Source organism: Streptomyces sp. NPDC107575, assembly GCF_055657265.1.
In genome coordinates, this window is the sequence record NZ_JBVKBG010000002.1 from 1,028,155 (window position 1) to 1,252,734 (window position 224,580).

At 70.2% G+C, this 224,580-nt stretch carries 209 protein-coding genes, 2 tRNA genes, 8 pseudogenes and 1 riboswitch (2 of these 220 cut by a window edge); of the genes and pseudogenes, 117 read left to right on the top strand and 102 right to left on the bottom strand.

The features are described from left to right. The 3 genes from ACZ7L4_RS11185 to ACZ7L4_RS11195 form a co-directional block, all read left to right on the top strand. On the top strand, positions 1-7 hold the final stretch of the coding sequence (locus ACZ7L4_RS11185) for an aspartate aminotransferase family protein (protein WP_472101448.1). It extends 1,379 nt beyond the left edge of the window; the window shows 7 of its 1,386 coding nt (coding positions 1,380-1,386); the start codon falls outside the window, past its left edge; the stop codon is at positions 5-7. Between the two features lie 101 nt (positions 8-108). Continuing rightward, a complete protein-coding gene (locus ACZ7L4_RS11190) occupies positions 109-762 on the top strand; it encodes a helix-turn-helix domain-containing protein (RefSeq protein WP_472101449.1) in 654 nt (217 codons plus the stop codon). After that, positions 755-922, top strand: coding sequence for a DUF6126 family protein (locus ACZ7L4_RS11195; protein WP_472101450.1), 168 nt, complete (start codon positions 755-757; stop codon positions 920-922). The genes ACZ7L4_RS11190 and ACZ7L4_RS11195 overlap by 8 nt, the downstream gene beginning before the upstream one ends. Before the next feature lie 52 nt (positions 923-974). Here ACZ7L4_RS11195 and ACZ7L4_RS11200 read toward each other — a convergent pair whose 3' ends face one another. Continuing rightward, positions 975-1,175 (bottom strand): hypothetical protein, encoded by a 201-nt coding sequence (locus ACZ7L4_RS11200; protein ID WP_472101451.1) that lies wholly within the window; start codon positions 1,173-1,175, stop codon positions 975-977. A 229-nt stretch (positions 1,176-1,404) separates the two neighbouring features. On the opposite strand from ACZ7L4_RS11200, the gene ACZ7L4_RS11205 reads away from it, so the two are divergent. Next, entirely contained in the window at positions 1,405-2,235 is an 831-nt protein-coding gene (locus tag ACZ7L4_RS11205) for an ABC transporter ATP-binding protein (protein ID WP_472101452.1), read from the top strand. Beyond that, positions 2,232-4,748, top strand: a complete 2,517-nt coding sequence (locus ACZ7L4_RS11210) for an FtsX-like permease family protein (protein ID WP_472101453.1) — start codon at positions 2,232-2,234, stop codon at positions 4,746-4,748. The genes ACZ7L4_RS11205 and ACZ7L4_RS11210 overlap by 4 nt, the downstream gene beginning before the upstream one ends. Before the next feature lie 80 nt (positions 4,749-4,828). Here ACZ7L4_RS11210 and ACZ7L4_RS11215 read toward each other — a convergent pair whose 3' ends face one another. Then, positions 4,829-5,626 (bottom strand): tyrosine-protein phosphatase, encoded by a 798-nt coding sequence (locus ACZ7L4_RS11215; RefSeq protein WP_472101454.1) that lies wholly within the window; start codon positions 5,624-5,626, stop codon positions 4,829-4,831. A 383-nt stretch (positions 5,627-6,009) separates the two neighbouring features. Beyond that, positions 6,010-6,182, top strand: a riboswitch (cyclic di-AMP (ydaO/yuaA leader). A 3-nt stretch (positions 6,183-6,185) separates the two neighbouring features. Between ACZ7L4_RS11215 and ACZ7L4_RS11220 the strand changes: the two genes are divergently transcribed. Together ACZ7L4_RS11220 and ACZ7L4_RS11225 are read left to right on the top strand one after the other, a co-directional pair. Then, positions 6,186-6,962, top strand: a complete 777-nt coding sequence (locus tag ACZ7L4_RS11220; protein WP_472101455.1) for a M23 family metallopeptidase — start codon at positions 6,186-6,188, stop codon at positions 6,960-6,962. A gap of 218 nt (positions 6,963-7,180) precedes the next feature. Beyond that, positions 7,181-7,963 (top strand): SGNH/GDSL hydrolase family protein, encoded by a 783-nt coding sequence (locus ACZ7L4_RS11225; RefSeq protein WP_472102013.1) that lies wholly within the window; start codon positions 7,181-7,183, stop codon positions 7,961-7,963. 42 nt (positions 7,964-8,005) lie between these two features. Here the strand turns inward: ACZ7L4_RS11225 and ACZ7L4_RS11230 are convergent, their stop codons facing one another. Next, positions 8,006-8,644 (bottom strand): TetR/AcrR family transcriptional regulator, encoded by a 639-nt coding sequence (locus ACZ7L4_RS11230; RefSeq protein WP_472101456.1) that lies wholly within the window; start codon positions 8,642-8,644, stop codon positions 8,006-8,008. Between the two features lie 205 nt (positions 8,645-8,849). Here ACZ7L4_RS11230 and ACZ7L4_RS11235 point away from each other — a divergent pair, with 205 nt between their 5' ends. Next, on the top strand, positions 8,850-10,463 hold the full coding sequence (locus tag ACZ7L4_RS11235; RefSeq protein ID WP_472101457.1) for an APC family permease: 1,614 nt from the start codon (positions 8,850-8,852) through the stop codon (positions 10,461-10,463). Here ACZ7L4_RS11235 and ACZ7L4_RS11240 read toward each other — a convergent pair. Beyond that, positions 10,432-10,857: a hypothetical protein gene (locus ACZ7L4_RS11240; protein ID WP_472101458.1), complete on the bottom strand. Its 426-nt coding sequence runs from the start codon at positions 10,855-10,857 to the stop codon at positions 10,432-10,434. The two genes, ACZ7L4_RS11235 and ACZ7L4_RS11240, sit on opposite strands and share 32 nt — an antisense overlap. A 114-nt stretch (positions 10,858-10,971) precedes the next feature. On the opposite strand from ACZ7L4_RS11240, the gene ACZ7L4_RS11245 reads away from it, so the two are divergent. Then, complete coding sequence (locus ACZ7L4_RS11245) at positions 10,972-11,814, top strand: helix-turn-helix domain-containing protein (protein WP_472101459.1); 843 nt, start codon at positions 10,972-10,974, stop codon at positions 11,812-11,814. On the opposite strand, the gene ACZ7L4_RS11250 is transcribed toward ACZ7L4_RS11245, so the two are convergent. Genes ACZ7L4_RS11250 through ACZ7L4_RS11265 form a run of 4 tightly spaced genes read right to left on the bottom strand, consistent with a single transcriptional unit; the run spans position 11,747 to position 17,899 of the window. Next, on the bottom strand, positions 11,747-13,867 hold the full coding sequence (locus ACZ7L4_RS11250; protein ID WP_472101460.1) for an acetate--CoA ligase family protein: 2,121 nt from the start codon (positions 13,865-13,867) through the stop codon (positions 11,747-11,749). The two genes, ACZ7L4_RS11245 and ACZ7L4_RS11250, sit on opposite strands and share 68 nt — an antisense overlap. After that, positions 13,864-15,090 carry a glutamate dehydrogenase gene (locus ACZ7L4_RS11255; RefSeq protein WP_472101461.1) on the bottom strand — a complete coding sequence of 409 codons (1,227 nt, stop codon included), beginning with the start codon at positions 15,088-15,090 and terminating at the stop codon, positions 13,864-13,866. Before ACZ7L4_RS11255 ends, ACZ7L4_RS11250 begins: the two co-directional genes overlap by 4 nt. Beyond that, positions 15,087-16,718, bottom strand: coding sequence for a 5-guanidino-2-oxopentanoate decarboxylase (locus tag ACZ7L4_RS11260; protein WP_472101462.1), 1,632 nt, complete (start codon positions 16,716-16,718; stop codon positions 15,087-15,089). The genes ACZ7L4_RS11255 and ACZ7L4_RS11260 overlap by 4 nt, the downstream gene beginning before the upstream one ends. Before the next feature lie 23 nt (positions 16,719-16,741). Next, positions 16,742-17,899 carry an acyl-CoA dehydrogenase family protein gene (locus ACZ7L4_RS11265; RefSeq protein ID WP_472101463.1) on the bottom strand — a complete coding sequence of 386 codons (1,158 nt, stop codon included), beginning with the start codon at positions 17,897-17,899 and terminating at the stop codon, positions 16,742-16,744. A 226-nt stretch (positions 17,900-18,125) separates the two neighbouring features. On the opposite strand from ACZ7L4_RS11265, the gene ACZ7L4_RS11270 reads away from it, so the two are divergent. Then, on the top strand, positions 18,126-19,310 hold the full coding sequence (locus ACZ7L4_RS11270; protein ID WP_472101464.1) for an MBL fold metallo-hydrolase: 1,185 nt from the start codon (positions 18,126-18,128) through the stop codon (positions 19,308-19,310). Positions 19,311-19,350: 40 nt separating this feature from the next. Here the strand turns inward: ACZ7L4_RS11270 and ACZ7L4_RS11275 are convergent, their stop codons facing one another. Continuing rightward, a complete protein-coding gene (locus ACZ7L4_RS11275; RefSeq protein WP_472101465.1) occupies positions 19,351-19,992 on the bottom strand; it encodes a class I SAM-dependent methyltransferase in 642 nt (213 codons plus the stop codon). Between the two features lie 120 nt (positions 19,993-20,112). On the opposite strand from ACZ7L4_RS11275, the gene ACZ7L4_RS11280 reads away from it, so the two are divergent. The 7 genes from ACZ7L4_RS11280 (at position 20,113) to ACZ7L4_RS11310 (ending at position 25,593) form a co-directional block, all read left to right on the top strand. Further along, a complete protein-coding gene (locus ACZ7L4_RS11280) occupies positions 20,113-20,706 on the top strand; it encodes a helix-turn-helix domain-containing protein (protein WP_472101466.1) in 594 nt (197 codons plus the stop codon). Between the two features lie 135 nt (positions 20,707-20,841). Further along, positions 20,842-21,111: a DUF1905 domain-containing protein gene (locus ACZ7L4_RS11285; protein WP_472101467.1), complete on the top strand. Its 270-nt coding sequence runs from the start codon at positions 20,842-20,844 to the stop codon at positions 21,109-21,111. A gap of 286 nt (positions 21,112-21,397) precedes the next feature. Further along, positions 21,398-23,434 (top strand): sensor histidine kinase, encoded by a 2,037-nt coding sequence (locus tag ACZ7L4_RS11290; RefSeq protein ID WP_472101468.1) that lies wholly within the window; start codon positions 21,398-21,400, stop codon positions 23,432-23,434. A gap of 165 nt (positions 23,435-23,599) precedes the next feature. After that, positions 23,600-24,034 (top strand): roadblock/LC7 domain-containing protein, encoded by a 435-nt coding sequence (locus ACZ7L4_RS11295; protein WP_472101469.1) that lies wholly within the window; start codon positions 23,600-23,602, stop codon positions 24,032-24,034. A 2-nt stretch (positions 24,035-24,036) separates the two neighbouring features. After that, positions 24,037-24,408 (top strand): DUF742 domain-containing protein, encoded by a 372-nt coding sequence (locus ACZ7L4_RS11300; protein ID WP_326017958.1) that lies wholly within the window; start codon positions 24,037-24,039, stop codon positions 24,406-24,408. Further along, on the top strand, positions 24,386-24,985 hold the full coding sequence (locus ACZ7L4_RS11305) for a GTP-binding protein (RefSeq protein WP_385768081.1): 600 nt from the start codon (positions 24,386-24,388) through the stop codon (positions 24,983-24,985). The genes ACZ7L4_RS11300 and ACZ7L4_RS11305 overlap by 23 nt, the downstream gene beginning before the upstream one ends. Further along, entirely contained in the window at positions 24,982-25,593 is a 612-nt protein-coding gene (locus ACZ7L4_RS11310; RefSeq protein ID WP_472101470.1) for a GAF domain-containing protein, read from the top strand. Before ACZ7L4_RS11305 ends, ACZ7L4_RS11310 begins: the two co-directional genes overlap by 4 nt. Here the strand turns inward: ACZ7L4_RS11310 and ACZ7L4_RS11315 are convergent. Next, a complete protein-coding gene (locus tag ACZ7L4_RS11315; protein WP_472101471.1) occupies positions 25,583-27,019 on the bottom strand; it encodes an amino acid permease in 1,437 nt (478 codons plus the stop codon). The genes ACZ7L4_RS11310 and ACZ7L4_RS11315 overlap by 11 nt on opposite strands. A 365-nt stretch (positions 27,020-27,384) precedes the next feature. Between ACZ7L4_RS11315 and tdh the strand changes: the two genes are divergently transcribed. The 3 genes from tdh (at position 27,385) to ACZ7L4_RS11330 (ending at position 30,625) form a co-directional block, all read left to right on the top strand. Then, positions 27,385-28,413, top strand: coding sequence for an L-threonine 3-dehydrogenase (gene tdh, locus ACZ7L4_RS11320; RefSeq protein ID WP_422471953.1), 1,029 nt, complete (start codon positions 27,385-27,387; stop codon positions 28,411-28,413). Positions 28,414-28,485: 72 nt separating this feature from the next. Beyond that, positions 28,486-29,676 carry a glycine C-acetyltransferase gene (locus ACZ7L4_RS11325; RefSeq protein ID WP_450808491.1) on the top strand — a complete coding sequence of 397 codons (1,191 nt, stop codon included), beginning with the start codon at positions 28,486-28,488 and terminating at the stop codon, positions 29,674-29,676. Between the two features lie 46 nt (positions 29,677-29,722). Then, a complete protein-coding gene (locus ACZ7L4_RS11330) occupies positions 29,723-30,625 on the top strand; it encodes a LysR family transcriptional regulator (protein WP_472101472.1) in 903 nt (300 codons plus the stop codon). 67 nt (positions 30,626-30,692) lie between these two features. Here ACZ7L4_RS11330 and ACZ7L4_RS11335 read toward each other — a convergent pair whose 3' ends face one another. Together ACZ7L4_RS11335 and ACZ7L4_RS11340 are read right to left on the bottom strand one after the other, a co-directional pair. After that, complete coding sequence (locus ACZ7L4_RS11335; protein ID WP_472101473.1) at positions 30,693-31,427, bottom strand: SDR family NAD(P)-dependent oxidoreductase; 735 nt, start codon at positions 31,425-31,427, stop codon at positions 30,693-30,695. 139 nt (positions 31,428-31,566) lie between these two features. Then, entirely contained in the window at positions 31,567-32,163 is a 597-nt protein-coding gene (locus ACZ7L4_RS11340) for a TetR/AcrR family transcriptional regulator (protein ID WP_472101474.1), read from the bottom strand. A gap of 115 nt (positions 32,164-32,278) precedes the next feature. On the opposite strand from ACZ7L4_RS11340, the gene ACZ7L4_RS11345 reads away from it, so the two are divergent. The 5 genes from ACZ7L4_RS11345 to ACZ7L4_RS11365 all read left to right on the top strand — a co-directional run bounded on the left by ACZ7L4_RS11345 (position 32,279) and on the right by ACZ7L4_RS11365 (position 36,371). Then, positions 32,279-32,884, top strand: coding sequence for a helix-turn-helix domain-containing protein (locus tag ACZ7L4_RS11345; protein ID WP_472101475.1), 606 nt, complete (start codon positions 32,279-32,281; stop codon positions 32,882-32,884). 2 nt (positions 32,885-32,886) lie between these two features. Continuing rightward, positions 32,887-33,450 (top strand): GNAT family N-acetyltransferase, encoded by a 564-nt coding sequence (locus tag ACZ7L4_RS11350; RefSeq protein WP_472102014.1) that lies wholly within the window; start codon positions 32,887-32,889, stop codon positions 33,448-33,450. Positions 33,451-33,553: 103 nt separating this feature from the next. After that, positions 33,554-34,510, top strand: coding sequence for an alpha/beta fold hydrolase (locus tag ACZ7L4_RS11355; RefSeq protein WP_472101476.1), 957 nt, complete (start codon positions 33,554-33,556; stop codon positions 34,508-34,510). Positions 34,511-34,574: 64 nt separating this feature from the next. Further along, positions 34,575-34,934 carry an MmcQ/YjbR family DNA-binding protein gene (locus ACZ7L4_RS11360; protein ID WP_385768050.1) on the top strand — a complete coding sequence of 120 codons (360 nt, stop codon included), beginning with the start codon at positions 34,575-34,577 and terminating at the stop codon, positions 34,932-34,934. Positions 34,935-35,033: 99 nt separating this feature from the next. After that, positions 35,034-36,371 carry an MFS transporter gene (locus ACZ7L4_RS11365; protein ID WP_472101477.1) on the top strand — a complete coding sequence of 446 codons (1,338 nt, stop codon included), beginning with the start codon at positions 35,034-35,036 and terminating at the stop codon, positions 36,369-36,371. Here the strand turns inward: ACZ7L4_RS11365 and ACZ7L4_RS11370 are convergent. Together ACZ7L4_RS11370 and ACZ7L4_RS11375 are read right to left on the bottom strand one after the other, a co-directional pair. Beyond that, entirely contained in the window at positions 36,319-37,275 is a 957-nt protein-coding gene (locus tag ACZ7L4_RS11370; RefSeq protein ID WP_472101478.1) for a transketolase family protein, read from the bottom strand. The two genes, ACZ7L4_RS11365 and ACZ7L4_RS11370, sit on opposite strands and share 53 nt — an antisense overlap. Before the next feature lie 71 nt (positions 37,276-37,346). Next, complete coding sequence (locus ACZ7L4_RS11375) at positions 37,347-37,997, bottom strand: thiamine pyrophosphate-dependent enzyme (protein WP_472102015.1); 651 nt, start codon at positions 37,995-37,997, stop codon at positions 37,347-37,349. Positions 37,998-38,250: 253 nt separating this feature from the next. Here ACZ7L4_RS11375 and ACZ7L4_RS11380 point away from each other — a divergent pair. The 3 genes from ACZ7L4_RS11380 to ACZ7L4_RS11390 all read left to right on the top strand — a co-directional run bounded on the left by ACZ7L4_RS11380 (position 38,251) and on the right by ACZ7L4_RS11390 (position 39,521). Then, positions 38,251-38,324 (top strand) — tRNA-Pro (locus ACZ7L4_RS11380). Between the two features lie 619 nt (positions 38,325-38,943). Then, positions 38,944-39,195 carry a hypothetical protein gene (locus tag ACZ7L4_RS11385; RefSeq protein WP_472101479.1) on the top strand — a complete coding sequence of 84 codons (252 nt, stop codon included), beginning with the start codon at positions 38,944-38,946 and terminating at the stop codon, positions 39,193-39,195. Beyond that, positions 39,195-39,521 (top strand): hypothetical protein, encoded by a 327-nt coding sequence (locus tag ACZ7L4_RS11390; protein WP_472101480.1) that lies wholly within the window; start codon positions 39,195-39,197, stop codon positions 39,519-39,521. Before ACZ7L4_RS11385 ends, ACZ7L4_RS11390 begins: the two co-directional genes overlap by 1 nt. Before the next feature lie 256 nt (positions 39,522-39,777). On the opposite strand, the gene ACZ7L4_RS11395 is transcribed toward ACZ7L4_RS11390, so the two are convergent. From ACZ7L4_RS11395 to ACZ7L4_RS11410, 4 genes are all read right to left on the bottom strand, one after another. After that, a complete protein-coding gene (locus ACZ7L4_RS11395) occupies positions 39,778-40,074 on the bottom strand; it encodes a hypothetical protein (RefSeq protein WP_472101481.1) in 297 nt (98 codons plus the stop codon). Beyond that, on the bottom strand, positions 40,067-40,285 hold the full coding sequence (locus ACZ7L4_RS11400) for a hypothetical protein (RefSeq protein WP_472101482.1): 219 nt from the start codon (positions 40,283-40,285) through the stop codon (positions 40,067-40,069). The genes ACZ7L4_RS11395 and ACZ7L4_RS11400 overlap by 8 nt, the downstream gene beginning before the upstream one ends. A 23-nt stretch (positions 40,286-40,308) precedes the next feature. After that, positions 40,309-40,557 (bottom strand): hypothetical protein, encoded by a 249-nt coding sequence (locus ACZ7L4_RS11405; protein ID WP_472101483.1) that lies wholly within the window; start codon positions 40,555-40,557, stop codon positions 40,309-40,311. A gap of 219 nt (positions 40,558-40,776) precedes the next feature. Continuing rightward, positions 40,777-41,061, bottom strand: coding sequence for a hypothetical protein (locus ACZ7L4_RS11410; RefSeq protein ID WP_472101484.1), 285 nt, complete (start codon positions 41,059-41,061; stop codon positions 40,777-40,779). Positions 41,062-41,227: 166 nt separating this feature from the next. On the opposite strand from ACZ7L4_RS11410, the gene ACZ7L4_RS11415 reads away from it, so the two are divergent. Together ACZ7L4_RS11415 and ACZ7L4_RS11420 are read left to right on the top strand one after the other, a co-directional pair. Continuing rightward, positions 41,228-41,632, top strand: a complete 405-nt coding sequence (locus ACZ7L4_RS11415) for a hypothetical protein (protein ID WP_472101485.1) — start codon at positions 41,228-41,230, stop codon at positions 41,630-41,632. 36 nt (positions 41,633-41,668) lie between these two features. After that, positions 41,669-41,881, top strand: a complete 213-nt coding sequence (locus ACZ7L4_RS11420) for a hypothetical protein (RefSeq protein WP_472101486.1) — start codon at positions 41,669-41,671, stop codon at positions 41,879-41,881. 6 nt (positions 41,882-41,887) lie between these two features. On the opposite strand, the gene ACZ7L4_RS11425 is transcribed toward ACZ7L4_RS11420, so the two are convergent. Next, positions 41,888-42,394 (bottom strand): hypothetical protein, encoded by a 507-nt coding sequence (locus tag ACZ7L4_RS11425; protein ID WP_472102038.1) that lies wholly within the window; start codon positions 42,392-42,394, stop codon positions 41,888-41,890. On the opposite strand from ACZ7L4_RS11425, the gene ACZ7L4_RS11430 reads away from it, so the two are divergent. From ACZ7L4_RS11430 to ACZ7L4_RS11445, 4 genes and pseudogenes are all read left to right on the top strand, one after another. Continuing rightward, the gene (locus tag ACZ7L4_RS11430) at positions 42,348-43,118 is read left to right on the top strand and encodes a transposase family protein (RefSeq protein ID WP_472101487.1); all 771 of its coding nucleotides are present in this window, start codon (positions 42,348-42,350) and stop codon (positions 43,116-43,118) included. The two genes, ACZ7L4_RS11425 and ACZ7L4_RS11430, sit on opposite strands and share 47 nt — an antisense overlap. Positions 43,119-43,245: 127 nt before the next feature. Then, positions 43,246-43,488 (top strand): annotated as a pseudogene (locus tag ACZ7L4_RS11435) (transposase); the annotation flags it as partial. Positions 43,489-43,921: 433 nt separating this feature from the next. Beyond that, on the top strand, positions 43,922-44,404 hold the full coding sequence (locus ACZ7L4_RS11440; protein ID WP_472101488.1) for a DedA family protein: 483 nt from the start codon (positions 43,922-43,924) through the stop codon (positions 44,402-44,404). 732 nt (positions 44,405-45,136) lie between these two features. Continuing rightward, on the top strand, positions 45,137-45,676 hold the full coding sequence (locus ACZ7L4_RS11445; protein ID WP_472102016.1) for a hypothetical protein: 540 nt from the start codon (positions 45,137-45,139) through the stop codon (positions 45,674-45,676). 167 nt (positions 45,677-45,843) lie between these two features. Here ACZ7L4_RS11445 and ACZ7L4_RS11450 read toward each other — a convergent pair whose 3' ends face one another. From ACZ7L4_RS11450 to ACZ7L4_RS11490, 9 genes are all read right to left on the bottom strand, one after another. Continuing rightward, a complete protein-coding gene (locus ACZ7L4_RS11450; protein ID WP_472101489.1) occupies positions 45,844-46,581 on the bottom strand; it encodes a hypothetical protein in 738 nt (245 codons plus the stop codon). Between the two features lie 392 nt (positions 46,582-46,973). Next, on the bottom strand, positions 46,974-47,390 hold the full coding sequence (locus tag ACZ7L4_RS11455) for a cupin domain-containing protein (protein WP_472101490.1): 417 nt from the start codon (positions 47,388-47,390) through the stop codon (positions 46,974-46,976). Between the two features lie 67 nt (positions 47,391-47,457). Then, entirely contained in the window at positions 47,458-48,183 is a 726-nt protein-coding gene (locus ACZ7L4_RS11460; RefSeq protein WP_472101491.1) for an SDR family NAD(P)-dependent oxidoreductase, read from the bottom strand. A gap of 16 nt (positions 48,184-48,199) precedes the next feature. Then, positions 48,200-49,021 (bottom strand): SDR family NAD(P)-dependent oxidoreductase, encoded by an 822-nt coding sequence (locus ACZ7L4_RS11465; protein WP_472101492.1) that lies wholly within the window; start codon positions 49,019-49,021, stop codon positions 48,200-48,202. A 30-nt stretch (positions 49,022-49,051) separates the two neighbouring features. Then, positions 49,052-50,413, bottom strand: a complete 1,362-nt coding sequence (locus tag ACZ7L4_RS11470) for a sugar porter family MFS transporter (protein ID WP_472101493.1) — start codon at positions 50,411-50,413, stop codon at positions 49,052-49,054. A 107-nt stretch (positions 50,414-50,520) separates the two neighbouring features. Next, positions 50,521-51,315, bottom strand: a complete 795-nt coding sequence (locus ACZ7L4_RS11475; protein WP_472101494.1) for an SDR family NAD(P)-dependent oxidoreductase — start codon at positions 51,313-51,315, stop codon at positions 50,521-50,523. A 727-nt stretch (positions 51,316-52,042) separates the two neighbouring features. Continuing rightward, on the bottom strand, positions 52,043-52,339 hold the full coding sequence (locus tag ACZ7L4_RS11480; RefSeq protein WP_472101495.1) for a cupin domain-containing protein: 297 nt from the start codon (positions 52,337-52,339) through the stop codon (positions 52,043-52,045). 23 nt (positions 52,340-52,362) lie between these two features. After that, positions 52,363-52,770 carry a cupin domain-containing protein gene (locus ACZ7L4_RS11485; RefSeq protein ID WP_472101496.1) on the bottom strand — a complete coding sequence of 136 codons (408 nt, stop codon included), beginning with the start codon at positions 52,768-52,770 and terminating at the stop codon, positions 52,363-52,365. 319 nt (positions 52,771-53,089) lie between these two features. Further along, positions 53,090-53,986 carry a LysR family transcriptional regulator gene (locus tag ACZ7L4_RS11490; protein ID WP_472101497.1) on the bottom strand — a complete coding sequence of 299 codons (897 nt, stop codon included), beginning with the start codon at positions 53,984-53,986 and terminating at the stop codon, positions 53,090-53,092. Positions 53,987-54,248: 262 nt separating this feature from the next. Between ACZ7L4_RS11490 and ACZ7L4_RS11495 the strand changes: the two genes are divergently transcribed. The 8 genes from ACZ7L4_RS11495 to ACZ7L4_RS11530 all read left to right on the top strand — a co-directional run bounded on the left by ACZ7L4_RS11495 (position 54,249) and on the right by ACZ7L4_RS11530 (position 61,346). After that, a complete protein-coding gene (locus ACZ7L4_RS11495) occupies positions 54,249-55,340 on the top strand; it encodes an iron-containing alcohol dehydrogenase (protein WP_472101498.1) in 1,092 nt (363 codons plus the stop codon). Positions 55,341-55,410: 70 nt separating this feature from the next. Next, a complete protein-coding gene (locus tag ACZ7L4_RS11500; RefSeq protein WP_472101499.1) occupies positions 55,411-56,304 on the top strand; it encodes an intradiol ring-cleavage dioxygenase in 894 nt (297 codons plus the stop codon). Further along, on the top strand, positions 56,301-57,374 hold the full coding sequence (locus ACZ7L4_RS11505; RefSeq protein ID WP_472101500.1) for a maleylacetate reductase: 1,074 nt from the start codon (positions 56,301-56,303) through the stop codon (positions 57,372-57,374). Before ACZ7L4_RS11500 ends, ACZ7L4_RS11505 begins: the two co-directional genes overlap by 4 nt. 50 nt (positions 57,375-57,424) lie before the next feature. Next, positions 57,425-57,802: a nuclear transport factor 2 family protein gene (locus tag ACZ7L4_RS11510; RefSeq protein WP_472101501.1), complete on the top strand. Its 378-nt coding sequence runs from the start codon at positions 57,425-57,427 to the stop codon at positions 57,800-57,802. Positions 57,803-57,804: 2 nt separating this feature from the next. After that, a complete protein-coding gene (locus ACZ7L4_RS11515; protein ID WP_472101502.1) occupies positions 57,805-58,560 on the top strand; it encodes a CoA transferase subunit A in 756 nt (251 codons plus the stop codon). Continuing rightward, a complete protein-coding gene (locus tag ACZ7L4_RS11520) occupies positions 58,560-59,204 on the top strand; it encodes a CoA transferase subunit B (RefSeq protein ID WP_472101503.1) in 645 nt (214 codons plus the stop codon). Before ACZ7L4_RS11515 ends, ACZ7L4_RS11520 begins: the two co-directional genes overlap by 1 nt. After that, entirely contained in the window at positions 59,201-60,403 is a 1,203-nt protein-coding gene (locus ACZ7L4_RS11525) for a thiolase family protein (protein ID WP_472101504.1), read from the top strand. The genes ACZ7L4_RS11520 and ACZ7L4_RS11525 overlap by 4 nt, the downstream gene beginning before the upstream one ends. Before the next feature lie 85 nt (positions 60,404-60,488). Continuing rightward, the gene (locus tag ACZ7L4_RS11530) at positions 60,489-61,346 is read left to right on the top strand and encodes a sugar phosphate isomerase/epimerase family protein (RefSeq protein WP_472101505.1); all 858 of its coding nucleotides are present in this window, start codon (positions 60,489-60,491) and stop codon (positions 61,344-61,346) included. 256 nt (positions 61,347-61,602) lie between these two features. Here ACZ7L4_RS11530 and ACZ7L4_RS11535 read toward each other — a convergent pair whose 3' ends face one another. Continuing rightward, positions 61,603-62,844, bottom strand: a complete 1,242-nt coding sequence (locus ACZ7L4_RS11535) for an MFS transporter (protein WP_472101506.1) — start codon at positions 62,842-62,844, stop codon at positions 61,603-61,605. A 118-nt stretch (positions 62,845-62,962) separates the two neighbouring features. On the opposite strand from ACZ7L4_RS11535, the gene ACZ7L4_RS11540 reads away from it, so the two are divergent. From ACZ7L4_RS11540 to ACZ7L4_RS11605, 14 genes are all read left to right on the top strand, one after another. Further along, positions 62,963-63,910 carry a helix-turn-helix domain-containing protein gene (locus ACZ7L4_RS11540; RefSeq protein WP_472101507.1) on the top strand — a complete coding sequence of 316 codons (948 nt, stop codon included), beginning with the start codon at positions 62,963-62,965 and terminating at the stop codon, positions 63,908-63,910. 1,359 nt (positions 63,911-65,269) lie between these two features. Then, complete coding sequence (locus ACZ7L4_RS11545; protein ID WP_472101508.1) at positions 65,270-67,060, top strand: AAA-type ATPase lid domain-containing protein; 1,791 nt, start codon at positions 65,270-65,272, stop codon at positions 67,058-67,060. 213 nt (positions 67,061-67,273) lie between these two features. Beyond that, positions 67,274-68,221, top strand: a complete 948-nt coding sequence (locus ACZ7L4_RS11550; protein WP_472101509.1) for a C-terminal binding protein — start codon at positions 67,274-67,276, stop codon at positions 68,219-68,221. A 19-nt stretch (positions 68,222-68,240) separates the two neighbouring features. Continuing rightward, a complete protein-coding gene (locus ACZ7L4_RS11555) occupies positions 68,241-69,518 on the top strand; it encodes an aspartate aminotransferase family protein (protein ID WP_472101510.1) in 1,278 nt (425 codons plus the stop codon). Positions 69,519-69,533: 15 nt separating this feature from the next. Further along, entirely contained in the window at positions 69,534-70,418 is an 885-nt protein-coding gene (locus ACZ7L4_RS11560; RefSeq protein WP_472101511.1) for a fumarylacetoacetate hydrolase family protein, read from the top strand. Positions 70,419-70,484: 66 nt separating this feature from the next. Continuing rightward, complete coding sequence (locus ACZ7L4_RS11565) at positions 70,485-72,581, top strand: hydantoinase/oxoprolinase family protein (protein ID WP_472101512.1); 2,097 nt, start codon at positions 70,485-70,487, stop codon at positions 72,579-72,581. Between the two features lies 1 nt (position 72,582). Next, positions 72,583-74,343 (top strand): hydantoinase B/oxoprolinase family protein, encoded by a 1,761-nt coding sequence (locus tag ACZ7L4_RS11570; RefSeq protein WP_472101513.1) that lies wholly within the window; start codon positions 72,583-72,585, stop codon positions 74,341-74,343. An 89-nt stretch (positions 74,344-74,432) separates the two neighbouring features. Next, positions 74,433-75,575 (top strand): Gfo/Idh/MocA family protein, encoded by a 1,143-nt coding sequence (locus tag ACZ7L4_RS11575; protein ID WP_472101514.1) that lies wholly within the window; start codon positions 74,433-74,435, stop codon positions 75,573-75,575. Positions 75,576-75,588: 13 nt separating this feature from the next. Continuing rightward, positions 75,589-76,899: an MFS transporter gene (locus ACZ7L4_RS11580; protein WP_472101515.1), complete on the top strand. Its 1,311-nt coding sequence runs from the start codon at positions 75,589-75,591 to the stop codon at positions 76,897-76,899. Between the two features lie 145 nt (positions 76,900-77,044). Next, positions 77,045-79,000 (top strand): 3D-(3,5/4)-trihydroxycyclohexane-1,2-dione acylhydrolase (decyclizing), encoded by a 1,956-nt coding sequence (gene iolD, locus ACZ7L4_RS11585; protein ID WP_472101516.1) that lies wholly within the window; start codon positions 77,045-77,047, stop codon positions 78,998-79,000. Between the two features lie 114 nt (positions 79,001-79,114). Further along, positions 79,115-80,470 carry an NAD-dependent succinate-semialdehyde dehydrogenase gene (locus tag ACZ7L4_RS11590; RefSeq protein WP_472101517.1) on the top strand — a complete coding sequence of 452 codons (1,356 nt, stop codon included), beginning with the start codon at positions 79,115-79,117 and terminating at the stop codon, positions 80,468-80,470. 114 nt (positions 80,471-80,584) lie between these two features. Beyond that, complete coding sequence (trpB, locus tag ACZ7L4_RS11595) at positions 80,585-81,847, top strand: tryptophan synthase subunit beta (protein ID WP_472101518.1); 1,263 nt, start codon at positions 80,585-80,587, stop codon at positions 81,845-81,847. After that, positions 81,844-82,638: a tryptophan synthase subunit alpha gene (trpA, locus tag ACZ7L4_RS11600; RefSeq protein ID WP_472101519.1), complete on the top strand. Its 795-nt coding sequence runs from the start codon at positions 81,844-81,846 to the stop codon at positions 82,636-82,638. The genes trpB and trpA overlap by 4 nt, the downstream gene beginning before the upstream one ends. A gap of 50 nt (positions 82,639-82,688) precedes the next feature. After that, the gene (locus ACZ7L4_RS11605) at positions 82,689-83,696 is read left to right on the top strand and encodes a Gfo/Idh/MocA family protein (protein ID WP_472101520.1); all 1,008 of its coding nucleotides are present in this window, start codon (positions 82,689-82,691) and stop codon (positions 83,694-83,696) included. Positions 83,697-83,781: 85 nt separating this feature from the next. On the opposite strand, the gene ACZ7L4_RS11610 is transcribed toward ACZ7L4_RS11605, so the two are convergent. Continuing rightward, entirely contained in the window at positions 83,782-84,927 is a 1,146-nt protein-coding gene (locus ACZ7L4_RS11610; protein WP_472101521.1) for a Gfo/Idh/MocA family protein, read from the bottom strand. 210 nt (positions 84,928-85,137) lie between these two features. Here ACZ7L4_RS11610 and ACZ7L4_RS11615 point away from each other — a divergent pair, with 210 nt between their 5' ends. The 5 genes from ACZ7L4_RS11615 to ACZ7L4_RS11635 all read left to right on the top strand — a co-directional run bounded on the left by ACZ7L4_RS11615 (position 85,138) and on the right by ACZ7L4_RS11635 (position 93,380). After that, positions 85,138-85,908, top strand: coding sequence for an SDR family NAD(P)-dependent oxidoreductase (locus tag ACZ7L4_RS11615; RefSeq protein ID WP_472101522.1), 771 nt, complete (start codon positions 85,138-85,140; stop codon positions 85,906-85,908). 81 nt (positions 85,909-85,989) lie between these two features. After that, positions 85,990-87,747 (top strand): IlvD/Edd family dehydratase, encoded by a 1,758-nt coding sequence (locus ACZ7L4_RS11620; RefSeq protein ID WP_472101523.1) that lies wholly within the window; start codon positions 85,990-85,992, stop codon positions 87,745-87,747. 72 nt (positions 87,748-87,819) lie between these two features. After that, entirely contained in the window at positions 87,820-88,797 is a 978-nt protein-coding gene (locus ACZ7L4_RS11625) for a D-2-hydroxyacid dehydrogenase (protein WP_472101524.1), read from the top strand. A gap of 151 nt (positions 88,798-88,948) precedes the next feature. Next, positions 88,949-90,406 (top strand): APC family permease, encoded by a 1,458-nt coding sequence (locus ACZ7L4_RS11630; RefSeq protein WP_472101525.1) that lies wholly within the window; start codon positions 88,949-88,951, stop codon positions 90,404-90,406. A gap of 55 nt (positions 90,407-90,461) precedes the next feature. Next, on the top strand, positions 90,462-93,380 hold the full coding sequence (locus ACZ7L4_RS11635) for an FAD-binding and (Fe-S)-binding domain-containing protein (protein WP_472101526.1): 2,919 nt from the start codon (positions 90,462-90,464) through the stop codon (positions 93,378-93,380). Here ACZ7L4_RS11635 and ACZ7L4_RS11640 read toward each other — a convergent pair. The 4 genes from ACZ7L4_RS11640 to ACZ7L4_RS11655 all read right to left on the bottom strand — a co-directional run bounded on the left by ACZ7L4_RS11640 (position 93,323) and on the right by ACZ7L4_RS11655 (position 97,927). Then, entirely contained in the window at positions 93,323-93,982 is a 660-nt protein-coding gene (locus ACZ7L4_RS11640; protein WP_472101527.1) for a TetR/AcrR family transcriptional regulator, read from the bottom strand. The two genes, ACZ7L4_RS11635 and ACZ7L4_RS11640, sit on opposite strands and share 58 nt — an antisense overlap. Before the next feature lie 198 nt (positions 93,983-94,180). Further along, positions 94,181-95,173, bottom strand: a complete 993-nt coding sequence (locus tag ACZ7L4_RS11645; protein ID WP_472101528.1) for a LacI family DNA-binding transcriptional regulator — start codon at positions 95,171-95,173, stop codon at positions 94,181-94,183. A gap of 94 nt (positions 95,174-95,267) precedes the next feature. Then, the gene (locus tag ACZ7L4_RS11650; protein ID WP_472101529.1) at positions 95,268-96,530 is read right to left on the bottom strand and encodes an alpha-hydroxy acid oxidase; all 1,263 of its coding nucleotides are present in this window, start codon (positions 96,528-96,530) and stop codon (positions 95,268-95,270) included. A 68-nt stretch (positions 96,531-96,598) separates the two neighbouring features. Continuing rightward, positions 96,599-97,927, bottom strand: coding sequence for an MFS transporter (locus ACZ7L4_RS11655; RefSeq protein ID WP_472101530.1), 1,329 nt, complete (start codon positions 97,925-97,927; stop codon positions 96,599-96,601). A gap of 250 nt (positions 97,928-98,177) precedes the next feature. Between ACZ7L4_RS11655 and ACZ7L4_RS11660 the strand changes: the two genes are divergently transcribed. Next, on the top strand, positions 98,178-99,131 hold the full coding sequence (locus ACZ7L4_RS11660) for a sugar-binding transcriptional regulator (RefSeq protein WP_472101531.1): 954 nt from the start codon (positions 98,178-98,180) through the stop codon (positions 99,129-99,131). Positions 99,132-99,187: 56 nt separating this feature from the next. On the opposite strand, the gene ACZ7L4_RS11665 is transcribed toward ACZ7L4_RS11660, so the two are convergent. From ACZ7L4_RS11665 to ACZ7L4_RS11680, 4 genes are read right to left on the bottom strand one after another with little or no spacing between them, the layout of a single operon-like run. Next, on the bottom strand, positions 99,188-100,099 hold the full coding sequence (locus ACZ7L4_RS11665) for an SDR family oxidoreductase (protein ID WP_472101532.1): 912 nt from the start codon (positions 100,097-100,099) through the stop codon (positions 99,188-99,190). Next, the gene (locus tag ACZ7L4_RS11670; protein WP_472101533.1) at positions 100,057-101,562 is read right to left on the bottom strand and encodes an FGGY family carbohydrate kinase; all 1,506 of its coding nucleotides are present in this window, start codon (positions 101,560-101,562) and stop codon (positions 100,057-100,059) included. The genes ACZ7L4_RS11665 and ACZ7L4_RS11670 overlap by 43 nt, the downstream gene beginning before the upstream one ends. Beyond that, on the bottom strand, positions 101,559-102,536 hold the full coding sequence (locus ACZ7L4_RS11675) for a transketolase family protein (RefSeq protein WP_472101534.1): 978 nt from the start codon (positions 102,534-102,536) through the stop codon (positions 101,559-101,561). Before ACZ7L4_RS11675 ends, ACZ7L4_RS11670 begins: the two co-directional genes overlap by 4 nt. Next, on the bottom strand, positions 102,533-103,426 hold the full coding sequence (locus ACZ7L4_RS11680; RefSeq protein ID WP_472101535.1) for a transketolase: 894 nt from the start codon (positions 103,424-103,426) through the stop codon (positions 102,533-102,535). The genes ACZ7L4_RS11675 and ACZ7L4_RS11680 overlap by 4 nt, the downstream gene beginning before the upstream one ends. A 325-nt stretch (positions 103,427-103,751) precedes the next feature. On the opposite strand from ACZ7L4_RS11680, the gene ACZ7L4_RS11685 reads away from it, so the two are divergent. The 5 genes from ACZ7L4_RS11685 (at position 103,752) to ACZ7L4_RS11705 (ending at position 107,725) form a co-directional block, all read left to right on the top strand. Further along, positions 103,752-104,540, top strand: coding sequence for an SDR family oxidoreductase (locus ACZ7L4_RS11685; RefSeq protein ID WP_472101536.1), 789 nt, complete (start codon positions 103,752-103,754; stop codon positions 104,538-104,540). Between the two features lie 80 nt (positions 104,541-104,620). Beyond that, complete coding sequence (locus tag ACZ7L4_RS11690; RefSeq protein ID WP_472101537.1) at positions 104,621-105,982, top strand: MFS transporter; 1,362 nt, start codon at positions 104,621-104,623, stop codon at positions 105,980-105,982. Between the two features lie 298 nt (positions 105,983-106,280). After that, positions 106,281-106,340 (top strand) — tRNA-Pro (locus tag ACZ7L4_RS11695). 603 nt (positions 106,341-106,943) lie between these two features. Beyond that, the gene (locus ACZ7L4_RS11700) at positions 106,944-107,315 is read left to right on the top strand and encodes an aldo/keto reductase (protein WP_472101538.1); all 372 of its coding nucleotides are present in this window, start codon (positions 106,944-106,946) and stop codon (positions 107,313-107,315) included. A 38-nt stretch (positions 107,316-107,353) separates the two neighbouring features. Beyond that, entirely contained in the window at positions 107,354-107,725 is a 372-nt protein-coding gene (locus ACZ7L4_RS11705) for a DUF2255 family protein (RefSeq protein WP_472101539.1), read from the top strand. A gap of 213 nt (positions 107,726-107,938) precedes the next feature. Here ACZ7L4_RS11705 and ACZ7L4_RS11710 read toward each other — a convergent pair whose 3' ends face one another. After that, positions 107,939-108,799, bottom strand: coding sequence for a helix-turn-helix domain-containing protein (locus ACZ7L4_RS11710; protein ID WP_472101540.1), 861 nt, complete (start codon positions 108,797-108,799; stop codon positions 107,939-107,941). 118 nt (positions 108,800-108,917) lie between these two features. Between ACZ7L4_RS11710 and ACZ7L4_RS11715 the strand changes: the two genes are divergently transcribed. Continuing rightward, on the top strand, positions 108,918-110,102 hold the full coding sequence (locus ACZ7L4_RS11715) for an MFS transporter (protein ID WP_472101541.1): 1,185 nt from the start codon (positions 108,918-108,920) through the stop codon (positions 110,100-110,102). Positions 110,103-110,203: 101 nt separating this feature from the next. Here ACZ7L4_RS11715 and ACZ7L4_RS11720 read toward each other — a convergent pair whose 3' ends face one another. Further along, positions 110,204-111,415 (bottom strand): ROK family protein, encoded by a 1,212-nt coding sequence (locus tag ACZ7L4_RS11720; protein ID WP_472101542.1) that lies wholly within the window; start codon positions 111,413-111,415, stop codon positions 110,204-110,206. 192 nt (positions 111,416-111,607) lie between these two features. Between ACZ7L4_RS11720 and ACZ7L4_RS11725 the strand changes: the two genes are divergently transcribed. From ACZ7L4_RS11725 to tal, 5 genes are all read left to right on the top strand, one after another. Beyond that, positions 111,608-112,513 carry a sugar phosphate isomerase/epimerase family protein gene (locus tag ACZ7L4_RS11725; RefSeq protein ID WP_472101543.1) on the top strand — a complete coding sequence of 302 codons (906 nt, stop codon included), beginning with the start codon at positions 111,608-111,610 and terminating at the stop codon, positions 112,511-112,513. Positions 112,514-112,563: 50 nt separating this feature from the next. Then, positions 112,564-113,196 (top strand): nucleoside/nucleotide kinase family protein, encoded by a 633-nt coding sequence (locus tag ACZ7L4_RS11730; protein ID WP_472101544.1) that lies wholly within the window; start codon positions 112,564-112,566, stop codon positions 113,194-113,196. Beyond that, the gene (locus ACZ7L4_RS11735; RefSeq protein ID WP_472101545.1) at positions 113,193-114,881 is read left to right on the top strand and encodes a sodium:solute symporter family protein; all 1,689 of its coding nucleotides are present in this window, start codon (positions 113,193-113,195) and stop codon (positions 114,879-114,881) included. Before ACZ7L4_RS11730 ends, ACZ7L4_RS11735 begins: the two co-directional genes overlap by 4 nt. A gap of 41 nt (positions 114,882-114,922) precedes the next feature. Further along, positions 114,923-115,171 (top strand): hypothetical protein, encoded by a 249-nt coding sequence (locus ACZ7L4_RS11740; protein ID WP_472101546.1) that lies wholly within the window; start codon positions 114,923-114,925, stop codon positions 115,169-115,171. Between the two features lie 271 nt (positions 115,172-115,442). Next, complete coding sequence (tal, locus tag ACZ7L4_RS11745; protein WP_472101547.1) at positions 115,443-116,546, top strand: transaldolase; 1,104 nt, start codon at positions 115,443-115,445, stop codon at positions 116,544-116,546. A 170-nt stretch (positions 116,547-116,716) separates the two neighbouring features. Here the strand turns inward: tal and ACZ7L4_RS11750 are convergent, their stop codons facing one another. The 8 genes from ACZ7L4_RS11750 to ACZ7L4_RS11785 all read right to left on the bottom strand — a co-directional run bounded on the left by ACZ7L4_RS11750 (position 116,717) and on the right by ACZ7L4_RS11785 (position 125,432). Beyond that, positions 116,717-117,658 carry a hypothetical protein gene (locus ACZ7L4_RS11750; RefSeq protein WP_472101548.1) on the bottom strand — a complete coding sequence of 314 codons (942 nt, stop codon included), beginning with the start codon at positions 117,656-117,658 and terminating at the stop codon, positions 116,717-116,719. Between the two features lie 5 nt (positions 117,659-117,663). Then, positions 117,664-119,277, bottom strand: a complete 1,614-nt coding sequence (locus ACZ7L4_RS11755; protein WP_472101549.1) for an extracellular solute-binding protein — start codon at positions 119,275-119,277, stop codon at positions 117,664-117,666. Next, a complete protein-coding gene (locus ACZ7L4_RS11760; protein ID WP_472101550.1) occupies positions 119,274-120,221 on the bottom strand; it encodes a carbohydrate ABC transporter permease in 948 nt (315 codons plus the stop codon). The genes ACZ7L4_RS11755 and ACZ7L4_RS11760 overlap by 4 nt, the downstream gene beginning before the upstream one ends. Continuing rightward, positions 120,218-121,177, bottom strand: a complete 960-nt coding sequence (locus ACZ7L4_RS11765) for an ABC transporter permease (protein WP_472102018.1) — start codon at positions 121,175-121,177, stop codon at positions 120,218-120,220. Before ACZ7L4_RS11765 ends, ACZ7L4_RS11760 begins: the two co-directional genes overlap by 4 nt. A 38-nt stretch (positions 121,178-121,215) precedes the next feature. Then, positions 121,216-122,160: a DUF6807 domain-containing protein gene (locus tag ACZ7L4_RS11770; protein WP_472101551.1), complete on the bottom strand. Its 945-nt coding sequence runs from the start codon at positions 122,158-122,160 to the stop codon at positions 121,216-121,218. Then, on the bottom strand, positions 122,157-123,299 hold the full coding sequence (locus ACZ7L4_RS11775) for a Gfo/Idh/MocA family protein (protein ID WP_472101552.1): 1,143 nt from the start codon (positions 123,297-123,299) through the stop codon (positions 122,157-122,159). The genes ACZ7L4_RS11770 and ACZ7L4_RS11775 overlap by 4 nt, the downstream gene beginning before the upstream one ends. A gap of 281 nt (positions 123,300-123,580) precedes the next feature. Continuing rightward, on the bottom strand, positions 123,581-124,639 hold the full coding sequence (locus ACZ7L4_RS11780) for a LacI family DNA-binding transcriptional regulator (protein WP_472101553.1): 1,059 nt from the start codon (positions 124,637-124,639) through the stop codon (positions 123,581-123,583). Positions 124,640-124,931: 292 nt separating this feature from the next. Then, the gene (locus ACZ7L4_RS11785) at positions 124,932-125,432 is read right to left on the bottom strand and encodes a hypothetical protein (protein WP_472101554.1); all 501 of its coding nucleotides are present in this window, start codon (positions 125,430-125,432) and stop codon (positions 124,932-124,934) included. Between the two features lie 201 nt (positions 125,433-125,633). Between ACZ7L4_RS11785 and ACZ7L4_RS11790 the strand changes: the two genes are divergently transcribed. Beyond that, positions 125,634-125,858 carry a hypothetical protein gene (locus ACZ7L4_RS11790; protein WP_472101555.1) on the top strand — a complete coding sequence of 75 codons (225 nt, stop codon included), beginning with the start codon at positions 125,634-125,636 and terminating at the stop codon, positions 125,856-125,858. A 26-nt stretch (positions 125,859-125,884) separates the two neighbouring features. Here the strand turns inward: ACZ7L4_RS11790 and ACZ7L4_RS11795 are convergent, their stop codons facing one another. The 4 genes from ACZ7L4_RS11795 to ACZ7L4_RS11810 form a co-directional block, all read right to left on the bottom strand. Beyond that, a complete protein-coding gene (locus ACZ7L4_RS11795; RefSeq protein ID WP_472101556.1) occupies positions 125,885-127,513 on the bottom strand; it encodes a WD40 repeat domain-containing protein in 1,629 nt (542 codons plus the stop codon). A 12-nt stretch (positions 127,514-127,525) separates the two neighbouring features. Beyond that, positions 127,526-128,338: a nucleic acid/nucleotide deaminase domain-containing protein gene (locus tag ACZ7L4_RS11800; protein WP_472101557.1), complete on the bottom strand. Its 813-nt coding sequence runs from the start codon at positions 128,336-128,338 to the stop codon at positions 127,526-127,528. A gap of 70 nt (positions 128,339-128,408) precedes the next feature. After that, complete coding sequence (locus ACZ7L4_RS11805) at positions 128,409-128,993, bottom strand: SUKH-4 family immunity protein (RefSeq protein ID WP_472101558.1); 585 nt, start codon at positions 128,991-128,993, stop codon at positions 128,409-128,411. A gap of 32 nt (positions 128,994-129,025) precedes the next feature. Beyond that, a complete protein-coding gene (locus ACZ7L4_RS11810; RefSeq protein WP_472101559.1) occupies positions 129,026-130,711 on the bottom strand; it encodes a nucleic acid/nucleotide deaminase domain-containing protein in 1,686 nt (561 codons plus the stop codon). A gap of 149 nt (positions 130,712-130,860) precedes the next feature. Between ACZ7L4_RS11810 and ACZ7L4_RS11815 the strand changes: the two genes are divergently transcribed. Next, entirely contained in the window at positions 130,861-131,259 is a 399-nt protein-coding gene (locus ACZ7L4_RS11815; RefSeq protein ID WP_472101560.1) for a hypothetical protein, read from the top strand. A 156-nt stretch (positions 131,260-131,415) separates the two neighbouring features. Further along, complete coding sequence (locus tag ACZ7L4_RS11820) at positions 131,416-131,913, top strand: hypothetical protein (RefSeq protein ID WP_472101561.1); 498 nt, start codon at positions 131,416-131,418, stop codon at positions 131,911-131,913. 47 nt (positions 131,914-131,960) lie between these two features. Here the strand turns inward: ACZ7L4_RS11820 and ACZ7L4_RS11825 are convergent, their stop codons facing one another. The 3 genes from ACZ7L4_RS11825 to ACZ7L4_RS11835 all read right to left on the bottom strand — a co-directional run bounded on the left by ACZ7L4_RS11825 (position 131,961) and on the right by ACZ7L4_RS11835 (position 132,917). Then, positions 131,961-132,110 (bottom strand): hypothetical protein, encoded by a 150-nt coding sequence (locus ACZ7L4_RS11825; RefSeq protein ID WP_472101562.1) that lies wholly within the window; start codon positions 132,108-132,110, stop codon positions 131,961-131,963. Positions 132,111-132,132: 22 nt separating this feature from the next. Then, positions 132,133-132,459 carry a hypothetical protein gene (locus ACZ7L4_RS11830; protein ID WP_472101563.1) on the bottom strand — a complete coding sequence of 109 codons (327 nt, stop codon included), beginning with the start codon at positions 132,457-132,459 and terminating at the stop codon, positions 132,133-132,135. Between the two features lie 95 nt (positions 132,460-132,554). Next, positions 132,555-132,917 carry a hypothetical protein gene (locus ACZ7L4_RS11835; RefSeq protein ID WP_472101564.1) on the bottom strand — a complete coding sequence of 121 codons (363 nt, stop codon included), beginning with the start codon at positions 132,915-132,917 and terminating at the stop codon, positions 132,555-132,557. 191 nt (positions 132,918-133,108) lie between these two features. Between ACZ7L4_RS11835 and ACZ7L4_RS11840 the strand changes: the two genes are divergently transcribed. Continuing rightward, positions 133,109-133,375, top strand: coding sequence for a hypothetical protein (locus ACZ7L4_RS11840; RefSeq protein WP_472101565.1), 267 nt, complete (start codon positions 133,109-133,111; stop codon positions 133,373-133,375). Between the two features lie 379 nt (positions 133,376-133,754). Here ACZ7L4_RS11840 and ACZ7L4_RS11845 read toward each other — a convergent pair whose 3' ends face one another. The 6 genes and pseudogenes from ACZ7L4_RS11845 to ACZ7L4_RS11870 all read right to left on the bottom strand — a co-directional run bounded on the left by ACZ7L4_RS11845 (position 133,755) and on the right by ACZ7L4_RS11870 (position 139,882). Continuing rightward, positions 133,755-133,979, bottom strand: a complete 225-nt coding sequence (locus tag ACZ7L4_RS11845; RefSeq protein WP_385754362.1) for a hypothetical protein — start codon at positions 133,977-133,979, stop codon at positions 133,755-133,757. Positions 133,980-134,378: 399 nt separating this feature from the next. Continuing rightward, positions 134,379-135,473: pseudogene (locus tag ACZ7L4_RS11850) on the bottom strand (integrase core domain-containing protein). Between the two features lie 210 nt (positions 135,474-135,683). Next, the gene (locus ACZ7L4_RS11855; RefSeq protein WP_472101566.1) at positions 135,684-136,484 is read right to left on the bottom strand and encodes a hypothetical protein; all 801 of its coding nucleotides are present in this window, start codon (positions 136,482-136,484) and stop codon (positions 135,684-135,686) included. Between the two features lie 611 nt (positions 136,485-137,095). Then, positions 137,096-138,694, bottom strand: coding sequence for a GMC oxidoreductase (locus ACZ7L4_RS11860; protein WP_472101567.1), 1,599 nt, complete (start codon positions 138,692-138,694; stop codon positions 137,096-137,098). A 722-nt stretch (positions 138,695-139,416) separates the two neighbouring features. Then, a complete protein-coding gene (locus tag ACZ7L4_RS11865) occupies positions 139,417-139,701 on the bottom strand; it encodes a hypothetical protein (RefSeq protein WP_472101568.1) in 285 nt (94 codons plus the stop codon). Then, positions 139,694-139,882: a hypothetical protein gene (locus tag ACZ7L4_RS11870; protein WP_472101569.1), complete on the bottom strand. Its 189-nt coding sequence runs from the start codon at positions 139,880-139,882 to the stop codon at positions 139,694-139,696. Before ACZ7L4_RS11870 ends, ACZ7L4_RS11865 begins: the two co-directional genes overlap by 8 nt. A 58-nt stretch (positions 139,883-139,940) precedes the next feature. On the opposite strand from ACZ7L4_RS11870, the gene ACZ7L4_RS11875 reads away from it, so the two are divergent. The 4 genes and pseudogenes from ACZ7L4_RS11875 to ACZ7L4_RS11890 form a co-directional block, all read left to right on the top strand. Further along, positions 139,941-141,137 (top strand): hypothetical protein, encoded by a 1,197-nt coding sequence (locus ACZ7L4_RS11875; protein WP_472101570.1) that lies wholly within the window; start codon positions 139,941-139,943, stop codon positions 141,135-141,137. Positions 141,138-141,479: 342 nt separating this feature from the next. Further along, entirely contained in the window at positions 141,480-141,689 is a 210-nt protein-coding gene (locus ACZ7L4_RS11880; RefSeq protein WP_472101571.1) for a hypothetical protein, read from the top strand. 119 nt (positions 141,690-141,808) lie between these two features. Continuing rightward, positions 141,809-142,102 carry a hypothetical protein gene (locus ACZ7L4_RS11885; protein ID WP_472101572.1) on the top strand — a complete coding sequence of 98 codons (294 nt, stop codon included), beginning with the start codon at positions 141,809-141,811 and terminating at the stop codon, positions 142,100-142,102. Positions 142,103-142,222: 120 nt separating this feature from the next. Continuing rightward, a pseudogene (locus tag ACZ7L4_RS11890) lies at positions 142,223-142,609 on the top strand (hypothetical protein); the annotation flags it as partial. On the opposite strand, the pseudogene ACZ7L4_RS11895 reads toward ACZ7L4_RS11890, so the two are convergent. From ACZ7L4_RS11895 to ACZ7L4_RS11920, 6 genes and pseudogenes are all read right to left on the bottom strand, one after another. After that, positions 142,610-142,813: pseudogene (locus tag ACZ7L4_RS11895) on the bottom strand (transposase); the annotation flags it as partial. 14 nt (positions 142,814-142,827) lie between these two features. Continuing rightward, positions 142,828-143,322, bottom strand: coding sequence for a hypothetical protein (locus ACZ7L4_RS11900; protein ID WP_472101573.1), 495 nt, complete (start codon positions 143,320-143,322; stop codon positions 142,828-142,830). A gap of 806 nt (positions 143,323-144,128) precedes the next feature. Further along, positions 144,129-145,502: an MFS transporter gene (locus tag ACZ7L4_RS11905; protein ID WP_472101574.1), complete on the bottom strand. Its 1,374-nt coding sequence runs from the start codon at positions 145,500-145,502 to the stop codon at positions 144,129-144,131. Continuing rightward, a complete protein-coding gene (locus ACZ7L4_RS11910) occupies positions 145,499-146,089 on the bottom strand; it encodes a glycine-rich domain-containing protein (protein WP_472102020.1) in 591 nt (196 codons plus the stop codon). The genes ACZ7L4_RS11905 and ACZ7L4_RS11910 overlap by 4 nt, the downstream gene beginning before the upstream one ends. A gap of 93 nt (positions 146,090-146,182) precedes the next feature. After that, positions 146,183-147,517: a hypothetical protein gene (locus ACZ7L4_RS11915; protein WP_472101575.1), complete on the bottom strand. Its 1,335-nt coding sequence runs from the start codon at positions 147,515-147,517 to the stop codon at positions 146,183-146,185. A gap of 185 nt (positions 147,518-147,702) precedes the next feature. After that, a complete protein-coding gene (locus tag ACZ7L4_RS11920; protein ID WP_266717401.1) occupies positions 147,703-147,855 on the bottom strand; it encodes a hypothetical protein in 153 nt (50 codons plus the stop codon). Positions 147,856-148,265: 410 nt separating this feature from the next. On the opposite strand from ACZ7L4_RS11920, the pseudogene ACZ7L4_RS11925 reads away from it, so the two are divergent. Both ACZ7L4_RS11925 and ACZ7L4_RS11930 read left to right on the top strand, forming a co-directional pair. Beyond that, a pseudogene (locus ACZ7L4_RS11925) lies at positions 148,266-148,387 on the top strand (MmyB family transcriptional regulator); the annotation flags it as partial. Positions 148,388-148,503: 116 nt separating this feature from the next. Next, positions 148,504-149,490, top strand: coding sequence for an aldo/keto reductase (locus ACZ7L4_RS11930; RefSeq protein ID WP_472101576.1), 987 nt, complete (start codon positions 148,504-148,506; stop codon positions 149,488-149,490). Between the two features lie 350 nt (positions 149,491-149,840). On the opposite strand, the gene ACZ7L4_RS11935 is transcribed toward ACZ7L4_RS11930, so the two are convergent. After that, positions 149,841-150,311 carry a DIP1984 family protein gene (locus ACZ7L4_RS11935; RefSeq protein ID WP_399231953.1) on the bottom strand — a complete coding sequence of 157 codons (471 nt, stop codon included), beginning with the start codon at positions 150,309-150,311 and terminating at the stop codon, positions 149,841-149,843. Between the two features lie 311 nt (positions 150,312-150,622). Next, a complete protein-coding gene (locus ACZ7L4_RS11940; protein ID WP_472101577.1) occupies positions 150,623-151,090 on the bottom strand; it encodes a peptidoglycan-binding domain-containing protein in 468 nt (155 codons plus the stop codon). A 200-nt stretch (positions 151,091-151,290) separates the two neighbouring features. On the opposite strand from ACZ7L4_RS11940, the gene ACZ7L4_RS11945 reads away from it, so the two are divergent. Next, positions 151,291-152,262: an AraC-like ligand-binding domain-containing protein gene (locus tag ACZ7L4_RS11945; RefSeq protein WP_472101578.1), complete on the top strand. Its 972-nt coding sequence runs from the start codon at positions 151,291-151,293 to the stop codon at positions 152,260-152,262. A gap of 101 nt (positions 152,263-152,363) precedes the next feature. On the opposite strand, the gene ACZ7L4_RS11950 is transcribed toward ACZ7L4_RS11945, so the two are convergent. The 4 genes from ACZ7L4_RS11950 to ACZ7L4_RS11965 form a co-directional block, all read right to left on the bottom strand. Continuing rightward, positions 152,364-153,560 (bottom strand): phospholipase D-like domain-containing protein, encoded by a 1,197-nt coding sequence (locus ACZ7L4_RS11950; RefSeq protein WP_472101579.1) that lies wholly within the window; start codon positions 153,558-153,560, stop codon positions 152,364-152,366. 315 nt (positions 153,561-153,875) lie between these two features. Then, positions 153,876-155,108 (bottom strand): FAD-dependent monooxygenase, encoded by a 1,233-nt coding sequence (locus ACZ7L4_RS11955; RefSeq protein ID WP_472101580.1) that lies wholly within the window; start codon positions 155,106-155,108, stop codon positions 153,876-153,878. Further along, entirely contained in the window at positions 155,105-156,502 is a 1,398-nt protein-coding gene (locus ACZ7L4_RS11960) for an MFS transporter (protein WP_472101581.1), read from the bottom strand. The genes ACZ7L4_RS11955 and ACZ7L4_RS11960 overlap by 4 nt, the downstream gene beginning before the upstream one ends. Before the next feature lie 346 nt (positions 156,503-156,848). Then, positions 156,849-157,433 carry a helix-turn-helix domain-containing protein gene (locus ACZ7L4_RS11965; protein ID WP_472101582.1) on the bottom strand — a complete coding sequence of 195 codons (585 nt, stop codon included), beginning with the start codon at positions 157,431-157,433 and terminating at the stop codon, positions 156,849-156,851. Positions 157,434-157,524: 91 nt separating this feature from the next. Here ACZ7L4_RS11965 and ACZ7L4_RS11970 point away from each other — a divergent pair, with 91 nt between their 5' ends. From ACZ7L4_RS11970 to ACZ7L4_RS11980, 3 genes are all read left to right on the top strand, one after another. Further along, positions 157,525-158,151, top strand: a complete 627-nt coding sequence (locus tag ACZ7L4_RS11970; RefSeq protein ID WP_472101583.1) for a class I SAM-dependent methyltransferase — start codon at positions 157,525-157,527, stop codon at positions 158,149-158,151. A 34-nt stretch (positions 158,152-158,185) separates the two neighbouring features. Further along, on the top strand, positions 158,186-158,686 hold the full coding sequence (locus ACZ7L4_RS11975) for a DinB family protein (protein WP_472101584.1): 501 nt from the start codon (positions 158,186-158,188) through the stop codon (positions 158,684-158,686). Between the two features lie 138 nt (positions 158,687-158,824). Continuing rightward, positions 158,825-159,400 (top strand): hypothetical protein, encoded by a 576-nt coding sequence (locus ACZ7L4_RS11980; protein ID WP_472101585.1) that lies wholly within the window; start codon positions 158,825-158,827, stop codon positions 159,398-159,400. A 61-nt stretch (positions 159,401-159,461) separates the two neighbouring features. Here the strand turns inward: ACZ7L4_RS11980 and ACZ7L4_RS11985 are convergent, their stop codons facing one another. The 4 genes from ACZ7L4_RS11985 to ACZ7L4_RS12000 form a co-directional block, all read right to left on the bottom strand. Beyond that, positions 159,462-160,472 (bottom strand): aldo/keto reductase, encoded by a 1,011-nt coding sequence (locus ACZ7L4_RS11985; RefSeq protein WP_472101586.1) that lies wholly within the window; start codon positions 160,470-160,472, stop codon positions 159,462-159,464. 199 nt (positions 160,473-160,671) lie between these two features. Continuing rightward, on the bottom strand, positions 160,672-161,118 hold the full coding sequence (locus tag ACZ7L4_RS11990) for an acyl-CoA thioesterase (RefSeq protein WP_472101587.1): 447 nt from the start codon (positions 161,116-161,118) through the stop codon (positions 160,672-160,674). Positions 161,119-161,125: 7 nt separating this feature from the next. Next, entirely contained in the window at positions 161,126-163,507 is a 2,382-nt protein-coding gene (locus tag ACZ7L4_RS11995) for a bifunctional salicylyl-CoA 5-hydroxylase/oxidoreductase (protein WP_472101588.1), read from the bottom strand. Between the two features lie 11 nt (positions 163,508-163,518). After that, on the bottom strand, positions 163,519-165,180 hold the full coding sequence (locus ACZ7L4_RS12000) for an AMP-binding protein (RefSeq protein WP_472101589.1): 1,662 nt from the start codon (positions 165,178-165,180) through the stop codon (positions 163,519-163,521). Positions 165,181-165,620: 440 nt separating this feature from the next. Between ACZ7L4_RS12000 and ACZ7L4_RS12005 the strand changes: the two genes are divergently transcribed. Further along, entirely contained in the window at positions 165,621-166,799 is a 1,179-nt protein-coding gene (locus tag ACZ7L4_RS12005; RefSeq protein ID WP_472101590.1) for an MBL fold metallo-hydrolase, read from the top strand. 37 nt (positions 166,800-166,836) lie between these two features. Here ACZ7L4_RS12005 and ACZ7L4_RS12010 read toward each other — a convergent pair whose 3' ends face one another. Next, on the bottom strand, positions 166,837-167,775 hold the full coding sequence (locus ACZ7L4_RS12010; protein ID WP_472101591.1) for an acyl-CoA thioesterase: 939 nt from the start codon (positions 167,773-167,775) through the stop codon (positions 166,837-166,839). Positions 167,776-167,981: 206 nt separating this feature from the next. On the opposite strand from ACZ7L4_RS12010, the gene ACZ7L4_RS12015 reads away from it, so the two are divergent. From ACZ7L4_RS12015 to ACZ7L4_RS12035, 5 genes are all read left to right on the top strand, one after another. Further along, positions 167,982-168,407, top strand: coding sequence for a RidA family protein (locus ACZ7L4_RS12015; protein ID WP_472101592.1), 426 nt, complete (start codon positions 167,982-167,984; stop codon positions 168,405-168,407). A 1-nt stretch (position 168,408) separates the two neighbouring features. Continuing rightward, positions 168,409-169,299 carry a fumarylacetoacetate hydrolase family protein gene (locus ACZ7L4_RS12020; protein ID WP_472101593.1) on the top strand — a complete coding sequence of 297 codons (891 nt, stop codon included), beginning with the start codon at positions 168,409-168,411 and terminating at the stop codon, positions 169,297-169,299. Between the two features lie 36 nt (positions 169,300-169,335). Continuing rightward, positions 169,336-169,737, top strand: coding sequence for a cupin domain-containing protein (locus ACZ7L4_RS12025; RefSeq protein WP_472101594.1), 402 nt, complete (start codon positions 169,336-169,338; stop codon positions 169,735-169,737). A gap of 9 nt (positions 169,738-169,746) precedes the next feature. Beyond that, positions 169,747-170,454 carry a fumarylacetoacetate hydrolase family protein gene (locus ACZ7L4_RS12030; protein WP_472101595.1) on the top strand — a complete coding sequence of 236 codons (708 nt, stop codon included), beginning with the start codon at positions 169,747-169,749 and terminating at the stop codon, positions 170,452-170,454. Between the two features lie 165 nt (positions 170,455-170,619). Further along, positions 170,620-171,513 carry a PaaX family transcriptional regulator gene (locus ACZ7L4_RS12035; protein ID WP_472101596.1) on the top strand — a complete coding sequence of 298 codons (894 nt, stop codon included), beginning with the start codon at positions 170,620-170,622 and terminating at the stop codon, positions 171,511-171,513. 536 nt (positions 171,514-172,049) lie between these two features. Here ACZ7L4_RS12035 and ACZ7L4_RS12040 read toward each other — a convergent pair. Genes ACZ7L4_RS12040 through ACZ7L4_RS12050 form a run of 3 tightly spaced genes read right to left on the bottom strand, consistent with a single transcriptional unit; the run spans position 172,050 to position 174,832 of the window. Beyond that, a complete protein-coding gene (locus tag ACZ7L4_RS12040; protein ID WP_472101597.1) occupies positions 172,050-172,868 on the bottom strand; it encodes a citryl-CoA lyase in 819 nt (272 codons plus the stop codon). Continuing rightward, entirely contained in the window at positions 172,869-174,074 is a 1,206-nt protein-coding gene (locus tag ACZ7L4_RS12045; protein ID WP_472101598.1) for a CaiB/BaiF CoA transferase family protein, read from the bottom strand. Next, complete coding sequence (locus ACZ7L4_RS12050; protein ID WP_472101599.1) at positions 174,071-174,832, bottom strand: IclR family transcriptional regulator; 762 nt, start codon at positions 174,830-174,832, stop codon at positions 174,071-174,073. Before ACZ7L4_RS12050 ends, ACZ7L4_RS12045 begins: the two co-directional genes overlap by 4 nt. Positions 174,833-174,990: 158 nt before the next feature. Between ACZ7L4_RS12050 and ACZ7L4_RS12055 the strand changes: the two genes are divergently transcribed. From ACZ7L4_RS12055 to ACZ7L4_RS12085, 7 genes and pseudogenes are all read left to right on the top strand, one after another. Then, positions 174,991-176,349, top strand: coding sequence for an MFS transporter (locus ACZ7L4_RS12055; protein WP_472101600.1), 1,359 nt, complete (start codon positions 174,991-174,993; stop codon positions 176,347-176,349). 197 nt (positions 176,350-176,546) lie between these two features. Next, positions 176,547-176,987: an Lrp/AsnC family transcriptional regulator gene (locus ACZ7L4_RS12060; RefSeq protein WP_472101601.1), complete on the top strand. Its 441-nt coding sequence runs from the start codon at positions 176,547-176,549 to the stop codon at positions 176,985-176,987. A gap of 303 nt (positions 176,988-177,290) precedes the next feature. Further along, positions 177,291-180,260 carry an aminotransferase gene (locus tag ACZ7L4_RS12065; RefSeq protein WP_472101602.1) on the top strand — a complete coding sequence of 990 codons (2,970 nt, stop codon included), beginning with the start codon at positions 177,291-177,293 and terminating at the stop codon, positions 180,258-180,260. Between the two features lie 62 nt (positions 180,261-180,322). Next, complete coding sequence (locus tag ACZ7L4_RS12070) at positions 180,323-181,645, top strand: flavin monoamine oxidase family protein (protein WP_472101603.1); 1,323 nt, start codon at positions 180,323-180,325, stop codon at positions 181,643-181,645. Positions 181,646-181,703: 58 nt separating this feature from the next. Next, positions 181,704-182,017: pseudogene (locus tag ACZ7L4_RS12075) on the top strand (hypothetical protein); the annotation flags it as partial. Between the two features lie 122 nt (positions 182,018-182,139). Continuing rightward, positions 182,140-182,259, top strand: a pseudogene (locus ACZ7L4_RS12080) (LuxR C-terminal-related transcriptional regulator); the annotation flags it as partial. 421 nt (positions 182,260-182,680) lie between these two features. Continuing rightward, on the top strand, positions 182,681-183,532 hold the full coding sequence (locus ACZ7L4_RS12085; protein ID WP_472101604.1) for a DUF418 domain-containing protein: 852 nt from the start codon (positions 182,681-182,683) through the stop codon (positions 183,530-183,532). A 181-nt stretch (positions 183,533-183,713) separates the two neighbouring features. Here the strand turns inward: ACZ7L4_RS12085 and ACZ7L4_RS12090 are convergent, their stop codons facing one another. After that, the gene (locus tag ACZ7L4_RS12090; RefSeq protein WP_472101605.1) at positions 183,714-184,178 is read right to left on the bottom strand and encodes a GNAT family N-acetyltransferase; all 465 of its coding nucleotides are present in this window, start codon (positions 184,176-184,178) and stop codon (positions 183,714-183,716) included. A gap of 176 nt (positions 184,179-184,354) precedes the next feature. On the opposite strand from ACZ7L4_RS12090, the gene ACZ7L4_RS12095 reads away from it, so the two are divergent. From ACZ7L4_RS12095 to ACZ7L4_RS12105, 3 genes are read left to right on the top strand one after another with little or no spacing between them, the layout of a single operon-like run. Continuing rightward, positions 184,355-184,930, top strand: coding sequence for a 2Fe-2S iron-sulfur cluster-binding protein (locus ACZ7L4_RS12095; RefSeq protein WP_472101606.1), 576 nt, complete (start codon positions 184,355-184,357; stop codon positions 184,928-184,930). Then, positions 184,927-185,919, top strand: a complete 993-nt coding sequence (locus ACZ7L4_RS12100) for an FAD binding domain-containing protein (RefSeq protein WP_472101607.1) — start codon at positions 184,927-184,929, stop codon at positions 185,917-185,919. Before ACZ7L4_RS12095 ends, ACZ7L4_RS12100 begins: the two co-directional genes overlap by 4 nt. Before the next feature lie 45 nt (positions 185,920-185,964). Beyond that, a complete protein-coding gene (locus ACZ7L4_RS12105; protein WP_472101608.1) occupies positions 185,965-188,061 on the top strand; it encodes a xanthine dehydrogenase family protein molybdopterin-binding subunit in 2,097 nt (698 codons plus the stop codon). 48 nt (positions 188,062-188,109) lie between these two features. On the opposite strand, the gene ACZ7L4_RS12110 is transcribed toward ACZ7L4_RS12105, so the two are convergent. Next, positions 188,110-189,417 carry a phospholipase D-like domain-containing protein gene (locus ACZ7L4_RS12110; protein ID WP_472101609.1) on the bottom strand — a complete coding sequence of 436 codons (1,308 nt, stop codon included), beginning with the start codon at positions 189,415-189,417 and terminating at the stop codon, positions 188,110-188,112. Positions 189,418-190,066: 649 nt separating this feature from the next. Next, positions 190,067-190,294 (bottom strand): annotated as a pseudogene (locus tag ACZ7L4_RS12115) (hypothetical protein); the annotation flags it as partial. A gap of 247 nt (positions 190,295-190,541) precedes the next feature. On the opposite strand from ACZ7L4_RS12115, the gene ACZ7L4_RS12120 reads away from it, so the two are divergent. From ACZ7L4_RS12120 to ACZ7L4_RS12130, 3 genes are read left to right on the top strand one after another with little or no spacing between them, the layout of a single operon-like run. Then, a complete protein-coding gene (locus ACZ7L4_RS12120; protein WP_472101610.1) occupies positions 190,542-191,006 on the top strand; it encodes a hypothetical protein in 465 nt (154 codons plus the stop codon). Then, a complete protein-coding gene (locus ACZ7L4_RS12125) occupies positions 191,003-191,833 on the top strand; it encodes a hypothetical protein (protein WP_472101611.1) in 831 nt (276 codons plus the stop codon). Before ACZ7L4_RS12120 ends, ACZ7L4_RS12125 begins: the two co-directional genes overlap by 4 nt. A 14-nt stretch (positions 191,834-191,847) precedes the next feature. Next, entirely contained in the window at positions 191,848-192,759 is a 912-nt protein-coding gene (locus ACZ7L4_RS12130; RefSeq protein WP_472101612.1) for a transporter substrate-binding domain-containing protein, read from the top strand. Between the two features lie 112 nt (positions 192,760-192,871). Here the strand turns inward: ACZ7L4_RS12130 and ACZ7L4_RS12135 are convergent, their stop codons facing one another. The 13 genes from ACZ7L4_RS12135 to ACZ7L4_RS12195 all read right to left on the bottom strand — a co-directional run bounded on the left by ACZ7L4_RS12135 (position 192,872) and on the right by ACZ7L4_RS12195 (position 209,508). After that, complete coding sequence (locus ACZ7L4_RS12135; RefSeq protein WP_472101613.1) at positions 192,872-193,507, bottom strand: TetR/AcrR family transcriptional regulator; 636 nt, start codon at positions 193,505-193,507, stop codon at positions 192,872-192,874. Between the two features lie 140 nt (positions 193,508-193,647). Further along, positions 193,648-194,541, bottom strand: coding sequence for an alpha/beta hydrolase family protein (locus ACZ7L4_RS12140; protein ID WP_472101614.1), 894 nt, complete (start codon positions 194,539-194,541; stop codon positions 193,648-193,650). After that, positions 194,541-195,494: a VlmB-like protein gene (locus ACZ7L4_RS12145; protein WP_472101615.1), complete on the bottom strand. Its 954-nt coding sequence runs from the start codon at positions 195,492-195,494 to the stop codon at positions 194,541-194,543. Before ACZ7L4_RS12145 ends, ACZ7L4_RS12140 begins: the two co-directional genes overlap by 1 nt. An 87-nt stretch (positions 195,495-195,581) precedes the next feature. After that, on the bottom strand, positions 195,582-196,586 hold the full coding sequence (locus ACZ7L4_RS12150; RefSeq protein WP_472101616.1) for a phosphatidylglycerol lysyltransferase domain-containing protein: 1,005 nt from the start codon (positions 196,584-196,586) through the stop codon (positions 195,582-195,584). After that, entirely contained in the window at positions 196,583-197,074 is a 492-nt protein-coding gene (locus ACZ7L4_RS12155) for a hypothetical protein (protein ID WP_472101617.1), read from the bottom strand. The genes ACZ7L4_RS12150 and ACZ7L4_RS12155 overlap by 4 nt, the downstream gene beginning before the upstream one ends. Then, a complete protein-coding gene (locus tag ACZ7L4_RS12160) occupies positions 197,074-197,565 on the bottom strand; it encodes a type II toxin-antitoxin system RatA family toxin (RefSeq protein ID WP_472101618.1) in 492 nt (163 codons plus the stop codon). Before ACZ7L4_RS12160 ends, ACZ7L4_RS12155 begins: the two co-directional genes overlap by 1 nt. Before the next feature lie 33 nt (positions 197,566-197,598). Beyond that, positions 197,599-198,849, bottom strand: a complete 1,251-nt coding sequence (locus tag ACZ7L4_RS12165) for an aspartate aminotransferase family protein (protein ID WP_472101619.1) — start codon at positions 198,847-198,849, stop codon at positions 197,599-197,601. Further along, the gene (locus ACZ7L4_RS12170; RefSeq protein WP_472101620.1) at positions 198,849-199,976 is read right to left on the bottom strand and encodes an acyl-CoA dehydrogenase family protein; all 1,128 of its coding nucleotides are present in this window, start codon (positions 199,974-199,976) and stop codon (positions 198,849-198,851) included. The genes ACZ7L4_RS12165 and ACZ7L4_RS12170 overlap by 1 nt, the downstream gene beginning before the upstream one ends. 8 nt (positions 199,977-199,984) lie before the next feature. Further along, entirely contained in the window at positions 199,985-201,619 is a 1,635-nt protein-coding gene (locus tag ACZ7L4_RS12175; RefSeq protein WP_472101621.1) for an aldehyde dehydrogenase family protein, read from the bottom strand. Between the two features lie 5 nt (positions 201,620-201,624). Beyond that, a complete protein-coding gene (locus ACZ7L4_RS12180; RefSeq protein WP_472101622.1) occupies positions 201,625-204,369 on the bottom strand; it encodes a beta-ketoacyl synthase N-terminal-like domain-containing protein in 2,745 nt (914 codons plus the stop codon). After that, a complete protein-coding gene (locus ACZ7L4_RS12185; RefSeq protein ID WP_472101623.1) occupies positions 204,369-207,473 on the bottom strand; it encodes a non-ribosomal peptide synthetase in 3,105 nt (1,034 codons plus the stop codon). Before ACZ7L4_RS12185 ends, ACZ7L4_RS12180 begins: the two co-directional genes overlap by 1 nt. Before the next feature lie 41 nt (positions 207,474-207,514). Beyond that, positions 207,515-208,291, bottom strand: a complete 777-nt coding sequence (locus ACZ7L4_RS12190) for an SDR family NAD(P)-dependent oxidoreductase (protein WP_472101624.1) — start codon at positions 208,289-208,291, stop codon at positions 207,515-207,517. A 29-nt stretch (positions 208,292-208,320) separates the two neighbouring features. Then, a complete protein-coding gene (locus ACZ7L4_RS12195; protein ID WP_472101625.1) occupies positions 208,321-209,508 on the bottom strand; it encodes an aminotransferase class I/II-fold pyridoxal phosphate-dependent enzyme in 1,188 nt (395 codons plus the stop codon). Positions 209,509-210,172: 664 nt separating this feature from the next. On the opposite strand from ACZ7L4_RS12195, the gene ACZ7L4_RS12200 reads away from it, so the two are divergent. Beyond that, positions 210,173-210,676 carry an SRPBCC family protein gene (locus tag ACZ7L4_RS12200; protein WP_472101626.1) on the top strand — a complete coding sequence of 168 codons (504 nt, stop codon included), beginning with the start codon at positions 210,173-210,175 and terminating at the stop codon, positions 210,674-210,676. Positions 210,677-210,761: 85 nt separating this feature from the next. Further along, on the top strand, positions 210,762-211,781 hold the full coding sequence (locus tag ACZ7L4_RS12205; protein ID WP_472101627.1) for a fatty acid desaturase family protein: 1,020 nt from the start codon (positions 210,762-210,764) through the stop codon (positions 211,779-211,781). Here ACZ7L4_RS12205 and ACZ7L4_RS12210 read toward each other — a convergent pair. Beyond that, a complete protein-coding gene (locus ACZ7L4_RS12210) occupies positions 211,741-212,364 on the bottom strand; it encodes a TetR/AcrR family transcriptional regulator (RefSeq protein WP_472101628.1) in 624 nt (207 codons plus the stop codon). The two genes, ACZ7L4_RS12205 and ACZ7L4_RS12210, sit on opposite strands and share 41 nt — an antisense overlap. A gap of 142 nt (positions 212,365-212,506) precedes the next feature. On the opposite strand from ACZ7L4_RS12210, the gene ACZ7L4_RS12215 reads away from it, so the two are divergent. The 9 genes from ACZ7L4_RS12215 to ACZ7L4_RS12255 all read left to right on the top strand — a co-directional run bounded on the left by ACZ7L4_RS12215 (position 212,507) and on the right by ACZ7L4_RS12255 (position 221,135). After that, positions 212,507-213,256: a thioesterase II family protein gene (locus tag ACZ7L4_RS12215; protein ID WP_472101629.1), complete on the top strand. Its 750-nt coding sequence runs from the start codon at positions 212,507-212,509 to the stop codon at positions 213,254-213,256. A gap of 69 nt (positions 213,257-213,325) precedes the next feature. Further along, the gene (locus ACZ7L4_RS12220; protein ID WP_472101630.1) at positions 213,326-214,564 is read left to right on the top strand and encodes an LLM class flavin-dependent oxidoreductase; all 1,239 of its coding nucleotides are present in this window, start codon (positions 213,326-213,328) and stop codon (positions 214,562-214,564) included. Further along, on the top strand, positions 214,557-215,543 hold the full coding sequence (locus ACZ7L4_RS12225) for an LLM class flavin-dependent oxidoreductase (protein WP_472101631.1): 987 nt from the start codon (positions 214,557-214,559) through the stop codon (positions 215,541-215,543). The genes ACZ7L4_RS12220 and ACZ7L4_RS12225 overlap by 8 nt, the downstream gene beginning before the upstream one ends. Before the next feature lie 29 nt (positions 215,544-215,572). Beyond that, positions 215,573-216,973: an ABC transporter permease gene (locus ACZ7L4_RS12230; protein ID WP_472101632.1), complete on the top strand. Its 1,401-nt coding sequence runs from the start codon at positions 215,573-215,575 to the stop codon at positions 216,971-216,973. Between the two features lie 47 nt (positions 216,974-217,020). Next, positions 217,021-217,584, top strand: a complete 564-nt coding sequence (locus ACZ7L4_RS12235) for an NAD(P)H-dependent oxidoreductase (protein ID WP_472101633.1) — start codon at positions 217,021-217,023, stop codon at positions 217,582-217,584. Further along, the gene (locus ACZ7L4_RS12240; RefSeq protein WP_472101634.1) at positions 217,581-218,372 is read left to right on the top strand and encodes an alpha/beta fold hydrolase; all 792 of its coding nucleotides are present in this window, start codon (positions 217,581-217,583) and stop codon (positions 218,370-218,372) included. The genes ACZ7L4_RS12235 and ACZ7L4_RS12240 overlap by 4 nt, the downstream gene beginning before the upstream one ends. 232 nt (positions 218,373-218,604) lie before the next feature. Beyond that, the gene (locus ACZ7L4_RS12245) at positions 218,605-218,973 is read left to right on the top strand and encodes a YrdB family protein (protein ID WP_472101635.1); all 369 of its coding nucleotides are present in this window, start codon (positions 218,605-218,607) and stop codon (positions 218,971-218,973) included. Between the two features lie 111 nt (positions 218,974-219,084). After that, entirely contained in the window at positions 219,085-220,356 is a 1,272-nt protein-coding gene (locus tag ACZ7L4_RS12250; protein ID WP_472101636.1) for a VWA domain-containing protein, read from the top strand. After that, positions 220,356-221,135 carry a hypothetical protein gene (locus tag ACZ7L4_RS12255; protein WP_472101637.1) on the top strand — a complete coding sequence of 260 codons (780 nt, stop codon included), beginning with the start codon at positions 220,356-220,358 and terminating at the stop codon, positions 221,133-221,135. Before ACZ7L4_RS12250 ends, ACZ7L4_RS12255 begins: the two co-directional genes overlap by 1 nt. 225 nt (positions 221,136-221,360) lie before the next feature. Here the strand turns inward: ACZ7L4_RS12255 and ACZ7L4_RS12260 are convergent, their stop codons facing one another. From ACZ7L4_RS12260 to ACZ7L4_RS12275, 4 genes are all read right to left on the bottom strand, one after another. Then, positions 221,361-222,071, bottom strand: a complete 711-nt coding sequence (locus ACZ7L4_RS12260; protein WP_472101638.1) for a type 1 glutamine amidotransferase — start codon at positions 222,069-222,071, stop codon at positions 221,361-221,363. A gap of 83 nt (positions 222,072-222,154) precedes the next feature. Further along, on the bottom strand, positions 222,155-223,108 hold the full coding sequence (locus tag ACZ7L4_RS12265; RefSeq protein WP_472101639.1) for a TIGR03619 family F420-dependent LLM class oxidoreductase: 954 nt from the start codon (positions 223,106-223,108) through the stop codon (positions 222,155-222,157). Continuing rightward, a complete protein-coding gene (locus ACZ7L4_RS12270; protein WP_472101640.1) occupies positions 223,101-224,393 on the bottom strand; it encodes a cytochrome P450 in 1,293 nt (430 codons plus the stop codon). Before ACZ7L4_RS12270 ends, ACZ7L4_RS12265 begins: the two co-directional genes overlap by 8 nt. Before the next feature lie 36 nt (positions 224,394-224,429). Continuing rightward, on the bottom strand, positions 224,430-224,580 hold the 3' end of the coding sequence (locus ACZ7L4_RS12275) for a glutamine synthetase family protein (RefSeq protein WP_472101641.1). The gene runs 1,205 nt beyond the window's last position; the window shows 151 of its 1,356 coding nt (coding positions 1,206-1,356); its start codon lies off the right edge, out of view; it ends in the stop codon at positions 224,430-224,432.

The following is a 224,580-nucleotide window of genomic DNA, read 5'->3' on the forward strand; positions in this document are numbered from 1 at the left end:
CCGCTGAGATCGTGTGGTCGTGGGCCGGGGTGTTCGGCTCGGCCGCGGGCTTTTGCCTCTGAGGCAAGAAAGTTGCCGCAGAGGCAAGGCTCTGGCTGAATCGAGAGCATGAGCCCTGCCCTCTCGCCGGACGAGGCGGACGGTGCGGAGGTTCCGGAACCCCCGGAACTTCCCGCCGTCGCGCCCCAGCTCCGCGAACTGCGCCGCCGCGCCGCCCTCACCCTGGAGGCGGCCGCCGCATCCGCCGGCCTGTCCCCGGCGCACCTGTCCCGCCTGGAGACCGGACAGCGTCAGCCCTCGCTCCCGATGCTGCTCTCACTGGCCCGTATCTACGGTACGACGGTATCCGAACTCCTGGGCGAGACCCCCGCCGACCGGGACGCGGTCGTGCGCGGCGGCACGATGGACGCGACCGAGGCCGGCGGCTGGACGTACCGGCAGGCCGGATCACCGGGCCGCGGCATGCAGGCCTTGCAGGTCCACGCGCCGTACGGCTCCCAGGGCGATGTCGTGCGCGTGCACCCGGGCGAGGAGTGGCTGTACGTCCTGTCGGGCCGGCTGCGCCTGCGCCTGGGGGACACCTCCTACCGGCTCGACCCGGGGGACAGCTCCCACTTCGACTCGCTCACCCCGCACCGGATCGCCGCCGTCGACCCGGGCGGCGTCGACTTCCTGTTCGTCCACACCCTGCTGCAGAGCCCGACGGCCGCGCTGTGCCTCGGCCCGTCGTCGGGCCCGGTAAAGGAGACCCGCCATGGCTGACACGGCCGACCCGACCGAGCCCACCCCCGCCCCGGCCCGCCGCCAGATCGAGGACAAGCTGCCGCGCGGCATCCTGATCCGGGTCCTGGTGTACGTCTTCGCCGGGCATGCGCTGGCGGCGTTCATCTACTTGCTGTTTACGCTGGGTGGGAGTCAGTGATGGCCACCGACCTCCCAGAATCGGCCGCGTCGGAGTAGGGGAAGGCTGTCGCTTACGCGGCAGTACCGCGGTTCAAGTCGTCGAGGGCATCGAGCTGCAAGACTTCGAGGTCCTTCAGGGGCTCGCGGCGGGAGGCCTGCCACGTGGCGAGGCGGGCGGCGGAGTCGTGTACGGCCTGCGCCATTAGGGCCTTCGCCGCATAGGCCGACAGATTTCCGTCGGCTTCGTTGGTCGCTGCCTCGAGTACGTCCACGGGGAGGGTCACCGTCACGCGCTTCCGAGGTGTCATATCTTGAAGCGTACTCATCCGCCTACATCGTGTGCCCCTCTTGCCGAGTATCTGGACCCCGTTGGCGACGGCGCCACCCCTACTGCGGTACCACCCCATCATTGGCTCCTGGGTATGACGCCGGCCGCCCGTTCGTCCTCGCACACTCCTCTGCGTCAGAACGCGGACGAGTGCGAGAGGGCGGGACAGGGCCATGGGGCTACGCAGGAGCAAGCGGCGGACGGTGGAGGACGGGCGGCCGGAGGCGGCGGCCGGGACGCCGGGGCTCGCTGTCGAACTGCGCGGTGTGCGGCGGCGGTACGGGCGCGGGGCCGGGGCGGTGCACGCGCTCGCGGGCGTCGATCTCGCGCTTCCGCGCGGCACGTTCACGGCCGTCATGGGGCCGTCCGGGTCAGGCAAGTCCACCTTCCTGCAGTGCGCCGCCGGGCTCGACCGGCCGACGGAGGGATCCGTGCGCCTGGGTGGCACGGAGATCACCGGGATGAGCGAGAACCGGCTCACCGAGCTGCGCCGCAGCCGCCTCGGCTTCGTCTTCCAGGCGTTCAACCTGCTGCCGTCGCTGACCGTGGAGCAGAACGTGCTGCTGCCGATGCGTCTCGCGGGGCAGCGCCAGGACCGCCGCCGCGCCGCAGCCGTGCTCGCGCAGGTCGGGCTCGCCGACAAGGCGCGGCGCCGGCCCGGTGAGCTCTCCGGCGGCCAGCAGCAGCGCGTGGCCGTCGCCCGCGCCCTGGTCACGAGCCCCGACGTGGTGTTCGCCGACGAGCCCACCGGCGCCCTCGACACCGGTACCGCCGCCGAGGTCCTCGGCCTGCTCCGGCACGCGGTCGACTCCCTCGGTGCCACGGTCGTCATGGTCACCCACGACCCGGCCGCGGCCGCCTGGGCCGACCGCGTGCTGTTCCTCGCCGACGGCGCCTTCGCCGACAGCCTGGAGCGCGGTTCGGCGCAGACGATCGCGGCGCGGATGGCGACGCTCGCCGCCCGCACCTCCCGCGCGGGCGCGATGGCGGGGGCGGCGGCATGAGGCGCCTCGCCCCGAACGGTCTCGCGCGGGCGGCCGTCCGCTTCAAACCCGCCTCGTTCGCGGGCACGTTCGTCGCGCTGCTGATGTCGGCACTGATCGTCGCGGCCTGCGGCAGTCTGCTGGAGACGGGCGTACGTGCCTCGGTTCCGGCCGAGCGGTACGCGAAGGCGCCGGTCGTGGCGGCGGCCGATCAGTCCGCCCGCGTCGTCGCCGACACCGTCGACGGCCCCGAGGAGACGGCGTACCCGCTCCCGGACACCGCGCGCGTGGACGCGGGGCTCGCCGCGAAGGCCGCCCGAGCACCGGGAGCCGAGGCCGCGGTGGCGGACTTCAGCTTCCCGGTGCGGCAGGGCAGCGGCGGACTCACCGGCCACGGCTGGGGCTCGCACGCCTTCACCGGCAGCACGCTGTCCGGAGGAACCGGGCCGCGCACGGGCGAGGTGGTGCTCGACGCCGCCGCGGCCCGCACCGCGAAGGCCGACGTCGGTGACACGGTCACGCTGGAAACCGCCGCGGGACGCGGGCAGTTCCGGGTGTCCGGTCTGGCCGCAGCCGGGCCGGGCGACACCGCGGCGACGGGCACGGCGTCCGGCGGCGGGGCCACGGCCTGGTTCGCGGACACCGAGGCCCCGGCGCTGTCCGGGCACCCCGGCAAGGCCGACGCCGTCGCTGTCCTGGCGAAGGACGGAGCCGACACCGGTGCCCTCGCCACCGCCGTCGAGAAGGCCCTGGCAGGATCCGACGCGCAGGTGCTCACCGGCGACGACCGCGGCGAGGTCGAGGACCACGGACTTGCCTACGCCAAGGAGACGCTCACCGCGCTCGGCGGCTCCTTCGGCGGGATCGCCACGCTGGTCGCCGTGTTCACCGCGGCAGGCACGGTCGCCCTCTCGGTCGGCCAGCGCACCCGCGAGTTCGCGCTGCTGCGTGCCGTGGGCGCCACCCCGCGGCAGATCCGTCGGGCGGTCGCCGCCGAGGCGCTGCTCGTCGCGCCGCTCGCCGGGGTGCTCGGGTGCCTGCCGGGCATCGGGCTCGCCCACTGGTGGTTCGGGCAGCTGCAGGACCGCGGGGCCGTCCCGCAGGCGGTCGAGCTGCACGTCTCGTGGATCCCGCTGGTCGCCGCCGTCGGGACGGGACTGCTCACCGCGCTCGGCGCGGGCTGGATCGCCGGGCGCAGGCCCGCGAGGATCAAGCCGGGGCAGGCCCTCGCCGAGGCCTCGGTGGAGCGGCTGCGCCCGGGCGTCATCCGCACCGTGCTCGGCCTCGCGGCCCTCGGCGGCGGCTCGGCGCTCGCGGGCGTCGCGGCCACGACCGGCGGCGCCGACGCGGCCAACGCCTCCCTCGGCGTCGTGATGCTCTTCATGCTCGCCGTCGCCCTGCTCGGCCCGCTGGTGGCCCGGCTGTGCGCGACGCTCTTCGGGGCGCTGCTGCGCGGCGGCGGCGCCTCGGCCTCGCTGGCGGCCGCCAACTCCCGTACGAACTCACGCCGGTTGGCCTCCGCGATCACGCCGATCGTGCTGGCGATGGCCTTCGCCTCGACGCTGGTGTTCATGCACACGAGCGAGAGCAAGGTCTCCGCGGACCAGCTGCGCGCGGGCCTCACGGCGGACCACGTCGTCACCAACCCGGCGGGCCTGCCCGCGGGCGCGGCCGACCGGGCCGCCCGAGCCCCCGGCGTCGACGCGGCGGTGAGCCTGCTCGACACGCAGGTGCTCGTCCCGGTCGACTCGGGCGGCGAGACGTCGCTGCAGGCGACCGCGACGCAGGGCATTTCGGGCTCCGGTGCCGAGCTCGCCAAGGTGCAGGACCTGGATGTGCGCGGCGGCAGCCTGGACCGGGTGGGCGCGGGCCGCATCGCCATCGACCGGACCCTCGCCACGGCGGCGAAGGTGCAGGTCGGCGACAGGCTGCCGCTCTATCTCCCCGACGGCACGAAGGCACGCCCGGAGGTCGCCGCGGTCTACGGCCGGGGCCTGGGCCTGCCGGCGGTGACCATGGACCGCGCCTCCCTGGCAGGACACGTCACCTCGGGCTTCGACGGGACGCTGCTGGTGCGCGGCGGCGACGCCGGGCCGCTCACCGCGCTCGGCCAGGTCACCGACGCCTCGGGCTACGCCGTCGCGCGGAGCGTCGACGACGAACTGGGCGCCTGGTCCAACTACATGATGGCCGCGGTCCTGGGCGGCTTCGCCGCCGTCGCGGCGGTCAACACCCTGGTGATGACGGTCCTGGACCGCCGCCGCGAACTGACCGTGCTCCGCCTCGTCGGCTCCACGCGCCGCCAGGTGCTGCGGATGCTGCGCTGGGAGAGCCTGCTGGTGTCGGCGGCGGGGGTGGCGCTGGGCACGGCCATCGCGTTGATCACGCTGACCCCGATGATGCGCGGAATGACGGGGGAGTCCCCGTACATACCGCCGCTGCTGTACGGCACGTTCGCCGGGGGCGCGGTGTGCCTCGGCCTGCTCGCGGTGACCCTCCCCGCCCGCGCGGCGCTGCGAGACAGGGAGGGGTGACGTTCGGCGCCCGGTGTCACGGCGAGGGCGGCGCCGGGCGGCAGGTGACGCCCGGCGCGGCGCCGTATGACGCCCGACCGTCAGTCGAGGAGCCGCTCGCGCAGCCGCTCGCGGGTGGCCGCGGTGAGCTTCAGGCCCTCTTCGAGGTAGCGGTCCGTGCTGCCCCACTGCTCGTCGATGGTCTCGAGGCCGGCGTTGAGGTACTCGATGCGGGCGTCGAAGAGCGGGCTGAGCAGCTCCATGACCTCGGGGGAGTAGGCGTCCTTCGCGGTGGCGGTGCGGCGCACGTTGTAGCGGCGGTGCTTCTCGTTCGACTTGAGGTAGTCCGCTTCGATGGCGTCGCGCTCCACGCCCACCGCGAGCAGCGTCACCGCGATCGACAGGCCGGCGCGGTCCTTGCCGGCCGCGCAGTGCATCAGCGCGGGGAGGCTGTCCTCGGCGAGGGAGTGCAGCACGCGGCTGTGCTCGGCGGTGCGCTCCTTGATCATGGTGCGGTAGGACTCGACGAGGCGGTTGGCCGCCCGGCCCTCGGAGAGGATCTGGCGCAGCTGCTCGATGTCGCCGTCGCGGACCATGGCCCAGAATTCGGCGCCGTCGGCCGGGTCGTTGAGCGGCAGGTTGAGATTGCGCACACCGGGCAGCTCGACGTCGGCGCCCTCCAGCTTCTGGTCCGCGGCGTTGCGGAAGTCGAAGACGGTGTGCAGGCCGAGCGAGGAGAGGAAGGTCGAGTCCTCGGCCGTGGCGTGGGCGAGGTGACCGCTGCGGAACAGTACGCCCTGGCGCACGCGCCGGCCGTCCACGGTGGGCAGGCCGCCCACGTCTCGGAAGTTGCGCACTCCGGTCAGCTCGGGCTCGGTGGACGGTGCGTGCTGCGTCACAGGGGCTCCTCCCAATCGGTGCACCGGCGTTGGGTCGCCGGCGGGCGCGCTCCTGACGATACGACATCGGTTCCACAGGCAACCATCTGTCCGATTCGTTCCGATCTGTGCCAACTGTGCGTGAATCGAAGGGGCTTGTGGGCGTGTGCGTGACCGGCCTCATGTTCGTGACGCTGTGTGGCGGGCGGCCCGGATTGCCTCCCCAGTAATCCCCGAAGGTATGGCGTTGGTAAAGCGGGGAATGTCGACGCAGGGTTACACAGGGAGGCCTCAGAAACCCAAGGAATTGCCGCCGCAGGTGAATTCGGCAGTTGTCGCCGCCATTGCGGTTCGCCTACGGTCACCAATCAATCCGGTCGGAACGCCTAGTCCTGCCGCCGCCCGGATTCCTTTCGACTACCCGTCACGGCAGGAGCGGGGGACCCACACGCACGACGCCGCGTAGGGGGATTTCCCGAAGCGGCTAGGGGTGAAGCCGTGCCCGTACTCCGGGTGCGGCCGGGCATCTCCAGCCCGAACCCGACAGCTCACCTCGTAGGCGACGGAGAGGAAATTCAGCATGCCCGCAAAGGGAAAGCACCGCCTTTCGACCTCCCGCCGCATCGCCCGTGTCGCCGCCGTCGCCTCCGCCGGTGGAGTCGCCGTGGCGCTGCCGCTGATGGGCGCCACCGGCGCGCAGGCCGCGACGTCCGGCGGCACCGCCGACGCCACGACGTACACCGTCAAGGCCGGTGACACGCTCTCGAAGATCGCCAAGGCGCAGGACGTCGACGGCGGCTGGAAGAAGCTGTACGAGGACAACAAGGACGCCGTCGGCTCCAACGCCGACCACCTCAAGATCGGCGTCAAGCTCGACCTCGGCGGCGCGGCCGAGGGCGGCTCCGCCGACGAGGCCACCGCCACGCAGGCGAGCGCCAAGACCACCGCCTCCGGCGACTACGTGGCGCCGGTCGACGGCGCCCAGGGCCACGGCTACGGCAACTCCGGATCCATGTGGTCCAGCGGCAGCCACACCGGCGCCGACTACTCGATCCCGACCGGCACCTCCGTGAAGTCGATCGCCGACGGCACCGTCGTGTCGACCGGCTCGGGCGGCGCGTACGGCAACGAGGTCGTCATCGAGCACGCCGACGGCCACTTCTCCCAGTACGGCCACCTGTCCTCGATCGGTGTCGCCCAGGGTGACACCGTGACGGCCGGCCAGGAGATCGCCAAGTCCGGCGCGACGGGCAACGTCACCGGACCGCACCTGCACTTCGAGGTCCGCACCACCGCGGACTACGGCTCGGACATCGACCCGATCGCCTACCTGAGCGAGCACGGCGTGAACGCCTGAGACGTTTCGTAGCGGACGCGACGGCCCGCTCTCTTCGGCGCCCGGGGTTGTTCCCCGGGCGCCGAAGTGCGTTCGCGCACTTATTCCCCAGGCGGCGAGTGGGCTATCTCACCACGCGTCAACCCCTGGCTACGGTCGCGTAGGTCACATCCGAGGGTGAAAGATGTGTGGTCGTGGCAAACGAATCGAGAGCACTCAGGGACTCACTCAACGGCACGATCCGGTCCTACGCGGCCGTGGGAGACAGCTTCACCGAAGGCGTCGGCGACCCCGGCCCCGACGGAAAGTTCGCGGGCTGGGCCGACCGGCTCGCCGTCCTCCTGGACGACCGCGTCCCCGAGGACACCTTCAAGTACGCGAACCTGGCGGTGCGCGGCAAGCTTCTCGACCAGATCGTCGCGGACCAGGTCCCCAAGGCGGTCGAGCTCGCCCCCGACCTGGTGAGCCTGGTCGCCGGCGGCAACGACATCATCCGCCCCGGCACCGACCCGGACGACGTGGCCGAGCGCTTCGAGAAGGCGGTCGTCAAGCTCGCCGACGCGGCCGGCACCGTCATGGTCGCCACGGGGTTCGACACCCGCGACGTGGCCGTGCTCAAGCACCTGCGCGGCAAGATCGCCACGTACAACATGCATGTGCGGGCCATCGCCGACCGCCACGGCTGCGTGATGCTCGACCTGTGGTCCCTGAAGTCCATCCAGGACCGCAGGGCCTGGGACGACGACCGGCTCCACCTGTCGCCCGAGGGGCACACCCGGGTGGCGCTGCGGGCCGCCCAGGCGCTCGGCGTCGAGGTGCCGGCCGACCCCGAGCAGGCGTGGCCGCTGCTCCCGCCGCGCGGCACGTTCGAGGTGCGGCGAGACGACATTCACTGGGCGCGGGAGTTCCTCGTGCCGTGGATCGGGCGCCGGCTGCGCGGCGAGTCCTCCGGCGACCGGGTGCAGGCCAAGGGCTTCATCGACCCGCACGCGGTCAAGGCCCACCTGGAGGCGGCGTCCTGACGCCTGCCTCTGTGGCGCTGCGGCGGCGCTGACGGGCTTCCGTCAGCGCCCCGCGGCCGTCAACTCCGCGCGCTCGAGCCCCAGTTCGCGGGCGAGCGCCTCGTCCACCCACTCCTGCATACGGGCCCGTGACACCGCGGCCGGCCTGGCGCGCCCGCCGTCGTACGCCGTCAGTTGCACGGCGAGCCCGTCGAGTAGGGCGGTGATCCGCAGCGCCGCCCCCATCGGGTCCGGGCAGGCGAACTCGCCCGCCGCCACGCCCTCGGCGACCACCTCCGCGAGCGCCGCCTTCCACTGCCGGTCGAGGTCCCGCGTGACCTCCCGCAGCGCGGGCTCGCGCAGCGCCGCCGCCCAGCCCTCGATCCACAGCCGCCACCCCTTGGCCTGCCCCGTCGGCGCGTACCAGCGCACCGCGGCGCGCAGCCGCTTCAGGGCCGTCGTGCGGCGGCCGAGCAGCTTGCGCAGATGCGCCAGGTCGCTCTCGGCGGCGTGCGCGAACGCGGCCGCGACGAGCTTCTCCTTCGTCGAGAAGTGGTACAGCACCAGCGCGTTGCTCACGCCGAGCGCCGACGCCACGTCGGCGATGCGCACGGCGGCGACCCCGCGCGCCTCGATCTGCTCGATGGCGGCCGTCAGCAGCTCTTCACGCCGCTCGGCCACGCTCAACCGGACTCTGGTCACGCCGCCAGCCTAGTTGTTTTTGTGTGCGGACTTGTTGCGTGCAGGACTCTTGACGCCCCGACGTCGCACAGGTCACAGTCACGTCACGTTCCACTACTGACTGTCTGTTCAGTCAATAAGTCGGTTGGACGGGGGTAGGCGCGGCCCCAGCAGGATCCCAAGAGCTGTCCGTGCCGTCCTCGTTCTGTTCTCGCCAGGAGCAATCGTGACCCAAGCGCCATCCCTCTCGCCGACCCCGCCCGCCGGGGACGAGCCCGACCTCTCCGAAGGGTGGGGCGAGCAGCGCTCACGGCTGCGCAAGGATCTGCGCCGGCTGGACGTGCTGTTCTTCCTCATCTGCACGCTCGTCGGCCTGGACACCATCGGTTCCGTCGCGGCCCAGGGCCCGCAGGGCCTGGCCTGGATGGTCATTCTGGCCGTCGTCTTCTTCCTCCCCTACGGCCTGCTCGTGGCCGAACTCGGCTCCGCCTTCCCCGTGCAGGGCGGCCCGTACGTGTGGACGCGCCTGGCCTTCGGCCGGCTCGTCGCGGGCGTCAACCAGCTCCTGTACTGGATCTCCAACCCGGTCTGGGTCGGCGGCAGCCTGTGCATCATCGCGCTGACCACCTGGGAGGAGTTCTTCACGCCGCTGCCGGGCGTGTGGAAGTACGTCGCCGGGTTCGTGTTCATCTGGGGCGGCGCGCTCGCCGTCGTGCAGTCCGTGCGCATCGGCAAGTGGGTGCCCATCGCGGGCGCCATCGCGCGCGTGGTGCTGCTCGGCTTCTTCCTCGTGTCCGTCGTCGTCTACGCCGCCGAACATGGCGTGCACGCCCTACCCGCGGGCGAATTCACCCCTACGTATGCGGGCTTCGTGGCGCTCGTCCCGGTGCTCATCTTCAACTACGTGGGCTTCGAACTGCCCAGCTCCGCCGCCGAGGAGATGAAGAACCCGCGCCGCGACATCCCCCTGTCGATCCTGCGCTCCGGGCTCGCCGCCGTGCTCCTGTACGGAGGCCCCATCCTCGGCATCCTGTTCGTGCTGCCCAGCGAGGAGATCGGCAGCCTGGGCGGCTTCATCGACGCCTGCAAGGCCGTCTTCACCGTCTACGGCGGCTCCATCGCGGCCGACGGCACCGTGACGCTGACCGGCATGGGCTCGGTGTTCGGCGGCGTCGCCGCGGCCGGCCTCATCATCGGCCTGCTCACCTCCGGCGTCACCTGGGCGATGGGCGCCCACCGCGCGCAGGCCGTCGCGTGCGCGGACGGCGCGGGACCGGCCTGGCTGGGCCGCATCTCCGAGAAGCACGGCACCCCGGTACGGGTCAACATCCTGTCCGCCGTGCTCGGTTCGATCCTCTTCGTCGTCGCCCTCAACCTCACCGGCGGCGACGGCGAGAAGTACTTCGCCGCGGGCCTCGGCCTGACCATCAGCACGACGTTCATCTCCTACGTCATCACCTTCCCGAGCCTGGCGGTGCTGCGCCGCAAGTACCCGGACCAGGAGCGGCCCTACGCCGTGCCCGGCGGCCGGGTGGGCGCCTGGATCGTGACCGCGCTCGCCACCGGCTTCGTGGCCTTCACGGTGATCGTGCTCGTCTGGCCCGGCTTCGGGGTGGGCTGGTTCGGCACGGCGGGCAACCCGGCGGACTCCCTGCCCGAATCCTTCGCCGGCCAGCGCCTGCCGTACACGCTCAGCCAGGTGCTGCCGCTGCTGCTGTTCGTGGTGATCGGATTGGTGTTCTACGCGTGCGGGGCGGGGGCACGGCGGCGCAGCCGCGCCGGCGGCACGGCGGGCGCCGCCGCGGACGTCACAGCGCCGGGAACTGGTAATCGCGGCTGATCAGGCCCTCCTCGTCGACGGTCACGAACTCCATTCCGCCACCCACCGCTTCGCCGGTCGCCACGCAGACCGACTGCCAGCGGAACGCGACCACGTCCTCCAGGGCCGCCGCGGCGTCCGGCGCGGCGCGGAAGGTGTACTCGCCGCTCGCGACGAACTCCTCGTGGGCGCGCGCCACCCGGGCCTCCAGCTCGACGTGGCCGCGTGCCACGAGCGCCGCGCCGGTGAAACCGAGCCGGACCGCCTCCGCGCGCATCTCCTGCGGCGGCTGCAGGACATGGACCCCGTCCCGCGCCCACAGGGCCGCCACGGCCTTGCGGCGCAGGCCGGGGTCCGACTCGTTCCAGACGGCGGCGTAGCGGGCGGCCAGATCCTGTGCGTCGATGTGCGCCATCGTGACTCCTCGGGTTGTCAGGGACGTGCGACGACTGTGCGGCGCGGCCGGGTATCACCTCAATTCCCGCCAGGGAATGGCACGTTGACCGCGCTCTGAGGTAGACACGGGCCGGTGACGACGCAGACGGTGCGGGGCGGGGAACTGGGCGAGGCGCTGCGCGGCTGGCGGACCCGGCGCAGGATCAGCCAGCTGGAACTCGCCGCGCGCGCGGGCACCACACAGCGCCATGTCAGCTTCATCGAGAGCGGCCGTTCCGTGCCGGGCCGCGCCATGGTCGTACGCCTCGCCGAGGCCATGAAGGTGCCGCTGCGTGAGCGGAACGTGCTCCTACTGGCCGCCGGATACGCGCCCGCCTACCCGGAAACCGGTTTCACGGACCCGCACCTGGGCGCCGTCCGCAAGGCGCTGGAACGCGTCATGCGGGCGCATCATCCCTACCCGGCCGTCATCATCGACCGGGGCGCCGACCTCGTCACCGCGAACGGCGCCTTCCACGCGTTGATCGGCGGGGTGGACTCACCTCTCCTGGAGGCACCGGTGAACGTGGCGCGCGTCCTGCTGCACCCGCGCGGTCTCGCGCCGCGCATCGAGAACCTGGACGAGTGGGCGTGGCACGTCGTCGACGCACTCCGGGACGAGGCCGCACGTAACCCGCATCGGCGCACGGCCCAACTCCTCGCCGAACTGGAGGCGTTGCTGCCGGACCGGCCGCGGCGGAGCGGCCCGGACCACCTGGGGTTCGCCGTCCCGCTGCGGCTGCGCTCCCGCGCCGGCGAGCTGCGCCTGCTGAGCACGCTCACGCACTTCGGCACGGCGGTCGACGTGACCCTCGCCGAGCTGCGGCTCGAAGCGTTCCTGCCGCTCGACGAGGAGACCGCCGACCGCCTCAGCGAGCTGGCACCCCGTGCGCGTCCAGCGCGATCGCCCCACCGGGATGAACAAGCAGCGGATTGACCTCCAGGTCCGTCAGTTCCGGATGGTCCGCCGCGGCCTGCGCCACCGCGCACACCGCCGCGACCGCCGCCTCCAGGTGGACGGCCGGTGCGCCGCGCCACCCCGTCAGCAGCGGTGCGTGCCGCAGTTCGAGCAGGAGGGCACGCGCGCGTGCCGGGGTGAGCGGGGCCAGGGCCAGCGCCGTGTCGGCGTGCAGTTCGGCGGTGACACCCCCGGCGCCGACCATGACGACCAGGCCGAACGACGGGTCCCTGCGCACACCGACGATGAGTTCGCGCGCGTACGGAGGTGTGGCCATCGCCTCGACCGCGTACCGGTCCGCGCCCGTGGCCTCCCGCATCCGCGCAAACGCGGTCCGCAGGGCGGCCTCGTCCGCGATGTGCAGCGCCACGCCACCGGCCTCGGTCTTGTGGGCGAGCCCCATCGCCTTGAGCACCAGGGGATAGCCCGTGCGGTAGGCGGCCTCCACCGCCGCGTCCGCGTCCGTCACGAACTCGGCCGTGGGGAACGCGACTCCGTAGGAGGCGAGCAGCTCACGCACCCGCTCGTAGCCGCCGTCCTCGACCTCGTACGCCGCCGGGGGAACGGTCCGCTCCTGCGGCAGGCGCGGCGTCGCGGAGGCCAGACGCACGGCGCCCGCGAGCGCCGTCGCCGCCTGCTCGACCCGCTCGTGCACCGGGATGCCGCGCTCTCTGAGGACGGCGAGGGCCGCCGTGTCGCGGGCCATCGTGTGCACGAGCAGCGCCCGCCCCGCAGTGTCGGCGGCGTCGGCGAGGGCGTGCGCGATCTCGCACTCGCGTTCCTCCTGGGCCGGGTTCGCGCTCGCGTAGTCGCCGAAGTAGCCGGTGAGCACGACCGTGTCCGCGTCGCCGCTGTCCAGCAGGGCGGCCGCCACGCGCGCGTAGGCGGCCAGATCCCGCTCGCCCGCCCCGGCCAGGTCGACCGGGTTGGCCCGCCCCGCGTCCGGCGGCAGGTGCGCGCCGAGCGCCTCGACGGTGGCCGGGGAGAGCGCGGGCACGTCGAAGCCGCACGCGGCGAACGAGTCGGCGGCCAGCGCGCCCTGCCCGCCGCTGTCCCCGATCACGGCGATCCGGTGCGGTGGGGGTGGGGCGGCGCTGGCTGGGTCGGGGGTGGGGGCGGTGTGCGTGTCGTGGCGTGGGGGCCGGGGGCGGGAACGTACGAGAGTGGGGGTGGGGGACATCAAGTGCAGGGCCGTGTCGACGAGTTCGCCCGCCGAGTCCAGCAGGAGGGCGCCGGCGTCGCGGCAGACCGCGGCGACCGTGGCGTGCGGGCTCACCAGGGCGCCGGTGTGGGAGGCGGCCGCGCGGCCCGATGCCGCGCTGCGGCCCACCGTGAGGAGCAGGACCGGCTTTCCCGCCGCGTGAGCGGCCGCCAGGACGTCCGCGAGGCGGCGGCCGTCCCGGAAGTCCTCCACGTACGCCGCGATCGCTCTCGTGGGCTCGTGCGCGATCAGCGACTCCAGGGCGTCGGCGGCGACGATGTCGCGCTGGTTGCCGAGCGAGACGAACCGCGAGAAGCCCGCGCCCGCGCGCTGCAGATGGCGGCCGATCTCCAGGGCCAGGTTGCCGCTCTGCGAGACCAGGCCCAGGCCACCGGTCGGGAAGTCGCCCCAGCTGAGCCGGAGTTGGCTCGTCGTGTCGACGATGCCCATGCAGTTGGGGCCCAGCAGGCGGGCGCCGCGCGCGGTCACCAGGTCCGCGAGGGTGTTCTCCTCCGTGGTGCCCGAGGTGATCACCGTGAAGCAGCGGGCGCCCGCGTCCAGGCCCTCCTGGACCACCGGGCGCACCTGCTGGGGTGGGACGGCGACCACCACGTGCTCGGGCGGCGCGTCCAGGGCGGAGAGCGCGGGGCGGAACGGTTCGCCCTGCAGGTGGCCGCCCCGGTGGTTGACCAGGTGGACCGCGCGGCGGGCGCGGCCGGTGAGGGCGCCCGCCGCGAGCCAGTAGCCCCACTTCTCCGGGTTGTCGGACGCGCCGACGACCGCGACAGAGGCCGGGTCGTACAGCGCGTCCAGGCTCGTTGTCGTCGTCACCTGTACCACCCGAACCTCTCCGCGAGGATCGGCAGACGGTCGGCGACGATGGCGTGCGCGGCGGCCCTGGGGGTCGTGCCGTCGCCCTCCGCGCGCGCGAGCATCTGGTCGATGAGGGAGCGCATGGAGCGCCGCGTGTAGGCGAAGGCCTCGTCCGCGTCCGCGCCGATGTCGCCGAACAGGGTCCACCACCACCAGGCGTTCGTCCCGGAGTTGACGACCACGTCCGGCAGGACCGTGATGCCGCGCGCGGTCAGCAGTTCCTCGGCCTCCGCGAGGACCGGCATGTTCGCCGCCTCGACGACCCAGCGGGCCGTGATCCGCTCCTGGTTCGCCGCGTCGATCGCGTACGAGACCGCGGCCGGGACCAGTACGTCCGCGTCCGCCGACAGCCAGGCGTCGCCCGGCAGTTCACGGTCCCCGGGGCGCAGCCGCTCGCGGTCCACCGTGCCGTAGGCGTCGCGCGCCGCGAGCAGCGCCTCCACGTCGAGACCGGCGTCGTTGGCGATGGTGCCCTTCAGGTCGGCCACCGCCACGATCGTGAGCCCCGCGCGCGCGAGGAAGCGGGCTGTGGCGCCGCCCATGGTGCCCAGGCCCTGGAGGGACACACGGGTGCCCTCGTGGGAGCGGCCGGCCCGGTCGAGCGCGACCAGGACCGCCTCGGCGACCCCGCAGCCGCCCACCAGCTCGTCCAGACCGATGCCGTCGACGTCCACCGCGAAGGCGTCCGCGAGCCGCTGACGGGCCGTCTCCTCGTCGTCCAGGAGCGGGTACACGGCCTGGATCGACGACACGAGCCCCGCCTCGGCCGCCGCCTTGTCGACCAGGTCCTGCGTGAGCCCCAGGTCCTCACCGGTCGTCCAGAAGGACTCGATGTACGGGCGCATCGCCTGCAGGTAGCGCACCAGGACGCCGTACGCCTCCGGGTCCTGCGGGTCGCAGTCGATGCCGCCCTTGGCGCCGCCCAGCGGGATGTAACGGCCCTGCGGGTTGTAGTGCAGCGCCTCCTTCATCGACATGCCGCGCGCGAGGCCCGCGACCTCCCCCAGGGTGCAGCCGGCCCGCATGCGCAGACCGCCGCTGGACACGCCGCGCACCAGCCGGTCGATGACCAGGTAGCCGTGGCGGCCGGTGACGTGGTCGGTCCAGGTGAGCTGGGTGAGGGGCGCCGTGGGAGCCGTCGGGGGCGTGGCGGTAGTGGCGGGCGTGGGGGCGGCGGTCATGCGGACTCCTCAGGGACGACGATCAGGGTGGGGGCGGGAGTGGTCAGGGCGGTGCTCAGCAGCTTGGCGAGCTCCTCGGGGGAGTGGGCGGTCGCGCCGTGGCCTCCGTAGGCGCGGGCGAGGGCGGGCAGGTCCACGCGCGCGTGGTCGACCGCGAGCGGTGCGTCGCCGCGGGCCTTCATCTCGTCGCGGATCTCGCCGTAGCCGGAGTTGTCGAACACCACGACGGCCAGCGGCTGTTGGAGCGCCGCGGCCGTGGCCAGCTCCTGGATCGAGAACTGCAGGCCGCCGTCGCCGCTGAGCGCCACCACCTGGCGTTCCGGGCAGGCGGCCTTCGCGCCGATCGCGGCGGGCAGCGCGTAGCCGAGCGTGCCGAACCCGGTGGGGTGCAGGTAGCGGGCGCGCGGGCCCAGGGTGAGGTGCGGCAGCGCCCCGTAGTAGCAGCACTGGGCGCTGTCCGAGGTGACGACGGCGTCCGGGTCGAGGGCGCTGCGGATCGCCTCCAGGTAGGGCAGCCAGTGGGCGTCGCGGGGGCGTGACTCCTGGTCGCGGGCCGCCTTGAGGGCGGCGGTCTCGGTGTGGGCGTGTGCGGGGTCCGGGGCGGTGGCCGCGGTTTCGAGGGCGAGCGCGTCGAGCGTGGCGGCCGCATCGCCGACCAGCGGGACGTCCGCCGGGACACCCGCGTACATCTGCGCCGGGTCGAGGTCCACGCGGATCAACTGTCCCTGGAAGGGCAGCGGTTCGGCGGTCCAGATGTCGGACTCGGCCAGCTCGGTGCCGACCGCCAGGACCACGTCACGGGTCGTCAGCCACTCCTGCACGGCCGGGCTGTGCAGGGAGACGCCGAGGGAGAGCGGGTGCTCTTCGTCGACGACGGCCTTGCCGTTCGCTGTGGTGACCACCGGGGCCGCCAACTGCTCGGCCAGGGCGAGGCATTGGGGCGCCGCGCCGCGGGCGCCGCCGCCGAGGATCAGGGCCGGGCGCTCCGCGCGGGCGAGGAGGGCGGCGGCCTGTGCGATGTGGGCGGCGTCCGGGACGCGCGGCGCCGCCGGGGGAGCGGTGCGGGCCGGCCCCGCGGGCTCCGTCGCCTCCAGGAGGTCGAGCGGGATCTCGATGTGCGCGGGACGCGGCCGCTCGGAGCGGAACAGCGTGAATGCGCGCGCGACCGCCACCCCGATCTCCGCGACCGAGGAGACTCGGTGGCTGAAGGCGGCCACGTTGCGCAACGCCTCGCTCTGGCTGCGCATTTCGTGCAGCAGACCCGTCGACTGGCGCGGGTGGCGCAGCGGCATGCCCGGCGATATCACCAGCAGCGGCACGCTGTCCGAGTACGCCTGGCCGACGGCCGCCGCGATGTTCAGGAGCGCGGGCCCCGTCGTCGTGATCGCCACGCCGGGCGTGCCCGTCACGCGCGCGTACGCGTCCGCCGCGTATCCGGCGCCCTGCTCGTGGCGCGGCGCGACGTGCGCGACACCGTAGGCCGTCAGGTGGCGGTAGATCTCCAGGTTGTGGGTGCCCGGGATGCCGAAGGCCCGGGTGACACCGTGGCCGGACAGGGCGCGGACCAGGGCCTCGCCGCCGGTGAGGTGGGTGGGGTCCGCCGCGGGTGTGGGACTGTGACGGCTCATGGCGGCGGGTTCGTGCTGGGACGTCACAGTGACCTCGCAATGATCAGGCGCATGATGTCGGAGGTGCCTTCCTCGATCTCCTCCAACTTGGCGTCGCGCATCCACTGTTCGACCGGGAACTCGCGCGAGTAGCCCCAGCCGCCCAGCGTCTGCACGGCGGCCCAGGTGCAGTACGCGGCGGTCTCCGATGCGGTGAGCTTGGCCATGGCGGCCTCGGTGGTGGCGCTCAGGCCCGCGTCCAGGCGGCGGGCCGCGCGCCACGTCATCAGGCGCGACTGCTCGATGCGGGTGCGCATGTCGGCGAGGCGGAACGCGACCGCCTGGTGCTCGATGATCGGCTTGCCGAACTGCTCGCGCGTACGCGCGTAGTCGCGTGCGTACTCGTAGGCGGCGCGGGCGACACCGGTGGCGGCGGCGCCCAGGACCGCGCGCGAGATGTCGAAGGTGCGCATCAGGCCGATAAAGCCCTGGCCCTCGTCGCCGAGCCGGTTCTCCTCGGGGACGAACGCGTCGGAGAAGAAGATCTCCCGGCAGACGATGGCGCGTTGGCCCATCTTGCGCATCGGTTCGCCGAAGGTGACGCCTTCGGCGTCCTTGTGCAGCAGGAAGGCGCTGACGCCGCGCGAGCGCCGGCTCGGGTCCGTCTTGGCGAACACGACGTAGCGGTCGGCCTCGCCCGCGTTCGAGATCCACGCCTTCTGGCCGTTGAGGAGGTAACCGCCCTCGGTGCGGCGGGCGGTGGTGCTGATCGACGCGGCGTCCGAGCCCGCGCCCGGTTCGGTGGTCGCGAGCGACGTCATCGGGGTGTCGGGTCCGGCGAGCGGGGTGAGCCAGGTGCGCTGCTGCTCCTCGGTGCCCAGGGCGAGCACGGGGTCGGCGAAGAAGCCGTTCGAGCAGAGCAGATTGCCGATGCCCAGGTCGCCGACGCACAGCTCCTCCTGCACGAGGACCTGCGTGAACACATCGGTGAAGCCGCCCCCGCCGAACTCCTCGGGGAGCATGAAGCCGGTGATGCCGACCTTGGCCGCCTTGCGCCACAGGTCCCAGGGCGTCTCGACGTCGGCCTCGTCGACGGCACGCGCGCGTGGCCGGATCTCCTCGGCCGCGAAGGTCCGGGCGAGCTCGACGACGGCGTGTTGTTCGGGAGTGAGCGGGACCAGTTCGGTAGGGAGTTCCGACACGGTGCCTCCAGATGGCTTTACTGAATCGTCGGTCAGTATCCGGAGTCGTCGAGAGTGCTGTCAATCGAACTGTTACTGAATGATGGATCAGTTTGTGGGAGGAGGTCGTGCGCGCCGCGCGTCGGCGGCGGAGGGAGGCCGGTCACATGCGCGGGGATTCGGGCACACGGAGGACGCCCAGCGCGTTGTCAGTGGTGCCGCACATAATGAGAAACCTGATCGATCAATGGGAGGCGCCGTGTCACGTTCTCTGACTTCCGGGCTGCGCTCGCTCCAGCCCGATGCCTTTGGCGCCGAGCCCGCGGGGGCCAGACTGGACCGCATCCGCCGGTCGCCGAACTTCGCGGACGGGTCCTTCCAGAACCCCGAGGGCGCCCGCACCCGGCCCGACGGCTCGATGGTCGAGTTCGCGAAGAACTATTTCCGCAAGGACGAGCGCGCCCGCCGGGCTCCCACCGGGACCGTGCCCGTGCACGCCACGACGCTCGCCGACCTCTCGAAGCCGCCGGTGAGCGGCCTGCGGATCACATGGATGGGGCACTCCAGCGTCCTCGCAGAGATCGACGGGGTGCGGGTGCTGTTCGACCCGGTGTGGGGCGAGCGCTGTTCACCGTTCGCCTTCGCCGGGCCCAAGCGGCTGCACCCGGTGCCGCTGCCGCTCGCCGCGCTGGGCCCGGTCGACGTGGTGGTGATCTCGCACGACCACTACGACCACCTGGACATGCCCACCATCAAGGCACTCGCCCACACGGACACCGTGTTCGCGGTGCCGCTCGGCGTCGGCGCCCACCTGGAGCACTGGGGCGTGCCCGCGGACCGGCTGCGCGAGCTGGACTGGCACGAGTCGACGAAGGTCGCCGGGGTGACGCTGACCGCCACCCCCGCCCGCCACTTCTGCGGCCGCGGCCTGCGTAACGCCCAGCACACCCTCTGGGCGTCCTGGGTCGCCGCCGGGCCCGAGCACAGCGTCTTCCACAGCGGCGACACCGGCTACTTCTCCGGGTTCAAGGACATCGGCGCCGAGCACGGGCCGTTCGACGTCACGATGATCCAGATCGGCGCCTACTCGGAGTACTGGCCGGACATCCACATGACCCCGCAGGAGGGCATGCGCGCCCACCTCGACCTCCAGGGCGGGCCCGCGGCCGGACCGATGCTGCCGATCCACTGGGGGACGTTCAACCTGGCGCCGCACGCCTGGACCGAGCCCGGCGAGGAGAGCGTCACCGCGGCCCGCCGCGCCGCCGCACGCCTCGCGCTGCCGCGCCCCGGCGAGCCCTTCGAGCCCGGCGCGGAGGCGCTGCCCACGGAGCAGTGGTGGCGGGCCGTCGCGACGGTCCCGCAGGGCGGGTGGCCGGTGGCCGCAGCCGCGGCGGGGACCGAGGAGACGGAGATCGTGGTGGCCGGGTAGGCGACCGGCTCCCGAGGAGGGCGGCTTTCGCCCTCCTCCGTCACGCCACGCGCCGCGCCCGCAGGACCGTGTCGCGGTGGTGGTGGGTGCCGGGCGGGGCCGGGGCGGTGCGCCCGCGCGTCTCGTCGACCTGGATCTCCCAGGCGCCCGCACCGTCGGCGTCGAGGAGCTTGATGATGTCGTCGGCCCAGTAGTAGTCGGCGGGGTCGAATTCGGCGGTCACCGCGGCGTCGTGCGCCAGGTCCGCCAGCGCGTGCGTGACGAAGAGCAGCGTGCCGCCGGGCGCCACCGCGTCGACGAGCCCGCGCGCCGCCGCGAGACCCGCGCTGCGCAGCAGCGGGAAGTACTGGATGCTCACCAGGTCGAAGGCGCCCGGCGGCGGCGGCGTGAGCGCCAGGTCCGCCCGCGCCCAGGACACCCGGCCCTCGATGTCGGCGCCCGCGGCGGCGCGGCGCAGGGCGACCTCCGAGACGTCGACCGCCGTGACCTGCCAGCCGCGCCGAGCCAGCCAGAGCGCGTCGCCGCCCTCGCCGCAGCCGACGTCGAGGGCCTGGCCGGGCGGCATCCCGTCGACCTCGGTGACCAGCACACCGTTCGGGTTGCCGCTGAAGAGCTGCTCGCTGCTGCTGTACCGCTCGTCCCACTCCCGGGCGGTGGCGGATGGGGTGAAGCTGTTGTTCATGGCGTGCGGTCCTGTCTCTCGGCGGTGCGACGGTGACCCCCGTCGACGCCAACGTCGCTCCACACCCGCGTACGGGCAAACTTCTTTGCAGAAAACGCAAAACGCGGGCACGGTGGACCGATGAGCGACGACGTCGACGGAGTGCTGGCCGGGGTCGGGCCGAGGCTGCGCGAGCTGCGCAAGCGCCGCGGTGCCACCCTGACGGCCCTGTCCGAGGCCACTGGCATCCCGATCAGCACCCTGTCCCGCCTGGAGTCCGGACACCGCAAGCCCGGGCTCGAACTCCTGCTGCCGCTGGCCAGGGCCCACCAGGTGTCGATCGACGAGCTGGTCGGCGCCCCGGCCGACCTCGACCCGCGCGTGCACCCGCAGCCGATCACGCGCAACGGCGTGACGATCGTGCCGCTGACCCGCAAGCCCGGCGGCCTCCAGGCGTTCAAGCAGATCCTGCCCGCGGGCCTCACCGACGGCCGCGAGCCCGAGCCGCGCTCGCACGAGGGCTACCACTGGCTCTACGTCCTCAAGGGGCGGCTGCGCCTCCTCCTCGGCGACCAGGACGTCGTCCTCGCGGAGGGCGAGGCCGCCGAGTTCGACACCCACCTCCCGCACTGGTTCGGCAACGCCGGCGAGCGCGCCGTGGAGTTCCTCAGCATCCTGGGACCGCAGGGCGAGCGCATGCACATCAGGGCCCGCTTCCGTCCCGACGAAAGCTAGCGCCACGGCGCGATGAGTTTCCTCTCCCGCCTCCGTCCTACCTGATGAACAGCTCCTACCTGGTGACCAGCAAGGACGCGGTGGCACCGGACGAGCCGGGCCACCGGAACTGCTCCCGGACAGGCGGTACCCGTGATGGAAAAGCAATTCACCGCGACCCTGCGGAAGAGCCCGAACAAGGGCGGCTGGACCTACGTCGTGTGGCCCGAGTCGGTGGAGTTCTTCGGAACCCGCGGCCTGGTGAAGGTGCGCGGCACGATCGACGGCCATCCGTTCCAGAGCTCGTTCATGGCCCTGGGCGACGGCACGCACAAGCTCCCGGTGAAGGCGGACGTGCGCAAGGCGATCGGCAAGCAGGAGGGGGACGCCGTGACCGTCCGCCTCGAGGAGCGCCTGAACACCTGAGTGCGTAAGCGCCTGACGTCGGGTGCCGGACGTCAGGTGCGGCCCGGAAACCCCCAGGCGAACGCGTGTGTGAGTAGATCGCGGGCGCGTATTCGGGCATGGGTGCGAAGCCTCATACCAGAGCGGGACCTCGGCCGTCGGAGTTTGTCAACTGCCCCTCGCGTATATGCCGTTGGCGACTACCGTGTGTGCTCGCCGTGCGACGCCCGGTCGCGCTGCCTGCTGTCTCTCCATCTGCCGAGCCACCCCCCACCTGAACTCACAGAACCGAGGACGAGGTCGCCGTATGTCCCAGCTCCGCCAGTCGGCCGCCCGCGCAGACCGCCGCGAAGGCGGTCGGCACGGCAGGCCGGCCGGGCGGGCCGCGCCGCAGCCGACCGAGACGCACATACGTTCCCAGCTCCTGCGCATCGCCATCCTCCCGCCGCTGGCGGTGGCCCTCGGCGCGAGCGCGGCCGTGCTGTTCGTCCTCCAGCACACGGGAGTGCGGCCCAGCCCGACGCTGTGGGCGGTGCTCGGCGGGGCCTGCCTGGTGACGGTCGCGGGCATCGTGATCGCCGCCGTCGCCGCGCGGCGCACCGCGGCCGTCGTACGCGACCGGGTGCTCGCGCTGCGCCAGAGCACCGCGCACCGGCAGTCCGAACTGCGCGACCTGGTCGAGCAGTTGCGCAAGGGTGAGGCCCCGCCGCCGCGCCGCGCGCCCGCCGTCGGCGCGCCCGGCGGTGACGACTTCGACCGGCTCGCCGTCGACCTCACGCGCGGCCACGACGTCGCGGTCACGGCTGTCGTCCAAGCCACGCAGCTGTCCAGCCAGGCGGGCAGCCGGCAGAAGGTCGAGGTGTTCGTGAACCTCGCCCGGCGCCTGCAGTCGCTCGTGCACCGCGAGATCAGCCTGCTCGACGAGCTGGAGAACCAGGTCGAGGACCCCGACCTGCTCAAGGGGCTCTTCCACGTCGACCACATGGCCACCCGCACCCGTCGGCACGCCGAGAACCTCGCCGTGCTCGGCGGCGCCGTCTCGCGCCGCCAGTGGAGCCACCCCGTGTCCATGACCGAGGTGATGCGCTCCGCGATCGCCGAGGTCGAGCAGTACTCGCGGGTCAAGCTCGTGCCGCCGATCGACGGCACCCTGCGCGGTCACGCCGTCGCCGACTGCATCCACCTGCTCGCCGAACTCGTCGAGAACGCCACGGTGTTCTCCGCCCCGCACACCCAGGTGCTGCTGCGCGCCAACCAGGTGACCTCCGGGCTCGCCATCGAGGTGGAGGACCGGGGCCTGGGCATGCCGGTCACCGAGCAGAACAAGATGAACACCCTGCTCACCGACCCCGACCAGGTCAACGTCGCGAGCCTCCTCGCGGACGGCCGCATCGGCCTGTTCGTGGTCTCGCAGCTCGCGCGGCGGCACGGCATCACGGTGCGGCTGCAGACGAACATCTACGGGGGAGTGCAGGCGGTCCTCGTGCTGCCCCAGGACCTGCTCGGCGGGGACGGCGACACCGACGGCGCGGGCGTGCGCATCCCGCACGTGCGCAAGGCCGCCGCCGCGGCGACCGCGGACAGCGTGCTCGGCGGCGACCCCGCGGCGCCGTCGGCCAACGGACACCGGGCGGACGGCCCGCCGCCGCAGCCCGGCCGCCCGGACCCCAACGGCACACGCCCCGCCCCGGCCAACGCCCCCGCCCCGGCGCCCCCTTCGCCCGCCCCGCTCCACGGCGCCGTCTCCGTGGTGCCGCGCCAGTCGCAGCCGGGAACGCCTCCCGCGGGCACGCCTGTGGGTACGCCCCCGGCGGGCACGCCCATGAACACGCCTCCCGCCGGCACCCCCGTCACGGGAACCCCCGCCCACAGCGCACCACCCGCCCCACCCGCCACGGGGCCGACCTCCAACGGCGCGTCATCCGCCGCACCCCGCCCCGCGCCACCCCAAGGCGCCCCCCTCCCGCAGCGCATCGCCGGCGACCCCCGCCCCACCCCCGCCGACGCGCTCCCCGGCATCCGCCCCGAGGCCCGCGAGGCCGCGGCCCACGCCGAGCCCCCGGCCGCCGCCCGCCCCGAGGGCGTCGTGCGCGGCACCATGAGCGGCCGCCCCCAACTCCCGCGCCGCAGGGCCCAGGAGCACATCGCGCCGCAACTGCGCGGCGGCCCCGCACCACGCCATGACGATCCGGCGCCGTCCGTGCACGACCCCGGCCTCATGGCCGCCTTCCAGCGCGGCATCACGCTCGCCGAGTCGGCCGAACCGCGGAGCCCCGGAGGCGCGGAGCCGGACACCCAGCAGTGGGAGACGGGCCCCGACGACCAAGGCGGCGCCCCCGCATGACCACCACGACGCCGCACACACGCCCGCCCCCGCTCCCACCCCCGTACGGGGACGCGCACGCCACCACGCGCGCGTACCCGTACGAAAGCCCGCACCGCATCCGCCCCCGCCGATCCCCCACCTCCCCGCACCACACCCAGCAGTCCACCAAGGAGTCGATCCCCCATGGCGAGCGATGTGCCGACGGGTCATGTGTCCGATCTCGACTGGCTGATGAGCGGCCTCGTCCAGCGCGTTCCCCACACCAGCAGCGCCGTGCTGCTGTCCTCCGACGGTCTGGTCAAGTCCGTGCACGGGCTCGACGCCGACAGTGCCGACCACATGGCGGCCCTCGCCTCGGGCCTGTACTCGCTGGGCCGCAGCGCGGGCATCCGGTTCGCGGACGGCGGCGACGTACGGCAGGTGGTGGTGGAGCTCGACTCGGCGCTGCTGTTCGTGTCGACGGCGGGCTCCGGCACCTGCCTCGCGGTGCTCGCCGGGCGCGACGCGGACGCGGCCGTGCTCGGCTATGAGATGGCCATGCTCGTCAAGAGCGTGCGGCCCTACCTGGTGACCGCTCCCCGGCAGCCCTCCGCCGAGCCCACGGCGATGAGGAATTGACGGTGGCGGCCCCGCAGGACGGGCCTTGGCTGGACGGCGCCGCGGGCCGGCTCGTGCGTCCGTACACGATCAGCAACGGACGCACCCGGCCCAGCACGTCGATGGATCTGCTCACCCATGTGATGGCCACCGGGGCGACCCCCCTCGGCTATCTGGGTCCGGAACACAGCCAGGCGCTCGACCTGTGTGCGCAGCCCACATCGGTCGCGGAGATCGCCGGTCATCTGAAGCTCCCGGCGGGTGTGACCAAGGTGCTCCTCTCCGACCTCGTCGACTGCCAAGCGATCACCACGAAGCCCCCCACGTTCCACGACAACCCCACTGACCGGTCCCTACTGGAGGCAGTGCTCGATGGACTACGACGCCAGCTCTGACCCTTTCCCCACCGCACTGAAGATCCTGGTCGCGGGCGGGTTCGGGGTCGGCAAGACGACCTTCGTCGGGGCCGTCAGCGAGATCGCTCCGCTCAGCACGGAAGAGCTGCTCACCACGGTCAGCGAGGACACCGACAATCTCGACGGCATCGAGAACAAGGTCGAGACGACGGTCGCGATGGACTTCGGGCGGATCACCCTGGACCCGGAGCACGTGCTCTATCTGTTCGGCACGCCGGGCCAGGAGCGCTTCTGGTTCATGTGGGACGAGCTGTCCGAGGGCGCCCTCGGGGCGGTCATCCTCGCGGACACCCGCCGCCTGGAGGACTGCTTCGCCGCCGTCGACTTCTTCGAGGAGCGCGGCATGGGCTTCATCGTGGCGGTCAACGAGTTCGACGGCTCCTACCGCTACGAGGCCGAGGAGGTCCGCGCCGCCATCGACCTGGACCCGGCGGTCCCGGTGGTGCGCTGCGACGCGCGGATCTCCAGCTCCGGCATCCAGACGCTGCTCACCCTCGTACGGCACCTGCTGGCGCACGCGCCCGCGACCGCCACCGGGTTCGGAGCCCACACGTGACGTACGACGCCGCCAGACGGCTGCTGCTGACGCCGCAGGACCAGGAGGGCGCCGAGCGGGCCCGGCGGCTGCGCAGGCTCGACCTGGGGCAGCGGGCCGAGCCGGTGTTCGACCGGTTCGCGGACCGGCTCGCCGAGGTGACCGGCGCGCCGTACGCGATGGTCAACTTCATCGACGAGAACCGGCAGTTCTTCGCGGGCCTGCACACCCCCGAGGGCGACCACCGGGGCGGTGAACTGGGCGCGGTGGCCGCCTCGGCCGCGACATCCTCGTCCACGGAGGGCGAAGCGGCGCGCTACATGGCGCGCGATCACGGCTATTGCCCGCACGTGGTCGTGCGGCGCAAGGCGCTCGTCCTGGAGGACGTGTGCGACTACCCGCGCTTCGCGGGCAACCCCGTGGTCGACGAGATCGGCATCCGCTCCTACCTGGGCGCGCCGTTGATCGACGAGCGCACGGGGCTCGCCCTCGGCACGGTGTGCGCGGTCGCGACGGAGCCCCGCCCGTGGGGACAGGCGGGGCTCGTGACCATCAAGGCGATGGCCGCTGAACTGATGGAGCTGGTGCGGGGGAGGGGCGACCTGCTCGGTTGGGACGCTAGGCGGTGACGGCGCGGGCGTCCTTGCGCTGCTTGGCGTAGCCGCCCGCGGCGAGGGCGACGACCAGGATCGCGGAGACGAAGAGCTGGTCGCGGCCGTCGGCGGTGCTGGCCATGACCACGAAGACGCCCGCGATGGCCGCCAGGGCGAGCCAGGTCAGATACGGGAAGCCCCACATCTTCACGGTGAGCAGCTCGGGCGATTCGCGCTCCAGGCGGCGCCGCATCCTCAGCTGCGCGAGGCAGATGAAGACCCAGCCGACGAGGATGGCGACACCGGTCGTGTTCATCAGCCAGGTGAACACGGTGTCGGGCCACCAGACGCCGGCGAACACCGCGAAGAACCCGAAGAGGCAGGACGCCAGGACGGCGGCGACCGGCACGCGGCGGTGCACCCGGCCCAGGAAGCGCGGGCCGAGGCCGCGCGAGACCAGCGAGTAGGCCATGCGGGACGAGCCGTAGATGTTGGCGTTCATCGCCGAGAGCAGGGCGACCAGGATGACGGCCTGCATGATGGTGCCGGCGGCCGGGATGCCGAACTCGTCGAGCACGGTGACGTACGGGCCGTCGGCGGCGACGTTCGGGTCGTTCCACGGCACCAGGGCGACGACGAGCGCCATGGACCCCACGTAGAAGAGCGCGATGCGCCACACGGCGGTGCGCACGGCGCGTGCCACGTTCTCGCGCGGCTTGTCGGACTCGGCGGCGGCGATGGACACCGTCTCCAGGCCGCCGTACGCGAAGACGGCGGTGAGCAGTCCGGCGATCAGGCCGGAGGTGCCGGTGGGGAAGAAGCCGCCGTGGCCGGTGAGGTTCGAGGCGCCGGGGGCGTCACCGAAGACGCCGCAGATGCCGAGGACGCCCAGGACCAGGAACGCGCAGATCGCGGTGACCTTCAGGGCGGAGAAGAAGAATTCGAACTCGCCGAAGTTGCGTACGGCGGCCAGGTTGCTCAGGCAGAAGAACACCATGAAGACGGCGACCCAGCCGTAGGCGGGCAGGAACGGCACCCAGCCGTGCATGATCTGCCCGGCCGCCGTCGCCTCCGCGGCGACGCCGCAGGTGAGCATCACCCAGTACATCCAGCCGGAGGTCGCCCCCGCCCAGGCGCCGAGTTCGCGCTCGGCGTGCACGGAGAACGAGCCGGTGGCCGGGCGGGCCGCGGACATCTCGCCGAGCATCCGCATCAGCAGCATGACCACGAATCCGGCGCCCGCGAAGAGCAGGACGACCGCGGGTCCCGCGGCGGCGATCCCGGCGCCCGAGCCCACGAAGAGACCCGCGCCGATGACGCCGCCGAGGGCGATCATCGAGAGGTGCCGCTGCTTGAGGCCGTGGCCGAGTTCCGTGCCGGTGGCGGCGTCCTCGATGTCGCCCGGCGTGGCGCCGACGTCGGATCCGGCCTGCGGCCGGTCCGTGACGGAGGTGCGTGTCATGGTCGTGCCTGTTCGCTGTCTGAGACGGGTTGAAGTGCGGCGACAGTATGCGCTGGTGAGACGTGGTGCATCGGCTGTCCGTTATTCGGACACTCTGTTCGCAGGGCGGATTAATGGGGCGTCAGGGCGCCCTGGGGGAGGGGTCCTTCGGAGTGCCCGCGCGGGCGGGCCTGTAGGAAACCTGGGGCGCCGCTTAAGAAAACCTCGATGGACCGAACGCCCCGTGTACGGAAGAGTCTGCGGTGTCGGCGGACCGCATACGGGACGTATCCGGACGACTGCCGCAGCACACCCCTAAGCACCCACTCTCCCCGCACACGGGCCGATTTGCCCTGCCCGCGTGCGCGACGACAGGAGTCGAACCCTTGAAGGCACTGGTCAAGGAGAAGGCCGAACCGGGTCTGTGGCTCACGGACGTGCCCGAGCCCGGCGTCGGCCACGGGGACGTACTGATCAAGGTTCTGCGCACCGGGATCTGCGGCACCGACCTGCACATCCGCAGCTGGGACGGCTGGGCGCAGTCGACCATCAGCGCGCCGCTGGTCGTGGGCCACGAGTTCGTCGGCGAGGTCGTCGAGACCGGCCGCGACGTGAGCGACATCGCCGTCGGCGACACCGTCAGCGGCGAGGGCCACCTGGTGTGCGGCAAGTGCCGCAACTGCCTCGCCGGGCGCCGCCACTTGTGCCGCGCGACGGTCGGCCTCGGCGTCGGCCGCGACGGCGCGTTCGCCGAGTACGTGGCGCTGCCCGCCTCCAACGTGTGGGTGCACCGCGTCCCCGTCGACCTCGACGTCGCCGCGATCTTCGACCCGTTCGGCAACGCCGTGCACACCGCCCTTTCCTTCCCGCTCGTCGGCGAGGACGTGCTCATCACGGGGGCGGGACCCATCGGCCTGATGGCCGCGGCCGTCGCCAAGCACGCCGGCGCCCGCAACGTCGTCATGACCGACGTCAGCGAGGAGCGCCTCGAGCTGGCGCGGAAGGTGGGCGTGAGCCTCGCCCTGAACGTGGCGTCCTCGACCATCGCCGACGGCCAGCGCGAACTCGGCCTGCGCGAGGGCTTCGACGTGGGCCTGGAGATGTCCGGCAACCCCGTCGCCATGCGCGACATGCTCGCGAACATGACCCACGGCGGCAAGATCGCCATGCTCGGCCTGCCGTCCGAGGAGTTCGCCGTCGACTGGGCCCGGATCGTCACCTCGATGATCACCATCAAGGGCATCTACGGCCGCGAGATGTTCGAGACCTGGTACGCGATGTCGGTCCTCCTGGAGGGCGGCCTCGACCTCTCCCCGGTGATCACCGGCCGCTACGCCCACACCGACTTCGACGCGGCGTTCGAGGACGCGGCGAGCGGCAAGGGCGGCAAGGTCATCCTCGACTGGACTGCCTGATTTTTGGGCTCGGTTCGCAGCCGCTGCACCGTGGAACGCCGCCAACGCCCCCGTACCCGTAAGGAAGACCCCATGTTCGACAACGTACGCGCCGACTTCCAGACCACCCTCGACGAGATCGCCGCCGCGGGCCTGCACAAGCCCGAGCGGGTCATCGGCACCCCGCAGTCCGCCACGGTCGACGTCACGGCGGGCGGCCGCCCCGGCGAGGTGCTCAACTTCTGCGCCAACAACTACCTGGGCCTCGCCGACCACCCCGAGGTGATCGCGGCGGGCCACGCGGCCCTCGACCGCTGGGGCTACGGCATGGCGTCCGTCCGCTTCATCTGCGGCACCCAGGAGGTCCACAAGGAGCTGGAGGCGCGCCTGTCGGCCTTCCTCGGCCAGGAGGACACGATCCTGTACTCCTCCTGCTTCGACGCCAACGGCGGCGTCTTCGAGACCGTGCTCGGCCCCGAGGACGCAGTGATCTCCGACGCCCTCAACCACGCCTCGATCATCGACGGCATCCGGCTGTCCAAGGCCAAGCGCTTCCGCTACGCGAACCGCGACATGGCGGACCTGGAAGCGCAGTTGAAGGCGGCCTCCGGATCCCGCAGGAAGCTGATCGTCACGGACGGCGTCTTCTCCATGGACGGCTACGTCGCGCCGCTCACGGACATCTGCGACCTCGCCGAGCGCTACGACGCCATGGTCATGGTCGACGACTCGCACGCGGTCGGCTTCGTCGGCCCCGGCGGCCGCGGCACCCCCGAGCTGCACGGCGTGATGGACCGCGTCGACATCATCACCGGCACCCTCGGCAAGGCCCTGGGCGGGGCGTCCGGCGGCTACGTCGCGGCGCGCGCGGAGATCGTCGCGCTGCTGCGCCAGCGTTCGCGCCCGTACCTGTTCTCGAACAGCCTCGCCCCGGTGATCGCCGCGGCCTCGCTGAAGGTCCTCGACCTCCTGGAGTCGGCGGGCGACCTCCGCGAGCGCCTCGCGGCGAACACCAAGCTGTTCCGCACGCGGATGACGGAGGAGGGCTTCGACATCCTCCCCGGCGACCACGCGATCGCCCCGGTCATGATCGGAGACGCCTCCGTCGCGGGCCGCATGGCCGAACTCCTCCTGGAGCGCGGCGTCTACGTGATCGGCTTCTCGTACCCGGTGGTCCCGCAGGGACAGGCGCGCATCCGCGTCCAGCTGTCGGCGGCGCACTCCACGGAGGACGTGAACCGGGCGGTGGACGCGTTCGTGGCGGCGCGCGCCGAGCTGGGCTGACGCCGCCGGTGCTGGGGATGTCAGACCCGTTTGGGAGAATCACCGCATGATCGAAGCGCGGCGGCTGCACATCCTCCGTGCGGTGGCCGACCACCGCACCGTGACGGCTGCGGCCGCCGCGCTGTACCTGACCCCCTCGGCGGTCTCGCAACAGCTCACGGCGCTCGAGCAGGAGACCGGCCACAAGCTGGTCGAGCGCGGCGCGCGCGGGGTCCGCCTGACCTCGGCCGGCGAGATCCTGCTCACCCACACCAACGCGGTCCTCGCCCAGTTGGAGAAGGCCGAGGCCGAGCTGGCCGCGTACAGCACGGGCGAGGCGGGCACGGTGACGCTCGCCTCCTTCGCGACGGGCATCGGCCTCGTCGTGGGACCGGCGCTCGCCCACTTGTCGAAGGCGGCGCCCGGCATCCGCGTCCGCGTCCAGGACGCCGAGGGCGACGCCAGCCTGCCGATGCTGCTCGACCGGCAGATCGATGTGGCGGTCGCCGTCGAGTACCGGGGCGCGCCGGGCGCCGACGACGACCGGATCACGCGCGTGCCGCTGTACGCGGAGCCGTTCGACGCGGTCCTGCCGGTCACGCACCGCCTCGCCGCCGCGGAGCGGGTGCCGGTCGCCGACCTCGCCAAGGACACCTGGATCGGCCCGTACCCCGGCAACCCCTGCCACGACGTGGTCGTCCTGGCCTGCGAACACGCCGGTTTCTCCCCGCAGTTCGAGCACTCCTCGGACGACTTCCGCGCCGTCGTCGCCCTCGCCTCGGCGGGCGCGGGCGTGGCACTGGTCCCGCGCTCGGCCCTGCACGGCGTGGACCTGAGCCACGTGGTGGTCCGCCCGATCGACGGCGCGGCGCCGACCCGCAAGGTCTTCGCGGCGGTGCGGCACGGGGCGGAGGGGCATCCGCTGATCCGGCCGGTCCTTGAGGCGCTGGGGGAGGCGGCGGAGGGCTGAGGCGGGGAGCATTACTGGGCCTCACCACTTCCACCTGGCCCGGCGCGCGCAGTGCACGTCAGAGCGCCTACACCTGCGCGTAGCCACCGTCGGCGAAGAACTCGGAGCCGTTGACGAAGCTCGACGCGTCCGAGGCGAGGAATGTCGTCACCGCGGCGATCTCCTCGGGCTCGGCGAGCCGGCCGAGGGGGATGCCCTCCCCGGTCTGCTCGAGCATCTCGGGCGGGAGCAGCTCGAGCAGCCCCGGGGTGCGTGTGCCGCCCGGGGACACGACGTTGACCCGGAAGCCACGGGCGCGCGAGCTGTGGGCCCAACCGCGCGCGAGATTGCGGATTGCGGCCTTGGAGGCCCCGTACACCTCCAGCCCCTGGTCGGGCCGGGTGCCGGCGGTCGAACCCGTCAGAATCACCGACGCACCGTTGGTGAGGTGGGGCAGCGCCTGCTGGAGAGTGAAGATCGTTCCCTTGACGTTGGTGGCGAACATGGAGTCGATCACCTCCTCGGTCACCTCGCCGAGCGGAGCCACTGTGCCGATGCCGGCGTTGGCGACCAGCACATCGATGGGTCCGGCCTGCTCGCGCACGCTCTCGTAGAACGCGTCGAGCTGCGAGGGATTCGAAACATCGCAGACCGCGCCGGTCACGCCGCTGCCGAGTTCGGCGAGCGCGGCGTCGAGGGCGTCCTTGCGGCGTCCGGTGATGAACACGTGGGCGCCCTCGTCGCGGAACGCGCGGGCGGTCGCGAAACCGATACCGCTGCTGCCTCCGGTGATCACGGCGACCTTGTCTGTCAAGACGGCCATGCCGCCCTCCTTCAAGTTATGGACCGATGCGTCAATAACCATCCTCGATATGGACCGCACGGTCAAGAACGTGTGTGGCGCGCGCGAAGGTCGCGGCAGTGTTCGTCCTGCCGGGGGGGCGACGATCGGTGGGTGAGGGCTAGCGCGTGGGGGCGGACAGAAGTCGCGCCAGGGTGGACTGCGCCGCTGCGGTGAGCCCGTCGATGTCCATGCCGGTTCGTCCGAGCGCGATGAGGCCGAGCTGGGCGACGAGGACGGCGCGGGCGGTCTCGGCGGGGCCGACGTCGGTGGCGAGGTCGCCTTCGCGCTGGGCGCGCTCCAGTGCCGCGGTGAGGATGACGGTGATCGCGTCGTAGGTGCGGCGGGCCTCGGCGGCCACGTCCGGAGTGCTGCTCGCGAGTTCGGCGTTGCTGTTGGCCAGCAGGCAGCCCCGGCGTGCGGTGGCCCCGGTCGGGTCGGAGGTGGGACCGAGCACGAACTCGCGCACCAGGTCGATCCCTCGCGCCGCGGACTCGAGGCGCTCGCGCAGCATCGACAGGTTCGCGTCGTCGTACTCGCGCAGCGCCCGTAGGAAGAGGCTGTGCTTGTCGCCGAACGCCCCGTACAGGCTGCCCTTGCCCAGGCCGCTCACGCGCAGCAGATCGTCCAGCGACGTCGCCGCGTATCCCTTGTCCCAGAACTCGTCGCGGACAGCGAGAACCACGCGGTCTTCGTCGAACTTGCGGGGGCGGGCCATGCTGCTCACGGTACTGGTTCTGGACCGTGCGGGCCGAAATGGGTGGGCGGCTCCTGATCCAGGAAGGGGTGGCGACGTAACATGCCTGTCTCATATCTGGGATACCGTGCCGAATATGAGACGCGAGAGTGGTGCGCCGCCGCGCGACGCCAATGACCTGGACCCGGACCCCGTGGACGCCCGGCTCGGCGCCCGGCTCGCCGAGTTGCGGGCCGAACACGGCCTGTCCCTGGGCGAGTTGGCGGACCGCAGCGGCGTGAGCCGCTCCACCCTGTCGCGCGCCGAACGTGCCGAGATCAGTCCGACCGCCGCCCTCCTCAACCGCCTCTGCGCGGTCTACGGGCGGACCATGTCGCAGCTCCTGAGCGAGGTCGAGTCGGCCCCCGCCCAGGTCGTACGCGCCGCGGACCAGCCCCTGTGGCGCGACGACTCGACCGGCTTCGCGCGCCGCTCCGTCTCCCCGCCGCAGGCCGGACTGCGCGGCGAGGTGGTGGAGGGCACCCTCGAGCCGTACGCCGACATCGCCTACGACCGCCCGCCAGTCCCCGGCCTCGAACAGCACATCTGGGTGCTCGACGGACTCCTCGACCTCACCGTCCAGGGCACGACACACCGCCTGGAGACGGGCGACTGCCTGCGCTTCCGCCTCTGGGGCCCGACCCACTTCCACTGCCCGGGCCCCGGACCCGTGCGCTACGCCCTGGTGGTGGTGCTCCCGTGACGATCACCTGCACACGTCTTGCGCCCTCGGAATTCCCCGCCTACGTAGACGCGTTGGGCGCCCTGCTGGCCGACGTCGTACAAGGAGGCAGCTCGCTCGGCTTCCTGCGCGGACTGACGCCCGACGAGGCGGCGACCTGGTGGCGCGACTCCGTGGGCCCGTCGGTGGCGCGCGGCAGCACGGCCGTCTGGGTGGCGACCGGGACGGACGAGGCCGGCCGGTCCCGCTGCCTCGGAACGATCTCGCTCGCCTTCGCCGAGAAGCCCAACGGCCGCCACCGCGCCGAAGTGGTCAAGCTGATGGTGCACGGCAGCACCCGAGGCACCGGACTCGGCCGCACCCTCCTGGCGACCGCGGAGCGCGTCGCGGCGGAGGCGGGCGTGACGCTCCTGGTCCTCGACACCGAGACCGGCAGCCCCGCCGAGAACTTCTACCGCAAGGCGGGCTGGGACGAGGTCGGCGTCATCCCGGACTACGCGGCCGACCCGGCGGGGGTGCTGCGCCCCACGACCCTGTTCTGCAAGCGCCTCGAACCGCTCGTGCCGGTCGGCGATTGCCAGGAATGAGGGCCTACGGTGCGGGGGAGGTGCAGGCCAGCACGCACGCGTACTCGCACCTGCACACCCCCGCCCACAGGGCCGTACGGACTGTCCGAGAGGAAGCCGCCAGATGACCGCCACAGACCCGACGTACACGACGAGCGCGCTCAGCACCGGAGACGGCGCCGCCGTGGCCACGTACACCTGGCTGCCCGAAGGCGGCAGGCCCCGCGCCTTCGTGCAGATCGCGCACGGCGCGGCCGAGCACGGCCAGCGCTACGACCGCTTCGCCCGCCACCTGACCTCGCACGGCTACGGGGTCATCGCCTCCGACCACCGCGGCCACGGCGCCACCGCCCAGTCCACGGGCGGCTACGGGGTCACGGACGACAGCGACCCCGAGACCGTCGACGCGTGGGTGTCGATCGTCGAGGACCTCAAGGCGATCGGCGACCAGGCGCGCGCCCTCTATCCGAACGTCCCGTTCGTGCTGCTGGGCCACAGCCTCGGCTCGCTGCTCGCGCGCGACTACGCGCAGCGGTACGCGGACGACCTGGTGGCCCTGATCCTGTCCGGGACCTTCCGCTCCCTGCCCGGCGCCGACAACGAGGGCGACATCGCGGCCCTGGAGGCCCAGGTAGCGGCGGGCGGCCGCGCCGCCGCCTCGCCCTACGTGGGCAACCTCTTCTCCTCCTTCAACGACCCGTACGAGCACCGCACCGGCTTCGAATGGCTTTCGCGGGACGAGGCGGAGGTCGACAAGTACGTCGCCGACGAACGCTGCGGCTTCGACTTCTCGGCGGGCCTGTCCCTGGACTGGGTCCGCGCGGTGCGCCGCATCAACGACCCGGCGAACCTCGCCCGCATCCCGGCCGACCTGCCGATCCACATCGTGGTCGGCACGGAGGACCCGTGCAACCAGCGCATGACGCTGGTCCACGAACTCCTGGAGGACTTCCGCTACTTGGGCGTCGAGGACCTCACCTGGAAGGGCTACGAGGGCGCCCGCCACGAGATCCTCAACGAGACGAACCGCGACGAGGTCCAGGCGGACCTGGTGGCGTGGCTGGACAAGCGGGTGCCGTGACCCCGAGCGGGGCACCCTACGCGGCTCCCGGCCATTGTCAGTGGCGTTGGCTACGGTTCGTTGCATGCTGGACGCCGAGGATGTACGCACCGTAGCCCTGTCCCTTCCGGACACGACCGAGAAGGTCGCCTGGAGCATGCCCACGTTCCGGGTGGCGGGGAAGATGTTCGCCACGCTGCCCGAGGACGAGACGTCGATAGCGGTGCGCTGCCCGAAGGAGGAGCGCGACGAGCTCGTCCTGTCCGAGCCGGACAAGTTCTGGATCGCGGACCACGAGGCGTCCTTCGCCTGGGTCAGGGCCCGCCTCGCGGCCCTGGAGGACACGGCCGAGCTGCGCGACATCCTCGCCGACTCCTGGCGTCAGGCGGCCCCGACCCGACTCCTGGACGCACACCCCGAGTTGGGCGTTCCACGTGCAGGATGAAACCAGGTGAGCCGCCGTCCGTCCGCATGGCATCATCCGCTCGCGAGGGCCCACCGCGCGCGTGCGGTACGCCATGGGGACGACGAACGGGGAACGTGGATGGCCGACCGGGCGGTCGACGGCGAGGACGCCGGGGTCGCGCCCCGGCGCGGCATCTGGACCCGCGACTTCGGCCTCTTCTTCACCGCGAGGGGCGTGGCCAAGCTCGGCGACAGCATGCTGCCGGTGGCCCTCGCGGCGGGCCTCCTGCAGTACGGCTACGGGGCGGGCGCGGTGGGCCTGGCCATGGCCTCCTCGGTGGCCTGCTTCGCCGGACTGGTCATCTTCGGCGGCGTACTGGCGGACCGTTTCAACACCCGGCTGCTGATGACGGGCGCCGACCTCGTCCGCCTGGTCACCCAGTCCCTCGCGGCCGTCATGTTCTTCACCGGCCATGTCGTGCTCTGGGAGATCTGCGTCATCGGCGCGATCAACGGATCGGCCGCGGCGGTCTTCCAGCCCGGCGTCGCCGGCACGGTGCCGCGGCTGGCATCCGACGTCCAGGCGGCGAACGGCGCGATCCGGGTCGCGGAGTCCGGCGCGCAACTGGCGGGCCCGGCGGTGGCGGGCATGCTGGTCGCCCTGGCCTCACCGGGCCTGGTCTTCGCGGCACACGCGGGCACGTACGCGCTGAGCGCCCTGTGCCTGCTCCTCCTGCGCCTGCCACCGCTGCCAGGGGACGCGGCCGCCGGTAAAACCCGCTCCCGGGGCGCCTTCCGCTCCGAACTGGTCGAGGGCTGGCGGGAGTTCAGATCACGAAGATGGCTCTGGGGAGTCATCTCGGTCTGGTGCGTGCTGATGATAGGAGCGTGGGGCCCGGCCGTCCCCCTGGTCGCCGTCCAGGTCACCCAGGAGTACGGATCGAGCGCGTACGGCCTGGTGAACTCGGCGCTCGGCGCGGGCACGGTCATCGGCGGCGTCCTGGCCCTGCGCGTGCGCCCACGCCGGATGCTGCGCGCGGGCGCCCTGGCCCTGTTCGGCTTCGCCCTGTTCCCCGCGACGGCGGGAGCGGGCCTGGGGGTCCCGTGGATGATGGCGGGCTGCGCGGTGGCCGGGGCCGGCATGTCGTTCTGGGGCGTGATGTGGGCGACGAGCGTCCAGACCCAGGTCCCGCGCGAGGTCCTCAACCGCATCCACGCCTACGAGGTGGCCGGCTCCATCGCCATGCAGCCGGTGGGCCAGGCCCTGGCGGGCCCGGCGGCGGCCACATTCGGAACGCAGCAGGTCCTTTTGGCGGGCGGCGCGATCACGCTGCTGGTGGCGACGACAATGATCTCGGTCCCGGCTATCAGGGGCTTGGTGAGAGCGGACGCACTACCGCAGACCTCGCTCGGACTCCCTCCTGCTACGCCGGAACCCCGACAGCGCCGACGCTCCGGGAAAGCAGAAACCCACTGATCCGCTCCCGCAGCGCCGCCGCGTCGAGCCCATGCCCGACGATGTGCTCCTCGACGCTCCCGTACCGCCGCAGCTCCCGCCGCCCGACACCGAGCCCGAGAACACGGTGCGGAAGATCGGCGAGCGCGTCATTGGCGGCGCCGGTGGAGGTCCCGGCGAGATAGGGCTCGACGACCACGACGTCAGTACTGCCGTTTGCGCCCACGGCCCGCCGCAGCCCGGCACCATCAAAGGGCCGCACGGTGGTCGCGTACAACACACTCACATCAAGCCCTTCGGTGGCGGCCAGCACGTTGTCCAACATGGGCCCCACGGCGACGACAACTCCCCGCCGCCCCTCCCGCACACTCAGGAACCGCTCCCCGTCAACAGGCAGGGCTTCCCGATTCCCTTGCACGGAGAGCCGCACATATTCACGCGAGTCCTTGACGGCACCGCCGCTACCGCTACTGCTCCCGACGGCATGCCGCAGCAGAACCTCGGCCTCATCGGGATGCCCGGGCACGTGCACCCGCCACCCATCAAGGGTGTCGAGCAGCGCGACATCACCGGGGGACATGTGCGTGAATCCCCCCGAGGACACGTCGTACGACGCCCCGGCACTCACCAGCACACCCCCGACCCCCTGATGCCCGAAGTCCAACTTCACCTGCTCAAAGGGACGTTCGACGAGGAAGCTGGCGAAGGTGTGCATCACGGGCCGCATCCCGGCGAGCGCGAGCCCCGCCCCGGCCCCGACGAGCAGCTGCTCCCGGATCCCGACATTGATCACCCGCTCCGGATGCCGCCGAGCGGCCCCGGCAAAGGGCGCGGCCCCGATCTCGGCGAGAACGACGGCGACACGCGGATCCTCATCGAGAATCCGGCTGAGAACGGGGGCGAACCGATCACGCATGGTGTCCACGAGAACTTTCCTTTCGGGAGGGGGAGAGGGGGGAGGAACTCAGGAGTGGTCGAGGGGAGAGGGAGGGGGGCTCACTCAAACTTGGGCTCGACGCGGGCGACGACGGCGTGCGGTCGCCCTGGATGGGGCGCGGTGAACGCCTCGTACAGGGCTTCGTGATCCCGACCGTCGACGGTCACCGTCGACCACCCGGCGGCCTCGAACCGGGCGGCGATCCCTCCGGCCCGCCCGTAGGTGGCGGACAGGTTGTCCACGACGACGGTGTGCAGCCGCTCGAGCCCGAAGGCGCCGGCGAAGGCGATGGCCTCGTGATTGCTGCCCTCGTCGAGCTCCGCGTCCCCGACCAGGGTCCAGACGGCGGGCTCGCCGAGCCCCTGGGCGCGCAGCCCGAGCGCGGTCCCGACGGCGATCGGCAGCCCGTGCCCGAGCGACCCGCTCCCGATCTCCACGCCCGGCACGAGCACGCGGTCGGGGTGATGCCCGAGCCGCGACTCGTACGCCCCGAAGTCACTCAGCCACTCCTCGGGCACAAACCCCTTGGCGACGAGGACGGCGTAGTACGCCATGGGCCCGTGCCCCTTGGAGAGCAGAAACCGGTCCCGCCCGGCTTCTTCGACGCTCTCCGGCCCGACCCGCAGCACACGGTCGTACAGCACCCACAGGACGTCGAGGGTGGAGGTGGCGGCGGGCCCGTGCTTCTCGTCCCCGGTCATGAGACTCATGAGCCGAGGCAGATCTTCGTAGCGATAGCCGGTGTGCGCGACGGCTCCGGTGGCACTGGTCGCGATGGCGAGGTCATCCGCTGTGGTCGTCATGAAACGAAGCGTGCAACCTCAACTTTGCTTGAGGTCAACCCCTGCTCCCACGGCGCGCCGGATCCGGCCGCCCACCGGAAGTGATTCACGACCACCGCCCCGAGTGCGGTATGGTTTCTCTGCGCGTGAGGCCAGGGGGAAACCCCAGGTCAGCGAGCACCGGGACGTGGCGCAGCTTGGTAGCGCACTTGACTGGGGGTCAAGGGGTCGCAGGTTCAAATCCTGTCGTCCCGACAGTTCGAACGATCGAACGTCGCAGGTGAAGGGCCGTTTTCGAACGGCCCTTTTTCTGTTGCTCCCAGCTCCCAGTGGGAGCGTGGCGAGTGGAAGCGTGCTCCCACTGTCCCCTTGTCTGTTCGCTCCCACTCGGGCCGATGTGCACATATTCGATTCCTTGCGCGCGTGTTCACATCCGTGCCCGGTTTGTTACCCCCGGCTCCCCGTCCTATGGGTGACTTTCGGGTTATGGGCTTGCGCTCTTCGCGCTGGTGGGGGCCGCTCCCAGTGGGAGTGGGGTCGGGAGCGGTGTCCCCTTGGCTGGCGGATGGGTTATGGGGGCATGCGAATTGTTGACCCCATTTCCGATATTGGGCAGGCGGTATGCGGCTTTTCGGTGGCGGCTGTTGCGGGCTGCATCGAGAGGTTGAACGCGGGTGGGAACGGTTCGGCGAGTTCTGCGGATGTTGTGCGTCCTGGGAAGGTGATGCCGGTATTGCGTCCGCTCCCATGGCGAGGGTCTCAATTGCCTGGATCCGAGGGGCAGTTACAGTCCCGTGGCCAGCGGTGCGAAGACGATCTCTGAACCGCCCCCGAAGAAGGGGAGACGTTGCCGCCGGCCCCCGGGCCTGTGTGCATGCACCGCGACGGCTTCGAGGGCGAATGCACATGCCCTGCCTCCTGCCGCTGCTGCTATGCCGCCCCGCCCCAGCCCGAGCGGCGCCCGCCGCTGGCGGTGGATTACTCGGCCGGAAGCCACGCCTATCAGATCCTTGTTCCCGGCGATGCCTCCGTGGTCGCCGTGGACGGGGCCCTCTACATCCGCCACGCGGAGTTCCCTGTTCTGGGGATCTCCTGCGTCACTCCGCTGAAGCTGGAGGCCAGCTGATGGCGCTGACGCTCAAGACCGGCGCCAAGGGGGCGCGCTTCGAGTGCGAGGACGGCTCCATGACCGTCTCCTGGTCCCTTGAATCATCTCTGGCGGACGACGAACTGGTAGAGCGCCTCCGGCGCATCGTCGACTTCTACGACGCCCAGACGTGCCGTCCGGCGCTGCCGCAGCGCATCCCTGGTGCCGCGCTCGCGATGGTGAAGGACGTTCACCCCGCACCGTCTTGCGAGCCCGGAAACGGGTGGGCTGCGATGGTCCGGCCAGGGATCCCCGAACGCCTCCTGGGTGAGGTTGAGATGATGCCGCCGGACCAGCCGGCCTGAGGTGCTCTGGAAACGTGGTCCATCAGGCGAGAGAAGCCCCCAGACCTTCGGGTCTGGGGGCTTTCTGTGTGTCCGGAGGGGAGCGGACACAGGCAAGAGGCCCCCAGGGCCAGCATCCCGGGGGCCTCACCGTGGGGGCCCAGGGGCAGGGGGCCAGCTACTGCTGCCTGAGCCACGCTACGGGTGCTCGTCGGGGGCGGCGCATATATGTGCTCGATATTGCCGACACTCGGGGGCCGACTGTCAGGTCGGGGGCTTACGCGTGCCCGTCATCATCGTTGTTGTCCTCTGGGTACGGGTCGGGCACGAAGCGCTCCACGCGCGGCCAGAGCCGGGAGCCGAGCCAGAGCCCACCGGCCAGCACGAGCGCCCCGACCGCGAGCGTCAGCCAGTTCGTGTGCCACACGGCCTGCGCCAGGCCCCCGACAACGAACGCGAGGACGACGCCGAAGACGTAGATGAAGCAGCCGCTCACGCAGCCCATGGCTTCCGCACGGGCTTCCTCACGGTCTTCCGTCGAGGAGGGCCTGATCGGACCGATGGGGCTACTCATCGTGAGTCTTCTTCCGCTTGTCGGCGCGGCGGGCCTTGCGCCAGTCGCTCACGGTGTGGAAGACGGTGAACATCACCGCATAGGCGATGGCGTTGTCCCAGTCGCCGGTGTAGAGGCCGAGGGCGCCGAAAACGGCCACGGACCCGGCGGCGTTCACTGCGACGTCCCGGACCGTAGGTTTCTTCGGCGGCTCCGGCTGCCGTGCAGCCATCCACGCCCGCTTCCAGCGCGGCATCATCGCCGCCTCCGTATCTCGCGCTGCATGAGCAGGTCGAGGCGCTCCAGCTCGGCCTGTCGCTGCCGAGCGGGCGCCCGCCGGTCGCTGCGAATGGTGCGGACCTGGTAGCTGACGGCCCAGACGCAGACGGCCGCCCAGAACCAGCGAGCCCAGCCGTGGTGGTTCATGACCATTCCGGCGTAGAGGGCGACGCCTACGGCGAGCGAGACGTACGACCACAGGCTTCCGCGTACGGGCCGCTTCACTTGCGCCTCCGGCGGAAGAGGTGGACGGCGACCCCGGCCATGATGGCGTACGCCATGATCACGACCACGATTCCGACGTCGTGCGGCATCTCTCCTGGATAGGTCACTTGCGCCACCGATCCGAGATGGCGAAGCAGATTCCCACGACCACGATGACGCCCAGGAACGCCAGATCGAACCACCAGGGGATGCCGTCGTGACGGCCGCGCGCCAGGGCGCTCACTGGGGCGTTGCCTTCGACACCGAGCGGTACAGCACGACATTGTGCGCGCCGATCACGAATGGCACGACGCCAGCCCACCATGGAGAGCCCCAGGTGAAGATCGAGATCAGCGCGATGATCTCTGCGCCGACGGAGCACCAGATCGCGACGAGTAGGCAGATTTTCCGCATCTTGATCAGTGCGGGGTTGTTCTCCGGCGGGCCGTTCCGGCGGCGCTGGACCACGCCGTAGATGAGCAGCCCGACGAGGACGACGCCCGCGACGTATGTTCCGGGGTTCATGGTGCTCGCTCCGCTTAGTAAGCCCCCCGGCTGTCGATGTGTCCGGGGGACGTTAGGTGGCGGGGTGAAGCGGAGGAAAGTTGATCACGGGGGTTCGTTGCACGTCTCACATAGTTCGACCCTCAGTGGGCGCGGAGCCCTCGGGAGGCTGGCCCAGCGCACCTACGTGGGTGCGCGACGCAAGCATAGAATCGAACGTAAGTACGATCTCGATCCGCAGGAGCGCCTAGAGAAGCACAAGGCCGTCAGGGCGTGGCTGGTTTACCAGCTACAGCAGACCGAGGAGAAGATCGCGGAGCTGGAGAAGAAGGCGATCGAGTGGAAGGGCATGCAGGAGGCGTCGTACCGCGAGCGGCGGTTCACCATCGAGCCGGCGCGCACCGAGGAAGGGCTCGACTGCATCCACCGCGGCAACTGTCGGAAGCAGCCGCCGCCCGTTGACTTCTACCTGCCGGAAGAGCTGCTGGCGGAGGTGGGGGAGCGGCGCGTGGACGCCTGCTCGCTGTGCAACCCGCTGCCGGGGCTGCGCGGCCGGAAGACGTGGATGTCCGAGTCCGACGAAGGGGCCTGAGCTGCGCCGCGCTGCGGCCGGGCCCACCCTGGTGGCATGGGACCCGCGATAGTCGTGCACCGCCCGTCGCCCTCCGGTGGCCGCCGCGTCACGGTCGGCCACGTGATCCTGGGCCTGGCCCACGACGACTACGACCTGATCGAGTTCCTGCTCCGGGCCGGGCTGGACGATGCCGAGGCCCTGGTGGTCGGGGACTCTCCGCAGATTCAGTGGCGCGGTGGACGCGCGCACGAGTACGAGGCGGCGTAGCTCTCCCTAGGTCACGGGTGGCTGCTGGGCTTGGGAGGCCTCACCGGTGGAGGTGCGGGCGGCCTGGGATACGAACTTCATGTCGTCCGGGTCGCTCCGCCGCAGCACGAAGATCTTGGCCAGGGCCAACAGGCTCGGGCCGCAGAGAAGAGTGGCCAACCACCAGGCGTCCTGCGCGACGTAGACGCCGGCGCCGAGCACGGCAATGGCGCCGACCGCGCCTACGACAAGGCCTGCCATGTGACGGTTGTGCTTTAGCTGTTCCTGTCGCTCGTGGGTCTCCCTTTCGGCTGCTGCTGCCGCTGCGATGTCGATCCGCTCTGCGGCTTCGCGCTGCATGTCGAGCCGTTTCATAAGCGCCTGGTGGTCCCGTTTCAGCTGCAGTTCCAGCGCTTTCAGGGCGATGTCGAGCTTGTCCGGGCCTAAAGGGTGTTGCACAAGGCTCTGAGCTGGGCATCTCCCTTGTATGGCTGGGGTTTTACGTGCTGAGCGGGTGTGGGTGGAGACGTTCACGGGGCTGCGGTTGACGCAGTTTTCGGGTCTGTTGAAGGTGGTGCGGGAGCGGGGTGGCAACGGCACGCTGCGAGGCCGGCCATGGCCGCTGCCGCTGGCCGAGCGGGTGCTGATCGTTGCCGTGTACTACCGGACGAACCTGACGATGCGGCAGTTGGGTCCACTGTTCGGCGTCTCGTCGTCGACGGTCTGCCGTGTCATCCAGCGGCTTGGTCCGCTGCTGGCGGTTGAACCCGTCTCGAGCACGGCCGATGCCGCGGACCGGCTGTGGATCGTGGACGGCACCCTCGTCCCCGTCCGCGACCGGAGCGTCGGTTCATCGTCACGCAACTATCGGTTCTCGGTGAACGTGCAGGTCATCGTCGATGCCGACACCCGCCTTGTGATCGCCGCCGCCCACCCAGTGCCAGGTACCACCGCGGACGCGCACGCCTGGCGGGCCTCCGGGCTGAGCGAACACTGCCAGGGTGTGACCGTCCTGGGCGACGGTGCCTACCTCAACTGCGGGATGGTCGTGCCGCACCGCAAACGCCCCCGTCGACCCATGCTGCCCGGCGAGGAGGACGACAACGCAGCCCACCGCAAGGTGGGTGTACGCGTCGAGCATGTGATCGGCCGGATGAAGAACTACAAGATCCTCCGCGACTGCCGACAGCGAGGCGACGGCCTCCACCACGCGGTCCAGGCCGTTGCTCACATGCACAACCTCGCCCTCGCATCATGACCAGAAGACCGCGATCACAGGCCCTGACCTGCCCGAACACGGCCTTGTGCAACACCCTTTAGCCATCAGGACTGGAACCCAGGACGTGGGGCAGGTCAAACTGTCACCTAACCCTGCATCAGCCCCCTTCATCGACACCCACGAATGGGTCACCTCCTTCCAACTGCCGCCCTACGCACCCGATTTGAATCCAGTCGAGGGTGTCTGGTCACTGCTCCGCCGTGCGGGACAGTGCAACACCTCCTTCACCGATCCCGACCATCTGATGCGGGTCCTGGGTACCCACCTCCGCCGCATCCAGTACCGGCCCGACCTCATCGATGGGTGTCTCGCCGCAACCGGGCTCACCCTCACGACAACACAGCCATAAAGTCAGTAGACCGCTCAACTCCACATGGAGGAACCATGTTGATCACGCTCGACCACCCACCGCCTGCCGAAGGCCGCACGCCAGGTCATGTTGGTCCGTCTGGACAACTTCGATGCCCGGATGCCCGATCGGTAGGGGTCTGCGCCCTCGGCGAGCCGGCCGGATCCCACTGGCCCGCCTGTCGTTCCGCCCGGTAGCAGGGCACCCTGTACCCCCGCATGTGTGTTCGGTTAGGGTTGCCTTGCCTGGTGCACGGCGTGGAGGCTCGGGTTTTATTGCCGCAGGTAGCAACCCATAGGACGGAACGGGCAGAGGCGGGCGCAGATGAGAGACGGTGACCCGGGCGGGTGCGCGTCATACGCCGGCTGGAGCGGGACGCCTATGCGGGTGACGGCTGTCCTGGGTTCCGGCCCGGGGCCCGGGACGAGGCGTCGTGGGTAAGATCGCGCTCACGAGCGGAGCCCTGTATGTCATCGTCCTGCTCCGCGCCGGAGGGACGTTCGCCGTCGGGTGGCTCGCCGGCGCCGGTGCCCGACGCAGCAGGTTCGCCGGGCGTATGTCCTCGGCGAAGTTCCGGCGCGCCGAGCGGGCGATCCAGAGGTGGGGCGCGCCGGTGGTGGCCGTCTCATTCTTGACCGTCGGTTTCCAGACCGCTGCCAACTTCCTCGCGGGCAGCATGCGCATGCCGTTGCCCCGCTACCTCCCTGCCCTGTTCGTGGGCGGAGCGGCCTGGGCGCTGTTCTACGCGACTGCGGGGCTCGGCTTGCTCGAGCTGTTGGGAGGAATCTTCGCCCAGCGGACGGCCCTCGGGGTGTTCGTCGTGACCGTCCTCTTGCTCGCGGTGTGCGGGGTGGTGGTGCACCGCAGAAGAAGGGTGACCCCGTCCTCCGGTGACACCGTGGCCGAGGAGCCGTGAGCCCGTCGAGGTGGGCAGGCCGCTGGGTGGCCGTATGCAAGCCGGTATGCGCGAAGAGGGCGGCCAGGGCCCAGTGTGCTGCGGATGCCCGGGATGGTGACGCGGGATCAGGGCGACGACCGACGGTCTGATGAGCGTCGGCGCTCCAGGAGATGAGGATGCCGTCGGGGTTATCTTCTGGGGCCAGGCCGCTTCTCTGGCCGAAGTCGCCGTCGGCGACGACGGTCGTCGGCCTTGTGGCCAGTCCTGCACCGGCAGCACGGGTAGGTCCGAGGGGTTCCTCAGTGCCCCAGATAGTGGGTTCTGGGCATTGAAGTTGTCCATCTGGGCCAGGTGCCGTGCTTAGTAATACCCGTGTGAGGCCCGCACACAGTCGCGCGGGCCTCCCGCTCGCCCGGCGAACGTATGTCAACTACCGGTCGTTGTGCAGGTGTTGGGCGGCATCAGGATGAGCGGGGTGTGCGCAGGCCCGAGTGGCCGCCACGAGCGGATGAACCCGGTGACACGGTCGTGACGTAAACCGGGGCAACGGGTAGGGCGAGTCACTGGTCGTACAGAGCAGTCCGGCCAATTGGAACCAGCATGTGGGACCGCATGCACGAGCACATGGGGAACGCGCCGATGACGAACACCCGCACCCGCCTCACCACCTCCCGAACCGCCAACTCCCGCTTCCGTAGAGGCCTGTTGACGCTGACCGTGGTGGCGGCCGCCACCGTGGGCGTCGCCGCGATGACGACCACCTCCGCACTCGCGTCCGGCACGCCGAGGTTCCTGTCCCCGTCCCAGCTGCCGCCGCACCCCTCGTCACCCTGGTATGCGGGTCCGGTCACGGCCGGGCAGCCGGACCCGCTGCCGATGTGCGTGGGCGAGGCGCTGCCGTCGATCTCCGTGCACCGCGCGTACCACACCGACCTCGATGCCACCGCGCTCCAGGTGACGGTGGTCGAGCGCAGCGTGCAGCGCGCCAAGGACTTCGCGGCGCTGCTGCGCAAGGACCTGGGCGGGTGTGCCGCTGCGGTGATGAACCAGTACCCCGAGGTGAGCGCCACCCAGAAGTACTACGGTCGGCTCCCCGTGGAGGAAGGTGCGCACGTCTACGGCGTGCACACCACGACCACGTGGGGCGCGTCCGACATCAACCTGTTCTCGGTGGGCCGCGACGGAAACACCGTGACGGTGGTGCGCTGGGGGCAGATGGGCTCCTACCGTGACGCTCAGGTGGCCGACTTCAAGAAGACGACCGTGATGGCGGTGAACAAGCTGCGTTGACCTGCGGATGGGTGAGCCGTGCGGGGCCGTCTCGGTGCTGTGTGCGACGGCCCCGTACGGGGCCGTCTACTGCTCGGCCGTCAGTCGGAAGGTGGCGATCTCCCAGGCGTGCAGCTCGGCCTCGAACCGGCCCTCCTGTACGGGCAGTTCACCGATGGCGGCGCCGGTCAGGTCCGCGCGGTGCGAGGCCGTCGTACCCGCGCGGGCGAGGCGGACCGTCGTTGCGCGCGGGGTCTGGGCGACGACGCGGACCTCCAGGGCGCCGTCGCGCTCGCGTACGGAGCTGAGCACCACGCCGCCGCCCTCGACGCGCAGGTCCTCCTCGGAGGCGGGCAGCGGCGTCCGCGCGGGCGCGGTGCCGGGACCTGCGGGCCGGCCGGCTCGTCGCGGTGGGTGTGCCGGTTGCGGAAGATCTGGCCGGTGGGCCGCAGTTGGCTGAGCGCCAACTTGCGGCCCTCGTCGACCAGTTCGTACTCGGTGGCGTGCTCCAGGAGCGCGGCGACTCCACCCGTCGCGACGAACGCCGACGCCGGGAACGTGGGCAGCGCCTCCTCGCCGAAGCCCGGCTCCGCGGTCAGGCCGCGCTCGACGACCGCGAACTGGTCCTCGCCGTAGGAGACGTCGGCCTGGCGTGGCAACGGCACGTGCAGCCGGACACGGCGGTCGTCGCTGCGGTTGTCGAAGGCGACCCACAGCCGCACGAACGGCTCGCCCGCGCGCAGCTCCACCCGGGTGGTGACGGTGGTCGGCTCCGTGGCCTCGGTGCGGGCGTCGCCCGCGAAGTCGCGGGCGGTCGGCCACGCGTAGGCGCGGACGATCTCGTAGGCGGACAGCAGTGGGCCGTCCGCGACGCGGCGCACGGTGGCGCGCGAACAGCGCGCGCAGATCTTCCTCGCCGAGCCCACCTACGCGGACGACCCGCCGTACTTTGCACTGATCCGCGAAGAACAGCTGCATGGCCCCTCCGGAGAACCGCCTGGCCAATCGAGGCACAGGTTCAACGGAGGAGCCCTCCCGCAGGCAACGGGTGGCCACACTTCGGACCCGCGGCGGGCCCTGCGTTGCTGAGATGGCACTGCCTGAATTCGATGCTTCTTGGGGACAGTTGTATTGCGAAGCCGCCATCCGGCTGGTGCGGATCGCGCACGGTACATCGCATGCTGCTGCAGCCCGAGCTCTGGGCATCGCCCGGGCACATTCAGTCGGTCGGTGGTGATCCGCCGCCGGCAGCAGGCCTCGCGGTGCGGGACGGTTCAATGTTCTGCCCCGCCGGGCCGGTGCCCAGGTGTGAAGGACGTCAGGACGTTCGCTCGGTGACTTCCACCTGGGGAAGGTCACACGGCGTGTAGCCCGGCTCGTACCGCTCCTGGTAGCTGATCGAGAAGCACAGGCCCGCCATGCCCTTGTCTCCGGTGGGCCAGATGCTGTGCCGGGCGTTGCGGGGGATGTGCACGAGCTCGCCGACGTGGACGCGGTGCGCCTGGTCCTCGATCTGCATGATCGGTTCGCCCTCGAGGATGTAGTAGAACTCGTGGGTGTCGTGGTAGTGCGGCGCCAGTTTGCCGCCGGGCTCGATGGAGAACCGGTCCACGAACTCGAGGTGTCCGCCTGCGGTTTCGTCGCTCATCGTGAACTTGGGGATGAAGGACACGATGTTGACCGTGCCCTCGTGCTCGACGAAGAGCTTGGCGTTGTCCTTGTTGCGGATGTCCATGCTGGTACTTCCTTCTTGTGGTCGGTTCGCGGTTGTGCGCGCTTGTAGGCCTGTCAAGCGGGAGGGGTCACGGGGCGGTGAACCCGCCGTCGACGGGAAGTTCGATGCCTGTCACGTAGCTGGCCTCGTCGGAGGCCAGGAACAGGGCGCCGTAGGCGATTTCGCGGGGCTCAGCGGGGCGCCGCATCGGGGTCGCGGCGACAACGTCGGCGGTGATGGCCTCGTCTTGGGCAGAGATCATCGGCGTGGACGCGATCCCCGGGTGCAGCGAGTTGACCCGGATCCCCGCGTCGACGTACGACAGCGCGGCGTTCTTGCTCATCATGCGTACCGCCGCCTTGCTGGCCTGGTAGGCCGACACCCCGGACGCCCCGGCGATACCCCAGATCGAGGAGACGTTGACGATCGCGCCCTTGCCCTGACCGGTCATGGCGGGCAGTACGGCGCGCATGCCGTGGAAGACGCCGTTCTGGTTGATGTCGATGATGCGTTGCCAGTCGGCGGGGTCGATCTCCCCGATGGGGGCGTAGGAGCCGACCAGTCCGGCGTTGTTGACGAGGATGTCGATGCGGCCGTGCTCCGCGAGCACGGTCTGCACGAGCGCGTCCCAGTCGGCGGGGCGGGTCACGTCCAAGTGGCGGGAGGTGATGGCGGGGTGGTCGAAGGGGGGTGCTTCGACGATGTCGCCCACGATGACGGTCGCGCCCTCTTCGGCGAACAGTTCGGCCGTGGCGCGGCCGATGCCCTGTGCGCCGCCGGTGATGATGGCTATCTTCCGGTCGAGCCGGCTCATGGTGTTCCTTCGGGTGCTATTGGGCGGTGTAGCCGCCGTCGATGACGAGTTCGCTGCCGGTGACGAAACGGGACTCGTCGGAGGCGAGGTAGAGGACTCCGTAGGCGATGTCGGAGGGCTCTCCGACGGCCCCGAGCGGGTGCAGCGCGCGCATCTGCTCCAGGTAGCCGTCGAGACCACCGGGGCCACGGCTGCCCTTCTCGATGTTGAGAGGCGTGAGCGTGGTGCCGGGGTGGACGGAATTGACGCGGATGCCGTCGGGCGCGAAGGTCATCGCGTCGGTCTTGGACGCGATACGGACGGCCCCCTTGCTCGAGTGGTAGACCGGCGAGTCCGCATTGCCGATGATCCCGTAGATCGAGGAGATGTTGACGATGCTGCTCTGGCCAGGGCTGTTACGCATGTGAGGCACCGCGTACTTGGTGCACAGGAACGGGCCGCCGACGTTGACGCGGAAGACCTGTTCCCAGGCGGCCCAGGAGACTTGGTCGGAGGGTTCGTCGGGCCCCGATATCCCGGCGTTGTTGACGAGGACGTCGAGCCGGCCGAAGTGGCCGACCACCTCTGCCATCACGGTCTCGACGGCCTCCTCGTCGGTCACATCGAGGGACCAGAAGTGGGCCCGGCCGCCGGCGGCGACGATCGCCTCCGCGACCGCCTTGCCGGCGGGATCGCGGTCGGTCACTGCGACGGATGCTCCCTCCGCGGCGAGCAGTATGGCGATGGCTTCGCCGAGTCCCGCTGCCGCGCCCGTGACCACGGCGACCTTGCCGTCGACTCGGCCGCCGGTGCGCAGGGGCGCTGCGCTGCCCGGGAGGGGGCTGAGAGTTGCGTTCATGTCGTCACCTGTCTCGTGGTGTCGTGTCGTTCAGTGGGCAACGGTGGTGCCGCGGGGGTCCTTCGAGCGGGCGATGAGCTCTTCGGCGACCACCTCGAGGGTCTTGCCCTTGGTCTCGGGCAGCGTCTTCCAGACGAAGAGCGCGCAGGCGACGGTGAAGGCGCCGTAGAGCCAGAACGCGCCGGTTGCGGTGATCGCGGAGATCAGCGTGAGGATGGTGGAGGCGACCACGAAGTTCATCACCCAGTGGGTGATCGAGCCGGCCGCGGCGCCCTTGCTGCGCAGGGGCGCGGGGAACACCTCGGCCATGAGTACCCAGAACAGGCCCATGCTGGGAGAGAACGCGGCGATGTAGACGAGCAGGCCGGCGATCAGCAGGGTGGCGCGAAGGCTCTGTCCCTGGGGCACGAGGAACGCCGCGCCCATGAGGAACAGGGCTCCCGCCATGCCGACCGATCCCCAGATGAACAGCGGTCGGCGGCCGACGCGGTCCACGAAGGCGAGGGCGAGGGCCGTGGCCACGACCATCGTCACCCCGACGCCGACGGTCGCGAGGATCGCGGCCGAGTCGCCCAGGCCCGCGTACGACAGGATCGTCGGTGCGTAGTAGATCACTACGTTGATGCCGACCATCTGGTTGAAGAAGGCCAGGCCGACGGCCACGATCAGCGCGGGGCGGACCGCGGGAGCCAGCAGGTCACGCCAGCGGACCCGGACGGTGCTGCTGCGCTCGGTCTGGATGGCCGCGACTTCGTCCTCCACTTCCTGCTCGCTGGAGCAGGCACGGCGCAGGACGCGCAGCGCCTCGGCGTCGCGGCCATGGCCCATGAGCCAGCGCGGGCTTTCGGGCAGCAGCAGCATTCCGATGAAGAGGGCCGCGGCCGGGAGGGCGGCGGAGCCGAGCATGAGGCGCCAGTTGCCGCTGGGTTCGAGGACGTAGCTGACCAGGTAGGAGCACAGGATCCCCAGGGTGATCATGAACTCCTGCAGGGCAACGAGCACGCCGCGGACGCGGGCTGGCGCGATCTCGGCGATGTAGACGGGCACGACCGCGGAGGCGGCGCCCACGGCGAGTCCGAGCAGGACCCGGGCGGTGATGAGGCCGGGCACTCCGGAGACGAGCGCGGCGAGCACGGCGCCGCCGACGAAGAGGACCGCCATGGCCAGGACCGTGAGTCGGCGGCCGATGCGGTCGGCGGCTGGCCCGCCCAGGAAGGCGCCGACGACGGCGCCGAGCAGCAGCGAACTGACGATGGTCTGCTGTGCCGCGTCGGACAGGGCCAGATCGTCGCGCATCGACAGCAGAGCGCCGGAGATGATGCCGGTGTCGAAGCCGAAGAGGAAGCCACCGAGCGCGGACACGGCCGCTGCGACGACCACGAACCGGGTCACGCGTGATGGGGGTGAGTCCACGCCTGCATCGGGTGAACCCACGGCGTTGTGGGTTTCAGTCTTCATGAACGAGGCTCCTGGCAGGAGTTGGCGGATGGGAGCGTTGCTCAGACGACGGTGAGGCCGGCGTCGATGACCAGGACCTGGCCGGTGATGGCGGAGGCTGCGGGCGAGGCGAGGAACGCGGTGCCGTCGGCGATCTCGGAGGGGTCGATCAGGCGCCGCATGGGTGCCTGCGAGATCCACTCCTCGACGATGCCCGGGGAGTGCGTGGTCAGCGAGCGCAACAGGGGCGTGTCGACCCGCCCGGGAGCCACGGCGTTGACCCGGATGCCCTGGCCCGCCCATTCCGCGCCGAGGACGCGCGTCATGTGGGCGACCCCGGCCTTCGACACGTCGTAGGCCAGGTGCTTTTCGGGCTGTCCGGCGATGATGCCGGCGATGGAGGAGATCGAGACGATGGAGCCGCCGCGTCCCTTCATCCGCCGGGCGAAGCTGCGGGTGGTGCGGAAGGTGCCGGTCAGGTTGACTTCGAGCGTGCGCGACCAGGTGGCCTCGTCGAGGTCGAAGGTGGCCGCGTCCTCGACGATGCCGGCCGCGTTGATCAGTACGTCGACCTGGCCGTATTCGGCGAGGACCGTGTCGGCGACGGCCTCCACCGAGGCGGAGTCGGTGACGTCCAGGCGGTGCCCGATGGCAGAGCCCTGGGCTCCCGCGTTCTGAGCGCGCTGTGTTACCTGCTGGGCGGTGTCCTTGGCCGCGCTCTCGTCGAGGTCGGCGACGACGACGGTCGCGCCTGCCAGGACGAAGCGTTCGGCGATAGCCTCGCCGATCCCTCCCGCAGCCCCTGTGACCACGGTGACGGCGCCGGTTAGATCGACGACGGGGCGCGCATTGCTCATCGGGTGCCTCCGGGCTTCTCGGTGTGTGTGAACGAGCACTGACAGCGGTTCTGTTCGCCGCCGGTCGGCCGGATCGAGTGCAGTGCGGCCCAAGGGGCGCTGATCCTGGCGGCGGTTTGTCCTTCACGTGCTGTGTTCATGGGTCCTCCGCGAACGCCGGCTTCCGCCGGGGGAACGGTGTTGGGACTGCCATGAGCGCGGGTGGCCGCGGTGCCTGCCTGGTGGAGGCGTTGGCTGGTTGCTCGGGCCGGGACGATACGGAGGGGCCCGGGGCAAGATGCCGACGGTGGCCGGGAGGAGCACGGCGCTGCTGCGGGGGGTGGTGGCGGGCGATCGCCGGGCATCACCAGCTCGGTGTGGATGACACGGAGCTGGGCCGGGCACGGAACGCGGTCCTGTGCTCTGAGGCTGGCCTGTGGATCAGGCGTCCTGGGGCGATGGAATTGTCAGCCGAAGCCGATGGGTGTCGCCTGCGGGCCGGCCGGCCTTTTGTGCAGGCGGCGTTGGGGACGACTTCGTGAAGATCCGACACTGTCGCAGGCCGCTTCGAAACCGTGCCCGCAACGCTCAGTTTCCGGGCGAACCAGCAGCACCTGCGCCGGAGTTGGTGGCTACCGCTGCGCGGGGCACGCTTGTGGTGATGGGATGGTTGAGGCCGTCGACGTCACGGTCGCCGGCCCTGCCGGCCGCCGTGGCACGGCGGCCGGGGACAGTGGGTGAGCTGAGCTCACACCCTCATCTCGATGTGCAGAGCGGTCAGCTCCTCGTCGGCCTCCAGGCGCACGCGGCCTCCGGCCGGGATCGCGAAGGCGTCCTGGGCCTTCAGCGGGAACACGGCACCGTCTCCGTTGATGAGGGTTCCGCTGCCCGAAAGGACGAAGCAGGAGTGCTCGACGGAGTCCGACTCCAGCTCCAGGGGCGCTCCGGGAGCGATGGTTTCGACACGGATGTCGTTCCAGGGGCCGGCCATCACGTCGGTGATGTTGCTGGGTTCCTGGAAGAGATTGACGAACTTCTTGGCCATGGTGGTGATTCCTTCCTCAGCGCCTACGCGCCGACTTCGGTCGGGCGGTATCCGGGGAGCCGCTCGACAATCGACGGCGGCAGGGCCTCGACGACGATGAACTCCAGCTCGACATCGCCGATGTTCTCGATGGAGTGCCGCCCGTTGAGCGGCGTCATGATGAGGTCGCCGGGGCCGACTTCACGCTCTTCGTCGTCGAGGCGCATGAGGCCCTTGCCGCTGACGACGAAGTAGATCTCCTCGGTGCGGGTGTGAACGTGTTCGCCGATCAGCCCTCCTACCTCGAGCCGGTTGTGCTCGAAGGAGTCCCAGTCGGCGTGGAGCATCAGGCCGGTCACGAACCGCTTCCAGCGGTCGACGCCGCGGCCGCCGTGCAGGCCGTGCAGGGCACTTGGGGCGTCGGTGTTGGACAGGACTAGCGGGCTGGTCATGGGGTTCCTCTCTCGGTGGGCCGTCCGGCGGACCGTCCTGCCGGACGGATCGCCTGCGCATGCCCCGGTCCGGGGGTCTCCCGCGGGGCCCTCGTTCACGGGGCGGACCGGCATTCCCGGAACTGTGTGAACGATGAGTTACATCGTTGGGTCCGCGACTGAGACTGTCCAATACTTGTTTTCCGATTGATCTATACGACGCCCGGATAGATCGTGTGAGCGAGATGGGTCCGGGCCGCGCTCGCGGCGCCCTGTTGCGGGCCTGCCGGGGACTGACGGCGGAGGGGTGAAAGGAGAGGAACGGGCCTGGCCAGAGGGGTCAGCTGGCCGGCTGCACACCGTCGATGAATCCGGCCACCACGGGGCTGTTGTTCTCCCGCATCCACACGAATCCCATCTCGACGTCGAGGGGATCGTCCTGGAGCGCCCGATAGGTCACCCCGATCTTCTGGATGCGGCGCACCGACGCGGGCACGAGTGCGACGCCGACCCCGCTGGCCACGAGTCCGGCGATCGTCTGGACCAGGGCCGCTTCCTGGACGACGCGGGGCGTGAATCCGCCCCGGCGGCACTGCTCGAGGATGATTTCGCGCAGGCCCTGTCCGCTGTGGCCGCTGACCGCGATGAAGGGTTCCTCGGCGAGGTCGGCGACGTGGATCTTCCGCTGGGCCGCGAGGCGGTGATCTGGCGGCAGTGCGGCCACCAGGGGTTCGCGGGAGATGGCGACGGAGGCGAGGTTGCGGTCGCCGAAGGGGTGCATGTCGGCGAAGGGGAGGTAGAAGCAGGCGCAGTCCAGCGAGCCGTCGCGCAGTCCGGAGACCTGGCGTTCGGGCGTGAGTTCGTGCAGGTCGAGGCGGACGTTGCTGAAGCGTTCCCGGAAGTCGCGCAGGACGGGCGGGAGGGTCTCCATGGTCGCGGACGGCACGAAGCCCAGTGCGAGCCTGCCCCACTCGCCCTTCGCTGCCCGCCTGGTGTCCAGGATGTTCCTGTCCAGCTGGGCCAGGAGCTCTTGCGTGCTCTCGTGGAAGTGGCGTCCTGCGGCGGTGAGTTTGACCCTGCGGGTGGTGCGCTCGAAGAGCGCCACGTCCAGCTCCTCCTCGAGCTGACGGATCTGAGCGCTCAGGGGCGGCTGGGTCATGTTGAGCCGGTCGGCCGCCCTGCTGAAGTTGAGCTCCTCGGCCACGGCCACGAAGTACTGGAGCTGTCGCAGTTCCACCGTTTTCGCCCCCTCGGTCGCGCGGCGCGGCGGCGCCACCGTCGATGTATTCGCCAGCCATATAGATCATGAGCAAAGCAAGTATTGGACAGAATCAATACAGCACTACAAGCATGTGAAGCAACGCTCACAGACGGGGCGCGGACGGGATCCGTGCCCGCGCATGGGCTCAGACGCGAAGGGGGAACGCCATGACCGCGATCGCCCTCATGGCCCGCTGCCGGTCGCGGTGCGACCGGGTGCCGGGCGAAGGAAGGTCCTGGTGACGTTGACAGACATATCGCAGGGCATCGCGGGATTCACCCACGACGTCCACGCGGTCAGGGTGGTGTTCGCCGTGGATGCGCACCGCACCCGCCTGCTGCCGGAACTCGAACGCCTCAGCGCCAAGTCCGTCCTCTTGGTGACCTCGGACTCCCAGAAGGCTGTGGCGGACGCGCTCGCGGCATCCTTGTCGGCCGACCGTGTGCAGGTCCTGGCATTCACGCGGACCCGGCCGATGGCGGAACAGATTTCCTGGGTGCACGAGACGGCGGTGCGTGAGCGGGCCGGCTGCCTGGTGGCCGTGGGCAGCGGCGCGGTGATCCACTGCGCCCGGCAGACAGCGCTGCGTGCTCAGTTGCCCCTCGTGGCCCTGCCCACCTCGTACGCCGGCGCCGAGTTCGTCTCCCCGGCCATGAGCCCGCCCGGTGAGCACAACTCCGCCGCGGCCTTAGTGTCACCACGGGTGGTGATCTATGACCCGGCGCTGACCGTGGGGCTTACGGACCAGGTCACGGCCCGCTCGGCGATGCATGCACTGGCACGCGGCGTGGACGTCCTGTGCACGCCGCAGGCGAGTCCTATCGCCGGGATGCTCGCCGAAGAAGGGGTCCGCCAGATCGCCGATGGCCTGCCGGACGCGATCTTGCACCCGCATGGCCTGGTCGGCCGGTCCCGGGCCCAGTACGGCGCCTACCTGAGCGCCGCCTCGTATGCCGTGACCGCACCGGGAGAACACCGGGCGCGGGCCGAAGTCCTGGAGCGGGCCTGCAACGTGCACGACGCCGACGCCCGCACGGTCTTCCTGCCGCACCTGCTGGCGGCGTGCCGTGAGAAGCGGCCGCTGGCTCTCGCCCGCATAGCCGAGGCACTCGGCTGCAACGACGCCGTGCAGGGCATCACCGCGCTCGCCCACGAGGTCGGCGCCCCGCAAAGTCTGCAGGAGCTGGGCATGGGGCCTGACGCCCTGGACGCCGCTGTCAAAGCCCTGAGCCACGGCGAAGAGGCCGCCACGCACCCGCAGTCGGATGCGGACCTGCTGGTCACCGTCGTGGAGAACGCCTTCCACGGGCGCCCGCCCACAGACCCCTGACCCGGGCCACAACCGGCGCCCGCTGGTCGACAGACGCACACGCTACGCAAGAAAGGTTGGTGAGGGTCCCATGAGTGCGCCTTCGATGTTCAACGAGGACCAGTCCGCACAGATCGTCGTCGACAGCTTCGGCGCGGACACGAACCCGCGGCTGCGGCAGGTCCTGGGCTCCCTCGTCCATCACCTGCACGCCTTCGCCAAGGAGGTCGAACTCACCAACGAGGAGTGGGAGGCAGCCATCGCCTTCCTCACCGAGACCGGCCAGACGTGCACCGACGTCCGCCAGGAATTCATCCTGCTGTCCGACGTGCTGGGCCTGTCCATGCTGGTGGAGACCATCAACAACCGCTCGCTGGAAGTGGCAACGGAATCCACCGTCCTCGGCCCCTTCCACATGGTCGAGTCCCCGCAGCGGAAGTCCGGCGACCTCATTGCCCTGGACGGCAAGGGCGAGCAGTGCCTGATCACCGGCCGCGTCACCGACGAGAACGGCAAACCCCTCGCGAACGCCTCGGTGGACGTGTGGCAGGCCAACGACGAAGGCTTCTACGACGTCCAGCAGCCCGGCATCCAGCCCGACCGCAATCTGCGCGGACTGTTCACCACGGACGACAACGGCGAGTTCTGGTTCCGCTCCATCGTGCCCCGCTACTACCCGATCCCGGACGACGGCCCCGTCGGCCGCCTCCTCAAGGCCACGCACCGTCACCCCAACCGGCCGGCGCACGTGCACTTCCTGGTCACGGCGGAAGGCCACCGGCCCCTGGTCACCCACCTGTTCGTCAAAGACTGCCCCTACCTGGGCTCCGACGTGGTCTTCGGCGTCAAGGAGAGCCTCGTACGCGACTTCGCCCCGGTAGACGACCCGGCCCGTGCCGCCGAACTCGGCTTCGACAACCCCTACCGCGCCACCCATTTCGACATCACCCTCCTCAGCGAGGACAGCCAGGAGGCCACCCGATGAGCCAGCCCCGCACCTTCACCTACCAGTCCCTGCCGATGCGCGTCGTGATGGGACCGGGCGTTCTCGGCCAGCTCTCCGAGGAGATCGACGCGGCCGGCCTCAAGCGCGTCCTGGTCCTGTGTTCCCCGCCGCAGCAGGATCTCGGCGAGACCGTGGCCGCGCTGATCGGCGAGCGCGCCGTCGGCGTGCACCCGCACGCCCGCATGCACGTACCCGTCGAGTCCGCCGCCGCGGCCCGCGACCGGGCCGCCGAGCTGGGCGCGGACGGCTGCGTCGCGGTCGGCGGCGGCTCGGCCATCGGACTGGGCAAGGCCATCGCCCTGGAGACCGGCCTGCCGGTCATCGCCGTCCCTACGACCTACGCGGGCTCGGAGATGACGTCGGTGTGGGGGCTCACCGAGAACGGCCGCAAGCGCACCGGCAAGGACCCGCGCGTCCTGCCCGTCAGCGTTCTCTACGACCCCGAGCTCACCCTCAGCCTCCCCGTGGGTGTCTCCGTGACCAGCGGCATGAACGCCATCGCGCACGCCGTCGAGGCCCTCTACGCACCCGACTCCTCCCCGATCATCAACCTGATGGCCGAGGAAGGCGTCCGGGCGCTGACCGAGGCCCTGCCCGCGGTGACCGCGGACAGCAAGGACCTGCAGGCACGTGGCGAAGCCCAGTACGGGGCATGGCTGTGCGGGTCCTGTCTCGGCGCCACCACGATGTCCCTTCACCACAAGTTGTGCCACGCCCTCGGCGGCACCCTGAACCTGCCGCACGCCGAGACACACACGGTGGTCCTGCCGCACGCCCTCGCCTACAACCAGCCCGCCGCCCCCGACGCGGTCGCAGCACTCGGCCGCGCGCTGGGCGAAGGCGGCGACCCGGCCACGCAGCTGTGGGACATGGCCAGCCGCCTGGGCGCGCCCGTCTCGCTGCGCGAACTCGGCATGGACAAGGACGACATCGGCCCGATCGTCGACCAGGTGCTGGCCCACCCCTACGCCAACCCGCGGCAGGTCACCGCGGACGGCCTCACCGGCCTCCTCCACCGCGCCTGGGCCGGCGAACAGCCGACCGCCTGACCCTGCCCGCCGCCCGCACACCGACCGCCATCGCACGGGAGAAGCCACTCATGACCGCAGCCGACACGGACCTCATCCGCACGCTGGAGAACCGCCGCTTCGACGCCATCGTTGCGCAAGACCTCGACACGTTCGCCGAACTCGCTCACCCCGACCTCGCGTACACGCACTCCAACGGGGCCCTGGACACGCTGGAGTCGTACCTGAAGAAGTGCCGGGACGGCTTCTACGTGTACCACCGCATCGACCACCCCATCGACACGATCACCGTGGTCGGCGACACCGCGGTCGTCATCGGGGAGATGAATGCCGACCTGACCGCCGGCGGCGTGCGCAAGCAGCTGGCCAACCGCTCGCTCGCGGTGTGGACGCGCGTGGACGGCACCTGGAAGTTCCTCGCCTACCAGCCGACCGTCAAGCAGGTCTGAGCATGGACAAGGTAGTTGCCTCCGCCGCCGAGGCCCTCGCCGATGTCGCCGACGGCGCGTCCCTCGCTGTGGGCGGGTTCGGCCTCAGCGGCGTCCCGAACGTTCTTATCCAGGCGCTGTACGAGCGCGGGGTGACCGGGCTGCAGGTGGTGTCGAACAACTGCGGCGCCATGGACTCCGGCCTCGCCGTCCTGCTGGCCGCCGGGCGGATCGCCCGGGTCACCGGCTCCTACATCGGCGCGAACAAGGAGTTCGCCCGCCAGTACCTGGCCGGTGAGATCGAGGTCGAGATGATCCCCCAGGGAACCCTCGCCGAGCGCCTGCGGGCCGGCGGCGCCGGCATCCCCGCCTTCTACACCCCCGCCGGGGTCGGCACCCAGGTCGCCGACGGCGGACTGCCCTGGCGCTACGACAGCGACGGCACGATCGCGCTCGCCTCCCCACCCAAGGAGGTGCGGGAGTTCGACGGCGCGGAGTACGTGCTCGAGCGCGGGATCCGAACCGACTTCGCGCTAGTGCGGGCGGCGAAGGGCGACCGCCACGGCAACCTCGTCTTCAACAAGTCCTCCCGCAACTTCAACCCGCTCGCGGCGATGGCCGGCCGGATCGCGGTTGCCGAAGTCGAGGAACTGGTGGAGCCCGGCGAAATCGGCCCGGACGCGGTGCACCTGCCGGGCATCTTCGTGCAACACGTGGTCGCACTGAGCCCACAGCAGGCGGCCGACAAGAAGATCGAGCAGCGGACGGTGAGCGCCTGATGGCCTGGAACAGGCAGGAGATCGCCGCCCGTGCGGCGCGCGAGCTGGAGGACGGACAGTACGTCAACCTCGGCATCGGTCTGCCCACCCTGATCCCGAACTACCTTCCCCCAGGCGTCGAAGTCGTCCTGGAGTCGGAGAACGGGATCCTGGGCACCGGCCCCTACCCCACCGAGGACCAGGTCGACCCGGACCTGATCAACGCCGGGAAGGAGACCGTCACGGTGCTCGCCGGGGCGTCCTTCTTCGACTCCGCACTGTCCTTCTCCATGATTCGGGGCGGCCACATCGATGTCGCCGTGCTGGGCGCCATGCAGGTCTCCGCGAAGGGGGACCTGGCCAACTGGGCGATCCCCGGCAAGCTGATCACCGGGATCGGCGGCGCCATGGACCTCGTGCACGGCGCCCGCCGGGTGATCGTCGTCATGACGCACACAGCAAAGGACGGCAGCCCGAAGATCCTCACCGAGTGCGCGCTGCCGCTCACGGGCAAGGCGTGCGTGGACCGGATCATCACCGACCTCGCCGTCCTCGACGTCACCGACAACGGCCCGCTCCTCGTGGAGACCGCACCCGGCGTCACCGTGGACGAGGTCGTCGCCAAGACCGATGCCAAGCTGACCATCGCGGAGGGACTGCTGTGAAGGACGTCTACATCGTCGACGCCGTCCGCACCCCGATCGGCAAGTACAACGGCTCCTTGGCCTCCGTTCGCCCGGACGACCTGGCGGCCCACGCGATCCGTGCCCTGCTCGCCCGCACTCCCGACCTGGACCCGCAGCGCATTGGCGACGTCTACTTCGGCAACGCCAACGGCGCGGGCGAGGAGAACCGCAACGTCGCCCGCATGGCGGGGCTGCTGGCCGGACTGCCCACCTCGGTGCCGGGCGTGAGTGTGAACCGACTGTGCGCCTCTGGCCTCGAGGCCGTCATCCAAGCCGCGCGGGCCATCGCACTCGACGACGTCTCCATCGCCCTGGCCGGCGGCGTCGAGTCGATGACCCGCGCCCCCTACGTCCTGCCCAAGAACGAGCGCCCGTTCCCGACCGGGCATGCGGAGCTGTACTCCACCACGCTGGGCTGGCGGATGGTCAACCCGCGCATGGACCCGCAGTGGACTGGCCCGCTGGGCGAGTCGGCCGAGCTCATCGCCGAGAAACACAAGATCACTCGTGAGCAGCAGGACGAGTTCGCCCTGGCCTCCCACCACAACGCGGCCGCCGCCCAGCACCGGGACCTGTTCGACGCCGAGCTGGTGCCGGTGCCCGTCCCACAGCGCAAGGGCGAACCGATGGCCTTCTGCGCCGACGAGTCGGTCCGCGCGGACACCTCCCTTGCTGCCATGGCCAAGCTCAAGCCGTCCTTCCGCACGGAGAACGGCACGGTGACGGCCGGGAACGCCTCGCCGCTCAACGATGGGGCCGCTGCCCTGCTGCTGTGCGATGAAGAGGGCCTCAAAGCCACCGGCCGCGAACCGCTGGCCCGCATCAGCGCCACCGGCGTGCATGCCGTGGACCCGCACTACTTCGGGCTCGCCCCCGTCGAGGCCGTCAACCGCGCCCTGGCCAAGGCTGGCCGGTCCTTCGCCGACCTGTCCGTCCTGGAGCTCAACGAAGCCTTCGCCGCCCAGGTGCTGGGCTGCGTCGCCGAATGGCCCGACTTCGCCCCGGGCATCCTGAACCCGCAAGGCGGGGCCATCGCCCTCGGGCACCCCCTCGGCGCCTCCGGCGCCCGTCTCGCCGGCACCGTCGCCCACCAGCTTGCCCGCAAGGGATCCGGCGTGGGCGTCGCCACCCTCTGCATCGGTGTCGGCCAGGGCCTGGCCCTCGTCATGGAACGCTGAGCAACCACTGGCGCACGCAGCCGACCCGCCCCGCACGACCCCATCGCGGCCGTCGCTCCGACGAACCGTCGACCAAAGGATTCACATGTACGACCCTGAACTGATCTCCGCCTGCTGGACAAGCGCCGGGGCATGCGACCCGCTGGGTGCAGACGACCGGAGCCCGCTGCGAATCCACGACCGCGTCGAGGCCGTGGCTCAGGCGGGGTTCGCCGGGTTCGGCATCCGCCACGGCGACCTGCTCGTCGTCGAGGAAGAGCTCGGGCTCTCGGCGTTCAGGCGGCTGCTCGACTCACACGGGCTGCGGCATGTGGAGCTGGAGTTCCTCGAGGGCTGGTACGACGACGGCGAGGTCCGAGCCCAGTCCGACCTCGCCCGTGAGGACCTGCTGCGCGCGGCGGGAGAGCTGGGCGCCCGCTGCATCAAGGTCGGCGGGCATCTGGCGGGCGGCACCCTGGACGTCGGCCGGGTCGCCGAGGAGTTCGCCGTCCTGGCGGAGCAAGCACAATCGGTCGGGACGGTGGTGGGCCTCGAACCGATGCCCTTCGCCGACATCCGCACCCCGGACGAGGGCCTGGCAGTGCTCCGCGCCGCTGGCCATCCGGCCGGCGGTCTGTTCCTCGACGTATGGCACGTCGAGCGGGCAGGCGTCGATCTTGCCACCCTGGCTGAGATTCCGCGCCAGTACATTGTCGGCGTCGAACTCGACGACGCCGACGCCGAGGTCCGCGGCATCTTGCTCGAAGACACCATGAACAACCGCAGGCTTCCCGGCGAGGGAGTGCTCGACGTCCAGGGCTTCATCGCCGCTATCCGTGAGACGGGCTATGCCGGCCCGTGGGGCGTGGAGATGCTGTCCTCCGAGTTCCGGCAGCTTCCGGTCGACGAGGCAGTGCGCCGCGCCCACGACACCACCGCCCGATTCTTCGCCCCCACCTCCTGATCACCCGAAGCAGGCGGACACCGAGGCGCCGGACTGCCGTCCCCGCCTCGGTCCCAGACGGCAATCCGGCCCGGCGCCCCTGCTCGGGGCGCCGGGCCACCAAGCTCCCCCCAGGTCTTCGTCGGCGAGCCACTTCACACGGTCCCGCCCCCAGTCACGCCCAGTAGCGCAGGTGAAATGCGGTCGCCCTCGCGCGATGGCAGCCGTGCGTCAGTTCAGCTCGACGAGCTGAACTGACGCACGGCCGCACCAGGTACTAGACCCGCTCCAGGTCCCCGTCATGAGCTCCGTCGAGGCTCGCCGAGGACTGGTTACCAGTGGGCTTTCGTGACTGCAGCCAGATCAGGATGCCCACCATGAGTGCGCCGGCAGCGAGCAGGGCGCCAGCGAGGTTGGGACTGCTGCCTCCCAGCCCTGCACTGATCACATAGCCACCGAGCCAGGCACCGATGGCGTTTCCAAGGTTGAACATGCCGATGTTCATCGCGGACGCGAGGTTCGGGGCGCCGGCGCGCTCAGCCCGTTCCATCACCAGGCGCTGGATCGGCGACACGGTGGCGAACCCGGAAGCGGCCATGAGGAACACGGCGATGAAGGTGACCACGACGTTGCCCGCGGCCAGCCAGAAGACGAGCAGCGTGGCCGTCAGCAGGGACAGGCTGCCCAGCAGCAGGCCCATGAGGTTCTTGTCGGCGAGACGCCCTCCCAGGAGGTTGCCGATGAACAGGCCGAGCCCGAACACGACCATGTAGATCGTGACCCAGCTCTCCGGGGTGCCGGTGACGTCCATGGTGATGGGCGCGATGAACGTGATCGATGTGAAGAACCCCGCCGGGCCGAGGATGGTGATCAGCATCGTGAGTAGCAGCTTGGGGTTGGTGAAGGCGCGCACCTCGGCGGCGAAGTTGAACGACTCGTCACTGCTGCTGGCCGGGACGTAGGCGAGGATTCCGATCAGGACCACCAGACCGATGGCTGAGATGCCGATGAAGGAGACCCGCCACGACAGCTCGGTGGACACCCAGGTGGCGATCGGGGTTCCGATGAGGGTGGCCAGGGTCATGCCGGAGAACATGAACGCGATCGCACTGGTCTTCTTGTGCGCGGGGACGGCGCGCGAGGCGATGATCGACCCGACGCCGATGAATGCCGCGTGGGTGAGCGAGGAGACCACCCTGCCCACAAGGAGCAGGGCGAACGAGGGCGCGAACGCGGTCAGCAGATTCCCGACCACGAACAGGACGATCAGGGCGAGGAGGAAGGTCCTCTTCTGCTGGAAGCGCTGCCCGAGCAGGACCAGGACCGGGGCGCCCAGGAAGACGCCGAGTGCGTAGGCGGTCGCGGCCCACCCGGCGGTAGTGACGGAGAGGCCGAACTCGGACGCGATTCCGGGCATCAGCCCAGAGATGGCGAACTCGGTGGTGCCGATCCCGAAAGCGCCGGCCGCCAGGGTCAGCAGCACCAGCCGCGTGCGTGAAGCATTGTCGTGCGTAAGCATGCCTACGACCCTGGCCGGGCAATGATCAGCTAGCCAGCCACCCCTCGAGTGTGCACCTGCGATTCCTACCACTGACAGGGTCACCCAAGCACCGGCCTGGCTGCCTACCCTTGAATACATGACGCAACCGAGGAGCGGGGCATCCAGAAGCCTCGGCGAGTTCCTTAAGTCTCGCCGTGCCGCACTCGACCCCGAGCAGGCCGGCGTCCCCCTCTGGGGCCACCGCCGCAGGGTCCCAGGACTGCGGCGTGAAGAAGTCGCCCAGCTCGCCGGCGTCAGCGCCGCCTACTACACACGCCTGGAACAGGGACAAGCACGCAACGCCTCGAACGAGGTACTGCTCGCCCTCGCGCGGGCGCTGCAGCTGACACCGACCGAATCCGAGCACCTGCTCGACCTGGCCCAGCCCTCCCCCTTGCGCCCGGCTCCCAGAACGCGGCCGGAACGGCCGCACCCTCGAGCCCTGGCGATGATGCAGGCGATATCCGATCAGCCCGCAGTGCTCCTGGGGCGGCGCAACGACGTCCTGGCGTGGACTCCCATGGGGCACGCTCTGCTGGCACCGCACCTGCCGTTCGACAGCACGGCGGACCCCGCGACCCGGCCGTCCATGCCCCGGCTGCTCTTCCTTGACCCGCAAGTACGTGGCTCGTACGACGACTGGGCAGCTGAAGCGCGCACCCACGTCGCCTACCTCCGACGCATCAGCGGCAAGTACAGCGACGACACCCGTCTTGCGGAACTCGTCGGCGAACTCAGCATGAAAGACTCCGACTTCGCCTCCCTGTGGGCAAGCGGACGAGTCGGAGAATGCACCGGCGGCACGAAGCAGTTCCACCACCCCTTGGTCGGCGACCTGGCCGTCGAATTCCAGATCTGGTTGCAGGCCGACAGCCCGGACCACCGCCTAGAGGTCTACGCTCCGGCCGATGAGATGTCCGCCGACGCCTTGACCCTGCTGGAAACGATCACGCACGACCAGAAGCAGGGCGAGGAGCCGTCCACTGCGCCAACCAGTTCCAGCAAGCGCTCTGCCCGCACATCCTCGAAGCCTCAAGATCTCTAGAGGGTGTGGCCTCTGCGAAGCCGAGGTCCCGAACGGGCGCGGTCGATCCCCAGGCGTCCGTGACACGACGCCAACCTGAGGTGCTAAGTAAGAACTAGAAGTGTGACTGAGCACCTCAGTTGGCGGGTTGAGCGGCGCGCCACTCAACCGGCGGCCTGTCGGGCTACGACCTCCATGAGGCGGGAGAGGCGTAGGGGCACCGGCACCAAGTGCTCGTGCACCAACGTCATGGGCGCGATTACACGGGGCGCCGCGTCCAGGCCAATTATGTCGACCACCGGCTCGATCACGATCCGGGTCTGGCACGGAGCACAGCCGCGACTGTGACTGGTCGCGGTAGCCACCACCAAGGCCGTACAGCGACCGACGCATTCCCCTCGCACTGGGGAACACGATCTGCCACTGGTTGGCTCAGTTGCTGTCGATAATCTTCATCCTGTCAGTTTCGAGCTGGGGGGGGGAGACCATGACCGAGAAGACGTGGGCCGAGTTGGACGACTGGGAGCGCCTGTCGCACTCGCTCAAGTTCAGCGGCTACGCCGCGCGGAACGTCGAGGAGCTGGTGCACCTCATTGGAGCGCAGAAGGCCGGTGCCCCGCGTCATCGAGCGCATCGAGCAGAAGCTGGACGAGCACAACATCGGCCACCTGCCCACCAGACTCCCCACCGATAGCACGCGCCGCATCCTGCCTCTACAGCAAGGAGCACGTAGGGATCGGCTACGTCCTGAGCCTGGTCCACGAACTCGCCTCGCTCTCGCTGCACGCCCGCAGGGCTGAGGCCCGATGAGCTCGCTGTGTCAAGCGAGGCACTGTGGAGTGCCCGCGGTTCACGACTGACAGAGCTCACGAGTCGAACCGGGCGTGATTGCGGTGACACCAGCAACGAGTCCCCGTGGCGCGGTGGCCGAGCCAGTAGGAGATGTCGTACGTGAGCTGCTCGCCCACGCTCAGGGCCGGCGAGTTGAGGCATTGAGGGGGGGCACCTGCTCGCGCGCTCGGCGTGCAGTGCGGGGTCGGTTGTCGGGGAAGAGCGAGGGGGACGGTCGAGGCGGCATCGGCCGTCCTGCCGAGGTGGGGCCTCCGGGTGTGAATCCGCCGTGTAGTGAACCGGCCACATTCGGTCACGCCGGGGTGGCTGTACCCCTGCGTCGGGGCGCCAAGGTGAGCGTTCTGCGGCCTCGCGGGCGTAAGACGCACGGCTCTCGGGCTGTTGCCGGGGCTCTCGGCGAGAGCGTAGGGACAGGTTGCGAATTGAACAAGTCGAGGCATCGCCCTGGGCAACAGGGGTAGACAAAAAAGACTAACAGCAGTTAGGTACGCCTCGTACCGTGTACGCACAACCGACGAGGAAGCCGCCATGGTGTCTGTCGCATCGCTCCCGTGGAGAGCGCCGTCGGTACTCCGCCCTACGGCAGAGATCCGTGAACAGTTCCTGAGCCGAGCCACCGAAGATCTCTCGGCCCTCCGCCCGGTGGTCGCCCGCTCCTGGCAGCGCAGTCGTGCCGCGGGCGTCGACGCACAGGCGGACCACGGCTACTTCGAGGAGGGGCGTGTCGACGAACGCACGATGCTGGCGACGGAGCCGCACCTGCGCAACCTCGACGCGGTCGCCCAGGACGTAGGTGGTCATGTGAGCCTGAGCGCGCCGAACGGCGCGCTGGTCCAGCCGAAGTTCCTGCGGGGAGACATGGACTTCCCGCCGGGCTACTCGCTGCTGGAGGCGAGCTGCGGCAGCAATGGGGAAGGTGTCGCGCTGGAAGAGGGACGAGCCGTCTGGCTGGCGCCCGAGGAGCACTTCCGCGACGACATGCGCGGCAATTGGTGTTTCGCCTCCCTCATCCGTGACCCCTTCCACAACCGGGTGCGTGCGGTGGTCGGACTGACGCTGCCGGCCGCCCGCGTGAGGGAACTCGACCCGTCGTCCACGCTTTTGATGCTCGAAGGAATCACGTCGCGCGTGGAGCGCGAGATCGAGACCCACACCTCTTCGCGTGAGCGCACCCTGCTGCGGGAGTACCTCACCATCTCGCGCCGCCGGGGGAAGGCCGCGGTGGTGGCGACCGACGGCAAGCACTCGTACATGAACGCCGTCGCGACGGAGTCCCTGGAAGGTGCTGACCTCACGGTCGTCAACGGCTACGCGAAGAGCGTGATGGTCTCGGGCCATGGCACGCAGGTGGAGGTGGTGCTCGAAGGATTCGGACCGGCGAGCATCGAGGTCTCGCCGGTGGACCTGTCGGCCTCGGGCTTCGGCGCCGTGGCCGTCGTCCGCCCGCATATCGCCCGCCGCAGCCGCACCACCGACGCGCCGGTGTTCTCGCCGTGCGATGCGTCGTCCCCCGCCGATCGACTGCGGGAGCACTTCGACGGACAGAGCCTTCCGTTGCTGAAGGCCGTCGAATCCGCCCGGGCCGCGGTCGAGCACTGTCGTTCCGTGGTGGTCACAGGCGAACCGGGCAGCGGCAAGTCACGCTTCGCCGAAGCGATCGCCGGCCTGCATGGCGACGTGATCCGTATCGACGCACGCGCCGGCGATCCCGGCGTCCGCATCGACGAGGCACGTGAGCTCGCAGGGACGAAGCCGGACCCGGTCCTGCTCATCTCGCACGCCGACGAGCTCACGGCCACGGAGTCCCGCGACGTGGCCGCCCAGCTGCGCGGCGGCGGCCGTCACACCGTGGTCCTCACCGCCGAGCGTGTCACCGACGCGACCCGCGCGATCGTCGACGCGGGTGCTGCGCTCGAGATCGCCCTCGCTCCGCTGCGTCGACGGCGCGAGGACATCCCGCTGCTGGCCCAGGCGATCGCGAAGGAGAACGGCGACCGGCGGCTCGCGCGCAAGCTCGTCGCGACCCTCACCAACTCCGACTGGCCGGGGAACATCACCCAGCTGCGGCAGGTCCTGTCGGACGCGGTCGAACGATGTCAGGGCATCGAGGTGTCCAACGACGATCTGCCGGAGGGCTTTCACCGCCTGCTGACCAAGGGCCGGTTGTCGCGTCTCGAGGACGCGGAGCTGGTCGAGATCCGCGGCGCCCTGCGCGAAGCCCAGGGCAACCGGCGGCTGGCCGCCGAGATGCTCGAGATCGGGCGGTCCACGTTCTACCGGCGCATGGACTTCTTCCGCAGCCGGGGCTTCGACCTCTGAGGCATGACGAACGGCCCGGACCCGCTGTGGTCCGGGCCGTTCGTCATGCGCGCAGCAGGTCCGTCGAGTGTGTCGATCTGGCACGGATGACCGCGTTCGCACCGGGCTGTAATCGAGTCAGCTTCCCGAACCGGCCTCGATCAGGGCCCGGAGAGCGGCTCCGGCCGTGCTCCGGCGACGACGGGGCACTCGACGCGAACAGGACGGCACGACATGAACGGCGATGAGCGGGGGACCATCCTGGTGGCCCCTCATCACTTCCCGGACCTGAAGCGCGAGCACGCGCTCGCCGATGAGCTCAACCGCGAACTCGTCGCGGCAGCCGACGCGGACGCGTTCCGTGCGGGCCTGCCGGACGCCGAGATCGTGATGGTCACCCCCTACGCGCGGCTCACGGCCGGCGAATTCCCGCTGTTGAAGCGCTGCCGCGCGGTGATCCGCTATGGCATGGGTTACGACAACATCGACGTCGATGCCGCCGCGCAGGCCGGCATCCCGGTGGCCATCGTCCCGGGAACCGCTTCGGAAGAGGTGGCTTCGCACGCCTTCGCGATGGGGCTGGCCCTCGCGCGCCGGATCCCCACGGGTGAGGCCGCCGTCCGCGACCTCGGCTGGGCCGGGGTCATCGGCTACGACACCCCCGTGCTGTCGCAGCTGGCGGTCGGTGTCGTCGGGCTCGGGCGCATCGGCCGGCATGTGGCGCGGATGTACGCGGCGGTCGGCGCGCGCGTACGCGGCTACGACCCCTTCGTCACCGACGGGCCGGTCGAACTCGGCAGCCTCGCGAGCGTGCTCGAGAACTCGGACGTCGTCTCGCTGCACCTCCCGCTCAACGACGACACCCTGCACCTGGTCGACGCGGACGTGCTGGCTCGGATGCGCAAGGGGTCCGTGGTGGTCAATGTGTCGCGCGGCGGACTGATCGACGAGGACGCGCTCGCGGCTGCCCTGACGTCGGGTCATCTCGCCGGCGCCGGCATCGACACCTTCTCGCGGGAGCCGCTCGCCGCCGAGCACGCTCTGCGCTCCGCGCCCAATGCGATCCTCACGCCGCACATCGCGTGGCGTTCCAACCGCTCGACCGGGGCCCTGCAGGACGGCGCGGTGGAGCGGGCGCGGCTCGCGCTGACCGGGCAGCCCCTCATCGACCTCGTGAACTGAGACTGTGGAGAAGACCGACATGTCCACGAACATCCAGACCAAGAGCGTCACCAGCAGCGCCCCCGCGGAGGATCCGCACCTGCGCCGGGGACCGCGCGGTTACCCGCTCCTGCCCGGCGGCTACGGCCGGTCCACCTACTACACCGGCGCACCGAGCCCCTACGCCGTGCGCGGCGAGGGCCACCGCGTTTGGGACGACCGCGGCCGCGAACTGATCGACGCCAACAACAACTTCACCTCGCTCATCCACGGCAACGCCCACCCGGAGATCACCGAGGCGGCTCACAAGGCGATGTCGTCCGGCGCGAGTTGGGGCATCCCCAACCTCTACGAGTGGGAGCTGGCGGACCTGCTGCTGTCCCGGGTGACCCAGCTCGACCAGGTGCGCTTCACCAACTCGGGCACCGAGGCGGTCATGTCCGCCATCCGGATCGCCCGCGCCAGCACCGGCCGTGAGCGCGTCATCGTGACCCAGGGCGGCTACCACGGCACGTCGGACATCGCCCTCGTGCCCGGCGGCCCGACCTACACCCGCGGCGTACCCCAGGGAGTGATCGACGACGTCACCCCCGTTCCGCTCAACGACGCCGACTTCCTGCGCCGGCAGGTAGAGGCGGCACCCGACGACTACGCGGCGATCATCCTCGACCTGCTGCCGAACCGCGCGGGACTGCTGCGCATCACCGACGACTTCGTCAGGACCGCGCGGGAGCTCGCGACCCGCTACGGCATCGTCCTGATCATCGACGAGGTCATCAGCCTCCGGCTCGGCCTGCACGGTCTGATCGGCGAGTACGGCGTCGCGCCCGACCTCCTGACCACGGGCAAGACGATCGGTGGCGGGTTCGCGGTCGGCGCGGTCGTCGGTCTCGGAGAGCTCATGTCCGAGGTGGACCCGACGCGCCCCGGAAGCCTGCCGCACGGCGGCACGTTCTCCGGCAACCCGGTCAGCATGGCGGCCGGCGCCGCGGCACTGCGCCTCTACAAGGAGTCCGAGGTGCAACGGCTCAACGCCCTCGGTGACCGGGCACGGAAGTCGGTCATGGCGCGCGTCGCGCAGGCCGGCTGGGAGGTACGCGGGCGCGGATCGCTTCTGCGGGCCGTCCCCGCGGGCTCCCTGAAGGTCGACGAGGCCACACAGCACCGCCTGTGGTGGGCGTCCTACCAGCGCGGCCTGCTCGGCTCTCCGGCCAACCTGCTGTCGCTGTCCACCCCGATGGACCAGGCGGTCGTCGACGACATCGCGGACCGCCTGGCCGATGCGGTGCTCGCCGTCGCTGCCGGCGCACAGGACTGAGAGGAAGCGGAAACCATGCGAATCGTCTCCTACCTCCACGAGAACCGCGCCCGCGGCGGTGTGCTTCTCGACGACACCGTGTTCGACCTCGAACGTCTCCTGACGGCGGCCGGCGCGGCACCCACCTCGTCCGTCCGCGACTTCCTGGCCGAGCACGCGCCCAAACTCGAGGAGTTCTCGACCGGTGTCGCCGGGCTGATCGAGCGCAATCCGCACACACGCGTCGGGGCCCGCTCCGAGGTGCGGCTGACCACCCCGGTTCCCGACCCGGCGAAGGTGCTCTGCGTCGGCCTCAACTACAAGGACCACGTCGCCGAGACGGGGCGCGCGCTGCCCGAACACCCCGACGTGTTCGTCAAGTTCGCCTCCACGCTCGTCGGCCCCCAGGACGAGATCGAGGGCGCCGATGTCAGCGCGAACCTCGACTTCGAGGGGGAGGTGGCCGTGGTCATCGGCCGCGCCGCACGGCACGTGTCGGAACAGGATGCCCCCGACCACGTCGCCGGTCTCGCGCCGCTCAACGACATCTCGGCCCGCGATCTGCAGTACCGCGGGACGCAGTGGACGGCCGGCAAGACCGTCGACCGCTCGACCCCGTGGGGGCCCGCGCTCGTCACCCTCGACGAGATCGGCGACCCGCAGGCCCTCGAACTCGTCACGCGGGTCAACGGCGTGGAGATGCAGCACTCCAACACCCGGCACCAGATCTTCCCGATCGCCCGGATCGTCTCCTACCTCTCGAGCTTCCTCACGCTCGAGCCGGGCGACGTGATCGCGACCGGCACCCCGCAGGGCATCGGCGCCAAGCGCACCCCGCCCGTCTGGCTCCGGCCCGGCGACACCGTGGAGATCGACGTGGAGCGCGTCGGCACGCTCGCCAACCGGGTCGCCGAGTACTGACGCCGTACCACCCACCCCCACGCGGGCGCCCGCCACCCGCACGTTCTCGACAGACATGGAAGAAAGATGACCGAGGCCCAGAAGAAGTCAAGCGGCCGCGACGCGCGATATCGCATCGCCGTCGACACCGGTGGCACGTTCACGGACGTGGTCGTCGGCTCCGACAGCGGCGAGATGACCGCCGGTAAGGCGCTGACCACCTATGACCGCGTGTTCACCGGCTTCGAGGCCGCGGTGCGCCGTGCGGCCGAGTCGGCCGGCTGGAGCGGCGACGAGGTGCTGCGCAACGCCGACGTGATCGTCTACGGCACCACGCACGCCACCAATGCCGTGCTCACCGGCAAGGTCGCCAAGACCGCGCTGCTGGTGACCGACGGATTCGCCGACACCCTACTGCTGCGCGAGGGCGGCCGCCGTGACGCGTTCGACTCGAAGGCCCGCTATCCGGGCCCGTACGTCCCGCGCCGCCTCACGTACGAGATTCGGGAGCGCATCAACTCCGAGGGCGACGTGCTGGTTCCGCTCGACGAGGAGCAGGTGCGCGGCACACTGAAGAACCTCGCCGACGAGGGCGTCGAGGCGGTCGCCGTGTCGTTCCTGTGGTCGATCGTGAACGACGCACACGAGGCCCGCCTCGCGGAGCTGATCGAGGAGATACTCCCCGGCGTCCCCTACACGCTCTCGAACCAGGCCAACCCGACCATCCGCGAGTACCGGCGCTCGTCCGCCGCGTCCATCGACGCCTCGCTCAAGCCCCTCATGGCCGACCATCTGGGCAACCTGCGCTCCGATCTGGTCGAGTACGGGTTCACGGGCGACCTGCTGGTCGTCACCTCGGAGGGCGCCGTGCTCGACGTCGCCGACGTGCTCGGCAGGCCCGTCCTGCTGCTCAACTCCGGCCCCTCGATGGCCCCGCTCGTCGGCGCCGCGGCCGCGCCCGACCGCGAGACCGTCGTCGTGTGCGACATGGGCGGCACCACCTTCGACGTGTCGCTCGTCGAGAAGGGCGTCGTGCGCCACACCCGCGAGGCGTGGCTCGGCGAACCCTTCGTCGGCCATCTGACCGGCCTGTCGTCGGTCGCGGTCTCCAGCATCGGGGCAGGCGGCGGCAGCATCGCCTGGATCGACGGCGGCGGTCTGCTCCGCGTCGGCCCGCAGAGCGCCCGCAGCACCCCCGGCCCCGCCGCGTACGGCCGCGGCGGCGAGGAGCCGACCGTCACCGACGCGTGTGTCGTGCTCGGCTACCTCGACGCCAGCGGCTTCGAGGGCGGCTTCACCCTCGACCGCGACGCCGCCGTGCGAGCCATCGAGTCACGGATCGCAGGACCGCTCGGCATGACCCTCCAGCACGCGGCGCAGGCCATCCTCGACGTTTCCGCCAACCACATGGCGACGGCTATCCGGCAGGCCTCGCTGGAGCAGGGCGTCGACCCGCGTGGCGCGCTCATCGTGGCCGGGGGAGGCGCCGGAGCCATGGTCGCCGCGGCGATCGGCGTGCTGTTGGAGGCCGACACCGTCCTCATCCCGGCGACCGCCGGAGTGCTCGCGGCGTACGGGGCCCACCGGGCACCGATCGCCACGGAGTTCCTCTCCCCGCTGCACAACGACACCCGGGCGTTCGACGTCCAGTCCGCGACGCGCGCCGTCGAGGAACTCAAGGTGAAGGCCGCCGAGTTCGCGGCCCGCTTTGACGGTGTCGGTGGCGAGGCCGAGGTCACTTACTTCGTCGATGCCCGCTATCCGGGCCAGGCCTGGGACCTGCGCGTGCAGCTCGACGAGGCACCGAACACCGACGGCGAGGCCTCGCGAGTCATCGAGCGCGCGTTCCACGAGGAGCATGATCGCCGCAACGGCACGCACGACGCGCAGAGCCGCGTCGAGATCATCACCTGGGGCGTGCGCGTCGAGGTGCCGCGGCCGGAGCAGCTGAACGACGCCGTAGCCGCCGGCGGTTCGTGTGAGGCCCACCGCACCGACCCGGTCACCTTCGGGGGCGAGAGCTTCAAGACGCCCCGCTACCGCGGCGTGACGCTCGGCCCCGGCGACAAGATCCTCGGCCCGTCCGTCATCGACCAGCCGACGACCACCGTCGTCGTGCCCCCGGAATGGGACGCCGCGCTCGACGACCGCTCCAACATCTACCTGACGCGCAAGGAGGCCTGACGTGTCGCGTGAATTCGACCCGGTCAAGCTCTCGGTGCTGGCGAACGCCTTCGACGGCATCGTCCGCGAAATGACCAGCGGACTGCTCCGCTCCGCCCGCTCCTCGGTGATCAACACGGCACGTGACTTCTCCTGCGCCGTGCTGACCGCCGACAACCAACTGCTTGCCGCGGCCGAGGGTGTGCCGGTGCACGTGTTCGGCGCCGGCCCGCTCGGCGAGGACATGGTCGAGCTGCACGACGACATCCGCGAGGGTGACGCGTTCCTGCACAACGACCCCTACATGGGCAACTCCCACGCGGCCGACCACTGCATCCTCGTACCGATCTTCGTCGAGGGCCGCCATCTGTTCACCGCCGTGACCAAGGCCCACCAGGCCGACTGCGGGAACTCGCTGCCGACGACGTTCTACGCGACCGCGCGCGACGTCTATGAAGAAGGCGCGCTGATCTTCCCCTGCGTGCGGGTCCAGCGCGACTACACCGACCTCGACGACATCATCCGCATGTGCCGTGCGCGCATCCGCGTCCCCGACCAGTGGTACGGCGACTACCTCGCCTCGGTCGGCGCCTCGCGCATCGCCGAGCGGCGCGTGCAGGAACTCGCGGCGAAGTTCGGCGCCGACACACTCGTCGAGTTCGTCGACGCCTGGTTCGACTACTCGGAACGCCTCGCGACCAGCGCGGTGGAGACGCTGCCCGAATGGTCCGTCACCGGCTCGACATCGCACGACCCCTTCCCGGGCACCGGCCCCGACGGGGTCCCCATCCAGGCCACGGTCTCGGTGAAGCCGGCCGACGGCAGAGTCACCATCGACCTGCGCGACAACCCCGACAACCTGCCGAACGGACTCAACCTCACGCGCGCCACCGCGACCGGAGCCGCGCTCGCGGGCATCCTGTCGGGTCTTCCGGAATCCCTGCCGAGCAACGCCGGCACCTTCCGGCGCTTCGAGGTGCTGCTGCGCGAGGGATGCGCCGTCGGCGTGCCCAAGCACCCCTACTCGTGCTCATCGGGAACGACCAACCTGGCGGACCGGGTCGTCAACATCGTCCAGGCCGCGTTCTCGCAGATCGAGGACGGATACGGCACCGCCGAAGGAGCCACCGGCCAGGCCCCCGCCAAGTCCGTGATCTCCGGAATCGACGAGCGCAACGGCAACGCCTACGTGAACCAGATCCTGGTCGGCGGCGTCGGCGGACCGGCGACCCCGTACGCCGACGGCTGGCCGACCTACCAGCGCCCCGTGTGCGGCGCCCTGCTCTACCACGACAGCGTCGAGGTCGACGAGCAGCGCTACCCGATCCTCATCCACGAACGCGTACTCGTGGCCGACTCGGGCGGCGCGGGCCGTCAGCGCGGCGGCCTCGCGACCCGCGTGACGATGGAGGCCCGCGACGACGACGTGACCCTCACGTACGGCATCGAGGGCAAGTTCAACCCGCCCAAGGGCGTCCGTGGCGGGGCCGGAGGCGCCGTCCCACAGGCCTGGGTCGTCAGCCCCGACGGCAACCGCAAGGAGATCCCGGTCGTCGGCCGGTACGACATGCTCCGCGGCGAGAAGGTCGTCTCCATCACACCGGGCGGCGGCGGATACGGCGACCCCCTGGAGCGGGAGACGGCCGCGGTCCTCGACGACCTGCAGGAGAGCCGCATCACGCCCAAGACGGCCTCCGACGTCTACGGCGTCGTGCTCACGGACGGCGACGTCGATGACGCCGCAACGGCGAAGCTCCGCCGCGAGCGGGCGTCGGCCCGCTAGAAGAACCGCCCCCATTCTCCGGTGCCCCGGCACGGACCACGGACCCGCCTGCCGGGGGACCGGAACCCAGAAGAACGAAGCGAGGAAGAATGGAACCCATCCGAGTCGGCGTCATCGGCGTCGGAAACGTGCTCAACCAGTACCTCGACAAGATCGGCGTCCACCCCGACGTCGAGATCGTCGCGCTCGCCGACGTCAACGCCGAAGCGGCCGCCAAGCGCGCGGCGGAGTACGGCGTCGACAAGGCGCTCACCCCCGAGGAACTGCTCGCCGACCCCGCGGTGGAGCTGGTGCTCAACCTGACCCCGCCGAACCTGCACGGCCCGGTCGCGCTGCAGGCGATCGCCGCCGGCAAGCACGTGCTGTCGGAGAAGCCGTTCGCGACCTCGCTCGACGAGGCACAGCGGATCCTCGACGCCGCACAGGCCGCGGGAGTGAAGGTTGGCTCCGCCCCCACCACGTTCCTGGGCTCGGGCATGCAGACCAGCCGCAAGCTCATCGACGACGGCTGGATCGGCCAACCGGTCGCCGTCTTCGGCTCGTTCGCAAACCGCGGCTACGAGCACTGGCACCCGAACATCGACCCGTTCTACAGCCCCGGCGCAGGACCCATGCTCGACATCGGCCCGTACCTGGTCACCAACCTGGTGAACTTCCTCGGCCCGGCGAAGCGGGTATCCGCCAGTGCTCCGCGTTCCTCGGAGACCCGCCCACGCCCCACTGCGGACGGCGGTTACGACGGTGTCATCGACATCAAGACACCGACGCATGTCACGGGTTCGATCGAGTTCGAGTCCGGCGCGACCGCCACCGTCATCGTGAGCTGGGACGTGTGGAACCACAATCTCCCCCACCTCGAGATCTACGGCACGAGCGGCTCCATCGCCGCGCCCAATCCGGATCACTTCTCCGGTGCTCCGATCCTGCGCCGTGGTGAACCCGGCGACCTGGCCCTCGACATGACACCTCCCGGCGGCGGCGACTGGCGCGAGACAGCTCTGACGCACCGCGACGACGCCTACCGCGGGATCGGTCTGGCCGAGTTCGGACACGCCATCAGGAACGGACTCGAGCCCCGCACCGGCGGTGCCTTCGCCTTCCACGTGCTCGAAGTGCTGCTGGCCTTCGAGAAGTCGTCGACGCTCGGCCGACACATCGAGATCGAGAGCACCTGCGAGCGGCCCCGCCCGCTGCCGTCGGTCGGGCCGCACGAGCCCTACCGGTTCGACTGAATCGGCGGAACCGATGCATCCCGCGTATCGCAAGGTGTTCCTCCGCATCGTCCCATTGATCATGCTGATGTACCTGCTGGCCTGGATGGACCGCGTCAGCATCGGATTCGCCGCCCTGACGATGAACAAGGACCTCGGCATCTCGGCCACCGCCTTCGGCCTCGGGGCCGCCCTGTTCTTCGTCGGGTACTTCTTCTTCGAGGTACCCAGCAACATCGTCATGGAGAAGGTGGGCGCGCGCCTGTGGCTCGCCCGCATCATGGTCACCTGGGGGCTGGTGGCGGCCGCCACCGCGTTCGTGGTCGGTGAGTACAGCTTCTACGCGGCTCGCACCCTGCTGGGAGTCGCCGAGGCCGGGTTCTTCCCCGGTGTGCTGCTGTACCTCACTTACTGGGTGCCGCGCGCCGTTCGCGGCCGGATCACCGCGCTGTTCATCATGGCCGCGCCGCTGGCCAGCGCGGTCGGGGCACCCTTCGCGTCGCTGGTGTTGTCACAGCTGGACGGCGCCTTCGGCCTGCATGGCTGGCAGTTGTTGTTCCTCCTGCTCGGGTGCCTCACGGTGCTGGTCGGAGTTGTCGTCTTCCGGCTGCTCCCGTCGAGGCCGGCGGACGCCGCCTGGCTGTCCGAGACGGAGCGCCGCTTCATCGAGGGCGAACTCGAACGCGAACGCGCGGAGGCATCCGACGTGCCGCGTGCGGCGGTCATTTCGGTGCTCAGGTCTCCCCGCGTCCTGACCCTTGCCCTGATTTTCTTCGGCATTAATGCGGGCGGCTATCTGCTCAACTTCTACCTCCCGCAGGTCATCCGGGCGCTGGAGACGGACGCCGGAACCGCGGTGTCGACGGTGCGGGTCGGGTTCCTCACCGCCATTCCGTGGGTGACCGCCGTGGCGGTCATGTACGCCGCGGCCCGGCACTCGGACCGCACGGGGGAGCGGGTGTGGCATGTGTTCGCCGGGGCCGTGGTGAGTGCCTGCGCGCTCACCGCCACGGCGCTCGTGGGGAGTGCCGGAATGGCGATTGCGCTGTTGTCCGTGGCCGCGGCCGGCCTGTACGTCGCCATGCCGCTCTTCTGGCAGCTGCCGCAGCGTTTCCTGACAACGACGACCATGGCTGCCGGGATCGCTCTGATCAACTCGATCGGCAATCTGAGCGGGTTCGTCGGCCCCTACGCGACGGGGGCTCTCTACGACGCCACCGGCTCGTTCACGGGCGGCATGGTGGTCGTGTCCGCTCTCGTCCTCGTCGCGGCTATCGCTCTCGTCGTCCTCAACCGGACCCGGCCGCAGCACGTGGCACCGGTCGAGCCGCAGCCCCAGCAGTAGTTCCGGATCTGCACCGGACGCCCGGGAGGGCTCGCTCCGCCGTATCAATGTGGCACAGTCGCGCGCCTTCCTGCGGTGGAAATCTGGCCTCTCGAACGCCTCGGACGATCACGTCGACGTTTGAACCACAGACTTAGGAGAAGTCATGACCACCACCGCGCCCGTCGGCACGTCAGCCGACGCCCCCGGCAAGAACGTGCGCCGACGCACCGTCGCGCAGGCGATCGTCGAGTACCTGCAGGTCCAGTACAGCGAACGGGACGGTGAGCGCCGTCGCCTGATCCCGGGGATGTACGGCATCTTCGGTCATGGGAACTCGGTCGGCGTGGCCCAGGGCATCGACGAGTACGGCGTCGACTTCCCGCACTTCGCGGGCAAGAACGAGCAGTCGATGGTGCACGCCGCCATCGGTTATGCGAAGGCGACCAACCGTGCCGCGACGCTGGCCTGCACCGCGTCCGCGGGCCCGGGCTCGACCAACATGATCAGCGGCGCGGCCACCGCGACCACCAACCGCCTTCCGGTCCTGCTGCTTCCCGCGGACATCATCAACAACCGCAAGGGCGACCCGGTGCTCCAGCAGATCGAGCACCCGGTGGAGCGGGACGTGTCGGCCAACGACGCCTTCCGCCCGGTCAGCCGGTACTTCGACCGCATCACCACGCCCTCCCAGCTGCTGGCCACCCTGCCCGAGGCGATGCGCGTGCTGACCGACCCGGTCGACACCGGAGCGGTCGTAGTCTGCCTGCCGCAGGACATCCAGGGCGAGGCGTACGACTTCCCCGAGGAGTTCTTCGCCCCGCGGGTGTGGCCCATCCGCCGTCGCCCCGCGGCACAGGAGGAGATCCGCGACGCGATCGAGATCATCTGCCGCGCGCAGCGACCGGTCATCATCGCCGGCGGTGGCGTGCGCTACTCGGATGCCGCCGCCGAACTGGCACGCGTCAGCGCCGACTTCGGGATCCCGGTCACCGAGACATACGCCGGCAAGGGCATGGCCCCGGCCTCGGACCTCAACCTCGGCGGGCTCGGGGTCGACGGCACGATCGGCGCCAACCGCATCGCCGGCCGTGCGGACTGCGTGATCAGTGTCGGCTCCCGGCTGCAGGACTTCATCACCGCCTCGCATTCGCTGTTCGAGAACCCCGACGTCCAGCTGGTGCACTTCAACGTCAGCTCCTTCGACGCGCACAAGATGGGCTCGTACCCCGTCGTCGGCGACGCGAGGCTCTCGCTGACCGCGCTGCACGAGGGGCTGACCGCGGCCGGGTACCAGAGCGTCGACGGATACCGCGACGAGGTCGCGGCCGCCCGCCAGGACACGGCCGACGCGCTCGGGCACGACCTGGAGGACATCCCCGGCGAGAAGATGAGCCAGGCCCAGGTGATCGACGTGCTCAACAAGCACACCGGCGCCGACGACGCACTCGTGCTCGGCTCCGGCGGAGTCGTCGGCGGCGTCCACAAGGCCTGGGACACCTCGAACGGCACCACGGTCCTGTCCGAGTACGCCAACTCCTGCATGGGGCACGAGCTGCCGGCCGGCATCGGCTACCGGTTCGCCCGCCCCGAGGCACCCGGCGACGTCTTCGTCCTGATCGGCGACGGCACGTACTACATGCAGCCGACCGAGCTGATCACCGCCGTCCAGGAGCACCGGAAGGTGACCGTCGTCGTCATCGACAACAGCGGCCACCAGTGCATCTGGCCGCTGCAGGTGGCCAAGGGCGGGCCGGACCGCGAGTTCGGTACTCAGCTGCGCGAGCGCAGCGCGGAGACCGGGCGCCTGGACGGGGCCGTCGTACCGGTCGACATCGCCGCGAACGCGGCCAGCATGGGCGCGGCCTCCTGGTCGACCACGACGATCGAGGAGTTCCGCTCGGCGCTCGAGGAGGCCAGGGAAGTCCAGGGACGTCCGGCCGTCGTGGTCGCGCACGTCGAGCCCTGGCGCTACCTCACGGGCAACGGCGCCTTCTGGGACGTCGGTGCCGCGATGACCTCGGAGCGCCCCGAGACCCTGGAGGGCGGCGTGAAGCACCGCGAAGGCCGCGAGCGCCAGCGCTACTACGGCGCGACGGTGGCCCCCGGCAGCGACCTCTGACCGCAAATCCCCGCGCGCGGACCACTACGGCTGCTCCGAGGCACCTCGTTGAGGAGCAGCCGCCCGGGTCCGCGCGGCATCCCACACGCACGAAGCGAGCAAGGAGGAGGACCGATGGGCAGGTTCGCCGTCACCGATCCGTCCACAGGACAGACCGTCACCGAGTACCCCGCGGCGACCGAGGAGGAGATCGAGGCCGCGCTCGCCGCCACCCACCGGACGTACCAGGGGTGGTCGGAGCGGACCACGGTCCGCGAGCGTGCCGCGCACGCCCGGCGGCTGTCGGAGCTCTTCCTCGAGCGCGAGGACGAACTCGCGAAGACCATCAACCGGGAGATGGGCAAGCCGATCCCGCAGGGCGTGGGAGAGGTCCGGTTCGCCGCCAAGATCAGTGCCGCCTTCGCCGACAACGCGGAGCGGTGGCTCGCCGACGAGCCGCTGGAGGTCGCCGACGGACTGCGGTCCTTCTTCCGCTACCAGGGCACCGGCGTGATCCTCGGGATCATGCCGTGGAACTACCCGTACTACCAGGTCGTCCGGTTCGCGGTGCCGAACCTGATCCTCGGGAACACGGTCGTGCTGCGGCACGCCACCCAGTGCCCGGAGTCGGCGCTCGCGCTGCTGCAATTGTTCCTCGACGCCGGTTTCCCGGACGGCGCGTACGTGAACGCGTTCGCCACCCACCAGCAGATCGGCGAAATGATCGCCGACGACCGGGTGCAAGGTGTGTCGCTCACCGGCTCCGAGCGCGCCGGTGCCATCGTCGCCGAGCAGGCCGGCCGGGCGCTGAAGAAGTGTGTCCTCGAACTCGGCGGCTCCGACGTCTTCCTGGTGCTCGACACCGCCGACATCGACCACGCGGTCGAGCACGCCGTGGCGGGCCGCATGGACAACACGGGGCAGAGCTGCATCGGCTCCAAGCGCATCGTCGTCATCGACCGCCACTACGACGAGTTCGCGGCGAAGTTCACCGCCGCGATGGGAGCCCAGTCCTACGAGAAGGGCGACTTCGGACCGCTGTCGTCCGAATCGGCGACCCGGACACTGACCGCCCAGGTGCAGGGCGCCGTCGATCAGGGCGCGACGATCCTCGTCGGTGACAACCGGCCACGGGGCAACGTGTACACACCGAGTGTCATCGGTGGCATCACCCCGGACATGGACGTCTACAGCGAGGAGCTGTTCGGCCCGGTCGCACAGCTCTACCGCGTCTCCAGCGACGAGGAGGCAATCGAACTCGCCAACTCCTCACCCTACGGCCTCGGTTCGGTCGTCATCTGCGACGACCTGGAGCGCGCCGAGCGCGTCGGTGACCGGCTCGATGTCGGCATGGTGTTCGTCAACGCCAACGGGCTCGGCGGCCCGGACGTGCCCTTCGGCGGTGTCAAGAAGTCGGGCTACGGCCGGGAGATGGGCCGGGTCGGCATGCTCGAGTTCGCGAACAAGAAGCTCTTCCGCTTCGCCGACTGAGCGAACGTGCCAGTGCCCGCCGGGGAGATCCGCAGCGCAGGCCGCGGAGCTCCCCGGCAGTCCCGTCAACCAGCCCCTGCACCCACTCGCCTGCCGCAAAGGAAGAACACGAAGATGACCACGCGACCGGAGCGCTCCCCGTGGGCACCGGGGGCCGACGGCTACTACGGGGACTTCGGCGGGGCGTTCACCCCCGAGATCCTGCACGAGACTCTCGCTCAGGTGCGCGAGGCCTTCGACGACGCCTGGCGCGACCCGGAGTTCTGGAACTCCTATGTCGAGACGATGGCGACGTACGCGGGCCGGCCGACGCCGGTGACGTACTGCGAGAACCTGACACGCCGGTTCGGCGGCGCGCAGATCTACGTCAAACGCGAGGACCTGAACCACACCGGGGCTCATAAGGCCAACAACGTCATGGGCCAGGGGCTGCTCGTGCAGCGGATGGGCAAGACGCGTGTGATCGCCGAGACCGGAGCCGGGCAGCACGGCGTGGCCACGGCGACCATGGCGGCGCGACTCGGCCTCGAATGCACCATCTACATGGGCGAGGTGGACATCGCCCGCCAGCACCCGAACGTCTTCTGGATGCGGCAGCTCGGCGCCGAGGTGGTCGCCGTCACCGAGGGGACGCGCACACTGAAGGACGCGCTCAACGCGTGCCTGCGGGACTGGGCGGAGTCCATGGACGACACGCACTACGTCCTGGGGACCGCCTGCGGACCGCACCCGTTCCCGCAGATGGTCACCTACTTCCAGTCGATCATCGGACACGAGGCGCGCCGCCAGGTACTGGACGCCACCGGGCGGCTGCCGGACCGGGTATACGCATGCGTGGGCGGCGGCTCCAACGCGTCCGGCATCTTCGCCGGGTTCCTTGACGACACCTCGGTCTGGCTCGTCGGCGTCGAAGCGGGAGGCAAGGGCCTCGACAGCGGACAGCACGCCGCGCGCCTGGCCGGGGGACAGGGCAGGACCGGGGTCGCCCAGGGCTACAAGACGGTGTTCCTGCAGAACACGGAGGGCGTCATGGGGGAGACGCACTCGGTCGCCGCGGGCCTCGACTACATCGGTGTCGGTCCCATGCTGGCCCACCTGCATGAACTGGGGCGCGCCCGCTTCGAGTCGGCGACCGACACCGAGGTCGTCGACGCGCTGCGCCTCGCGATCCGCAAGGAGGGGATCATCCCGGCCCTGGAGAGCGCGCACGCCTTCGCGGCAGCGTTTCGCGAGGCTCCGAGCCTGTCGCGTGACGACATCATCCTCGTCAACCAGTCCGGCCGCGGCGACAAGGACATCTTCACCGTGGCCGACGCGCTGGACGACGAGGACTGGAAGACCTTCATCCGACGGAAGAGCGCGGAGTACGGACAATGAGCGTGACGGCAAGGACAGCTCTTGCGCACCACCTGGAGCAACTGCTGGCGAACCGGCCACTGCTGCTCATGACGCACCTGGTGGTCGGCTACCCGTCCCTCGACGCCAACTGGGCGATGCTGGAGGCGATGGACGGTGCCGGCGTGGGCCTGGTCGAGCTGCAGATGCCCTTCAGTGAACCCATCGCCGACGGCCCGTCCTTCGTGAAGGCGAACCACGAGGCACTCCGAGCCGGCACGACCTGGCAGGACTACTTCGACCTCGCGGCGCGGGCCGCGGCGCGGTTCCGCTTCAAGACCGTCTTCATGGGCTACTACAACAGCGTCCTCCACATGGGCGAGGAACCATTCTGTGCGCGGCTGTCCGATGCGGGCATGCAGGGATTCATCGTCCCGGACCTGCCCCCGCAGGAGGCCGCCCACCTCAACGAGGCGGCCTTCAGCCACGGACTCGCCCCGGTCCCGATCATGACACCGACGAACTCGGCGGCCCGCCTGGCCCAGATCGGCAGCACCGCCTCGGGGTTCGTCTACTGCGCCGCGCGCAAGGGCGTCACCGGCAGGAGGACGGACCTCACGACGGGGGTGACGGAGTTCCTGGAGCGGTGCCGCGACGCGACATCGGTGCCTCTCGGGCTCGGATTCGGGATCAGGACGGCAGACGACGTGCGTGACCTGCGCAGCCGGGCCGACATCGCCGTCATCGGCACGGCCGGCCTCGACGCATGGCAGGAACGTGGCCGCGCAGGCTACCGGCGATACCTGGAGGGCTTGGTCGCCGCGACCGTCTGACCACCCACATCACCACCTGCACCCTTCCTCTGCGTGATCGGAGGCGCACGATGGTGCGCGACAGCGTTCGGTTCGGCCTCATCGGCACCGGCCGTATCGGCCACGTACATGCGGCGAGCATCGCCGCCGACCCCGATGCCGTGCTGACGTGGGTCGCCGACCCGCGCCTGGCGGGTGCGGAGGAGGTCGCCGCCCGCTTCGGGGGCACACCCACCGTGTCGCCGGAACGGCTGCTCGCCTCGGGGGAGGTGGACGCGGTCTTGGTCGCGTCCCCGACACCGACACACGTCGAGCTCATCGAGGCCTGCGTCGACGCCGGCCTGCCGGTGCTCTGCGAGAAGCCGATCGACCTGGACATCACCCGGGTCGACGCCCTGCGCGCGAAGCTCACGGCGAGCCCTGTGCCGGTCGCCCTCGGCTTCAACCAGCGCTTCGATCCCGCCTTCGCCGAGACACGTGCCCGCGTCGCGGCCGGTGAGATCGGTGTGCTCGAGCACCTGTCGATCGTCAGCCGCGACACGGCCCCGCCGTCTGCGGAGTACATCGCCGCTTCGGGCGGCATCTTCCGCGACATGACCATCCATGACTTCGACATGGCCCGCTTCTTCCTCGGTGACATCGTCGAGGTCAGCGCGGCCGGAGCGCAGCTCTTCGACGCCGGCGCGCGCGACCGGTGCGACTTCGACACCGCCGTGGTGGTCCTGCCTGCGGCCTCCGGCGCGCTCGCCACCATCAGCAACTCCCGCCACAGCAGCATCGGTTACGACCAGCGGCTCGAGGCCCACGGTGCGCAGGGCATGCTGCAGGTGACCAACGCGCCCTCCAGCCTGGTGAGTGTCTCCTCCGGCGCCGGAGTGGAGGCCAAGCGGCCCTACCTCGATTTCTTCCTGGAGCGCTACGCCGATGCCTATGCGCGCGAACTCGCCGAATTCATCGGGCTCGTGCGGGGCGAGGAGTCGACGAGTCCGACCTTCGACGACGGCCGTGCGGCGCTGCTGATCGCCGACGCCGCACAGCGCTCGGCCGAGGAAAGGGTGGTGATCCGACTGGCGAGCTGAGGAGCGGTGACTGGACAGCACGGTGCCGCACAGACGGGCGGGGCGGAGATCAGGATGACCTCCGTCCCGCCCGCCGCTCTGCCGACTATGCCTGCGTGGTGGTGGCCCCGGTGACGGCGGGGACGTCGACCCACTGTCCGGACTCGGCGCTGCGCAGGGCGACATCGACCAGCTCGGAGGCGGACCAGCCGTCGGCCGCCGACGGCGCGAGCTGCCTGCCCTCGGCGACCGAGCGCAGGAACAGCGCCGCTTCGATCGTCTTGAGGTCGTTGAAGCCGATGCCCGGTCCCGCATTAGGTTGGAAGCGCCCGAACTCGCCGTACGACGTGGGCGTCATGATCGTGCGGTAGCCGCTGCCGTTGTCGGCGACCTCGAGCTGGTTCATGCGGTCGAAGTTCCACCGCAGCGAGCCCTCGGTGCCGTAGACCTCGACGATGTACTCGGCGTGCGGGCCGATGGCGACGCGGGTCGTCTCGAACATGCCGATGGCGCCGCCGTCGAAGCGGGCGAGCAGCGCCGCGTAGTCCTCGTTCTCGACCTCGCGGGTGGAGCCCCCGGGCAGCGGGCGCTTCGGGATGAAGCGCTCGGTGACCGCGTTCATGGAGGTGATGGGGGCGACGAGGTACTGCGCCAGGTCGAAGCCGTGGCTCATGACGTCGCCGAGGACGCCGGAGCCGGCCTGCGCCTGCTCGTAGCGCCAGGTGAACTCCTGGTCCGGGTCCGAGGCGTAGCTGGTGATCATGCGGATCTGCAGGTTGGTGATGCGCCCGAGCTCACCGGAGCGGATCAGGCGGCGTGCCTCGGCGACGGCGGGAGCGTGCCGGTAGTTGAAGCCGACCGCTGTGAACAGGCCCGCCGCCTCCGCGCCTTCCGCGATCTCCCGGGACTCGCGGGCGCTGCGGCCCATGGGCTTCTCGATCCAGAAGTGCTTGCCGGCATTGATGGCCGCCAGCGCGATCTCGTGGTGCAGGAAGTTCGGCGAACAGATGGACACGACGTCCACATCCGGGTGCGCGAGGAGCTCGCGGTAGTCGGCCGTCGTCTCGCGGAAGCCGAGCGCCTCGGTCGCGTGGGCGCGCCCGTTGGGATCCGGGTCGGCGGCGATCACGAGATCCGGCCGCTTCGGCAGCTCCGGGAAGAACTGGTGGCTCTGAAGGTAGGAGCGCGCATGCAGCCGCCCCATCACTCCGACGGAGATCAGTCCGACTCCGATGCGGTTCTGGTCTGGCACGGTGACTCCCTCATCTGACACATGTCTCGTGGGTGTTCCGACGGACGTTCCCCGCCTGGGTCCCGGTGCGTCGTGTCCGTCAGCGTAGAAACGCGGTGCCCGGACGTGGTGTCTCAATCTGGAACATCGAAGGCTCCCGCTCCGCTGCTCTACTGGCTCGCATCGACCTGCTGCGCACCGATTCAGCCGAATGACGAGGGAGATCCGGCGATGACGAGCGATCGGAAGCACCACACCAACCCTGCACACCTACGTGTGCTCATCACGGGTGCCACGTCGGGCGTCGGCGAGGCGACGGCGAAGCTCTTCGCCGAGCGCCGGGCCGCCGGCGTCGCGCTGATCGGTCGACGTACCGAAGAACTGGTACGCGTGGCCGAGGAGATCGGTCACCGTGCCCATCCCATTCGCGCTGATGTCTCGGATCCCGCCTCGGTAACTCGCGCCGTGGAACGCGCAGGTGAGGAGCTCGGCGGCGTCGACGTGGTGGTCAACGCCGCCGGCGTCGCCACGGCCGCCCCCGTCGAGAAGCTGGACGACAGGACGTGGCGCGAGACGATCGACACCAACCTGTCGGGCACGTTCTACATCTCCCGCGAGGCGGTGCCGCACCTGCGGGCCGCCGGGCGGGGCGCCATCGTGAACGTCGCCTCCGACCTGGCCGGCATGGGGGCCGCAGGACTGGCGCACTACAGCGCCGCGAAGGCGGGCGTCGTCGGGTTCACCCGAGCGCTCGCGATCGAACTCGCCCCGGCCGTGCGGGTCAACGTCGTGTGCCCCGGCCCCATCGACACTCCCATGCTGCGCGGCGGGCTGGATGCGAACGCCCTTGAGGTGTCGCTGCGCGAGAAGGAGGCCACCGTGCCACTCCAACGCCTCGCCCAACACGAGGAGATCGCGCGAGCGATCTGGTTCCTCGCCGTCGACGGCACCTTCGCGACCGGTGCCGGCCTGGCCCTCGACGGCGGCACTACCGCCGCCTGAACCTACCCACCCGCCACGTCCGTCCCGCCCTGCCCGCGGAGATGTCACCGCACCAAGCCCTGCTCAAGGAGCACCACACACATGTCCGACCCGAACACCAGTGAACTCCGCAGCGCGCGGTGGTTCGGCCCGCACGACCTCACGGGATTCATCCACCGCACCGCCATCCAGGCGGAGGGCTTCTCGAAGTTCGCCGTCAAGGACCGCCCGGTCGTCGGCATCGCGAACTCGTGGTCCGAGCTGGTGAACTGCAACATCCACTTCAAGCTGCTCGCCGACGCCGTCAAGCGCGGTGTGCTGATGGCGGGCGGCCTGCCGCTCGAGTTCCCGACCATCTCGCTCGGCGAGAGCCTGATGAAGCCGTCGGCGATGCAGTTCCGCAACCTGATGGCGATGGACGTCGAGGAGTCGATCCGGGCGTATCCGCTCGACGCGATCGTGCTGCTCGGCGGCTGCGACAAGACGGTCCCCGCGCAGCTCATGGGCGCGGCGAGCGCCGACGTACCGACGATCATGCTCACTGGCGGGCCTCAGGAGCCCGCCTACTTCCGCGGCCGTCAGCTCGGTGTCGGCACCGACACCTGGAAGTACGCCGACGAGCTCCGTGCGGGAACCATCACGCAGGAGGACTTCAACGACCTCGAGGCCAGTGCGAAGCCCACGGCAGGACACTGCAGTGAGATGGGCACGGCCTCGACCATGACCTCACTCGTCGAGGCGCTCGGCATGTGTCTGCCCGGCACCGCCTCGATCCCCGCCGTGGACTCCCGGAGGGGCCAGGCGGCCGAGGCCACCGGCCGGCGAGCGGTCGAGATGGCACTGTCGGGGCCCCGGCCCAGCGAGGTACTCACCGAGCAGGCCTTCGACAACGCCATCACGCTGCTCATGGCCGTCGGAGGCTCGACCAACGCCGTCGTGCACCTGCTGGCGTTGGCGCGACGGGTCGGCTACGAGCTGCGGCTCGACCGCTTCCACGAGATCTCGGAGCGCACCCCGCGGATCGCGAACGTGCGTCCCTCGGGAGAACACCTCATCAAGCAGCTCTTCAACGCCGGCGGCATCTCCGCCGTGTTGAAGGAGCTTGACCCCCTGCTGCACGGCGACGCCATCACCGTCACCGGCAAGACACTCGCCGACGGCTACCGCGACGCCGCGGAACCCGACGGCGACGTCATCAGCAAGCTGGAAGAGCCCTTCGACGCCTCCGGTGGCATCGCCGTCGTGCGCGGATCGCTCGCCCCCAACGGCGCGGTCATCAAGAGGAGCGCCGCATCGCCCGAGCTGCTCAAGCACCGGGGCCCGGCCGTCGTGTTCGAGGACATCTACGACCTCGGAAGCCGGATCGACGACCCCGACCTGCCCATCACCGAGGACTCGGTGCTGGTGCTGCGCAACAGCGGGCCCGCGGGTGCGCCAGGCATGCCGGAGTGGGGGATGCTGCCGATCCCCGAACGGCTGCTGCGCCGCGGTGTCCGCGACATCGTCCGGATCTCGGACGCGCGCATGAGCGGCACCGCGTTCGGCACCACCGTCCTCCACGTGGCGCCCGAGGCGGCGGTCGGCGGGCCGCTCGCCGCCGTGCGCGACGGCGACCCCATCGTGCTCGACGTGGAGAGCCAGCGGCTCGACCTCGACATCCCGGACGAGGAGATCGAGCGGCGCCTTGCGGAGGTCGACCCGCCGGCCCCCAAGTACCGGCGCGGCTACGGGCGGCTGTACATCGACCACGTCACTCAGGCAGACGAGGGATGCGACTTCGACTTCCTGCAGAAGTTGCCGGACGAGGAGCCGCAGCGACTCCCGTACGGACTCACCAGCGGATGGCAGGGGGGCTGGTAGCCGCATCAGACCGCACCGATGAAAGACATGCGGCGCCGTCAGACGGGGCGCTGCTCGAAGTAGGGAGAGAACATGTACCGCCCGAAGGCGATCGTCGTCGTGCCTCAGGGAGGGAAGGTGCCGCCGCTCGCGGCCGTGGAACCCGAGGCGGACGTCCTCCTCGTGCGCACGGCCGACGAACTGCGGGCCGCCCAGGAACAGGCCGAGATCCTGTTCCTCAATGACTTCCGCAGCACGCTGTTGCGCGAGGTCGGACCGGGCCGGCTGCGTTGGATCCACACCTCGAGCATCGGCATGGATCCGCTGCTGACCGACTCGATCGTGAACAGCGACGTCGTGGTCAGCAATTCGCGAGGTGTCTGCGAACGCCCGATCGCGGAATGGATCCTCGGGGTGCTGCTGATGTTCACCAAGGACCTGCGCCGCACCATCGAGCTCCAGCAGGAGCACCGGTGGCTGCACCGGGAGACCCAGCCCATCCTGGGCCGCAAGGTGCTCGTCGCGGGGCCGGGCCCGGTGGGGCGGGAGACCGTGCTGCTGCTGCGCGCCGCGGGCATGGACGTCACGGTCATGGGCCGCACCGCCCGCAAGGACCCCGTGCTCGGGGACATCGCAGCCATCGCGGACCTCGACGAACTCCTGCCCGAGGCGGACGACGTCGTGCTGACCCTGCCGCTCACCGAGGACACCCGGGGTCTGATCGACGCGGCCAGGCTGAAAAGGATGCGTCCGGGCGCCCGGCTGGTCAACGTGGGACGGGGCGCCGTGGTGGTCGCCGAGGATCTGCTCGCCGCCGTCGACGGCGGTCACATCGACGCCGCGGCCCTTGATGTGTTCGAGCAGGAGCCGCTACCGTCGGACAGCCCCTTCTGGAGCCGGAACAACATCCTCGTGTCACCGCACGCGTCCGGGGACCTCGTGGGCTGGCGCGGACGTGTCGTCGACCGCTTCGTCGAGAACCTGCGCCGCTGGAAGGCCGGAGAACCCCTGAGCAACGTCGTCGACCTGCGTGCGCTGGGAGTCACCGCGCCGGCGTCGACCGGACACTGAGTTCGTAGCGCCAAGGTCGGTTCGCCCGTCGGGTGAACCGACCTTACGCATGCCTCAGCGCCGTCGGCGGAGTGTCTCACCTTGGCACAAAAAGATGTGCGGGCCCGCCCATAGCGTCGTGCCACCCAGAACAGGCAACGAGGAGGTTCACATGGTCGGCAATACCGAAGCGGCGACGCGGCTACCGGCGACCGAGGAGATTCGCCTCCGAGGCAATATGGGAGTCGGAGACCTCGTGATGAGCGTGCTCGCCTTTTCCTCGCCCCTGACCACCGTGGCGGGCACCATGCCTGTGCTTCTGATGTTCAGCGGAAAGACCGCGCCAGGCATCTACATCGTCATGATGGTGATGTTGCTCATCTTTTCGGTTGGTTTCGTGAAGATGAGTCGCTCGGTCGACAACCCTGGTGGCTTCTACGCCTTCGTCACCGCTGGTCTCGGTAAGCCGGCCGGTCTCGGCGGTGCGTTCCTGGCCTACATCGGCTACCTCTTCATCGGGTTTTTCGCCTCGCCGTTCTTCGCGGTCGCGCTCCAGGGCTTCGTCACGAATACCCTCAATGGGCCGGAAATCCCGTGGTATTGGTACGCGATCGGTATCACCGCGGTCACCACACTTCTCGCCTACTGTCGCATCGATCTCTCGGCGAAGGTGCTCACCATCGCGATGACGCTGGAAGTCGTGAGCGTCATCATTTTCGACGTGGTGTCCTTCGCCAGCGGCGGAGAGGGAGCCGCTCACGGAATCGGATTCTCCATGCCGTCATGGACGGATGCCGGGATCGGAATGGCGCTTCTGTTCGCGGTCGGCAATTTCTTCGGCTTCGAGGCGACAGTGATCTTCCGCGACGAGGTCAAGAATCCAGACCGCACCATTCCGCGTGCCACCTACCTCGCCGTCGCCGGCATCGGTGTGTTCTACGTCATCGCGGCGTGGGCGTACATCGCGTTCTTCGGCGCCGACGGGGTGCAGGGGGCCGCGCAGGCGGACACCGCGGGGCTGTTCAACCATGCCGGGGGACAGTTGGTCGGAACGGTCTTCTCCGACGTCGTCTCCGTCATCCTTCTCACGTCGGTCCTCGCATCGATGCTCTCGGTGCAGAACATCGCCGCCTGCTACAGCTTCTCGCTGGCGAAGGACGGGGCACTGCCGAAGATCCTCGGCCGCGTGCACAAGAGCCATCGCTCGCCCTACGTCTCGGCGCTGACCGTCGGAATCCTGTGGGCCGTGACGACCATCGTGTGCACCCTGTGCGGGGCCGACCCCAACGACCTCTACCCGATCGCGAGCGGCAGCGGCACCTTCAACGTGCTGCTGCTCATGTTCGTCGTGAGCCTCGCGGTCATGGTCCACTTTCTCCGTAGCCGCCGCAGCGCCCCCGAATCGCTGTGGAACACCGTGGTCGCCCCGGCGATCAGTGTGGTGTTCTTCGGCATCGTGACCTATCTGGCCATCGTGAACTACCCCGAGCTCATCGGGGGATCGGTGCTGATGACGGTCATCTTCATGTCGTTCACGTTCGCACTCTTCATCGGCGGCGTGCTGTACGCGCTCTACCTGCGCAAGAAGCGCCCGGAAATCTACGCCAGGCTCGGGCGTGAGTCTGTCTGAGCCCGCCCCGCTCCCCGACGTTGCAGATGACCGAAACTTGAACGGAGTGCACCTGATGCCGCGAGCCGATGGCGTCGCCAGTGAGACGACACCGCTGATGCGCGAGCTTCGCGATCGAGGCATCGACGTCGACGACTCCTCCCGTCGCCGATGGGAGTACTCCTACGACGCGTCGAACTACCGGGTGCGGCCATCGGCCGTCGCGTTCCCCAGGAGCGTCGAAGAGGTCCGTGCGGTCGTCCGTCTGTGCAGTGAGCACGCCGTGCCGCTTGTCACCCGAGGAGGCGGCACCTCGATGGCGGGCAACGCCCTCGGCGAGGGCGTGGTCCTCGATGTCTCACGCTGGATGAACGCGATGGACACGGTGGATGTCGACGCGCGGGCGGTCTGGGCGGAGGCCGGGGCGGTGCTCGGCGAGCTGCGCAGCGCGGTCGAGCGCCAGTCGGCCGGCGAACTGACCTTCGCGCCGGACCCGTCGTCCGTCACGCGGTCGACGATCGGCGGGTCCATCGGGAACGACGCGTGCGGCAACCATTCGGTGGCGTACGGACGCATGACCCACCACCTGCGGGAGGTGGAACTCGTCACCGCCGACGGCGCGCACCTGCGCGCCGGGCGCGACGGACTCCGTGCCGTCGACGACACGGACCGCGCTTCCGTCGCGCGGGCAGCCGAACTCAACGAGGAGCTGCGCACGCTCGCCCAGGAGCATCTCGGCCTGATCCGGACGGAGTTGGGGAGCATCCCGCGGCAGGTCTCCGGCTACCACCTGGGCGAACTGCTGCCGGAGAACGGCTTCGACGTCGCACGCGCGCTCGCCGGGAGCGAGGGGACCTGCGCGATCATCGTGCGTGCGCGCGTCTCCCTCGTCCCGAAGCCTCGTGAAACGGCGCTGCTCTGCTTGGGATACGAGGACACGGTGGCCTCTGCGCGGGACGTGATGCCCATCCTTGGGGCCGGGCCGACGGCGCTCGAAGGGCTGGACCTCTCGATCGTGGACATCATGCGCCACCGGCGCGGCGCGGCGAGCGTCGACTCCCTGCCACGGGGCAGCGCCTATTTGATGGTCGAGTTCTCGGCCGACACGATCGAGCGCGCATCGGCGGACTGCGGGCGTCTGCTGCAGACACTGCGCACCGAGGGGCGCGTGCTCGACCACGTGATCGTGACTGATTCCCATGAGCGCGCGAAGCTGTGGAAGGTGCGCGAGGACGGCGCCGGTCTGTCCTCGCGCCGCATCGACGGCGTGCAGACCTGGCCCGGCTGGGAGGACTCGGCGGTCGCGCCCGAGCGGCTCGCCGATTACCTCGCCGAACTGCTGCCCGTGGTGCGCAGGTACGGCTACACCGCCTTCATGTACGGCCACTTCGGGGCCGGATGCGTGCACATGCGGGTCGACTACGACCTGCGCAGCGAGGGCGGCCGGAAGGACTTCGAGGACTTCACCCGTGAAGCGGCCGCACTGGTCGTGGCGCACGGCGGCTCGCTCTCCGGCGAACACGGCGACGGACGGGCGCGCAGCGAGTTGCTCGAGGTCATGTACTCGCCCGGGATGATCGCGCTGTTCCGGGCGTTCAAGCACCGATGGGACCCGGCGGGCCTGCTCAACCCCGGCGTGATCGTCGACCCGGAGCCGTTCGCGGAGTCCCTGGCGCTGGTGGGGCTTCCCGAACCGGCCAGTGAGCCCGGGGGAGCACCGGGGCCGTTCGCCGGGAACACACACGCGTGCATCGGAGTGGGGCGGTGCCGGGCGACCTCTGGTGGCTTCATGTGCCCGAGCTATCGGGCGACGAAGGACGAGAAGGACTCGACCCGTGGCCGTGCCCGCGTGCTGCAGGAGCTGACGCTCACCACCGGCACCAACCGGAACGGCTGGTCGAGTCCTGAGGTGCGGGAGGCCCTGGACCTCTGCCTTTCGTGCAAGGCGTGCTCCAGCGACTGCCCGACCGGCGTGGACATCGCCGAGGCCAAGTCCGAGCTCGTGAACGAGTACTACCGCGGCAGGCTCCGCCCTTTCACCCATTACTCCATCGGCTGGCTGCCCAGGTGGCTTCCACTCCTCACTCGGATCGCGCCGTTCGCCAACATCGGGGCGCGGCTCGCGATCGCCCGCCGCATCGGCGAACGTCTCGGGGTGAGTGCATGGAGGCGCCTGCCCGCCTTCGTATCGGCACGGGCGCGGAGGCGCCACGTCCGCGAGGCGCACTTCGTCGATGACAGGCACGCGGATGTCCTCGTCTTCGCCGACAGCTTCACCCGGGCTTTCCGCCCCGAGGTGATTCCGGCCGCGGCCCGCGTACTCGGTGAGGCCGGCGAGAAGGTCGGGTGCACCCCCGACGCCTGCTGCGGACTCACCTGGATCTCCACCGGGCAGCGTGACGGCGCCCGACTCCGCCTCCGGCGGCTGATCGACCGCTTCGACGACGGGACCGAACGACCGATCGTCGTGCTCGAACCGAGCTGCGCGGCCGCGATCCGCGAAGAGGGACCAAAACTCGTCGGCGGCGCCGCCGCGCAGCGCGTTGCCGCTCGCGTGCGGAGCTTCGCCACGGCGGCGGACGAGGCGCTCACGTCCGGCTGGAAGCCGACCGCGCTTCCCCCGCAGCGCGCCGTCCTGCAGACGCACTGCCATGAGCACGCGGTCTTCGGCTCCGGCGCCCAGCGCCGTGTACTCAAGCGCTGGGGTGTCCAGGACGTCGTGGCGTCCTCCTCGTGCTGCGGCGTCGCCGGCAACTTCGGTTTCGAGGCCGGGCACTTCGAGGTGTCGATGAAGGTGGCCGAGCACTCGATTCGCCCGGCCCTGGACGCCGCCGCCGACGCGCCGGTGCTTACCGACGGCTTCAGCTGTGCGATGCAGGTGAGCCAGATCGACGCAGTGCGCGGCAGCCACCATCTGGCGTCACTGATGGACCCCGCTCAGGCGTCGGTGTGGGCCTCTGCGGCCGGCAGCCGGATGAGGGAGTGCGAAACCTGAATGGCGCGCGGGATGGCCTGCTGCAGGTTCTCGACGGTGCACCAGCGCCGCGCCCCCTCGACGACGGTGAGCACCAGACGGACCCGCTCGTCCGTGTCCCCGCCGATACCCATGTCGGTTGCCGCGGCGCGGTACATGTCCTCGTAGTACGCCACCCAGCTGTCGGCCTCCTGGTGAAGGCCCGCAGGAAGGGTTCCCACGATGGCGTCCGTCGCGACCAGCAGGTCCCACAGATCGCTCTCGGGGAGCGTCACTTGGCGGATGAGGTGCTCACGCACCATCGCGTCCCAGAACTCGGTCGCCGTCTCGGTCTTCTCGACCGCGGCGAGGACGGCGAAGCCGAACTTGGAGAAGTGCCAGCGCAGTGATTCCGCGACGATCTCGTCGCGCCCCCGGGGGAAGTGCTCGTAGAGACTGGGGGCCTTGATCTCCACTTCGGAGGCGATCATTCGCATCGTCACACCCGAGAAGCCGTGCATGTTCGACAGGCGCAAGAAGGCTTGCAGCGCGGCGCGCCGGGATGCAGCCTGACCCGACCAGTCGAACTGGCCCAGATGGGCGCGCAGTCTCTCCGCGGCATCGTGCCGACGCGTCGACCTCATCGTTCTCCCGTCCCTTGTCGAGGCGCACGGCTCCTGCCGGCTGTCGTCTCGCGACGTCGGCGCGGGCCGAATCGAGGGCCTGGGCCGGGCGGTGTGCACGTACCATACTGCTGCACTGGGCGGCCGAGTTGATGCGCGTCCGGCTGCGCGGGATCGGGTGCCGTCGTGATCGGCCTCGCACGAGCCGACTGAGGAAGGTCAGGCGTGTGCCGTGGACCCGCGAATCTCCAGCTCCGTCGGGAGCAGGTCCCGCCGGGGATCGCCTGCCTTGCCCGTCATGCGGTCGGCCAGCATCTCCAGGCCGCGTCGTGCGATCTCCTCGACCGGTTGGCGCTGCGTGGTGAGGTCGAAGGCGTCCCAGGCGGCCATCGGCAGGCCGTCGTTGCCCATCACCCACACGTCCTCGGGGACGCGGACGTGGTGGCGGCGCAGCGTGCTGATGACGCCGAAGGCGATGACGTCGGCGGTGCAGTAGACGGCGTCCGGCAGGGAGTCGGAGGCCAACAGTGTTCGTGCGGCGGCCAGTCCGTGTTCGTAGCTGGTCGGGCCGACGAGCCAGCGGTCCTCGGGGACGTGGACGTCCCGCTCGTCCAGACAGCGGCGCAGGCCGCGTTCGCGGGCCGGGCTGGCGAGGCTGTCGCGGGGGCCCGCCACCACGGCGATGTTTCCGCGGCCGCGGTCGAGGAGGTAGGCGGCGGCCGTGTGGCCGGAGGCCTCGTGATCCGACGTCACCTGGTCCACGGGCCAGTCGGGTTCGGCGCGGTTGACCGCGACGACCGGCACTCCGCGCTGTGCGAGCAGGGCCGGTCCGGTCGCTCCGGCCCGTGCGGCGGCGAACACGACGCCGTCGACCGTGCCGCTCTTGACCCCCGCCTGGGCCATCGGGGCCGCCGGGTCGTCGTCGTTCCACAGCACCACGCCGAGGTCACGTGCGCGGGCCTCGCGGGTGAGGGTGTCGAGGAGCCGGGGGAAGTACGGGTTGAGCATCTCGTCGGCGACGATGCCGACGGCGCCGGCCCGGGACGTGCGCATGGCTTTGGCGGAGGCGTTGGGGATGTAGCCGAGTTCGTCCATGGCCCGTTCGACGCGGCGCCGGATCTCGTCGTCAACGGTGGGGTTGCCGTTGAGAACACGGGACACGGTCGGCTGAGAGACTCCGGCCAACCGTGCCACGTCGCGACTGGTGGCCATGGGCCCCTCCCTGCCGACCGAGCGGCGCCACCCTGACGCCCGAGGCCCACAGTCTAGGCGGCCGCACAGCTCACACCGGCAGGGAAGGCGCCGGTCAGAGCGGCACGGACACGGGGGCCGCATCCTGCTCTCCGGCAGCGCCACGCCAGGCGGGCGGGCAGTCGGCGAACGAGGTGTCGATCTCTTCCGCGCGGTTCGCCCCGAGGAGGGCGAGGGTCTGGCGGAACTCCTGACGGAAGATGTCGATGACACGCTCGGCGCCGGCCTGTCCGCCGGCCGCGACGCCGTAGACCCAGGGGCGGGCGATGGTCACGGCCGAGGCGCCGAGGGCCAGGGCCTTGGCGATGTCGACACCGGTCCGGACTCCACCGTCGAGGAACACCTCGGCCCGCCCGGCTGCGAGTTCGGAGATCCGCGGCAGCGCGCTGACGGAGCTGGGCAGACCGTCGAGCTGGCGGCCGCCGTGGTTGGAGACGACGATGCCGTCCACTCCTGCGTTCAGTGCCTTGCGGGCATCGGCGACGGTGGTGATCCCCTTGATGAGCAGCTGCCCGTCCCAGGCGGTGCGGAGCCAGGCAAGGTCGTCCCAGTTCGCGGCGAGGTTGGAGAGCTCCTTGTTGATGAACTCGCTGTGCGACAGGGCGCTGTTGCCCTCGGCGATGCCCTGGAAGTTGCGGAAGCCAATGGGCGGCCCCTGGAGCATGTCGCGCAGCCAGCGTGGCCGCCGTGCCGCCTCGAAGGCGTTGCGCGGGGTGACCTTCGGTGGGATGGACATCCCGTTGCGCAGATCCCGGATGCGGTTGGCGTTGAGGGGCACGTCCACGGTCAGGACGAGGGTGGTGCAGCCCGCCTCCTTCGCCCGGCGGACCAGTTGCTTGATGAGGTCCCGGCTGCGCCACAGGTAGAGCTGGAACCAGAGCGGCCCGGTGGCCACCTCGGCGATCTCCTCGATCGACCAGGCCGAGGAGGTGCTGATGGTGTAGGGGATACCGTGGGCCCCGGCGGCCCGTACGGCGGCCAGTTCGCCGGAGTTGCCGACCACCCGGACGAGGCCCGCGGGACCGAAGACCAGCGGGAGCGGGAACCGTTGCCCCGCGAACTCGGTGCTGGTGTCCTGCTTGGTCACGTCGACGAGGGTGCGCGGCCGCAACACCACGTCTGCGAGGTCGCGTTCGTTCGCGCGCAGGGTGTTCTCGTCCCCGGCGCCGCCATCCACGAAGTCGAAGATCATCTTGGGTGTCCTGCGTTGAGCCCGTAGGCGCATGTCCGCGACGCTCGGTACGGCGGCGATGCCGGAGGGCCCCGAGGGGGCGCTCAGCATCCGCAGGAAGTCGATCGCGCCGGATATCCGTTCCACAAGAACTCCTTGAACTGGTGTTGCTGGTACTGCCGAGGTGTCTGGGGTGCGCTGGGTCCCTGGCGGGTTCAGCGCACGGGCAGCTTGCGCGAGTAGTCGATGGCCAGGCTGCAGAGGAGGTAGACAAGCCCGCAGGCGGAGAACGCCATGAGGCCGGTGAAGTACGAGCCGGTGGCGCTGACGATGAAGCCGGTGGCGATGGGGATGATGATGCCGCCGATGTTGGAGAAGAGGTTCATCATTCCGCCCAGCACCCCGGCGCGGGAGCGCACGGTGAGGGTGCCCGGCAGCGACCAGTACAGCCCCAGGAACCGGCAGAAGAAGAGCGTGACGGCGAGCAGGACGAGTGCGGGTCCGGTCGACTTGACGAAGGGCACGGCGAAGATGGACAGGGTCGCGATCGCCGCGCTCACGCCGATCAGTGTGCGCATCACGACGTTGGGCGCCCCGCCCGCGCGGCGCCATCGCTGGGCCAGCCAGCCGGCCACGTTCTCGCCGACGAACCCGGCGAAATAGATGCCGAACGAGGCCCCGGCAAGACCGCCGAGGTCCAGGCCGCGCTCCTGGTACAGGTACAGCGGGCCGAAGGTGAGCAGGCCGTAGAAGAGCATGTTGGCGGCCATGAAGCCGAAGCCCATGAACCAGAAGGTCTTGAACCGCAGGAACTGCACGGGCGACTTGTCGGCCGCCGCCAGCTCCCCGTCGCGTTCGTCCTCCTCGGCGTGGGACTGCGCCACGTAGTCGACTTCGGCGGTGTTCGCCCGAGGGTGCTCGCCCGGGGTGTCCCGGACGAACTTCCAGATGACGGCGCCCGCGCCCGCGGTGACCAGGGCGACCACGATGAACGACTCGCGCCAGCCGCCCAGGGCCGAGATCAGTCCGGCGACCGCGAGGGAGCCGATCGCGGCGCCGAGCGTGGATGCGGAGTCCATGAGGACCGCGCCGCGTGCCCGGTCCTTCTCCGGCAGCCACAGTGCGGACAGTTTCGCTCCGGTCGGGTACTGCGGCGCTTCGGCGGCGCCGAGGCCGAGCCGGGCCAGCAGCATCATCCAGCTGTTGAGGGCGAGCCCGGTCAGCAGCTGGAAGCCCGACCAGAGGGTGACTGCCACGGTCAGTACCTTTCGGGGACCGACTCGGTCGGCGAGCCATCCTCCGGGGATCTGGAAGGCCGCGTAGGTCCAGAAGAACGAGCTCAGCAGGATGCCCTGGAAGGCGGGATCGAGGTCGAACTCCTCGGAGATCAGCGGCATGCCGACGGAGAGCGAGATGCGGTCGATGTAGCTGAGTGTGCCGACGAGCAGCAGCAGGACGAACGTGTACCAGCGGATGTTGCTGCGGCCGTCGGCTTTGGTGCTCTTCGGGGTGGGCGAGGGATCGTGCCTGAGTGAGGAGGACATCGTCGTCTCCGATACAGAGGGCCGATACAGGCATGGCAGGGGAGAGGGGCCGCTCCGGCGGAGAGGTCCGCGGGGCCCGAGGACGACGGTACGAGAATACGTATTCTTGAGCAAGGGTTCGGCGAAGCGTCGATTCGTGCGGCCCCGCCTGCCGCGAGTTCGACACTTGTGCGAATATCTATGCAGGGGTGCTGGTTCCGTGCGCTCCCGGCGAGAGCGGTCCGATTGGGAAGAACCGAGGGTGGTGTCCGTGGCGAGTGCCGGTGAAGAAGTGCGGATGATGACGCATGTGGCGCGGCTGTATCACCTGCAGGGCGTGCGGCAGCCGGAGATCGCCGCGCGCCTCGACCTGTCGCAGGCCAAGGTGTCCCGACTGCTGAAGAGGGCGCAGGAGCGCGGCATCGTGCGGATCACCGTGACGCCGCCCTCGGGCACCTTCCCCGAACTCGAGGACGGACTGCAGGAGCGCTACGGGCTGCGGCTGGCGCTCGTCGTGGAGACCGATCCGGGCAACGAGCGGACGATGCTCTCCGACATGGGTGCGGCCGCCGCCTACTACCTGCAGACCACACTGCGCTCGGGTGACAAGGTGGGCATCTCGTCGTGGAGCGCGAGCCTGCTGGCCACGGTGCAGGCCATGCAGCCCGTGTCGAACCTCAAGGGCGTGCAGATCGTGCAGGCCGTGGGCGGCGTGGGGGACCCCGCCGCCGCGGCACACGCCTCACGGCTCTCCGGCCAGCTGGCCGGGCTCGTCAATGGTGAGGCGGTGTTCCTGCAGGCGCCCGGGCTCGCGGGCACCGTGGAGAGCGCCCGCGCACTGCGTGAGGACCCGTATGTGGCCGCCGCGCTGAACGAGCTCGACGATCTCGATGTCGCCCTGGTGGGGATCGGGGAGATCACCCCGTCCAGCACCCTCGCGCAGAGCGGGAACACGTTCACCGACGAGGAGCGGGCTGCCCTGGAGAAGATGGGCGCGGTCGGTGACGTGTGTCTGCGCTTCTACGACGCGCAGGGGGCGCCGGTCGAGTCCGATCTCGACCTGCGGGCCGTCGGTATCACCCGGCAGCAACTGGCCGCCGCGGCGCGCCGGGTGGCCGTCGCCGGAGGCCAGCGCAAGCATGCGGCGATCCAGGGTGCCGTCACCGGCGGCCTGGTCGATGTGCTGGTGACGGACCAGGAGACCGCGGCGGCCCTGCTGGCGTGAGCCGGGGCCGCGCGTGGTGTCTCGACGTCGGTGTCACCACCGGAGTGCCTGGTGTGTCACCAGCAGACGTAGCCGCCGTCCACGAGCAGGTCGGCGCCGGTGACATAGGAGGCGGCGTCGGAGGCGAGGAAGACGGCCGGGCCCACCATCTCCTCCACTCGTGCGATGCGGCCCAGCGGGGTCTCGGCCGCGAACACCTTGAGGTTCTCCGCGACTTCGGGGCGCTCGTTCATCGGCGTCAGTGTGTTGCCGGGGCTGATGGAGTTGACGCGGACGCCGCGTTCGGCCCACTCGGTGGCGAGGCTCTTGGTCAGGTGCATCACGCCGGCCTTGGAGGAGTTGTAGTGGGCCTGCAGCAGCCCCCGGTTGGCGATGGTGCCCGACATGGAGGCGATGTTGACGATCGCACCGCCGCCGTTCTCCAGCATTACCCGGGCCTCGGCCTGAGCGCTGAGGAAGATGCCGGTCAGGTTGATGTCCACGACCCGGCGGAACTCGTCGGCGGACATCTCCTCGGCCGCCGTGGCGCTCGCGACGCCGGCCGAGTTGACGGCGGTGCGGATCGGACCGAGCGCCTCCACGGCCGCGGTGACGGCCGCGCGCAGCGACTCGGGGTCGGTGACATCGCCGCTGAGCGCGACGGCCTTGCGCCCGGTGGCCTCGATCTTCTCGGCGGTGGCGCGCGCGGCTTCTTCGTTGCGGTCGAAACAGGCGACATCGGCGCCGCTGGCGGCGAAGCCGAGGGCGATGGCCTGGCCGATGCCGCTGCCAGCACCGGTGATGAACGCGGGCTTGCCCTCGAGGGAGAAGGACTGCGGGGTGAACGTCATGATGCGGCTCTCTTCCGTGTCATGGTCGGGAGGGGAGTGGTGGGCGCCCTGCACGGCCCTCAACTCCGTTCCTGCGCCGGTGTTGTGTCGGGTGGTCAGGCCCTGCGGCCGCGCGCGCAGGCGACGGCGTCGCGCCATGCGTCCATGCGCCGGTTGCGCCAGGCGTCGTCGTGTCGGGGGAGGAAACGTGTGCCGTGTGCGGTGAGGTCGTCCAGGTCGGCGTCGTCCCAGACGCCGAGGGCGGTGCCCGCCAGGTGTGCGGCGCCCAGCGCGGACACCTCGGGGCGGCCCGCGGACAGCACCGGGCGGCCGATGAGGTCGGCCTGCAGGGCCATCAGGCGCTCGTTGCCGGTGGGGCCGCCGTCGGCGTGCAGCTCCGCGGGTGGGGCGCCGAGCACAGTGTCGAACCGTGCCAGGGTGTCGGCGACCTGGAAGGCCATCGACTCGACCGCTGCCCCGGCGACCTCGGCGGCCCCGGTGTCGAAGCCCATGCCGACCAGCACCGCCCGCGCCGAACGGTCCCAGTAGGGGGCCCCGAGCCCGGAGAACGCGGGCACCAGGTACACATCGCTGTCCTGCGCGGCGTCGGCGGCCAGTGCGGCGATACCGGCCGAGTCGCTGCCCAGGAGCTGGGCTGCCCAGCGGATCGCGGTGCCGGCCGAGGCGATATTCGCCTCCAGCGCGTGCGTGGCGCGCTCTTCGCCCCGTCGCCGCCAGGCCAGCGTGGCTGCGACGCCGCCGGTGTGCTCGTGCTCGTGCGGGTTGAGCACCATCAGCGAGGAGCCCGTCCCGTACGTCGCCTTGACCACCCCGGGACGGCCGTGGCTCTGCGCGAACAGCGCGGCGTGCGAGTCGCCGAGCACCGCGCCGATCGGCAGGCCGTCCGCGACCCCGGGTACGTCGAGGGTGTGCCCCAGTTCCTGGCCGCCGCCGTCCGAGGCGGCGATGCGCGGCAGCGCGGCGCGCGGGACGCGGAAGACGTCCAGCAGTTCCTCGTCCCATTCGGCCCGGTCGAGGCGCAGCAGCTGGGTGCGGGAGGCGCAGCCCGTCTCCGTGACGTCGATCGTTCCGCCGGTGAGGCGGTGCAGCAGCCACGCGTCCACGGTGCCGATACGCAGCCGGCCCGCGGCGGCCCGCTCCCGCTCCGGGTCGAGCCGGTCGAGGAGCCACTCGGCCTTGGTGGCCGAGAACATGGGGTCCACGGGCAGGCCGGTGCGGGCGGTGACCAGGGCGCCGGCCGGGGAGGCGGCGAGCTTGGCGCAGCGCTCGGCGGTCCGCCGGTCCTGCCAGCTGATCAGCGGCGACAGCGCCGCCCCGGTGGCGGGGTCCCACGCCAGCACGGCCTCGCGCTGCACGCTGAGCCCGATGCCGACGATCCGCGTGCCGAGGGTGGCGGCCTGCGCGGCCAGTTCCCCGGCGACGCCCGTGACACTGCGCCACAGCACGGACGGATCCTGCTCGACCCAGCCCGGCTCCGGGTACTGCTGGCTGAGCGGGCGGTGCGCGGTGGCGAGCACCCGCCCGTCCTCCGCGACCAGCAGCGCCTTGGTTCCGCTGGTGCCCTGGTCGAGGGCGAGCATGGCACCGCGCGGCGCACTCACGCGGCCGCTCCCTGCCCCGCGGCGGTCAGCTCACCGGCCGCGCGGGCGATGGACTGGGCGTCGATGCCGAAGTACTGGGCCAAGAAGCCGGCGCTGCCGGTGGGCGTGAACTCGTCGCCGACGCCGAGCAGGCGCATCGGCACGGGGTGGCGGGGGGCGAGGAACTCGGCGACGGCACTGCCGAGCCCGCCGGCGATGTTCGCCTCCTCGACGGTGACGATCCGCCCGGTCGCGGCCGCGGCCTCCAGGACAGCCTGGCCGTCGAGCGGCTTGATGGTGGAGAAGTTCAGCACGCGGGCCGCGATCCCGTCCGCCGCCAGCTTGTCCGCCGCCTCCAGCGCCGCGGGCACGGTGGTGCCGGTGGCGATCAGGGTGACGTCGTCGCCGTCGCGCAGCCGGGCCGCGTGGGCGACCTCGAAGGGCACGTGCGGGTTCAGGTCGGGGACCTTGGTGCGGCCGATGCGCAGGTACACCGGGCCGTCGTAGTGGTGGGCCCAGTGCAGGGCCTCACGGGTCTCCGCCGGGTCGGCCGGGTTGAGCACGACCAGCTCGGGCAGGGTGCGCAGCCAGGCGAAGTCCTCCACGCCGTGGTGGGTGGGGCCGAGCTGGCCGTAAGCGAAGCCGGGGCTCATCGCGCAGAGCTTCACGTTCGTGCGGGAGTAGGCGACATCGGCCTTGATCTGCTCCAGCGCGCGGCCGGTGAGGAACGGGGCGGCGGCGCACACGTACGGGACGCGCCCGCCGTTGGCGAGCCCGGCGCCCGCGCCGACCATGAGCTGCTCGGCGATCCCGACGTTGACCAGCCGCTCGGGGAACCGCTCCTGGAACCCCTTCAGGTTGGAGGAGCCGACGGAGTCGTTGCACACGGCGACGGTGCGCGGGTCGGTCTCGGCGAGCTCGATGAGCGTCTCGGCGAACGCCTTGCGGCAGTCGTGCAGCTCGGCGGACTTGGCGGGTGCGGTGACGGCGTTCATCGGGCGCTCAGCTCCTCGAAGGCGGCGGTGGTCTGCTCGGCGGTGGGGACCTTGTGGTGCCATTCGACACGGTTCTCGATGAAGGACACGCCCTTGCCCTTGACTGTGTCGGCGATCAGGCACCGCGGACGGTCGTCGGCGGCGCGCTCCTCGCGCAGGGCCTGGTACAGGGCCTCGTGGTCGTGGCCGTCGATCGTACGGACATCGAAGCCGAAGGAGGCCCACTTGTCGTCCAGCGGGTCGAGGCCCGAGGTCTCCTCGGTGGCGGCGCCCTGCTGGAAGCGGTTGCGGTCGACGATCACGGTGAGCCGGCCGAGGCGCTGCTGCGCGGCGCTGGTGGCGGCCTCCCAGTTGCTGCCCTCCTGCAGTTCGCCGTCGCCGGTCAGGACGAAGGTGCGGCGCGCGGAACCGTCCAGCTTGGCGGCGGTGGCCATGCCCACCGCGACGGGGAAGCCGTGTCCCAGCGGGCCGGTGTTGGTCTCGACGCCGGGGACCTTGCGGCGGTTCGGGTGCCCGTTCAGCGGCGAGAGCGGCTCCATGAACGTGGCCAGCTCGGCCTCGTCGAAGAACCCGGCGTGCGCGAGCGTCGAGTACAGGATGCCCGCCGCGTGCCCCTTGCTGAGGACGAAGCGGTCGCGCTCGGACCACTGCGGGTCGTCGGGGCGTACGTCCAGGACGGAGAAGTACAGGGTGGTGACGATGTCGGCGGCCGAGTAGTCGCCGCCGATGTGTCCCTGCCCGGCCCTGGCGATCATGTCGAGGTCGGCGCGGCGGATGGAGTACGCCAACTCCCGCAGCCTGGCGGCCCGTTCGGCCGGCGCCGCCTGGGTGAGGCCGTGTTTGATCTCTGCGAGCCGCTCGGCGGCGTGGGGGACTGCTGCGAGAACCATGTGCATATCCATTCAGGTTCGCGTGTCGATTCACTCGAAGTGAAGCCCGATCGCCCGCCGGCGTCAAGTGTCGATGCCGGAGGCGGGGGTTCCGGGAGGTGGGGCCCGGGGGGATTCGGGGGTTGACGATCCCTGGGGTGCGGGCTTTACTGCTTGTGAATAGACACGCCAAGGTGCATAGAAATTCACCTGGCTGTGTGCGGGACCGGCTCAGGGGCGGCGGACATCGACCGACGACGCTCCACTTCCGTGTCCGCTGCGCTTGCATCGCCGCCGGACGCGAGCACGGCACCCGACCCCACCCCTAGGAATTCGGAGGACCCTCATGGCTGAGCAGCGGTATGCGGGCAAGACGGTGGTCGTCACCGGCGCAGCCCGCGGCATCGGGCGGGGCATCGCCGTGCGCTTCGCCGGCGAGGGCGCCCATGTCGTCCTCGCCGACCTGGATCCCGCGGTCGACGAGGTGGCCGAACACATCACCGCAGGCGGCGGCAGCGCACTCGCCGTCCGCACCGATGTCACCGACCCCGTCCAGGTCGACGCGCTGTACCGGACGGCCGAAGACACCTTCGGCGGCGTCCATGTGTCGGTCCAGAACGCCGGTGTCATCAGCATCCACCGGGTCGCCGAGCTCACCGACCGCGACTGGGACCGTGTGATGGCGGTCAACACCAAGGGTGTCTTCCTCTGTGCCCAGGCCGCGGTGGCCGTCATGCGCCGCCACGGGATCCGGGGCCGCATCCTCAACGCCGCCTCGGGGCAGTCCCGCCAGGGATTCGTCTACACCCCGCACTACGCGGCGTCCAAGTTCGGCGTCATGGGCCTGACCCAGAGCCTCGCCAAGGAGCTGGCCCCCGAGGGCATCACGGTCAACGCGTACGCGCCCGGCATCGTCGGCAGCGACATGTGGGACTACAACGACCGCGCCTGGGGCGAACTCCTCGGCGACTACGCCCCCGGTGAGCTGATGAAGGAATGGGTCTCCGGCATCCCGGCAGGGCGCGCCGGTACCCCCGACGACATCGCCAACGTCCTGCTCTTCCTCGCCGACGAGGCCGCCGAGTACGTCACCGGCCAGACCATCAACATCGACGGCGGCATGTTCATGAGCTGAGGCGGAACTGCCTCCGCGCCCGCCCGCCGCACCGTCCCCCTCCCCGAATCTTCCCCGGCCCTGCCCGCAAAGGAGCGTGCATGTCCAGCACTTCAGCGTCGCGAACCGCCGCAGCGGAATCCGTCGCCCCGAACCACCCCGGCTCTCCCGGCCAGGCACCCGCTCGCCCCCACTGGACGACCCGCCTCGGCATGCCCCGGCCCCTCCTGCTCGGCTATGTGGGCCTGCTGCTGTTCATGATCGGTGACGGCGTCGAGTCCAACTACCTCTCGCCCTTCCTCACCGACCGCGGCTTCACCGACGGACAGGCCGCGTCCGTCATCACCGCGTACGGCGTCGCCGCGGCCATCGCCTCCTGGTTCTCCGGAACCCTCTCCGCACTGTGGGGCCCCAAGCGCGTCATGATGCTGGGTGCCGGCATCTGGGTCACGGTCCAGATCGTTTTCCTGGCCGTCGCCCTCCCGAGCGACAACTACACCGTGGTCATGCTGAGTTACGCCCTCCGCGGCTTCGGCTACCCGCTGTTCGCCTTCTCCTTCCTCATCTGGGTCATCGCCATCGCGCCGGTCAAGCGCGTGGGCACCGCCATCGGCTGGTTCTGGTTCGGCTTCACCGGCGGCCTGCCCACCTTCGGCTCCCTCGTCGCCAGCGGATCCATCCCCCTGGTCGGCGAGTACGGCACTCTGTGGGTGGCCCTGGTGCTGGTGGTCGCCGGAGCGTTGGTGTGCGCCTTCGGCCTCAAGGAGCGGACCGGCACCCGCCCCATGGTGGAGAACGCCACCTTTAAGGGCCAGATGATGAGCGGCATCGACATCCTGTGGCGCAGCCCGAAGGTGGCCCTCGCCGGACTCGTCCGCATCATCAACACCGCGCCGCAGTACGGCTTCTTCGTCTTCCTGCCGGTCTTCTTCACCAAGACCATCGGACTGACCCTGCAGCAGTACCTGTTGATGGTCACGCTCATGTTCGCCGCTAACCTCCCCGCCGGACTGTTCTTCGGCGCACTCGGCGACCGGATCGGCTGGCGCCGCACCGTCACCTGGTTCGGCTGCGTCGGGTGCGCGGTGGCCACGCTCGCCATTTACTACGGGCCGATGGCCGTCAAGGACAACTTCTGGGTCGCCACGGTGTGCGCGATGTTCTGGGGCTTCATCCTCTCGGGCTTCACCCCCATCCCCGCGCTCCTGCTCTCGATGGGCCGCCCCGAGGACCGCGGCAGCGCCTTCGCCGTCTACAGCCTGTGCGCCGGTCTCGCCGCCTTCGTCGGCCCGGCGCTGGTGGCGGTGTTCCGCCCGCTGGTGGGGGTGCACGGCCTGGTGTGGGTGTTCACGCTGCTGTACCTCGCCGCGGCGGTGATGTCCCACTTCCTCAAGAGCCCGTCGGATCCGCAGAATCGCACGGCAGAAGCGTCGGAGGCGGTTGGGGCTCACGGGCGGGAGTGATGTGAGGCCCGACCGGAACGGCTTGACCTCAAAGGCGCTGTACTGCTGGCAGCATCGGCCAATTGTGCCTGGCGTGGGGTAATGGAGGCGGTGGTCATGAAAATGGCCCTCAGTCCATGACGGCCCGCGACGAAGACGAGAACCGACGGCTCGCTACAGGGCCGTATCGTAGATAGTGGCTATGAACTTCTGTCAGGGGCGACGAACCGTGACTATGGGGGCGTGTAGTTCCGTGAACTTATGGTTGGGCATGGTCAGTATCTTGCAAAGGCGCACTGGTGTCTTCAAGAACCCACATGGGAGCCACGGCATTTGACTGGGGGTCAAGGGGTCGCAGGTTCAAATCCTGTCGTCCCGACAGTTCGAACGATCGAACGTCGCAGGTGAAGGGCCGTTTTCGAACGGCCCTTTTTCTGTTGCTCCCACACTCCCGCTGCGAGCGCGGCGAGTGGGAGCGGGCTCCCACTGTCCCCTTGTCTGTTTGCTCCCACTCGGGCCGATGCGCACGTATTCGATTCCTTGCGCGCGTGTTCACATCCGAGCCCGGTTTGTTACCCCCGGCTCCCCGTCCTATGGATGGCCTTTTGGGTATGTGCTTGCGCTCTTCGCGCTGGTGGGGGCCGCCCCCAGTGGGAGTGGGGTCGGGAGCGGTGTCCCCTTGGCTGGCGGATGGGTTATGGGGGCATGCGAATTGTTGACCCCATTTCCGATTTTGGCCGGGCGGTATGCGGCTTTTCGGTGGTGGCTGTTGGGGGCTGCATTGAGAGGTTGAACGCGGGTGGGAGCGGTAGCGAGACCCGCGGGTACACGGGGCGGAGGTGGGAGCGGTTGAGTTTTGCAGGGAGCCGCTGGAAGAGGTGCCGCGCTCTCGGTGGAAGGTAGCGGCTGGTCCGATGGGTCGCTGGGCCAGTGCCCGCGGTCAACCAACTGGAGATCCACCCCTTACTTCCAGCAGCGCAAGGTGCTCGACTTCGACGACGAGCGCGGCGTCCTCAACCAGGCCTGGTCCCCGATCGGCGGCATCACCTTCTACCCGGGCTACGGCGAGCACCGCACGAGCGTCCTTGAGGACCCGGCCGTCATCCGCATCGCCGAGGCACACGGCAAGAGCCCCGCCCAGGTACTGCTGCGCTGGGGCCTGCAGCAGGGCCGCTCCGTCATCCCCAAGTCCACCAAGCGCCACCGCATCGCCGAGAACATCGACGTTTTCGACTTCGACCTGACCACGGACGAACTCGCCGCCCTCGACGCCCTGGAGACCGGCCATCGCGGCGGCCCCGAGCCCGAGAACGTCACCCTCGACACCTACGGCCGCGCGATCCCCGAGGCCTAACACCATCTCGGCGCACGTCACTGTCAGGAGGAACGACCATGTCGCACTGGAACAGCTCAGACCTCGAAAAGATCGGATCCGCCGAGGAACTGGACCTGGCGACCGAACGCCCCGACGGCACCCTGCGCGACCGCGTCACCATGTGGGTCGTCCGGTCCGGAGACCAGCTCTACGTCCGCTCCGTCAAAGGCACCGATGGTCCCTGGCACCGGGGGACCCAGTCCCGCCACCAGGGCCGTATCGACGCAGGCGGCGTCCACCAGGACGTCACCCTCCGCGAGGCCGACCCCGCCGAATACCCGGCGGTGGACGGCGCCTACCGGCACAAGTACGGCCACTACACCACGATCGTCGAGCACGTCCTGACCGACCGCGCCCGCAATTCCACCCTCCTGCTCGAACCTCGCTGACACCCCCTCAGGCTGTCCTGGCCAACAGAGCCGCTGATCGCAACTGACGTCCCAGCCGGTGATGTCCCTATAGCAGAGGCATCACCAGGCCCTGACCAGCGCCGTGTCCGGATCGGACGCGGCGCTGCTTCATGCCGTCCACGGGTGCAGCCTTCCGGCCGGAGGCCCAACGCGTGCCGTGCCGATCTGCACCGTGCAGGACGCAAGATGTAGTCAGCCGGACGGGCGACGACTGGTGACGGTGCCCAGCAGCGCCCGGGTCCGCTCGCCATCAGGATCGTCACGCAGTTCGTAGACCTCGACACGTTGGTCGGGCTGACCGGACTGGGCCCAGAGCTGGAAGTCCACCGTGATCTCGCCGGCGTGCGGGTGGACCATGCGCTTGGTGCCCGCGGCGCATTCACCCACCCGACCCGACGACCACATGGCAGCGAAGGCGTCATCCCGTACGCACAGCTCGCCGATCATGCGGGTCAGTGCTTCATCGTCCGGGTACTTGCCGCTGATCAGTCGTAGGTAGGCGACGTAATCCGCCGCTTCCCGCTCCCAGTCCCGATAGAGGGAGCGGACTTGAGGGTCGAGGAACAGCAGAGTCGGCAGGGAGGGGCGGGTATTCGGATGGTCAGGGGCGTCCGTGGGCAAGTGGGGCGCCACCAAGGCGTGCCCCAGGGGGTTCCAGGCCAGGATGTCGTTGCGGCGGCCGAGAACGACTGCCGGGCGGGCGGCGATGAGTGAAAGCAGGGTGCGAGCGTTGGCGCTGGCCGATTCAGGACCGGCGTCCGCGAGCGATGTGCGCTTGCCGCGGGCCAGATCCAGCAGGTGCTCGGTCTCGGTGACGGTCAGTTGCAGTGCGCGGGCAAGCGCCAGAAGTACCTCGTCCGAAGCATGGCGGCTGTGCCCTTGCTCCAAGCGCGTGTAGTACGTGACGCTGACACCGGCCAGCTGTGCGACCTCTTCGCGTCGCAGACCGGGGACGCGTCGTCGCACACCGAAGCCGTTCAGTGGCGTGGAGTCCGGGGTGAGCGAGGCACGCTTCGTCCGGAGGAATACCGCCAAATCACCCGGATCGTTCATGCGTCAACAGTAAGGCGGAGTTCTTCGCCGCAACATATCCCTGTGAGTGCCACCCTCCGCGGGGAGCGCAAAAGGCGGGATCTGGTAGATGCATCGCGCATCTTTCACGCTCGATGACATGCCAGTTCCCATCATTGCTCTTGCACTCACCGCGTTCTCCCTCGGCACCGCCGAACTCGTCCCCAACGGTCTCCTGCCGCTGATCAGCAGCGACCTCGGGGTGTCGGTCTCCGTGGCCGGCTGGGTCACCACCAGCTTCGCCTTCGGCGCGATGATCGGCGGCCCCATCGTGGCGGCCGCCACGATGCGCCTGCCGCGCAAGCCCCTCGCCATCGGCCTGACCCTCGTGTTCCTGGTCGCCAACGCCGTCACGGCCCTGACCAGCTCTCTTCTGGTGGTCTCGGTTTCCCGCGCCATCGCCGGAGCGATGCTCGGCGGATTCCTCGGGACCGCCGTCACCATTGCCACCGGGCTGGTTGCTCCGACCCGCAGGGCTTCGGCCATCGCTGTGGTGTTCACCGGATTCACCGTGTCCAACGTGATCGGCGTGCCCATCGGCAACATCGTCGGCCGTGCAGTCGGCTGGGAAGCCGCCTTCTGGGTCGTGTCCGCGCTGGCCGCGATCGGGGCCGCCGCCATGTGGCTGCTGCTTCCGAATCGAGCGGACACCAACCAGACAGGCTCCGACGATCGCGGGTTCGGGATCCTGCGCAACGGGGCACTGTGGGCGGCGTTTCTCGTCATCGCCCTCGGCTACGGCGGCCTCTTCGTCGTCTACACCTACATCGCCCCCTACCTGACCGGTGTGACGGGGGTGTCTGCCGGCGCCGTCACCTGGCTTCTGCTCCTGTTCGGCGTGGGTCTGATCGTCGGCAACGCTCTCGGCGGCCGGTTTGCCGACCGAGCCGTGACCCGCACCGTGACCGTCATCCTGGGGGCGCTCGTCCTGTCGCTGCTGGCGCTGTGGGCCCTGGGGTCCCTGCTTCCGGCCGTCCTCGTCCTGCTCGTGCTGCTGGGCGGCACCGGATTCGGCATGGTGCCGCCGCTGCAGTCGTACGTGCTGCACCTGGCGGGCACGGCATCCGTGCTCGTGTCGGCACTGGCGGCGGCCTCCTTCAACGCCGGAGTCGCGCTCGGCTCGGCGGTCGGTGGTCTGGTCCTGGACCAGACATCCCACCTTCCCGTGCTGGCGGTGGTCGGCGCCGTGATGACCCTTCTCGGCCTGGCGGTGTTCCTCCACACGCGCCGACGCCTCGTTCGGCGGACAGCCCCCGACGTGGCGCTGGTGGCGGATTACGTCTGATCGGAGCGCTGCATCCCGGCGCTGGGCGGCGATGAAGGTCGTTCACCGCCGCCATGTGTTGATCCAGGTGCCAGGGTTTCCGCTGGTCTGGGTGACTGGGCCTAGCGGAGTGCCGCGTCGACCGTCCCGGGAGCGAAGAGCGCGTCTGTGACTTCGCAGGCGGCGCCCAGAATGCCTGCGCGGGGGCCCAGCGTCGAGGCCACGACTCGCAGCTCGCGGGTGGCCAGGGGGAGGGAGCGGCGGTAGGTGATCTCGCGGATGCCGGCCAGGAGGTGGTCGCCGGCCTGGGCGAGTGCGCCGCCGACGACCAGGACGGAAGGGTTGAGGAGGCTGACCGTGTCGGCGAGGGCCTGGCCGAGCAGCCGGCCGGCCTGCCGGATCAGGCGTACGGCGTCGGGGTCGCCTGCCCGCACGAGGGCCACGACCTCTTCCGTGGAGTCCACCTCGCGGCCCACGGCGCGCAGTTCACGCTCCAGCGCCCATCCTCCTGCGAAGGCTTCGAGGCAGCCCGCCTGACCGCAGCGGCACACCGGTACGCCGGGGTCTGATTCGTCGATGCTGGGGGCCGGGCTGTGCCCGATGTCGCCGGCGGCGCCCTGGGCCCCGTGGTAGAGGTGTCCGTCGAGGACGAGGCCGGAACCGATACCCGTACTGGCCTTCACGAAGACCAGGTGCGGGTCGGCGGGCCAGGCGTGGCGCTGCTCGCCGAGCGCCATGAGGTTGGTGTCCTTGTCGGCGAGGACGGGGCAGTCGTAGGTGTCGCGGAAGCGGTCGGGCAGGATCAGGCCGTCCCAGCCGGTCATGATCGGCGGGCTGACGACTCGTCCGGTGCCCGCCTCCACGGGGCCCGGCACGCCGACGCCGATGCCGCGCACCCGGGTCTCCTTCTCCCCGGCCCTTTTGAGGAGTTCACGGAAGTCCGTCTGGACCTCGCCGAGCACCGTGTCCGGGCCGAGCCCCACCGTCAGTGCCCGCCGGTGGTCGACGAGTACTGCGCCGTTCATGTCGGTGAGCGCGGTGTGGATGTGCTGTCCGCCGATGTCGGCGACGAGCAACACCCCGCTGTCCGCCCTCACTTGGAACGCCTGGGCGCGTCGGCCGCCGGTCGCGCCGGTGGTGCCGCCCTCCTCCAGGTAGCCGGCCGAGGTGAGGGCGTCGAGGCGGGTGGCCATCGTCGACCGGGACAGGCCGGTCGCGGCCATCAGCTCGGCCCGGGTGGTGGCGCGTCCGCCCCGGACGAGTGCGAGTACCGCGCCCGGTCCCGTGGGGTGTGCCGGCTGGTCCGGCGTGAACTCGCTGGCCCGTTGCGCCACGGCGTTCGTCCTCCCTGTCGGTTTGTCGGTCGGCCGTGCCCCGGTGGGTGCACTGGGCGACAGGTGAAGGATACGTCCTACCCCACCCTTCTTCCGCGTGACAAGTCACAAACCTATGCCTTGTCATTACGCAAAAGTTGCGTGACAGTAGTGCGGCACGAGCTCACCGCCGAGAGAAACGGGTTCACCGTCATGATCACTTCCCGAGCCGCCCGCACCAATCCGCTCGGGGTGCACGCCCTCGTCTGGACCGGTGACTGGACCGCCGAGGGCGCCCGGTACGCCGCCGAGCAGAGCGCCCGCGCCGGATACGACCTCATCGAGATCTCGCTGCACGACCCGGAGATCGTCGACGTCACGGCGACCCGCAAGGCACTCGCCGAACACGGCCTCGACGTCGCCTGCTCGCGCGGCCTCGACTTCGACTCCGACGTCTCCAGCGCCGATCCCGCGGTGTCCGCGCGCGGCGAAGCCCAGCTCCAGCAGGCCCTGCGGATCACGCGCGACCTGGGCGGCAGCTACTTCTGCGGCGCCCTCTACAGTGCGCTCGGCAAGTACCAGTCCCAGCCGACCGCCGCGGGCCGCGCCAACGCGGTCGCCGCGCTGCGCCGTCTCGCTGCCGAGGCCGCCGACTACGGCATCACCCTCGGCATGGAGATCGTCAACCGCTACGAGTCCAACCTGATCAACACCGCCCGCCAGTGCCTCGACCTGATCGACGAGATCGACGCCCCGGCGGACAACGTCAAGGTGCACCTGGACACGTACCACATGCACATCGAGGAGCAGGACATGGTCCGCCCGGTCCTCGCCTGCGGCGACCGGCTCGGCTACGTGCACATCGGCGAGTCGCACCGCGGCTACCTGGGCTCCGGGAACATCGACTTCCGCTCCTTCTTCCACGCCCTCGCCGACATCGACTTCCGCGGGCCGATCACCTTCGAGTCCTTCTCCTCCGCGGTGGTCGCCCCGGGCCTGTCCGACAACCTGGCGATCTGGCGCAACACCTGGTCCGACGGGTTCGACCTGGCACGCCACGCCCGTTCGTTCATCGCCGAGCAGCTGCACGGCGCGCGCGCCGCGGCCGACGTCGCCTGACACCGCCCCGTCTCCCGCAACCCACCTGCCGCCTCCGAAAGCACCCGATCATGACAGTGCAGGATCTCCTCACCCGCGCCCGTGCCCTGGCCCAGCCGGGCACCCGGCGCGTCCTCGGCATCGCGGGCCCGCCCGGCGCGGGCAAGTCGACCGTCGCCGAGCACCTCGTCCGCGAGCTCGGCCCCGAGCGGGCCGTGCTGGCGCCGATGGACGGGTTCCACCTGGCCGACGTCGAGCTGAAGCGGCTCGGCTCGGCAGACCGCAAGGGTGCCCCCGACACCTTTGACGTGCACGGCTACCTTTCCCTCCTGCGCCGCCTGCGGGCGCCGCAGGAGGGCGAGACGGTGTACGCGCCGGCCTTCGCCCGCGACCTCGAGCAGCCCATCGCCGGCAGCATCCCGGTCCCCGCCGACGTCCCGCTCGTCGTCACCGAGGGCAACTACCTGCTGCTCGACGCGCCGGGCTGGCGCGACGTACGAGACCTGCTGGACGCCTGCTGGTGGGTCGACGTCGACGACGAGGAACGGGTGCGCCGACTCGTGGCCCGCCACGAGAAGTTCGGCAAGACCCCCGAATACGCCGAGCGGTTCGTGCACGAGTCCGACGAAGCCAACGCACGGCTCGTCGCGCCGGGCGCCCAGGTGGCCGACCTGATCGTGACCAGTGAGGGGATCCAGCCATGACCGGGACGCTCGACCTCAACTTCGTCGACTGGGGCATGCTGGCCGTCTACTTCGCGGCCATCATCGCCATCGGCCTCTACACCCGCCGGGCGATCACCTCCAGCGGCGACTTCTTCCTCGCCGGGCGCTCCATGCCCGCCTGGGTCACCGGCATCGCCTTCATCTCCGCCAACCTCGGCGCCCTGGAGATCATCGGCGGCGCCGCCAACGGCGCCCAGTACGGCGCCGCCGCCGTGCACTTCTACTGGCTCGGCGCCATCCCCGCCATGGTCTTCCTCGGCCTGGTGATGATGCCGTTCTACTACTCGACCCGCGTGCACAGCGTCTCCGAGTACCTGCGGCGCCGCTTCAACGCCCCCACCCACCTGCTCAACAGCGTGGTCTTCGCGGTGGCACAGGTGCTGCTCGCCGGCGTGAACCTGTTCGCGCTCGCCCTCATCATCAAGCTGCTCATCGGCTGGCCGCTGTGGCTGTCGATCCTGCTCTCCGCCGTCTTCGTCCTCGCCTACATCACCCTCGGCGGCCTCGCCGGCGCCATCTACGGCGAGGTGCTGCAGTTCTTCGTCATCCTCGCCGGACTCATCCCGATCGTCGTGATCGCCCTGCACATGGTCGGCGGGTTCCACGGGCTGCGCGAGGGCGTCGCCCAGATCGACGACAGCCTCCTCAAGACCTGGCAGGGCACCAGCCCCACCCACTGGTCCAACCCGCTGGGCGACTGGATCGGCCTGGCCATGGGCGAGGGCTTCGTCCTCGCGTTCGGCTACTGGACCACCAACTTCGCCGAGGTGCAGCGCTCGCTGGCGGCCAAGGACCTCAACGCCGCACGCCGCACCCCGATCATCGCGGCCTTCCCCAAGATGGTCCTGCCGCTGTTCACCATCGTGCCCGGCATGGCCGCCCTCATCCTGATACCCAAGCTCGGCCAGGACGGCGGCCCCACCTACAACGACGTCATCCCCGAGATGATGCAGCGCTACCTGCCCAACGGAGTCCTCGGCATCGCGCTCACAGGACTGCTCGCCGCGTTCATGGCCGGCATGGCCGCCAACATCTCCGGCTTCAACACCGTGTTCACGTACGACATCTGGAAGCCGTACATCGTCAAGGGACGCAGCGACCGCTACTACCTCAAGGCCGGCCGGGTCGCCACCGTCGGCGGCATCGCGATCAGCGTCGGCGCCGCCTTCATCGCCTCGAACTACAGCAACATCCAGAACTACATCCAGCTGCTGTTCTCGTTCTTCAACTCCCCGCTGTTCGCGACCTTCCTGCTCGCCATGTTCTGGAAGCGGGTCACCCCCTGGGCCGGATTCTGGGGCATGCTCTCCGGCACGGCCGCCGCGGCCGCCGCCCACCTGTCCGCCTACCACATCGGGCACTTCTATCCCGGCGGCGTGGTCGACCCGACGCACGCCACCATCAACGCCCAGATGGCCAACTTCTACGGCGCCGCCTTCGCCTTCGTCGTCGACGCGGTCGTCACCGTCACCGTCACCCTGTTCACCAAGCCCAAGCCGGAGAGCGAACTCAAGGGCCTCGTCTGGTCGGTGCCCGACCCGGACTCCCCGGACGCCGCCGCAGCCTCCACGCCCCAGCCCTGGTGGCGCTCGCCCCTGGTCCTCGGCTGCACGGTGCTCGCGATGACGCTGGCACTGAGCATCTGGATCGTGGTCGCAGTATGAGCCGCGGAGCAAGCGACGAGACGAGCACCGGAGGTGCCCCCATGGCGAACCAGAACCCCGCCAAGCCGCGCGGCTTCGACATCCGCGTACTGATCGCCGGACTGCTCGGCCTGTACGGCGTCGTGCTCACCGTCCTCGGCCTGACCGACGACGCGGCCGAACTCGCCAAGGCCGACGGCATCCGCATCAACCTGTGGATCGGGCTCGCACTGTTGGCGGTCGCGCTCGGCTTCGGGCTCTGGGCGAAGCTGGCACCCCAGCGGCCCGAGGAGCCCACAGACCCCAGCTGAGCAAGCCCCGGGCGGGTCATCCGCCTCCGCCCCGAAGCGCATCGGCCAGGGCCCCACGGCCCCGGGGCTCTGGCCGTCGAGCAGATCCTCACGGGGCACAAGCCGTCGACCCACAGGCGCCGCACGCCCCTGCGGCCGAGCTCAATGCGCGAAAGCTCGCGCGTGACACGCATGCGCGACCGCGCCGCGCCGGCGCCTGCGAGCGTCAGCACCGTGTCCCACCGTCACACACACCGCCGCACAGGCTGATCCGTCCCAAGGAGAATCCGGCATGACCACCCGCACACAGACGCTCTCGGAAGCCGGCGTCTCGATCTGGCTCGACGACCTCTCCCGCGCCCAACTGCAGGACGGCAGCCTCGCCGCACTCATCACTGACAAGAACGTGGTCGGAGTCACCACCAACCCGACGATCTTCCACGCTGCGATCACGAAGGGCCACGGCTACGAGCAGCAGCTCCGCGCGCTCACGGCCCAGGGGGCCGATGCGGAACGCGCCGTCTTCGAGCTGACGACCCAGGACGTCGCCGCGGCGTGCGAGCTGCTTGCGCCGGCCGCTGAGGCCACCAACGGCGTCGACGGACGCGTCTCCATCGAGGTCGACCCGCGACTCGCCTGGGACACCGCCGCCACCATCGCCGAGGCCAAGAAGCTCCACGCGGCGATCGGCAAGCCGAACGTGCACATCAAGATCCCCGCCACGATCGAGGGCCTGGAGGCGATCGTCGAGACGCTCGGCGCCGGCATCAGCGTCAACGTCACGCTCATCTTCTCCCTCGAGCGCTACCGTGCGGTCATCGACGCCTTCATGACCGGCCTCGAAAAAGCCCGGGCCAACGGCCACGACCTGTCCCGAATCCACTCGGTTGCCTCCTTCTTCGTCTCCCGCGTGGACACCGAGGTCGACCAGCGCCTGAACGCGATCGGCACTGCGGAGGCCCTCGCACTCACGGGCAAGGCCGGCCTCGCGAACGCGCGACTCGCCTACCAGACCTACGAGAAGGAGTTCGCCTCCGAGCGCTGGCTGCTCCTCGCCGACGCGGGCGCGCTCCCGCAGCGCCCCCTGTGGGCATCGACCGGCGTCAAGGATGCCTCGATGCCGGACACGCTGTACGTCTGCGGCCTCGTCGCACCAGGCGTCGTGAACACCATGCCGGCCAAAACCCTCGACGCGACCGTCGACCACGCCGAGATCACCGGCGACACCATCACGAGCGGCTACGACGCCGCAGCCGCCCACCTCGACACACTCCAGCAAGTCGGCGTCTCCTACGACGACGTCGTGGCCTCACTCGAATCTGACGGGCTCGACAAGTTCGTCAGCTCATGGAACGAACTCCTCACGGACGTCCACCGTCTCGTCACCAGCAACTGACTGAGTGCCGGGACTAAGGTTTCCTGCTCCGATACCGGGACGTGCGGTCGCCGACGGTCAAACGGGCGCCGTGTCATCCGCGGGAGTCGTGTCCCGGGTCGCCGACATGGTGTCTGGTCGCCCCGTGGTGTGTCGTGGCCGAATGTGTTTGGCCACGACACACCACGGGTTCATTCCCAGGTCAGGGCGGGGCCAGTGGGCGTGAGGGTGAAGGGCGTGGCGGCGATGAACCACGTACGGCCGTGGTCGTTATTGCCCTGGAAGAGCAGATGGCGTCGACCGTCGTGATGGAGCACGCCCGGGTGGCCGCTCTCGGAGGAATTCCAGGTGCCGGGGGCGCCGACGGGGAGTACGGGTTCGGTGCTGCCGCGTTCCCACCGGACACCGTCCGGACTCGTGGCCCAACCGATCTGCTGGGGCGCGTTGTTGTAGGCGCCGGCGTAGAACATGCCGAAGCGTTCGCCGTCCCAGGTCAGGGCGGGTGCCTCGATGCAGTCCTGTTCCCAGTCGAGTTCGGGCCGCAGGGCCGGGGCGTGCGGGGTCAGATGGGTCCAGGCGTCGGCTCCGAAATCGCTGTCGGCGGCGGCGGTCGCGGTGCCGATCATCTGGACCCTCATGTCCGGGTCGCGGGTCGCGTAGGCCAGCAGGACGCGGTCGCCGTACAGCACCGCATCGGCGTCGATGGCCCGGCCGCACGACCAGGCGAGCGGCGCGCGCAGCACGGGGTTGTCCCCATGTCCGCTGAACAAGAGGCCGTCGGCGCTGCTCGCGTGGCAGATCGCGTCGTTGCGGCCGGTGCCGTAGGACTGGAAGAACAGGTGGACGCGGTCTCCGATGACGACCGCACCCGGTGCCGCCGCGCCGCGGGCGTCGTACTCGCCGAACGGGGCGAGTACGCGGCTGAGTGTCCAGTTCGCCAGGTCGTCGCTTTCGGCCACGCCGATGCTCCAGCGGTCGCCTTCGCCCGCCGGGCGGCCCGGCGGGAGGGTGAGGTACATCAGGTAGCGGCCTTGGAACCACACCGCTGAGGGGTCCTTGGCGAAGGAACGACCGTCTGGGCCTGGTGCGCCCCAGGGCCTGCCGAGGACATGGATCTGCTGTCGTGTCTTCACGGTGGTCAGCTCTTCCTCGTGGCGAGTGCTTGTTCGTACTCCGCGCGCATGGCGTCGCCGCCGCGGCGGCGCCACTGTCGTATGGTCTCGGGCCAGCTGGAGACCTTGGCGCGGCCGAGCAGGATGTTGTTGACCGAGTCGTCGAGGAGCTTCGTGAGGAGCTGGCCCTTGGTGGTGGACGTGGGCGAGTACAGGCCGTATGTGGGGTTGAGCTTCATGAGCGGCGCGGCGGTCCGCAGATTGCGGTACGCGGACTCGGTGGCCTCGGGGAAGCCGGGGAAGAACAGCGCCTTGGGCGAGTCGGCCAGGTACTGGTTCGGGAAGTCGCCGAGCCCGGTCTCGCTGTTGCCGCGGTCGGTCAGGACGGGGTCGCCCTTCTCGAAGTTGAAGTCGTAGCCCTCGATCCCGTACTTGCGGAAGGTGTATTCCTGTGTGCCGATCGGCGCCGCACACCAGTTGAGGTACTCCAGGATCGCCTCGATCCGCTCGGGCTCGGCGCGGCTGAGGGCGGTGATGGAGTTGTTCGGATTGGTCAGCCACGTCCTGCCCGGCTTTCCGTCGGGTCCCGGGATGACCGGCAGGGCGACCTCGAAGTCGCCTCGTCCCTGCTGGTAGAGGCCGGGGAGGGCGGAGTAGGTGTCCTGGAGCATGGCCACCGCCCCCTGGCGGAACCAGACCTTGCCGTTGAAGGCGGTGACTCCGTCGGGGTGGACCATCTTCTGTGTGGTCATGCGCCGGGCTATGTCCAGCGCCTCGTGGTACTCCTCCGTCTCCCGGAAGAACGTGAACTTTCCGCCGCGCTCGCTCCACTCGCCGGACAGGCCGAGCATCGTCGCCAGGGTCTGGATGGGGGCGGAGGCGAAGGCCCAGTGGTTGCGGCGGTCGTCCGTCATCTCCTTGCCCATGGACAGGAGTTCGCTGACGTCGTGGAATTCGGGGTCCACGTCCCGTTTACGGAACAGGTCTGCCCTCGACAGGAGCGTGACCACCGCGACCGCGCCGCGGGTGATGGGGACAGCGAAGATGCGGCCCGAGAACACACAGCCCTGCCAGTTCTGAGTCGGCAGGTTCGCGAGGAACGGGTACTTGTGGATCGCGCTGCCCGACAGGTGCGGGGTGAGGTCGTGTGCCTTGGCCTCCAGGAGCTGCGGCAGGTAGGCCGGGTTGTTCACGATGTTCCACACGTCACCGAGCGCGTCACCGGCGACCGACGTCTGGAACTTGTTGTCGTAGTCCCCTCCGGGCGTGATGGTCAGATTGAGGCGGACACCGGTGCGCTTGTTGAGCTCCAGCCAGTACCGGTTGCGCTCGAGCGAGGGCGGGACCGGCGAGTTGGTGGGCACGTGGCCCTGGACGGAGAGGCCGTGACCGGGAGGTCGGTCGAAGGCGCGCTTGGCGTTCGACGGGTAGTGCAGGTACGTCTCGGGCATCAGCGGATGGGTCGTGGGCAGGTCCGGCTTCACACCCTGCCAGCGCCGGTGTTCGGGCAGTTCGACGGGCTTGTTGATGGCGGTGACGTCCGTGGACCGGGTGACGGTGGTGCAGCCGGCCAGGGCGCCCGCCCCGGCCAGTGCCGCGCCCATGAAGGTGCGGCGGCGCAACGCGTTGGGCACGGTCATCCCTTCACCGCCCCGGTCAGCATGCCCTTGTTGAAGTGCCGCTGCAGGAACGGATAGGCGATCAGGATCGGTACGGTCGAGATGACGAGGATCGCCATTTGGATGGACTCCTGCGGGGGCAGTGCCTCGCCGGTCCCGCCGAGCTGGGAGCTGCCGAGTTGGGTGTCGTTGATCACGAAGGTGCGCAGGACCAGCTGTAGTGGCCACTTGGCGCTGTCATTGAGGTAGATCATCGCGTTGAAGAAGGCGTTCCAGTACGCCACTGCGTAGAAGAGGCCGATCACCGCGAGCACGGCGCGCGACAGTGGGAGTACGACGCGCCAGAAGATGCCGAACTCGCCCGCGCCGTCGATGCGGGCGCTGTCCGTCAGTTCGCCCGGGATGTTCATGAAGAAGGCGCGCAGGACGATGACGTTGAAGCCGTTGACGGCGGTGGGGAGGATCAGCGCCCACAGCGAGTCGAGCAGCCCGAACTCCTTGACCGTCAGATAGCTCGGTATGAGACCCGGCGTGAAGAGGAGAGTCAGGAGCACCAGCATGAGGATCAGCTTGTGGCCGACCATGGCGGAGCGGCTGAGCGCGTAGGCGAGCATCGTCGAGAGGGTGAGGCTGACGAGCGTGCCCCCGACGGTGACGACGCCGCTGATGAACAGTGACTGGGTGACCACGCCGCCCGCGAACAGCGCGCGGTAGGTGGACAGGTCGACGGATGTGGGCCACAGGACGAAACCGCCTGCCTGCGACACCTCTTGGGGGCCCGCGATGCTCGTCGAGACGATGCCGACGAACGGCACGATGACAAGGGCGCACAGGACCACGAGCACCAGGCCCTTGAGAGCGCGTACCGGCAACGAGGGTGCGTCCAGGGGGTGTTCGCCCCGTGAGGCGGACCGCGGTGACGTGAGCGGCGTGCGGTTGCGCACGCGGGGTTCGATGGTCGTCATCGCTTTTCGTACACCCCAGACTCGCCGAAGACATGGGCCGTCCGGTTCGCGCCGTACACCAGCGCGACGCCCACGATGCCCTTCACCAGGCCGACCGCCGCGGCCATGCCCCACTGCCCGCCGACGATGCCGTTGTTGTAGACGTACGTGTCGAGCACCTCGCTCGCCTGTCGGCCGAAGGCCCCCTGCTGCAGCAGGATCTGCTCGAACCCGACCGTCAGTGAGTCACCGAGCCGCAGGATCAGGAGCATGATGATGATCCCGCGCATGCCCGGCAGCGTGACGTGCCACAGCTGCCGTGTCTTCGACGCGCCGTCCACGCTGGCTGCCTCGTACAGGGACGGGCTGATCTGGGCCAGGACCGCGAGGAAAAGAATGGTGGCCCACCCGGTGTCCTTCCACATCACCTGACTGGTGACCACGGCGATGAACGCGTCCGGGTTGCCGAGGATGTTCACCGTCCCGTGGCCGGCCGCCCGCAGTGCGTTGTTGAGCAGGCCGCCGCCGCCCAGCATCTGCTGGAAGACGGCCACGACGATCACCCACGAGAGGAAGTGCGGCAGGTAGAGGATCGACTGCACGATCCGCTTGAGGCGCTCCGACAGCAGGGAGTTGAGCAGCAGAGCGAGCAGGATGGGCGCCGGGAAGACGAACACCACCTGGACGACGGTGATGGTCAGGGTGTTGCCCAGGGCGTTCAGGAACTCCTTGTCGCCGTTGAACAGGATCGCAAAGTTGTCGAGCCCGACCCAGGCACTGCGCCCCAGCTGCACGAACGGCAGGTACTCCTGGAAGGCGATGAAATTGCCGAGCAGTGGCAGGTAGGCGAAGGCGAGGAGCAGGCCGAGTCCGGGGAGTGCCATCAGGAGCAGGACCTTGTCGCGGCGGACGCGTTGCCAAAGGCTCTGCTTCTTGCCGCTCGGCGCACCCGGTCCGGCCTGTTCGGCGGCGGTCATCGATGTGGCGTCCGGGGCCGGTGGAGCGCTACGGAGGCTCACCACTGGAGCCTCTTCAGGTACGCGGCGGCCCGCTCGTGGTCCCATGCTCCGTCGGCGACGACCACGCGGTAGCGGTAGGCGAAGGACTCGCCGTGCGGCAGCTCGAACTCCTCGAAGAACGCCCAGGAGAAGGCCGCCGTGGGGATGGGCCTGGAGCGTACGAACCAGTGCGAGGCGTGTACGGCGTCCGGGCCGAGGTTCTCCGGTGCATGGGCGAACAGGAGGGTGGAGCGGGCGTCGGTGTCGTCGTGCTCGGCGGTGAAGCCTATCCACTCGGCGTCCGCGGCCGAGGTGCCCATGGTGCCCTCGTCACCGGCCGGACCACTGGGTGTGAGCACCTGCCCTCCGGTGAAGTCGCGCGGGCCGCGCCACTGCAGTCCGGTGTAGCCGGCCATGTCGCGCCCGGCGGTGGTCGGCGATCCGAAGCGCAGCGGCTCGCCGTCGGCGCGGACATTGCTCAGGTGGATCGACCAGTCCAGCGCGTACGCGCCGGCCTCCGTATCGACGGAGTGCACCGCGACACCGCGCCGCTCGCTCGCCCACTCGGCGCCACTGTGCGCGACCCAGGTCAGGTTCGACGTGAGCTCGACGCGCTCGTCGTCGGCGGTCACGGCGCTGAAGCCGTCGTGCCGCATGGAGCCGACCCGCTCGGGGACGTGCTGGTATCCCTCCTCTGGCCCGAGGTAGGAGACACCTCCCCAGAAGTTCTGCCCTGACAGATGACTCGCGGTCATCTGCAGGCCCTTGTGCCAGCGGTGGTCGTGGGGGCGGTAGCCGGAGACCAGGTTGCCCCTCAGGGTGCGCAGCGGGTGGATGTACGGCTTGGGGGCCTCGAAGGGTTCGGGGTCCGGGCGGTAGACGTAGGAGAGCAGCTCGGTGCCGTCGGCGCTGACGGTGACGCGGTCGCCGAGGGCGTGGACGGTGGACAGGCGCGCGGTCACTGCTGCTCCTTCGCTGCGGACGTGGGGGCCCAGTCGGGGTGGTCGCCGTGCATGGACGTGTAGTACGGGTCGCCCGCCGCGATCTCGCCGGCCTGCACAGGGCGGCCGGTGAACGCGGACTTGTACAGGGCGGCGGCGAACTCCACGGTGCGGCGGGCGTCATCGCCGCTGCCGGGCGGCCTGGCGCCGGCTTCGTACGCGTCGAGGACCGCACCGAGCTGTGCGGCGTGCGAGCTGGGTACGTCCGCGGCAGGGGTGCGCCATCGTGCGACACGGGCATCGGCGTCGAGGCCGCGGCGCGGGGTGTAGGTCCAGCTGTCGTTTTGGTGGCCGTAGAGGTGGATGAGCTCGACGGTGGCGTCGGCACAGTCGATCCGGATGCGGCTCTCCTCGTCGGGCGACAGCACGCTGTTGACGACGGTGGCCATCGCCCCGCCCCGGAAGCGGACCAGTGCGGTGGAGAGGTCCTCGCTCTCCACGTCGTGGACGAGGCGTCCCGCCATGGCGCGGATCTCGCTCCAGTCGCCGAGCAGGTGCAGCAGCAGGTCGTACTGGTGGATGCCGTGGCCCATCGTCGGCCCGCCGCCCTCGGTCTCCCAACGGCCACGCCAGGGAACGGAGTAGTAGGCCGTGTCGCGGTGCCAGGTGGTCTGGCAATGCGCGACCAGCGGGTCGCCGACCGCGCCGCTGCCGATCAGCTCGCGGGCGTGGACGGCGCCCGAGCCGTAACGGTGCTGGAAGAACACGGAGGCGAAGCCGGGGGTGGCGTCCTCCGCGGCGGCTATCTCGTCGTACTCGGCCAGCGAGAGACACAGTGGCTTTTCGCACAGAACCCAGGCGCCCGCCTTGAGGGCGGCGACGGTCTGCTCGCGGTGCAGCCAGGGCGGGGTGCCGATGAGGACGAGGTCGGGGCGGACTTCGCCCAGCATTGCGGCCAGGTCGGTGTAGCCCGAAATGCCTTCCCCGGCCGCCTCCTGGAAGGCGGCGAGGCGTCCGGGATCGACGTCCACCGCGGCCACGAGCTCGACACGGTCGGAGTGAGCGCGCAGGGCGGAGAGATGGGCACCGGTGGCGATCCCACCGGTGCCGACGGCGGCAACGCGCAGGCGGCTGGGGGTGGGTGGGGACGACGGCGTCATATGGCGGCTCCTTGGGGCCGCGCGGCGGGCAGAGAGCGCTTTCCTCACGTTCGGCCGCGTGGCCAAGTGATCGTTCACTCAAGAGACTTGCGAGTACGCCGAAGAACTCGGCTACCCGGCCCACCCATGCACGGACGGGCCGATTGTCGGTGACCCTAGGATTCAAGTGAACGATCACACAAGAGTCGTGAAGCGATTGATTCCAACGTTGGAAGCGGCAGTCTCCGGCGCACTGTCGAAGCCTCTGGGCCGCTGCGGCTCGCCGACGTTCGGGCTTTCGATCAGCCGATGCGCGTCGGAGCCGGCCCGGTGGACTCGCGGAGGATGATCCGGTTGACCTCCGCCACCGGCACCGGCCCGACCGGAGACGCACCGTTCAGCCGCGCGAGAAGTCTGCGCACGGCCTGCCGTCCCTGCCGCTCACGGTCGACACTGACGGTGGTCAGCGTGGGCCGGAAGTAGCTGCCGATCTCCCAGTCGTCCCAGCCACAGACGCTCATGTCCCGCGGAACATCCACGCCCATGCTCTGCAGGCCGGTGATCACACCGAGCGCGAGCTGGTCCGAGGCGGCGAACACAGCCGTGGCACCGCAGCCCGCCACGACATCCTTCGCGGCGTCCCAGCCGGCCCGCATGCTCCACTCCGCCTCCACAACGGCGCACGACTCGAGCCCGAGCTCGGCTACCGTCGCCTCGTACACAGCCCGTCGTCCCTGCGCCGACGGCCACGCAATGGGACCCGCGACATGTGCGAAGCGGCGGTGACCCAGATCCGCCAGGTGCCGTATCAGGCCGGCCGCGAGCGAGGCGTCGGCGAAGGTGCCGCGCGAGCGCATCTCGTCGTCGTAGACCCCGTCGATCACAAGGGGAACACCGGAGCGTCGCCCCTCGCCCAGGCCCGGGCCTTCGGCCTCATAGAGGGAGGTGAACGACAGCACCCCGTCCGTGCCCTCGGCCTCGAGCAGCGACTCCAACCGGGCGGCCCGCGCCTCGGCGCCACCCTCCAGGCTCACCACATCCAGCAGGTAACCGGCCTCGTGAGCCTCCGCCGCCGCGCCACGCAGCAGCTCGTGGGAGATGCGCTCGGTGGCACCCGGCAGGAGGACAGTGAGCCGGTTCGAACGGCGCGTGCGCATGGACCGCGCCGCCTGATTGGGCCGGTAGCCCAGCTCCTCGATTGCGGCCGCGACCTTGCGCGCCACCTCCGTCCGCACCGTCGGGTCCTTGCGCAGAAAGCGCGAGACCGTCTGGTGCGAAACACCGGCCAACTGCGCGACTTCAAGGATCGTCGGCCGCTTCTTCTCCCGACCCGCACGCGACGCCGGCACCCCCTCCGCCATGCCTGCCACCTTTTCACGCCGGCGGGCAGGCCGGAACCCCGTACGTAGACGTCCTGGGGCCGGAGCCGAGACAGGCGCCGTCGGCACGCAAGCGGGCACATTGCAGTTGGTGACCGCAGCCCTCGATATGTCCGACGCTTGCCGAGACATCCTGCGAGGCGTGGCTCACCCCCTGACGTTCACAGACCCGGCTTCCAGTACTCCAGCCGTAGTTCGCGATCATGACGAGTCGCTGCTTATGGCCCTCAGTGAAGCGGAACGCCCTCTAAGAACTGGGCCGCTGTCAGACCGCTCATGCCTCGACTGGATTCGGCGCCTCCGGCTCGACCTGCCCCGACATGACCTGGAAGCCAGCGATGCGTTCCTCTGACGCGATCCTGAGCCGCTCCGTCTCGGCATCGAGGTCGTTCTTCCGGCGCTGCGTGGTCGCCTCCAGCTTCGCCTTGGCGACGCTGGCCGCAGCAGTGAACGAGGCAGCCACCGCCCCGCCGGCCAGGATCTCGTTGACGATCTCGGGCTCGGCCGCGCGCTTGAGTGCCTCCTGGGCGCTCTCGACGGACCAACCACGTTTGGCTTTGATCCCGCAGACGGCGCCATCGCTGCCGACGACGCCAAACTCGTTGTGTGCGGCCTGGGTGCCAGCTTGCACGCTGAAGACGAAGCCTGGGGTCGCTGCACCCGTGTTGGCGCCCGATGCCGATTCCGCTGTTCCCGCCTTGGTTTCGGTTTCCTCCGCGGCGTCCGCGTCGTGCTGTTCCGTCGGCGGCGTAGGGGGTTCATTCTCGTCAGCCACAAAGAGCAGCTTGCCGCAAGCACCCTTGGAATAGCGCCCTGTTGCGCTACTTGGCTCACGAGTGCATACGCACGGCGCCGTGACGAGCCCCTGGCCCCAAGGCTCCTACCTCTCGCGTCGAGGCCGGCGGATCAGCTTCAGCGACTGTGCGCGGATGCGCTCCCGTGAGACAACTCGCTGCGCCTCCATAAACCGTTGGGCTTGCGCGAGAGGCTCCTGGTCCCCGAGCTGCGCGCGGAAGCGAAGGTCGATCAGGTCGTCGACTTCGGCAAGAAGACGAACCCGTCGGCCATGGTGGCCGTTTCGGTGAGGTCTGCGGTCGCGAGTGCGGTGTCACGGCGCTGGTCGGGTGTGCGGTGGACACGCGGCGAGATCGCGACCCAGTCGCGGCTGCTGCGGGTTGCGCTGGAAGGTGAGACTTCATAGTGAAAGGAGGGCGATCGCCTCTCTTCTTATCCAGGAGAGATCCGCAGGCCGTACGTGATGTTCGGGCCGCCGACCACGAGCAGCCCGTCGGGGGTGAAGGCGAGGGATGAAGCTTCCTGGAGAAGGGGGAAGTTGCGAGTCTGGCCCGTCAGGAGATTGGTGAGGCGCAGTTCGGCGTCGTTCCAGGCGGCGGCCAGGACCGGACCGGTTGGGGTATTGGTGGCGGCGAGGGCGGTAACAATGGAGGGGCGCCGCTCAATGGGGTCAGACATCGGCTCACTGCCCAGGCCCCACAGCCGTACGGTCCCGTCCATGCCGGCGGAGAAGACCAGAGTCACCTCGCCGTCGGTCAGGTGCAGGCAGGTGGTGGCAGTGACGGGTGTGGTGTGGAGCCGCATGGTGCGTGGGAGTGGCTGGTAGGTGGCCAGTGGCCAGACGTGGACGGCGCCCTGGTCGTCTCCGATCACGGCGGTGGCCGCGGACGGATCGCTACCCAGGGCAGTGGGGCGCACGGGGTCGGCGGTGAAGGCGGCCTGTCCGTGATAGGCGGCGATGGCGTCCGCGACGGGGTCATCGCCGGTGGTGGGCAGGAGGGCGCCCTGTTCGTCCAACAAAAGTCGCGCGGCGGCCAGTTGATGTGGGCGGGCGGTGGGCCTTGCGGGCAGGGTTCCGATGTGATGACCGGTGCTTGGGTCCAGAGTGTGCAGGGAACCGAGCGGGTCGGCGGCGACTACGGTGCCCTCTGCGCGCGAGGCCAGGGCCGTGACAGGGAACCCGGAGCGCGCCCACACGGCATGCACGGGGTGCTCCTGAGCTCGTGAGTGCAAAGAGTTGGCCAGGGCGGCGTCGTGGGCGAGGGCAGCGGTGTGCAGAAGCGCGGCGCGCTGTGTGGTGCTGTGCTCGAGGGCGGAGAGCTGCGGGGCGACCAGGGGCCACACCGGGTGCAGGCTGGGAGGGGCAGGTGTGTTCGGATCGGCGAGGGTGGCGCTGATCGCGGTGGCCGGACCGTGCAGCAGGAACTCGGGGTCACTCAGTAGAACCCGTATCGCTTCCTGGTCGGGAGCCTGGTCCAGGAGGCGCTCGCGGTCCTTGCGTGGTGTGTTGGCCCAGTCGGGGCGTTGGTGTGCGGTGCGTGGGACGGTGGCGAGGAGCGAGGCGAAGTCGACCTGCGGCCGGGGTGGCTCGTACGCACCGGCGGGCGCCAGGGCGATGACGCGTGCAGTCTCCTCGAAGAGTGCCTCGTCGTCGCTCTCGACGACCATGCGTACCTGTGGCACAGACAGCAGCGGATCGAGCAGGTCCGCGACGGCTGCCGCTGGATCGCGGGTGAGGTGCAGGTCAGGTACGAGCATGAGTAGCGGGCGCGGATCGGCGGCCACTCGATCGACGAGACCGTGTACCGGCTGCGGCCCGTAGCCCAACTGACGGCCCAATTCCCATGCCAGACCGTCGACATGCAGTCCCTTGGCCGGGACCGTGGCATGGACGACGGTGCCCGGGGAACTGCCCCACCTGACCAGGAAATGGGCGAGCAATTGACTCTTGCCGCTGCCCCGCGCACCGGTGACCCGGCACAACCGGGATGTGTCGCCCGTGGCCCAGTCCAACAGAGCCTGCGCCGCCTGAGTATCGACGATCTGGCTGTCCGTTTGCACCGTGCGCTCCCCCTACTGCTGCTGTGTGGCGGCTTCACGCAGCTGCCGAATCCCCTCGGCCCGCGAGTCGGCGCTCTCCCCGTAGGGGAAGTTGTGCGTCATCTGCGCATCAGGGAAGACCTGACCCAGCCATAGTGAGCAGTAGTGTCCGGGCGTGAAGCACGGCTGCAGCTCCGTGTGGATGCGCAGCACTTGTTCGGCCTCAAAGCCTGCCGCGTGCAGCTGCTCCCACAGCTTCTCCTCGGGGTGAACGCCGATGCCGCCGGAGGCGGTCACGATCTGTTTCTCGTCCTGACCATTGAGGACTTCGAAGGCGGTGAACCACTCGACGCTTGCGGTGTCGCGGATATCGTCCAGGACCAGCGGCCACCAGTTCTCACGCCCGGCGAAGGCCGGAGCATCGATGCTTCGCAGCCGCTCCTCGAGGTGCGCGAAGGCCTGCCCGGCCTGCTGGGGCTCATCCGTGGCCAGGATGAATCGCAGTGCCTGATCCAGCGCGGACAGTGCTGCGGCGAATGCCTCGGGAGAGGAGCTTACGTAGCGCAACTCCTCCTCCCAGTCCAGCAGTACGGCCCGCACTGCCCCCTGCGCGTCGACACACAACTCGAATCCCTGGTCGGTTCCGAGCCGTGCCCAGGAGCGGCACTCGTCCCGAACAACCTCACGGCCCACGGACGCCGCATAGTCGCCGAGCAACACGGGCTCCTCAGCCTGTGTCGCGAAGTACGGTCCCACACGGAGCGGCAGCGCAAGCTGCCCGAGCCGCAGCACGCTGCTGGGAGTATCGAAGGGGTCACCATTTGCCGCCGCGCCGAAATGCCGCATGCTAGCGCCTGACAATTGAATTTCCTATCTGGAGTGTCGCGCGTACGCGGGGTGATCCTGTCGTGCGGTATCAGTAATGCAGTTCAGAATCGACAATGTAGTCCAGGACTTCATGCCAGCGGGAATCTGGATTCTCCAGCGCTGCAGGGTCTATTTCTTCCATGGCGTTCTTCACTCGGCGACGCGTCACCTCCGGGTCGTCCTCGCCCTCCTGCTCATGCCTTGGGTGTTCGGCGTCGAATTTCGGCCGTTCCGACTGCAGCACGTAAAGGAAGTGGATGAAGCTTCGGAGGCTGCTGTTGAACAGGTAAATTCCGGATTCATCGGAGAGGCAGTAGACGACCCCGGTGCACGCGTCGAATGCGATGTCGTCGTACGGGATTGTCCCGAGCGAGATCCACCTTTCGGCATCCTGTGGAATTTCATCAAACCGATCCGAAAGGTCGACGTCCCAGCCGGCGACGCGCTGCAGTCGTTCAGAGACCTCGTCATCCATGTCGAACCATGGGTTCTCCCAGACGGGGAGTCCAAGCGTGCGCAGCACCTCCCTGGAGTCGACGTCTGGAATCTCTCCCAGGAGTTCCTCGCTCGGTATCATCAACTCGTCTTCGGAAAAGACGGTCAACATTTCATTTCGAGTTAGCGGGCTGCTCATGTCGCTCCATTTTCATCCGTGACCGCAGGATTCTATCTCTTTGAACGGAGCTGGTCAAGATAGTTCTCCATGGCTGAATTTCCTGCAGCTCGAGATTCCTTGGTGGCTCCGTATTCGACGCTGTGGGTGACGTCCGTGTTCGGGAATCTTTCAGCTATCCACGAACTGCAATTTGCGCCGGTTGCGCACGGGGCTCGTTCCGTGTACATCTCGCTTATTCGGTCCCCGTCTCCTTGTCTCAGGAAAGGGGTTCCTATCATTCGCTCCGAATGTCGGAAGCCATTGCTTCGTGCGACCAGTACGAAATCGTCGGCGTCGCCGCTTCCTGAAACTCGTGCTGCGGCGTAGTTGTTGCTCTGGAAGTCGCCGTTCTTCTTGTGGCCGCCGTAACTTTTTCCTGCGTGCCGTGCGAGTTGGGTGGCGCGTGAGAGGTCGGTGCTTCCGAGGGCGACCTGCTGGGAATCGGATCGTTGACGTGGATCCGTCTTCCCCTCGGCCTTGGTCTTGAGGCTGGCATTCCGTTCCCCCGGCTTCGGGCGTCCGATGGATGCGCTGTCGAGTCCCAGGCGTGCATGGTCGTCCTGCGTCAGTTCGGAGGTCTTTCCGCTGCTGTGCAGGCGCTGGATGGACCCGTTGTCCGACATGAGATACGTGGGGCTCTTGTCGCCCCGTTTTCCGAGCTCGTCCAGTGACAGGGCGACATTCTTGTCGTTCTCTCGATGATTGGTGGCCATCCTCTTCAGACCGCGGGGCATGGTGTCGTCGAGGTGGCTGGCCAGGCGCTTGGCACCCTTCTGGATGCCGTCCATGACAGTGTCCAGGCCTGCGTTGGCGGCGTCTGCGAGGGCGTCCTTGCCGCGGGTGCGGCCGTGGGCATTTCTGGCGCGGCCGAGTTTGTCGTCATTGGAGGAGCCGAGGTCAGCGCCGATGTTCTTGAGCTTGGATCCGGCGGAGTCGAAGGCGTCCAGGTCGATACTGAACTTGCCCGAACCACCGCCTGCTCCACCCGACGTGCCTCCGCTGGAGGAGCCTTCGGCGCTGAGGAGTTGCATGGAGCCGGACTGCTTGGCGGAGTCGACGCCCGCGTTGAAGCTGTCCGCTCCGGCCTTGGCGGCCTGGGAGGCGCTGATGCCGTTCTGTGTGCCCAATGCGTTGCCGACCGCCTGGATGGCGAGATCGCCGACCATCGAGCCAAGTGCCTCGTAGACCGGCCCCATGGCTGTGTTCACGATCTGCTCGGCGATCTGCTCGCACACTTCCTTGAAGATGCGTTTCACCGCAGTGCGGGTGGCCACGGTCCCGGCCAGGCCCCCCAGAGTGGACAGGCCGAGAGTGAAGGGCGCGGCTGCTGCGGCAGCAGCGATCTCGGCGGCGAGGATACCGAGTTGGACGATCGCTGCGATCTTCGCGCCCTCGATCAGGACGGCCACCGCGTCCAGGGCCGTGCCGGTCAGTCGACCTGCCTCGCCAAGATTCGCCAAGTGGGTTCCCTGGACCTTGGACCAGTGGGCAGACAGGGCTTCGACAGCCGCGCCCTCACTGTTGCCGATCAGGTCGTTCAGCAACTGGTGGGCGTCCATGGCTCCGTTGTCGAGCGCATCAGCGAACTCCCGCATGGCCACGGCCATTTCGCGGTAGTCGTCCTCGTCTACGTTCGGCCACGAAACTCCGATGATGTCCAAGGCCTCGTCTGCCCAGCCCGGCAGGGTGATGCCCATCAGCTTCCCCCGTTCGTACGTTCGTTGATCGAACATACGGTAGTAGAGGGTGGTGAGGGCGAGGAGGGGCGTGAGTGGGACGCCTGCCAGGCAGATGCATACAGTGATGCAGTCGCAGACCAGGTAGACGGGCGAGAGGGGAATTGCTGGTGACGGCGAGTCAGGAGAAGCGCGAGGTCGACCCCGCGGACCTGGAGGACGTCGAGTCGCCGGAGCGCGCACAGGATGTTCTGCGTGCGATGCGCGCTCTGGCATCTAACCCAAAGGTCGATGACACCGTTCGAGAGATGGCGAGGGGTGTGCTCTCCGGGAACCTCAGCTTGCGCGAAGCTGTGCTCTCCGATGTCTACATGGACGCGGTCGGTGCACGGGTAAGCGAGGCGTTCCAGGCGGCCAAGGAGCTGGCGCCCGAGGAAGAGCAGAAGAACGCGGACCGCTTCAACGCCTGGGTGGTAGAGCAGCGCCGGGCGGATGAGGCTGAGTCGCCGCGCACTGCAGACTTGGGACGAACCCCCAGAGGTGCGGTGCACGACCTGCGACGTTCGTAGTCACCAGCCACGCATGGCCTGCGGGAGGCTGGGGTGGTCCGCCTGCCTGGTGCTCAATGCGTGTCGGGGCTGATGCTGACCTGGGTGACAGGTCGAATCTCGCGGCCCTGTGCGTAGGTCCGGTCGGAGGAAGAGTCCCCTACTGGCATCATCGTCGTGCAACAGACCCACCTGGTCAACGAGCTCGGCGTGGCGCGCACGATGTACGTAGCAGCTCGCAACGTCTCCAAGATGACCATCGGCCTCAACGTGTGGCACGACCTTGAGGACCGCGCTCACGAGGAGTACACCGAGCTCCTCATACAGGTTCAGCAATCCTCACGCCGAGGGCGCACGGACGGGCCAGAGCACGAATTCAGCCTGGCCGAAGAGGCCTACAACCAGCTACGACAGGCCCGGCAACCTGACGCTGATGTCGATTGGGACAAGGTGCGAAAGGCCGTCGCTACATACGCGGAGCGTGTCGCCGCCCTGACTGATGACGCCTCCGGAAGACACGTACTCAGCACAGAAGTGGACCGCGTGCTGTCCAAGCACGGATCACCGCAGGACCTCTTGGATGAGGCGGCGACGGCGCGCCACAACCTCACCACCGCATCACACGCCTATGCGTACCGGGTCCGGGCGTGGCTGGACGGCGAGACGCCGAAGTAGCGCGTGAGTCTCCCGGGCCATCACGTGCCCTGGCCCGGGAGGTGCGGCTACTCCTTCGGGGCGGCCTCGGCCACGTAGGCCTCCACCTCGTCCACGCCGGCCCGGTCCTCCAGGTGGGCGGCAACCTTCGGGCCGTACCCGAGCGGCACCAACACCAGACGGGCGGTGAGCTCCGCCATCATCGGGCCGGTGGGCACCAGGCCGCCGGGGCGTAGTCGGTCACGCGTCAGTCCTCTCGTCCGGCGCGGGCGCGCCGGCGGTGCTCTCCTGCGTGGGCTCCGGCGCGGTCTCGGCGGTGGCGCTGCGGGTGCGCCTCTTCTCGTAGGCCACGGTTCCGCAGACGCCCACCGTGGCGACGGTGGCGCCGATGATGAACCCCTCCCCGCGGCCCCTGCGCAGGCCCGCGGCGACGCCCTCCGCGAACCCCTCCAGCCGGCCGCGGGCGATGCCCTGCGCAACGCCCTGCAACCGGTAGAACGCCCGTAGCGCGGCGGGACCGCCCCGGGCTCCGGCTTCCTTCGTGAGTTCCGTGTAAACGCTGGTCACGCTTCGCCTCGCTTTGTCTCGCTCGCTCCAGGGGCAGGGTGATAGTCGCAGGAACGACCGTTACGGGAGGGGGAGTTGGCCAACCTCTGGACGGTTCACGCCTCCACGTGTTCGGCGTACGCGGTGGCCCACTCCCGGACCAGCCGCTCCCGTACGGACTGGCCGCCCTCCGTCCACCCGGTGCGTTGTCCACGTTCCATGACCCGGGCCTCCGCCTCGTACTCGTCCAGGACGCTGCGCTTGACGGAGATCCCTGCCAGGACGAATGGGTCCGCGCCGGGGTCGGAGTGCTCCTCCCACCACTCCGCCGTGACGACCTCGCCGTCCTCCAGGAGCGGCCCGTACCCGCTGGAGAGGTGGAGGTCGGAGCGGTGAGCGGTGCGGGCGTGAGTGCGTCTCGTCGCCCGCACCGCGAGTTCAACGTAGCCGTCTGGGGCCGAGCAGATCTCGCGGGTCATGAGCCTGACCGCTGCATCTCATGGGGCCAGGGCTCTGATCGGCCCGATCTTGGGACAGCAGGGGTGACGGGTCCGGATGATGGCGAGGACCGATCGCGCGCATATGGACGGAGGACTTGGTGGGGGACGTGTGGATCTACGTGGCGCCTGACCGATTCCGGGGTTCGGTACTAGTACGGGCCGAGAAGGTCGTGAGGATCTGGCAGCAGGAGGCCGGTTCTCAAGTCGTCTTCGTCGACGTCGGCTCGGACCGTGAGGTACGCGTCGCCGACCCCGTCCCGATCGTTGGAGAGCCGGATCTGCCGCCGCACTTCGCGCTCGGACTGGCGCGGGCCCTCTACGAGGCGAAGACGCGTGTGAGTAAGGACGGCGAGAGCATCGCGGTCACGGCACGCCTCGTTGAAGGGCAGTCCTGGGAGTGGGTAGCCCACCGGCTGGACGAGGTGCCCGAAAGTTGACGTGCGGATGCGGCCATCAACAGGCGCTGACCGTCGCTCGGTGCCCTCTGTCCGAAGAAGGCACGTGAGGGGGCGGTGCTGGCGTTGGTGTGGGACAAGCGGTGGGGATGGCGTACGTCGACGAGCCGGTGCCATCCGATCGAACGTGAGACGGGCCGGCCGCCCGAAGGGGATGGCGTCCGCCATCTGAGCCGGGACAGGCAGCCGCCAACCCAGGAGGTGCTCTCTGCGCTCTACGATGGCCGGCGCGGAACACGCCGCCCCGTCGCAGGAGTTGTGTGAGTGGCAGCCCCGTCGGGGAATGCGCCGTTGAGGTCGTGCAGCCCTTGACCTGGTAGGGAGGTTTAAGAACGAGCTCAGACAGATACGGAGGCGCGGCTCAACAGGAGCGCACCACCACGGCCGCCCACGGCATGCCGCACGGATTCTGTGTTGGGCCCTGCATTCGGACGAATCGGTAGAGCTTGTGCTTGTCACAGACCCGTGTCCGTGACAGGTCCAGGCAGGGATCGTTGTTGAACTCAAGTGCCTGAGCTGATCCGGACCCCATGAAGACGGCGATACCGGCGACGCCGGTCGCGAAGGCAAGACCGATCTTGCGCATTGTTCTCCCTAATGTTTCGCAGGCGTGTCAAATGGAGCGTTCTCCCGAGTGATGCTCCCCCTCGGCCGCTGGATTGCGCCTGTGGGCCCGCCGTCGCAGGTAGTGCATCGCTCGCAGAGAAGACGTCAGGCGTACAGTAAGCCCACCCCGCCGCCTTTGCCTGTCTACTCCCCGCCGAACAACCGACATGCAAGGGCCTGACCTGGGCGGGCCGTTCGGAGTACGCCCCAGGGGGGATCGCGTCTGTTGTTGGTGGCGGGTGGCACCATGGCCGCTTGATCATCCTTGCGCTGCACAACGCGGGGCCGTCGAACGTGATGCAGCCCGCCACAAGCGGATCGAAATCGGGAGGGCGGTTGAAACGAACGTTGCGCCTGCCGAAAACTCCGTCCGTGCAGGTCATGCGGCGTGGCGGTACTCGTGCAGGATGCCGCCGAGGCGTGCGCGTCTTCGTATGTCCAGGCGTGCGATCTCCTCTGGATCGGCGGCTGGTACAGGTGCGGGGCGCAGTGGGCGGGCGTTCGCGATGCCCCGGTGGGGCCGATGGGTGTTGTAGAAGTCTTCGAACTCCCGCAGGGCATAGCGGAGATAGTGTTGGTTCCAGATTAAGGTGCGATCCAGGAGTTCGCGTCGGCAGGTCTGCACCCACCTTTCCATGATTGATTCATTCGCGGCGTCTGGACGCCGCTGAGCACGACCTCGATCCCTGTATCGCGCAGGATGGCGTCGAACAGTTCGGGGAACTTGCCGTCCCGGTCCCGGATTGAGAACTTGGCCTTGGAGCCGGCATCTTCGAGGTCCATGACAAGGTTCTTCGCGGCCTGCGCCACCCAGGAGGCGGTCGGGGCGCGCTCGCGCCCAGGACCCGGACCCGGCGGGTGCCGTGCTCGATGACCGCGAAGACGTACAGGCGTGCCCCGGACAAGGTGATCGTCTTCAGGAAGTCACAGGCCAGCAGGGCCTCGGCCTGTGAGCGCAGGAAGTCCGCCCAAGTGCTCGAGCTTCGTTGGGATGCAGGGGCGGTCCCGGCTTCCCGCAGGATCTCCCAGACGGTGGAGGCAGCCACCTTCACGCCGAGGATCAGCAGTTCGCCGTGGATGCGCCGGTAGCCCCAGTGGGGATTCTCCCGGGCCAGGCGCAGGATCAGAGCGCGGATGGAGTGCACGGTGCGCGGTCGGCCTGGGCGCTTCGGTCGAGAGGCGGCAGCGTGGTGGCGTGTGACCAGGTTGCGGTGCCGGCGCAGGAGCGTGTCGGCCGGACCAGCAGGCGCAGTCTGCGCAGCACATCTCGCGGCAACCGGTGCAGCAGCGCCGCCAGGAACGCCCGATCGTATGGGCTGAACCGCACCTTCTGTTGGCCGAGTTGGCTCTCCATGACCGTGATCTGGTGGCGCAGAGCGAGGATCTCGACGGCCCGGTCCCGATCGCTCATCGGCAGCAGGCGCAGCATCGCGAACGTGTTCGCCACGCCCAAGCAGGCCAGTCGCAGCAGCATGGTGGGTCACCATGCCCCGGCCGCTCGTCAGCCGGGCGAGGGCCCCGGCGTCATCAGCCACAGCTGCCAGGCCCCGGACTCCGCACACTGGCCCCCAGGACGGATGAGTTTTCGGTAAGGGCACCGCCGATGGTGCTGTCTGACGCCGAGATATCCGGATCGTCGGTACCGCTTGCCGGGGGCTCACGGGAGAGTCGGGTCGGTGGTGGTTCAGTTGTGCTCCTCGTCGATGGTGACGGCGGCGATCTTGTCGAACTTGACGACGATCCGTACGCCGCCCTTCTTGGCGGCGGCCGCGAGCTCGTCCTCAGTGCACTGCGTGATCTCGCGGTCCTCGCCGCAGATCCAGCCGCTGCCGTTGATGGTCGTGTTAGTGGTGGTGTAGAACGCGGTCTTGATGCCTTCGCTGTCCTCGAGGGTGTACTTGCCGGGGGCGAGGTAGCCGAGTTCCCCGGCGCGGGTGCTGCTCGGCTTGCCGGTGTTCGAGTCGTCGTCGCTACCGCCACCGCTGCTGGCGTGGTCCTCGACGATGCTGACCGCCGTGCCGTTCTTGACCTTCACGGTGGCGGGTACGCCGTTCTTCGCTGCGGCTTCGAGCTCGTTCTCGGTGCACTTGGTGGCGGCCTGGCCCTCGGCGTCTCCGCAGATGCGGCCGGCACCCTGGATGTCGGTGTCGGTCGAGGTGAAGAACGCCTGCTTGGTGTCCTTCACGTCGCTGACGGTGTACTTGCCGGGCGCCAGGTAGGAGACGGTGCCGAACCAGGTTCCGCTCACGCCCTTGCCCTCGGACGTGCCCCCCGATCCGCTGCCGGCCTGCGACTCCGTGCCGCGCGCGGAACCCGCACCGTCGGCTGCGGACTTGTCGTTCGCGTCCGCGGCCGTGGTCGGTGACCCGGAGCTGCTCGACGCGTTGTCCCCGTCCGCGCTTCCCTGACAAGCGGTGAGCAGAGTGGTCGTGGCCATCAGAGCGGCGGCGGTGAGGACGGCCTTGCGGCGGTGGTTGTGAAACATGATGTGGTTCCCCCGTTGAGGTATGAGATGTCCGGCAGATCAGCCGGTCGGTCGGCCGGGCCGTTCCCTTGTTCGATCTTGAGCCTGCCTGGTCGGGTGTGTTTGGAGGAAGGGCAGTTACGAGGTGATGACGATCTGGGCGTGCCCCTGAGACACCGCAACACCCCGGTCGTCGAGGAGGTGTTCGCCATCACTCGGATGTGTGTCGAGCACGCCGAACTGGGCTGGCAGGGGCACGGCGCAGCGGCTGCAGCACCGGCGAAAGTCGTGCGAGGGCGGTCGCGTCTGTCCATGGGGCAAGAGGGCGCAGGTTCAAATCCTGTCGTCCCGACGGAGATGTCGGCTTGTTGGCCGACTCGGAGGATGTCGCTTCGTACTCGAAGGGAGGGGCCCGTGGCCGCAGCCGTCGCCGTGCATGCGACGGCCCAGCGGTGCGTGCGACGCCTGATGGGTTCTGAACGCGACGCCGTCGTGGTGACGGGTGCGGCGTGCCGGCGCCCGCGCTCGGCGTCGACGGCCCGCCGCAGCCCTCGTATCGCCGTGTCGAAGGTGATGGCACCGGTTCGTTCGCGTCGGCGTCAGTGGCCGTGCCACGGGCTGTGCCGCCGCATTCAGAACACGACGTCGACGTCGTTTTGGACGATCGTTTCCATGGCCCGTTCGGCGACGGCGGCGATGGTCATCGACGGATTGCACGCCATCGTCGTCCCGGGCATGAGCGCCCCGTCGAGCACATACAGGCCGCGCTGCCCGTGCACCCGTCCCTCGAGGTCGCAGACGGGGCCCATCGCTGCGCCGCCGAGCGGGTGCACGGTCGCGTTGACCAGGGCCGTCGTGTCGACGACGGTACCGAGGCCGTGGGTCACGGCGCTGACCCGCTCCCGCAGACGGCGCCGCAGGGCCTCGTCGCCACCGAGCGGGAAGTGCGGGGCGACGGTGTCGGTCGTGGCGTCGTAACGGTAGCCGCCGCGCCCGGTGCTCACACCGAAGCCGAGCAGCAGCGTGGAACGGGTGTCCAGGCCGAGCGGCGGGAGGGAGAACGGGGCGAGGGTGTGCGCGGCCGTCGGGTCGTCCCAGAACCTGCTGCCGTACACGACCGGTCCGCCCTGCTCCGCACCGAAGTCCTCCTGGAGATCGGTCCACAGGTAGATCCGGTCGCCATTTGTGCCAAACCCCTCGCCGACGGCGTCGGGTAGGTCGGGGACGGTGCCAAGAGCGTGTGCGCGCACCAGGAGCCGACTGGTGTTGAGGCTGCCTGCGGCCAGGACGAGTGCGTCGGTGCTGAGGATCTTCTGCTCGCGTACCCGCCCGCTGTCGTCGGTCCGTTCTGCGTGGATCTCCCATTTGCCGCTACGCGTGCGGGCGATGCCGGTGACGTTGTGGTGGGCGGCGACGGTGACCCGCCCGGTGGCCTCGGCCTGGGCGAGGTAGGTGAGGTCGACGGTGTGCTTGCCGCCGTTGTTGAAGCCGAAGACGCAGTCGCCGTTGGTGTACGAGGGCCGCATCTCACCGCGGAGTTCGGCGAGGGGGTAGCTCCAGTCGTACGGGCCCGGGATCTTCTCGACTCCGTAGCCGGCCCGGCGTGCACGTTCGGCGTAGTGGCGTGCGGGGGCGTAGTTCGGCGAGTCGATCAACTGGTCCGGGGCGGTGGAGACTTGCAACATGCGGGCGACGCGCGGGTAGTGGACGGCGTCCATGCGCGCGTAGTCGAGCCGTTCGGGCAGCCAGGTGGTGAAGACGGCCTCGCTGGGCTGCAGCGTCATCCCCTGGTAGATGAGCGAACCGCCGCCGACCCCGGCCGCACACAGGGCCAGGACGTTCGCACCGAGGACGGGCTCGACGATCCCGACGTACGGGTCGAAGTCCAGGGGCCTGCCCACGATCCGGGCGAGCGGACGGACTGCTTCAGGAAGCGTCTCGTACCAGAGCAGGCGCTTGTCGGGGGCGGACAGGCGCGGAAAGGTGTCCGCGTTCGGGCCTGTCCGCCAGCGGCGGCCGCGCTCCAGGACCGTCACGGACACCCCCGCCTGGGCCAGGCGCAGCGCCGCGACGCCGCCGCCGAAGCCGGAGCCGATCACGACGGCGCGCCGCTCCTCGCGGGTCAGCGGGACGGAGGCGCGGTTCGCGGCGACGGCGGGGGCCGGAGCGATGGCCAATGCTCCCGCGGCGGTCCCTCCGACGAGCAGAGTGCGTCGGGTGATCGTGGGCATCGTTCACTCCCCTCCCGGTTGTCGCGGGAGCGTAGAGGGGCTGCCATGAGGTCACAAGAGGCACAGGCGTCGCGTCGAAGCGGACGGCCGCGGGACGCGACGGACCGGGGGACACCCCGGGTACACACCGGGCCAATGGCTACCGACTCCTTGCGGTGACCGTGACGCTGCGGACCTTGGGCTGACCGAGCAGGTGCGGGGTCAGGTTCTGCACGGACGTCATGGCACACCCGCCCCTTGCGTGTAACCCCGGTAGGCGGACGTCGACGGCTCGGTGGAGTCATGAAAATGGTGCACACGGCGAGTAGTTGAGGGTTGGGGTGTCGAACGAATGCTTATTCAACGCCGGGCCTTGATCGCGGCTTCTTGTGTGCGTGCCTGGTCAGGACGAAGACGTCGCCGGCCAGTCGGCCTGTCATACGCGGGGTCCTGGGTCGGTTCACCGCATCCATCCATCCAGCCAGCCAGCGGCGAAGGCGATGCGATGTTTCTTGATCCCGCCGACATGGGCCACCCATGAATGAACGGAGTGAGGTGCTCTGGACACTGGTCCACCAGGCGAGAGAAGCCCCCAGACCTTCGGGCCTGGGGCCTCACCGTGGGGCCCAGGGGCAGGGGGCCAGCTACTGCTGCCTGAGTCACGCTACGGGCGCTCGTCGGGAGCGGCGCATATATGTGCTCGATAGTGCCGACACTCAGGGGCCGACTGTCAGGTCGGGGGCTTACGCGTGCCCGTCATCGTCCTTGTTGTCCTCTGGGTACGGGTCGGGCACGAAGCGCTCCATGAACGGCCAGAGCCGGTCGCCGAGCCAGAGTCCACCGGCCAGCACGAGCGCCCCGACCGTGAGCGTCAGCCAATTCGTGTGCCACACGGCCTGTACGACGGCCCCGACGGCGACCGCGAGGATGCAGCCGAACACGTAGATGAAACAGCCGCTCACGCAGCCCATGGCTTCGGCATGGTCTTCCGTCTGGAAGGGCCCTATCGGCCCCATGGGGCTACTCATCGCCACCCTCATCTTTGTCGCTCTTGTCCACGTACCGCTGGAGGGCCATGAGCCCGGCGAAGCAGACTCCGATGTTCAACGCCCGGCACCAGGTCAGCCAGTGCAGTGGCACGAGTCCGCCGACGAGGACGTACGACGCCGGAAGCTGACGGCGGACGGGCTGGAAGCTCTGATGGCACACTTTCGATCTGTCACACCGGCGCGAGGGGCGTCCGGGGGGGGCAGGGGAGGTGGGGCCGGTGCGCGGGCGGGTGCATGACGTGGTCTGGGGGACGGTGCGGGTGGTGTTGGCCGTCGTGCTGCTGGGGGCGGCATGGCAGCTGGCACGGAGCGCGGAGCGTGCCCGCTCCGCCGACCTCGACTTCCCACGCCTGGCGATACACGGCGCCCAAGGGCGGGACACCGGCAGGCTGAAGGTGTGTGGGGACCGGTACCAGGAGCCGTTCTGCATGCGGGCGGAGCAAGTGGCAGTGGACGAGGTACTGCTGAAGCTGAACAAGAAGACCGGGGCCCGCTACCAGTTCGAGTTCGGCCGGACCGGCGGGAGCACGCTGGCCATCAAACTGGACATCGACGGCGCGGACCAGGACCTGGTCGAGGCGGCCGACGGTCGCGGAAGGGCAACCCTGTTCTGGTGGCGCGATTCGGTGCGGCTGTTGGAGGTGTCGGCGGGCGGTGAGGAGCTGACGCTGCGCACAGCGCACTACCCGGGCCGGGAGTTCGTGCTCCCCGCCGCATTCGGGGCGGCCCTCGCCGGGCTGGGGGTGGCGTTCCTGTGGTCGGGGCTGTGGCGGATGGTGCGTGGTGGCGTGTCCCGGTTGAACTGGCCGTGGCAGACGGTGGTGCCAGGGGTGACCTTGATCATGGCAGGGCTGGGCGGGGCCCTGGGCGCGTTCTTCTCGGAGGGCCGCCCCTGGGCGATGGCGTGGACTGGGGGTGCCGTGGGTGCGCTGAGCGCGGTGGGCATGGCCTGCTGGGCTTACCGGTTGATGCGGCGAAGGCTGCCGACACTGGTGCGGATGGAGCCCATCGTGCCGGTGGTGGAGCGCCGCTTCCAGGGCATCGTGTGGGGGCCGGGCCCGTGGCAGCTGCTGTCGATGGGGTGGCTGCGGACCGGGCCGCAGGGGCTTGCCGCCGTAACCGGACCGGCAGTGGGCACCGGCAGCTTCGGGATGCGGCTCTTCCCCGGCACTCTGCGCCTGGTTCGGGTGCGGCCACCGCACCGTGACGACCCGCTGCGGCTGCGGTTCGGCCGCTACGGGCGTACGGACGGGGCGGAGGAGGCGCAATTCGGGCTCGTCGCCGAATGCGAGGCACTGGACGGACCGGTGCCCGGCGCGCGCATACTGATCGGCGCGGGCAGCGAGGACCTGCCGCACGTGCTCGGCGCCCTGTCTGCTGCCACGCCGTCCCCGCTTTCCCCGCCTTCCGCCTAGCTGGTCTGGGGTGCGGCTCGGCGCCGGCGCGTAGGGCGGGGCCATGCGATGGGCACTGCCCGGGGCCGTCGCCGGTCCCGAGGGTGTCCCGGCAACTCGGCCGGATGTCAGTGGCGTTGGTTAAATGTGTACGCAGTTGACGAGCCCCTTGAAGGCGCGGTGTATCGGTGCGGACGGCGAACCGTCGAAATGCGGCGGCAGAGTACCTATAGGGGCGCCTGGCCGGCGCTCTCCTGTGGCGACGCCCATCGGGCGGCGACGTCGTGACACGGCCCCGGCAGCGGGACGACTCCTGCCCCGGTCTCCGTGACGGCGCTCTGACGATGCCGTGGAGGGCCTTTCTTGTCCGCAACCACTTCCACCTGCGACCACCGCGTGCACCACGTAGTGGTCGTCGCTCTGATCTCCGTCATCGCCGGGCTCACCTCCGGGATCGGTCTTGCCGCTCTCGGACAGTCCCCGCTCGCCGCTGTCGCTTCAGGTGGGGCGGTCGTGCCGGTCGTCTTCTCCGCCGGCATGATCGCAGTCACGTACGTGAAGCGGCAGGCATAGCAGGCGACTTCGTGGGGTGTCTTCTTCAGGCCACTCGGTGGTCCGGAGCGTGACCAAGCGGGGAGTCCGGGGTTGAGCAGGCGATGTTCCGTCGTCGTCGAAACAGGGAGAACTCCCAGATGCACATCCGCTCCGCCACCGGCGCCCTCCTCCTGGCCCTGGCCGCCTCCGTCGCCTGCTCCACCCCGGCTCCGGCCGCCGACCCCGGGCCGGGCACCGGCACGGTCGTCCTGTCCAATGAGGCGTACGACAGCCTTGTCCGCGCCGATGAGGACGAGCAGGAGCTGATCCTGACCAACCCGTCCTACCGCGAGGCATGGCTCTTCTGCCTCGGCTCCACGGAACCCAGCCACGTGGAACGGAACGCATGGGGCCAGGGGTACGTGTGCATTCCGGACGGCGCGGTGCAGTGACCGCGCCGTCCGGCTGACGGACACCGTGGGGGTTGGTCCACCTTCGGCCGACCGATGTCCACCCGGAGGTCCACCCGTGGGTCCAGGTGGTCGAGGCATTGCCGCAGCAGTCTTGTGGGCATGACTACGACCGAGTGGATCACCGACATCGCTCTCCGCCTTGTCGGTTTCCGGCAGCTGCGGGAGGGCCGACTGGACTGGCGGACCTTCCTCATCCCGCTGGGGATCGTGGCCTTCGTGGCCCACCAGTACCTCGAATCCGTACCGACCGGAGGCAACGACCTGGTGCTGATCGGCACCCTGGTGGCCACGGGCGCCGCACTCGGCATCGCCGGCGGCGTCTACACCAGGGTCCGGGTCTCCGGGGAGCACGTCCTGATCAAGGCCGGCGCGGTCTCGGCGGCGCTCTGGGTGATCGGCATGGGCGCGCGCATGGGATTCCAGTTGTGGACCGAGCACGGCGGCGACTACGTCGCCCGCTTCAGCATCACCCACCAGATCACCAGCGTCTGCTCGGCGGCGGGCGAGGCGGAGGAGGGCTTGGGTGTGGTGCTTGCCCTCCTTGATCCTTTTGTCGTCGTGGGCGCGGGACGCAGGGGCGGCCAGGGCTGCGAACGCGGAGAGGAAGAAGGCTCGTTTGAGCTGCTTGTTTCCTCTCCTGGATTGCTGTTCGCCGCGGATCGAGGAGCCTGAACTTCTGGTCGTTGGAGCACCCACGTCGGCCCTCAGGCTCGGACGGCGGCGAACTCCCTGCCGGAGACAGCTTCTGGATCGCTGATCATCACGCGGGCCTCGCGAGCGGCGAGCGTGATGCCGTTCGATGATTCGAACCCGGCTTGCCGGTGGGCGCGCTGATAGCGGCTGATCGATGCCCGCATGATGACGCCCGTGCTGAGCCCGAGGAGAACGACGACAGCGAGCGACCCCAGCGTCAAGAACCCGGCGTCGATGCCGGCCCAGGTCGACACAATCCCGGCCACGAGCCCTGCGAGGGCCACGTAGGCCAGGTAGAGGAGGACTCTGGACCTTCGCTCGCCGGAGGAGCTGGCACGCTGCAGCTCCTCTTCCATGGCGTCGAGCTGCTCGATCTTCGGCGTCCGCGTCGTCGCAAACTGCTGGAACAGCTGTTCGTGCTCCGCGCTGCCCCGGGACCGCTGCTTGATCACCGTTCCATCCGCGGCAATATGCCACTGGATCGTCCAGGGCTTCTTCTGTTCCACGCTTCACACCGCCTTGTCAGTAAGCGACGGCCGTCACCTCGCCACGTCGGCGACGATGCTACTTCTTCCTGGCGCGCCCCGATCCGCTCCCGGTCAGCACCTCTCGTCCGCGGCTGGTGCCCCGAACCGCCATGCGCGTTCAGGATCTTGGTCTGTCAGGCGTCCTCGATGTCGTCGGCCTAGGGTCTCCGTTGCGCATGCCGGAGAGCACGAAGCCGTCGTCCGCGTCCCACGGCACCCGGCACTCCATCGAGGACGAGACGGGTCTGCTGCAGGGATGTGATTGACGGCTGAGGGCCAAGGGGGAGCAGGTTCAAATCCTGTCGCCCCGACCATCGTTTACGCAGGTCGCAGGTCGCAGGTCGCAGGTCGCAGGCCGTCTCCGCAGAATCGCGGAGGCGGCCTTTTCGCTGTCCGCGGCGGGTGTTGTCGCACGGTTGTCGTGCCGCAGAAGTAGGGCCGCACGCTCTGCGCACCACTGTCGGCCACCGACCGATGCATCGGGTAGCCCGTGCATCACTGCCGCTCGACCCGCGACTACGAACGGCGCCCACAGCGCTTCGAAGCCGTGATCCGCCCCGAGATGATCGACCTCATAACCCGCCGGTCGGCTGACGAAGCCCCCAATCGGCACGGAACCTATCCCGGAACCAAACGCACACCTCAGGGCGAACGCTCAGTAAGCCAACCAGCTGGCCGGCTTCGCGGTCGCGGCCCGCGGCTTCCTCGCCGCGGTCTGGCGCAGGCTGGCAGTCGGCACTGCCTGCGAGCCCCCTGGCCGTCACCAACGTGCAGAGACCGCAGGCCTAGTGACCCGCGGGCTCTGCCGCCGCGCCGGTGCCGGAACTGCCCTCGGTCCCAGCGGACTTGGAAAGCCTGTCCGTTCCGGCGTCTCCCTGGCCGCCGCGGCTCGCCGCGCGGAGTCGCAGCAGGGCCAGCGGGGTGAGGAGTGCGGCCAGGAGGCCGCCGGTGAGGCCCAGTGCGGGGAAGCCGGCGCCGGCCACCACCGCGCCGGAGGCTGCCCCGCCCGTGGCGCCCGCGAGGGAGATGCCGACGTCGACGAGGCCTTGGGTGCGGGCCCGGGTGGCCACGGGGAGCGCGTCCGTGATGAGGGCGGTGCCGCTGACGAGGCCGAAGTTCCAGCCGAGGCCCAGCAGGACCAGGGCCGTGGCGAGCGCGGCGACGGAGTGCGGCGGCGCCAGCGCGGCGAGCGCCCCCGCCGCGAGCAGCGTCGTCCCGGAGGCCGCGGCCAGCCACAGCCGTCCGATGCGGTCGACCAGCAGCCCCGTGAGCGGTGACGGCAGATACATGGCGCCCACGTGCAGGGCGATGACCAGGCCCGTTGCCTGGGTGCCGTGCCCGTGGGCCTGCATGTGGACCGGCGTCATCGTCATGACAGCGATCATCACGAGCTGGGTGAGGATCATGACAGCGGTGCCGGTGGCCAGGCCGCGGGTGTCCGTACGTCCCGCGGTCCCGGCGGCCGACCCAGGCTCCGCCGTCACCTCCTCCTCGGCGGCCTGTTCGCGTGCGAGCAGCAGCGGGTCCGGGCGCAGGAGGACGGCCAGGGCCAGGGAGGCCGCACCGTACGCGGCCGTGGCGAGCAGGAAGGGGCCCGCGAGGCGCGGTATGCCCCAGGCGTGGGCCCAATTACCGGTCACGTCGGCGAGGTTGGGGCCGATGACCGCCCCGAACGTCGTCGCGAACAGGACGGTGCTGACCGCCCGGCCACGCCGCGCGGGCGAGGCGAGGTCGGCCCCGGCGTACCGGGCGAGGAGATTGGCGGCCGTGCCCGAGCCGTACACCAGCAGCGAGACGAACAGCAGCGGCACACTGTCCGCGACCGCGGCGAGCACGACGCCGAGGCTGCCGACCGCTCCCGTCCCGTAACCCAGGGCGAGCCCGGGGCGTCGGCCCCACCGCTGGCACAGCCGCCCGATGCCCACCGAACCGAGCGCGGCGCCCCCGGTGAACAGCGCGCTGGGCAACCCGGCAAGGCTCGTGGAGCCCAGCATCTGCTCGGCGAGCAACGCCCCCACGGTGATGCCGGCGGCGAGGCCCGCCCCGCTCAGGGCCTGGCAGAGCGCGAGGACGGTCAACACACGCCGCTGCGCGGGGTGTTCGGGTTCGGGTTCGGGCGTCGGTCGTCCGGCCTGCGAGGGGCGTGCCGCAGAGGTCACGCCGCGCCGATCGGCTCGGCGGGGGCGTTCGGCTCGGCCGCGGCGTTCGGCTCCATCGGTTCAAGTGCCGAGATCTCGTCCAGCGGCATGTCCATGTGCTGGTGCAGGTAGCGCACGATGGTCCAGTGCGGCAGCGCACCCTCGTCGAAGGGCCCGAACTCCCGGCAGTACAACGGGATCCAGCGCAGCGCCTCCTCGGCCGCCCGCTCGCGGCCCGGCTCGGCCTGGTAGTCCTCGTAGGCGATGCTGCGGTGGTGGATGAAGTACCGGCCCGGCAGGCGCTCCTCGCACAGGGCGACGTATTCGCGAGTCTGGAGGATCAGGTAGTGCCAGATCTCGTCGATGGCCTGCTCGACGGGGAGGAAGAGGCCGCTGAGCCGCTCGCGGTACTTCGAGACGAGGTAGAGGTAGCGGAGGCACTCGGTGACCTGCCGCTCCACGTAGGCACGTTCCTCGCCCGTCTCCTTCACGAAGTAGGCGACCACCTCGCCGTGCAGGCCGTGGCCGAGCAGTTCGCGCAGGTCCTCGTCGGTGACGGTCGTGGTGGGCGCTTCGTGTGCCGCGTGCGGGTCCTGCTGATTGGTCATGTGGTTCTGGTCGTTCACGTCGTTCCCCTCAGGTGTTTCCCGCGGTGCCGCCCCGGGGTGTCCCGGCCTTCGCTCCTACTGGGGCGCTGCCCGTCAACTCCGCTCCAGCCAGGCGTACTTGCCGGATGCGCCGATGGGGATGTGGTCCCGGTGTTCGACGCGGCAGGCACGCCCGGTCAGCGCGGTGACGGAGCGCCCCAGTGCTTCGGACTCGTCCGTGCCGAGCGGCTTGCCGTCGAAGGTGGTGCAGCGGAGCACGGCCGACCGTGACCCGCGCCCCTCCGTTTCGGCCTCCGGCAGCAGCAGTTGGTGCACGAAGACGCGGGGTGCGGTGGTGGCGACCCGCTCGTCCAGGTCGCCCGCCGCGACGGGCCCGTCCGGCCCGTCGAGGAGCTCCTTCTCCCGGCCGCAGAACGACACGATCTTCTCGGGGTCCGGCGAGCCGTCCCGTGTACGGGCGCAGTCGCCGGAGCGATAGCGGACCAGTGGCATGTGCGGGTTGCGGACGCTGGTGACGATGAGGGAGTAGAGGGTGCTGTCCGGGGCGACGGGGAGGAGCTCGACGCTCATCCCCTCCAGGTACGGGCGGTAACTGCCGGTGCGGTCGCTGTAGAAGAGGTAGCCGAGCTCGGTGCTGCCGAAGAGGTCGACGACCGGGCAGTCGAACCGGCTCTCCAGGAAGCGGCGTACGTTGCGCGGCGTGTACTCGTACGCGGTGATGATGCTCGCCGGGCGCGGGAACGACTCCGGGTTCTCCCACAGTCCGGCGTCCTCGGCGTGGCGCACGAGGTGTGCCAGGTGGTAGCCGGAGCAGTCCAGGTGGTAGCGGCCCTCGGGGTGCGAGGCGGCGATCGCGCGCAGCTCGCCGAGCATGCGCTCGACGTCGGCACGCTCCCACAGGGCGGGGTCGAGACGCAGGTTGAGATAGACGGTGCGCTCGTCCAACCACCTGTCCTCGAGGGAGGGTTCGGCGCCCGGGGTGCTTGCGTCGCCGCTGGAGCTGGAGCTGGAGCTGGAGCTGGAGCTGTCGCTGGCGTTTCCGTCCCGCCCGCCGCCGCGCTTCTTCGCATTCACGCGGGCCACGTGTTCGGTCGCCAGAACCGTGGTGAGGGAGGCGCGTCGGCAGCCGTCCCGCCAGGTGTGCGCGATGTCGGGGTGCTCGCTCCACAACCGGTAGTAGGAGCGGAGCAGGAAGTACGGGGGGCGGATGAGCTGCATCCGCGCGTGGTTGGTGCCTGTGGACAGGACGTACTCCGCCGCGCCGGCCGCGAGGGCGGCCTCCAGCCGTGGCGTCATCCAGTTGTCCGGGAATCCGCGGGCGATCTCGGGCTTCTCCAGCACGGGGAAGTGGCCGCGCGCGACGGAGTCGCGGTAGATCGGTATGTCCTTGACCTGCTCTATGACGTCGGCAGTCGGCTGACCGTCCATGGTCGTCCTCGAAGGATCGGGAGCGTGGGGGGAGGGGCGGGGCGCTCGCTGTCGCCCGTACGCCGCCTGGGGGGCGGGCCGCGGCCGGTCCTGTCGCTCTGGCCGCGGCCCGCCCTGGACCGTCGCTGTCACCCGGGTCGGTGCTCAGCCGCAGTCCTTGACCGTGCGACCGGGTGCGTCCTGCTTCAGGAGATGCAGCCGGTCTTCGGGGCGGCACTGATGCAGCCCGCCTTGGGGGCGGCGCTGATGCAGCCGTCCTTGGCGGCGGTCGCCGAGTTGGCGGCGACCCAGCCCTGCCAGTTGGCGTCCTGGGCCATCTTCTTGACGAGCTTCTCCATGTCGACCTCCGCAAATGTGGTGGGGACAGCGGTACGAGGACCAAGATCCGTACCGCCCGATCGAGCGTAAAAAGGATCCCAAGGAGATGTCAAAGATCGGTAAACTGAACTGGCCAACGGCTGGGTGGAATTGGCTCGAACTGATCGTTAACGGTCACCAGTGGGGAAGGCAGTGCCGGCGCCGACGTGTGCCGGTCGATCTCTGTAGGTGTAGTGCCAATGACATCGCCGCGCATGCCGGGCGTGGCAGTCCCTGGTGAGGGAGGTACTGGCAGGGCATCCCTCACAGCGGCTTCGCGTATTAGCGTGAAGTGCATGGATGCCAGGAACGAAGCAGGGCAGTTCCTCATGTCCCGTCGAGCGAGCCTCATCCCGAGCAGGTCGGCTTGCCGGTCTCCGGACACCGGAGGGTGTCGATCCTGCGTACCGAAGCCGGCCGGACCTCCGGGACAAGGGGTTGCACGATCTGATCGGTGAGCTGTCCACGTGTAGCGACGCGTTCCGTACCCGCTGGGGAGCGCACAATGTGCGCCGCCGGGCCCGGCTCGCCCAGCCGGGGAGCGCCCGTGGTTGCGCGAGTCTCGCCGCGACGTCTACCGCGCAGCCGCCGCACGGCGGGTACCCAATTACGACTCAGGAGAGCTGACCATGCACACCAGAACACTCGGCCAGGGCCTGGACGTATCCGCGATCGGGCTCGGTGCGATGGGCATGTCCCAGAGCTACGGCCCCAACCCCGGCAGCCGCGACGACATGATCGCGGTGCTGCGCTCCGCGGTCGACGAGGGCGTGACCTTCTTCGACACGGCTGAGGTCTACGGACCCTACGTGAACGAGGAACTGGTCGGCGAGGCGTTGGAGCCGATCCGCGACCAGGTCGTCATCGCCACCAAGTTCGGATGGGACATCCAGGACGGCCGCAGCGTCGGCCTCAACAGCCGCCCCGAGCAGATCCGTCGCGTCGCGGAGGCGTCCCTGAGGCGGCTGCGCACCGACACCATCGATCTCCTCTACCAGCACCGAGTCGACCCGGACGTGCCGATCGAGGACGTCGCGGGCACGGTCGGCGAGCTGATCGCCGAGGGGAAGGTCAGGCACTTCGGGCTCTCCGAGGCATCGGCCGCCACCATCCGCGCCGCACATGTCGTCCACCCCGTGACCGCGGTCCAGAGCGAGTACTCGCTCTGGACACGGGACCCCGAGACCGAGGTGCTGCCCACCCTCTCCGAACTCGGTGTTGGATTCGTGCCGTTCAGCCCTCTCGGCAAGGGTTTCCTCACGGGCGCCGTCGACACGTCCACGACCTTCGCCGCAGGCGACATCCGCCACCGGGTCCCGCGCTTCGAGGCGGAGAACCTGACCGCAAACCTGGCCCTCGTCGACCACGTCCGCAAACTCGCCGAGGGGAAGGGCGTGACGCCGGGCCAGATCGCCCTGGCCTGGCTGCTCGCGCAGCAGCCGTGGATCGTGCCGATTCCCGGCACCCGCCGTATGTCCCGCATCCGGGAGAACAACGCCGCGACGGCTGCCGCGCTGTCCGCGGACGAGATCGCCGACCTCGACGGCCTTGTGCGGCGGGCCGGTGTCAGCGGCGACCGCTACAACGCCGAGCACATGGGCTACGTCAATCGTTAGGGCGGGACACGTCGTATCAACGGGTCGTGCTGAGACACGACAGTGGGCCCTGGGCCCGGAACACCCGCCACTGGCGGGGAAGCCATGCTGCTGCATGGCGGCTTACCGGATCTGCTGTGATGTGGGGAGCCCCGAGCCCACCCTCACCGTCTCGGATCTGCACGTGGTGATGTGCTGTGCGCGGTGCACTGTCACCTGTACGCGGTGCTGAGCTGCACTGTTTCGTGGGGAGTCGAACCCCCGCGTTGCTCTTCACGCGCCAGGAGTGGGCCGGAAACCGCCGGCCCTCGGTGTGTGCACGCCTCCGACACGGCTACCTGCTCCACATCGTGATGACCTCCGTGGACCATCTAGTCCAGCAGATCGACCTCCCAGTTCGCACGCTGGATACGCACGTCGATCTCACGGATCTCGCGCGCCAGGACATCGGACTGCGTGCGCAGTTCGGCGACCGAGAGCGCGGAGAGCATCACCAGTTCGGAGCGCAGCTGCCGGCCGTAACCCCGGTTGCCCGATCCTGCGGCCGAGTCCGCCGCCTTGGTGATGACTGAGTGGCGCAGGCGGAGCACGTCCCGGCGTGCGAGCGCGTCGGTGAGCGTGCCGTCCTCGCCGATCCGCACGGTGGCATTGGTGCGGTTGATCCGCCGGATCAGCAGTTCGAGGCGGTCCAGTACCTCGCCGACCTCGGTCAGCAGCTGCGGCGCGTCCTCCGCGGGCGTCTCGCCTTCCTGATAGCGCGCGTTGTCGACGATGCGTGCGCGCAGCTGCTCGACGCGTCGTGTTGCATCCGCCCGCTCCGCCAGTGCCTCGGCCAGTTTCATTGGCTCCACCCCCGCTCGTTGTTGGTCCGGCCGACTCTACGGAGCTACGCGCTGCGAAACCACGGAATAATCAACGCCTGCCCGGTGCGCTGAACAGGCGGAACGATGTATTCACCCGCCGGTCATCCAATACTTGGGCGGGACGTCCGCGAAGACGTCAACGGTGGGCGGCCGACTTGAGGGCGTCGTCCAGAGCTGGGCCCGTCGCCCTCCGTCCATTTCAAGTGCCATCCTGCTTCCAGGCCGTGTGCCCGTCGGCCGCCACGCCGAGCTCTGTCCGGACCTGCCTCGGTGCTTCGCTCTCCCTCGGGTCAGAAGTCGCGCTGCGCGCAGCCGTTGCGCGTTCCGTCCTGGGTGTACCTGGCCCATTTCAGATGCTCGAAGGACTGCTCGCCGTACAGGCCGTCGACGGTGATTCCCTCCTGCCGCTGGGCGTACTTGAGGGCGTCCCGCGTGGCCGGGCCGAAGTCGCCGTCGACGGCGATGGCGCGTCCGTAGCACGTCTTCAGGGCGAGCTGGAGGGCCCTGACGCCCTCTCCGGTGCTGCCGTAGTCCATCCAGCACCGCACGTTGTAGTACCCCTGGTACCAGACGTCCGGGATCTTGATCTGCTGCGTAGAGGTCAGGTTGTAGCTGATCTTGTGGCTGGACGAGCATTCCCCGACGTACGTCCAGGCGGCCGCCGAAGGGGCGAGGGCGATGGCGCCGCCGAACATGCCGGCGGTCAGAGAGCCGGCCGCCAGGAGGGTTCTGAGTCGTTTGCCGAGGCGGATGGACATGGGTGGTCCTCTCATGAGGGGAGATGTACGGATGCGGCGGAACGGCGCCGGTGTTCCGGAAGCCGGTGTCGGCCGCTCCCGTGGAGATTAGGGTTGGCGGGGGCCTCGGTCTTTGTCGTTCGTGCGGGGAAGTTTGTCAGTGGTGCACGGGATCAAGTCGGCGCCTTAGCAGGCGGGTTCCTGTGCGTGGGGGGGGCGTCATGAGTCCGGTTCTGGACACCGCGTCCATACCGCCGCGGGACCGCGAGGAAGTCGTCCGGCACTCGGTGTGGGAGTCCGTGGTGGCGGTCGACATCGATCACCAGCCCGCGGCCGAGGACATCTCCGTACGCATCGGCCTCGGCGCCGTCGGCCCCCTCAGGATCTGTTCGGCGCGGGCGACGGCGGTCACGGTCCGCCGGACGGCGCGGCTGGCCCGCAAGGACGAGGAGCCGGCCGTCTTCCTCGGCCTGCAGATGACCGGCACCAGCCTGGTGGTGCAGAACGGGCGCGAATGCGTCCTGCGGCCGGGGGAGTTCGCCGTCTACGAGACGATCGCTCCGTACACACTCGTCTTCGACGAGGGGGTCGACCACCACTTCCTGCGATTCCCCCGCGCGGCACTCGCGCTTCCCGACCGGCTGCTGCGCGAGACCGGCACGGTCACCTTGGGATCGGGTAATCCCGTCGCGCGCCTCGCCTTCACGTACTTCTCCGAACTGGCCGGCAGTGACGAGCTGCAGCAGGGGGCACACGCCGACGCCGTCGCGGAACCCAGCGTTGAACTGCTGCGTGCCGTCCTGGCATCCCAGGCCGACAACTCCCGCCTGGCCCGAGGGCCGTTGGAGGCGACACTGAGCCTTCGGATCACCCGCTACATCCAGCAGCACCTGGCCGAGCCCGATCTGTCGGCGGCACGGATCGCCGCCGCCCACGACATCTCCGTACGCCACCTCTACGCGGTCCTGTCCCGGTCGGGGATCAGCCTCGGCGACTGGATCCGCGCACGCCGACTCGCCGAATGCAGACGGGAGTTGGCGCAACCAGGCGGGCGGCTACGGACCATCGCCGCGATAGGGCGAAGCTGGGGCTTCGTCGACGCGACACACTTCAGCAAGGTGTTCAAGCAGGCGTACGGGCTCTCGCCCCGTGCCTGGCGCGAACAGAGCTGTCCCCGCCCTCCACATCACTAGGACAGGCCCCCTCCCTTCTGCCCTCCCGGGTTCGCCAAGGGCCGCCCGCCGCGCCCTGGTTGGTGGTGCGACGGGCGGTGCCCGGCACGCGGAAGCGTCAGTCAGCTGTCCTCATCGGCCGGAGCCCTTGCATCGGCCGGGGCCAGCTTCGTGCAGTCCCGGTCGCGGATGGTCGCCGCGTTCCAGACGTCCAGCATGTTGCCGGCGTACAGGTGGTGGATGGTCTTGTCCTCGATCCGCGCGGTGACCTCGTCGTTCTCCTCCAGCGACGACGGGGTGAAGTTGGCGCTGCCGGTGAAGGTGACGTACCGGTCCTTGCCGAGATAGTCCCCGACGATCGTCATGTTCTTCCCGTGTGTCCCGTGCTCGCGCTGGGCGGCGGGGAAGCCGCGGATCTGCGGACCGGTGTAACCGCCGTCCTTCTTGGTCAGCGCCTCGCATGCCTTCTCGGAGATCTGGTTGGCCACGATCTGCACCCCGCATCCCGTCCGCCCCATCTCCCAGAGCTTCTTGGCGAGGTCCGTCTTCGCGAGCCACCAGTGGTCGATCCGGATCAGCGCCCCCTTGTTGCAGTCCACGCCCTTGAGGATGTTGACGAATGTGTTGGCGCCCTGCCGCGGGTGGAAGTACGTCTTGACGTTCTTGTACGTGGCCGGCTTGCCGTCCTCCGTGTTGTAGTAGTCGTCGTTCTTGGTCTCCGCCCGTAGGTCGTAGAAGTAGTCGCGCATGCGGTCGTAGAGGCCGTCCTTGCCGACCCGCGTGTAGGCGCTGTTCCAGCCGCCGGTGCCGCCCACGGTGTCGTCGCCCGTGAGGTTCGCGGTCGTGATGAAGGTGACCTTGGACTGCCGCAGGGTGTTGGAGAACAGGGCGAACTTGCTGTGCTGGTACGCGGAGCCCTTGTTCCCGATGCACCCTGAGCCCTTGGAGCAGAGCTTCGCCCAGGTGGAGTCCTTGCCGTCGTTCTTCATCGTGTCGTCGAAGCGCTCGTAGATGGCCGGGTGCTTGTTGAGGGTCCGGTAGTCGGCGATCACCTTCACGCCCACGCCCCGCTCGGCGGCATCGGTGAGGCTCGCGGCGACGTCCTCGTCGCGGAAGAGGAAGGTGCTCAGGTAGATCGAGCCGTGCTCGGATCCGTCGATCAGACGGATCAGTTGGTCTTTGACCTCGGTGCCACCCGGCTTGCTGAACACTGCGCTTGTGCCGAGGTCCGGCGGCGGCGCCGCTGTCACGGTGGTGGGCGCGCTGAGCCCGAACGCCGCGAGGATCCCGGCAGCGACGACAAGGAGAAGTCTGCGCATGTGGGTCACCTCTGAGTCTGTGCGGCCGCGTCGGCGGCCGGTGCGGAGTGTGCCGCGGTCGTCGTACCACCCGGTTCGCGAGCTGAGGTCGTGCGCACGCCCGTGAGGGCCGTGGTGATCTTCGGACGCGTGAGAGTGAGCATGAGCAGGTCTCCTTGTCACCGTGCGCGCGGCCGCCCCACGAGGACGGTCACGCCTGGTCGTTCGGTCGTCCGCCCAGGCTCGTGACGCGCACACGCGACCCGCAACGTGTTTCGGCCTGGACCGAATCATGCGGACGGGGAGTGCTTCTGTGCCTGATGAATGTCGAGCAGGTCAGGCCTCGCAGTCAGGGGGCGTGAGGTCGGGCAGGGCGAGGGCCGAGTGGGCGGGCCGTGCCTGGGCGGAGGGGAGGGCGTCGAGGCTGCGGAGTCTGTCGTTGCGCTGTTTCAGCGCCTGCGCGGTGGTCGGGAAGAGCGGAGCGTCACCTGCGCCGACCAGCCCCTGGTTCTGGCTCACGAACTCGCGGGTCCCGTGTTCGTACGCGGCGAACCCCGCAGCGTGGTCGCCCGGGGTGGCGGCGAGGGAGTGGGCGAGCATGTACGCGCCGACGAGCGCGAGACTGGTGCCCTGGCCGGTGAGGAACGATGGCGCGTAGGCACTGTCGCCGACCAGCGCGACCCTGCCGCTGGACCAGCGAGGCATGCGGATCTGGCCGACCGCGTCGTAGAACACGTCGTCGGCGTCGCGAAGGGCGGCAAGCAGGTCCGGGATCCTCCATCCCGCGTCACCGAACACCTCGGCCAGCAGGTCCCGTTGGGCCTTCGCATCCGAGAACGCCTCGTGCTGTGGCCGTGGGTGGGAGAAGTTCAGGAAGGCATGCACGTCTTCGGCTTCCCCCACGGCGTAGAGGGCCGCGGCCCTGCCCGGGGTGTTCCACATGACGGTCTCGCGGGAGAGCCCGAAGGTGTTGGGCATGGTGAAGATACCGAAGCGGTAGCCGAGGTAATGGTGGAACGGCTGCTCTGCGCCGAACGCCATACGGCGGGTACGGGAATGCGCGCCGTCGGCGCCGATCACGATGTCGAACGTGCGCTGTCCGCCGCCGCTGAAGGTGACATCGACCCCGTGCTCGGACTGGTCGAGGGTGTCGATGGAGTCGTTGAACAGGAACTCCACGTCGTCACGGACTGCCGCGTACAGGGTGCCGGTCAGGTCTCCGCGCCGTACCTCCAGGTCCTGGCCCGCGACTCCGCCGGAGATGGTGTGCGGGTGGAGTGTGGCGACCGTGTCACCTTCTCCGTCGAGGAAGGTCATCCGGCGCAGGTCGATGTGCGCGTCCCGCAGTTGTGGCAGGAGGCCCATCCTCTTGATGACTTCGAGCGCCGTACCGCGCACGTCAATGGGGTAGCCGCCATGTCGCGGTGCGGCCGCTTTCTCGACGACAGTCACCACGAATCCGTAGCGGGTCAGCCAGTAGGCGAGGGCGGGGCCCGCGATGCCGGCGCCGGAGATCAGGACCGTGGGCCTCGGGGTGACGTGGGTGTCCGTCCGATCGGTGTCGGTCATTCGTTGACTCCTTGATTCGTGGAGCGGGTGACGAGCAGGGCGAGCGCCGTGACGGCACCGGCGATGACGAAGCCGGTGACGAAGGCAGATTCGGCCGGGACGTTCGACCCGGAAGGGGTGGCGGCGGTGAGGAGCGCGCCGCCCAGCTGCGCGCCCACGGCGTAGCCGACCAAGCGAGTCACCAGGACCAGACTGGTGGCGATGCCGGTGTCGCCCTGGTCGACGGAGGTGGCGGTGCTGGTCATCAACGCGGTGACGCACAGGCCGTTGGCCAGCGCGATGAACGCCTTGCCGACGATGAGGTGCCAGGGTTCCGTGTGCACCGCGGCCAGGACGATCAGTGCGGCCGCCATGATCAGGACCCCTGTGGTGACCACGCGGCGCGAGCCGAATCGGCGCGTTCCGATCCCGCCGAGCGGCCCGGCCAGTGACGCGGTCACGGCACCGGGAAGCAGGAAGAGCCCGATCTCGGTGGCACTGGCCCCGAAGCCGTACGCGTCGGTAGGCACCGCTAACAGCTGCGGGACGAGATAGACCGCCACGGACGTGCCGACGCAGATCACGAACGTCACCACGCAGGCCTTCCAGATCGCAGGCCGGGCCAGCATGCGCAGATCGATCATCGGGGAGGCCGCCCGCCGCTCGACGGCTGCCCACCCGGTCACGAACGCGGCCAGCACCACGACGAGAGCGCCGAGCACGAGCGGTTGCGAGGCCACCTCGGGCAGGAGCGCGAGCACGAGCATCAGCGTGGTCAGTGCCCCGCTCAGGAGGACCAGACCAGGCCAGTCCATGCCAGAGCCATCGGACCGAGTCGGCGGATCGTGCGGCAACAGCCTGCTCACCAGGGCGGTGGCTCCGATGACGGCGAAGGTCGGCAGCGCGAACATCCAGTGCCGTGACAGCGCTTCCGCCACGGGCCCGGCCGCCAGGGTCCCCACCATGCCGCCCCCGACGAACAACCCGCTGACCACCCCGATGGCCACCTTCGCTTCCTCTTCGGGGAGGTGTCTGCGGACGACGATGAACGACAGGGGCAGCGCGCCCACCATCGCCCCTTGCAGTACCTGGCCGAGCAACAGCACGGGCAGATTCGGCGCGAGGGCGGACACAAGACCGCCGGCCGAAACCACCGCCATCAGGCGGGTCAGGATCCGCTTGCCCCCGTAGCGGTCGCCGAGCTTTCCGGCGATGGGAGTGATGAGGGCGCCGGTGATGAGAAGCACGATGCTGAGCAGCGCCCCTTGCGCCGGGGTCATGTCGAGCTCACGTTGCAGCAGCGGGAGCGTCGGCGTCACCACCGACTCCAGCGCACCGGTGGCCAGTGCCAGTAAGCTCACCGCGCCGACAGCGGTCCTCCTGATGCGGACCGGGGGATCGAGGGTTGTTGCCATGGGTGTCCTCTCCGGCGGCACCGAGCGGTTGAGGGCGGTCGAAGCACGCGGTCGAAGCCGACCGCGCCGGGATGAGGAACGCTGCCGCCTGCTTGCCGTGCTGATGGAGGGAAGCGTGCAGGGTCGGCCACAGATCGGTCGTCATACCAGGGAGCCAATGCAGAGGTGATACCGCAGTAGGGGGCGGGCAGTGGAGTAAGTGACTGCGCGTCAGCACACGGCCGCAGGCCACCGGTTCGACCAGCCTGCAGGCTTCATCGCCCCATCAGCCCGGTCCGCGGCATCGCGCTTGCCTGCCCTGCCCGATCCTTGAGCGTGTGGAGACCCCCCGGACGTACGCCTCCGGCTACCGCTGAGCGGCGGTGCGTACGTGCGCGCGTACCCCTTGCAGACCGAACAGGATCAGAAGCTCGACCGCGCCGCCGTCAGCGCTGCCCAGCCAGTGCGGCAAGGACGTGTCGAACTCCGCTGCCTCGCCCGGCGGCAACGTCAGGTCGCGCTCGCCGAGCACGAGCCGCAGTCGACCGTTGAGCACATAGAGCCATTCGAAGCCCTCATGGGTCTGTGGGGTCGGCTCCAGCGGTTCCGGCCGGCCAGGAATGATCATCTTGAACGCGTGCACCCCGCCCGGCCGCCGGGACAGCGGCAGGAAGGTCATGCCGAATCGCTTGATCGGCTTGAGGTGGATCCGCGGATCACCTGTGCGCGGGGCGCCGACGAGGTCGTCCAGCGGAACGTCGTAAATACGGGCCAGCGGCAGCAACAGCTCCAGGCTCGGCCTGCGCTGACCGCTCTCCAACCGGGACAGCGTGCTCTCCGAGACGCCGGTCGTCGCCGCGAGGCCGGCGAGGGTGATCCCCCGGTCACGGCGCAGTGCACGAAGCCGTGGACCTACCGCATCGAGCACGTCGTCGTCCGCAGGCTGATCCATCGGGTCACCTTGCCATAACCGCAAGATTCCGTGCCAAGGCATGGGGCGGCTCGCAAACTGAGCGCAATCCGACCGACCCGAGGAGGTCTTGATGAGCACCACCGATGCGGTCGCGTTCTGGGACGGCGTCTACGCGGCCCGGCCCCGAGCCCGCGGCCCACAGCCGAATGCACGTCTCACCGAGACGGTGACGGGTCTGCCGCCCAGCGACGCTTTGGACCTCGGATGCGGCGCCGGCGGCGACGCGCTGTGGCTCGCCCGCCATGAGTGGCGCGTCACCGCCGTCGACATCTCGGCCGTGGCGGTCGAGCGGCTCGCCGCCCTCGCCCGCGCACAAGGACTGGGCGAGCGCCTCGTCGCCGAGCGGCACGACCTGCACGAGTCCTTCCCGCCCGGTGAGTTCGACCTGGTCTGCGCCCACTACCTGCACACGCCCTACGACTTGGACCGGGCGGCCGTCCTGCACGCGGCCGCGCATGCGCTGCGCCCGGGCGGGCGGCTGCTGGTCGTCGACCACGGCTCGACCGCGCCGTGGTCATGGAACCAGGACCCCGACATCCAGTACCCCAGCCCCCGGCAAGTCGCTATGGGTATCGGCCTTGACCAGGCCATGTGGACCGTGGAGCGTGCCGACACACCCCGCCGTACGGCGAGCGGACCTGACGGGCACACCGCCGTGGTCACCGACCATGTCCTCCTCATCCGCCGCGCCGCCTGACCCGGCAGTCGGCCTCGTAGGCAAGGAGATCCCCGTGCCCAGCCCCACGCGCCGCGATCGGCGCCGCGACACCCCGCCGCCCAGGACCGCAAACAGCGAGAGCGAGGTCCTGCGTGGATTCCTCGACTACCTCCGCACATCGATCGCCGCGAAGGTCGACGGCGCTCCCGAACCCCAAGTGCGCACAGCCGCTGTGCCGTCAGGCACAAACCTGCTCGGCCTGCTCCACCATCTGACCTTCGTCGAACGATCGGTGTTCCTCGGGGACGACGTCGCTGACTGGAAAACGACCTTCCAGGCAGCGGCGACGGACAGCGTGGCCGATGTCGTTGCCCGTTATCGAGACGCGGTCGAGCGCGCGAACGAAGTGCTCGACGGCTGCCCCGACCTCAGCGCACCCGTTCCTCGAGCGCGGCCGGGCCGCCCTGCTCCCAGCGTTCGCTGGGCACTCACCCACATGATCGAGGAGACCGGCCGGCACGCCGGTCACGCGGACATCATCCGTGAACTGACTGATGGCTCCACCGGTCGCTGAGTGTCCGGCGCAATCCGCCACCTCACCACCGAACTTCCGGTCACGGCATGAGCCCGGCGCCATCGGCATGCCGGAACTCGCCACGAACATGTCGGGTCTCCCGGGCTCGGGTTGTGTGGCTGCTTCTACTGTTGCCTCATGGGGAACTACTTCCAGACCGTCGTCGATCTCGACGCCACGCATGCGGACGCCCGGGCCCTGGCAGACAGCGGACTCGACTGGCTGGTCAGCGAGGGGATCGTTCGGGCCGAGCTCACGGACTGTGTTCTCGGGGCGCCGTCGGGCCATCCGCCCGGCCCCTCCTGGGCCAAGGCGCTCGGTGAAGAGGGCTGGGAGCCCAGCGGCGGACTCAGGGTCGAGACCGGGCGCACCGTATTCAACTGCGGTCAGGGCGACCCCATGTTCGCGAAGTGCCCCCATTGTGGTGGTCGGGCGGATTTCTGCACCGACCGGCTGGAGGAGATCGAGGGGGCGTGGGAACCCTTCGGGGAAGCCATCGAGGCTTGGAGCGACACAGGCAGCGCGGCAGTCACCTGCCCGCATTGTCGGCACTCTGGTGACCTGACTGCGTGGACCTGGTCGGATGGCTACTTCGCCTTCGGACATCTCGGCTTCGAGTTCTGGGACTGGCCCGACTTCAGTCCCGGCTTCCTCGAGGGCCTATCCCGTGCGCTTGGGGGACATCGCACGGTGCTCATGGAAGGCAAACTCTGACGGATCCGGAGTTCGCGCCCCCCACACAGCGGGTTCGTCGACGGCCCGGCGGGAGCCCGGGCTACCGGGAGCCCGCCGCAGGCCGCCGCTTGGAGAAGGCTTCGTCCAGGTATGCGGCCTCGTGCGGCTGGTAGGGCTCCTCCAGGTGGGCGGCCTCGTCTTCGTCGAGTTCGACGTCCACCGCGGCGAGCGCGTCGGCCAGTTGGGCCGGCTTGGTGACCCCGACGATGGGCGAGGTCACCACCGGGTTGCGCATGACCCAGGCCAGGGCGACCTGGGCCGGGGACAGGCCCCGCTTGGCCGCGATCTCGTGGACGCGCTCGGCCACTGCCTGGTCCTGGTCGCGGTAGAGGATCTTGCCGCCCGGGTCGGTCTCGGCGCGCGCCGTGGCGGTGCCCTGAGTCCGCGTCAGCCTGCCCCGTGCCAGCGGGCTCCACGGGATCACGCCGATGCCCTGGTCGGCGCAGAGGGGGAGCATCTCCCGCTCTGCTTCCCGGTGGATGAGGTTGTAGTGGTCCTGCATCGACACGAACCGGGTCCAGCCGTTCAGGTCGGCCAGGTACAGGGCCTTGGTGAACTGCCAGGCGTACATGGACGAGGCTCCGATGTAGCGGACCTTCCCGGACCTGACCGCGTCGTGCAGCGCCTCAAGGGTTTCCTCGATCGGTGTGTCGTAGTCCCAGCGGTGGATCTGGTAGAGGTCGATGTAGTCGGTTCCCAGTCGCTTCAGGGAGGCGTCGAGCTCCGCGAAGATCGCCTTGCGGGACAGCCCGGCGCCGTTCGGGCCGGGGCGCATCCGCATCCAGACCTTGGTGGCGAGAACGACCTCCTCGCGCCGGGTGAAGTCCTTGACCGCCTGGCCGACGATCTCCTCGCTGCTTCCGGCGCTGTACCCGTTGGCCGTGTCCAGGAAGTTGACGCCGCCCTCGAGTGCCTGCCTGATGATGTCCCGGCTGGCGTCCGCGCCCAGCGACCAGGGCTCGCCGCCCCGGTCCGGCTCGCCGAAGCTCATACAGCCGAGGGTGATGGCGGAGACGTCCAGTCCGGTCGATCCGAGCTTGATGTATCGCATGCGTCCGGAATCTAGGAGTTGGAGTCCGCTCCAACGCAAGTACGTCTCGGTCCGGAATTCGCAGGCGTGGGGCTCGTGCGCAGCCCCGGGACGGCAAACGGGGCTGCTGGAGGGGTGAGCGCCGGCGTCTGGCGTAAGGCGACGGCATTTAGCGGATGTGATGCCACAGCGGACACCGAGCTGGTTCTTCCCGCGACGCTCAGGCGGTGTGATTCTGCGTGGTCAGCGCGGTGATCCAGGCGTTGGGCCATGCCGCGCTGGTGCGTCCTGGTCGGTCCGGTCGTCCGGCTGGGACATGGACGACCGTGTAGCGGCCCGAGGCCGCGAGCTGACGGGAGTGGTGGGCCGTGGCCTCGCCCCAGACTTCGAAGTGGTAGCGGAGCGAGGAGGCGCCGATGTGTTCCACCGTCAGGATCGTGGTGGTCGGTTGGCCGAACCAGAGCGGGGCGGAGTAGTCCGCTTCGAAGTGCACGCGCGGTGCGGCCCCGAAGTAGCCCGTGATGCCCCGTTCACGGATGAGAGCGGCTTCGGCGGCCTCCACGTAGCGGGTGATGGCGGTGTTGTGATGGTGGCCGGCGGCGTCGGTGTCCGACCATTCGACGCGGGAGCGGTGGACGGCACGCGCGATGCCGCGGGTGCCGTCCACCGGGCCTTCAGACCCCGGCCGGTGCACGGTGCGGGGCCCAGCGCAGGTGGATGCTCTGGTCCGTGGCGTCCGGGGCGCGCAGGAGCGAGAGCCGGGGGCGGACCGCGTCGGTGCGGGCGGCCGGCGGCTTGCGGCGGCCGGCCTTGAAGGGAAGCGGCCACTCGGCGGCCGTACCGCGGTATTCCTGTTCGGCCGCCGCATGCAGTGTCCAGTGCGGGTCGTACAAGTGGGTGCGGCCGATCGCACAGAGGTCGGCGCGGCCGGCCAGGAGGATCGAGTTGACGTCGTCGTAGGAGGCGATGGCGCCGACGGCGATGACGGCGGCGCCGGTTCCGGCTGCGGCCTGCTGCCGGATGCGGTCGGCGAACGGGGTCTGGTACGACCGGCCGAAGGCGGGGCGCTCGTCCTTGGTGACCTGTCCGGAGGAGACGTCGATGGCGTCGGCGCCGTGCGCGATGAACGCGCGGGCGATCTCGACGGCGTCGTGTTCGGTGTTGCCGTCCGGGGCCCAGTCGGTCGCGGAGATGCGGACGGTGAGCGGGCGGTCGGCGGGCCAGGCGGCGCGGACCGCGTCGAGGACTTCGAGCGGGTAGCGCAGCCGGTTCTCCAGGCTGCCCCCGTATGCGTCCGTGCGCCGGTTGGCGAGCGGGGAGAGGAAGGACGACAGCAAGTAGCCGTGCGCGCAGTGCAGTTCGAGAAGATCGAAGCCGGCGTCGGCGGCACGGCGGGCCGCGGCGACGAAGTCCTCGGTGATGGCGTCCATCTCCGTGCGGGACACCTCGCGCGGGACGGCGGACCCGGGGCCGTAGGGGAGCGGGGACGGAGAGACGGTTTCCCAGTTGCCCTCGGGCAGCGGGTCGTCCATGCCGTCCCACATCGGGCGGGTCGAGCCCTTGCGGCCCGCGTGCCCGAGCTGGATGCCGATGCGTGCGTCGGAGTTGTCGTGGACGTAGGAGACGATCCGCTGCCACGCAGTGCCCTGCTCGTCGTTCCACAGCCCGGTGCAGCCCGGGGTGATCCGTGCCTGGGGTGAGGTCGTGACCATCTCTGTCATCACCAGGCCGGCTCCGCCCATGGCCTTGGAGCCGAGGTGGACGAGGTGGAAGTCGCCGGGGACACCGTCGACCGCGCGGTACATGTCCATCGGGGAGACGATGACGCGGTTCTTCAGCTCGAGTTCGCCGATGCGGAAGGGCTGGAACATGGCGGGTGCGACCTCGCCGACGCCCTGGTCAGCGGCGAAGGCCGCTTCGACGCGGGAGGCGAACTCGGGGTCGCGTGCCCGCAGGTTCTCCTGCGTGATGCGCCGGGAGCGGGTGAGCAGGTTGAAGCAGAACTGGGTCGGTTCCTGGTGGACGTACATGCCGATGTTCTCGAACCATTCCAGGGAGGCCTGGGCGGCGCGCTGGGTGGATTCGACCACCGGGCGGCGCTCGTCCTCGTAGGCGCTCAACGCCTGCTCGACGTCCGGGTGTTCGTGCAGGCAGGCCGCCAGGGCGAGGGCGTCCTCCATGGCCAGCTTGGTGCCGGAGCCGATGGAGAAGTGCGCGGTGTGGGCGGCGTCGCCGATCAGGACCAGGTTGCCGTGGTGCCAACGCTCGTTGCGGACGGTGGTGAAGTTGATCCACTTGGAGTTGTTGGCCAGCAGCCTGTGCCCGTCGAGTTCGTCGGTAAACAGCTCACGGACGCGGTCGACGGCCTGTTCGTCGGAGACGCCGGGCGGCAGTTCGAGGTCTTCGGTGGCGTCGAACCCGGCCCGCCGCCAGACGTCCTCGTGCATTTCGACGATGAAGGTGGAGCCCTCGTCGGAGTACGGATAGGCGTGCACCTGCATCACGCCGTACTGCGTCTGCTTGACGAAGAACTGGAAGGCCTCGAAGACCCGGTCGGTGCCGAGCCACATGAACTTGCTGTGGCGGCGGTCCAGGGAGGGGCGGAAGGCGTCCTGGTAGGTGGCACGGATGCGGGAGTTGACGCCGTCCGCGCCCACGACCAGGTCGTGGGTGGCGCGCAGCTGCTCCGGTTCGGGGGCCGTGGTGGAGTGGCGGACGTCGACGCCGAGTTCGCGGCAGCGCTCCTGCAGGAGGCGGAGCAGTTCCTTGCGGCCCATGGCGGCGAAGCCCTGACCGCCGACGGTGTGCATCTCGCCGCGGTAGTGGATGTCGATGTCCGTCCAGCGGGCGAAGCGGCGGGCCATCTCCTCGGCGAAGACGGTGTCGGCGTTCTCGATGCCGCCGAGTGTCTCGTCGGAGAAGACGACACCGAAGCCGAAGGTGTCGTCGGGTGCGTTGCGCTCCCAGACCGTGACGGCATGGCCGGGGTCGAGCTGCTTCATCAGGGCGGCGAAGTAGAGTCCGCCGGGGCCACCGCCGGTGATCGCGATCTTCATCGTGGTTCCTTTCACTGACCGGCGGCAGGGGTGACCGCTGCCTGCTCGTCTTCGATGATCTTGCGGAGTGCGAAGTGCTGCAGCTTGCCGCTGATGTTGCGCGGGAGGGACTCGCAAAAGCGCACGTCGCGGGGGTACTTGTAGGGAGCCAGTGTCTGCTTGACGTGGTTCTGGATCTCCTTGGCCTTGGCGGCGTCACCCGTGACACCGTCCCGGAGGACGACGAACGCGCAGACGACGGCGCCGCGTTCGCTGTCGGGGCGTCCCACCACTCCGGACTCCACGACGTCGGGGTGGGAGTCGATGGCGGCCTCCACCTCGGGGCCGCCGATGTTGTAGCCGGAGGACACGATGACGCCGTCGGTACGCGCCCGGTAGTAGAAGTAGCCGTCCTCGTCCCGGGAGAAGATGTCGCCGGTGACGTTCCAGCCGTTCACGACGTAGGCCTCCTGGCGCTCGTCGTCGAGGTAACGGCAGCCGACGGGGCCGATGACGGCCAGCCGGCCCTGCTCGCCGGGGCCGACCTCCTGGTCGTCGGCGCCGAGGACCGTGGCACGGTAACCGGGCACGGCCCGCCCGGTGGAGCCGGGACGGATGTCGTCCCCTGCGGCGGAAATGAAGATGTGCAGCAGTTCGGTGCCGCCGATGCCGTCGATGACATCGAGCCCCAGACGGTCGTGCAATTGCTCCCAGGTCTCCGGGGGCAGATGCTCACCGGCCGAGACCGCGACCCGCAGTCCGCGCAGCTGCTCGTCCTTGCCGTCACGCAGGATGGCCTTGTAGGCGGTGGGCGCGGTGGCCAGGACCGTGACGTCGTGCTGCTCGACGAGATCCGCGAGCCGGACAGGGGTGGCGGACTCGGTGAGCAGGGCGCAGGCCCCTGCCCGCAGCGGGAAGACGACGAGCATGCCCAGGCCGAAGGTGAAGGCGAAGGGGGCGGTGCAGGCGACGAGATCGTCCGCGGCCAGCTTCAGGACGTGGCGTCCAAAGGTGTGGTCGATGGACAGCAGGTCGCGGTGGAAGTGCATCGTGATTTTCGGCGTGCCGGTGCTGCCGGAGGTGGGTGCCAGCAGCGCCACGTCGTCCGCCGCCGTGAGGACGTCGGCGAACACACCGGACTTGGCCGACGCGCGCGTGACGAGGTCGTCGTGGCCGGCGCCGCCGTAAGCGACGACGGTCATCGCGGGATGGGCGGTGTCCCGGGCGGTGAGCGCCTCCTGCACGAAACGGTGGTCGACGAGGGCCACGTGCGGGAGCGTCCGTTCCACCAGGGCGGAGACCTCACCGGCGCGTAGCGCGGCCATGGTGGTGACCACGATGCCGCCGGCTTTGAGGACGCCGAGCCAGCAGGCCACGGTCCAGGGGGTGTTGGGGGAGCGCAGCAGTACACGCTGGCCGGGCACGAGGGCGAGGTCCTCGGTCAGGACCTGGGCGACCTGGTTCGACCGGGTCAGCAGTTCCCCGTAGGTCCAGGTGTCTCCGTCGGGAGTGCGCAGGGCGGGCCGGTCGGCGCCGTAGCGAGTGGTGCCGCGGTCGATGAGTTCGGTGGCGGCGTTGAGTCGTGCGGGGTGGGCCAGGTCGGGCGTGGTGAATTCCAGGGTGGGCCACTGGTCGGGTGGCGGCAGGTGGTCGCGGGCGAAGGTGTCCACGTGGGCTGAGGGCGAAAGAGACAACACAGGTCCTTTCGGAGGGGCACCGGGCGTCGAAGGCGTGGATCGGAGGGGAGAGCCGGGCCTTCCTGGACGGCGGTGGTCAGGTGGAGGTGGAGGCGGCCGTGGGGGTGAGTGGAGAAGCTCGCCATGGCGGGGCCTTCCGGGCCGGTCGAAGCGACGGGGCGGGGCGTGCGGCGCCGGGCGGTGCCGTGGCCGCCCCCTCCATCGGTATCTCGTTTTTTTCACGACCGTCACGTGTTGTCAATACGTTGCGGTTGGTCGCCCCTGACTGCTGCCGGCCGCCGATCCCGCCGGCGGGGCCCTTGCGCGCCTGGCGGGTATTGCGTATTTCTGGTCGCCGTAACGGAAGCGACATAAGCGCGCCCGGTTCCGGGCGGCCGACCAGTGGAGGATCAGGCGTGAGCGAGAAGTCACACACAACGCGACGAACGCTGTTGGGCATGTCCCTCGCGGCATCCGCGACGGCAGGGCTCACCTGCTGCACCGCCGCGCCGCGCGAGAACCGCCCGGCCACGGTTCCGGCGGCGGCCCACTCCAGCGGCCCGCCCCCGTCGCGAGGGACGCACCTGGTGATGCTGGGCACGCAGGGCGGCCCCATCCCCGGGGCGCGCGCCGCCGCGTCGACCGCCCTGGTGGTCGACGGAGCCGTCTATGTCGTGGATGCCGGCAGCGGGTTGCCGATCAGGTTCTCGGAGTCGGGGCTCGACTTCTCGCGCGTGCGAGCCATGTTCATCACGCACATGCATTCCGACCACTACATCGACGCGTTCAACTTCTTCTCTCTCAACTGGACGAACTGGAAGTTCCCCGCCCAACAGGTCCGGGTGTTCGGGCCCGGCCGCGCCGACCGCTCGGGGCCCGAGCACGCCTCCGCCCCCGGCCTGCCGGACAAGCCCTACGCGCCCCTGGTGGTCCCCGACGCCCCGACGCCCGGCATCGAGGAGTTCTTCGACCTCTCGATCCGCGCCAACGCCTACGACATCAACGAGCGGCTGCGCAGCACCCGCCGCTCCAACGGCAAGCCGATGGACCTCACCGGCACCGCCGGGGACGCCCTGATGAAGGTGCGCTCCATCGGCGTCCCCAAGGGGGCGAACGTCGACAGCCACACACCGGACATGAAGCCCCTCGCCGTGTACGAGGACGACCGTGTCCGGGTGACGGCGACCCTGGTCGACCACCCGCCCGTCTTCCCGGCCTACGCCTTCCGGTTCGACACCGAACACACCTCGGTGGTGTTCAGCGGGGATACGACCCCCAACACCAACCTGGCCCAACTCGCCCACGGCGCCGATGTGCTCGTCAATGAGGTCATGGACATCGAGGCGGCGACCGCCCACTTCAAGGGCTCGTCGCTGTACGAAACGATGGCCCATCAGTTCAGCACCGCGCACACCCCCGCACGCGACTGGAAGCCGTCCGGCGGCGGCAGGCGCAAACCGGGCGTCGGCCGTGTCGCGCACGAGTGCGGCGCGAAGGCGCTGGTCCTCAACCACATCTATCCCGGAGACGGAAGCGTCCCGGACCGCGACTTCAAGCGCGCGGCCGAGCAGCACTTCAACCGGCCGGTGGTGGTCTCCCGCGACTTGATGACGATCGATCTCGCCACCCTCGTCTGAACGTACGTCCAGGGTGCGGTCCGGCAGGTGCGGCGGTTCAGCTGGGACGGATCATGCCTTCCTGGGCGACAGTGGCGAGGTGTCGCCCGTCGCGAGTGAAGAAGCGGCCGTGGCCCAGGCCGCGGCCCGACTCCGCTGCGACGGCATCCTGTGCGTAGAGCAGCCAGCCGTCCACCGGCCCCGGCCGGTGGAACCACATGGCATGGTCGAGGCTGGCGGTCACCAGGCCCGGGGTGGCCCAGGGCAGGCCGAGGACGCGCAGCACGGGCTCAAGGATCGTGTAGTCGCAGACATAGGCGAGAGCGGCCTGGTCGCGCTGGCCGTCGGTGAGCCCCTCGACAGGACGCAGCGGATCAAAGGGCTTGAGCCACACGGCCTGATGAGGCTGCCGGGTGCCGTCGACGGTCAGATACACGGGGCCGGGAACGTGGCGCATGTCGAAGCTGCGGCCGCTGGACCAGTACGCCTTCGACGTCTCGGTCATCGTGCCACCGGTGCGCGACGCGAGGTAGGCGGCGCTGGTCGGCAGGGTTTCGGGGCCGGGGACCTCCTCGGGGACGCTGTGGAACGAGGCGGCTTCGGCGTCGCCCGCGGCGAAGTTGGCCAGACACACGTAGAGCGTCTTGCCGCCCTGCAGGCCCCGGACCTGACGGGTGCTGTAGCCGCGTCCGTCACGCAGCACCTCGACTTCGTAACGCACCTCTGTGCCGATCTCGGCCGGACGCAGGAAGTAGCTGTGCATCGAGTGCAGTGACTTGCCGTCGGTCACCGAGCGCATCGCGGCCGCCGCGGCCTGGGCCACGAGATCACCGCCGTACGACTTGGGCCAGGGGCAGGGCTGCGTGGTGGCGGTGAAGGCCAGGTCGAAGAGTTCGGGCCGCGCGGGCTTGAGGGTGATGGCGTCGGTGACGGTGGCCGACGTGGGCGCGGGCGATGCGTCACGGGCAGGGCGGTGCGGGCTGAGGTCAGAGGACACGGGACATCTCCGATTCGTGGGATGCGCGGGAGGGTGCGGCCGGACTCCGGTGGTGGTCGGGGCTGCGATCCGCTGTGGGGCCGCCCGGGATCCGGGCCCCGAAAATCATGTCTCGTATTTTTCACGGTCGTCATTTAAAGTCAACACGTCGGCGGGATCGCAGGCCCGGAGTCGGTCCCGCCTGCCCCTCAACCCTTGGAGGCCCCATGCCCCTCGCCATCAACCCGTCCGCCCTCCCCGCGCCCAGCGGCTACTCGCACGGGACCCTCACGGGCAATACGCTCCACCTGGGCGGACAGACCGCGCTCGACGCCAACATGCAGATCGTCCCCGGCGGCATCGTCGAACAGTTCCGGCAGGCCTTCGGCAACATGCTGACCACGCTGGGCGAGGCCGGCGGCAAGCCCGAGGACCTGGTCAGCGTCACCCTGTACCTCACCGACATCCCGGACTACCAAAAGCACGGCAGGGAGATCGGCAGGGCCTGGCGCGAGCTCGCCGGCCCGGTCTACCCGGCGATGGCCGGCATCGGCTGCACCGCCCTCTGGCAGCCCGACGCCCTGATCGAGATCCTCGGAGTGGCCGTCATCCCCGACGAGCGGATCGTCACCCCGCAGGCATGCGTGGCCTGAGATGAGACTCGCTTCCTTCACCACGGGCTCCGAGCGCCTGATCGGAGCCGTGGACCGCGACGGAGAAACAGTCGCCGTCCTGCCGCCCTCCCTCGGCACTGCGGACGACATCATCCGCGGGGGCGCGCCCTCCCTCGAGGCCGCGCGCACGGCGGCCGCCACGTCCACCGACATCCGCCCTCTGGCAGCGGTCCACCTGCAGTCGCCGCTGCGGCGCTTCAACCGCGACATCCTGTGCACCGGTTGGAACTACCTGGACCACTTCGAGGAGTCCAGGGGGAAGCGCGAAGGGCAGGGCCCCGACGAGCTCCCGCTCCACCCCACGTTCTTCACCAAGGGCCCCGACACGGTCATCGGCCCGACCGACGACATCGCCCACGACGCCACGCTCTCCGCCAAGTGGGACTACGAGGCCGAAATCGCGCTGGTCATCGGCCGCGACGGCCGTTCGATCCCCGAGGAGAAGGCACTGGACCACGTCTTCGGCTACCTCGTCGCCAACGACATCTCCCAGCGCGACCTCCAGCGGGCCCACGGCGGTCAGTGGCTCAAGGGCAAGAGCCTCGACGCCACGATGCCGCTCGGCCCCTGGCTCACCACCGCCGACGAACTCGACGACCTCACCGGCCTCCAGGTGCAGTGCGAGGTCAACGGCCGCCTGCTGCAGAACGCTTCGAGCGGCCAGATGGCCTTCTCCTTCGCCCGCATCATCGCCGAACTCAGCCACGGCATGACGCTGCGCGCGGGCGACGTCGTCCTCACCGGCACCCCCAGCGGCATCGGCAGCGCACGCGACCCGCAGATCTTCCTGTCCGACGGCGACGTCGTCGTCACCCGTGTCAGCGGACTCGGTGAGCTGCGCAACAAGGTCACCCGCACCGCGCTCGGCTGACGTCCCACCCCCCAACGACAAGGAGAACCAGACCCCATGCCCGCCATCACGCCCATGGCAGACGACCTCAACGCCCTGCCGCCGCTGGCCTCTCGTTACGTCGACGTCGACAAGCTGCCCTGGAAGCCCACCGGTTTCCCCGGCATCGACATGAAGGTCCTGCTCCGCGAGGAGGAGACCGGGCTGCTCACCGCCCTGTTCCGCTGGGAGCCGGGCGCCGTCCTGCCCCTGCACGAGCACGTCGAGATCGAACAGACCTGGGTGCTCGAGGGCAGCATCGTCGACGCCGAGGGCGAGACCACCACCGGCAACTTCTCCTGGCGGCCCAAGGGCAACCAGCACCGCGCCTCGGCCCCGAACGGCGCGCTGGTGCTCTGCTTCTTCCTCAAGCCCAACCGCTTCCTCGAAGGCCCCGCAGCCGGAACCAACCTGGAGTAGGCGACCCCCGTGCAACTGCTCTCCTTCCGGCACGCCGGCCGGGAATCCTGGGGGCTCCTGGAAGGCGCCGAGGTCGTCGACCTCGGCGTCCGCCCGGAATTCGAAGCCCCCACCCTCGCCATCGCCCTGCGGGACGACGACCTCATGGGCATCGCCATGAACGCTGTCGGACTGCCACCGGACCACCAACTCGAGGACGTGGACGTTCTGGCCCCCATTCCGCAACCGTCGCGCATGGTGGTCCGGACGGGCAGTGCCAAACAGGAACGCGGGAGCCTCGGAGAGCCGGCGCCGCCAAGCGATGCGGCCCCGGCCTCGCCCCAACTACGCCCAGGGCTGGCCGCGGTCGTCGGCTACCCCTGCGCACACGTCCCACCGGACCGCGCCGCAGAGATGATCGTCGGCTACGCGTGCTACCTCGACGCGGACCGCCCCTCCTTCGGCCCCTACCTCGTCACTCCCGACGACTTTCGACAAACCGTGCGCGGCGACCTGACGGCCCACGTCGACGGGCAACTCGTACTGAGCCGACCGGTGGCCGCGTTCGCCCGTCACCTGGACACACTCCTCGTGGAAGCGTCGGCGTCGGCCCCCCTGCGCCCGGGCGACGTCCTCGCCGTCACGGACCCCTCAGTGGTACGCGCGGAGAGGGAAGGCAGCCGGTTCGAGTTGACGATGCCCCACGGGGGCGTCCTCCGTCGCACACCGCCCGCCTGAACCTTCGAGCGGTTCGAACTCACCTAAAATCCTCCCTGGCCCAGAATCAGGCCCATGTGACAGGCCTCCCTGACCACGGATGGAGACAGCAGTGGACCGCGCCCGCAGGTCAGCGAGACGACGGGGACCCATGGTGTCCCCGCAGCGCACGACGGCGGTGACGGCATGACCGCGCGGTCGACGCAGGGGTCGGAAACGACCACAGCCGACAACTCCTCGGCAAAGGGCGCGCGCACCGAGCGCGAGTCCCGGCACGCACCGCTCATCCTCACCGTCTTCGCCCTGTACGCCAGAGGCGAGCGAACCTGGCTGTCCGTCGCCTCCCTGATCGACCTCATGGGGGACCTGGGCGTGGACAGCAAAGCTGTCCGTTCCTCGATCTCCCGCATGAAACGCCGCGAGGTCCTGTGCGGCGAACGCCGGGGCAGCGCGGCCGGCTACACGCTCGGGGCGGCGACACTCGACGCTCTCGCCGAGGGGGATGTCCGCATCTTCCACCGGAGCAGGGCTCACCTCGAAGACGGCTGGGTCCTGGTCACGTACTCGGTGCCCGAGGCCGAGCGTGAAAAGCGACATGCCCTGCGCACCGTCCTGACCCAGCTGGGTTTCGGGTCCGTCGCGGCCGGAATCTGGGTAGCTCCGGGCACGTTGGCCGCCGAGACCCGCCGCACCCTGGAACGTCGTCAACTTGCCGACTACGTCGAACTCTTCACCGGAGACCACTTCGCTTTCGGCGACCTGAAGGACAAGGTCGCAACCTGGTGGAACCTCGGCGAACTCGCCGCACTGTACGAGGAGTTCCTTCAGCACTCCGCCACCACCTTGAATGCCCTCGCCGGACGAGAGCCCGAGCCGATCGAGGCCTTTCGCGCCTACGTGCCGATGCTGACGCAGTGGCGCCGAATGCCGTACCTCGATCCCGGGCTGCCGCTCGACCTGCTCCCAGCCAACTGGAACGGCGTCGCCGCAGGCAAGATGTTCGATCGCCTCCACGCACTCCTGAGCGTCCCGGCCGCGGAACATGCGGCACGGGTCCTGCGGCACGCGGAGGGCGCTTAGCGAGCGTCGTCACTCGGGTTTCGTCTTCCGGATTCGCGGATTCGCGGATTCGCAGCAACCGTTCGTTCCTGACGGTGCCGCACCACGTGTGCACCGATCGGGCACGGCAGGTGGGTGAGCACGCTGCTCAGGAGCCGCCAATTCAGCAGTCCCGCGTGTCAGCCGGATCCTTACCGACCCGCCGCCCGAGTGCCGACGTCCAGCCGACGCCAGCGGTCCTCGGCGCCGCGGGATATGTGATGACCGCCAGTCCGACCTGGCCCGACGTATTGGCGATGAGGCCGACACCTGCGGCGGCGGTGAGGGCGAACGGCCGCCGCAGCACGGCGCAGGTTCAAGCCACCGTCACACCGGTGGCGGGTTCCCCGCGCCGCATTCGGGGACGCCTTCCAGCCAGGCACCGCCGCGTACGTAGATGTTGGAGATCCACGCGTTTCGGGGATGGGCGCGAGGTCTTGCTGACGTCGTGGCAGAACGCCCATGACTTGGCTACCAGTTCATGTGGCTGGAGCTTTCAGGCGGCTGGTCCAGCGCTGCTACGTGGGATTCACGTCACGCGTCGTCACCCCGTGGTACCCGGCCAACAGCGGCCTGGGCAGGGGCCCCTTGATCCGGGCGCCGGTCTCGTGTTCCTCCCAGGCATGCGCGAGGATGCCGACGCTGCGCGAGAGGACGAACAGGCCGCGGCCCAGTTCCGCGGGGAAGCCCAGTTCGGCGTAGATGATGGCCGTCGCCCCGTCGATGTTCATCGGGACCGGGCGGGCGCGCCCCTTGGCCAGTGCCTCCTCCAGTGCCAGACCGGCGGCCAGCGCGCGGCCCGGTACTTCCCCCGCGGCGACCGCTTCTCGTACCAGCGCCAGCAGGGGATCGCGGCGCGGGTCGTGCGGGTGGAAGCGGTGCCCGAATCCGGGCACGTACGCCTTGCGTGACCTGAACTCGGCGACCAGGTCAGCGGGTTGGGCTCCCGCGACGATCCGCTCCAGCACCTCCATGCACTGCTGGCCCGCCCCGCCGTGGACGTCGCCCAGCAGCCCCGCGCCCGTGGCCACCGCGCTGTTGAGGCCGACCCCGCAGGTGGCCGCCATCCGTGCGGCGGCGATGGAGGGAGCCTGCGGGCCGTGGTCGACGGCGGCCACGAGGGCGGCCTCCAGGAGCTTTCCCTGGGCGGGGGTGGGGAGTTCGCCGCGCAACATCAGCCAGATCTGCTCGGCGAAGGTGATGCGGCCGATGAGCTGTTGCACCGGGTAGCCGCGGAGCAGGATCTCACCGGGGCGGATGCGGCTCACTGCGGTGGACCACCAGTCGGTGACCCGGTCCTGCTCGATCAGGCCTTCAGGTGTGGGGGACCCGCTCATTTACACCGCTCCCTGTGTGCGCAGTTCTTCGATCTCCCGCTCGCCGTAGCCGAGTTCGGCCAGCACCGCGTCCGTGTGCTCGCCGAGTCGTGGGGGCGGGCCGCCCGGGCCGGCCGGTTCGCCGTCCACCCGGATCGCGCTGCCCAGTACCTGGAGGGAACGGTCGCGGCCGTCGGGGAAGGGCAGGTCGTGGACGAAGCCGCGGGCCGCCAGTTGCTCCAGGCCGAGGGCGTCCGGGACGGACAGCACGCGGGCCGCGGGAACCCCCGCGTCGGAGAGGATCTCCTCCCACTCCTTGGCGGTCCGCAGCGCGAGCCCGGCCTCGACCTCGGAGCGCAGTGCCTCGCGGTGTGTCTTGCGGTCGGCGGGGTGTGCGAAGCGCGGGTCCGACAGCAGATCCTCGCGGTCGATGAGGCGGCACAGCGTCGCGAACTGCTGCTGACGGTTGGCGGCGATGTTGAGGTGTCCGTCGGCGGTCGCGAAGGTGCCGGAGGGGGCCGCGGTGAAGTTCTCGTTGCCCATGGGCTGCGGACTGCGGCCGGTGATCAGGTAGTTGGACGTGACCCAGCCCATCGCGGTGAGCGCGGACTCCAGCATGGACACGTCGAGGAGGGCGCCCTCACCCGTGCGCGCCCGGCGCACGAGCGCGGCCGCGATCGCGTACGCCGCCGCCATGCCGCCCAGCGTGTCCGCGACAGGGAACCCGGCCCGCAGCGGGGTGACATCGGGGGTACCGGTGACACTCATCATGCCGCTGAGACCCTGCACGATCTGGTCGTAAGCGGGACGGTGGCGCATCGGCCCTGTCTGCCCGAAGCCGGAGATGGCGCAGTAGACGAGGCCCGGGTTCTCGGTCTTGAGCACGTCCCAGCCGACACCGAGGCGGTCCATCACACCGGGCCGGAAGTTCTCCACCAGGACATCGGCGTCGCGCACGGCCCGGAGCAGGGCCTCCTTGCCGGCCGGGTCCTTGAGGTTGAGGGTCAGCGAGCGTTTGCCGGCGTTCTGTGCGAGGAACGAGGCGCCGAGCAGGTCCTCGCTGAGCTCGCGATCGGCACCCAACTGTCGTGCCAGATCGCCGGATTCGGGCATCTCGACCTTGACGACATCGGCGCCCTGGAGGGCGAGCTGGTAGCCCGCGAAGGGGCCCGCGAGGACGTTGGTGAGGTCGAGGACGCGTATGCCCTCGAGCAGTGGCGTACTCATCGGGTGGTGCCTCCGATGCAGTCGAGGGCGGTGAGTGCGGTGGCGGACTCGACCAGGAGTTTCCCGAAGTCGGCCACGGTCTCCTCGGTGAAACGGGTGGTGGGCCCGCCCAGGGCCAGCGCGGCGACCACGCGCCCGGACGGGTCGAAGACCGGCGCGGCCACACCGGACACCCCCGCCTCGCGCTCCCCGTGACTGGCCGACCAGCCTGTCACCGCGGCCCGCTGCGACCTCTCCCACAGCAACGCGGGCCAGTCCTCGTGCGGCGCCCCGGCCGCGACGGCCTCGACATCGGCACGGTCGGCGCGGGAGAGCAGGACATGACTGGCCGCGCCGGACCACAGGGGCATCTCCTCCCCGACGCGGACCACGTGGCGAAGGGTGCGGGTGCCCTCCTGCCGGGCGATGCACACGCGGGCGCCCTGCTGCCGTACGTACAGGTGTACGGCCTCTCCGCTGCTGGCGTCGCTCAGCCGCTTCATCAGCGCGAGCGCCTCCTCGGGCAACTGCCAGGTGGAGGTGGCCAGTTCGGCCCAGCGCAGCAGTCCGGGGCCGGGCACCGTGCGACCGTCGCCACGGCTCCACAGCAGTCCGCACTGCTCCAGGGTGTGCACGAGGCGGACGACGGTGGACTTGGCGAGCCCCGTCTCGACGACCAGCTCGCGGACGGTGCGGGCCGGATGTTCGGCGTCGTACAGGGCGAGCAGGTCGACCGCGCGCTGCACGCTGCGCACGCCCCCCGCTTCGGACTCGGGCATGGGTCTCCTCCCGGAAACAGAACATGTCGGCGCCGACCCCTTGTCACGGGGTGGGCCCCTCCATAACATCACCGAACCATTCAGCGGCACAAGAGGACCACCAGGTGGTACGCCGGTGTTTCTTGCCCGTGTCAGGCGTTCGGCGACGAGGGAGTCCCATGAGTCAAGTGGCAAGCAGAAGGCGGCTGGTGCAGCCAAGGGTGGCGGTCGCGGCCGTCTTCGGGACGACCGTCGAGTGGTACGACTTCGCGCTCTACGGCACTGCCGCGTCCCTGGTCTTCAACAAGGTGTACTTCCCCGACAGCGACCCGCTCGTCGGCACGATCCTCGCCTACGGCACCTTCGCCATCGGCTTCCTCGCACGCCCGCTGGGCGGCGCCTACTTCGGGGAGAAGGGAGACACCCAGGGCCGCAAGAAGGTCCTCGTGGCCACCCTGCTCCTGATGGGCGTGGCCACCACCGCCATCGGGCTGCTGCCGACGTACGGACAGATCGGCGTGGCTGCCCCGGTGCTCCTGACGCTGCTGCGCTTCGTGCAGGGGTTCGCCGCGGGCGGCGAGAAGACCGGTGCGCTCATCATCCTCTTCGAGAACGCCCCGCCGAAATGGCGCGGGCTGCTCACCTCGCTGCCCGCCATCGGCACGGGCACCGGCACCCTGCTGTCCACCGGCGTCTTCGCGCTGTGCACCGGGCTGCTCAGCGACGAGGCATTCCTGGCCTGGGGCTGGCGCATCCCGTTCCTGCTCAGCGCGGTACTCACCCTGTTCGGCCTGTGGGTGCGCAGGTCCCTCGACGAGACCGCCGAGTTCAAGGAGAGCGGCGCCCCCGCTCCCCGCGAGCGGACCGGCACCTGGCGCCAACGCCTCGCCCGCACCCGGTTCGTGGAGGCCTGGCGGCGCTACCCCAAGGAGATGATGATCGTCATCGGCGCGGGAGCCGCCGAGAACGCCGGCTACTACATCTTCGGCACCTTCTCCGTCGCGTACGCCGAGGACCGGGGCCTGTCGACCGCCGCGCTGCTCAGCGGGATCTCGATCGCCGCAGCGGTGAAACTGGTGACGGTGCCCGCGTTCGGCGCGCTCTCCGACCGCATCGGGCGGCGGGCCGTGTCGGTCGGCGGGGCGCTGGTGCTGCTGCTCGCGGCATGGCCGTTCTTCTGGATCGTCGAGGGCGGCAGCACCGCGCTCATCTGGGTCGCGCTGCTCGTCACGCTCGGCATCGGCCAGTCGGCGATCCTCGGCTCGCAGCCCGCCTTCTTCGCCGAACTCTTCGACACGAAGGTCCGGTTCAGCGCGGTCGGCGTCGCCAACAACATCGGCACCGTCCTGACCGGCGGGCTCGCTCCGATGCTGGCCACGGGGCTGCTGCTCTGGTTCGACCACAGCGTGACCGGCGTCGTCGTCTTCATCGCCCTGATGAGCGGCCTCACGGCGGGCACGGTCCTGCTGGCCAAGGAGACCCGGCCCGCGGCGGACTCCGAGGAGCGGGCCGGGGTTCCGGCGCCGATGTCGGGGTGAGGCGGGCCCGCACGGAGGCCGGCGTCAGTCGTGACCGTTGGCGGTCACTGACGGAATGAGCGTTGTGCGTCAGGGCTTTTCAGGGGCGGCCGACGCTCGGTTCTGTCGTGGAGGCATTTGATTCGAGTGCCGTGATCCGGCATGGTGCCTGAACCGAGTGCATGGCGTGCCGTTCATGCAGGGGAGTGAGGCGCTTCGTGGATGACATCGACCGGGCCATCCTGCGTGAACTGCAGGTCGACGGGCGTATCCCGTACGCCGACCTGGGGCCGAAGGTGGGACTGTCGCCGTCCGCCGCGCGGATCCGCCTGCAGCGGCTGATCGACGCCAAGGCCGTCCAGGTCGTCGGCGTGACCGACCCGATGACGATGGGCCAGCAGACGATGGCACTGCTGGGTCTGCGCATCGGGGGCGACTCGCGGGCGGTCGCCGATGAGCTCTCCCGGCACGACGAGGTCGTCTACACCGTGCTGACCTCCGGCCGCTATGACCTCTTCGCGGAGGTCGTGTGCGGTGATCCGCGCGGCCTGCTGGACTTCATCAATGACGTCGTGCGCGGCGTGGAGGGTGTCGCGTCCGTGGAGAGCTTCCCGTACTTCGCGATCCACACCCACCGGTTCATGTGGGAAGTCGACTAGGGACTGTTCCGTTCTGCAGCTGTCGGAGCCCCCGTGCCGTGTGCCGGCGCGGGGGCTCCGGCGTGTGCTGCTCCCGCTCGGGCCTCGCTCGGGTCCGCTTCGCGCTGCCGGGGTCCTCCTTGCCGTGTTGCGTCCCATCCACGCGTGATTCCTTCGTCGGAACTGTTGATTCGAGCGTCAAGATCCGCCATTGTGCTTGAAACGGTCACCGAGGTGAGTTCTCTGAGCTCCACCCGTGCGACCGGGGTGCGCCCACCGTCTGCTCGCTCCACGCTTCGTCCCCAGCCAGCCGAGGAACCCTGCATGCCGCACGACGAACACCGCACCATCGACTTCTTCGACCAGGGTGCGCTCCCCGCACCGCAGGTGACGCCCGATCAGGCGGACCACATCGCCGCGCAGCTGTACGGTTCCACCACCCGTGCCCAGGCGTTGGGCAGCCAGCAGGACGCCAACTTCCTGCTGCGTGCCGACGACGATTCGGTCCTCGCGATCCTGAAGATCGCCAACCCGGCCTTCGGCCCGGCGGAGCTGGAGGCGCAGGACACCGCCGCCGACCTCGTCGCCGAGGCACACCCGGAACTGCGGGTCGCCACCGTCCTCCGGCACCCCGACGGCACCCCTCGACGCCGCACGGTGGACACCGGGAGCGGCCCGGCGATCGCCCGGTTGCTGCGCCACCTTCCGGGCGGCACGCTCTCCGGGCCGCGGCACCTGACCCCGAGTACGGTCGCGGCCATGGGCGCGGTCGCCGCAAAAGTCACTGCCGCTCTGCGCGACTTCCGGCACCCGGGACTCGACCGGGTGCTCCAGTGGGACCTGCGCCACGCCCACCGTGTCGTGACGGAACTCGCAGGCCACATCGGTGAGCCGGACCGGCGCGAGGCCGTCCTCGCCGCGGCGGCCGATTCCTGGAGGCAGGTCGAAGCGCGGACCGACAGCCTGCCGGTGCAGGCCGTGCACCTCGACATCACGGACGACAACCTGATCCGTGCGCTCGACAGCGGTGTGTCGGTGTCCATGCAGGTGCCCGACGGAGTCATCGACTTCGGTGACCTGACCACGAGTTGGGCCGTCGGAGAGCTCGCCGTGTGCCTGTCCTCCATGCTCCACCACGACGGTGTCGAACCGCATCACGTGCTGCCCGCGGTACGTGCCTTCCACGCCGTCCGGCCGCTGTCGCGCGAGGAGCTGGAGTCGCTGTGGCCGCTCGTGGTCCTGCGCGCTGCCGTCCTGGTCGTCAGCGGCCGCCAGCAGGCAGCCGTCGACGAGGACAACGCCTACGCGGTGGCCGCCCTGGAACGCGAGTGGCGGATATTCGAGCAGGCCATCTGCCTGTCGGTGCCGGTCATGACGAACCTGGTCAAGAACGCGGTCGGCATGGCCGAGGCGGTGGAGTCGGCGGACGCGCCGACACACCCGCTGCTGCGCGGCCTGGCCGCCGACGACATCACGGTTCTGGACCTGTCCACCAGCGCAGACGCCATGGACCGCGGCGCCTGGCTCGAGGACGGAATCGAGGACCGCCTGGCGAACTCCGCGCTCGCGGACGGCGCCGCCGCCGTCGTCACCCCGTACGGGCAGGCCCGTCTCACCCGAGCGACACCGCTGTCTGCCGAGTCCGCCGCCACGGTGTCCACCGGCATCGATGTGTGGCTCGACCGGTCCGCCTGGGCGCAGGCCCCGGCCGAGGGGACGATCCTCGCGGTGGAGCCGGGCCGGGTGGAGGTCACGTACGGCACACGGGTGCTGACACTGACCTTCCCCGACACGGTTCTCCCGCTGGTCACCACCGGCTCCGTGGTCGAGGCGGGCGAGGGGCTGGTTCACCTCCAGTCCGGCACCACCCTGCACGTGTCTGTGCGCGACCCCGACTGTGCTGCTGTGCCTGTGCTGGTGAGGCCCGAGTATGCGGCCGGGTGGCTCGCGCTCACGGCCGATCCCGCCCCGCTGCTCGGCATACCCGCCGCACGTCGCGTCGAAGAGGCGGACCTGCTCGACCGCCGTGCCGCTGCGTTCGCGCCGGTGCAGGGGCACTACTACGCCGACCCGCCCCGCATGGAACGCGGTTGGCGCCACCACCTGCTGTCCATGGACGGCCGTGCCTATCTCGACATCGTCAACAACGTGACGCCGCTCGGCCACGCGCACCCCCGCGTCGAGCGGGCCGTCACCCGGCAGCTGCGCCGCCTCAACACCAACTCGCGTTTCCATTACGCCTCGGTGGTGGAGTTCACCGAACGGCTCGCCGCGCTGTTGCCCGTCCCGCTGGACACGGTGTTCCTGGTCAACTCCGGATCGGAAGCGGTCGATCTGGGCATGCGGCTCGCCCTCGGTGCGTCCGGACAGCCCGACGCGGTCGCCCTGCGCGAGGCGTACCACGGCTGGACCTACGCCTCCGACGCGATCTCCACCTCCCTCCAGGACAACCCCAACGCCCTGGCCACCCGGCCCAGTTGGGTGCACACCGTCGACTCGCCCAACTCCTACCGCGGCGTCCACCGCGGCCCGAACGCGCACCGGTACGCCCCCGAGGCGGTCGCCGCGATCGACGAACTCGCCGCATCCGGACGACCGGCGGGCGCCTTCATCAGCGAGACCTTCTACGGAAACGCCGGGGGAGTGGCACTACCGCAGGGGTACCTCGCCGAGGTGTACGCGGCCGTCCGCCGGCACGGTGGCCTGGCCGTCGCCGACGAGGTGCAGGTCGGCTACGGCCGTCTCGGCCACTGGTTCTGGGGATTCGAGCAGCAGCAGGTGGTCCCCGACATCGTCTGCGTGGCCAAGGCCATGGGCAACGGCTACCCGCTCGGCGCCGTCATCACGTCCAGTGCGATCGCGGAACGGTACCGGGAGCAGGGCTACTTCTTCTCCTCCACCGGCGGCAGCCCGGTCTCGAGCGCCGTCGGCCTCACCGTCCTCGACACCCTGCGCGACGAGGACCTCCAGGGCAATGCGGTACGCGTCGGAGGCCACCTCAAGGCGCGCCTGGAAGAGCTGGCCGACCGCCACCGCGTCATCGGAGCCGTACACGGCTCGGGCCTGTATCTCGGGCTCGAACTCGTCCGGGATCGCGGCACGTTGGAGCCCGCGACCGAGGAGACCGCCGAGCTCTGCGACCGCATGCTCGACCTCGGTGTGATCGTCCAGCCGACCGGCGACCACCTCAACATCCTGAAGATCAAGCCACCGCTGTGCATCGACGAGGCGGCGGCCGACTTCTTCGCCGACATGCTCGACCGCGCGCTCGCCCAGCTCGGACACACCCCGTGACGTCGCACACCGACGCCCGGCAGGCAGCCCCGTCCTCAGAACCCGGAGAAGTGAGAACGCCCATGGACACTGTCGTCGTCGGCGCGGGAGTCGCCGGCATCACCGCCGCGCGACTGCTGCACGCCGCAGGGCAACGCGTCGTCGTGCTCGAGGCACGAGACCGCGTCGGCGGGCGGGTGTGGACGGACCGTACGGCAGGGTTCTCCGTGGACCGTGGCGCTTCCTGGATCCATGGCCTCACCGGCAACCCCCTCACGGGACTTGTCGCCGAACTCGGCATGGAGACCCGCGAATTCACCGTGGGCAGTTTCCAGGCGGGCGGGCGGCCGATCGCCGACTACGACGAATTCCGGCGCCCGCTGGACGGGAACGCGACCCATCAGTGGACCAGCGACGTCGACCAGGCCGATGACGCCTTGCGGTCGGCCGTCGAGAAGTCCGGTCACGACGAGAGCTATGCGACGGCGGCCGACCGTGCCCTCGCCGCGACCGGCTGGGAACCCGAACGCGCCGAACGGGTCCGCGCGTTCTACCGGCATCGCACCGAGGAGCAGTGCGGCGCGGACGCCGAACAGGTCGCCGCGCACGGCCTCGACGAGGACGCCATCGAGGGCGACGAGGTGGTCTTCCCGGATGGCTACGACGTACTTCCCCGGGCTCTCGCGCAAGGCCTCGACGTACGGCTGGGAACGACCGTCACCACCATCACTCGATCGGCCACCGGGGCGCGGGTCGACACCGCGGACGAGTCCTTCGAGGCTGCCCAGGTGGTCGTCACGGTGCCGTTGGGTGTGCTCAAGGCAGGGGCGATCGAATTCAGGCCCGCGTTGCCCGACGCCGTCGCGGGCCCGATCGATCGACTCGGCATGGGCGTGTTCAACAAGGTCTTCCTGCAGTTCCCGGACCGGTTCTGGCAGGACGACATCTACGCGATCCGCCAGCATGGCCGTGCGGGTGTGCCCTGGCATTCCTGGTACGACGTCTCGATGGTGAGCGGCAAGCCCATGCTGCTGACCTTCGCCGGCGGAGCCTGGGGACGGGAGATCGAGCGGAGGACCGACGAAGAAGTGGTCGCGTCGGTCCTCGGCTCCCTCCGGGACATGTACGGGAGCTCGGTCCCCGGCCCTGTGGCGCACTGGATCACACGCTGGGGCAGCGACCCCCTGGCTCTCGGCTCGTACTCCTACGTCGCGGTCGGTTCCACGCACGACGACCACGATGCGATGGCAGGCCCTGTCGACGGGGTCCTCCACTTCGCGGGCGAGGCAACGTGGGGGAACGATCCGGCCACCGTCCATGGGGCGCTGTGCTCGGGGCACCGTGCGGCCGAGCGAATCCTCGGAGCAGCGGTTCCGCTCACCGGGCTCACACGGGTGGGGAGGTAGGTCCGGGCGCCACGAAGACCTGGAGCCAGGCCTCGTACCTCTCTCCCCAGGGGGACCCCTGACCAGTGTGGAAGTGTCACTGAAGACCCTACTGACCGAGATCGAGGGCGCGCTGGGAGCCGCCGTCGTCGACTACACCGGCGGCTTGGCCCTCGGTCCCCTGGGCGGCGGCAAGGGGCTCGACCTGAACGTCGCCGCGGCCGGGAACACCGATGTGATCCGCGCCAAGACGCGCACCATGGAGACGCTCGGCCTCAAGGAAAAGGTCGAGGACATCCTGATCACTCTGGGCACCCAGTCATCGACGAGGCCCGCTCGAACCTCGCCATGGCCTGTCACCACCTCAGGCGCACCGAGGAGCAACTGGAAGTCTGCGGGGAAGAAGATAGAAGAATCGGATGCCCCAGAGTTCTTCTGCATGCTCGGGCACCCCATCCGCATCCGCGTCCTCGAACTCCTGCAGAACGGGCCGCTGTCCGTACGGGACCTGTGCGGCGACAGTGAAGGCCCACGTGAGCCGGATCCTGACCAGGCTGGGCCTTCGAAACCGCGTCCAGATTGCGCTGCTCATGCATGACGCGGGCGTGCTGGACGGGGACGCCGGGCACTCGTAGACCAAAGTCGGTGCGCTCTCGACCTTCGGCCGACGTGGTGTGGACAGGGCATGCCGTTGTCTGAAGCCATGACGACGGACATGGCTTCAGACACGCCGCCGGACCGCTCCGGACCGACGGACCTGGCAGGTCGGGCCCTCGCGCCCGACCTGGCGCGCGGCTGCATGCTGCTGTTCATCGCCCTCGCCAACTCCCATTACTTTCTTCAGGGTTCGAAGGTCATCGGGGGCTTCCCGCAGGGGGATCCGTACTCGACTCGACGACCGCCTGGACGATCTCGACGTTCGTGGACGGCCGGGCGTTCCCGATGTTCGGCCTGCTCTTCGGTTACGGGCTGGCTCACATCGTGCGGCGGCAGGTGGCATCTCGGCCGCGGCCACGCGACGTCCGGCGCCTGCTGTGGCGACGCAGCCTGGCCCTCGTGGTCGTCGGTACCCTGCACGCGCTCCTGCTGTACGTCGGCGACATCCTGGCCGCTTACGGTGTGCTGCTGTTCGCGGCGGCATGGATGGTGCGATGGAAGGACCGCTGGCTGATGCTCACCGCCGTGCTGTTCTTCGTACTCCTTGCGCTGCCGAACGACGGTTCGTCGGCCGTGAGCAGTGATCCGCCGCATGTGTCGATGTTGCCCCCGGACGTAGGCACGATGATCACGAGCCGCCTCGCTGTGGCCCCCTTCGTGGCGCTCCTCGGGCCGATGGGGTTCCTGTGCCCGCTCGCGGTCGGCCTGTGGGCGGGACGCCGCCGGCTCCTGGAGCGGCCCGAGCAGTACCGGACGCTCCTGCGGATCACTGCCGCTGCCGGAATCGGGACAGCGTCGCTCGGTGCCCAGCCTGCCGCGCTGACTGCCTCCGGTTTCGTCGCCACCCCCGGCCCGCACACCCTGGAATGGATCGGCCCGCTGCACGATGCAACGGGTGTACTCGGCGGGTTCGGTTACGCGGCGCTGGTGGCTCTGGTCGCGGCGCGGATCGGCGCCCGGCGGGGGCGGGTGGTGAGCGCCGTCGCCGCCACCGGCCAGCGCTCGATGACCTGCTACCTCGCCCAATCGGTGGTCTGGGCCGTGGTGTTCACGCCCTTCCTCCTCGACCTCTCCGGCACCCTGACCGTCGCCATCACAGCGCTGCTCGCTACCGCCACCTGGTGCGCGACCGTGCTGCTCGCCTCCCGGATGCAGAGGCTGGGGCGGCGCGGCCCCTTCGAGATACTCGTGCGGCGTGTCACCTATGGCAGACCGGACCGGACCAAGTCTTCGCCCGCCACGGCGAATTGATCACACACGACGGCTGCCACCCGAGAGCCTGGCGACCATAGGATCCACCCCCCATGACGGCGGCTGACGTGCGGCGGGACGGCAGAGCTGTCCACACGACATGGCGTCCAGGGGTGAGGCCCAGGCTGGGAACTACGTGACTCGGCCTGGGCAGATTGCGGCCATGCCAATGCCACGTCATTCAGGAGACGAGCCGACGATAGATCTGCCGTGACCCACCTTCCGGCCCTGGTCCCGCCGCCTCGGCGGGAACGAAGCCCAGCGACTCATAGAAGGCGCGAGCACCGCTGGAAACGGCGCCTGGATGGTCGGCTCCGAAGGTGACCACTTCGATGGTGCCCGGCCCCTGCACGAACCTGCGTGACGCCTCGTCCATCAGCGCGCGACCGACCCCGCTGCCACGTCCCTCTTCCGAAACCACCAACCAATTGACGTGAAAGACAGGTGCCTTCGCGTCGAACAGCAACCCGCCGAGGATGTCTGGTCCTGCAGAGACGGCGACGAGCGCCGTCGACCGGCGAATTTGATCTTTGACGGCGCCATGGAAGCCAGGCTTCTCGACCATCGGGCCGAACCAGTGCTCGACCTGGGCAGCCAGGGCAAGGAAGCTCGGGAAGTCACACTCCTGCGCGGGTCTGACGATCACCCAAGCAGTCTGACAGACGAAGCCAGGGGCCCGGGCCAAGTACGTGCCACGGACCGGAGGTCCCACGCCCGGCCCGTCCTCCACATGCCGGAGTGTGTGTTCTGGCCCAGGCTGGATACGCGGGGTCGTGGACCGGACCACGCTTCGGACGTCGGACGACAGGGAGCAGAGCGCCCATGGCAACCGGTGCCTTCCACTCGGCAGTGTCACTGACCGTGAACGGCAAGGGCTGCGAGCTCACCGTCGACCATCGGGCCACACTGCTGGACGTCCTGCGCGAGCGGTTGGATCTGACCGGCGCGAAGAAGGGGTGTGACCACGGCCAGTGCGGCGCCTGCACCGTGCTCGTCGATGGGCGTCGCGCCAACAGTTGCCTGCTGCTGGCCGTGGCCCAGGACGGGTGTGACATCACCACGGTCGAAGGTCTGCGGGCCGACGACGGCCGGGATGGCCCCGACAGCGAGGGCCTGGGCAGCGACCGTGAAGGCCACCTGCACCCCCTCCAGCGCGCCTTCCTCGCCCGTGACGCCTTCCAATGCGGCTACTGCACACCCGGCCAGCTCTGCTCCGCCGTCGGTGCCATCGCCGAGGCCGAGGCGGGCCACCCCTCGTACGTGACGGATCCGGGCGCGGAACCGGGCGAGCCCGTCGCGCTGAGCAGGGACGAGATCCGTGAGCGGCTCAGTGGCAATCTGTGTCGCTGCGGGGCCTATCCGCACATCGTCGAGGCCGTCGAGGACGTGACCCGATGAAGGAGTTTCAGTATGTACGGGCCCGTAGCGTCGACGAGGCGACCGCGGCCCACGCGAGTCACCCCGGCTCCCGCTACCTGGGCGGTGGCACCAACCTCGTCGACCTGATGAAGCTGGGCGTGGAGACGCCCGGAACGCTGGTCGATGTGAGCGGGCTTCCGTTGGACGGGGTCGAGGAGCTCGCGGATGGGTCCGTGCGCGTCGGGGCGACCGTCCGCAACAGTGACCTCGCCGCACACCCCTTGGTGCGTACCCGCTATCCCGTGCTGCCGCAGGCGCTGCTCGCGGGGGCCTCGGGGCAGCTGCGCAACATGGCCACGACCGGCGGCAATCTGTTGCAGCGCACCCGCTGCCCCTACTTCCAGGACCTCGGTAAACCCTGCAACAAACGCGAGCCCGGCACCGGCTGCGCGGCGCGCGACGGCGTTCACCGCGACCACGCGGTCCTGGGGCACTCGCCGCAGTGCATCGCCACCCACCCCTCGGACATGGCGGTCGCGCTCGCCGCACTCGAGGCCCAGGTGGAGCTGCACGGCGCGGAAGGTCGGCGCACGGTGCCCGCGGCCGAGTTCCACCGGCTGCCCGGTGACCGTCCTGACCTGGACACCGAGATCGCGTCCGGGGAGCTCGTCACCGGCGTGCTGCTCCCGGCCGCCGCCGCCGGGCTTCCCTCCGCCTACCGCAAGGCGCGCGACCGGGCCTCGTACGCCTTCGCGCTCGCCTCGGTGGCTGTCGCCCTGAGGGTGGAGGACGCCGTGGTGCGCGAGGTCCGCATCGCGTTCGGCGGTCTGGCGCACCGGCCCTGGCGGGCGTTGCGCGCCGAGCAGGTGCTGACGGGCGAGGTCGCGGGGGAGGAGGCGTTCGAGAGGGCCGTCGACGTGGAACTCGAGGCCGCCGAACCGCTGCGCGACAACGCGTTCAAGGTGCGCCTCGCCCGCAATCTGGCCTGCGACATGCTGCGCCGCCTGACGCCGCCCGGAGTCTCCTGACACGGCAGACCGCCTCACCCCACCCGCTCTCCAGGGAGAAGAACCATGCCGGACACCACCAGCGCCCTCGGGTCGCCTGCCGCGCGCAGGGAAGGCCCGGCCAAGGTGACCGGGGCCGCCCGTTACGCGGCCGAACACACCCCCGAGGGCTGTGCCTACGCCTGGCCGGTGCCGGCCGGCGTGGCGCGGGGTGAGGTCACCGCCGTCGACGACACGGCGGCGCGGGCACTGCCCGGTGTCGTCACCGTCCTCACCCACCTCAACGCGCCGCGCCTGGCCGAACCGGACGACGCGACGCTCGGCGTGCTCCAGAACGCCCGGGTCCCGCACCGCGGCTGGTACGTCGCCCTCGTCGTCGCCGACAGCCTGGAGACGGCACGCGAGGGAGCCGCCGCCGTCCGTGTCACCTACGCCGAGGAACCCCATGACGTCACCCTGACCGCCGGCCACCCCGACGCCTACGTACCCGAGGACACCGACGGCACCTCCGGCGAGCACACACGCGGCGACGCCGACGCCGCGTACGACCGCGCGGACGCCCGGGTCGATGTCACCTACCGGGTGCCGCCGCTGCACAACCACCCGATGGAACCGCACGCGGCGACCGCCCACTGGGAGGGCGGTCGGCTCACCGTGTACGACTCCAGCCAGGGCGCCAGCACGGTACGTGACGTCCTGGCCGGCCTGTTCGAGCTGCCGAAGGACCAGGTGACGGTCGTCTCCGAACACGTCGGCGGCGGCTTCGGCGCCAAGGGCACACCACGGCCGCACGTGGTGCTCGCTGCCATGGCTTCCCGCGTCACCGGGCGGCCGGTCAAACTCGTCCTGCACCGGAGGGAGTTGGCGGCCGTCGTCGGCCACCGCTCGCCGACCGTGCAGAGGGTGCGGCTCGCGGCGGAGGCCGACGGCACCCTCACCTCCGTGGTTCACGAGGTGACCTCGCACACCTCCCGTATCAAGGAGTTCGTCGAGACGGCGGCCGCCGCCACCCGCGTCATGTACCCCTCGCCGCACGCCCGCACCACCCACCGGGTGCTCCCGCTCGACGTGCCCAGCCCCTCCTGGATGCGCGCACCGGGGGAGGCGCCGGGCATGTACGCCCTGGAGTCGGCGATGGACGAACTCGCGGAGACCCTCGGCCTCGACCCCGTCGAACTGCGGCTGCGCAACGACACCCGGCACGAACCCGACAGCTCCCGCCCCTTCAGCAGCCGCCACCTCGCCGAATGCCTGCGCGAGGGCGCCCGCCGCTTCGACTGGTCCGCACGCCACCCGCGCGCCCGCTCGCGCGCCGAGGGACCCGTCCTGGTCGGCTCCGGCGTGGCCGCGGCGACGTACCCCGTGATCGTGGCGCCGTCGCGCGCGAGCGCCCACGCCGCTGCGGACGGCAGCTTCGTCGTCCGGGTCAATGCCACCGACATCGGGACCGGCGCGCGTACCGTCCTGGCCCAGGTCGCCGCCGACGCACTCGGTGTCCCGTTGGACCGCGTGCGTACCGAAGTCGGCAACAGCGACCTCCCCACCGCCTCGCTCGCGGGCGGCTCCTCCGGCACGGCCTCCTGGGGCTGGGCCGTCCACGAGGCCTGTACGCGACTGGCGGCGGACCTCGCCGAGCGCAAGGGACAGCGGCTCCCTGCGGAAGGGCTCGATGCCACGGCCGACACGGCGGGCCGGGCCGACGCCGACAGCGCCTACGCGCGGCACGCCTTCGGCGCACACTTCGCCGAGGTCGGCGTCGACACGGTGACCGGCGAGGTCCGTGTGCGGCGCCTGCTCGGCGTCTATGCGGCGGGCCGCATCCTCAACTCCCGTACCGCACGCTCCCAGTTCATCGGCGGGATGACGATGGGCCTGGGGATGGCCCTCACCGAGGGCAGCACGCTGGACCCCGCCTTCGGTGACTTCGTGGAACGCGACCTCGCCGCCTACCACGTACCCGCGCACGCCGACGTGCCCGCGATCGAGGCGCACTGGATCGAGGAGGACGACCCTCACCTCAACCCCATGGGCAGCAAGGGCATCGGCGAGATCGGCATCGTCGGGACGGCCGCGGCCATCGGCAACGCCGTGCACCACGCGACCGGCGTCCGGCAGCGCGAGCTGCCGATCACGCCGGACCGGGTGCTGGCGGGCGGCGGCTGAGTGCGGCGGCCCGCTGGGGACGGTCGCTGAGGGCGGCCGCTGTGGCGCCTACTCCTCGACCTGTTCCGGGTCGATCGGGATCTCGGGTGCCGTGTTCTCGGCGCGCTTCTCGGCGGTCAACTCCCGTGCCACGGTCCCGCAGCAGCGGTTGAACTGGTTCTGCCAGTCGTTGATGAACATGTCGTAGCTGGACTGGCCGACCAGCTTCAGGTCCGACTCGTCGTTGTGCCAGACGCCGTTGCTCGTCCAGTTCGAGGAGCCGACGAACACGACTCTGGCGTTGGACGAGCTCGCGTAACCGCCGCTGACCATCATGTACTTGTCGTGCGTGTAGTGCAGGGCGTTGCCGTTCGCGTCGATGCCGCGGGAGGTGTCGTGCACCTCGATGTTCGTCCGGTCCTTCAGGTAGTCCTCCACGCTGCCGTCAACCTGACCGGCGGTGAAGAGTATCCGTATCTTCACGCCGGACTTCCCCAGGCTCACCAGCTTCTTCGGCAGCTCCAGATAGTTCCGGTCGCCCGGCTTCCCGTGAGAAGTCCACTGGAACATGGCGATGTTGATCGTGGCCGGCGCCTTGACGTTGTTCAGGAAGTCGACCCAGGTGTCGCTCTTGGAGCGCGCCTTGGGCCACTGGTACGAGGGCGGGGACAGTGTCGTCCTGGCGTCCGTGCCGCTGGTGGAGTTGTAGTAGTCGGGCATCAATGGGCCCGGGCCGTTGAGCGCGCCCTTGGACATGGCCGTGAAGTAGCGGACGTAGGAGTTGTAGAGGTCGACGTTGCCCTTGACGGTGGCGGCGCTGTTCCACGCGGTTCTGGCCTGGGCGGAGGTGGGGTTGGCGCTGCTGACGGTCACGGTCCTGTTCGCGTCGCTCCCGCCGCTGAGCATGTAGTACTTCGCGTGCAGGGCGGAGCCGGAATAGTGGGTCAGGCAGCCGCCCGGACACAGTGCGGCGAAGCTGGAGGCGCGCGGGTCGTTGCCCAACTCGTTGACCATCGACTGCCAGGTCGCGTTGTCGCTGTGAGAGTCCATCAGCGCCTTGACGATGACGCCGCGCTGGTGCGCGGCTATGAGGGCGTTGGCGAATTCCGGGCCCGGGTGGCTGTTGCCGATCGAGTACATGGCGACGCGTATGGTCTGCCCGCAACTGGCGCTGTTGATCGAGTCGATGATCGGGCCCATGACGTTCATCTGGGCGTCGGGGTCCTCGGGGTCGCTGAAGCTCGGGCCCGGTCTCGAGGTGAACGTCCGGTTCTCGCAAGTGAGCGGAGCCTTGGCCTTCTTGACCGCTGCGTGCGCCGTTGTGGGCGCGAGTGCGGTGACGGCCAGCGCGGTGATCAACGTGAGCGTGCGCTTCATGGGCGGGCCTTTCGCAGGGTGGTTGACGATGACGAGTCAGGGTGTTTGTTGCTGTGCTGATCGACCGGCGAGTGGTCGCCCAGGTGGGCGGGTTGAACCACTCATGACTCCGGATCAGCTGACGGTGTTCGTCCCGAACATCGGGTGGCCGTCGCCGTTGAGGCCGCTCGCCGCGGCGACGCGCACGTGCGTCGGAGGCGGGGTGGTAAGGCGGCGTTTGTGCTCGGCCATGCGTTGAGCTCCTGCAAGGGACAGAGGCGTCCGGTGGACATCCCGCTTCGACGAGGTGTTGGTCCGTTGGCGTTTGCCCCAATTTGTTGCAGGCGTGACTCGCCGTTCGGCACACAGAAGACTCACCACGGCGGTTGAGGGTTGCACGAGAAAGCAGGGAAGCGGCCGTGATGCTGAGCACGTTGAGTCGGAGGGCGAGCCGGTCGCCCCCGGGCGTCGGTCGTGCCGCCGCCGGGATGTCCGACCTGCCACGCCGATTCGCGGAGGACACGGCGACCGCGTACTGACGCCTCGTCGCCCCGCAGCACGGCGAGGCGCCATTTGACTTCCAGGGGCGGGCCGTCGATGAACCCGTCTCCATCTCCCCCGGAGAACGTCTCGCGCTGGGCTTGGTTGAGGGCGAGTTCGACGTGAGGCGTCAGTACGCGTGTACAGCGGTCCATCCGGGGTGGCGAAGTCGCTCGGGTACTCCAGGCGCCAACGACTGACGTGATCGCCGCCGGTGAGGAAGACGCGGTAGGTCGCGTTCGTAGACGTCGAGGACGCGGAGGGTGTCGTCCTTGCGGCCGAGGCCGTACGGCGGGACCACCAGGCCGTCGATGTCCAGGCGGGCGGCATGCAGCAGGAGATGGACCAGGGACTGGAAGTCGTCGAAGGCCGTGCCGCACGTCGCTTCAGCACGTCATCCTCACTCGGGCGTGACCATGGCTGCCGGGTGTCCACCGAAGGCCCTGTTCCCCGACGAGTCGGACGCGGAGCTGGGCCTTCGTCCTAGGCAGCCGGCGTCCCGCCGGGCCCTCCCGAAACAGCTGTCAGAAACTTCAACAGGCCTTTAACATGAGCCCGTTGACATCTTTGGCAGATGCACACAACTACTGGGTGACGGGGGCGTCATGACCGGACTTGCGGAGATCTCCACGGACCTCGCGACGTACTTCTCCATGGCGGCGAACACCTTGGGTGCCGCCATGGTGGCGAGCGCCGCACAGCGCATCACGGACGGCTCCATCGAAGCGGGCCGGGGATGCTTTCGCAGGCTCTTCCGGCGCGAGGACGGGCGGGAAACCTCGCTCGTCCTCACCGGCGATCGGAGCGAGCAACGGGCCGACCAGCTCCTTGGATCGCTCTCCGCCGAGGAGCGGGCCCGCCTCGCCGATGCCCTGACGACGTGGGTGAGCGAGCGGCGGCACGAAGAGGGCCTGGACGAGGGCCGCCTGGCACAGCTCCTCGCCGCGCCTGCCGCCGCACCTACGTACAACGTCACGACCCACGGGGCACACTCCGCCGCCATCGGTCAGATCGGGTCGAACGCCACCTTCAACCTCGGGGGCGACGGCCACCGCGGAGGCCCGGCATGACCACGCCGGGCCCCGGCATGGGCGGCGCGTCCGGCGGGGGTGCACAGGGCGGACCCACCGGCTCCACCACGACCACGACGGGCGACCACTCCGCCGCCATCGGCCAGGTCGGCCCGAACGCCACGTTCAACCTCGGCGGCATCAGCTTCCGCAAGGACATGGCCTGGCTCCCGGTGCTCGCCTCCGTCGTGATCGCGGCGACCGTCGGCTTCACCGTCTTCGCCGTCGTGCGCTGGCCCGGTGGTCCACAGAGCCAGTACACCGGCTTTTACGTCCTCGTGGTCGTCGCCGTGCTCGTGGCCGGCGCCGCCGCGCTGTATCCGGCCGACCGGGCCGGGCAGGTCCGGGACGAGGGTCAGGCACGTGCCGAGGCGAAGCGGCGCAAGGCCGTGCGCAGCGCGTTGGTCGTCGTCTCGGCCCTTTGCTGCGGGGGCGGCGCGCTCGCCTGGGTGGATGTCGACCGGACCGGCGAGGTCGGCGTGGAGATGCACATCAGTGGGGCGCAGCCCGTGGGCCACCGGGGCGACCCGCTCACCGTGGAGATGCCACGCCCCGTTCCCGGCGACGTACGGGACTCGCTGCGGCTGCGGCTGACCATCGAGGACGACGACCCGGACACCCCCACCTGCGTTGGCCGGACCACAGCGACGATCACCGCCGTCACCTCGGGCATCTCCCCCGGCGCGAAGGAGGTGCCGACGACGTCGACCGTCGACTTCGACCTGGGCGGACGCGAGGGCACCGTCCGGTTCGAGGTTGCGGTGCACACGGAGACGGGCTGCGCCATGCGGCTTGCAGAGGCCCGCGGAACGCTCCACAACGACTGAGAGGACCGTGGTTCATGGGCAACGCAGAACGCCGTACGTACCCCGTCGCCATCACCCTCACCGCGGTGGCACTCATCGCGGTGTCCCTGGCCGGCTGCGGCTCACAGCAGTCGTCGCTGTTCGAGGACGGGGAGAAGGTCGAGGTCGGCGCCAAGAGCGACCAGCCGGGCACGAGCTACTCGCCGCACGACGGCGAGTTCAACGGATTCGACGTCACCGTGGCCAAGGAGGTCCTCTCCGCGGTCGACGTCAAGTCCCCCGACTTCGAAGGTGTGCTGTCCCAGAACCGGGCGCGCGCCCTGCAGAACGGCGAGGTCGACCTCATGGCGGCCACCTACTCGATCACCGAGACACGCATGGCCACCAAGGAGGACGACGGAGACAACCTTGATTTCGTGGGCCCCTACGCCTCCACCAAACAGGGCGTTCTCGTGCGCGCCGAGGACGCCAAGCGCTACCGGAACCTCGATGACCTCCATGGAAAGCTGGTGTGTGTCTGGAAGGGCACCACGTCGGCGACGGAGCTGGAGAAGAAGGACTACGACGGGATCGGCACGAGCGAGCTGACGGACGCCCGCGACTGCGTCCGCGAACTGGTGGCGAAAAAGGTCGACGCGATCTCCACCGACCAGCTGATCCTCTACGGGTTCATGGATTCCGACCCCCGGCTCAAGGTCGCGCCCGGCATCACGTTCGGCGCCTACAACGACTACGGCATCGCCATGTACAAGGGCCACCGTGAGGACTGCGAGAAGCTGAAAGCGGCCCTGTTGGAGTACGTGAACGGGAACGACTGGGACCGCGACTTCCAGATCAACCTCCCCAAGGTCCCCAAGGCCGACCGTGATGAGGCCAAGCCGCAGGAGGGAGAGATCGAGAGCAGTTCCTGCCGGGACAAGCCGGGCAGCGCGATGACTGAGAACTGAAGGGCGGAACCACCGGGCCGCGAGCAGCTTCCGAGGCGCCTGGACGTCAATGGGGCGATCGCCCGGACAGGCTTCCACCAAGCCGTCCGGGCTCACCAGGCCCACTCCGGGCTCAGTCCGCGTGCGTCGTGTCCGCAGGTGCGTTGAGTGGCGGGGACGTCAGTGTCGCGTTCACCAGGTTGTGCACGGCTCCGCCGTCCAGGCTGATGCCGTAGAACAGGCTGCGGAACAGCATCAGTCCGGCCCACATGTCGAGCACCGTGGAGACGTCCGCGTCCGACGGCAGGACGCCGCGCTCGACCGCGCGCTCCAGCACCGCCACGGACTGCTTCTTGCGCTCCTCGATGAGTTCCTCGCGCAGCTGGTCGCCGAGTTCGGGGTCGGCCGCAGCGTCCGAGACGAGTGCCGGGAGGACCAGCCGCACCTTGGGCGAACCGTAGATCTCCGCCAGCGTCTTGGCCACGGCGACGATCTCCTTCCGGCTGTCGCCGACATCGTCGACGGGAACTTCCGGCAGCTCGACGCGGACGGCGTCCAGGACCAGGGCGGCCTTGTTGGGCCAGGAACGGTAGATGGTCGCCTTGCCGACCGCGGCCTCCTGGGCGATGCCCCCCACCGTCAACCGCGAGTACCCCAGGGTTCCCAGCATCCGCAGGGTGGTCGACAGGATGCGCTGGCGTGCCTCCAGGTCCCGCCTGCTCTGGCCGTTCTCCCCGGGTACCGGTGCGAGAGTTCTTTTCGTTCCCATGCGTTGGTGAGTTCTCCGATCGCGCACTGTGCGACGAGAGGTTCCGTCGCGGGAGGCGGTCAGAACGATCCGCCTCGTTTTGAAATGATGGGGGATGCCCAGCGGTTGCTCAAGCCCGGAGGCGGAGCGGCACCAGACATTCACACCCCCTGCTCCCGGATCCAGTCGGAGATGCGCTCCGCCGCCTCCGCGCCCCGGCGGGCCCACCGGACGTGGTCGACGCGTGCGCCGTCACTCGGGCGAAAGTGCCAGCGATCCAGGGCGGCGGCGGGGAGTTTCGCGCACAGCCGGTCGACCGCGGTGAGCGGAGCCAGGTGGTCGTCCTCCACCGAGATCGCCAGAACCGGGAGCCGCACCTCCTTGAGGCCGGCCTCGTAGTCGAAGGCCGACGCGGTGGGGGCGAAACGGCCGGTGCGGCAGATCCGCGCCCAGTCCCGCATCAGCCGGGCCGACTGGCGGCCGCCGAACCCCAGCCGGTCGCCCGGCCAGAAGCCGAGCACCGTCGAGATGAGTGCCACGAGCTGCGTGGAGGCCAGGACCCGGACCAGGTCCCTGCCGTGGAAGCCGCGGAAGTCCACCGAGCCGGCGGCGACGAGCAGCAGGCCGTCCACCGACTTCGGGGCCCGGGCCAGATGCAGGGCGCTGATCTGGCCGCCGATGCTGTGCCCCAGGAGGTAGAGCGGGACGCCGGGGCCGAACCGGTCGCGTACGGCGTCGACGACGGCCGGCCAGTCACGGGAGGCGAGTTCGTCGTATCCGTGGCGCGCGCCGCGCCCCGGCCGCGGGCGGCTGTCCCCCTGCCCGCGCAGATCGACGCTGACGGTGGCGATGCCGCGGGTCGACAGCTCGGCGCCGAACGGGTCGTAGTAGCGCGCGGTGACTCCGAGGGCGGGCCAGAGCACGACGACGGCACGCGGTGCGTCCTCGGGTGTGGTGACACGTGCCGCGAGAGCGGCTGACGGTGCCCCCGCCCGCTCGGGCAGGGGGATCCGCCAGGCCGCGGGGGCGGGCGCGTTCTCGCTGCGGGCGGCCATCACAGGGCCTTGCCGAGCAGCATGTACTCCAGGCGGGCGTCCTGCGTCTCGCGGGACCAGCGCTCCGCCGCCTCCATCCGCTCCTGGACTCCCGTGTCGACCAGGCGGCGGCCCGGCCAGATCTCGTAGTCGCCGAGCAGGTGACCGTGTTCCGCGAGACCCTCCTGGAACAGGGACTCGCGGCGGAACAGAACCTCCGCCATGGGCAGTTTCTCCCACAGCCGGCGGCCCTCTTCGATGAGGGCGAGGAGGCGGGGCTGCTCCTCAGGATGGCGGGTGAGGTGGTCGCGGACGATGGCGCTGCCCACCGCGAGGTGGCGGATCTCGTCCATGTTGGCGCCCCGCTCGACGAGGGCGGCGGAGGGGTCGAAGAGCTTCCACTTGCGCTCGCTGAGCTCGGCCGCGGGCGCGAGGACGCCCTCCACCAGGACGGTCAGCACGAGTACGCCGCCGTAGAAGTCGCCCTGATCGCGCAGGACTTGCAGGCCGAAGGCCTCCAGCGGGTCCAGCACGGCGGCGCCCGATGAGGCCGCGGTGCGTGCGACGGCCGCGGCCAGATCGCCTGCCGGGACCCCGGCCGTCAGGAGGTGCTCACGGAAGACGCGGGCGTGGCGGGCCTCGTCGACGAGCTGGGTGGAGAAGAACTCCAGACAGTCGGCGTCGGGCGCGTGGAAGACGAGGAAGGACAGGGCGCGGGCGGCTTTCTCCTCGGCGAGCGTGCGGAAGGTGAACTCGTCGACCAGGGCGTCGTGCAGCGGGCCTGGCCGGGTGACCGCCTCGGTGGGGGCGTCCGCGCGCACCGTCCCGTCGGCGAGGCGGCGCAGCATGCCGCCCGCCACGTGCTCGATCCAGTAGGGCAGATTGCAGGTGCCCGGGGTGAGCTCCAGGTTCACGGCGCCGTCCAGCACGCCTGGAGCGGCGTTCCAGTCGGCTTCCACGGGGAGGTTGGTCATGGTGTCGTCCTTCTCGTTGTCACGGTTGTCGGGACTCGGGTCTCTGGTGATGGCTGGCGCCGGCACGTGCGGTGTGCGGGCGGTTCCTCATACGGCGCCGATGGCACGCAGCAGGTGCCAGACCGCCCCGGCGCGGGCGCCGCCCTGGAAGGCGACGTACTCGGGTTCGATCACGTGCGGCGCCCACTTGAGCTTGAAGGCTTCCTGGGTGCGGGCGGGGTAGAGCGCCGACCCGTGCCGGGCGGCCAGCTGCAGGGCCCGGGTCAACAGGGGTGCGGCGCCCGGTGGTTCGAGGTCCGGGCGGAGGCCGGCGAAGGGGGTCAGACCCAGGTGCAGCCAGGATGCACCCTCTTCGGCGAACCGGGTCAGCGCCGTCAGGTTGATCAGTTCGATCGTGCCGACGGGGGCGAGCGGCGAGCGGCGGGTGAGGTCGTAGAGCCATCCCGGGCGGCCGCCCCAGACGGGCGAGTAGGTGATGTAGGCGACGGTCCGGCCGTCGTGGCGGGCGAGGAAGGTGCGGCGCAACCGCCGTCCGGGGCCGCCGCGTTCGCCGATCAGGAAGGACAGTTCCTTGACGTGGCGTCCCTTGGCGCGCAGCCAGTCCCGGTCGATGCGGTCGAGGGCCTGCTGGTCGCGCAGGTCGTCGGGGCCCGCCTCGCACACCGTGACGCCCTCGCGGCGGGCGCGCGAGACGTTCTGGCGGATCTTGGCCAGCGGTTTGCCGCGGAGGGTGAAGGCGCGCAGGTCGATGCCGTACGAGCTGCCGATCTGGTTCGCGGCGAAGCCCCGTTCGACGTACAACGGCAGGTCGTCGCGGCGCAGTTGGACGGCCGTGAGGCGGGCGCCCCGGCCTGGCCCCCGGTCCAGGTGTCGCAGGTAGGCGTCGAGGAGGTCGCCGCGCGCGGACGGCGGGGCGAAGGGGCCGGCGAACTGGACGTGGTGGCGCCGGCCGGGCAGATGGGCGATGAGCCCGGGCGCCGCCGCGCTGCGGTAGTGGCGGGTGCGGGCGTTGACGGCGAGGAAGGCGCTCGGGTGGTCGGCGTGCTCCCGCAGGACATCGAGGCCGGGCGCCGCCTCGGTGGGCGCGCTCACCCGGCTGCCTCCACCCGCTCGGCCCGGGCCGGACCCGGCGCGGTGGTACCGGACTTGAGGCTCTCCTCCAGGCGTACGAAGGCGGGGTGCGGCTTCGGCTCGAAGGCGACCGCGAAGGGCTTGAGGAAGTTGCCCAGCAGGCCCCGGTCCCCGCACAGGTGGATCGGCACGGCGAGCAGCGCCCATTCCGGGCGCACCAGCCACGCCCACAGGGCCACTACGGCGCCGGCGGTCAGCCAGCTGTGCATCGCGTTGTACAGGACGTAGTAGGCGCGCGGGACCGGCCCGCCCGCCGCGCGGTGGTGGGCGAGCGCGCCGGGCAGGTAGCCGATCACGTCGATGTAGGCGAACAGGGCGAGGGCCACCGGCCAGCGCACCTCGTCGAGGTGCCACAGGAACAGGCCCGCGGACAGCGCGAGACCGGCGCAGTACTCGGCCCGCACCAGGGCGAAGGTGGTGGGCGTCTCGAAGCGGTTGACGGCGTCCATCACGCGGCCCTCGTACGGGAGTCGCCGCACCCCAGGCCGTCGCGGCCGACCTGGGTGTCCTCGGTGAGGAGCGCGCGCAGGATGTGCTCGATCGTCTCCCGCAGCACGCGTGCGGCGACGGGGTCGACGATGCCCGCGAGGCTGGGCAGGCCGAAGTCGAACGCGGCGCTGAAGCGCACCAGCGCGGTGCCGCCCGGGCCGGCGGTGACCTCCCACCGGCCGTCGAAGGACTCGAAGTCCCCCTCGGTCTGGCGGAAGACGATGGACAGGGCCCGGTCGTCGAAGACGTCCTCCTCGCTCCAGGCCAGCACGCCGTTGCGGAAGTCGACCGCCCAGTCGCTGCGCAGCGGCGCGGGGGCAGCGGCCGGGTGGACGGTCACGGAGCGGACCGTGTCGACGAGGTCCGGGTAGCGCGCGAAGTCGCACACCCGGTCGTAGGCCTCGCGGGGGGACAGCCGGGTGTCCCCGTAGAGCAGTTCCACCGAACGCATGGGTGGGGTTCCTTTCGGTGCGGGCGGGCCGTGCTAGGCGGCCGGGAAGCGCCGGGCCAGGGCGCGCAGGGCGGCGTCGAGCGCTTCGTCCAGGTGGTCGAGTTCGCGTGCGCCGAGGACGGCGGGCGGGGTGAGGCGGACGACGGCGTGGGCGTTGAGGGAGTGGTTGGCGATCACGTCGCGGGCGAGGAGTTCGAGCAGGAACTCGCCCGCGAGGCCGGGGTCGTGGAAGTCGATGCCGATGAGCAGCCCGAGGCCGCGGACCTCGTGCACCAGGTGCGGTGCGTGGCGGGCCACGGCGCTCTCCAGGCCGGCGCGGATCCGCCGGCCGAGCACCTCGGCGCGGGCGACGAGGCCCTCGTCCTCGATGACGTCGATGGCCGCTTCGGCGGCCGCCATGGCCAAGGGGGCGGCCGAGAAGGTGGACGTGTGCAGGAACGGGTCGCGGTCGAAGGCGGCGAAGGCGTCGGCGGTGGCGACGGCCGCGGCCACGGGCACGACGCCGCCGCTGAGCGCCTTGCCGACGAGCAGCACGTCGGGGGTGACGCCCTCGCGGTCGGCGCCCCACCACCGACCGAGGCGGCCGAGGCCGGTCATCACCTCGTCGAGGACGAAGAACGCCCCCGACGCGGCGCAGGCGCCGGCCACGTCCTTGAGGTAGCCCTCGGGCGGCACCACCACGCCGGCCTCGCTCTGCACGGGTTCCACGATCACCACGGCGTCCCGGGCGTCGTCGCCCAGCGCGTGCCGCAGCGCCGCCGCGTCGCCGTAGGGCACGTGCACCGTGTCGGGCAGCAGTGGCACGAACGGATCGCGGTAGAAGGGCTTGCCGGTGGCCGACAGGGCGCCGAGCGTCTTGCCGTGGAAGCCGCCCGCGGTCGACACGATGCGCCGGTGGCCCCGGCTGCGAGCCAGCTTCAGGGCGGTCTCGACTGCCTCCGCACCGGAGTTGGTGAAGTGCACCCGCTCCAGACCCTCCGGGGCGACCCGGGCCAGGGCGGCCGCCGCGTGCGCGGCGCGCGGCTCAAGGAGCAGCCGGGTCGCCAACGGATGCGAGCGCAGCTGCCGTTCGACGGCGGCGACGATCCGCGGGTGGCAGGCGCCCGCGAGGAACACGCCGTAGCCGCCGCAGTTGAGGTACGCGCGGCCGTCATGGGTGTGCACCCAGGACCCGGACGAGGAGACCTCGACCTGGCCGCCGAACATCTCGCCGAGCGTGCCGCGGCCCCGGCTGAGGTGTTGTTTGTAGAGGCCGGCGATCTCCCGGCCCGTGGTGTCGGCCATCAGCGCACTCGCAGCGGAGCGCCGTCGTGGTGGTCGATCAGCGCTTGTGCCGTGGCCCCGCGCGAGGGCGGGTGGAAGGCCAGGGCGCGGCTGACCGCCAGCAGGTGGCCGACGTCCGGGTCAGTGGCGAAGGCCAGGCCGCCCAGGAGCTCGGCGGCCCGGTCCGCGCAGGAGACCAGGAGGTCCTGCGCGGCGTAGCGGGCGGTGAGGACTCCGGCCAGCTCGTCGTTGCCCACGGTGCCCTCGTCGACGACGCGGGCCACGTTCTCCGCCAGCCCGATCGCGGCCTCCACGCCGGTCAGCAGCGCCGCGCGGTCGGTGTCGCTGCCCCGGCCCGCCGCGAGCGCGCTCTCGGCGAGCCGCGCGACGACACCGGTATAGGCGCTGGTGACCAGCAGCTCGAACCACACGAACCCGACGGTCTGCAGGGTGTCGAGCCCGGTGCCCAGTTCGACCCGCGGGCGCAGCATGAGCTCGTCGGGGACGCGCACCTCGGCCAGGACGACCTCGTCGCTCTCGGCGCCGGCCAGGAAGGGGCTGGTCCAGAACGGGCGGCGGGTGATGCCGGGGGAGTCGGCCGGGATCAGGGCCACGCCGAGGTCGGTTCCGCCGTCCTCGCCGGGCAGGGCCACGCTCGCGGTGATGAGGTTCATCGAACGCGACAGGCTGCACGGCTTCTTGCTGCCGCTGACCAGGTAGCCGCCCTCGACGGGCACCGCGAGGACTCCGGAGTCGAGCACGCCCGCCCCGGTGCGGCCCTCGGCGAACGCGGAGGAGACCAGGAGCCGGTCGCGGGCGATGCCCTCGATCACCAGCCACTCCAGGCCGGTCGCGTCGGCGGACGCGACCAGCGCGACCAGGCTCGCCACGGAGAAGTTGTGCATGGCCGTCGCCACGCCCAGGGACGGCGAGAGGGCCCCCAGCGCCCGCGTGACGCGCGCCGCCTCCAGAGCGCCCGCTCCCGCCCCGCCGTAGGCGGCGGGCACCAGCAGGCCAGGCCCCGCGTGCCGGCGGAACAGGTCGATGCCGGGGCTGCCGGGCGACTCCAGCTCCCGGCGGTCGACGTCGGCCAGGGCCTGGGCGAACCCGGGCAGAAACTTGTCGCACGCCTCGCGTGCGCTGTCCATGCCGCGCATTACGCGGACACCTCCGGTACGTGGGTGTCGTCGATGTCGTCGGTCCCCACCTGGGCGAACACCGCCGCGCCGGGGCGCACGCCGCGGGCCACGCTGACGCCCTGGAGGTGGGAGGTGCGCAGGATCGGGTAGTTGGCCTCGCCGCCCGGCCCGCCGGTCAGTCCGGTGCCGCCGTGGGTGGGCAGCAGCGGGAGGAAGCCGATGTGGGAGTCGTTGACCTTGAGCAGCCCGCCGCCGCGGACCCGGCCGAGGAAGGTGTCGACGGTCCGTTCGTCGCCGGTCCACAGTGAGTTGCGCAGCCCGTAGGCGTTGCTGTTGACGAAGTCGGTGACGGAGCGAAGGAGTTCGTCGTCCGGGGCGTCCTCGGGGACCACCACGGGCAGCAGCGGGAAGAAGGTCTCGTCGCGCACGGCGTCCACGTCGCGGGCCGTCTTGAGGCCGTCCACGCGCACCACGGTGGGCTCCAGGAACAGCCCTCCGGTCGGGTCGGGGCGGCCGTGCACGTCCAGGCGGCGCCCGCCGCAGACCAGTTCGGCGCCGGTGCCGGTGGCCTGGGCGAGCACGTCGTAGAACTTGTCGGGGCGCAGCACCGGGGACAGCAGGGCGTCCGGTGCCTCCGGCGGGCCGGGCCTGATGGCGGCGGCCCGCTCCCGCAGCCGGGCCAGCAAGGCGTCGGCGACGCGGGGATGGACGACGGCGCAGTTGGGCACCATGCAGATCTGCCCGGAGCCGTAGAAGGCCTCGGCGAGTGCCTCGGCGGCGAGGTCGAGGTCGGCGTCGTGCCACACGACACAGATGTCGTTGCCCGCGAGTTCCAGGATCGGCTTCTTGCCGCGGGCGACGCACTCGGCGCCGAAGGCGATGCCCTGTTCGCTGTTGCCGAAGTACATGACGTCGTCCACCAGCGGGCTGTCCAGCCACTGGTCCAGGGTGGAGCGGGCGTCGGCGCACAGCACCGACAGGGCGGCCGCCGGGGCCCCCGCCCGTTCCAGGGCGGGGGCGATCAGCTCGCGCAGCGCGTACATCACGCCGAGCGGCGCGCTGCGCGGGGCGCGCACGACGAGGGCGTTGCCGGCCGCCAGCGCCCAGATGCCGAGCAGGGCGTTGGCGACGGTGGCGTTCTGCGGCGGATTGAGACAGACCACGCCGTCCGCCACCCGGCGCACCTGCAGGGTGCGCGGGCCCGCCTGCACGGTGTGCCGCATCCGGCCGGTGAGGAAGGTGCGGGTCGCGGCGCCGGTGTTGGCGAGCATGCCCGCCGCCTCCCAGCGGGCCAGGGCCCGCGGGTGCCCCTCGGCGATCATCAGGTCGACGAGGGTGTCGTGGTGCTCGCGCACCAGGTCGTGGAACTCCTCGACCACGCGCATACGCTGCTCCAGCGGGGCCGCCGACCAGGTCTCCGCGGCGCCGGCCGCCAGTTCGAGAGCGGCGTGCATGTCGTCGCCGTCCGCGCTCGCGCACCGGCCGACGAGGGCGGGGCCGACCTCGTCGAGGGGGATGTGGCCCTGTTCCAGGCCGCGCTTGAGACGGATGGCGCCGAAGAAGTCGTCCAGCATGGCGGAGGCGCGCAGGGTGTAGACCCAGCGTTGTCCCGGTGCCTCGGTGCCGCCGATGTAGGAGCCGTAGCTGAGCATCGGCCTCACCGCTTTCCGTAGTGTGCGACGGCGTCGTCGAAGGCGGCCGCCAGGGCGGTGAGCCGCTCGCCCTCGTCGAACATCGTGAAGTGGTGCCCGGGGACCTTCTGCACGCGCAGCCGGCCGGTGATGTGGTCCTGCCACAGCGACTTGTCGCGGACGTTGATGTGCAGCGCGTCGAGCATCTCCTCCGGCTCGGGCTCCTCCGCCTGCACCAGCAGGATGTCGCCGTCGAAGAGACGGTCGGGGTAGTAGGACTTGAGCCAGTCGTGATTGGCCTGCCAGATCGACAGGAATCCCTCGTCGCGCAGCACGCCGACGTCGACGCCGCGCATCAGGGCGGTCTGGCGGGACAGCACGGAGAAGGCCGCGTCGAACTCCTCGGGGCTCAGCCGCCCGCCCACGTAGCTCTCGGGCACATGGCTGTCGAGCATCAGCAGCGGCTCGACCCGCTCGCCGGCCGCCTGGAGCTGCAGCGCCATCTCGAAGGCGACGTTGCCGCCGAAGGAGTAGCCGCCGAGCCGGTAGGGGCCGTGCGGCTGCTCGGCCCGTACCCGCTCCACGTAGCGGGCCGCCAACGCGCGCAGGGTCGCGGGCCGTTCGTCCGCCGCGCCCGGGAAGGACAGCGCGGTCAGCGGGATCGTGGAGCGGGTGTGCCGGGCGAGCGTGAAGTAGAGCAGGTTGGTGCCGCCGGCCGGGTGCACGAGGAACAGCGGGGTCTGCTCGCCGTCGCGGATCGTGACCAGCCCCCGCTCGGCCGGCGATCCGGCGTGCTCGGCGTACACCGCCTCGGCCATCCGCCGCGGCGTGCCCAGCGAGCCGAACGTGTCCAGCGGCAGGGCGACACCGAAGCGCGCCTGGAGGACGCTGGTGATCTCCACGGCGTGCAGGGAGTCGCCGCCGAGGTCGCGGTAGTCGTCGTCCGGGGCGATGCCCGGCACGCCCAGGTGCTCCTCCAGCACGGCGATGATCTGAGCCAGGACGTCGGTGCCGCTGCCGGCCCCGTCCCCGGTGGTGGCGGGGGCCGGCAGCGGGTCGCGCCGCGGCTGCCCGGTCGGCGGCCGCTCGTCGTGGACCGGCGCGGGGGTGTCCGCCTCGATCCAGTGGCGCAGGGGGTGCAGGGGGTGGCCCGGCAGGGAGATCTTGTGGGCGGTGGGCGGCGGGACGCTTTCGGGCAGCCGGCCGTTGGCACCCGAGGCGATCAACGAGGCGAGCCCGGAGCGCACTTCGGCCGGCGTCGTGGCGGTGAACCCGTGCAGCACCGCGTGCCGCATGCGGCCGGCGAACAGGGTGTGGGCCAGGTCGTCGAGGCGCGGCGCGGGGTGCGCGTCGAGGCGCTCGATGAGGTCTCCCGCGAGCTCGGCGAGGGCCTCCGGGGTACGGGCGGAGAGCACGATCGGGTACGCCGTGCCCGCATGCTCTGGCGGCGCCTGCGGGGCGTCGGGGGCCTGGACGAGGACGCAGTGGGCGTTGGTGCCGCCGATGCCGAAGGAGCTGACGGCGGCGGCGCGCAGCGGCTCGGCCTCGAAGGCGACCGCGGAGCGCGGTATCGCGTAGGGCAGCCGGTCCAGTTGGAGGAACGGGTTCGGCTCGCCGATGTTGATCTGCGGCGGCACCGTCTGGTGGTGCAGCACGAGCGTCGTCTTGATCAGGCCGGTGACGCCCGCCGCGGCGTCCAGGTGACCGAGGTTGGCCTTGAGGCTGCCGATCAGTGTGCCGTCGGCGGGCGTGCCGGCGGCGCGGTGGGCGGCGGCGAGCGAGGACAGCTCCAGCGGGTCGCCGACCGAGGTGCCGGTGCCGTGGGTCTCGATGTAGCCGATGTCGCCGACCGGGACGCCGGAGGCCGCGAGCGCCTTGCCGATCGCCGCCTGCTGGCCCGCGGTGCCCGGCGCGGTGAAACCGATCTTGGCGGAGCCGTCGTTGTTGAGGGCGCTGCCGCGGATGACGGCGTAGACGCGGTCGCCGTCGCGGCGGGCGTCGGCGAAGCGCTTGAGGACGACGACGCCGCAGCCGTTGCCCTTGACGGTGCCGGTCGACTCCGCGTCGAAGACCCGGCAGTGCCCGTCGCGCGAGAGGATGCCGCCCGCCTGGTGGTCGTGGCCCGCGGTCTGCGGGAAGGAGATGCTCACGCCCCCCGCAAGCGCCGCATCCACCTCGCCGTCGAGCAGGGCCCGGCAGGCCAGGTGCACCGCCACCAGGGAGCTGGAGCAGGCCGTCTGCACCGTCAGGGCGGGCCCGCTCAGGCCGAGCTTGTAGGCGACCCGGGTGGCCAGGAAGTCCTTGTCGTTGCCGAGCAGCACCGGGTACGTCAGGGCGTCGTCGGCGCTCTCCGCCGAGCCCAGCACGTGGCGCAGCAGATACGTGGACAGGCTGCCGGACGCGTACACCGCGACGTTCGCCCCGCCGCCGGTGACCAGGCCGGCGTCCTCGACGGCCTGCCAGGCGCAGGTCAGGAAGATGCGGTGCTGCGGGTCCATGAGGCGGGCGTCGCGCGGCGTGATGCCGAAGAACTCCGCGTCGAACAGGTCGGCGTCCGCGAGGTCGGCGCCGAAGGGCACATGGGTGGGCTCCGCCATGCGCGCGGCGTCGACCCCGGCGGCGGCCAGCTCCTCGGGGGAGAAGCGGCGCACGGCCTCGCGCCCTGCCAGGAGGAGCTCCCACAGCTCGGGCACGCTCGCGGCGCCCGGGAAGCGTCCGGCCATGCCGACGACGGCTATCGGTCCTGAGCGCGGATCAAGGTGTTCGGACATCAGTGGTTCCCCCGTATCGCGTCGATGTGCGCGGCGAGCCGCCGCGTCGTGGTGTGCGTGAAGAGCTCGATCATTGCCAGTTCTTCGACACCGAGCCGCTCCTGCAGGCGCCGGTGCACCTCGACGACGTGCATCGACGTGCCGCCGATGTCGAAGAAGTTGTCGTCCGGGCCGAACCGGGCCGCCGGCAGCACGGCCCGCCACACGGCCTCGACGGCGTCGGCCGTGGAGGCGGATCCTGCCTCCGCCGCACGCGGCTGCGGCACGGCGGCGGTCAACGGCGGCCAGGGCAGCGCCCGTTCGTCGGTCTTGCCGTTGACGGTCAGCGGCAGCGCGTCCACCCGCACCAGGTGCGAGGGCCGCATGTACGCGGGCAGCCGCTCCTGCAGCGCCGCGCGCACCGCCGCGTCGTCGGGCAGGTCGCGGCCGGCCAGGAAGGCCACGAGCGCGGGGTGTTCGGGGTCGCGCTCGTCGAGGCGCACCGCGCACTCGCGGACGCCCGGCAGGGACAGCAGCGCCGATTCGACCTCGCCCAACTCGATGCGGAAGCCGCGCAGTTGGACCTGCTGGTCGAGGCGTCCCAGATGGACCAGGGTGCCGTCGGGGCGTACGAGGCCGAGGTCGCCCGAGCGGTACACGGCCGCCCCGTCCTGGTGGGGGAAGCGCTCGGCGGTCAGTTCGGGGCGTCCCAGATAGCCGCGGGCGACCCCCGCACCGCCGACGATCATCTCGCCGGGGACCATCGGCGGGCACAGGTGCCCGTCGGCGTCGACCACCCGCACCGTGAGGTCGGACAGCGGCCGCCCGATGGCGGAGGCCCGCTCGTGCCGGGCGTCGTGCGCGGTGACCGGGTGGTGGGTGACATGGACGGTGGTCTCGGTGATGCCGTACATGTTGACCAGTTGGGCGCGCTCGCCCATGAGATCGAACCAGGGCTGCAGGGCGGCATGGCGCAGCGCCTCGCCGCCGAAGACGACGTAGCGCAGGTCGAGTGCGGCGCGGTCCTCGGGCCGCAGCACCTTGAGGAGCTGCCCGAACGCCGACGGCGTCTGGTTGAGGACGGTGACCCGTGCGCGGGCGAGGAAGTCCCGGAAGGCGTCGGGCGACTTGGCGACGGTCTCGGGGACGACGGCCAGGCGGCCGCCGTACAGCAGGGCGCCGAAGATCTCCCAGACCGAGAAGTCGAAGGCGTAGGAGTGGAACAGGCTCCACACGTCGTGCGGCCCGAAGGAGAAGTGTTCCTCGGCCGCGCGCAGCAGGCGCATCACATTGCGGTGGGTGACCTGGACGCCCTTGGGGCGGCCGGTGGAGCCGGAGGTGAAGATGACGTACGCGTCCGCGTCCGGGTCGGCCGGCGCCGCGGGCTGCGCGGTCACCGGGCCGGGGGCGAGCAGTTCCTGTGCGCTCAGGGCCCGGGCGGCGACGGCCTGCCAGCGCGCCTCGTCCTGCACGACGGGCAGCCCGTCGGGGAAGCTGTGCAGGATCTGCTCGATGCGTGCGGCGGGGGAGTTCGGGTCCAGCGGCACGTACGCCTTGCGGGCCTTGAGGACGCCGAGTATCGCGGCGACGAGCGTCGGGCCCCGGCGCATCGCGATGCCCACGTGCCGGCCGGGGACCTCGCGCACGAGCCGGGCGGCGATCCGTTCGGAGGCCTCCTCCAGTGCGGCGTAGGTGAGCCGTTCCCCGCCCAGGCTGACGGCGGTGCGGTCCGGATGCCGGCGCGCGACCTGCGTGAACCAGGCGTCCAGGGAGGGCTCCACCGGCAGGGCGGGGCGCGCGGTGTGCGGGTTGACCAGGCGGTCGAGGTCCGCGGTGGCCCCGGGATCCAGGGCGGGGATGTCGGTGAGGGGGATCGCCGGGTGGTCGTGGACGTGGTCGAGGACGGTGCGCAGCACGGCCAGCGGATCGGTGGCCCACTGCTCGTGCGAGCACTCGACGTTGACGGTGAACGTGGCGCCGAAGTCCTCCACGTTCATGGACAGCGGGTACTTGACCTGGCGCCGCGGCTGGACGATCCACTCGATGTCGCAGCCGGCCAGGCGCAGTTGCAGCGGCTCCTTGTAGTAGGTGAAGGCGCTGTCGGTGCCGAGGATCCCGCCGGCCGCCCGCGGGCACACCTCGCCGGCCGAGGCGGCGACGTCGAAGTTCTGGTGGCGCAGCATGCCCGTGGTCGTGGCCTGCACGGACCGGCACAGCTCGGCGAAGGTGTCGTGCTCGGTGAGGTCGACGGCGAGCGGCAGGGTGTTGACGAAGTATCCGTAGGCGCGGCGCTGGCGCAGGCCGCGGCGGCCCGCCAGGGGGAGTCCGGTGACCAGTTGGCGGCCGCCGGTGCAGCGGGAGTAGGTGACGAGGTAGGCCGCGAGAAAGTAGGAGAAGGGCGTGCAGCCGACCTCCTCGGCCTGTCGGCGGATGCGGTCGCTGGTGGCGGCGTCCAGGCGCAGGCGGCGCTCCTCGCCGAGCAGGCCCCCGTCGGGGGCGCGCCGGCCCTGCAGCCGGTCGTCGCCGAACGTGGTGAGGTGTGCGAGCTGCTTGCGGAAGAAGGAGACCGCTTCGGGGCGCGGCGGGGCCGGGACGACGAGGGCGGAGGGATCGTCCTGGGCGGCCGCGGACAGCTCGGCGCCCGGGTCGGCGTACAGGCGCTCGAGTTCCGCGACGAAGTTGAAGTACGAGTAGCCGTCCAGCACCAGGTGGGAGAAGAGCAGCGCCGCGTAGACGGCGTGGTCGTCCTGGTAGAGCGCGAAGTGGTACTGCTCGGGGGCGCTGGGCGGCAGCGGGGTGTCGGCGCGCTCGGCGAGGCGGCGGGCGACCTCCTCGCGGGCGTCCCCGGCCAGCCGGGTCAGGGGGATGTCCTGGGCGGTGGGTGCGGGCCGGGAGCGGTGCACGGCCAGGACCTCGCCGTCGCGCTGTTCGAAGGAGGTGTTCAGGGCGCGGATGCCGCGGCCGAGGCGGGCGAGCGCGCCGCGCAGCCGGCCGACGTCGATGTCGCCGGTGATCCGGTAGGCGCCGGAGAGGTTGAACGCGGCGTTGTTGGTGAAGAGCTGGGTGTGCGTGTGCAGCTTCAGCTGCGCCGGTGTGGCGGGCCGGGCCGAGAGGCACTCGGTCATGCGGGTCTGTCTCCGTCCGTCTCTTCGTGCGAAACGGCTCGTCAGTGAGCCGGCTTGCTGATGTCCCAGGCGGCGAGGCGGGAGAGGCCGCGGGGCAGGTGGCGCAGGCCCCAGGCGGCGATCTTGTAGCGGAGGCTGGGCACGCTGAGCACCCGGCCGGCCGCGAGGTCGTCCAGGGCGGTGCGGACCACGGCGTCCGCGTCGAGCCACAGCCAGTCCGGCGGGAAGGTGGTGGGGATGCCGGCGCGCTGGTGGAACTCCGTGCGCGTGTAGCCGGGCAGCAGCGCCGTCATCCGCACGCCGGCGCTCTTGACCTGGTGGGAGGCGGCGAGGGATTCGGTGAAGGCGATGATCCATGCCTTGCTCGCCGGGTAGGTCGAGCTGAGCCAGGCCGGGCCGAGGCCGGCGACGCTGGCGACGTTGAGGACGGCGCCCGCGCGGCGCTCGGTCATCGCGGCCAGGGCGGCGCTGGTGAGCCGCAGCACGGCGCGCACGTTGAGGTCGAGGAGGCGTTCCTCGGCCGCGATGCCGGTGTCGAGGAAGGGGCGTTCGTGGCCGATGCCGGCGTTGTTGACCAGTACGTCGATCGCGGGTTCCGCGCGCAGCCGGTCGGTGACCGCGGAGCAGCCCTCGTCGCTGGTGAGGTCGGCCGGGATCGTCTCGACGGTGGTTCCCTGCGCGCGCAGGTCCTCGGCGCGTTCCTTGAGGTCCGTCTCGGAGCGGGCGACGAGGACGAGATCGTAGCCCCGGGCCGCCAGTTGGCGGGCGAAGGCGCTGCCGAGTCCCGCGGTGGCGCCGGTGACAAGGGCGGTGGGCATGGCGTGACTCCCAATCGGGGCGGGCGGGTTCAGGCCGCCGCGGGAAGGGTGAGTATGCGGTCGCGGACGGCGGCGAAGCCGGCCACGGCCCGCTCCAGGTGCTCGGCCGTCTGCACGGCCGTGTAGCTGGTGCGCAGCCGGGGCGATGCCGCGGGCGGCAGGACGGCGTTGACGTACACCCCCTGGTCGATGAGGAGGTTCCAGGCGTGCAGGGTGGCCAGGTCGTCGCCGGTCTCCACCGGCACGATGGGGGTGGCGCTGGTGCCGACCTCGTAGCCGAGCGCGGTCAGTTCGCGGCGCATGTGGGCGGCGTTGTCGGCGACGGCGGTGCAGCGCCAGGGCTCGTCGCGCAGGATGCGCAGCGACTCCAGGGCGGCGGCCGTGTTGGCCGGGCTGGCGCTGGCGGAGAACATCAGGGCGCGCGCGTTGTGGCGCAGGTAGTCGATGACGTCCTCGTCGCCCAGGACGGCGCCGCCGATGGAGCCGAAGGCCTTGGAGAAGGTGAGCGTGATCAGCGGAACCTCGTCGGTCAGGCCGAAGTGCGAGCTGGTGCCGCGGCCCTTGTCCAGGACGCCGGCCCCGTGGGCGTCGTCGACGAGCAGGGTGGCCCCGAACTCGTCGCAGACGTGGGTGAGTTCGGGCAGCGGGCACAGGTCGCCCTCCATGCTGTACACGCCGTCGACGACGACGAGGACGCTGCCCCGGTGCCGGGTGCGGGCCAGCTTGTCGCGGAGGTCGGCGGTGTCGTTGTGCGCGAACCACTGGATCTTGGCGCGGCTCAGCCGGGCGGCGTCGATCAGGGAGGCGTGGGCCTCCTTGTCGATGAGGATCAGGTCGCCCGGCCCGCACAGTCCCGCGACGGCCGCGAGGTTGGCCTGGTAGCCGGTGGTGAGGACGAGGGCGGCGGGCTTGCCGAAGAACTCGGCGAGCTCCTGTTCCAGGCGGTCGTGCAGATCGAGGTTGCCGTTGAGGAACCGGGAGCCGGTGCAGCCGGCGCCGTAGCGGGCCGATGCCTGCGCGGCGGCCTCGATGACCCGCGCGTCGGTGCTCAGTCCCAGGTAGTCGTTGGAGCCGCACATGACGACCTCGCGGCCGTCGGTCATGCGGGCGACTCCCGCATCGCGCGCCTCGAAGTTGAGGAAGTAGGGGTAGAGGCCGGCGTTCCTGATGTCGCGCGCTCGGGTGTAGGCGGCGCATTTCTCGAGGAGGAGGCTCACTTGTCCACCTTTTCTGGGCCGTAAGAAGGCATGGAGGGGCGCGGTCGCGAACACTGCATTTCCATCTCGTGGGCGACCGCACGGAGAATGCTGGACACGGTCGTCAGCTCCGGGAACGGGGCGTGGGTCGTTTCCGGAGAGGAGTTCGGGAATTCTTCTCGATCGCGTTCCGCGCACGTGACGCGGAATTCGTTCATCGGCCGGTTCGGTCCCAGCTGTTCCAGAGCAGCTGAAGAACGGACGCGACGTCGCAGATCGCGTTTCCGACCGCGTGCGCGATCTTGTTCATGTGGTCCCCCTGGCTCGGTCACGGGGGGACAGGCCACGGGTCGACACGCGTCGACCCGGACGCGCCACCCCCGTGAGCGCGTATCCGATGTCCGTGAAGGGCCAGGCGAGAGCCCGTCCGTCAACGCTGACGGGCGGGGTGGGCCGGCCCTGAGAGACGGGCCGCCGAAGAGGGCCCGCCGTCGGCTAGAACGATCCGACTCGTTCTAAGCTACGGTCGCGACCGGATTACGTCAAGTGACATCTTCGTTAATGATTCGAGCTTCAATTAGTCGGGAAAATGGGAATGGAGCACTCCGTTTCGGCCATTGCGAAACGGTGTCGGATCTGGTTAGAGTCCGCCCGGTCCCGCCGGGCCGTGACTTCTCTGGAATAAGTGTCTGAACTCGTCTCGGAGGGCCTGTTGAAGCGTCGGTGGAAGGTTCAGGAGAGCATCGTTGTCGAAGCCTCCGCGGAAGAACTGTATGCGGCTCTCTCCCATGTTCGGAACATGGGGAAATGGAGCCCGGAATGCTTCCTCGTGTGGCATCGCGGCAGGACGGCCCGGGAGGGCTCCCGGTTCGTGGGCTTCAACCGCAAGGGCCCCTGGGTGTGGTTCACGAACTGCAGGGTGACCGTCGCCGACGCACCCCACGAATTCGCCTTCCTCGTCCGGACGTTCGGCCTGCCGGTCGCCCTGTGGGGCTACCGCCTGGAGCGGGAGGGTGACGCGACCCGCGTCACCGAGTACTGGCAGGACCTGCGCACCGGCCCCGGCGCGCGGCTCACGGAACTGCTCGGCCGCGCGTTCACCGGCACGCGCCCCGACGACCGCGCGGACGCCAACAGCGCCGGCATGCGCGCCACGCTGCAACGGCTCAGCCGGGACATCGCCGCCTGAGTGACCGGCCCGATCGGCGATACGGCCATCGGTACGGCCTCGGCGCACCCATCGACACGCAGACCGACCGAGAGGCAGTGCGGGCATGCACCCCACGACGGACACGCGATCCTTCGCACCGCTCCAGCAACGCATCCGCGACCAGGGCCTGTTGGCGCCCCGGCGCGGCTACTACGCCGCCAAGTTCGCCACGAACACGGCCCTGCTGGCCGGCTCCTGGATCCTGTTCGTGCTGGTCGGCGACTCCTGGTGGCTGCCGGCCTGCGCCGTCCTGCTCGCCTTCGCCTACGGCCAGACCGGGCTGCTCGGCCACGACCTGGGCCACGCGCAGGTCACGCACCGCCGCCGCGTCATGGAGACCCTCGGGCTGCTGCACGGCAACCTCGCCCTCGGCTTCAGCTACGGCTGGTGGATGAGCCACCACACCCGCCATCACAACCACCCCAACCACCTCGACCTCGACCCGGACGTGCTGCGCCGCGTGGTCGCCTTCTCGCCGCGGCAGGCCGAGGGGGCCTCCCGGCTGCGCATGTTCGTGATCCACCATCAGGCCCGGCTGTTCTTCCCGCTGTTGTGCCTGGAGGCGCTCGGCCTGCGGGTCGGCTCGGTCGTGGCCATCCGGCGCGGGGTGGTGCGCCGCCCGCGCCTGGAGCTCGCCCTGCTCGTCGTGCACGCGATCGGGTACACGGCGGTGGTCTTCACCGTCCTGCCCCCGCTGCCCGGCGTGCTGTTCGTACTCGTGCACCAGGCGTTGTTCGGCGTCTATCTGGGCTGTGTCTTCGCCCCCAATCACAAGGGCATGCCGGTGCACGAGGGCGAGGAGCCGGACTGGCTCAGCCGTCAGGTGCTGACCTCGCGCAACATCCGCAGCTCCCGCCTGCACGACTTCCTCTACGGCGGCCTCAACTACCAGATCGAGCACCATCTGTTCCCCACCATGCCGCGCCCGCACCTGCGGCGCTGCCGCCCGCTGGTGAAGGCGTACTGCGCGGAGGTCGGCCTCCCGTACTACGAGGTGGGTGCCGCACGGTCCTACGCCGAGGTGCTGCGCCACCTCGACGGTGTCACCCGCGCCGTCGCCCGGGCCGGGGTCGCGCCGCGCTGATCCCGTCGGCGAGCAGCGCGACCAGCTGCCCGGTGAAGTCCTCGGAGGCCGGGGCGCGCCGCACCAGCACCCGGATCCACAGGGCGCCGGCCAGCGCGTCGACCAGCAGGGCCGGATCGAAGTCGGACGCCAGCTCGCCCCGCTCGACGGCCCGGGTGAACAGCGGCTGGTGGCGACCGAGGCGGTCCTCGAGGAACGACGTCACCAGTTCCCGCATGGCCGGGTGGTGTGCGGCGCCCACCAGGGCGGCCTCCACCACCGTGCGCGTCTCCGGCCCGGCGAGCAACCCCTGGATCTGGGCGGCCAGCTCGGTCAGGTCGCCGGTGAGGCTTCCGGTGTCCGGCAGGTCGATCGCGAGCGTGCCGGAGTGCAGCAGGGCGTCGCGCAGCAGCTCGGACTTGGACGGCCACCAGCGGTAGACGGTGGTCTTGTTGACGCCCGAGCGCTGGGCGACGCCCTCGACGGTGAAGGCGTCGTAGCCCTGGTCGGCGAGGAGCTCCAGGCTCGCGGCGAAGATCTCCTCCTTGCGGCGGGGTCCGCCGCGCTCGCCGGTCCGCCTCTGCATCGTGCCGCTGTCCGTCACTGCCGCCTCCGTACCGGCCTCCGTGAGGCCAACGCAACGTTGTGTTGCACTAACCCTAGCCGAGCCCTAGGATTGCAACGCACCGTTGCGTTGCGTTTGTGTCCGTCCCGGTGCACTCGGCTCAGCGTTCAGGGGGAACCGCATGGACCCGACCGTCCGACTCGTCTGCCTGCCCTGTGCGGGAGGTGGCGCCGACGCCTACCGGCCCTGGCTCTCCGGCCTGCCCGCAGGCATCGAGGCGCTCGCGCCCGAACTGCCCGGGCACGGCCGCCGGCTGACGGAACAGCCCCTGGAGCGCGCCGAGCACGTCGTCGCGGAGCTGCTTCCCCGCCTCGGCGACCCCACGGTTCCCCTGGTGCTGTTCGGACACAGCATGGGCGGCCTGCTGGCCTACGAGCTCTGCGCCGAGCTGTGCCGGCGCGGCACCCCGCCGCACGCGCTCGTCGTCTCCGCGATGGCGCCACCCGACCGGCTCGACGCCGACGCCGACCACGCCCTGGCCGAGAACCCCGAGGCGCTGCTCGCCCACGTGGCACGCCTGGGCTCCACGCCCGCACCCGTGCTGAACCACCCGGAGATGCGCCGGCTGGTGCTGCGCCCGCTCCAGGCGGACTTCCGACTGCTGGCGCACGCCCGCAGGGCGGACGTGCCCGCCGTCCCCGTCCCCCTGTACGCCCTTGCCGGGGATCGCGACCCCGTCCATCCGCCGGACGAGGTCGCCCACTGGGAGCGCCACGCCCCTCGATGGCAGGGCCTCACCGTGCTGCCGGGCGACCATTTCTTCCCGTGGCAGAGCGAGACCGTGCCCGGCCTCCTGCGTCGCCTCGCGTGCGCGGTGGCCGAGGACGCCGCGCCACCCGGCCTGACGGCCGGCTCGCCCGGGCGAGGCTGACCCGCCGCACAGGAGACACCATCCACCACCCGTACACGACGACACGTACAAGACGAGGGGACCACTGCCATGCTGCACGCGCCGCCCGGCCGTCTGGCGCTGGGTGTACTGCTGCACGGATCCGGCGGCCACTGGGCCGGCTGGCGCCACCCGCAGGCCAACGCCTCCGGCCAACTCGACTACCCGTTCCACGAGTTGCTCGCCATGGAGCTGGAACGCGGCCGCATCGACGCCGTCTTCCGCCCGGATCTGCTGGCCCCCTGGGGCGCCGGGCAGGGCCTCGACCGCTCCGCCCGCGCGGACCACTTCGAGCCCATGACCCTGCTGGCCGGGCTGTCCGGAGCCACCGAACACATCGGGTTCGTCGCGACCGGCTCGACCACCTATTGGGAGCCGTACCAGCTGGCCCGCCGCTTCGCGTCCCTCGACGTGCTGTCCTCGGGGCGCGCCGGCTGGAACATCGTGACCTCCGTCCTGCCGCAGGAGGCCGCCAACTTCGGCCGCCGCCCGCTCACCCACGACCTGCGCTACCAGCGGGCCGCCGCCGTCGTCGACGAGGTCAGGCAGCTGTGGGACGCCGCCCACCACGGCGGCGGGCCCGGCATCGCGCCGCCCCCGCAGGGCCACCCCGTGCTCTTCCAGGCCGGCGCCTCCACCGCGGGCAGGGCCTTCGCCGCCCGCTACGCCGACGTCGTCTTCACCGACCAGCGCGACCTGCCCGGAGCCCGCCATTTCTACGCCGAGGTCAAGGACGGCGTCCGCGCCGCGGGCCGGCGCCCCGAACACGTACAGATCTGGCCGACGCTGTGGCCGATGGTCGCCGCGAGTGCGGCGGAGGCCCAGGAGAAGCTGCGGACCCTGCGCGGCCTGGTCCACCAGGACGTCGCGCTGCAGTGGCTGCGCGAGAACCTCGGGATCGACCTGTCCGGACACGACCTGGACGGGCCGCTCCCCGACATCCCGCCCACCGATCGCAGCGAGAGCAGGCGCGACCTGCTGATCGGGATGGCGCGGCAGCGGGACCTGACGATCCGCGGCCTGGCCGAGCACTTCCTGACCGGGCAGATCGTCGCCGGCACACCCGCGCACATCGCCGACCACATGCAGCAGTGGTACGAGGAGCGGGCCGCCGACGGATTCATGATCTCGTTTCCCTACCTGCCAGGACCGCTCGTCGACTTCGTCGACCACGTCGTCCCCGAACTGTGGCGCCGCGGACTCTTCCCCAACTCCTACGAGGGCGGGGGCCTGCGCCGCAACCTCGGCCTGCCGGAGCACGCGCTCGCCGCGGGAGGCGCACATGTGTGACCAACACCCCGCTCCGATACGGCTGTTCGCGGCGCTGCCCGCCACCGTGGCGGCGCCCGTCCGGAGCAAGCCCGCACGAACGGGCCTGCAGGCACTGGCGGACGCCGCGGTCACCGCCGACCGCGCTGGACTCGACGCCCTCGTCGTCCGCCGCGGCGACCCGGCGGACCCGGCCACCGTCGAACCCGCCGGAGTGCTCGCCGTCGTCGCCGCCCGCACCGTCGCGCTCGGTCTGGTCGCCGAGGCCTCCACGGCGTACTACGAGCCGTTCCACCTGGCCCGCGAACTCGCGACGCTCGACATCCTGTCCGCCGGACGCGCCGGCCTCCTCCTCGACCCGCGGGCGAACCCGGCGGAACAGTGGGCCGGACTCGCCCCGCACGAGGAGGCAGGAGACGACGGGGGAACCGGGGCCGAACAGGCACGCGCCGAGGAGTACCTCACCGTCCTGACGGGCCTGTGGGACAGCTTCGACGACGACGCCTTCGTCCACGACCGCGCGAGCGGCCGCTACTTCCGGCCCGAGGCCGTGCACCCCCTCGACCACCACGGCACGCACTACCGGGTCGCGGGCCCCCTCAACATCGCCCGCCCGCCCCAGGGTCACCCCGTGCTGCTGACCGCCTGGACCCCGTCGGCCGGGACGCACGCCGACTATCACGTGGCGGCAGAGGAGGGTGGCACCCATGTGCCACGCCTGACGCCGGTGACACTGCCCGCGACGGGCTCCGCTGCCGCCGCGGAGGAGAACGCGGACCTGCTGGAGAAGACCATCCGCACCGAGCAGCCGCACGGACTGCTCCTGGACCTTCCCGCGGGGCCGGCCTCACTGGAGGTCTTCGCCCGCCTGACCCTGCCCCTGCTGCGCGAGCGCGGGCTCCTGCCGCCCCCGGCGGACCGCAAGGCGCACACCCTGCGCCGGCGCCTGGGACTCGTACGTCCGGTGGACCGGGCCACGGCGGCGGGAGGCCCGCGATGACGCACCCGATGACGAAAGGCGACACCGACATGCGAGCCGGCACCGTCTGGAAGCAGCCGCGCACCTGGCTGGTCGCGGTGGTGGGCTGTCTGCTCGCCGCCCTGAGCACCATCAGCTACCTGGGCCCGGCGAGCGACCCGGAGGGGCAGCTGCACCGGCTGCCCCTGGTCCTCCTCTCCGAGGACGAGGGCGCGAGGACCGCCGACGGCACGACCGTGAACCTCGGCGCGCAACTGGTCCGCGGCATCACCCGGGCCGCGGCCGATGACGACCGGGTCCGGTGGACCGTCGTGACCGAACGGGCCGACGCCGAAAGGGCGTTGGACAAGCAGGACGCGTACGCCGTGCTCGCCCTGCCCCCGAACTTCACGGCCAGCTCGCTGTCCCTGCTGGCCGTCGGACCGTCCGCCCGGCGCCCATCGGTGACCGTCCTCAGCCACCAGGGCGTGGGAGGCATGGCCGCGTCGATGGCGGACAAGGCGGCACGTCGCACCGCCGCGGCGGCCTCCGAACAGCTCGGGGAGCGCCTCATCGCCCAGGCCAAGGCGGCCGACAAGGCGGCGACCGAGGCAGCCGCCAAGGCCGCGGCAGCCGCCGGGCCCACCGCGGCGGGCACCCCCGAGCGGGCCCGGACACAGCCGGCACACGCCGGCGCCGGCTTCCTCGCCCTGCTGCGCGACCCGCTCCGGATCACGGCCGAACAGCAGCCCAAGGACACCGGTTCGGCTCCCTCCGGCGGCACGGTGCCGCTGTACCTGGCCGTCGCGCTGCTCATCTCCGGGCTGCTGCCCGCGTCGCTGCTCACCATGTTCGTCGACGCCCGGCTCGGCTACCTCCCACTGGAGATCGGCCCGCGCCGACTGCTGCTGCCCGTGGTCCGGATCGCCCGCTCCTCGACGTTCCTCGCCAAGGCGGTCATCGGCGCCGTCATGGGGTTCGCCGCGGGGGCGGTGGTCGCGGAAGTCGGCCGGGCCGGCACCGACCTGTCCCCGCAGGCCCCCGGCCTGCTGGTGGTGTTCTGCGGCGCGGTCTGCGCCGCGGTCACCCTGCTCACCCTCGCGCTGTTCGCCGTGTTCGGTGCTCCCGGCCAGGTCGTGGCTCTGCTCGTGGTCACCCTGGTCGGTATCCCGCTGTCGGGCGGTGCCATCCCGCCCGAGGCCCTGCCCGCACACCTGGACACGCTCGGCAGCCTCCTGCCCGCTCGCCACGCGGTCGAAGGCATCCGCACCCTGCTGTTCTTCGGCAGCGACACCCCGCAGCTGACCACCGCATGGCTCGTCACCGGCGCCTACGCGCTCGGCGCCGTGGCACTGGGCCTGCTGGGATCGCACTTCTACGACCGACGCGGCTACGACCGCGCCCAGGCCCACGAGTTGACACCACCGCCCCACTCGCAGCCCGCCCCCGCCGGAGCCGGCGCGGCGATCTGAGACCCCACACACCACATCCACCGTCCCTCGTGAGGTGACGACCCGCCATGGCCACGTTCCTGACCGTCTCCGGCAGCCCCTCGCCGGACTCCACCACCGAGCACGTCCTGTTCACGCACGTCGTCCCGCGCCTGAGAGAGGACGACCACGCGATCCGGCACCTCGCCGTGCGCGAGCTGCCCGCCGAGGCGCTGCTGCACGGGGACGCCGGCCACCCCCGGCTTGTCGCCGCCGCGGCCCAACTGGCCGCCGCCGACGGCCTCGTGATCGCCACCCCCGTCTACAAGGCCTCGTACTCCGGCCTGCTCAAGGCATTCCTCGACGTGCTGCCCCGCCGGGCCCTCGCGGGCAAGGCCGTGCTTCCCGTGGTGACCGGGCACATGGCCAGCCACGGCACGCTGGTGCACCAGGCCCTGCGCACCGTGTTCGTCGCCATGGACGCGGCCGTCGTGACACCCGGCTGCTTCCTCACCGGGCAGGCGGCACGCTCACTGCACCGGCCCCAATACGCGGGCGCCCGCGCGACGTTGGACCGGACGACGGCGCTGCTGCGGGGCGTCACGGCCCGGCCCGGCGGGACGCCGCTCACCGGACCGCGGAGCGCGGCATGACGCGGCGGGGGCTGCGGGTGTTCGGGAGCGACGGGGCGGCCGCCGCGGTGGTGCTCGTGCACGGCATCCGCCTGTCCTCCTCCATGTGGACCCCACTGGCCGAGCGACTCGCACCCGACGTCAGGGTGAGCACCCCGGACCTGCCCGGCCACGGGGCGTTCCGCGACGGGCGGTTCACCCTCGCCTCGGCGGTCGAGGCGCTCGGCGCGGCCGTCGCCGAGGCGCACACCGCGACCGGCCGGAGGCCGCTGGTCGTCGGCATGTCCCTGGGAGGCTACGTGGCCATGGCCCACGCGGCCGCCCGCCCGCAGCACGTACGCGGGCTGCTGCTCTGCGGCTCCACCGCGCAACCCCACGGCTGGAAGGCGCTCGCCTACTCCGCCGCCGCCCGCATCGACGCGCGCCGCACCGAGGAACGCAGCGACGCGGCCAACGCACGCCTCTTCCGCCGCCACACCGCCCCCGAGTGCGCCGAGGCGGTCCTCGCCGGCGGCTTCGCCCGGCACGCCTTCGGCGAGGCCGTCCAGGAACTGCGCCGCGTCGACTTCCTGAGCCTGGCCGGACGCCTGCGCACACCGACCCAGTTCGTCAACGGAAACCGCGACCTCCTCTTCCGCCAGGACGAACGCGCCTTCCTACGAGCCGTCCGCCGCACCGGCACCCCGGCCCACCTGACCCATGTCCCCGGCACCCACCTCTTCCCCTTGCAGGACCCGGACGCGTTCGCCGGGTTGATCCGGTGTGTGTATGCGGGGCGCTTCGAGAGGGAGGGGCGGGGTGGGACGTAGCGGGGTCTGGGGAGGGGGATTCGGGGCAGCCAGTACGGGACCACGCCTGGGATTCCTGCCAGCGCATTACCGGATGGAGCGCCGTGCCGGCGGCGACGCACTGCGAACGGAGCTCCGTAGCCGCGCATCGGCGGCACGGCTCCCGCCGTCGCGGTCCTCGCCTACGAGGCCGTCGTTCGAGACCGCGCCGATCGGAGTGGACCCTTCCGTGCACACGCATGAAAGTGGCCCCATGACTACTCCGATGCCGTCGGCCGTCCGTGCCTTCTTCCTCGTCAATGAGGGAATTGCCTTCCTGCTGGAGGTGCTGACGCTCGGGTTGTTGGCCTGGTGGGGCTTCACCCGCAACGTCGGGTGGGCGGGATCCCTCGCTCTTGCCGTGGCCGCGCCGCTCGGCGCTGCCGTGCTCTGGGCGATGTTCGCGGCGCCGAAAGCACGGTTCGCGATACCGTATGCCGCCCAACTCGGCGCGAGGGCCGTGGTGTTCGGTGCCGCCGCATTGGCCCTGATTGCGCTCGGGCAGCGGCTTCCGTCCCTCTGGTTCACCGTGGCCGTCGTCCTCAACACCGCCCTGGCCTCGTATTACCGCACGCGTTCTTGAGGTATTGCCGGCCGCTGGCAGTTCTGGCTCTCCGCCCGGCTGCACAGGTCGGTGATGGATGGCTGCACGCTCGTTTTGGTCTTCTCCCCTCAAGATCCATAAGATCCGCCGATGATCATCAAACAACGGCTGGCGGCGGGCCTGTGTGCTCTGGTCGCCGCCCTCGCCGTCGGCGGCCTGCCGCCCACCCAGGCGTACGCCGATGGAGCCGACGAAAGACCCGCGCCCCAGGTCGAACTCGTCCTGGACGCAAGCGGATCCATGCGCGCCCGCGACATCGACGGCGGCTCCAGGATGGCCGCGGCGAAGCAGGCGTTCAACGAGGTGCTCGACGCGACGCCCGACGAGGTGGAGCTCGGGATCAGGACGCTCGGGGCCAACTACCCCGGCGACGACCGGAAAACGGGCTGCAAGGACACCGAGCGGCTCTACCCGGTCGGCCCGTTGGACCGTACCGAGGCCAAGACGGCCGTGGCCACGCTGCAGCCCACCGGTTGGACGCCGATCGGTCCCGCCCTGCTCAAGTCCGCCGACGACTTCACGTCCGGCGACGGCGCCAAGCGCATCGTCCTCATCAGTGACGGCGAGGACACCTGTCAGCCGCTCGACCCCTGCGAGGTGGCCCGCGAGATAGCCGCCAAGGGCATCGGCCTGACCATCGACACCCTCGGGCTCGTCGCCGACGCGAAGACGCGCGAGCAGCTGTCCTGCATCGCGGACGCGACCGGCGGCACCTACACCGCCGTGCACCACAAGAACCAACTCTCCGACAAGGTCGGCCAATTGGTCGACCGGGCGGCCGATCCGGTGGCCACACCCGTGGCTGTCGACGGCGCCGCCCAGTGCGCCGACGCGCCGCAGCTCAAGGCCGGCCTCTACACCGACCGCGAGAAGTTCGGCGAACACCGCTTCTACCGCGTCGACGTCGAACCGGGGCAGGAGCTGCGCGCCTCGGTGAGCGTCGCGGCCGACCGTGCGGTCAACCAGGACTACGGGGTGCTTCTGCGCGCAGTCACCACACGCGGCCGGGAGATCGTGCGTGGGCAGGAGGCGGGTGACGGGCGCACCGACGTCCTTTCGACAGGCCTGCGTTACCCGAAGCCCGAGCAGGACGACGACACGGACGAGACTCAGGCGGAGTCGGTCTGCCTCCAGGTCTCGAACTCCTTCTCCGCGCCCGCCTCGGTGAAGACGACGCCCGGCCTGCCGGTCGAGCTGACGGTCGACCTGGTGGACGGCCCGGACCAGGCGTCCGACGTGGCCGCGTTCGGGCTCGGCAACGGCTGGTGGCTGCTGGCCGCCCTGCTGGTGGTCGGCTTCCTCGCAGGTGTGATCTGGGGCTGGCTCTCGCGCTGGCGTGTCGCTGTTTGGAGGACGAACTGATGCAGTTCGCAACGCAGTTGGGATGTACGAGACGGCTGGCCGGCGGTCTCCTGGGCGCCGCTGCCGCACTGCTGGCGCTGGCCGGACCCGCCACCGCGGACGAGGGCGACGACGCCGCCCAGAAGGCCCCGACCGAGGCAGGTACATCGTTCCGCACGGCGGCGCAGACGCAGCAGGACCAGAAGGCGACGGCGAGCGCGTCGACGGGCGACTACCTGTACTGGTCGTTCCCGGCCGACGCCGGTCAGCGCCCGACGGTGAAGGCGACCGTCGAGCTGCCCGAACCGAAGACCCGGCACGGCGCGCAGACCTGGCGCATCGACGTCTACGACGGGCTGCGGCGCCGCCAGCCCTGCCAGTACGGCATGCAGGCACGCGCCGTCGAGGCCGGGGCGAACCGCGTGGAACTCGCCTGCACGCTGCGCACGGTGCATGCCTCGGCGGACGCCTGGAGCAACGACCCACTGCCCGGCACCTACTACGTCCGCCTCACGACGACCTCGCTCGCCGACGCCGACCTGGGCCGGCCGGTGACGGCGTCGATGGAGGCCCACTCGAAGGACATGGGCGGCGCCGCGGCGGTCGACGGTAGCCTGTCCACCCCGCTGGTCCCGGGCACGACCACCTCCGCCGAGCAGGCCGCACCGGCGGACGGCTGGTCCTCGACCTGGTGGACGAGCCGCTGGCTGTGGACGGCGGCGGGCGCGGTGCTCGCGGCGCTGGCGGGCATCGGAGGCTACGCGCTGACCCGAGGGGGAGGCCGTCCGGCGGGGGTCTGACAGGCGGCGGAAGCCGCGTGCGGCCGGAGGGTAGCGCCGTCGATTTCCGGTCCAGAACGAATGCGGACCGGAAATCGCGGCAAGCCGGCCGGGGCCGATCCACATCGAGTCCTCAATGCCGACGCGGACGTGGGGCCCATGGTGGTGAAGGGCATTGGTTGCGCGCCCGGCGCCGAGGGGCGACCACGCGCCCCGGCTCCGCGGCGATGCCTCTGCCCAAGGCGTTCACGTTGAAGCCTCTGCCGCCCGGTCGAGGAACGTGTCGACGAGGCGGTTGGTGTTGTCCCGTGCGGCTGCTTCCATGGCGCGGCTCTGGGCGAGGAGCTCGTCGGGGTCCACGCCGTGCCGCAGGCACTGCTCCCTGCCGTCGTTGTCGAGGTACTTGCCGACGACTGACGCGGTGATCTCCGGATGGAACTGGACGGCCAGGCTGCGGCCGACCCGGAAGGCCTGAGTGCACAGCTCGTTGTGTGCCACGCTGATGGCCTCCGGTGGCATGACGCAGCGATCGTAGTGCCACTGGAACCATGGGCCGTCCGCGATCAGGGAGGGGTCGTCGGTGTCTATTCGGGACCAGCCGATCTCCGGGCTCGGTGCCGCCTCGACCGAGCCGCCCAGCGCGGTGGTCAGGGCCTGCGCGCCGAAACACACGCCGAGCAGCGGAATGCCCGAGTGGTGCGCCTTGCGGAGCAGGGCGAGTTCGCCGTCGATCCAATTGCCCACGGCGGCTTCGTCGTAGACCGACCAGGGCGCGCCCAGGGACACGACCAGGTCCCAGCCGTCGGCGTCGGGAAAGTCGAAGTGCACGTTCGGTTCGCGGTAGTGGTCCGCGGGCACGACCGTGACGGTGGAGAGGTCGTATCCGCGCTCCATGAGTCGGGTCCCGATCAGGCCCGGCTCCGTCACGTGGTCGTGCATGAGGACGAGCGCGCGCACGTCAGATGCCCCCTGTCTTGTCTTCGGCTGTGCGGCAACGCCAGGCTTGCCGCCTATGTGCGGTGTGCCAAGCGGACGGGCAGTCACACCAGCCGGTCCACCTTGCGCACCACCTCCCGGCAGAACGCGCCCACGCCCCGCGGGTCGTCCGTGAACTGGGACGGTTTGACGCAGAAGTTGGTGAAGCCCGCCGCCCACTGCTCCGGGATCGCGGCGAGCGCCCGGTCCAGGTCGGCGCTCGCGTCGGGAGAGGGGAAGACGGCGCGCGTACCGCCGATGAGCTCCAGCTCCCGCATGTCGCGGCCCGCTTCGGCCATCGCCGCCGCCAGCTTGTCCATCTCGCCGGGCGCCGGACGGCCCAGTGGGTTGAAGCCGTGGCCGTGGCGGACGATGCGGCGCAGCAGCGCGTCGTGCAGCGTCGAGCCGCCGAACCACAGCTGGGGGCCGCCCTCGCGGTACGGGCCCGGTTCCAGGTGCACGTCCTGGAAGCGGTAGAAGTCGCCCTCGAACGTCGCCGGGCCCGGCTTCCAGAGTTCCGCCCAGGCCGCGAGGTGCTCGTCGAGGAGCTTGCCGCGGTGCTCGAAGGGGACTTGGAGTGCCGCGTACTCGTCGCGGCTCCAGCTCACCGTCGGCAGCACGACCAGGCGCCCGTGCGAGAGCAGGTCGAGCGTCGCCAGCTCCTTGGCGAGCAGCAGTGGGTGGCGCAGCGGGGCCAGGATCGCCGCGGCCGCGAGCCGGATCCGCTCGGTGACGGCGGCGATCGCGGAGAGCAGGACGATCGAGTTCGGCCACGGTGTGTCCGGGGGCTGGTTGCCGGGCAGCGCGTACTCGCGGGGGTTCGGCATCACACCGTTCGCCCCGGCGTCCGGGCCCAGCACGATGTGCTCGCTGAGCATCACCGCGTCGAACCCGGCGTCCTCGGCCTCCCGCGCCCAGCGCACGACAGCATCGAGATCGCAGCGCCCGCCGGTCATCGTCCAGTTCTCGGAGAGGACGAGGGTGAGGCGCGGGCGTCGGGGCACGGACGGCTCAGGCAAGGGTGACCTCCACCGGCAGCTTCTTGATGCCGTTGACGAAGTTGGAGCGCACACGCGGCACGTCGCCGGTCAGCCGGATCGAGGAGAGCCGCGGGACCAGCTCCTCGAACATGATCCGGACCTCGGTGCGGGCCAGCAGATTGCCCAGGCACAGGTGCGGGCTGCCCTTGCCGAAGGTGACGTGGTCGTTGTCGGTGCGTGTGACATCGAAGGCGTACGGGTCGGTGAACACGTCCTCGTCGCGGTTGCCGGACGCGTACCACATCACCACCTTGTCGCCCTCCTTGACCTGCTTGCCGCCGAGCTCGACGTCGCGGGTCGCGGTGCGGCGGAAGTGGTAGACGGGCGAGGCCCAGCGCAGGAACTCCTCGACCGCCGTGGGGATGAGCGAGGGGTCCTCCTGGAGGCGGGCCAGCTGCTCGGGGTGCTGGAGCAGGGCCAGCATCGAGTGCGTGATGGTGTGCCGGGTCGTCTCGTTGCCGGCCACGACCAGGAGCAGGAAGTAGTTGTCGAAGTCCTGGGAGGAGAGCGGGACTCCGTCGCGCGGGGTCTGGTTGACCAGGCGGGAGACGAGGTCCGTGCCCTCGCCGCCGCGCCGCTGCCGCGCGAGCTCGCGCCCGTACTCGAAGACCTCGAGCGAGGCGGGGGAGCGGAAGGGCAGGTCGCGGTACTTCTCGCTCTCCGCGCTCTCCAGCAGGACGTCGGCGTAGTCCGGGTCGGTGTTGCCGATGATCCGGTTGCCCCAGTCGATGAGCTGCTGGTTGTCCTCCGGGGGGACGTCGAGGAGGCGGGCGAGGACGTTGATGGGGAAGTCCGCGGAGACCTCCTTGACGAAGTCGAAGCTGCCCTTGGCGAGCGCCGCGTCCAGCGTCTTCGCGGTCAGGCCGCGCAGGAAGTCGGTGTAGCTGTTGATGACCTTGGCGCCGAACTGGCGCTGCAGCAGGCTGCGCATCGCGCGGTGGCGTACGCCGTCCAGCTCCAGGATGGAGGCGCGCTTCTTGATCTGGTCCTCGTCGACCTCCTCGAGGTTGGTGAACTTCGTGGAGGTGAACGTCTCGGCGTCGCGGTCGACGCGGGCGATGTCGGCGTGCTTGGTGACGGCCCAGAAGCCCGAGTTGGGGGCCTCCTCGTCCTGCCAGTGGACCGGGTCCTCGTGGCGCAGGGTGTGGAACATGCGGTACGGCGTGATGCCGTCGGTGAAGTTGTCGAGGTCGGCCAGGTTGACGTCGGCGAGCGGCAGCGGCTCGACGGCGGCTCCGGCGATCTGGTCGGGGGTGATGGTCATGGTGTGCGGCCTCCTCGGCTCACGGGTGCGGTGGCGTCACAGGTGGTAGGCGTACTCGGTGAACTCCCAGTCGGTGACGTGCCGTTGGAAGCGCGCGACCTCGTCGCGCTTGTACGAGAGGTAGGAAGCGGTGAAGTCCTTGCCGAGCAGCTCCGCGAGCGCGGTGTCGGCCTCCAGGGCGTCGAGC

What these genes read in the sequence shown, in the direction of transcription:
- ACZ7L4_RS11190 (WP_472101449.1), top strand. Translation starts at nt 109, where the DNA reads ATGAGCCCTGCCCTCTCGCCGGACGAGGCGGACGGTGCGGAGGTTCCG.
- ACZ7L4_RS11195 (WP_472101450.1), top strand. Translation starts at nt 755, where the DNA reads ATGGCTGACACGGCCGACCCGACCGAGCCCACCCCCGCCCCGGCCCGC.
- ACZ7L4_RS11205 (WP_472101452.1), top strand. Translation starts at nt 1,405, where the DNA reads ATGGGGCTACGCAGGAGCAAGCGGCGGACGGTGGAGGACGGGCGGCCG.
- ACZ7L4_RS11210 (WP_472101453.1), top strand. Translation starts at nt 2,232, where the DNA reads ATGAGGCGCCTCGCCCCGAACGGTCTCGCGCGGGCGGCCGTCCGCTTC.
- ACZ7L4_RS11220 (WP_472101455.1), top strand. Translation starts at nt 6,186, where the DNA reads ATGCCCGCAAAGGGAAAGCACCGCCTTTCGACCTCCCGCCGCATCGCC.
- ACZ7L4_RS11240 (WP_472101458.1), bottom strand. Translation starts at nt 10,857, where the DNA reads ATGGCGCACATCGACGCACAGGATCTGGCCGCCCGCTACGCCGCCGTC.
- ACZ7L4_RS11255 (WP_472101461.1), bottom strand. Translation starts at nt 15,090, where the DNA reads ATGACCGCCGCCCCCACGCCCGCCACTACCGCCACGCCCCCGACGGCT.
- ACZ7L4_RS11260 (WP_472101462.1), bottom strand. Translation starts at nt 16,718, where the DNA reads ATGAGCCGTCACAGTCCCACACCCGCGGCGGACCCCACCCACCTCACC.
- ACZ7L4_RS11270 (WP_472101464.1), top strand. Translation starts at nt 18,126, where the DNA reads ATGGGAGGCGCCGTGTCACGTTCTCTGACTTCCGGGCTGCGCTCGCTC.
- ACZ7L4_RS11275 (WP_472101465.1), bottom strand. Translation starts at nt 19,992, where the DNA reads ATGAACAACAGCTTCACCCCATCCGCCACCGCCCGGGAGTGGGACGAG.
- ACZ7L4_RS11280 (WP_472101466.1), top strand. Translation starts at nt 20,113, where the DNA reads ATGAGCGACGACGTCGACGGAGTGCTGGCCGGGGTCGGGCCGAGGCTG.
- ACZ7L4_RS11285 (WP_472101467.1), top strand. Translation starts at nt 20,842, where the DNA reads ATGGAAAAGCAATTCACCGCGACCCTGCGGAAGAGCCCGAACAAGGGC.
- ACZ7L4_RS11290 (WP_472101468.1), top strand. Translation starts at nt 21,398, where the DNA reads ATGTCCCAGCTCCGCCAGTCGGCCGCCCGCGCAGACCGCCGCGAAGGC.
- ACZ7L4_RS11295 (WP_472101469.1), top strand. Translation starts at nt 23,600, where the DNA reads ATGGCGAGCGATGTGCCGACGGGTCATGTGTCCGATCTCGACTGGCTG.
- ACZ7L4_RS11305 (WP_385768081.1), top strand. Translation starts at nt 24,386, where the DNA reads ATGGACTACGACGCCAGCTCTGACCCTTTCCCCACCGCACTGAAGATC.
- ACZ7L4_RS11315 (WP_472101471.1), bottom strand. Translation starts at nt 27,019, where the DNA reads ATGACACGCACCTCCGTCACGGACCGGCCGCAGGCCGGATCCGACGTC.
- ACZ7L4_RS11325 (WP_450808491.1), top strand. Translation starts at nt 28,486, where the DNA reads ATGTTCGACAACGTACGCGCCGACTTCCAGACCACCCTCGACGAGATC.
- ACZ7L4_RS11330 (WP_472101472.1), top strand. Translation starts at nt 29,723, where the DNA reads ATGATCGAAGCGCGGCGGCTGCACATCCTCCGTGCGGTGGCCGACCAC.
- ACZ7L4_RS11335 (WP_472101473.1), bottom strand. Translation starts at nt 31,427, where the DNA reads ATGGCCGTCTTGACAGACAAGGTCGCCGTGATCACCGGAGGCAGCAGC.
- ACZ7L4_RS11340 (WP_472101474.1), bottom strand. Translation starts at nt 32,163, where the DNA reads ATGGCCCGCCCCCGCAAGTTCGACGAAGACCGCGTGGTTCTCGCTGTC.
- ACZ7L4_RS11345 (WP_472101475.1), top strand. Translation starts at nt 32,279, where the DNA reads ATGAGACGCGAGAGTGGTGCGCCGCCGCGCGACGCCAATGACCTGGAC.
- ACZ7L4_RS11355 (WP_472101476.1), top strand. Translation starts at nt 33,554, where the DNA reads ATGACCGCCACAGACCCGACGTACACGACGAGCGCGCTCAGCACCGGA.
- ACZ7L4_RS11360 (WP_385768050.1), top strand. Translation starts at nt 34,575, where the DNA reads ATGCTGGACGCCGAGGATGTACGCACCGTAGCCCTGTCCCTTCCGGAC.
- ACZ7L4_RS11365 (WP_472101477.1), top strand. Translation starts at nt 35,034, where the DNA reads ATGGCCGACCGGGCGGTCGACGGCGAGGACGCCGGGGTCGCGCCCCGG.
- ACZ7L4_RS11375 (WP_472102015.1), bottom strand. Translation starts at nt 37,997, where the DNA reads ATGAGTCTCATGACCGGGGACGAGAAGCACGGGCCCGCCGCCACCTCC.
- ACZ7L4_RS11385 (WP_472101479.1), top strand. Translation starts at nt 38,944, where the DNA reads ATGCACCGCGACGGCTTCGAGGGCGAATGCACATGCCCTGCCTCCTGC.
- ACZ7L4_RS11390 (WP_472101480.1), top strand. Translation starts at nt 39,195, where the DNA reads ATGGCGCTGACGCTCAAGACCGGCGCCAAGGGGGCGCGCTTCGAGTGC.
- ACZ7L4_RS11395 (WP_472101481.1), bottom strand. Translation starts at nt 40,074, where the DNA reads ATGAGTAGCCCCATCGGTCCGATCAGGCCCTCCTCGACGGAAGACCGT.
- ACZ7L4_RS11400 (WP_472101482.1), bottom strand. Translation starts at nt 40,285, where the DNA reads ATGGCTGCACGGCAGCCGGAGCCGCCGAAGAAACCTACGGTCCGGGAC.
- ACZ7L4_RS11410 (WP_472101484.1), bottom strand. Translation starts at nt 41,061, where the DNA reads ATGAACCCCGGAACATACGTCGCGGGCGTCGTCCTCGTCGGGCTGCTC.
- ACZ7L4_RS11420 (WP_472101486.1), top strand. Translation starts at nt 41,669, where the DNA reads ATGGGACCCGCGATAGTCGTGCACCGCCCGTCGCCCTCCGGTGGCCGC.
- ACZ7L4_RS11430 (WP_472101487.1), top strand. Translation starts at nt 42,348, where the DNA reads ATGGCTGGGGTTTTACGTGCTGAGCGGGTGTGGGTGGAGACGTTCACG.
- ACZ7L4_RS11445 (WP_472102016.1), top strand. Translation starts at nt 45,137, where the DNA reads ATGACGACCACCTCCGCACTCGCGTCCGGCACGCCGAGGTTCCTGTCC.
- ACZ7L4_RS11455 (WP_472101490.1), bottom strand. Translation starts at nt 47,390, where the DNA reads ATGGACATCCGCAACAAGGACAACGCCAAGCTCTTCGTCGAGCACGAG.
- ACZ7L4_RS11460 (WP_472101491.1), bottom strand. Translation starts at nt 48,183, where the DNA reads ATGAGCCGGCTCGACCGGAAGATAGCCATCATCACCGGCGGCGCACAG.
- ACZ7L4_RS11465 (WP_472101492.1), bottom strand. Translation starts at nt 49,021, where the DNA reads ATGAACGCAACTCTCAGCCCCCTCCCGGGCAGCGCAGCGCCCCTGCGC.
- ACZ7L4_RS11475 (WP_472101494.1), bottom strand. Translation starts at nt 51,315, where the DNA reads ATGAGCAATGCGCGCCCCGTCGTCGATCTAACCGGCGCCGTCACCGTG.
- ACZ7L4_RS11480 (WP_472101495.1), bottom strand. Translation starts at nt 52,339, where the DNA reads ATGGCCAAGAAGTTCGTCAATCTCTTCCAGGAACCCAGCAACATCACC.
- ACZ7L4_RS11485 (WP_472101496.1), bottom strand. Translation starts at nt 52,770, where the DNA reads ATGACCAGCCCGCTAGTCCTGTCCAACACCGACGCCCCAAGTGCCCTG.
- ACZ7L4_RS11500 (WP_472101499.1), top strand. Translation starts at nt 55,411, where the DNA reads ATGAGTGCGCCTTCGATGTTCAACGAGGACCAGTCCGCACAGATCGTC.
- ACZ7L4_RS11505 (WP_472101500.1), top strand. Translation starts at nt 56,301, where the DNA reads ATGAGCCAGCCCCGCACCTTCACCTACCAGTCCCTGCCGATGCGCGTC.
- ACZ7L4_RS11510 (WP_472101501.1), top strand. Translation starts at nt 57,425, where the DNA reads ATGACCGCAGCCGACACGGACCTCATCCGCACGCTGGAGAACCGCCGC.
- ACZ7L4_RS11515 (WP_472101502.1), top strand. Translation starts at nt 57,805, where the DNA reads ATGGACAAGGTAGTTGCCTCCGCCGCCGAGGCCCTCGCCGATGTCGCC.
- ACZ7L4_RS11520 (WP_472101503.1), top strand. Translation starts at nt 58,560, where the DNA reads ATGGCCTGGAACAGGCAGGAGATCGCCGCCCGTGCGGCGCGCGAGCTG.
- ACZ7L4_RS11530 (WP_472101505.1), top strand. Translation starts at nt 60,489, where the DNA reads ATGTACGACCCTGAACTGATCTCCGCCTGCTGGACAAGCGCCGGGGCA.
- ACZ7L4_RS11535 (WP_472101506.1), bottom strand. Translation starts at nt 62,844, where the DNA reads ATGCTTACGCACGACAATGCTTCACGCACGCGGCTGGTGCTGCTGACC.
- ACZ7L4_RS11540 (WP_472101507.1), top strand. Translation starts at nt 62,963, where the DNA reads ATGACGCAACCGAGGAGCGGGGCATCCAGAAGCCTCGGCGAGTTCCTT.
- ACZ7L4_RS11545 (WP_472101508.1), top strand. Translation starts at nt 65,270, where the DNA reads ATGGTGTCTGTCGCATCGCTCCCGTGGAGAGCGCCGTCGGTACTCCGC.
- ACZ7L4_RS11550 (WP_472101509.1), top strand. Translation starts at nt 67,274, where the DNA reads ATGAACGGCGATGAGCGGGGGACCATCCTGGTGGCCCCTCATCACTTC.
- ACZ7L4_RS11555 (WP_472101510.1), top strand. Translation starts at nt 68,241, where the DNA reads ATGTCCACGAACATCCAGACCAAGAGCGTCACCAGCAGCGCCCCCGCG.
- ACZ7L4_RS11560 (WP_472101511.1), top strand. Translation starts at nt 69,534, where the DNA reads ATGCGAATCGTCTCCTACCTCCACGAGAACCGCGCCCGCGGCGGTGTG.
- ACZ7L4_RS11565 (WP_472101512.1), top strand. Translation starts at nt 70,485, where the DNA reads ATGACCGAGGCCCAGAAGAAGTCAAGCGGCCGCGACGCGCGATATCGC.
- ACZ7L4_RS11575 (WP_472101514.1), top strand. Translation starts at nt 74,433, where the DNA reads ATGGAACCCATCCGAGTCGGCGTCATCGGCGTCGGAAACGTGCTCAAC.
- ACZ7L4_RS11580 (WP_472101515.1), top strand. Translation starts at nt 75,589, where the DNA reads ATGCATCCCGCGTATCGCAAGGTGTTCCTCCGCATCGTCCCATTGATC.
- iolD (WP_472101516.1), top strand. Translation starts at nt 77,045, where the DNA reads ATGACCACCACCGCGCCCGTCGGCACGTCAGCCGACGCCCCCGGCAAG.
- ACZ7L4_RS11590 (WP_472101517.1), top strand. Translation starts at nt 79,115, where the DNA reads ATGGGCAGGTTCGCCGTCACCGATCCGTCCACAGGACAGACCGTCACC.
- trpB (WP_472101518.1), top strand. Translation starts at nt 80,585, where the DNA reads ATGACCACGCGACCGGAGCGCTCCCCGTGGGCACCGGGGGCCGACGGC.
- trpA (WP_472101519.1), top strand. Translation starts at nt 81,844, where the DNA reads ATGAGCGTGACGGCAAGGACAGCTCTTGCGCACCACCTGGAGCAACTG.
- ACZ7L4_RS11605 (WP_472101520.1), top strand. Translation starts at nt 82,689, where the DNA reads ATGGTGCGCGACAGCGTTCGGTTCGGCCTCATCGGCACCGGCCGTATC.
- ACZ7L4_RS11615 (WP_472101522.1), top strand. Translation starts at nt 85,138, where the DNA reads ATGACGAGCGATCGGAAGCACCACACCAACCCTGCACACCTACGTGTG.
- ACZ7L4_RS11620 (WP_472101523.1), top strand. Translation starts at nt 85,990, where the DNA reads ATGTCCGACCCGAACACCAGTGAACTCCGCAGCGCGCGGTGGTTCGGC.
- ACZ7L4_RS11625 (WP_472101524.1), top strand. Translation starts at nt 87,820, where the DNA reads ATGTACCGCCCGAAGGCGATCGTCGTCGTGCCTCAGGGAGGGAAGGTG.
- ACZ7L4_RS11630 (WP_472101525.1), top strand. Translation starts at nt 88,949, where the DNA reads ATGGTCGGCAATACCGAAGCGGCGACGCGGCTACCGGCGACCGAGGAG.
- ACZ7L4_RS11635 (WP_472101526.1), top strand. Translation starts at nt 90,462, where the DNA reads ATGCCGCGAGCCGATGGCGTCGCCAGTGAGACGACACCGCTGATGCGC.
- ACZ7L4_RS11640 (WP_472101527.1), bottom strand. Translation starts at nt 93,982, where the DNA reads ATGAGGTCGACGCGTCGGCACGATGCCGCGGAGAGACTGCGCGCCCAT.
- ACZ7L4_RS11645 (WP_472101528.1), bottom strand. Translation starts at nt 95,173, where the DNA reads ATGGCCACCAGTCGCGACGTGGCACGGTTGGCCGGAGTCTCTCAGCCG.
- ACZ7L4_RS11655 (WP_472101530.1), bottom strand. Translation starts at nt 97,927, where the DNA reads ATGTCCTCCTCACTCAGGCACGATCCCTCGCCCACCCCGAAGAGCACC.
- ACZ7L4_RS11665 (WP_472101532.1), bottom strand. Translation starts at nt 100,099, where the DNA reads ATGGCGCGACGCCGTCGCCTGCGCGCGCGGCCGCAGGGCCTGACCACC.
- ACZ7L4_RS11675 (WP_472101534.1), bottom strand. Translation starts at nt 102,536, where the DNA reads ATGAACGCCGTCACCGCACCCGCCAAGTCCGCCGAGCTGCACGACTGC.
- ACZ7L4_RS11680 (WP_472101535.1), bottom strand. Translation starts at nt 103,426, where the DNA reads ATGGTTCTCGCAGCAGTCCCCCACGCCGCCGAGCGGCTCGCAGAGATC.
- ACZ7L4_RS11685 (WP_472101536.1), top strand. Translation starts at nt 103,752, where the DNA reads ATGGCTGAGCAGCGGTATGCGGGCAAGACGGTGGTCGTCACCGGCGCA.
- ACZ7L4_RS11690 (WP_472101537.1), top strand. Translation starts at nt 104,621, where the DNA reads ATGTCCAGCACTTCAGCGTCGCGAACCGCCGCAGCGGAATCCGTCGCC.
- ACZ7L4_RS11705 (WP_472101539.1), top strand. Translation starts at nt 107,354, where the DNA reads ATGTCGCACTGGAACAGCTCAGACCTCGAAAAGATCGGATCCGCCGAG.
- ACZ7L4_RS11710 (WP_472101540.1), bottom strand. Translation starts at nt 108,799, where the DNA reads ATGAACGATCCGGGTGATTTGGCGGTATTCCTCCGGACGAAGCGTGCC.
- ACZ7L4_RS11715 (WP_472101541.1), top strand. Translation starts at nt 108,918, where the DNA reads ATGCCAGTTCCCATCATTGCTCTTGCACTCACCGCGTTCTCCCTCGGC.
- ACZ7L4_RS11725 (WP_472101543.1), top strand. Translation starts at nt 111,608, where the DNA reads ATGATCACTTCCCGAGCCGCCCGCACCAATCCGCTCGGGGTGCACGCC.
- ACZ7L4_RS11730 (WP_472101544.1), top strand. Translation starts at nt 112,564, where the DNA reads ATGACAGTGCAGGATCTCCTCACCCGCGCCCGTGCCCTGGCCCAGCCG.
- ACZ7L4_RS11735 (WP_472101545.1), top strand. Translation starts at nt 113,193, where the DNA reads ATGACCGGGACGCTCGACCTCAACTTCGTCGACTGGGGCATGCTGGCC.
- ACZ7L4_RS11740 (WP_472101546.1), top strand. Translation starts at nt 114,923, where the DNA reads ATGGCGAACCAGAACCCCGCCAAGCCGCGCGGCTTCGACATCCGCGTA.
- tal (WP_472101547.1), top strand. Translation starts at nt 115,443, where the DNA reads ATGACCACCCGCACACAGACGCTCTCGGAAGCCGGCGTCTCGATCTGG.
- ACZ7L4_RS11755 (WP_472101549.1), bottom strand. Translation starts at nt 119,277, where the DNA reads ATGACCGTGCCCAACGCGTTGCGCCGCCGCACCTTCATGGGCGCGGCA.
- ACZ7L4_RS11760 (WP_472101550.1), bottom strand. Translation starts at nt 120,221, where the DNA reads ATGACGACCATCGAACCCCGCGTGCGCAACCGCACGCCGCTCACGTCA.
- ACZ7L4_RS11765 (WP_472102018.1), bottom strand. Translation starts at nt 121,177, where the DNA reads ATGACCGCCGCCGAACAGGCCGGACCGGGTGCGCCGAGCGGCAAGAAG.
- ACZ7L4_RS11775 (WP_472101552.1), bottom strand. Translation starts at nt 123,299, where the DNA reads ATGACGCCGTCGTCCCCACCCACCCCCAGCCGCCTGCGCGTTGCCGCC.
- ACZ7L4_RS11780 (WP_472101553.1), bottom strand. Translation starts at nt 124,639, where the DNA reads ATGGCGGAGGGGGTGCCGGCGTCGCGTGCGGGTCGGGAGAAGAAGCGG.
- ACZ7L4_RS11800 (WP_472101557.1), bottom strand. Translation starts at nt 128,338, where the DNA reads ATGCGGCATTTCGGCGCGGCGGCAAATGGTGACCCCTTCGATACTCCC.
- ACZ7L4_RS11805 (WP_472101558.1), bottom strand. Translation starts at nt 128,993, where the DNA reads ATGAGCAGCCCGCTAACTCGAAATGAAATGTTGACCGTCTTTTCCGAA.
- ACZ7L4_RS11810 (WP_472101559.1), bottom strand. Translation starts at nt 130,711, where the DNA reads ATGGGCATCACCCTGCCGGGCTGGGCAGACGAGGCCTTGGACATCATC.
- ACZ7L4_RS11835 (WP_472101564.1), bottom strand. Translation starts at nt 132,917, where the DNA reads ATGACCCGCGAGATCTGCTCGGCCCCAGACGGCTACGTTGAACTCGCG.
- ACZ7L4_RS11845 (WP_385754362.1), bottom strand. Translation starts at nt 133,979, where the DNA reads ATGCGCAAGATCGGTCTTGCCTTCGCGACCGGCGTCGCCGGTATCGCC.
- ACZ7L4_RS11855 (WP_472101566.1), bottom strand. Translation starts at nt 136,484, where the DNA reads ATGTTTCACAACCACCGCCGCAAGGCCGTCCTCACCGCCGCCGCTCTG.
- ACZ7L4_RS11860 (WP_472101567.1), bottom strand. Translation starts at nt 138,694, where the DNA reads ATGCCCACGATCACCCGACGCACTCTGCTCGTCGGAGGGACCGCCGCG.
- ACZ7L4_RS11865 (WP_472101568.1), bottom strand. Translation starts at nt 139,701, where the DNA reads ATGAGTAGCCCCATGGGGCCGATAGGGCCCTTCCAGACGGAAGACCAT.
- ACZ7L4_RS11885 (WP_472101572.1), top strand. Translation starts at nt 141,809, where the DNA reads ATGCACATCCGCTCCGCCACCGGCGCCCTCCTCCTGGCCCTGGCCGCC.
- ACZ7L4_RS11910 (WP_472102020.1), bottom strand. Translation starts at nt 146,089, where the DNA reads ATGACCAATCAGCAGGACCCGCACGCGGCACACGAAGCGCCCACCACG.
- ACZ7L4_RS11915 (WP_472101575.1), bottom strand. Translation starts at nt 147,517, where the DNA reads ATGGACGGTCAGCCGACTGCCGACGTCATAGAGCAGGTCAAGGACATA.
- ACZ7L4_RS11920 (WP_266717401.1), bottom strand. Translation starts at nt 147,855, where the DNA reads ATGGAGAAGCTCGTCAAGAAGATGGCCCAGGACGCCAACTGGCAGGGC.
- ACZ7L4_RS11930 (WP_472101576.1), top strand. Translation starts at nt 148,504, where the DNA reads ATGCACACCAGAACACTCGGCCAGGGCCTGGACGTATCCGCGATCGGG.
- ACZ7L4_RS11935 (WP_399231953.1), bottom strand. Translation starts at nt 150,311, where the DNA reads ATGAAACTGGCCGAGGCACTGGCGGAGCGGGCGGATGCAACACGACGC.
- ACZ7L4_RS11940 (WP_472101577.1), bottom strand. Translation starts at nt 151,090, where the DNA reads ATGTCCATCCGCCTCGGCAAACGACTCAGAACCCTCCTGGCGGCCGGC.
- ACZ7L4_RS11945 (WP_472101578.1), top strand. Translation starts at nt 151,291, where the DNA reads ATGAGTCCGGTTCTGGACACCGCGTCCATACCGCCGCGGGACCGCGAG.
- ACZ7L4_RS11950 (WP_472101579.1), bottom strand. Translation starts at nt 153,560, where the DNA reads ATGCGCAGACTTCTCCTTGTCGTCGCTGCCGGGATCCTCGCGGCGTTC.
- ACZ7L4_RS11955 (WP_472101580.1), bottom strand. Translation starts at nt 155,108, where the DNA reads ATGACCGACACCGATCGGACGGACACCCACGTCACCCCGAGGCCCACG.
- ACZ7L4_RS11960 (WP_472101581.1), bottom strand. Translation starts at nt 156,502, where the DNA reads ATGGCAACAACCCTCGATCCCCCGGTCCGCATCAGGAGGACCGCTGTC.
- ACZ7L4_RS11965 (WP_472101582.1), bottom strand. Translation starts at nt 157,433, where the DNA reads ATGGATCAGCCTGCGGACGACGACGTGCTCGATGCGGTAGGTCCACGG.
- ACZ7L4_RS11970 (WP_472101583.1), top strand. Translation starts at nt 157,525, where the DNA reads ATGAGCACCACCGATGCGGTCGCGTTCTGGGACGGCGTCTACGCGGCC.
- ACZ7L4_RS11980 (WP_472101585.1), top strand. Translation starts at nt 158,825, where the DNA reads ATGGGGAACTACTTCCAGACCGTCGTCGATCTCGACGCCACGCATGCG.
- ACZ7L4_RS11985 (WP_472101586.1), bottom strand. Translation starts at nt 160,472, where the DNA reads ATGCGATACATCAAGCTCGGATCGACCGGACTGGACGTCTCCGCCATC.
- ACZ7L4_RS11995 (WP_472101588.1), bottom strand. Translation starts at nt 163,507, where the DNA reads ATGAAGATCGCGATCACCGGCGGTGGCCCCGGCGGACTCTACTTCGCC.
- ACZ7L4_RS12005 (WP_472101590.1), top strand. Translation starts at nt 165,621, where the DNA reads ATGTCCCTCGCGGCATCCGCGACGGCAGGGCTCACCTGCTGCACCGCC.
- ACZ7L4_RS12015 (WP_472101592.1), top strand. Translation starts at nt 167,982, where the DNA reads ATGCCCCTCGCCATCAACCCGTCCGCCCTCCCCGCGCCCAGCGGCTAC.
- ACZ7L4_RS12020 (WP_472101593.1), top strand. Translation starts at nt 168,409, where the DNA reads ATGAGACTCGCTTCCTTCACCACGGGCTCCGAGCGCCTGATCGGAGCC.
- ACZ7L4_RS12025 (WP_472101594.1), top strand. Translation starts at nt 169,336, where the DNA reads ATGCCCGCCATCACGCCCATGGCAGACGACCTCAACGCCCTGCCGCCG.
- ACZ7L4_RS12035 (WP_472101596.1), top strand. Translation starts at nt 170,620, where the DNA reads ATGACCGCGCGGTCGACGCAGGGGTCGGAAACGACCACAGCCGACAAC.
- ACZ7L4_RS12040 (WP_472101597.1), bottom strand. Translation starts at nt 172,868, where the DNA reads ATGAGCGGGTCCCCCACACCTGAAGGCCTGATCGAGCAGGACCGGGTC.
- ACZ7L4_RS12045 (WP_472101598.1), bottom strand. Translation starts at nt 174,074, where the DNA reads ATGAGTACGCCACTGCTCGAGGGCATACGCGTCCTCGACCTCACCAAC.
- ACZ7L4_RS12050 (WP_472101599.1), bottom strand. Translation starts at nt 174,832, where the DNA reads ATGCCCGAGTCCGAAGCGGGGGGCGTGCGCAGCGTGCAGCGCGCGGTC.
- ACZ7L4_RS12055 (WP_472101600.1), top strand. Translation starts at nt 174,991, where the DNA reads ATGAGTCAAGTGGCAAGCAGAAGGCGGCTGGTGCAGCCAAGGGTGGCG.
- ACZ7L4_RS12065 (WP_472101602.1), top strand. Translation starts at nt 177,291, where the DNA reads ATGCCGCACGACGAACACCGCACCATCGACTTCTTCGACCAGGGTGCG.
- ACZ7L4_RS12070 (WP_472101603.1), top strand. Translation starts at nt 180,323, where the DNA reads ATGGACACTGTCGTCGTCGGCGCGGGAGTCGCCGGCATCACCGCCGCG.
- ACZ7L4_RS12095 (WP_472101606.1), top strand. Translation starts at nt 184,355, where the DNA reads ATGGCAACCGGTGCCTTCCACTCGGCAGTGTCACTGACCGTGAACGGC.
- ACZ7L4_RS12100 (WP_472101607.1), top strand. Translation starts at nt 184,927, where the DNA reads ATGAAGGAGTTTCAGTATGTACGGGCCCGTAGCGTCGACGAGGCGACC.
- ACZ7L4_RS12105 (WP_472101608.1), top strand. Translation starts at nt 185,965, where the DNA reads ATGCCGGACACCACCAGCGCCCTCGGGTCGCCTGCCGCGCGCAGGGAA.
- ACZ7L4_RS12110 (WP_472101609.1), bottom strand. Translation starts at nt 189,417, where the DNA reads ATGAAGCGCACGCTCACGTTGATCACCGCGCTGGCCGTCACCGCACTC.
- ACZ7L4_RS12120 (WP_472101610.1), top strand. Translation starts at nt 190,542, where the DNA reads ATGACCGGACTTGCGGAGATCTCCACGGACCTCGCGACGTACTTCTCC.
- ACZ7L4_RS12125 (WP_472101611.1), top strand. Translation starts at nt 191,003, where the DNA reads ATGACCACGCCGGGCCCCGGCATGGGCGGCGCGTCCGGCGGGGGTGCA.
- ACZ7L4_RS12130 (WP_472101612.1), top strand. Translation starts at nt 191,848, where the DNA reads ATGGGCAACGCAGAACGCCGTACGTACCCCGTCGCCATCACCCTCACC.
- ACZ7L4_RS12135 (WP_472101613.1), bottom strand. Translation starts at nt 193,507, where the DNA reads ATGGGAACGAAAAGAACTCTCGCACCGGTACCCGGGGAGAACGGCCAG.
- ACZ7L4_RS12140 (WP_472101614.1), bottom strand. Translation starts at nt 194,541, where the DNA reads ATGGCCGCCCGCAGCGAGAACGCGCCCGCCCCCGCGGCCTGGCGGATC.
- ACZ7L4_RS12145 (WP_472101615.1), bottom strand. Translation starts at nt 195,494, where the DNA reads ATGACCAACCTCCCCGTGGAAGCCGACTGGAACGCCGCTCCAGGCGTG.
- ACZ7L4_RS12155 (WP_472101617.1), bottom strand. Translation starts at nt 197,074, where the DNA reads ATGGACGCCGTCAACCGCTTCGAGACGCCCACCACCTTCGCCCTGGTG.
- ACZ7L4_RS12160 (WP_472101618.1), bottom strand. Translation starts at nt 197,565, where the DNA reads ATGCGTTCGGTGGAACTGCTCTACGGGGACACCCGGCTGTCCCCCCGC.
- ACZ7L4_RS12165 (WP_472101619.1), bottom strand. Translation starts at nt 198,849, where the DNA reads ATGGCCGACACCACGGGCCGGGAGATCGCCGGCCTCTACAAACAACAC.
- ACZ7L4_RS12170 (WP_472101620.1), bottom strand. Translation starts at nt 199,976, where the DNA reads ATGGACAGCGCACGCGAGGCGTGCGACAAGTTTCTGCCCGGGTTCGCC.
- ACZ7L4_RS12175 (WP_472101621.1), bottom strand. Translation starts at nt 201,619, where the DNA reads ATGCTCAGCTACGGCTCCTACATCGGCGGCACCGAGGCACCGGGACAA.
- ACZ7L4_RS12180 (WP_472101622.1), bottom strand. Translation starts at nt 204,369, where the DNA reads ATGTCCGAACACCTTGATCCGCGCTCAGGACCGATAGCCGTCGTCGGC.
- ACZ7L4_RS12185 (WP_472101623.1), bottom strand. Translation starts at nt 207,473, where the DNA reads ATGACCGAGTGCCTCTCGGCCCGGCCCGCCACACCGGCGCAGCTGAAG.
- ACZ7L4_RS12190 (WP_472101624.1), bottom strand. Translation starts at nt 208,291, where the DNA reads ATGCCCACCGCCCTTGTCACCGGCGCCACCGCGGGACTCGGCAGCGCC.
- ACZ7L4_RS12205 (WP_472101627.1), top strand. Translation starts at nt 210,762, where the DNA reads ATGCACCCCACGACGGACACGCGATCCTTCGCACCGCTCCAGCAACGC.
- ACZ7L4_RS12215 (WP_472101629.1), top strand. Translation starts at nt 212,507, where the DNA reads ATGGACCCGACCGTCCGACTCGTCTGCCTGCCCTGTGCGGGAGGTGGC.
- ACZ7L4_RS12220 (WP_472101630.1), top strand. Translation starts at nt 213,326, where the DNA reads ATGCTGCACGCGCCGCCCGGCCGTCTGGCGCTGGGTGTACTGCTGCAC.
- ACZ7L4_RS12225 (WP_472101631.1), top strand. Translation starts at nt 214,557, where the DNA reads ATGTGTGACCAACACCCCGCTCCGATACGGCTGTTCGCGGCGCTGCCC.
- ACZ7L4_RS12230 (WP_472101632.1), top strand. Translation starts at nt 215,573, where the DNA reads ATGCGAGCCGGCACCGTCTGGAAGCAGCCGCGCACCTGGCTGGTCGCG.
- ACZ7L4_RS12235 (WP_472101633.1), top strand. Translation starts at nt 217,021, where the DNA reads ATGGCCACGTTCCTGACCGTCTCCGGCAGCCCCTCGCCGGACTCCACC.
- ACZ7L4_RS12240 (WP_472101634.1), top strand. Translation starts at nt 217,581, where the DNA reads ATGACGCGGCGGGGGCTGCGGGTGTTCGGGAGCGACGGGGCGGCCGCC.
- ACZ7L4_RS12245 (WP_472101635.1), top strand. Translation starts at nt 218,605, where the DNA reads ATGACTACTCCGATGCCGTCGGCCGTCCGTGCCTTCTTCCTCGTCAAT.
- ACZ7L4_RS12250 (WP_472101636.1), top strand. Translation starts at nt 219,085, where the DNA reads ATGATCATCAAACAACGGCTGGCGGCGGGCCTGTGTGCTCTGGTCGCC.
- ACZ7L4_RS12255 (WP_472101637.1), top strand. Translation starts at nt 220,356, where the DNA reads ATGCAGTTCGCAACGCAGTTGGGATGTACGAGACGGCTGGCCGGCGGT.
- ACZ7L4_RS12270 (WP_472101640.1), bottom strand. Translation starts at nt 224,393, where the DNA reads ATGACCATCACCCCCGACCAGATCGCCGGAGCCGCCGTCGAGCCGCTG.